This window comes from Bacillus sp. FSL M8-0350, assembly GCF_038593345.1.
GTDB lineage: Bacteria > Bacillota > Bacilli > Bacillales > Bacillaceae > Bacillus > Bacillus safensis.
Map to the genome: position 1 here is coordinate 1,840,340 of NZ_CP151985.1, position 230,106 is coordinate 2,070,445.

General features: G+C 39.2%; 267 protein-coding genes, 1 other RNA gene and 1 pseudogene (2 of these 269 only partly in view). 74 read left to right on the forward strand and 195 right to left on the reverse strand.

From position 1 onward, the window contains the following. Positions 1-1,073: the 3' portion of an aldehyde dehydrogenase family protein gene (locus NSS80_RS09360; RefSeq protein ID WP_034284008.1), read on the forward strand. The gene continues 355 nt to the left of window position 1, outside the view; the window shows 1,073 of its 1,428 coding nt (coding positions 356-1,428); its start codon lies beyond the left edge, outside the window; the stop codon is at positions 1,071-1,073. A 69-nt stretch (positions 1,074-1,142) separates the two neighbouring features. Here the strand turns inward: NSS80_RS09360 and NSS80_RS09365 are convergent, their stop codons facing one another. After that, a complete protein-coding gene (locus NSS80_RS09365; protein WP_241770702.1) occupies positions 1,143-1,541 on the reverse strand; it encodes a DUF3221 domain-containing protein in 399 nt (132 codons plus the stop codon). A gap of 260 nt (positions 1,542-1,801) precedes the next feature. Between NSS80_RS09365 and NSS80_RS09370 the strand changes: the two genes are divergently transcribed. Beyond that, positions 1,802-3,622: an assimilatory sulfite reductase (NADPH) flavoprotein subunit gene (locus NSS80_RS09370; RefSeq protein WP_211044136.1), complete on the forward strand. Its 1,821-nt coding sequence runs from the start codon at positions 1,802-1,804 to the stop codon at positions 3,620-3,622. Positions 3,623-3,655: 33 nt separating this feature from the next. Next, complete coding sequence (gene cysI / locus NSS80_RS09375; protein ID WP_041117625.1) at positions 3,656-5,374, forward strand: assimilatory sulfite reductase (NADPH) hemoprotein subunit; 1,719 nt, start codon at positions 3,656-3,658, stop codon at positions 5,372-5,374. 29 nt (positions 5,375-5,403) lie between these two features. Here the strand turns inward: cysI and NSS80_RS09380 are convergent, their stop codons facing one another. From NSS80_RS09380 to NSS80_RS09425, 10 genes are all read right to left on the reverse strand, one after another. Continuing rightward, the gene (locus tag NSS80_RS09380; RefSeq protein WP_041117627.1) at positions 5,404-7,338 is read right to left on the reverse strand and encodes an AMP-binding protein; all 1,935 of its coding nucleotides are present in this window, start codon (positions 7,336-7,338) and stop codon (positions 5,404-5,406) included. 13 nt (positions 7,339-7,351) lie between these two features. Continuing rightward, the gene (locus tag NSS80_RS09385; RefSeq protein ID WP_211044135.1) at positions 7,352-8,875 is read right to left on the reverse strand and encodes an acyl-CoA carboxylase subunit beta; all 1,524 of its coding nucleotides are present in this window, start codon (positions 8,873-8,875) and stop codon (positions 7,352-7,354) included. A gap of 18 nt (positions 8,876-8,893) precedes the next feature. Continuing rightward, complete coding sequence (locus NSS80_RS09390) at positions 8,894-9,676, reverse strand: enoyl-CoA hydratase (RefSeq protein WP_342498467.1); 783 nt, start codon at positions 9,674-9,676, stop codon at positions 8,894-8,896. Positions 9,677-9,688: 12 nt separating this feature from the next. Further along, entirely contained in the window at positions 9,689-10,597 is a 909-nt protein-coding gene (locus NSS80_RS09395; protein WP_120206910.1) for a hydroxymethylglutaryl-CoA lyase, read from the reverse strand. An 11-nt stretch (positions 10,598-10,608) separates the two neighbouring features. After that, positions 10,609-10,824, reverse strand: a complete 216-nt coding sequence (locus NSS80_RS09400; RefSeq protein WP_034284022.1) for an acetyl-CoA carboxylase biotin carboxyl carrier protein subunit — start codon at positions 10,822-10,824, stop codon at positions 10,609-10,611. After that, a complete protein-coding gene (locus tag NSS80_RS09405) occupies positions 10,821-12,170 on the reverse strand; it encodes an acetyl-CoA carboxylase biotin carboxylase subunit (RefSeq protein WP_317222004.1) in 1,350 nt (449 codons plus the stop codon). The genes NSS80_RS09400 and NSS80_RS09405 overlap by 4 nt, the downstream gene beginning before the upstream one ends. 8 nt (positions 12,171-12,178) lie before the next feature. Beyond that, a complete protein-coding gene (locus NSS80_RS09410) occupies positions 12,179-13,816 on the reverse strand; it encodes an AMP-binding protein (protein WP_328699402.1) in 1,638 nt (545 codons plus the stop codon). Between the two features lie 42 nt (positions 13,817-13,858). After that, on the reverse strand, positions 13,859-15,001 hold the full coding sequence (locus tag NSS80_RS09415; protein ID WP_034624340.1) for an acyl-CoA dehydrogenase family protein: 1,143 nt from the start codon (positions 14,999-15,001) through the stop codon (positions 13,859-13,861). A gap of 147 nt (positions 15,002-15,148) precedes the next feature. Beyond that, on the reverse strand, positions 15,149-16,687 hold the full coding sequence (locus NSS80_RS09420; protein WP_041117639.1) for a family 10 glycosylhydrolase: 1,539 nt from the start codon (positions 16,685-16,687) through the stop codon (positions 15,149-15,151). Positions 16,688-16,711: 24 nt separating this feature from the next. After that, positions 16,712-17,518 (reverse strand): tyrosine-protein phosphatase, encoded by an 807-nt coding sequence (locus tag NSS80_RS09425; RefSeq protein ID WP_034284033.1) that lies wholly within the window; start codon positions 17,516-17,518, stop codon positions 16,712-16,714. 150 nt (positions 17,519-17,668) lie between these two features. On the opposite strand from NSS80_RS09425, the gene NSS80_RS09430 reads away from it, so the two are divergent. Next, complete coding sequence (locus NSS80_RS09430; protein ID WP_342498468.1) at positions 17,669-18,433, forward strand: DeoR/GlpR family DNA-binding transcription regulator; 765 nt, start codon at positions 17,669-17,671, stop codon at positions 18,431-18,433. A 17-nt stretch (positions 18,434-18,450) separates the two neighbouring features. Here NSS80_RS09430 and NSS80_RS09435 read toward each other — a convergent pair whose 3' ends face one another. Beyond that, positions 18,451-19,029, reverse strand: coding sequence for a branched-chain amino acid aminotransferase (locus NSS80_RS09435; RefSeq protein ID WP_317222001.1), 579 nt, complete (start codon positions 19,027-19,029; stop codon positions 18,451-18,453). Positions 19,030-19,154: 125 nt separating this feature from the next. Between NSS80_RS09435 and NSS80_RS09440 the strand changes: the two genes are divergently transcribed. The 6 genes from NSS80_RS09440 (at position 19,155) to NSS80_RS09465 (ending at position 26,881) form a co-directional block, all read left to right on the forward strand. Continuing rightward, positions 19,155-20,288: a sugar diacid recognition domain-containing protein gene (locus tag NSS80_RS09440; protein WP_041117643.1), complete on the forward strand. Its 1,134-nt coding sequence runs from the start codon at positions 19,155-19,157 to the stop codon at positions 20,286-20,288. Positions 20,289-20,366: 78 nt separating this feature from the next. Beyond that, positions 20,367-21,776: a glycolate oxidase subunit GlcD gene (gene glcD, locus NSS80_RS09445; protein ID WP_046311365.1), complete on the forward strand. Its 1,410-nt coding sequence runs from the start codon at positions 20,367-20,369 to the stop codon at positions 21,774-21,776. Next, positions 21,773-23,113 (forward strand): (Fe-S)-binding protein, encoded by a 1,341-nt coding sequence (locus NSS80_RS09450; RefSeq protein WP_317222000.1) that lies wholly within the window; start codon positions 21,773-21,775, stop codon positions 23,111-23,113. The genes glcD and NSS80_RS09450 overlap by 4 nt, the downstream gene beginning before the upstream one ends. Beyond that, positions 23,082-24,671, forward strand: coding sequence for a spore germination protein (locus NSS80_RS09455; RefSeq protein ID WP_317221999.1), 1,590 nt, complete (start codon positions 23,082-23,084; stop codon positions 24,669-24,671). The genes NSS80_RS09450 and NSS80_RS09455 overlap by 32 nt, the downstream gene beginning before the upstream one ends. A 12-nt stretch (positions 24,672-24,683) precedes the next feature. Next, a complete protein-coding gene (locus NSS80_RS09460; RefSeq protein WP_061109567.1) occupies positions 24,684-25,784 on the forward strand; it encodes a GerAB/ArcD/ProY family transporter in 1,101 nt (366 codons plus the stop codon). Continuing rightward, positions 25,781-26,881 (forward strand): Ger(x)C family spore germination protein, encoded by a 1,101-nt coding sequence (locus NSS80_RS09465; protein WP_081124484.1) that lies wholly within the window; start codon positions 25,781-25,783, stop codon positions 26,879-26,881. The genes NSS80_RS09460 and NSS80_RS09465 overlap by 4 nt, the downstream gene beginning before the upstream one ends. A 6-nt stretch (positions 26,882-26,887) precedes the next feature. Here the strand turns inward: NSS80_RS09465 and NSS80_RS09470 are convergent, their stop codons facing one another. After that, on the reverse strand, positions 26,888-27,235 hold the full coding sequence (locus NSS80_RS09470) for a hypothetical protein (protein ID WP_241770691.1): 348 nt from the start codon (positions 27,233-27,235) through the stop codon (positions 26,888-26,890). A 750-nt stretch (positions 27,236-27,985) separates the two neighbouring features. Beyond that, entirely contained in the window at positions 27,986-28,216 is a 231-nt protein-coding gene (locus NSS80_RS09475) for an excisionase family DNA-binding protein (protein WP_041117653.1), read from the reverse strand. A gap of 155 nt (positions 28,217-28,371) precedes the next feature. On the opposite strand from NSS80_RS09475, the gene NSS80_RS09480 reads away from it, so the two are divergent. Genes NSS80_RS09480 through NSS80_RS09490 form a run of 3 tightly spaced genes read left to right on the forward strand, consistent with a single transcriptional unit; the run spans position 28,372 to position 30,333 of the window. Then, on the forward strand, positions 28,372-28,791 hold the full coding sequence (locus tag NSS80_RS09480; RefSeq protein WP_080769828.1) for a GtrA family protein: 420 nt from the start codon (positions 28,372-28,374) through the stop codon (positions 28,789-28,791). Positions 28,792-28,795: 4 nt separating this feature from the next. Continuing rightward, positions 28,796-29,677, forward strand: coding sequence for a UTP--glucose-1-phosphate uridylyltransferase GalU (gene galU, locus NSS80_RS09485; protein WP_034624312.1), 882 nt, complete (start codon positions 28,796-28,798; stop codon positions 29,675-29,677). A gap of 53 nt (positions 29,678-29,730) precedes the next feature. Next, a complete protein-coding gene (locus tag NSS80_RS09490) occupies positions 29,731-30,333 on the forward strand; it encodes a DedA family protein (RefSeq protein WP_024425701.1) in 603 nt (200 codons plus the stop codon). A 38-nt stretch (positions 30,334-30,371) separates the two neighbouring features. Here NSS80_RS09490 and NSS80_RS09495 read toward each other — a convergent pair whose 3' ends face one another. Next, the gene (locus tag NSS80_RS09495) at positions 30,372-31,193 is read right to left on the reverse strand and encodes a uroporphyrinogen-III synthase (RefSeq protein WP_024427754.1); all 822 of its coding nucleotides are present in this window, start codon (positions 31,191-31,193) and stop codon (positions 30,372-30,374) included. A 142-nt stretch (positions 31,194-31,335) separates the two neighbouring features. Between NSS80_RS09495 and NSS80_RS09500 the strand changes: the two genes are divergently transcribed. After that, positions 31,336-31,956 carry a GPR1/FUN34/YaaH family transporter gene (locus NSS80_RS09500; protein ID WP_024425703.1) on the forward strand — a complete coding sequence of 207 codons (621 nt, stop codon included), beginning with the start codon at positions 31,336-31,338 and terminating at the stop codon, positions 31,954-31,956. Between the two features lie 38 nt (positions 31,957-31,994). Here the strand turns inward: NSS80_RS09500 and NSS80_RS09505 are convergent, their stop codons facing one another. Next, the gene (locus tag NSS80_RS09505; RefSeq protein WP_024427753.1) at positions 31,995-33,014 is read right to left on the reverse strand and encodes an LLM class flavin-dependent oxidoreductase; all 1,020 of its coding nucleotides are present in this window, start codon (positions 33,012-33,014) and stop codon (positions 31,995-31,997) included. Between the two features lie 173 nt (positions 33,015-33,187). On the opposite strand from NSS80_RS09505, the gene NSS80_RS09510 reads away from it, so the two are divergent. Further along, positions 33,188-38,482: a hypothetical protein gene (locus tag NSS80_RS09510; RefSeq protein WP_342498469.1), complete on the forward strand. Its 5,295-nt coding sequence runs from the start codon at positions 33,188-33,190 to the stop codon at positions 38,480-38,482. Between the two features lie 21 nt (positions 38,483-38,503). Here the strand turns inward: NSS80_RS09510 and NSS80_RS09515 are convergent, their stop codons facing one another. From NSS80_RS09515 to NSS80_RS09555, 9 genes are all read right to left on the reverse strand, one after another. Then, entirely contained in the window at positions 38,504-39,064 is a 561-nt protein-coding gene (locus NSS80_RS09515) for a CatB-related O-acetyltransferase (RefSeq protein ID WP_041117656.1), read from the reverse strand. A 64-nt stretch (positions 39,065-39,128) separates the two neighbouring features. Continuing rightward, positions 39,129-40,496: an MATE family efflux transporter gene (locus tag NSS80_RS09520; protein ID WP_029705978.1), complete on the reverse strand. Its 1,368-nt coding sequence runs from the start codon at positions 40,494-40,496 to the stop codon at positions 39,129-39,131. A 25-nt stretch (positions 40,497-40,521) separates the two neighbouring features. After that, complete coding sequence (gene dacB / locus NSS80_RS09525) at positions 40,522-42,006, reverse strand: D-alanyl-D-alanine carboxypeptidase/D-alanyl-D-alanine-endopeptidase (protein ID WP_041117657.1); 1,485 nt, start codon at positions 42,004-42,006, stop codon at positions 40,522-40,524. Between the two features lie 126 nt (positions 42,007-42,132). Next, a complete protein-coding gene (locus NSS80_RS09530) occupies positions 42,133-43,107 on the reverse strand; it encodes a pectinesterase family protein (RefSeq protein WP_342498470.1) in 975 nt (324 codons plus the stop codon). Between the two features lie 88 nt (positions 43,108-43,195). Beyond that, positions 43,196-43,897, reverse strand: a complete 702-nt coding sequence (locus tag NSS80_RS09535) for a DUF421 domain-containing protein (protein WP_024422641.1) — start codon at positions 43,895-43,897, stop codon at positions 43,196-43,198. A 66-nt stretch (positions 43,898-43,963) separates the two neighbouring features. Beyond that, positions 43,964-44,287, reverse strand: a complete 324-nt coding sequence (gene nirD / locus NSS80_RS09540; RefSeq protein ID WP_041117659.1) for a nitrite reductase small subunit NirD — start codon at positions 44,285-44,287, stop codon at positions 43,964-43,966. 23 nt (positions 44,288-44,310) lie between these two features. Next, a complete protein-coding gene (gene nirB / locus NSS80_RS09545; RefSeq protein ID WP_041117660.1) occupies positions 44,311-46,722 on the reverse strand; it encodes a nitrite reductase large subunit NirB in 2,412 nt (803 codons plus the stop codon). A gap of 69 nt (positions 46,723-46,791) precedes the next feature. Further along, positions 46,792-48,951, reverse strand: coding sequence for a molybdopterin oxidoreductase family protein (locus NSS80_RS09550; RefSeq protein WP_342498471.1), 2,160 nt, complete (start codon positions 48,949-48,951; stop codon positions 46,792-46,794). Beyond that, entirely contained in the window at positions 48,948-51,197 is a 2,250-nt protein-coding gene (locus NSS80_RS09555; RefSeq protein WP_252049479.1) for an FAD-dependent oxidoreductase, read from the reverse strand. The genes NSS80_RS09550 and NSS80_RS09555 overlap by 4 nt, the downstream gene beginning before the upstream one ends. 168 nt (positions 51,198-51,365) lie before the next feature. Between NSS80_RS09555 and NSS80_RS09560 the strand changes: the two genes are divergently transcribed. After that, entirely contained in the window at positions 51,366-52,568 is a 1,203-nt protein-coding gene (locus tag NSS80_RS09560; RefSeq protein WP_342498472.1) for a nitrate/nitrite transporter, read from the forward strand. A 60-nt stretch (positions 52,569-52,628) separates the two neighbouring features. On the opposite strand, the gene gltD is transcribed toward NSS80_RS09560, so the two are convergent. Together gltD and gltB are read right to left on the reverse strand one after the other, a co-directional pair. Then, positions 52,629-54,113 (reverse strand): glutamate synthase small subunit, encoded by a 1,485-nt coding sequence (gene gltD, locus NSS80_RS09565; RefSeq protein WP_070326588.1) that lies wholly within the window; start codon positions 54,111-54,113, stop codon positions 52,629-52,631. Between the two features lie 16 nt (positions 54,114-54,129). Then, positions 54,130-58,701, reverse strand: coding sequence for a glutamate synthase large subunit (gene gltB, locus NSS80_RS09570; RefSeq protein WP_081124492.1), 4,572 nt, complete (start codon positions 58,699-58,701; stop codon positions 54,130-54,132). Positions 58,702-58,854: 153 nt separating this feature from the next. Here gltB and NSS80_RS09575 point away from each other — a divergent pair, with 153 nt between their 5' ends. The 3 genes from NSS80_RS09575 (at position 58,855) to NSS80_RS09585 (ending at position 63,410) form a co-directional block, all read left to right on the forward strand. Further along, positions 58,855-59,757 carry a LysR family transcriptional regulator gene (locus NSS80_RS09575; protein WP_342498473.1) on the forward strand — a complete coding sequence of 301 codons (903 nt, stop codon included), beginning with the start codon at positions 58,855-58,857 and terminating at the stop codon, positions 59,755-59,757. Positions 59,758-59,851: 94 nt separating this feature from the next. Beyond that, positions 59,852-61,588: an ABC transporter ATP-binding protein gene (locus NSS80_RS09580; RefSeq protein ID WP_342498474.1), complete on the forward strand. Its 1,737-nt coding sequence runs from the start codon at positions 59,852-59,854 to the stop codon at positions 61,586-61,588. Further along, entirely contained in the window at positions 61,581-63,410 is a 1,830-nt protein-coding gene (locus NSS80_RS09585) for an ABC transporter ATP-binding protein (RefSeq protein ID WP_342498475.1), read from the forward strand. Before NSS80_RS09580 ends, NSS80_RS09585 begins: the two co-directional genes overlap by 8 nt. Before the next feature lie 49 nt (positions 63,411-63,459). Here NSS80_RS09585 and NSS80_RS09590 read toward each other — a convergent pair whose 3' ends face one another. Further along, positions 63,460-64,287: a MerR family transcriptional regulator gene (locus NSS80_RS09590; RefSeq protein ID WP_342498476.1), complete on the reverse strand. Its 828-nt coding sequence runs from the start codon at positions 64,285-64,287 to the stop codon at positions 63,460-63,462. Positions 64,288-64,374: 87 nt separating this feature from the next. Here NSS80_RS09590 and NSS80_RS09595 point away from each other — a divergent pair, with 87 nt between their 5' ends. Beyond that, positions 64,375-64,947: a GNAT family N-acetyltransferase gene (locus NSS80_RS09595; protein WP_211043356.1), complete on the forward strand. Its 573-nt coding sequence runs from the start codon at positions 64,375-64,377 to the stop codon at positions 64,945-64,947. Positions 64,948-65,014: 67 nt separating this feature from the next. On the opposite strand, the gene NSS80_RS09600 is transcribed toward NSS80_RS09595, so the two are convergent. The 3 genes from NSS80_RS09600 to proC are packed head-to-tail and all read right to left on the reverse strand — an operon-like array spanning position 65,015 to position 68,293. After that, positions 65,015-66,283: a glutamate-5-semialdehyde dehydrogenase gene (locus NSS80_RS09600; protein ID WP_335370966.1), complete on the reverse strand. Its 1,269-nt coding sequence runs from the start codon at positions 66,281-66,283 to the stop codon at positions 65,015-65,017. 18 nt (positions 66,284-66,301) lie between these two features. Next, positions 66,302-67,420 carry a glutamate 5-kinase gene (gene proB, locus NSS80_RS09605; RefSeq protein ID WP_046311412.1) on the reverse strand — a complete coding sequence of 373 codons (1,119 nt, stop codon included), beginning with the start codon at positions 67,418-67,420 and terminating at the stop codon, positions 66,302-66,304. Between the two features lie 27 nt (positions 67,421-67,447). Beyond that, complete coding sequence (proC, locus tag NSS80_RS09610) at positions 67,448-68,293, reverse strand: pyrroline-5-carboxylate reductase (RefSeq protein WP_342498484.1); 846 nt, start codon at positions 68,291-68,293, stop codon at positions 67,448-67,450. A 422-nt stretch (positions 68,294-68,715) separates the two neighbouring features. Between proC and NSS80_RS09615 the strand changes: the two genes are divergently transcribed. Beyond that, positions 68,716-69,912 (forward strand): cytochrome P450, encoded by a 1,197-nt coding sequence (locus NSS80_RS09615; RefSeq protein ID WP_070326580.1) that lies wholly within the window; start codon positions 68,716-68,718, stop codon positions 69,910-69,912. A 131-nt stretch (positions 69,913-70,043) separates the two neighbouring features. Beyond that, entirely contained in the window at positions 70,044-72,086 is a 2,043-nt protein-coding gene (locus NSS80_RS09620) for a molybdopterin oxidoreductase family protein (protein WP_342498485.1), read from the forward strand. Between the two features lie 41 nt (positions 72,087-72,127). On the opposite strand, the gene NSS80_RS09625 is transcribed toward NSS80_RS09620, so the two are convergent. The 3 genes from NSS80_RS09625 to xylA form a co-directional block, all read right to left on the reverse strand. Further along, positions 72,128-72,811, reverse strand: a complete 684-nt coding sequence (locus NSS80_RS09625) for a glycoside hydrolase family 11 protein (RefSeq protein WP_024422656.1) — start codon at positions 72,809-72,811, stop codon at positions 72,128-72,130. An 87-nt stretch (positions 72,812-72,898) separates the two neighbouring features. Further along, entirely contained in the window at positions 72,899-74,398 is a 1,500-nt protein-coding gene (gene xylB, locus NSS80_RS09630; protein ID WP_327826370.1) for a xylulokinase, read from the reverse strand. 35 nt (positions 74,399-74,433) lie between these two features. Beyond that, complete coding sequence (gene xylA, locus NSS80_RS09635) at positions 74,434-75,771, reverse strand: xylose isomerase (RefSeq protein WP_024428359.1); 1,338 nt, start codon at positions 75,769-75,771, stop codon at positions 74,434-74,436. Positions 75,772-75,981: 210 nt separating this feature from the next. On the opposite strand from xylA, the gene NSS80_RS09640 reads away from it, so the two are divergent. Continuing rightward, entirely contained in the window at positions 75,982-77,142 is a 1,161-nt protein-coding gene (locus NSS80_RS09640; RefSeq protein WP_041117672.1) for an ROK family transcriptional regulator, read from the forward strand. 46 nt (positions 77,143-77,188) lie between these two features. Here NSS80_RS09640 and NSS80_RS09645 read toward each other — a convergent pair whose 3' ends face one another. The 3 genes from NSS80_RS09645 to csaA form a co-directional block, all read right to left on the reverse strand. Continuing rightward, positions 77,189-78,796 carry a glycoside hydrolase family 43 protein gene (locus tag NSS80_RS09645; protein WP_041117673.1) on the reverse strand — a complete coding sequence of 536 codons (1,608 nt, stop codon included), beginning with the start codon at positions 78,794-78,796 and terminating at the stop codon, positions 77,189-77,191. A 24-nt stretch (positions 78,797-78,820) separates the two neighbouring features. Next, entirely contained in the window at positions 78,821-80,212 is a 1,392-nt protein-coding gene (locus NSS80_RS09650) for an MFS transporter (protein WP_034280643.1), read from the reverse strand. 513 nt (positions 80,213-80,725) lie between these two features. Continuing rightward, positions 80,726-81,058 carry a chaperone CsaA gene (gene csaA / locus NSS80_RS09655; protein WP_034280640.1) on the reverse strand — a complete coding sequence of 111 codons (333 nt, stop codon included), beginning with the start codon at positions 81,056-81,058 and terminating at the stop codon, positions 80,726-80,728. Positions 81,059-81,303: 245 nt separating this feature from the next. Here csaA and NSS80_RS09660 point away from each other — a divergent pair, with 245 nt between their 5' ends. After that, complete coding sequence (locus NSS80_RS09660; protein WP_024422662.1) at positions 81,304-81,783, forward strand: hypothetical protein; 480 nt, start codon at positions 81,304-81,306, stop codon at positions 81,781-81,783. Here NSS80_RS09660 and NSS80_RS09665 read toward each other — a convergent pair. The 7 genes from NSS80_RS09665 to NSS80_RS09695 form a co-directional block, all read right to left on the reverse strand. Further along, positions 81,780-83,405: a YndJ family protein gene (locus NSS80_RS09665; protein WP_342498486.1), complete on the reverse strand. Its 1,626-nt coding sequence runs from the start codon at positions 83,403-83,405 to the stop codon at positions 81,780-81,782. The genes NSS80_RS09660 and NSS80_RS09665 overlap by 4 nt on opposite strands. Next, complete coding sequence (locus NSS80_RS09670) at positions 83,398-84,006, reverse strand: DUF4166 domain-containing protein (RefSeq protein ID WP_034280637.1); 609 nt, start codon at positions 84,004-84,006, stop codon at positions 83,398-83,400. The genes NSS80_RS09665 and NSS80_RS09670 overlap by 8 nt, the downstream gene beginning before the upstream one ends. Continuing rightward, positions 83,969-84,850: a membrane protein gene (locus NSS80_RS09675; protein ID WP_041117674.1), complete on the reverse strand. Its 882-nt coding sequence runs from the start codon at positions 84,848-84,850 to the stop codon at positions 83,969-83,971. The genes NSS80_RS09670 and NSS80_RS09675 overlap by 38 nt, the downstream gene beginning before the upstream one ends. A gap of 149 nt (positions 84,851-84,999) precedes the next feature. Then, on the reverse strand, positions 85,000-85,572 hold the full coding sequence (locus NSS80_RS09680; RefSeq protein ID WP_041117675.1) for a TetR/AcrR family transcriptional regulator: 573 nt from the start codon (positions 85,570-85,572) through the stop codon (positions 85,000-85,002). 3 nt (positions 85,573-85,575) lie between these two features. Beyond that, entirely contained in the window at positions 85,576-86,295 is a 720-nt protein-coding gene (locus NSS80_RS09685; RefSeq protein WP_041117676.1) for an MBL fold metallo-hydrolase, read from the reverse strand. A gap of 36 nt (positions 86,296-86,331) precedes the next feature. Beyond that, positions 86,332-86,805, reverse strand: coding sequence for a GyrI-like domain-containing protein (locus NSS80_RS09690; protein WP_041117677.1), 474 nt, complete (start codon positions 86,803-86,805; stop codon positions 86,332-86,334). A 54-nt stretch (positions 86,806-86,859) separates the two neighbouring features. Then, positions 86,860-87,792: a YafY family protein gene (locus NSS80_RS09695; RefSeq protein WP_041117678.1), complete on the reverse strand. Its 933-nt coding sequence runs from the start codon at positions 87,790-87,792 to the stop codon at positions 86,860-86,862. Positions 87,793-87,909: 117 nt separating this feature from the next. Between NSS80_RS09695 and NSS80_RS09700 the strand changes: the two genes are divergently transcribed. Continuing rightward, entirely contained in the window at positions 87,910-88,434 is a 525-nt protein-coding gene (locus tag NSS80_RS09700) for a hypothetical protein (RefSeq protein WP_041117680.1), read from the forward strand. A gap of 31 nt (positions 88,435-88,465) precedes the next feature. Here the strand turns inward: NSS80_RS09700 and czrA are convergent, their stop codons facing one another. Continuing rightward, on the reverse strand, positions 88,466-88,795 hold the full coding sequence (czrA, locus tag NSS80_RS09705) for a Zn(II)-responsive metalloregulatory transcriptional repressor CzrA (protein WP_041117682.1): 330 nt from the start codon (positions 88,793-88,795) through the stop codon (positions 88,466-88,468). A 186-nt stretch (positions 88,796-88,981) separates the two neighbouring features. On the opposite strand from czrA, the gene NSS80_RS09710 reads away from it, so the two are divergent. Together NSS80_RS09710 and NSS80_RS09715 are read left to right on the forward strand one after the other, a co-directional pair. Further along, the gene (locus tag NSS80_RS09710; protein ID WP_034280617.1) at positions 88,982-90,307 is read left to right on the forward strand and encodes an APC family permease; all 1,326 of its coding nucleotides are present in this window, start codon (positions 88,982-88,984) and stop codon (positions 90,305-90,307) included. A gap of 97 nt (positions 90,308-90,404) precedes the next feature. After that, complete coding sequence (locus tag NSS80_RS09715; RefSeq protein ID WP_041117684.1) at positions 90,405-91,067, forward strand: lysozyme family protein; 663 nt, start codon at positions 90,405-90,407, stop codon at positions 91,065-91,067. Between the two features lie 33 nt (positions 91,068-91,100). Here the strand turns inward: NSS80_RS09715 and prpB are convergent, their stop codons facing one another. From prpB to NSS80_RS09735, 4 genes are all read right to left on the reverse strand, one after another. Beyond that, positions 91,101-92,018 carry a methylisocitrate lyase gene (gene prpB / locus NSS80_RS09720; protein ID WP_034280612.1) on the reverse strand — a complete coding sequence of 306 codons (918 nt, stop codon included), beginning with the start codon at positions 92,016-92,018 and terminating at the stop codon, positions 91,101-91,103. Positions 92,019-92,030: 12 nt separating this feature from the next. Next, entirely contained in the window at positions 92,031-93,467 is a 1,437-nt protein-coding gene (locus tag NSS80_RS09725; protein WP_041117686.1) for a bifunctional 2-methylcitrate dehydratase/aconitate hydratase, read from the reverse strand. A gap of 2 nt (positions 93,468-93,469) precedes the next feature. Continuing rightward, a complete protein-coding gene (gene mmgD / locus NSS80_RS09730) occupies positions 93,470-94,612 on the reverse strand; it encodes a citrate synthase (protein WP_041117689.1) in 1,143 nt (380 codons plus the stop codon). Positions 94,613-94,780: 168 nt separating this feature from the next. Beyond that, the gene (locus NSS80_RS09735) at positions 94,781-95,320 is read right to left on the reverse strand and encodes a DUF420 domain-containing protein (RefSeq protein WP_024422676.1); all 540 of its coding nucleotides are present in this window, start codon (positions 95,318-95,320) and stop codon (positions 94,781-94,783) included. Between the two features lie 198 nt (positions 95,321-95,518). On the opposite strand from NSS80_RS09735, the gene NSS80_RS09740 reads away from it, so the two are divergent. Then, positions 95,519-96,031 (forward strand): GNAT family N-acetyltransferase, encoded by a 513-nt coding sequence (locus NSS80_RS09740; protein WP_029708157.1) that lies wholly within the window; start codon positions 95,519-95,521, stop codon positions 96,029-96,031. A 154-nt stretch (positions 96,032-96,185) separates the two neighbouring features. On the opposite strand, the gene NSS80_RS09745 is transcribed toward NSS80_RS09740, so the two are convergent. From NSS80_RS09745 to NSS80_RS09780, 8 genes are all read right to left on the reverse strand, one after another. After that, entirely contained in the window at positions 96,186-97,007 is an 822-nt protein-coding gene (locus NSS80_RS09745; protein WP_024422678.1) for a 3D domain-containing protein, read from the reverse strand. Between the two features lie 234 nt (positions 97,008-97,241). Then, positions 97,242-99,044, reverse strand: coding sequence for a DNA helicase RecQ (gene recQ, locus NSS80_RS09750; RefSeq protein ID WP_046311465.1), 1,803 nt, complete (start codon positions 99,042-99,044; stop codon positions 97,242-97,244). A gap of 133 nt (positions 99,045-99,177) precedes the next feature. After that, positions 99,178-99,363, reverse strand: a non-coding RNA gene (gene ssrS / locus NSS80_RS09755) — 6S RNA. A gap of 132 nt (positions 99,364-99,495) precedes the next feature. After that, entirely contained in the window at positions 99,496-99,996 is a 501-nt protein-coding gene (locus tag NSS80_RS09760) for a TraR/DksA family transcriptional regulator (RefSeq protein ID WP_034280603.1), read from the reverse strand. A gap of 91 nt (positions 99,997-100,087) precedes the next feature. Beyond that, entirely contained in the window at positions 100,088-100,735 is a 648-nt protein-coding gene (locus NSS80_RS09765; protein WP_041117693.1) for an SDR family oxidoreductase, read from the reverse strand. 175 nt (positions 100,736-100,910) lie between these two features. Further along, a complete protein-coding gene (locus NSS80_RS09770; RefSeq protein ID WP_024422682.1) occupies positions 100,911-101,249 on the reverse strand; it encodes a PH domain-containing protein in 339 nt (112 codons plus the stop codon). A 278-nt stretch (positions 101,250-101,527) separates the two neighbouring features. Further along, positions 101,528-101,665: a DUF4025 domain-containing protein gene (locus NSS80_RS09775; protein ID WP_080769829.1), complete on the reverse strand. Its 138-nt coding sequence runs from the start codon at positions 101,663-101,665 to the stop codon at positions 101,528-101,530. Between the two features lie 49 nt (positions 101,666-101,714). Next, a complete protein-coding gene (locus tag NSS80_RS09780) occupies positions 101,715-101,927 on the reverse strand; it encodes a DUF6501 family protein (RefSeq protein WP_024422683.1) in 213 nt (70 codons plus the stop codon). A 212-nt stretch (positions 101,928-102,139) separates the two neighbouring features. Here NSS80_RS09780 and NSS80_RS09785 point away from each other — a divergent pair, with 212 nt between their 5' ends. The 4 genes from NSS80_RS09785 (at position 102,140) to NSS80_RS09800 (ending at position 107,515) form a co-directional block, all read left to right on the forward strand. Continuing rightward, positions 102,140-103,624, forward strand: coding sequence for an aldehyde dehydrogenase family protein (locus tag NSS80_RS09785; protein WP_034280593.1), 1,485 nt, complete (start codon positions 102,140-102,142; stop codon positions 103,622-103,624). Positions 103,625-103,726: 102 nt separating this feature from the next. After that, on the forward strand, positions 103,727-105,601 hold the full coding sequence (locus tag NSS80_RS09790) for a prenyltransferase/squalene oxidase repeat-containing protein (RefSeq protein WP_041117695.1): 1,875 nt from the start codon (positions 103,727-103,729) through the stop codon (positions 105,599-105,601). Next, a complete protein-coding gene (locus NSS80_RS09795) occupies positions 105,594-106,415 on the forward strand; it encodes a superoxide dismutase (RefSeq protein WP_041117697.1) in 822 nt (273 codons plus the stop codon). The genes NSS80_RS09790 and NSS80_RS09795 overlap by 8 nt, the downstream gene beginning before the upstream one ends. Before the next feature lie 149 nt (positions 106,416-106,564). Next, on the forward strand, positions 106,565-107,515 hold the full coding sequence (locus tag NSS80_RS09800) for a bile acid:sodium symporter family protein (RefSeq protein WP_041117699.1): 951 nt from the start codon (positions 106,565-106,567) through the stop codon (positions 107,513-107,515). Positions 107,516-107,550: 35 nt separating this feature from the next. On the opposite strand, the gene odhB is transcribed toward NSS80_RS09800, so the two are convergent. The 7 genes from odhB to cdaS all read right to left on the reverse strand — a co-directional run bounded on the left by odhB (position 107,551) and on the right by cdaS (position 117,782). Then, positions 107,551-108,807, reverse strand: coding sequence for a 2-oxoglutarate dehydrogenase complex dihydrolipoyllysine-residue succinyltransferase (odhB, locus tag NSS80_RS09805; protein WP_034280584.1), 1,257 nt, complete (start codon positions 108,805-108,807; stop codon positions 107,551-107,553). Positions 108,808-108,821: 14 nt separating this feature from the next. Then, positions 108,822-111,656 carry a 2-oxoglutarate dehydrogenase E1 component gene (sucA, locus tag NSS80_RS09810; RefSeq protein ID WP_034280582.1) on the reverse strand — a complete coding sequence of 945 codons (2,835 nt, stop codon included), beginning with the start codon at positions 111,654-111,656 and terminating at the stop codon, positions 108,822-108,824. Positions 111,657-111,880: 224 nt separating this feature from the next. After that, positions 111,881-113,797, reverse strand: a complete 1,917-nt coding sequence (locus NSS80_RS09815; protein WP_041117701.1) for a VWA domain-containing protein — start codon at positions 113,795-113,797, stop codon at positions 111,881-111,883. A gap of 11 nt (positions 113,798-113,808) precedes the next feature. After that, positions 113,809-114,687 (reverse strand): MoxR family ATPase, encoded by an 879-nt coding sequence (locus NSS80_RS09820; RefSeq protein WP_041117703.1) that lies wholly within the window; start codon positions 114,685-114,687, stop codon positions 113,809-113,811. Between the two features lie 89 nt (positions 114,688-114,776). Beyond that, positions 114,777-115,355: a superoxide dismutase family protein gene (locus NSS80_RS09825; protein WP_034280578.1), complete on the reverse strand. Its 579-nt coding sequence runs from the start codon at positions 115,353-115,355 to the stop codon at positions 114,777-114,779. Positions 115,356-115,433: 78 nt separating this feature from the next. Further along, positions 115,434-116,753: a peptidoglycan endopeptidase gene (locus NSS80_RS09830; RefSeq protein WP_041117706.1), complete on the reverse strand. Its 1,320-nt coding sequence runs from the start codon at positions 116,751-116,753 to the stop codon at positions 115,434-115,436. Between the two features lie 402 nt (positions 116,754-117,155). Further along, entirely contained in the window at positions 117,156-117,782 is a 627-nt protein-coding gene (gene cdaS, locus NSS80_RS09835) for a sporulation-specific diadenylate cyclase CdaS (RefSeq protein ID WP_342498177.1), read from the reverse strand. Between the two features lie 82 nt (positions 117,783-117,864). On the opposite strand from cdaS, the gene NSS80_RS09840 reads away from it, so the two are divergent. Together NSS80_RS09840 and NSS80_RS09845 are read left to right on the forward strand one after the other, a co-directional pair. Beyond that, positions 117,865-117,990: a hypothetical protein gene (locus NSS80_RS09840; RefSeq protein WP_008359993.1), complete on the forward strand. Its 126-nt coding sequence runs from the start codon at positions 117,865-117,867 to the stop codon at positions 117,988-117,990. A 59-nt stretch (positions 117,991-118,049) separates the two neighbouring features. Further along, entirely contained in the window at positions 118,050-119,411 is a 1,362-nt protein-coding gene (locus NSS80_RS09845; protein WP_041117708.1) for an MATE family efflux transporter, read from the forward strand. Positions 119,412-119,456: 45 nt separating this feature from the next. Here the strand turns inward: NSS80_RS09845 and bshB2 are convergent, their stop codons facing one another. From bshB2 to rarD, 4 genes are all read right to left on the reverse strand, one after another. Then, complete coding sequence (bshB2, locus tag NSS80_RS09850) at positions 119,457-120,122, reverse strand: bacillithiol biosynthesis deacetylase BshB2 (RefSeq protein ID WP_041117710.1); 666 nt, start codon at positions 120,120-120,122, stop codon at positions 119,457-119,459. An 18-nt stretch (positions 120,123-120,140) separates the two neighbouring features. Continuing rightward, the gene (locus NSS80_RS09855) at positions 120,141-120,491 is read right to left on the reverse strand and encodes a YojF family protein (RefSeq protein WP_024428327.1); all 351 of its coding nucleotides are present in this window, start codon (positions 120,489-120,491) and stop codon (positions 120,141-120,143) included. Continuing rightward, entirely contained in the window at positions 120,488-120,769 is a 282-nt protein-coding gene (locus NSS80_RS09860) for a hypothetical protein (RefSeq protein WP_024428326.1), read from the reverse strand. The genes NSS80_RS09855 and NSS80_RS09860 overlap by 4 nt, the downstream gene beginning before the upstream one ends. 78 nt (positions 120,770-120,847) lie before the next feature. Beyond that, on the reverse strand, positions 120,848-121,759 hold the full coding sequence (gene rarD / locus NSS80_RS09865) for an EamA family transporter RarD (RefSeq protein WP_029705997.1): 912 nt from the start codon (positions 121,757-121,759) through the stop codon (positions 120,848-120,850). Positions 121,760-121,845: 86 nt separating this feature from the next. On the opposite strand from rarD, the gene NSS80_RS09870 reads away from it, so the two are divergent. Next, positions 121,846-122,319: an Hsp20/alpha crystallin family protein gene (locus NSS80_RS09870; RefSeq protein ID WP_034280567.1), complete on the forward strand. Its 474-nt coding sequence runs from the start codon at positions 121,846-121,848 to the stop codon at positions 122,317-122,319. Positions 122,320-122,360: 41 nt separating this feature from the next. Here the strand turns inward: NSS80_RS09870 and NSS80_RS09875 are convergent, their stop codons facing one another. Together NSS80_RS09875 and NSS80_RS09880 are read right to left on the reverse strand one after the other, a co-directional pair. Further along, positions 122,361-122,579 carry a hypothetical protein gene (locus NSS80_RS09875; RefSeq protein ID WP_024422697.1) on the reverse strand — a complete coding sequence of 73 codons (219 nt, stop codon included), beginning with the start codon at positions 122,577-122,579 and terminating at the stop codon, positions 122,361-122,363. A 75-nt stretch (positions 122,580-122,654) separates the two neighbouring features. After that, the gene (locus NSS80_RS09880) at positions 122,655-122,987 is read right to left on the reverse strand and encodes a winged helix-turn-helix transcriptional regulator (RefSeq protein WP_024428324.1); all 333 of its coding nucleotides are present in this window, start codon (positions 122,985-122,987) and stop codon (positions 122,655-122,657) included. 138 nt (positions 122,988-123,125) lie between these two features. On the opposite strand from NSS80_RS09880, the gene NSS80_RS09885 reads away from it, so the two are divergent. The 3 genes from NSS80_RS09885 to NSS80_RS09895 all read left to right on the forward strand — a co-directional run bounded on the left by NSS80_RS09885 (position 123,126) and on the right by NSS80_RS09895 (position 125,678). Beyond that, complete coding sequence (locus NSS80_RS09885) at positions 123,126-123,743, forward strand: nitroreductase family protein (RefSeq protein ID WP_041117712.1); 618 nt, start codon at positions 123,126-123,128, stop codon at positions 123,741-123,743. Positions 123,744-123,981: 238 nt separating this feature from the next. After that, entirely contained in the window at positions 123,982-124,185 is a 204-nt protein-coding gene (locus NSS80_RS09890) for a DUF3311 domain-containing protein (protein ID WP_024422700.1), read from the forward strand. Then, positions 124,185-125,678, forward strand: coding sequence for a sodium:solute symporter (locus NSS80_RS09895; protein WP_041117714.1), 1,494 nt, complete (start codon positions 124,185-124,187; stop codon positions 125,676-125,678). The genes NSS80_RS09890 and NSS80_RS09895 overlap by 1 nt, the downstream gene beginning before the upstream one ends. 39 nt (positions 125,679-125,717) lie before the next feature. Here NSS80_RS09895 and NSS80_RS09900 read toward each other — a convergent pair whose 3' ends face one another. Further along, positions 125,718-127,103, reverse strand: coding sequence for a S41 family peptidase (locus NSS80_RS09900; RefSeq protein WP_041117716.1), 1,386 nt, complete (start codon positions 127,101-127,103; stop codon positions 125,718-125,720). 150 nt (positions 127,104-127,253) lie between these two features. Between NSS80_RS09900 and NSS80_RS09905 the strand changes: the two genes are divergently transcribed. Both NSS80_RS09905 and NSS80_RS09910 read left to right on the forward strand, forming a co-directional pair. After that, positions 127,254-127,952 (forward strand): class I SAM-dependent methyltransferase, encoded by a 699-nt coding sequence (locus NSS80_RS09905; RefSeq protein ID WP_041117718.1) that lies wholly within the window; start codon positions 127,254-127,256, stop codon positions 127,950-127,952. Between the two features lie 92 nt (positions 127,953-128,044). Then, positions 128,045-128,296 carry a hypothetical protein gene (locus NSS80_RS09910; protein ID WP_024422704.1) on the forward strand — a complete coding sequence of 84 codons (252 nt, stop codon included), beginning with the start codon at positions 128,045-128,047 and terminating at the stop codon, positions 128,294-128,296. A 50-nt stretch (positions 128,297-128,346) separates the two neighbouring features. On the opposite strand, the gene NSS80_RS09915 is transcribed toward NSS80_RS09910, so the two are convergent. The 5 genes from NSS80_RS09915 to NSS80_RS09935 form a co-directional block, all read right to left on the reverse strand. Continuing rightward, entirely contained in the window at positions 128,347-129,177 is an 831-nt protein-coding gene (locus NSS80_RS09915) for a M15 family metallopeptidase (RefSeq protein WP_024422705.1), read from the reverse strand. 68 nt (positions 129,178-129,245) lie between these two features. Next, entirely contained in the window at positions 129,246-129,941 is a 696-nt protein-coding gene (gene deoD / locus NSS80_RS09920) for a purine-nucleoside phosphorylase (RefSeq protein WP_012010274.1), read from the reverse strand. A gap of 112 nt (positions 129,942-130,053) precedes the next feature. Next, the gene (locus tag NSS80_RS09925; protein WP_034280548.1) at positions 130,054-130,371 is read right to left on the reverse strand and encodes a hypothetical protein; all 318 of its coding nucleotides are present in this window, start codon (positions 130,369-130,371) and stop codon (positions 130,054-130,056) included. Between the two features lie 54 nt (positions 130,372-130,425). Then, positions 130,426-131,034 (reverse strand): phosphatase PAP2 family protein, encoded by a 609-nt coding sequence (locus NSS80_RS09930; protein WP_317221990.1) that lies wholly within the window; start codon positions 131,032-131,034, stop codon positions 130,426-130,428. Positions 131,035-131,084: 50 nt separating this feature from the next. Next, positions 131,085-131,255: a YozD family protein gene (locus tag NSS80_RS09935; RefSeq protein WP_065214722.1), complete on the reverse strand. Its 171-nt coding sequence runs from the start codon at positions 131,253-131,255 to the stop codon at positions 131,085-131,087. A 119-nt stretch (positions 131,256-131,374) separates the two neighbouring features. On the opposite strand from NSS80_RS09935, the gene NSS80_RS09940 reads away from it, so the two are divergent. Next, complete coding sequence (locus NSS80_RS09940) at positions 131,375-131,509, forward strand: hypothetical protein (protein WP_255290989.1); 135 nt, start codon at positions 131,375-131,377, stop codon at positions 131,507-131,509. Here the strand turns inward: NSS80_RS09940 and NSS80_RS09945 are convergent. The 7 genes from NSS80_RS09945 to cgeC all read right to left on the reverse strand — a co-directional run bounded on the left by NSS80_RS09945 (position 131,506) and on the right by cgeC (position 137,592). Further along, positions 131,506-132,186, reverse strand: coding sequence for a hypothetical protein (locus NSS80_RS09945; protein ID WP_024422708.1), 681 nt, complete (start codon positions 132,184-132,186; stop codon positions 131,506-131,508). The genes NSS80_RS09940 and NSS80_RS09945 overlap by 4 nt on opposite strands. A gap of 142 nt (positions 132,187-132,328) precedes the next feature. Then, positions 132,329-132,553 (reverse strand): YozE family protein, encoded by a 225-nt coding sequence (locus tag NSS80_RS09950; protein WP_024422709.1) that lies wholly within the window; start codon positions 132,551-132,553, stop codon positions 132,329-132,331. Positions 132,554-132,632: 79 nt separating this feature from the next. Then, a complete protein-coding gene (locus tag NSS80_RS09955; protein WP_012010281.1) occupies positions 132,633-132,914 on the reverse strand; it encodes a YokU family protein in 282 nt (93 codons plus the stop codon). Positions 132,915-132,916: 2 nt separating this feature from the next. Beyond that, complete coding sequence (gene ablA, locus NSS80_RS09960) at positions 132,917-134,317, reverse strand: lysine 2,3-aminomutase (protein WP_034280543.1); 1,401 nt, start codon at positions 134,315-134,317, stop codon at positions 132,917-132,919. Between the two features lie 118 nt (positions 134,318-134,435). After that, entirely contained in the window at positions 134,436-135,812 is a 1,377-nt protein-coding gene (locus tag NSS80_RS09965; RefSeq protein WP_041117726.1) for a sigma-54-dependent Fis family transcriptional regulator, read from the reverse strand. 146 nt (positions 135,813-135,958) lie between these two features. Then, the gene (locus NSS80_RS09970) at positions 135,959-137,254 is read right to left on the reverse strand and encodes a glycosyltransferase family A protein (protein ID WP_041117728.1); all 1,296 of its coding nucleotides are present in this window, start codon (positions 137,252-137,254) and stop codon (positions 135,959-135,961) included. A 17-nt stretch (positions 137,255-137,271) separates the two neighbouring features. Further along, positions 137,272-137,592, reverse strand: a complete 321-nt coding sequence (gene cgeC, locus NSS80_RS09975; protein ID WP_041117730.1) for a spore maturation protein CgeC — start codon at positions 137,590-137,592, stop codon at positions 137,272-137,274. A 207-nt stretch (positions 137,593-137,799) separates the two neighbouring features. On the opposite strand from cgeC, the gene NSS80_RS09980 reads away from it, so the two are divergent. Together NSS80_RS09980 and NSS80_RS09985 are read left to right on the forward strand one after the other, a co-directional pair. Beyond that, the gene (locus tag NSS80_RS09980; RefSeq protein ID WP_024422714.1) at positions 137,800-138,201 is read left to right on the forward strand and encodes a hypothetical protein; all 402 of its coding nucleotides are present in this window, start codon (positions 137,800-137,802) and stop codon (positions 138,199-138,201) included. A 15-nt stretch (positions 138,202-138,216) separates the two neighbouring features. Next, on the forward strand, positions 138,217-139,179 hold the full coding sequence (locus NSS80_RS09985; RefSeq protein WP_041117732.1) for a DUF3880 domain-containing protein: 963 nt from the start codon (positions 138,217-138,219) through the stop codon (positions 139,177-139,179). Between the two features lie 29 nt (positions 139,180-139,208). On the opposite strand, the gene NSS80_RS09990 is transcribed toward NSS80_RS09985, so the two are convergent. Then, complete coding sequence (locus tag NSS80_RS09990) at positions 139,209-139,931, reverse strand: acylneuraminate cytidylyltransferase (RefSeq protein ID WP_317221989.1); 723 nt, start codon at positions 139,929-139,931, stop codon at positions 139,209-139,211. Positions 139,932-140,181: 250 nt separating this feature from the next. Here NSS80_RS09990 and NSS80_RS09995 point away from each other — a divergent pair. Beyond that, positions 140,182-140,601, forward strand: a pseudogene (locus NSS80_RS09995) (SDR family NAD(P)-dependent oxidoreductase); the annotation flags it as partial. A 38-nt stretch (positions 140,602-140,639) separates the two neighbouring features. Here NSS80_RS09995 and NSS80_RS10000 read toward each other — a convergent pair. After that, positions 140,640-140,831 (reverse strand): hypothetical protein, encoded by a 192-nt coding sequence (locus NSS80_RS10000; RefSeq protein ID WP_024428310.1) that lies wholly within the window; start codon positions 140,829-140,831, stop codon positions 140,640-140,642. 3 nt (positions 140,832-140,834) lie between these two features. Beyond that, positions 140,835-141,431, reverse strand: a complete 597-nt coding sequence (locus NSS80_RS10005) for a Holliday junction resolvase RecU (protein ID WP_268417536.1) — start codon at positions 141,429-141,431, stop codon at positions 140,835-140,837. A 62-nt stretch (positions 141,432-141,493) separates the two neighbouring features. Between NSS80_RS10005 and NSS80_RS10010 the strand changes: the two genes are divergently transcribed. Further along, positions 141,494-141,763, forward strand: a complete 270-nt coding sequence (locus NSS80_RS10010) for a hypothetical protein (protein WP_342498178.1) — start codon at positions 141,494-141,496, stop codon at positions 141,761-141,763. Between the two features lie 15 nt (positions 141,764-141,778). Here the strand turns inward: NSS80_RS10010 and NSS80_RS10015 are convergent, their stop codons facing one another. The 22 genes from NSS80_RS10015 to NSS80_RS10120 form a co-directional block, all read right to left on the reverse strand. Then, positions 141,779-142,084, reverse strand: a complete 306-nt coding sequence (locus NSS80_RS10015) for a hypothetical protein (RefSeq protein WP_342498179.1) — start codon at positions 142,082-142,084, stop codon at positions 141,779-141,781. Between the two features lie 82 nt (positions 142,085-142,166). Further along, positions 142,167-142,352, reverse strand: coding sequence for a hypothetical protein (locus NSS80_RS10020; RefSeq protein WP_342498180.1), 186 nt, complete (start codon positions 142,350-142,352; stop codon positions 142,167-142,169). A gap of 14 nt (positions 142,353-142,366) precedes the next feature. Beyond that, positions 142,367-142,927 (reverse strand): thymidine kinase, encoded by a 561-nt coding sequence (locus tag NSS80_RS10025; protein WP_342498487.1) that lies wholly within the window; start codon positions 142,925-142,927, stop codon positions 142,367-142,369. Continuing rightward, positions 142,921-143,091: a hypothetical protein gene (locus tag NSS80_RS10030; RefSeq protein ID WP_169510695.1), complete on the reverse strand. Its 171-nt coding sequence runs from the start codon at positions 143,089-143,091 to the stop codon at positions 142,921-142,923. The genes NSS80_RS10025 and NSS80_RS10030 overlap by 7 nt, the downstream gene beginning before the upstream one ends. Before the next feature lie 242 nt (positions 143,092-143,333). Continuing rightward, positions 143,334-143,504 (reverse strand): hypothetical protein, encoded by a 171-nt coding sequence (locus NSS80_RS10035; protein ID WP_017697123.1) that lies wholly within the window; start codon positions 143,502-143,504, stop codon positions 143,334-143,336. Continuing rightward, the gene (locus NSS80_RS10040; protein ID WP_342498181.1) at positions 143,501-143,671 is read right to left on the reverse strand and encodes a hypothetical protein; all 171 of its coding nucleotides are present in this window, start codon (positions 143,669-143,671) and stop codon (positions 143,501-143,503) included. Before NSS80_RS10040 ends, NSS80_RS10035 begins: the two co-directional genes overlap by 4 nt. Next, positions 143,668-144,189: a hypothetical protein gene (locus NSS80_RS10045; RefSeq protein WP_342498182.1), complete on the reverse strand. Its 522-nt coding sequence runs from the start codon at positions 144,187-144,189 to the stop codon at positions 143,668-143,670. The genes NSS80_RS10040 and NSS80_RS10045 overlap by 4 nt, the downstream gene beginning before the upstream one ends. A gap of 336 nt (positions 144,190-144,525) precedes the next feature. Then, positions 144,526-144,717: a hypothetical protein gene (locus NSS80_RS10050; protein WP_342498183.1), complete on the reverse strand. Its 192-nt coding sequence runs from the start codon at positions 144,715-144,717 to the stop codon at positions 144,526-144,528. A gap of 59 nt (positions 144,718-144,776) precedes the next feature. Further along, complete coding sequence (locus NSS80_RS10055; protein ID WP_342498184.1) at positions 144,777-145,001, reverse strand: hypothetical protein; 225 nt, start codon at positions 144,999-145,001, stop codon at positions 144,777-144,779. A gap of 9 nt (positions 145,002-145,010) precedes the next feature. After that, the gene (locus NSS80_RS10060) at positions 145,011-145,481 is read right to left on the reverse strand and encodes a hypothetical protein (protein ID WP_342498185.1); all 471 of its coding nucleotides are present in this window, start codon (positions 145,479-145,481) and stop codon (positions 145,011-145,013) included. Then, a complete protein-coding gene (locus tag NSS80_RS10065; RefSeq protein WP_342498186.1) occupies positions 145,453-145,797 on the reverse strand; it encodes a hypothetical protein in 345 nt (114 codons plus the stop codon). The genes NSS80_RS10060 and NSS80_RS10065 overlap by 29 nt, the downstream gene beginning before the upstream one ends. After that, the gene (locus NSS80_RS10070; protein ID WP_342498187.1) at positions 145,797-146,186 is read right to left on the reverse strand and encodes a hypothetical protein; all 390 of its coding nucleotides are present in this window, start codon (positions 146,184-146,186) and stop codon (positions 145,797-145,799) included. Before NSS80_RS10070 ends, NSS80_RS10065 begins: the two co-directional genes overlap by 1 nt. A gap of 31 nt (positions 146,187-146,217) precedes the next feature. Beyond that, entirely contained in the window at positions 146,218-146,364 is a 147-nt protein-coding gene (locus NSS80_RS10075) for a hypothetical protein (protein ID WP_342498188.1), read from the reverse strand. Between the two features lie 4 nt (positions 146,365-146,368). Next, positions 146,369-146,851 carry a hypothetical protein gene (locus tag NSS80_RS10080; RefSeq protein ID WP_342498189.1) on the reverse strand — a complete coding sequence of 161 codons (483 nt, stop codon included), beginning with the start codon at positions 146,849-146,851 and terminating at the stop codon, positions 146,369-146,371. Positions 146,852-147,036: 185 nt separating this feature from the next. Further along, positions 147,037-147,312: a YgiT-type zinc finger protein gene (locus tag NSS80_RS10085; RefSeq protein WP_342498190.1), complete on the reverse strand. Its 276-nt coding sequence runs from the start codon at positions 147,310-147,312 to the stop codon at positions 147,037-147,039. 31 nt (positions 147,313-147,343) lie between these two features. Next, the gene (locus tag NSS80_RS10090; protein WP_339239626.1) at positions 147,344-147,484 is read right to left on the reverse strand and encodes a hypothetical protein; all 141 of its coding nucleotides are present in this window, start codon (positions 147,482-147,484) and stop codon (positions 147,344-147,346) included. Between the two features lie 41 nt (positions 147,485-147,525). Next, positions 147,526-148,065, reverse strand: coding sequence for a hypothetical protein (locus tag NSS80_RS10095; RefSeq protein WP_144626250.1), 540 nt, complete (start codon positions 148,063-148,065; stop codon positions 147,526-147,528). A gap of 62 nt (positions 148,066-148,127) precedes the next feature. Continuing rightward, positions 148,128-148,475 (reverse strand): hypothetical protein, encoded by a 348-nt coding sequence (locus tag NSS80_RS10100; RefSeq protein WP_342498191.1) that lies wholly within the window; start codon positions 148,473-148,475, stop codon positions 148,128-148,130. Positions 148,476-148,488: 13 nt separating this feature from the next. Continuing rightward, complete coding sequence (locus NSS80_RS10105) at positions 148,489-148,710, reverse strand: hypothetical protein (RefSeq protein WP_024428296.1); 222 nt, start codon at positions 148,708-148,710, stop codon at positions 148,489-148,491. Between the two features lie 71 nt (positions 148,711-148,781). Next, the gene (locus NSS80_RS10110) at positions 148,782-149,048 is read right to left on the reverse strand and encodes a hypothetical protein (protein ID WP_342498192.1); all 267 of its coding nucleotides are present in this window, start codon (positions 149,046-149,048) and stop codon (positions 148,782-148,784) included. A 138-nt stretch (positions 149,049-149,186) separates the two neighbouring features. Beyond that, positions 149,187-149,999, reverse strand: a complete 813-nt coding sequence (locus NSS80_RS10115; RefSeq protein ID WP_342498193.1) for a hypothetical protein — start codon at positions 149,997-149,999, stop codon at positions 149,187-149,189. 106 nt (positions 150,000-150,105) lie between these two features. Beyond that, positions 150,106-150,915, reverse strand: a complete 810-nt coding sequence (locus tag NSS80_RS10120) for a thymidylate synthase (protein ID WP_342498194.1) — start codon at positions 150,913-150,915, stop codon at positions 150,106-150,108. A gap of 44 nt (positions 150,916-150,959) precedes the next feature. Between NSS80_RS10120 and NSS80_RS10125 the strand changes: the two genes are divergently transcribed. After that, entirely contained in the window at positions 150,960-151,559 is a 600-nt protein-coding gene (locus NSS80_RS10125; RefSeq protein WP_342498195.1) for a DUF1643 domain-containing protein, read from the forward strand. A gap of 8 nt (positions 151,560-151,567) precedes the next feature. On the opposite strand, the gene NSS80_RS10130 is transcribed toward NSS80_RS10125, so the two are convergent. Then, the gene (locus NSS80_RS10130) at positions 151,568-151,810 is read right to left on the reverse strand and encodes a hypothetical protein (RefSeq protein WP_342498196.1); all 243 of its coding nucleotides are present in this window, start codon (positions 151,808-151,810) and stop codon (positions 151,568-151,570) included. 190 nt (positions 151,811-152,000) lie between these two features. Further along, a complete protein-coding gene (locus tag NSS80_RS10135) occupies positions 152,001-152,243 on the reverse strand; it encodes a hypothetical protein (RefSeq protein ID WP_342498197.1) in 243 nt (80 codons plus the stop codon). Between the two features lie 137 nt (positions 152,244-152,380). Here NSS80_RS10135 and NSS80_RS10140 point away from each other — a divergent pair, with 137 nt between their 5' ends. After that, a complete protein-coding gene (locus NSS80_RS10140; RefSeq protein ID WP_342498198.1) occupies positions 152,381-152,770 on the forward strand; it encodes a hypothetical protein in 390 nt (129 codons plus the stop codon). Positions 152,771-152,842: 72 nt separating this feature from the next. Here the strand turns inward: NSS80_RS10140 and NSS80_RS10145 are convergent, their stop codons facing one another. The 10 genes from NSS80_RS10145 to NSS80_RS10190 all read right to left on the reverse strand — a co-directional run bounded on the left by NSS80_RS10145 (position 152,843) and on the right by NSS80_RS10190 (position 159,779). Next, a complete protein-coding gene (locus NSS80_RS10145) occupies positions 152,843-153,433 on the reverse strand; it encodes a hypothetical protein (RefSeq protein ID WP_342498199.1) in 591 nt (196 codons plus the stop codon). Positions 153,434-153,466: 33 nt separating this feature from the next. After that, positions 153,467-153,895 carry a dUTP diphosphatase gene (locus NSS80_RS10150; protein ID WP_342498200.1) on the reverse strand — a complete coding sequence of 143 codons (429 nt, stop codon included), beginning with the start codon at positions 153,893-153,895 and terminating at the stop codon, positions 153,467-153,469. A 33-nt stretch (positions 153,896-153,928) separates the two neighbouring features. Then, positions 153,929-154,285, reverse strand: coding sequence for a hypothetical protein (locus tag NSS80_RS10155; protein WP_342498201.1), 357 nt, complete (start codon positions 154,283-154,285; stop codon positions 153,929-153,931). Beyond that, positions 154,285-154,503 carry a hypothetical protein gene (locus tag NSS80_RS10160; RefSeq protein WP_251215170.1) on the reverse strand — a complete coding sequence of 73 codons (219 nt, stop codon included), beginning with the start codon at positions 154,501-154,503 and terminating at the stop codon, positions 154,285-154,287. The genes NSS80_RS10155 and NSS80_RS10160 overlap by 1 nt, the downstream gene beginning before the upstream one ends. A 36-nt stretch (positions 154,504-154,539) precedes the next feature. Beyond that, positions 154,540-155,292, reverse strand: coding sequence for a hypothetical protein (locus NSS80_RS10165; RefSeq protein WP_171464363.1), 753 nt, complete (start codon positions 155,290-155,292; stop codon positions 154,540-154,542). After that, entirely contained in the window at positions 155,282-156,253 is a 972-nt protein-coding gene (gene nrdF / locus NSS80_RS10170) for a class 1b ribonucleoside-diphosphate reductase subunit beta (RefSeq protein ID WP_342498202.1), read from the reverse strand. Before nrdF ends, NSS80_RS10165 begins: the two co-directional genes overlap by 11 nt. A gap of 394 nt (positions 156,254-156,647) precedes the next feature. Then, positions 156,648-158,750, reverse strand: coding sequence for a class 1b ribonucleoside-diphosphate reductase subunit alpha (nrdE, locus tag NSS80_RS10175; protein WP_342498488.1), 2,103 nt, complete (start codon positions 158,748-158,750; stop codon positions 156,648-156,650). Next, positions 158,728-159,114: a class Ib ribonucleoside-diphosphate reductase assembly flavoprotein NrdI gene (nrdI, locus tag NSS80_RS10180; protein WP_342498203.1), complete on the reverse strand. Its 387-nt coding sequence runs from the start codon at positions 159,112-159,114 to the stop codon at positions 158,728-158,730. The genes nrdE and nrdI overlap by 23 nt, the downstream gene beginning before the upstream one ends. After that, complete coding sequence (locus tag NSS80_RS10185) at positions 159,114-159,470, reverse strand: antitoxin endoai (RefSeq protein WP_342498204.1); 357 nt, start codon at positions 159,468-159,470, stop codon at positions 159,114-159,116. The genes nrdI and NSS80_RS10185 overlap by 1 nt, the downstream gene beginning before the upstream one ends. 39 nt (positions 159,471-159,509) lie before the next feature. After that, positions 159,510-159,779: a hypothetical protein gene (locus NSS80_RS10190; protein WP_342498205.1), complete on the reverse strand. Its 270-nt coding sequence runs from the start codon at positions 159,777-159,779 to the stop codon at positions 159,510-159,512. A 123-nt stretch (positions 159,780-159,902) separates the two neighbouring features. On the opposite strand from NSS80_RS10190, the gene NSS80_RS10195 reads away from it, so the two are divergent. Then, positions 159,903-160,046, forward strand: a complete 144-nt coding sequence (locus NSS80_RS10195; RefSeq protein ID WP_162860237.1) for a hypothetical protein — start codon at positions 159,903-159,905, stop codon at positions 160,044-160,046. Between the two features lie 69 nt (positions 160,047-160,115). On the opposite strand, the gene NSS80_RS10200 is transcribed toward NSS80_RS10195, so the two are convergent. The 42 genes from NSS80_RS10200 to NSS80_RS10405 form a co-directional block, all read right to left on the reverse strand. After that, a complete protein-coding gene (locus NSS80_RS10200; protein ID WP_342498206.1) occupies positions 160,116-160,250 on the reverse strand; it encodes a hypothetical protein in 135 nt (44 codons plus the stop codon). Positions 160,251-160,263: 13 nt separating this feature from the next. After that, entirely contained in the window at positions 160,264-160,458 is a 195-nt protein-coding gene (locus NSS80_RS10205) for a DUF1653 domain-containing protein (RefSeq protein ID WP_342498207.1), read from the reverse strand. 41 nt (positions 160,459-160,499) lie between these two features. Next, positions 160,500-160,862 carry a hypothetical protein gene (locus NSS80_RS10210; protein WP_342498208.1) on the reverse strand — a complete coding sequence of 121 codons (363 nt, stop codon included), beginning with the start codon at positions 160,860-160,862 and terminating at the stop codon, positions 160,500-160,502. A 43-nt stretch (positions 160,863-160,905) separates the two neighbouring features. Then, complete coding sequence (locus NSS80_RS10215; protein WP_144533928.1) at positions 160,906-161,211, reverse strand: hypothetical protein; 306 nt, start codon at positions 161,209-161,211, stop codon at positions 160,906-160,908. A 15-nt stretch (positions 161,212-161,226) separates the two neighbouring features. Next, positions 161,227-161,526: a hypothetical protein gene (locus NSS80_RS10220; protein ID WP_342498209.1), complete on the reverse strand. Its 300-nt coding sequence runs from the start codon at positions 161,524-161,526 to the stop codon at positions 161,227-161,229. 41 nt (positions 161,527-161,567) lie between these two features. Further along, a complete protein-coding gene (locus NSS80_RS10225; protein ID WP_342498210.1) occupies positions 161,568-161,843 on the reverse strand; it encodes a hypothetical protein in 276 nt (91 codons plus the stop codon). A 139-nt stretch (positions 161,844-161,982) separates the two neighbouring features. Beyond that, positions 161,983-162,288: a hypothetical protein gene (locus NSS80_RS10230; RefSeq protein ID WP_342498211.1), complete on the reverse strand. Its 306-nt coding sequence runs from the start codon at positions 162,286-162,288 to the stop codon at positions 161,983-161,985. Between the two features lie 821 nt (positions 162,289-163,109). After that, complete coding sequence (locus NSS80_RS10235; protein WP_342498212.1) at positions 163,110-163,427, reverse strand: IDEAL domain-containing protein; 318 nt, start codon at positions 163,425-163,427, stop codon at positions 163,110-163,112. A gap of 14 nt (positions 163,428-163,441) precedes the next feature. Continuing rightward, positions 163,442-163,783, reverse strand: coding sequence for a hypothetical protein (locus NSS80_RS10240; protein WP_342498213.1), 342 nt, complete (start codon positions 163,781-163,783; stop codon positions 163,442-163,444). 26 nt (positions 163,784-163,809) lie between these two features. After that, positions 163,810-164,019, reverse strand: coding sequence for a hypothetical protein (locus NSS80_RS10245; protein WP_342498214.1), 210 nt, complete (start codon positions 164,017-164,019; stop codon positions 163,810-163,812). Positions 164,020-164,053: 34 nt separating this feature from the next. Next, positions 164,054-165,538: a nicotinate phosphoribosyltransferase gene (locus tag NSS80_RS10250; RefSeq protein WP_342498215.1), complete on the reverse strand. Its 1,485-nt coding sequence runs from the start codon at positions 165,536-165,538 to the stop codon at positions 164,054-164,056. After that, a complete protein-coding gene (locus NSS80_RS10255) occupies positions 165,538-166,356 on the reverse strand; it encodes a ribose-phosphate pyrophosphokinase (protein WP_342498216.1) in 819 nt (272 codons plus the stop codon). The genes NSS80_RS10250 and NSS80_RS10255 overlap by 1 nt, the downstream gene beginning before the upstream one ends. Before the next feature lie 44 nt (positions 166,357-166,400). Next, positions 166,401-166,682 (reverse strand): hypothetical protein, encoded by a 282-nt coding sequence (locus NSS80_RS10260; RefSeq protein ID WP_342498217.1) that lies wholly within the window; start codon positions 166,680-166,682, stop codon positions 166,401-166,403. Between the two features lies 1 nt (position 166,683). Beyond that, a complete protein-coding gene (locus tag NSS80_RS10265) occupies positions 166,684-167,211 on the reverse strand; it encodes a 5'-3'-deoxyribonucleotidase (RefSeq protein WP_342498218.1) in 528 nt (175 codons plus the stop codon). Then, on the reverse strand, positions 167,208-167,714 hold the full coding sequence (locus tag NSS80_RS10270) for a deoxynucleoside kinase (RefSeq protein ID WP_342498219.1): 507 nt from the start codon (positions 167,712-167,714) through the stop codon (positions 167,208-167,210). Before NSS80_RS10270 ends, NSS80_RS10265 begins: the two co-directional genes overlap by 4 nt. Next, positions 167,711-167,869 (reverse strand): hypothetical protein, encoded by a 159-nt coding sequence (locus NSS80_RS10275; protein WP_342498220.1) that lies wholly within the window; start codon positions 167,867-167,869, stop codon positions 167,711-167,713. Before NSS80_RS10275 ends, NSS80_RS10270 begins: the two co-directional genes overlap by 4 nt. A gap of 177 nt (positions 167,870-168,046) precedes the next feature. Next, positions 168,047-168,730, reverse strand: a complete 684-nt coding sequence (locus tag NSS80_RS10280) for a 3D domain-containing protein (RefSeq protein ID WP_342498221.1) — start codon at positions 168,728-168,730, stop codon at positions 168,047-168,049. Positions 168,731-168,737: 7 nt separating this feature from the next. After that, positions 168,738-171,032, reverse strand: coding sequence for a DNA polymerase (locus NSS80_RS10285; protein ID WP_342498222.1), 2,295 nt, complete (start codon positions 171,030-171,032; stop codon positions 168,738-168,740). A gap of 15 nt (positions 171,033-171,047) precedes the next feature. Continuing rightward, positions 171,048-172,748: a DHH family phosphoesterase gene (locus tag NSS80_RS10290; RefSeq protein WP_342498223.1), complete on the reverse strand. Its 1,701-nt coding sequence runs from the start codon at positions 172,746-172,748 to the stop codon at positions 171,048-171,050. A 10-nt stretch (positions 172,749-172,758) separates the two neighbouring features. Then, positions 172,759-173,817, reverse strand: a complete 1,059-nt coding sequence (locus tag NSS80_RS10295; RefSeq protein WP_342498224.1) for a DNA primase — start codon at positions 173,815-173,817, stop codon at positions 172,759-172,761. 14 nt (positions 173,818-173,831) lie between these two features. Continuing rightward, positions 173,832-175,355, reverse strand: a complete 1,524-nt coding sequence (locus tag NSS80_RS10300) for a replication protein (protein WP_342498225.1) — start codon at positions 175,353-175,355, stop codon at positions 173,832-173,834. Between the two features lie 9 nt (positions 175,356-175,364). Beyond that, positions 175,365-175,982 carry a hypothetical protein gene (locus tag NSS80_RS10305; protein ID WP_342498226.1) on the reverse strand — a complete coding sequence of 206 codons (618 nt, stop codon included), beginning with the start codon at positions 175,980-175,982 and terminating at the stop codon, positions 175,365-175,367. A 39-nt stretch (positions 175,983-176,021) separates the two neighbouring features. Next, positions 176,022-177,152: an AAA family ATPase gene (locus NSS80_RS10310; protein WP_342498227.1), complete on the reverse strand. Its 1,131-nt coding sequence runs from the start codon at positions 177,150-177,152 to the stop codon at positions 176,022-176,024. A gap of 57 nt (positions 177,153-177,209) precedes the next feature. Beyond that, positions 177,210-178,544, reverse strand: a complete 1,335-nt coding sequence (locus NSS80_RS10315) for a hypothetical protein (RefSeq protein ID WP_342498228.1) — start codon at positions 178,542-178,544, stop codon at positions 177,210-177,212. 28 nt (positions 178,545-178,572) lie between these two features. Continuing rightward, a complete protein-coding gene (locus NSS80_RS10320; RefSeq protein WP_342498229.1) occupies positions 178,573-178,884 on the reverse strand; it encodes a hypothetical protein in 312 nt (103 codons plus the stop codon). A 392-nt stretch (positions 178,885-179,276) separates the two neighbouring features. Then, complete coding sequence (locus tag NSS80_RS10325) at positions 179,277-180,080, reverse strand: hypothetical protein (protein WP_342498230.1); 804 nt, start codon at positions 180,078-180,080, stop codon at positions 179,277-179,279. 128 nt (positions 180,081-180,208) lie between these two features. Then, the gene (locus NSS80_RS10330) at positions 180,209-180,751 is read right to left on the reverse strand and encodes a guanylate kinase (RefSeq protein ID WP_342498231.1); all 543 of its coding nucleotides are present in this window, start codon (positions 180,749-180,751) and stop codon (positions 180,209-180,211) included. After that, positions 180,744-181,136, reverse strand: coding sequence for a hypothetical protein (locus NSS80_RS10335; protein WP_342498232.1), 393 nt, complete (start codon positions 181,134-181,136; stop codon positions 180,744-180,746). Before NSS80_RS10335 ends, NSS80_RS10330 begins: the two co-directional genes overlap by 8 nt. 10 nt (positions 181,137-181,146) lie before the next feature. Continuing rightward, complete coding sequence (locus NSS80_RS10340; protein WP_342498233.1) at positions 181,147-181,860, reverse strand: metallophosphoesterase family protein; 714 nt, start codon at positions 181,858-181,860, stop codon at positions 181,147-181,149. Next, positions 181,857-182,336, reverse strand: a complete 480-nt coding sequence (locus NSS80_RS10345) for a hypothetical protein (protein WP_268417269.1) — start codon at positions 182,334-182,336, stop codon at positions 181,857-181,859. Before NSS80_RS10345 ends, NSS80_RS10340 begins: the two co-directional genes overlap by 4 nt. Next, a complete protein-coding gene (locus NSS80_RS10350) occupies positions 182,333-183,049 on the reverse strand; it encodes a hypothetical protein (RefSeq protein ID WP_342498234.1) in 717 nt (238 codons plus the stop codon). Before NSS80_RS10350 ends, NSS80_RS10345 begins: the two co-directional genes overlap by 4 nt. 143 nt (positions 183,050-183,192) lie before the next feature. After that, positions 183,193-183,339, reverse strand: a complete 147-nt coding sequence (locus NSS80_RS10355) for a hypothetical protein (protein ID WP_167364618.1) — start codon at positions 183,337-183,339, stop codon at positions 183,193-183,195. Between the two features lie 11 nt (positions 183,340-183,350). Further along, entirely contained in the window at positions 183,351-184,130 is a 780-nt protein-coding gene (locus NSS80_RS10360) for a hypothetical protein (RefSeq protein WP_342498235.1), read from the reverse strand. 149 nt (positions 184,131-184,279) lie between these two features. Further along, positions 184,280-184,498: a hypothetical protein gene (locus tag NSS80_RS10365; protein WP_342498236.1), complete on the reverse strand. Its 219-nt coding sequence runs from the start codon at positions 184,496-184,498 to the stop codon at positions 184,280-184,282. Between the two features lie 13 nt (positions 184,499-184,511). Further along, a complete protein-coding gene (locus tag NSS80_RS10370; protein ID WP_342498237.1) occupies positions 184,512-184,814 on the reverse strand; it encodes a hypothetical protein in 303 nt (100 codons plus the stop codon). 17 nt (positions 184,815-184,831) lie between these two features. Then, on the reverse strand, positions 184,832-185,107 hold the full coding sequence (locus NSS80_RS10375; RefSeq protein ID WP_342498238.1) for a hypothetical protein: 276 nt from the start codon (positions 185,105-185,107) through the stop codon (positions 184,832-184,834). Then, on the reverse strand, positions 185,107-185,829 hold the full coding sequence (locus NSS80_RS10380; protein ID WP_342498239.1) for a hypothetical protein: 723 nt from the start codon (positions 185,827-185,829) through the stop codon (positions 185,107-185,109). The genes NSS80_RS10375 and NSS80_RS10380 overlap by 1 nt, the downstream gene beginning before the upstream one ends. Beyond that, a complete protein-coding gene (locus tag NSS80_RS10385) occupies positions 185,826-186,254 on the reverse strand; it encodes a YopX family protein (protein WP_342498240.1) in 429 nt (142 codons plus the stop codon). The genes NSS80_RS10380 and NSS80_RS10385 overlap by 4 nt, the downstream gene beginning before the upstream one ends. Then, the gene (locus NSS80_RS10390; protein WP_342498241.1) at positions 186,254-186,649 is read right to left on the reverse strand and encodes a hypothetical protein; all 396 of its coding nucleotides are present in this window, start codon (positions 186,647-186,649) and stop codon (positions 186,254-186,256) included. The genes NSS80_RS10385 and NSS80_RS10390 overlap by 1 nt, the downstream gene beginning before the upstream one ends. Positions 186,650-186,882: 233 nt before the next feature. After that, positions 186,883-187,554, reverse strand: coding sequence for a hypothetical protein (locus NSS80_RS10395; protein ID WP_342498242.1), 672 nt, complete (start codon positions 187,552-187,554; stop codon positions 186,883-186,885). 53 nt (positions 187,555-187,607) lie between these two features. After that, positions 187,608-187,823 carry a hypothetical protein gene (locus tag NSS80_RS10400; protein ID WP_342498243.1) on the reverse strand — a complete coding sequence of 72 codons (216 nt, stop codon included), beginning with the start codon at positions 187,821-187,823 and terminating at the stop codon, positions 187,608-187,610. Positions 187,824-187,845: 22 nt separating this feature from the next. Next, positions 187,846-188,016, reverse strand: coding sequence for a hypothetical protein (locus tag NSS80_RS10405; protein ID WP_342498244.1), 171 nt, complete (start codon positions 188,014-188,016; stop codon positions 187,846-187,848). Between the two features lie 134 nt (positions 188,017-188,150). Here NSS80_RS10405 and NSS80_RS10410 point away from each other — a divergent pair, with 134 nt between their 5' ends. Next, complete coding sequence (locus tag NSS80_RS10410; protein ID WP_342498245.1) at positions 188,151-188,963, forward strand: ATP-dependent DNA ligase; 813 nt, start codon at positions 188,151-188,153, stop codon at positions 188,961-188,963. 71 nt (positions 188,964-189,034) lie between these two features. Here the strand turns inward: NSS80_RS10410 and NSS80_RS10415 are convergent, their stop codons facing one another. From NSS80_RS10415 to NSS80_RS10475, 13 genes are all read right to left on the reverse strand, one after another. Continuing rightward, positions 189,035-189,199, reverse strand: coding sequence for a hypothetical protein (locus NSS80_RS10415; RefSeq protein ID WP_167364616.1), 165 nt, complete (start codon positions 189,197-189,199; stop codon positions 189,035-189,037). A gap of 41 nt (positions 189,200-189,240) precedes the next feature. Further along, positions 189,241-189,501: a hypothetical protein gene (locus NSS80_RS10420; protein ID WP_342498246.1), complete on the reverse strand. Its 261-nt coding sequence runs from the start codon at positions 189,499-189,501 to the stop codon at positions 189,241-189,243. Positions 189,502-189,533: 32 nt separating this feature from the next. Continuing rightward, positions 189,534-189,743 (reverse strand): hypothetical protein, encoded by a 210-nt coding sequence (locus NSS80_RS10425; RefSeq protein ID WP_342498247.1) that lies wholly within the window; start codon positions 189,741-189,743, stop codon positions 189,534-189,536. 36 nt (positions 189,744-189,779) lie between these two features. Further along, positions 189,780-189,935, reverse strand: coding sequence for a hypothetical protein (locus NSS80_RS10430; protein WP_342498248.1), 156 nt, complete (start codon positions 189,933-189,935; stop codon positions 189,780-189,782). Positions 189,936-189,961: 26 nt separating this feature from the next. Continuing rightward, on the reverse strand, positions 189,962-190,153 hold the full coding sequence (locus tag NSS80_RS10435; protein WP_342498249.1) for a hypothetical protein: 192 nt from the start codon (positions 190,151-190,153) through the stop codon (positions 189,962-189,964). Positions 190,154-190,305: 152 nt separating this feature from the next. Then, on the reverse strand, positions 190,306-190,464 hold the full coding sequence (locus NSS80_RS10440) for a hypothetical protein (protein WP_342498250.1): 159 nt from the start codon (positions 190,462-190,464) through the stop codon (positions 190,306-190,308). 88 nt (positions 190,465-190,552) lie between these two features. Then, a complete protein-coding gene (locus tag NSS80_RS10445; protein ID WP_342498251.1) occupies positions 190,553-191,968 on the reverse strand; it encodes a toll/interleukin-1 receptor domain-containing protein in 1,416 nt (471 codons plus the stop codon). A 126-nt stretch (positions 191,969-192,094) separates the two neighbouring features. Next, the gene (gene rnhA, locus NSS80_RS10450) at positions 192,095-192,544 is read right to left on the reverse strand and encodes a ribonuclease HI (RefSeq protein ID WP_342498252.1); all 450 of its coding nucleotides are present in this window, start codon (positions 192,542-192,544) and stop codon (positions 192,095-192,097) included. Positions 192,545-192,561: 17 nt separating this feature from the next. Beyond that, positions 192,562-193,758, reverse strand: a complete 1,197-nt coding sequence (locus NSS80_RS10455) for an ATP-dependent RecD-like DNA helicase (RefSeq protein WP_342498253.1) — start codon at positions 193,756-193,758, stop codon at positions 192,562-192,564. After that, complete coding sequence (locus tag NSS80_RS10460) at positions 193,733-193,990, reverse strand: hypothetical protein (protein WP_342498254.1); 258 nt, start codon at positions 193,988-193,990, stop codon at positions 193,733-193,735. The genes NSS80_RS10455 and NSS80_RS10460 overlap by 26 nt, the downstream gene beginning before the upstream one ends. Positions 193,991-194,089: 99 nt before the next feature. Then, positions 194,090-194,260 carry a hypothetical protein gene (locus NSS80_RS10465; protein WP_342498255.1) on the reverse strand — a complete coding sequence of 57 codons (171 nt, stop codon included), beginning with the start codon at positions 194,258-194,260 and terminating at the stop codon, positions 194,090-194,092. Between the two features lie 130 nt (positions 194,261-194,390). Then, positions 194,391-194,588 carry a hypothetical protein gene (locus NSS80_RS10470; protein ID WP_024428233.1) on the reverse strand — a complete coding sequence of 66 codons (198 nt, stop codon included), beginning with the start codon at positions 194,586-194,588 and terminating at the stop codon, positions 194,391-194,393. Positions 194,589-194,662: 74 nt separating this feature from the next. Beyond that, the gene (locus tag NSS80_RS10475) at positions 194,663-194,881 is read right to left on the reverse strand and encodes a hypothetical protein (RefSeq protein WP_024428232.1); all 219 of its coding nucleotides are present in this window, start codon (positions 194,879-194,881) and stop codon (positions 194,663-194,665) included. Positions 194,882-195,067: 186 nt separating this feature from the next. Between NSS80_RS10475 and NSS80_RS10480 the strand changes: the two genes are divergently transcribed. Next, positions 195,068-195,286 carry a helix-turn-helix transcriptional regulator gene (locus tag NSS80_RS10480; protein WP_342498256.1) on the forward strand — a complete coding sequence of 73 codons (219 nt, stop codon included), beginning with the start codon at positions 195,068-195,070 and terminating at the stop codon, positions 195,284-195,286. A gap of 154 nt (positions 195,287-195,440) precedes the next feature. Here NSS80_RS10480 and NSS80_RS10485 read toward each other — a convergent pair whose 3' ends face one another. The 8 genes from NSS80_RS10485 to NSS80_RS10520 all read right to left on the reverse strand — a co-directional run bounded on the left by NSS80_RS10485 (position 195,441) and on the right by NSS80_RS10520 (position 201,313). Further along, positions 195,441-196,427 carry a hypothetical protein gene (locus tag NSS80_RS10485; RefSeq protein WP_342498257.1) on the reverse strand — a complete coding sequence of 329 codons (987 nt, stop codon included), beginning with the start codon at positions 196,425-196,427 and terminating at the stop codon, positions 195,441-195,443. 2 nt (positions 196,428-196,429) lie between these two features. Next, complete coding sequence (locus tag NSS80_RS10490; RefSeq protein WP_342498258.1) at positions 196,430-197,818, reverse strand: hypothetical protein; 1,389 nt, start codon at positions 197,816-197,818, stop codon at positions 196,430-196,432. Positions 197,819-197,904: 86 nt separating this feature from the next. Beyond that, complete coding sequence (locus NSS80_RS10495; RefSeq protein WP_342498259.1) at positions 197,905-198,987, reverse strand: site-specific integrase; 1,083 nt, start codon at positions 198,985-198,987, stop codon at positions 197,905-197,907. A gap of 13 nt (positions 198,988-199,000) precedes the next feature. Further along, a complete protein-coding gene (locus tag NSS80_RS10500) occupies positions 199,001-199,183 on the reverse strand; it encodes a helix-turn-helix transcriptional regulator (protein ID WP_342498260.1) in 183 nt (60 codons plus the stop codon). 58 nt (positions 199,184-199,241) lie between these two features. Next, positions 199,242-199,550, reverse strand: a complete 309-nt coding sequence (locus tag NSS80_RS10505; RefSeq protein ID WP_117730707.1) for a hypothetical protein — start codon at positions 199,548-199,550, stop codon at positions 199,242-199,244. A 12-nt stretch (positions 199,551-199,562) separates the two neighbouring features. Next, positions 199,563-199,748 (reverse strand): hypothetical protein, encoded by a 186-nt coding sequence (locus NSS80_RS10510; protein WP_342498261.1) that lies wholly within the window; start codon positions 199,746-199,748, stop codon positions 199,563-199,565. A gap of 244 nt (positions 199,749-199,992) precedes the next feature. Continuing rightward, positions 199,993-200,121: a hypothetical protein gene (locus tag NSS80_RS10515; RefSeq protein WP_342498262.1), complete on the reverse strand. Its 129-nt coding sequence runs from the start codon at positions 200,119-200,121 to the stop codon at positions 199,993-199,995. 28 nt (positions 200,122-200,149) lie between these two features. Then, positions 200,150-201,313 carry an AimR family lysis-lysogeny pheromone receptor gene (locus NSS80_RS10520; protein WP_342498263.1) on the reverse strand — a complete coding sequence of 388 codons (1,164 nt, stop codon included), beginning with the start codon at positions 201,311-201,313 and terminating at the stop codon, positions 200,150-200,152. A 162-nt stretch (positions 201,314-201,475) separates the two neighbouring features. Between NSS80_RS10520 and NSS80_RS10525 the strand changes: the two genes are divergently transcribed. After that, positions 201,476-201,640, forward strand: a complete 165-nt coding sequence (locus tag NSS80_RS10525; RefSeq protein ID WP_342498264.1) for a hypothetical protein — start codon at positions 201,476-201,478, stop codon at positions 201,638-201,640. A 164-nt stretch (positions 201,641-201,804) separates the two neighbouring features. Here NSS80_RS10525 and NSS80_RS10530 read toward each other — a convergent pair whose 3' ends face one another. Beyond that, entirely contained in the window at positions 201,805-202,428 is a 624-nt protein-coding gene (locus NSS80_RS10530; RefSeq protein ID WP_178930197.1) for a hypothetical protein, read from the reverse strand. Positions 202,429-202,897: 469 nt separating this feature from the next. Here NSS80_RS10530 and NSS80_RS10535 point away from each other — a divergent pair, with 469 nt between their 5' ends. Together NSS80_RS10535 and NSS80_RS10540 are read left to right on the forward strand one after the other, a co-directional pair. Further along, positions 202,898-203,443, forward strand: a complete 546-nt coding sequence (locus tag NSS80_RS10535) for a hypothetical protein (RefSeq protein WP_340719481.1) — start codon at positions 202,898-202,900, stop codon at positions 203,441-203,443. A 21-nt stretch (positions 203,444-203,464) separates the two neighbouring features. After that, positions 203,465-203,788: a hypothetical protein gene (locus NSS80_RS10540; protein ID WP_340719482.1), complete on the forward strand. Its 324-nt coding sequence runs from the start codon at positions 203,465-203,467 to the stop codon at positions 203,786-203,788. 165 nt (positions 203,789-203,953) lie between these two features. On the opposite strand, the gene NSS80_RS10545 is transcribed toward NSS80_RS10540, so the two are convergent. From NSS80_RS10545 to NSS80_RS10595, 11 genes are all read right to left on the reverse strand, one after another. Further along, positions 203,954-204,112: a hypothetical protein gene (locus NSS80_RS10545; protein WP_342498265.1), complete on the reverse strand. Its 159-nt coding sequence runs from the start codon at positions 204,110-204,112 to the stop codon at positions 203,954-203,956. Between the two features lie 206 nt (positions 204,113-204,318). Continuing rightward, entirely contained in the window at positions 204,319-204,528 is a 210-nt protein-coding gene (locus tag NSS80_RS10550; protein WP_342498266.1) for a hypothetical protein, read from the reverse strand. A gap of 319 nt (positions 204,529-204,847) precedes the next feature. Next, positions 204,848-205,042 (reverse strand): hypothetical protein, encoded by a 195-nt coding sequence (locus NSS80_RS10555; protein ID WP_342498267.1) that lies wholly within the window; start codon positions 205,040-205,042, stop codon positions 204,848-204,850. Between the two features lie 23 nt (positions 205,043-205,065). Next, positions 205,066-205,206 carry a hypothetical protein gene (locus NSS80_RS10560; protein ID WP_342498268.1) on the reverse strand — a complete coding sequence of 47 codons (141 nt, stop codon included), beginning with the start codon at positions 205,204-205,206 and terminating at the stop codon, positions 205,066-205,068. A gap of 33 nt (positions 205,207-205,239) precedes the next feature. Next, positions 205,240-205,452 carry a hypothetical protein gene (locus tag NSS80_RS10565; protein WP_079005136.1) on the reverse strand — a complete coding sequence of 71 codons (213 nt, stop codon included), beginning with the start codon at positions 205,450-205,452 and terminating at the stop codon, positions 205,240-205,242. A 44-nt stretch (positions 205,453-205,496) separates the two neighbouring features. Next, positions 205,497-205,790, reverse strand: coding sequence for a hypothetical protein (locus NSS80_RS10570; RefSeq protein WP_342498269.1), 294 nt, complete (start codon positions 205,788-205,790; stop codon positions 205,497-205,499). Positions 205,791-205,836: 46 nt separating this feature from the next. Continuing rightward, positions 205,837-206,265 (reverse strand): hypothetical protein, encoded by a 429-nt coding sequence (locus NSS80_RS10575; RefSeq protein WP_342498270.1) that lies wholly within the window; start codon positions 206,263-206,265, stop codon positions 205,837-205,839. Positions 206,266-206,618: 353 nt separating this feature from the next. Continuing rightward, on the reverse strand, positions 206,619-207,005 hold the full coding sequence (locus NSS80_RS10580) for a hypothetical protein (protein ID WP_342498271.1): 387 nt from the start codon (positions 207,003-207,005) through the stop codon (positions 206,619-206,621). Positions 207,006-207,322: 317 nt separating this feature from the next. Continuing rightward, entirely contained in the window at positions 207,323-208,414 is a 1,092-nt protein-coding gene (locus NSS80_RS10585) for a hypothetical protein (RefSeq protein ID WP_342498272.1), read from the reverse strand. A gap of 1,439 nt (positions 208,415-209,853) precedes the next feature. Further along, the gene (locus NSS80_RS10590) at positions 209,854-210,966 is read right to left on the reverse strand and encodes a tubulin-like doman-containing protein (protein WP_342498273.1); all 1,113 of its coding nucleotides are present in this window, start codon (positions 210,964-210,966) and stop codon (positions 209,854-209,856) included. Beyond that, entirely contained in the window at positions 210,966-211,262 is a 297-nt protein-coding gene (locus tag NSS80_RS10595; RefSeq protein ID WP_044141764.1) for a hypothetical protein, read from the reverse strand. Before NSS80_RS10595 ends, NSS80_RS10590 begins: the two co-directional genes overlap by 1 nt. A 469-nt stretch (positions 211,263-211,731) precedes the next feature. Here NSS80_RS10595 and NSS80_RS10600 point away from each other — a divergent pair, with 469 nt between their 5' ends. The 21 genes from NSS80_RS10600 to NSS80_RS10700 form a co-directional block, all read left to right on the forward strand. Next, positions 211,732-211,911 (forward strand): hypothetical protein, encoded by a 180-nt coding sequence (locus tag NSS80_RS10600; protein ID WP_024428208.1) that lies wholly within the window; start codon positions 211,732-211,734, stop codon positions 211,909-211,911. A gap of 12 nt (positions 211,912-211,923) precedes the next feature. Then, the gene (locus tag NSS80_RS10605; protein WP_342498274.1) at positions 211,924-214,455 is read left to right on the forward strand and encodes a hypothetical protein; all 2,532 of its coding nucleotides are present in this window, start codon (positions 211,924-211,926) and stop codon (positions 214,453-214,455) included. Between the two features lie 224 nt (positions 214,456-214,679). Continuing rightward, entirely contained in the window at positions 214,680-214,955 is a 276-nt protein-coding gene (locus tag NSS80_RS10610; protein WP_216927249.1) for an HU family DNA-binding protein, read from the forward strand. A 1,085-nt stretch (positions 214,956-216,040) separates the two neighbouring features. Further along, on the forward strand, positions 216,041-216,232 hold the full coding sequence (locus NSS80_RS10615) for a YonK family protein (protein WP_056704537.1): 192 nt from the start codon (positions 216,041-216,043) through the stop codon (positions 216,230-216,232). Positions 216,233-216,246: 14 nt separating this feature from the next. Next, positions 216,247-217,467 (forward strand): hypothetical protein, encoded by a 1,221-nt coding sequence (locus NSS80_RS10620; protein ID WP_342498275.1) that lies wholly within the window; start codon positions 216,247-216,249, stop codon positions 217,465-217,467. A gap of 21 nt (positions 217,468-217,488) precedes the next feature. Next, complete coding sequence (locus NSS80_RS10625; RefSeq protein ID WP_255233929.1) at positions 217,489-217,944, forward strand: hypothetical protein; 456 nt, start codon at positions 217,489-217,491, stop codon at positions 217,942-217,944. Positions 217,945-217,990: 46 nt separating this feature from the next. Then, positions 217,991-218,557 carry a hypothetical protein gene (locus tag NSS80_RS10630; RefSeq protein ID WP_342498276.1) on the forward strand — a complete coding sequence of 189 codons (567 nt, stop codon included), beginning with the start codon at positions 217,991-217,993 and terminating at the stop codon, positions 218,555-218,557. Between the two features lie 76 nt (positions 218,558-218,633). Continuing rightward, on the forward strand, positions 218,634-219,557 hold the full coding sequence (locus NSS80_RS10635) for a hypothetical protein (protein WP_342498277.1): 924 nt from the start codon (positions 218,634-218,636) through the stop codon (positions 219,555-219,557). Then, the gene (locus NSS80_RS10640) at positions 219,544-221,313 is read left to right on the forward strand and encodes a terminase large subunit (RefSeq protein ID WP_342498278.1); all 1,770 of its coding nucleotides are present in this window, start codon (positions 219,544-219,546) and stop codon (positions 221,311-221,313) included. Before NSS80_RS10635 ends, NSS80_RS10640 begins: the two co-directional genes overlap by 14 nt. A gap of 69 nt (positions 221,314-221,382) precedes the next feature. Next, positions 221,383-222,858 (forward strand): hypothetical protein, encoded by a 1,476-nt coding sequence (locus NSS80_RS10645; RefSeq protein ID WP_342498489.1) that lies wholly within the window; start codon positions 221,383-221,385, stop codon positions 222,856-222,858. Between the two features lie 37 nt (positions 222,859-222,895). Beyond that, positions 222,896-224,317, forward strand: coding sequence for a hypothetical protein (locus NSS80_RS10650; RefSeq protein WP_342498279.1), 1,422 nt, complete (start codon positions 222,896-222,898; stop codon positions 224,315-224,317). A gap of 17 nt (positions 224,318-224,334) precedes the next feature. Continuing rightward, on the forward strand, positions 224,335-224,871 hold the full coding sequence (locus NSS80_RS10655) for a hypothetical protein (RefSeq protein ID WP_342498280.1): 537 nt from the start codon (positions 224,335-224,337) through the stop codon (positions 224,869-224,871). 40 nt (positions 224,872-224,911) lie between these two features. Continuing rightward, a complete protein-coding gene (locus tag NSS80_RS10660; protein WP_024428197.1) occupies positions 224,912-225,925 on the forward strand; it encodes a hypothetical protein in 1,014 nt (337 codons plus the stop codon). A gap of 35 nt (positions 225,926-225,960) precedes the next feature. After that, a complete protein-coding gene (locus tag NSS80_RS10665; protein WP_342498281.1) occupies positions 225,961-226,431 on the forward strand; it encodes a hypothetical protein in 471 nt (156 codons plus the stop codon). A gap of 10 nt (positions 226,432-226,441) precedes the next feature. After that, positions 226,442-226,843, forward strand: coding sequence for a hypothetical protein (locus NSS80_RS10670; RefSeq protein WP_342498282.1), 402 nt, complete (start codon positions 226,442-226,444; stop codon positions 226,841-226,843). Then, a complete protein-coding gene (locus NSS80_RS10675) occupies positions 226,840-227,076 on the forward strand; it encodes a hypothetical protein (protein WP_342498283.1) in 237 nt (78 codons plus the stop codon). The genes NSS80_RS10670 and NSS80_RS10675 overlap by 4 nt, the downstream gene beginning before the upstream one ends. Then, complete coding sequence (locus tag NSS80_RS10680; RefSeq protein ID WP_342498490.1) at positions 227,051-227,707, forward strand: hypothetical protein; 657 nt, start codon at positions 227,051-227,053, stop codon at positions 227,705-227,707. The genes NSS80_RS10675 and NSS80_RS10680 overlap by 26 nt, the downstream gene beginning before the upstream one ends. Then, positions 227,704-228,219: a hypothetical protein gene (locus NSS80_RS10685; protein WP_342498284.1), complete on the forward strand. Its 516-nt coding sequence runs from the start codon at positions 227,704-227,706 to the stop codon at positions 228,217-228,219. Before NSS80_RS10680 ends, NSS80_RS10685 begins: the two co-directional genes overlap by 4 nt. Further along, a complete protein-coding gene (locus NSS80_RS10690) occupies positions 228,213-228,941 on the forward strand; it encodes a hypothetical protein (RefSeq protein ID WP_342498285.1) in 729 nt (242 codons plus the stop codon). Before NSS80_RS10685 ends, NSS80_RS10690 begins: the two co-directional genes overlap by 7 nt. Positions 228,942-228,984: 43 nt before the next feature. After that, entirely contained in the window at positions 228,985-229,776 is a 792-nt protein-coding gene (locus NSS80_RS10695) for a hypothetical protein (RefSeq protein WP_342498286.1), read from the forward strand. Between the two features lie 19 nt (positions 229,777-229,795). Continuing rightward, positions 229,796-230,106, forward strand: partial view of a hypothetical protein gene (locus NSS80_RS10700; RefSeq protein ID WP_342498287.1) — the 5' portion only. It continues 265 nt past the right edge of the window; only the first 311 of its 576 coding nucleotides appear in the window; it begins with the start codon at positions 229,796-229,798; its stop codon lies beyond the right edge, outside the window.

Below are 230,106 nucleotides of genomic sequence, written 5' to 3' on the forward strand. Positions count from 1 at the left end.
AATCGTATACATTTACTGAGGACCGCGGCGGACACACCATTATAAAAGAAGCGATTGGTGTCAGCGGATTGATTACACCTTGGAATTTCCCAACAAATCAAACATCACTTAAAATCGCGGGTGCCATTGCAGCAGGCTCACCAGTTGTCTTAAAGCCTGCGGAAATTACACCTTTTGCCGCAATGATTCTTGCAGACATCATTGATGAAGCTGGCGTACCGAAAGGCGTCTTCAACCTAGTTAACGGAACTGGTGATGTCATTGGTGACGGCATTAGCTCACACCCTGATATTGACTTTGTTTCATTTACAGGATCAGGCGCTGTCGGCTCTAAAATAATGGAAAATGCTGCAGACAATATTAAGAAAGTGGCTCTTGAGCTCGGCGGGAAATCCCCTCTTATCGTCTTAGATGATGCAGATGTGGATGAGGCAGCCGAAACAGCCGTTCATCATATTGCGATGAATACAGGTCAAGTGTGTTCCGCAGCTACACGTGTGCTGATTCCTGAATCAATGAAAGACGCATTTGAAAAAGCGCTGCTGAATGCTCTGCCGAAGTTTACAGTTGGTGATCCGCGAGAAGATCACGCCACTGGTCCGCTTGTCTCCAAAAAGCAATGGGATACCGTGCAGTCTTATATTGAAAAAGGAATTGAAGAAGGTGCTCACCTGCTTGCTGGGGGAACTGGTAAGCCGGACGGACTAGACAAAGGATATTTCGCCAAGCATACTATTTTCACAAATGTGAAAAATGATATGACCATTGCGCAAGAGGAAATATTCGGACCCGTCATGAGTGTGATCACATATCAGGACCTTGATCATGCCCTTGAGATTGCCAATGATACAGTATACGGCCTTGCTGGCTATGTGGTTGGAAAAGATGAAAAAACATTAAAATATGTAGCTGAACATATTCGTGCCGGTCAAATTACCATTAACAATGCCGAAACAGATTACTTTGCCCCGTTTGGCGGCTTTAAGCAATCTGGTATCGGAAGAGAATGGGGAGACTTTGGGATCGAGGAATATTTAGAAGTGAAAGCTGTGATGGGACTTCCAACAGCATAATTTGAGAAAGGAGAAAAACCTTAGGGTTTTTCTCCTTTTTCTTGATAGAAAGAATCTGCCCCTGCTCCCCTACTTATCCACCAAGATGTGATATTTTTTGACCGTTGCTTTAGGAGGAAACGATTCTTGTAACTCATCAAACCAAACCTCAATCGTTTGACCCTGTGACAGCTCTTTAGAATCTACTTTTGTTAAATCCATAACGATGAGATCATTTTTATACTTTTCAATAAGAAGATGAGTTTTCAATGAATCATCGCTTTTTAGAGGCGTTTTATTGTTAATAAGAAGTAAGTTCGTCTCCCCTTTTCTTAGCAGGATGCCTTTTTTTGAAAAAGGTGCTGTTATTTTATTCTTATTGTCTGAATCCTTTATATGGCCCTTTGGAGAATGGCACGCTACTAATAAAATGAGAAAAAACAAGATGACAAGCCGAAAATATTTTGTGTTTTTAAATTTTAGCTGCATCAACTTTCATACACCCCTTTTCAATTCCTTACGATCGCTTCTTCATTCAAAACGGCTCATTTTTCTAAAGGTGCTTTATCCAGTTAAACGATTCACCTTCATGTTCCTTCACCTTGCAAAGGTATTAGAAATCTTAATCATGACAATCAATATTATATATTTTACTTAATGGCAAACTTTCGGTAAAGTTCAAATTGAACCTATATATATAATTCCTATCGAATTAATCTATGTTTATATTCCTTGTGAGGTGGATATCGTTGCAACTTCATGTATTGAACAGTCCGTTTAGTCAGGAGCAGGCAGAACTGCTTAATCAGCTGCTTCCGACTTTAACAGATCAGCAAAAAATTTGGCTTACCGGTTATTTATCAGCACAGGCAGCTTTAACCGGATTAGAAAATACTGCCCAAACCCCTTCTCCTTCTGCTGCAGCACCAGCGCAGCCTGTCAGTAAAGATGTGACCGTGCTTTATGGCTCGCAAACAGGCAATTCTGAAGGGTTAGCAAAAAAGACAGCGCAGCATCTTGAAGAGAAAGGTTTTCAAGTGACGCTCTCTTCTATGTCAGATTTTAAACCAAATAGTCTGAAAAAAATAAACAATTTACTCATCATCGTCAGCACACATGGCGAGGGAGATCCGCCTGATAATGCCCTTTCTTTCCATGAATATGTTCACGGCAGACGGGCACCAAAGCTTGATCATTTAAGCTTTTCTGTCCTATCACTTGGTGACAGCTCTTACGAATTCTTCTGTCAAACAGGTAAAGAATTTGATGAGCGCTTAAAAGAGCTTGGCGGAACGCGTCTTTTCGATCGAGTGGACTGTGATCTTGATTATGATGAGCCGTTTTCTGAATGGCTTCAAGGGGTGGCATCTTCACTTAGCGAAGGCGGAGCCGCAGCAGCCCCGCAGGAATCAGCGGAAGCAAACACTCAAACAGCTGCATCTGAATACTCAAGAACAAATCCTTTTTATGCTGAAGTGCTTGAAAATATCAACCTAAATGGCCGCGGTTCTAACAAAGAAACCCGTCATTTGGAGCTTTCTCTTGAAGGATCAGGACTTGTTTATGAGCCGGGTGACAGCCTTGGTATTTATCCAACAAATGATCCAGCCCTTGTTGATGAACTGATCAAGGCATGCGGATGGGATGCAGAGGAAGCCGTAACCGTTCATAAAAACGGCGACACGCTTCCTTTAAAGGAAGCACTCACCTCTCATTTTGAGATTACTGTCTTAACAAAACCTCTTCTTCAAAAGATGGCGTCCTCTACAAAGAGCGAAGCCTTGCAGGCCCTTTTAGAAGAAGGAAACGAAGAAAAGCTGAAAGCATATATAGCAGGAAGAGATTTAGTAGATGCTGCTCGTGATTTCGGTCCTTTTGAAGGAACAGCGGCAGACTTCACTGCCATTTTAAGAAAAATTCCGGCACGCCTTTATTCCATTGCAAGCAGCCTGAAAGCAAATGAAGAAGAAGTTCATTTGACGATCGGTGCTGTGAGATATGATGCTCACGGAAGAGAACGTCAAGGTGTCTGCTCAATCTTATGTGCGGAGCGCTTAGAGCCAGGTGATAAGCTGCCTGTTTATATTCAGCACAATCAAAACTTTAAGCTTCCTGAAAACCCTGATGCACCGATCATTATGGTAGGACCAGGCACAGGCATTGCGCCTTTCCGTTCCTTTATGCAGGAGCGCGAGGAAGTCGGTGCAGACGGAAAGTCATGGTTATTCTTCGGTGATCAGCACTTTGTGACGGATTTCTTATATCAAACCGAATGGCAAAAGTGGTTAAAAGATGGTGTGTTAACGAAAATGGATGTGGCTTTTTCAAGAGATTCAGAGGAAAAAGTATATGTCCAGCATCAAATGAAGAAACAAAGTAAAGAATTATTCGAATGGCTGGAGCAAGGTGCCTATGTATATGTCTGCGGAGATGAAAAACATATGGCGCATGATGTTCATGATACCCTTCTATCAATCATCCAAGAAGAAGGTGCGATGAGCAAAGAGAAAGCTGAAAGCTATCTAGCCAACTTGCAGCAGCAAAAACGCTATCAGCGTGACGTATATTGATTGAATGCTTGAAAGAAAGGAGCTTTTACTTACATGGTGAAGACAGCATTAACAGCGCCGGATGGACCTCCGAGCGACGTAGAGGAAATCAAAGAAAAAAGTGATTATTTACGGGGTACTTTAAAAGAAGTGATGCTTGATCCGATTTCAGCGGGTATCCCTGATGATGACAACCGTCTGATGAAGCATCACGGCAGTTATTTACAGGATGATCGTGACCTGAGAAATGAACGGCAAAAACAAAAGCTTGAGCCTGCCTATCAATTTATGCTGCGCGTCCGCCTGCCTGGCGGAATCGCTACATCCAAACAGTGGCTTGTGATGGATGAGCTTGCTCATCAATATGGAAACGGTACGTTAAAGCTGACAACTCGTGAAACCTTTCAGCTTCACGGTATTTTAAAATGGAACATGAAAAAGACCATTCAAGACATTCATTCCACTATGCTTGATACGATCGCTGCTTGCGGCGATGTGAACCGTAATGTCATGTGTACATCAAACCCCTATCAATCAGAAGTACACCATGATGTATACGAGCTTGCCAAAAAATTAAGTGATGACCTGCTTCCGCAAACAAGAGCGTACCATGAAATTTGGCTTGATGAGGAAAAGGTAGCGGCAACGCCTGATACAGAGGTTGAGCCGATGTATGGACCGCTTTATTTGCCAAGAAAATTCAAGATTGGTGTGGCAGTTCCTCCTGCTAACGATATTGATGTGTTTTCGCAGGATTTAGGCTTCATTGCGATTATTGAAAATGATCAATTAGTCGGCTTTAATGTCGCGATTGGCGGCGGAATGGGCATGACTCATGGTGATACAGCGACCTATCCTCAGCTTGCAAAAGTAATTGGCTTTTGTACACCGGAACAAGTTGTAGAGATTGCCAAACAAGTGATCACCATTCAGCGTGACTATGGAAACCGTTCGGTGAGAAAAAATGCCCGCTTTAAATATACAGTGGACCGCCTCGGTCTTGAGAATGTAAAAGAAGAGCTTGAGCGCCGCCTTGGATTTACCCTATTAGATGCAAGAGATTATCACTTCGATCATAACGGTGACCGCTATGGCTGGGTAAAAGGCATCAATGGCAGATGGCATTATACGATGTTTGTAGAAGGCGGACGCATCACGGATTACGATGACTACCCGCTGATGACAGGCATTCGTGAAATCGCAAAGATTCATACAGGTGACTTCCGCTTAACAGCGAATCAAAATTTGATCATTGGAAACGTCACATCTCACAAAAAGAAACAAATCGAGCAGCTCATTCAGGAGTTTGGTTTGTCAGATGGACAGCAGCACTCTGCACTGCGCCGCAGTTCAATGGCCTGTGTTGCTCTTCCGACATGCGGCTTAGCAATGGCAGAGGCAGAACGCTACCTCCCGCGCTTGATTGACAAAATTGAAGAGATTGTCGAAGAAAATGGCTTAAGTGATAAAGAAATCACAATTCGTATGACTGGATGTCCAAATGGATGCGCCCGTCATGCGCTTGGTGAAATTGGCTTTATCGGGAAATCACCTGGTAAATACAACATGTATCTTGGCGCTGCGTTTGATGGCAGCAGATTAAGTAAACTGTACCGAGAAAATGTAGGAGAAGAAGACATTTTAAACGAGCTTGGCTCTCTTCTCCCCCGCTATGCAAAAGAACGCGAGGAACATGAACATTTCGGTGATTTTGTGATTCGGGCAGGTATTGTAAAAGAAACAACAGATGGCACGAATTTTCATGTGCAATAAAAAAGACAGGACGCTCTCCTGTCTTTTTTTTATGGATTTTGTTTTCTTTTCAAGTATTCGCAAATGCTGTTATACACATCAGGATTATCTAGAGACGAAAGATCTGGTGAAGGCTGCTGTTCATAAGCTCCTTTTAATAAACGACGGACGATTTTTCCGTTTCTTGTTTTCGGTAAAGCTGAAATGAGATGAATTTCCTTTGGTGTGAGCGCTTTTCCCGCATATGAACCAACATGTATTTTGAGCTCTTGAATGAATGCTGCTTCTTCGAAAGACTGTGAACTTGCCACAATGAAACAAACTAGTGCTTCTCCCTTCACCTCATCCTTTACTCCAATCACAGCAGCCTCATGTACGGCTGGATGCCCGACAAGAATGGATTCAATTTCAGCTGGACCAATGCGTTTACCAGCTGTATTAATGACATCATCCGATCTGCCCGTGATATGGAATGCGCCATCCTCTGATTGCATCACCCAATCACCGTGTGTCCACACCCCATCAAATCGTTTGAAATAGGTGTCTTCATATCGCTTCGGATCTTTCCAAAACCCACATGTCATGCCGACCCACGGCTTTTTCACAACAAGCTCTCCTACTTCATTCAGAACGCTCTCTCCTGCCTCATTATACACATCTGCCGCCATTCCTAAGATTGCCGCATTAAAAAGGATCGGTTTGATTGGGCGAAGCAGCGTACTTCCTACAATACCGCCAGAAACCTCTGTTCCCCCTGAGTAATTTAAGATCGGAATGTGCTTTTGACCAATGGTGTCAAAAAGCCATTGCCATGGTGCTTCATTCCACGGTTCACCTGTAGATATGATGGCTTTCACATGCGGCAGCTCAATGTCTGAAAGGTTTTGCTGCATCGCAGATCGAACAAAAGTAGGTGAAAGTCCAAAATGGGTGACTTTTTGCTCGTGGATGAATGACCAAATGTGCTGTTCATCTGGATAATCGGGGGCGCCGTCATATAAAACAATTGCAGCTCCATTGATCAAGCCGCCAAAGACGAGAAAGGGCCCCATCATCCATCCCATGTCTGTGAGCCAAAACAAACGGTCTCCTTTTGCAACGTCCATACAAAGACCGGCATCAAAAGCTGCTTTTACAGGAAAACCTGCGTGTGTATGGACAGCTCCTTTGGGTGTACCGGTTGTTCCAGAAGTGTATAAGATCATAAGAGGATCTTCATTTGAAAGATAAGTCGTTTCACTCATTGGTTCTTCTTTTAACAAATCGTTTAGCTGAATATCCTCTTTATATCCAGTAGGAGAGGAAGCATGTACAATGACTGTTTGGACAGTCTTGGTTTTGTCGATTGCTTCTGCCGCACATTCGCGCATGTTGATCGTCTTTCCCCGGCGCGTCACGCTAGAGCCTGTGACGACAATGGTTGCACCTGATGCACGAATACGTACGGCTAGAGGTTCACTTCCATAGCCAGAAAAAACCGGGCTAAAGATGACACCAATCTTTGCAAAGGCAAGCATGACGGCAGCTGTTTCCGGAAGCATCGGCATATAAATGACCGCCACATCCCCTTTTTGTATTCCCTTCTTCAAAAAACCAGCAGCGAGACGATTGACATTTTCCTGAAGTTCGAGGAACGTCCATCTTCTCTCTTCGCCCGCTTCATTTCTCCAAATCACGGCTGGTTGATGCTGGATTTCTTCATTCTCTGCCCATTTGTCAACAGCCGTTTCGACCACGTTGAGCCCGCCGCCTTTATACCAATTGGGCCACATGAATGAATCTTGGCCTAATGCGGCTTCATACGGCTCCTTCCACACGATTCCGACCGCCTTTTCGGCTTCTCTCCAAAACCAATCGGTGCGCTCGATACTAGCTTGATAGAACGCATCATAAGTAGAAAAACCAAGTGAATGCATCCATTTGTAAAGGCGTGTTTGTTTCTTCATCTGCTCTTCGGGTATCCACGCTGGTTTTAGGTTCATCATGAGGCCGCCCCCTTTAGACCGGATAAACCGGGTGTTTTCGTCTTGTAAATGTCATTTCTTTAGAGGTATAGGCTTGTAATCTATGACACAGCTCATCTCGCAAATGGTCAAATGGGATGACACCATCGACAATCATTTCAGAGGCAAGCTCATATATATTCATATCTTCCTGGTATTCCTTGCGTTTCTCTTGAATAAATGCTGCTCTTTCCTCAGCAGGCAGTTCGGCAATTTTATTCGCATAGACAGCATTTACAGCGGCTTCTGGCCCCATGACAGCAATTTGCGCAGATGGAAGAGCGAGACAGCAGTCCGGTTCAAAGGCTGGACCTGCCATTGCATATAAACCTGCACCGTATGCTTTACGAACAATGACGGATATTTTCGGAACGGTTGCCTCCGACATGGCGGAAATCATTTTCGCCCCGTGCCTGATAATGCCTGCTTGTTCCACTTTTGTTCCGATCATAAACCCCGGTATATCGGCAAGGAAAAGGAGTGGAATATGAAAGGCGTCACATAGCTGAATAAACTTGGCGGCTTTGTCGGCTGAGTCATGGAATAAAACGCCGCCTTTTACCCTCGGCTGGTTGGCAATAAGACCGACAGGCTGACCATTCATACGGCCAAATCCTGTAATCAGCTCTGCGGCAAACAACTTTTTGATTTCAAAAAATGATCCTTCATCAATGAGTAAATCAATGAGCTGATACATATCAAAAGGGGTATTCTGCTCCTTAGGGATAAGGTCCTGGAGGGTGATCTCTGATGGTTTAGGTGCGATTGCGGCTGCCCGTTTTGGTTTTTCTGTATAGTTGGCAGGCATGTAAGTTAAATAAGTGCGGGCGGTTTGAATGGCTTCTTCCTCTGTTTTTGCTAATATATCGCCGCATCCAGAAATGCTGCAATGCATTTTTGCCCCGCCCATTTCTTCAAGTGATACTTTCTCTCCAATCACCATTTCGGCCATTCGCGGTGAGCCTAAGTACATTGAGGCATTCCCTTCGACCATGACGACGATGTCACAAAAAGCAGGAATGTAAGCACCTCCGGCTGCCGAAGGACCAAATAGTAAACAAATTTGCGGAATACGTCCAGACAGCTTCACCTGGTTATAAAAAATGCGGCCTGCGCCCCTTCTGCCTGGAAACATGGCGATTTGATCGGTGATTCTAGCACCCGCAGAGTCGACTAAATACAGCATTGGGCAGTTGAGCTTTTCGGCTGTTTCCTGGATTCTAATGATTTTTTCTACCGTTTTGACGCCCCATGATCCTGCCTTGACGGTAGAATCATTTGCCATGACACAAACAGTCTGCCCATTCATCCGCCCTGTCCCTGTGATAACACCATCTGCTGGTAAATGTTCATTTTGACACTCGGCAAACATGGCATCCTCAATGAAAGAATCCTCATCTAATAACAACTGGAGGCGGTCACGGACAAACAATTTTCCTTTTTCTTTGTTTTTTTGATGGTATCGGTCTGCCCCGCCTTTCAGAATCTGCTGTTTTTTCAGTTCATATTCTTCGATCATACCCATTCCCCTTTCTTGCTACCTGCCTCTGTATTGAGGCGTGCGTTTTTCTTGGAAGGCTTGAAGACCTTCCGTTCGATCTTCTGTCTCAATGAGCCGTAGATAGGCTTCGTATTCCTTTGTCAAACCTGTATGCAAATCGTGATCAAGGCTTGATTGAATCGCTTGTTTCGCTTCTTTTAAGGCAAGCGGGCCATTTTTGATGATTTGTTTTGCAAGAGAGATGGCCTCGTTCATGAGGGAATCTGCTAAAGAGATATGCTCAATGAGCCCGATTTGAATGGCTTCTTCTGCTTGTAATGATGCGCCTGTGAAAATAAGTTCTTTTGCTTTACCGAGTCCAATGAGGCGCGGAAGCCGCTGCGTCCCTCCGCCTCCTGGTATGATAGCTAGTCCTGTTTCTGGCAGGCCGAGTCTTGCTCCGGCTCGTGCAATGCGGAGATCACAAGCGAGCGCGAGCTCAAGTCCTCCGCCTAGTGCGTGTCCGTTCATCACTGCAATGACAGGTACAGGAATGGATTCAATCACGATAAACGTTTGCTGAATCGAGAGAACAGCTCCTTTCGCTTCTGCTTCTGTCATCAATCGTCGTTCTTTTAAATCTGCTCCAGCACAAAAGACTTTTGAACCGGCTCCTGTAATGAGCAGACAGCGAATGCTTTCATCGTGTTTGATTTCTTGAATGATTTGATTGATCTCCTCCAGCATTAGAGCAGATAGGGAATTCGCTTGTTCTGGCCTGTTTAAGGTCATGATGCCGATCTGTTCATCTTGTATCGAAAAATGGACCAATGATGTCATGTTATTCATCCTTTATGAAGTAGTCTGAGAGTGAAAAGCGCGTAAACAGTGACTAGGAAGGGTTCGATCTACTTTTGCTTCAATCCATTCTGCCGCTTTAATTAATGCAGGAAGGTGAATATTTGTCTCAATTCCTAGTTTTTGAAGCATATGCACCACATCTTCTGTCGCCACATTTCCGCTGGAGCCAGGTGCATAAGGACATCCGCCAAGCCCGCCGCTGGAGGAGTCAAATATGGTAATCCCTGCTTTTAATGCCGTATAAATATTGGCAAGAGCCATCCCCTTCGTATCATGAAAATGAAGAGCGATTTTATCAGCAGGAAAACGTTCAAGTAAAATGTCTAAGCGCCTTTCTACTTGAAGCGGATGGGCTTCACCGATGGTGTCACCGAGAGATATTTCATCAATGCCATAAGAAAGCAAAATATCCGTTAACCGCAGGACTTGATCCATTGGCACTTGTTTTTCATACGGGCAGCCAAACACAGTGGAAATATACGCGCGTGTGTTTTTTCCTGCTGCTTTTAAATCAGCTGTCATTTGTTTGATAACAGGAAGTGTTTCATGGATGGATTGATTCATATTTTTCTTGTTATGTGTTTCACTCGAAGAGATAAACATAGCGCCTGTGTCAAGATTGGCTTCAAAAAAATGAGCTAAGCCTTTTTCATTGGGAATGAGTGCTGCATAGGTGATGTCGTCTTCTTTGTTAAAGGATTGGGTGAGTTCTTTGGCATCTTTTAAGGCTGGAACCCATTTAGGATGAACAAATGATGTGACTTCAATATAAGGGAGCTGGGCTGCTGCGAGCAGATCAATCCACGTTCGCTTCTCGCCTGTGTCCAGCCAGACTGATTCATTTTGCAGTCCGTCCCGCGGGCCGACCTCCCTGATAATCACACTCTTTGGTAATGCCATCTGGCTCCCTCCTATTCTGTCAGTTCTAGAAGAACCTCTCCTTCATCGACAAACTCTCCCTCTGCCTTATGCACTTTGCTGATGGTTCCGGTCTCTTCAGCAACGATCGGAATCTCCATTTTCATTGATTCTAAGATGGCAACCTCCTGTCCTTTTTGCACTTCATCGCCTTGTTTCACAAGAAGCTTCCATAAGTTTCCGGCCATTTGAATCGTGACAGTTTTCATGAACGGTTTCCCTCCCTTTTTTTCATGAGAAAATCGGTTGTGATGCTGCCTTGTAAGAAAGCAGAAGATCCGGCCATTTCCCTTAAAAGCGGTAAGTTGGTTTTGATCCCTTCTATTTCATATGCTTGTAGTGCCTCTTTTAATCGTTCTATTGCAAGTTTTCGCGTATCACCGTAAACGATCATTTTCGCCATCATTGGATCGTAAAAAGGGGTAATGAGGCTTCCATTTGTCACACTTGACTCATGACGGATATACGGAGCTTCAGGTGTGGAGAGCCGAGTGATTGTTCCTGGTGATGGATAAAAGGTGACGGGATCTTCCGCATAAATTCTAACCTCGATGGCATGACCAATTTGATGAATATCTTCCTGATTAAAGGAAAGCGGCTCACGTGCAGCGATTTTCAGCTGCTCCTCGACAAGGTCAATGCCTGTAATTTCTTCTGTGACAGGATGCTCTACTTGTAATCTCGTGTTCATTTCTAGGAAATAAAATTGTTGATGCTGATCGACTAAACATTCAATCGTTCCTGCATTTTCATACCCAATCGCTTTAGCTGCTTTGACGGCCATCTCCCCCATTTGATGTCTCACCGATTCATCGAGACAGGCGGCTGGTGCTTCTTCAATGATTTTTTGATGTCTTCGCTGGAGTGAACAGTCGCGCTCAAATAAGTGGACCCCATGGCCGAAGGAATCAAAAAGGACCTGAATTTCAATGTGACGCGCGTTTTCAATGACCTTTTCCATATACAGCGTCCCATCGTTGAAAAAGCTTTGCGCTCTTTTTTGATTCCCTTCAAAAGCCCTGTACAGCTCATCGTCATTTTGCACGAGCTGCATGCCAATTCCTCCGCCCCCACTTGATGCCTTGAGCATGATCGGATAACCGAGTGACTGCGCTTGACTGACCCCTTCTTCTGCATCATGCAGCGGAGCTGAAACGCCTGGTACAATGGGGATACCTGCTTGAGCCATCGTTTTTCTTGCTTCAATTTTATTCCCCATTCGCTGAATGACTTGTGCGGATGGGCCAATAAAGGCGATTCCTTCGCTGCGGCAGCGTTCTGCAAAGGCTGCATTTTCTGATAAGAGGCCATATCCTGGGTGGATGGCATCTGTATTTGACTGCTTGGCTGCCCTAATGATTGCTTCCATGTTTAAATAGCTTTCAGATACTTTTGCGCCTCCAATCGGATAGGCGCTGTCTGCTTCTTGCACATGAAGTGCATGCTGATCTGCTTCTGAATAAACGGCGACGGTGTAGATCCCGAGCCTTTTACACGTTCGAATAATTCGCCTGGCAATTTCGCCTCGATTTGCAATCAGTACTTTTTGAAACATCGCTGCCTTCACTCCTTTATTAGATCAAGCGCCTGCTTTTTCAGACGAAATTTTTGAATCTTCCCTGATGCAGTCATTGGATACTCGTCAGTGATGAAAAAATATTTAGGAATTTTGTAGCGTGCCATTTGCGACTGACAATAGCTGGTGAGTGTCTCAATCGTCACCGCCCTGCCTTGCTTGAGCCGAATGAATGCTGCGGCTTCTTCTCCATACGTCTCGTCAGGTATACCAACGACCTGTGCATCAAGAATGTCCGGATGAGTATAAAGAACGTCCTCAATCTCTTTTGGGTATACATTTTCCCCGCCTCTAATGATCATATCTTTCAGCCGTCCTGTGATTTTCACATAGCCGTCCTCATCCATCTCTGCTAAATCACCCGTATGAAGCCAGCCGTCCTGATCAATCACTTCATTTGTGGCTTCTTCATTTTTATAGTAGCCTTTCATCACATGATAACCTCTTGTACACAGCTCTCCTTGTTCTCCTCTTGGTACTTCCTCCGGTGTGCCTGGAACGGTGATTTTCACTTCGATGTGAGGAAGCGCCCGGCCGACCGTTTGAACCCGCCTTTCAAATGAATCATCCGTTCTTGTTTGGGTAATGACAGGAGAGCTTTCGGTCTGTCCGTAGGCAATCGTGAGCTCCTTCAATCCCATTTGTTCAATGACGGCCTTCATCACATGAGATGGGCAAAGAGATCCTGCCATAATGCCCGTTCGTAATGTGGACAGATCGTATTGGTGAAAATTCGGATGGTCGAGCTCTGCAATGAACATTGTCGGGACGCCGTGAAGGACGGTGCACTTCTCTTTTTCTACGGTTTGAAGAACTCGCTCTGGGTGGAAGGATTCAATTGGAATGATCGTTCCTCCTTTTGTGAGACAAGCAAGCACGCCAAGAACGGATCCAAAGCAATGAAAGAAAGGAACAGGGATACACATTCGATCCTTTTGGGTGAGCTTCATACAATCTGCGATTTGGCTGGCATTGCAGACAATGTTTGTATGGCTGAGCATGACTCCTTTTGGATAGCCGGTTGTGCCTGAGGTATATTGCATATTAATGACGTCATCCGGTGCAAGCTCATCCATTCGTTTCTCCCACTCATGATCCTCTGTTCTTTTGGCAGCTGCTTGAATACTGTTCCAGCTGCGCATGCCCTTTGGCGTGTGCTCACCTATATAGACGACACTTTTTAAATAAGGAAAAGATGAGGATGTGATCTCTCCTTGATGAGCGTTTTGAAGCTCCGGTATGAGTTCATCAAGCATTTTGACATAGGATGTCTCTTTGAACCCGTCTACGATAAACAGCATGCTACTATCAGAGTGCTTGAGTAAATAAGCGAGTTCTTGTGATTGAAAGTTTGTATTCACGGTGACAAGAACGGCTCCAATCGACGCGCAGGCGAATTGCAGCATGAGCCATTCGGGTACATTGGGCGCCATGATGGCGATATGATCCCCTTTTTGAACCCCTAATGCCATAAGACCTTTTCCGGTTTCCTTGACTTCTCGATAAAACGCTTCATATGAATAACGTAAAGAACGTTCTGGATACACAATGGCTTCATGTCCTGGATGCTGCTCCCTTTTCTCTTTTAATAACGAGCCGATTGTCTGTGGATGAATCGACATCATGGCTTTCCTCCTCCATTGATGGTAAGCGTTTTCATTATCGGATTACGCTAACAGTTGTCTTGCGATGACTAGACGCTGAATTTCAGAGGTCCCTTCTCCAATTTCCATTAGCTTGGCATCTCTCACAAGCCGTTCTACACCACATTCTTTCATGTAGCCTGTTCCCCCGTGGATTTGAACAGCATCAAGACTTGCTTTTGTCGCCATTTCAGAAGCGAAGAGTTTGGCATAGGCAGCTTCTTTTGTAAACGGCTTGCCGTGATCTTTCAGCCAAGCGGCTTTCCAAACCATTTGTCTAGCGAGCTCTATTTGCATCGCCATATCTGCCAGCTTAAATTGAATCGCTTGGAAGGAAGAAAGGGTCTGCCCAAATTGCTTTCTTTCTTTTGCATGCGAGAGCGAAGCATCTAGTGCAGCTTGTGCGATGCCAACTGATAACGCAGCAATTGAAATGCGCCCCCCGTCTAATGTATATAAAAATTGCTTAAAGCCTTTCGCTGGGTCTCCTAAAATATTCTGGGCTGGTACACGTACACCGTCTAAAATGATTTCTGCTGTATCTGAACCGCGCACGCCCATTTTGTCATATGGATTTGTAATGGTCAGCCCTTTTTGCCCTTTCTCCACAATGAAGGCGGAGATGATCGGGCGGCCGTTTTCATCTTGATCCGAGACAGCAGTGACGATAATGGTTCTGGCAAAATTGGCGTTTGTGATCCAGCACTTTTCCCCGCTAATGACATACTCTTGTCCGTCTTTGACTGCTTTTGTTTTCGTCCCTTTTGCATCTGACCCTGCATTTGGTTCTGTTAATCCGAAGGAACCAAGTGCTGTTCCAGAAGCCAGCGGGACAAGGTGGTCCATCTTTTGTTCCTCTGTACCAAAGTAATAAAGCGGGCTTGCGCCTAAGGAGACGGCTGCGGCATAGCTAAGACCTGTACTGGCACACTGTTTTCCGATTTCTTCTACAGCGAGTGCATATGATATCGTATCTCCTCCTGAGCCGCCGTATTTCTCTGGAAAGGGGATGCCCATAAAGCCGAGCTCCCCCATTTTTTGAAACGTTTTGGCTGGGAATACGGCCTGTTTATCAATGGTTTGAGCGAGTGGTGCAATTTCTGCTTTGGCGAAATCTTTGACCATCTGGCGGATCATTTGTTGTTCTTTCGTTAATTCAAAATCCATCTTGCTTCCCCCTTTAGCTCTTTTCTATCATATTTATTAATCAAGCAGCTGCTTCATGCCAAGCTTGATTGAATTCAGAAAATTAAAACAAAAATAATAGAAAAAAAGCATGATTGAAGAAAAATCCTCATTCATGCTTTTTTTCTATTATTTCACTATTTTTGTAGAAGGCTTGCTTTCGTGATGAAGACGATTAAGAGCCGTAATCTTGTAAGTATCCATTTTCTTTTGATTGACTGGGAGGTCTTTGATCGTTGTTATGGCGCCTTTTTCTTTTCTGACTGTTTGCAGTAATTCGTATGTTCCTTTATTTGTTAATCGATAGACTGCATAATAGGATACGGTAGAATGATCATTTTTGATTTGTAAAGCCGCACCATCCGCTGTCTTTTTCACAGATTGAATGATTGGTTTTTTAGGCGCTTTCTGATGAAGCCAAGGCATTTCTGGAATGAGAGCTGGTTTGCGGTATGACTCTTCTATCAATCGATCCTTTACATTCAAAGGGTTGCGATTGAGATCCTTCAGGCTGAAATGCATGCTTCCCTGCACGAGCTGTGACTGCCTGTTCAGCTCAATCTGCCTAAAATATTCTTCCGGATCAGACCAAGCAGGATCACTGTTTTGATTAATTTTATACGCCGCTTGACCAATGTACAGGTGAACCGGCTCCCCTTTCACCTCATTTGACCACCATTTCGTCAGCACGTCATAAGCGGCAGCTTGAAAGCCGATGCTCCAGTAAATTTGTGGAGTGACATAATCAATATCGTGCTGCTGAATCCACTCTCTTGTATCAGCATACAAATCATCGTAGTTGGTCATTCCTGCTGTGGTGTTTGAACCAGTCGGGTCATCTTTTATGTTGCGCCATACACCGAATGGACTAATACCAAATTTCACATAAGGTTTTTCTTTCTTAATGGTGTCATTGATTTGCTTCACCAGCTGGTTCACATTATCTCTTCGCCAATCTTCTATATGTGTAAATGCTTTTTTTCCATATGTTTCATACGTTTCTTGATCTGGAAACGGGACACCAGCTATTTTATTAGGGTAAAAATAATCATCCATATGCACCGCATCAATATCGTAGTTTTTCACAACTTCTTCTATGCCGCCTACAATGAAGTCCTGAGCCTCAGGAATGCCTGGGTTGTAATAAAGCTGATTACCATATGCAATCGTCCAATCAGGATGCTCTCTTGCAGGGTGATCGGCTGACAAACGGCTGAGATCAGTATGATTCATTGTGATTCGATAAGGATTAAACCAAGCGTGAAATTCAAGACCGCGTTTATGAGCTTCTTTGATCATAAACTCAAGCGGATCATACCCAGGATCTTTCCCTTGTGTTCCAGTCAAATATTCTGACCACGGCCCGTATGCTGAAGGGTAAAAGGCATCTGCTGTTGGTTTAATTTGCATAATGACGGCATTCATATTCATCGCTTTGATCTCATCTAACAAACGAATAAACTCTTGTTTCTGCTCTGCTACGGGCAGCCCCTTCTTTGAGGGCCAATCTAAGTTATAAACCGATGCAATCCATACCGCGCGCATCTCTCTTGTGCTCTCAAGCTTTCCTTTTGGCACTGGGCGAGCAGCTAGACTGCTAGAAGGAATCAATAAAAATACAAACATCAACATCAGTGTTAAAACTGTCATACTGATCTTTTTCAGCATGTTTTGCATCACCTCACCTTAAGTTTATTCCGCTTTTTGTGATGGAATGCCAGCAGATGGTGTAAGCAGAATGTTTTTCATTTCATTGAGCTGAGCTTCAGGGACTTTGCAGGCTTCAATTAAATACTGCTCTGCACTCCCGTATGTCTCCAGCATTTCGTGCAGCACATCTTCAAGATAATCTTGCTGCACACCGACAAGCGGCTGAATTTGTTCTTTTGACACCCGGTATAAACTCATCAATCGGACAAATCGTTCCTGCCTTCTGACGAGCATTTGCACGCCTTCATTGGAACGCATATATTCACTTAAAACGACAGCCAGCGGTACACCTGCTGTTAACTGAATCAGGGCAGATAAAAAACCTGTACGGTCCTTGCCACTCGTGCAGTGAAGCATCAGCGGGTAATGGCTTTGATCTGAAAGCAGTGTGAACAGCTGCCGAATCTCTTCTTTACGCTCTGTCAGCATGCTTTGATATAACTCTTTCATGATCGGTGTAAATGAGAGAGACTTCCCTTCTGTTACCAGCATACGAAACATGGTCCATTTACTCGGCATCTTACTGTCAGGCTGCATCGGAATATGAACGATTTTGTCGTGTTCCTTGATCTTTGCTGGATGTGATTTACGTTCTGAGGCTGTACGGAGGTCGCAAACGGTTTGAATCCCAAGTGCTGAGAATATCTCGATGTCTTGTTTCGTCAAACGGGATAAGTCTGCGGATCGATAAATCATTCCCTTTTTGATCACCATCCCATCTGTTGTTTGAAGTCCCCCTACTTCTCTAAAATTCGCAAGCTTTGAAAATGGGTTGTTTGATTGATTCATAGAAGTGAAAGTTCCTTTCTGGTTTCTTTCTTTTTTCTATCATACGCTTTTATATCAAAGGAGAAAAGAGAATCAATTGGCCTAATCCCAGTAAGAGAATTTATTGGTATAATGGAAAAAGGACATTCGGATTGATTGGAGATATGAAGTATGATAAAAACAAAACGGATTCAGCAAATCAAAGAGTATGTGTTTGACCGTGAATCTGCCTCACTTGATGAGCTTGTGGCGCATTTTGGTGTCTCAAAAAACACGATACGCCGAGATGTACAGGCATTGGTCGAGTCTGGCGTGCTCAAAAAAGTGTATGGCGGAGTGGCTGTGAACCATTCAACGTTAGTGGTGTATCAGGAGCGAAAGACCCGTCAGCTCAGTAAAAAGCAATTGATCGGTCAGACGGCTGCCGCTTTTGTGGAAAACGGGGATATGATTTTTATTGATTCTGGTACGACAACGCTTGAGATGCTCCCCTATTTGACTGAGAAACAGGTGACCATTGTGACCAATAATGTGGATTTCATTACACAGGCGATGCCTTATGAAAATCTCACCATCTTTTCCACTGGCGGGATGCTTGAAAGAAAAACGAATTCTTTCGTTGGCTATCAAAGTGTTGAGCGCTTAAAAGCTTACAATGTCAATAAAGCCTTTATCGCATCAACTGGTTTATCCATTGATCACGGCGTCACGAATTCGTCTCCGCTTGAAACCGATATTAAAAAGACGCTTGTTCAAAAAAGTGCCAAAACCTTTTTATTAGTGGATGATAGCAAATTCGATCATTACGCCTTGACCACGTTTTGTGATTTGCACGAGATTAATATCGTCGTGACCAATCAGGAGCCAAATGAAGATTATCTTCAATATGGAAAAGAGCATGATGTACGGTTTGTCACACCTTCATCGAATGAATAGATGGACAAAAAAACGGCTCAGGAATTTGAGCCGTTTTTTGATTCATTGATTTCAAGCTGCATGATCATACGGAATAAAAATCGATACACGGCCGAGATGACGTCAATGAAAGCCGTATCTTCGTGGATATCCTCAAGCTCAAGAAGCTGCAAATTCACATCAAATAAGCCATCTTGTCCATTAAATTGAAGCTGAGCACCATTTAATGGCGATAGCATGTCCTTTAGAATATTCGTGTCTTTTTTAGGATGTTTTAAACCGAATAGGACGGTATACGTTTGAAACACTTCATCCCATTCAATGGCCAAGCCATCCACTTTCACGACATCAAACCACTTGGATTCGATATAAATGAATTCTTTTTGATGTTTTTTCACATATGTAAGCGGTGTGTTTAGAAATGAGGCGTTTTCTGTTTGAATCATGTTCTCTGATTCCTTGTCTACACGCTCTATATATACATCGCCAAAACGGGCTTCTTCTTTTATTCTCGCCCCTTCTAATGTCCAATTGCGGCGCGCCGCTTCATCATATTCAAAGTCGGTCAGCGCCTGTCCTTCTTTTAGTAAGTCTTGTAAGCGATTTTGCAGTGACATGGCTATGTCTCCTTTCTTCTCCTTCATGTGTGTTTATTATTTTAGCATAACTCATGAAAAGAAAGATATGTCCTAGCATATGATGGTATGATAGTGTCAAAAGAAACATCTCGGAGGGGTACGTTTTGCTCACAATGACACTGGCAGAAAAAATCGTAGATGAGGTTAAAAAGGTGCTGACTGAGGAAATCATCATCGCACAAACAAACGGCACCATCATTGCAGCAACAGATCCAGCGCGCGTTGGACAATTTCATGAAGGAGCGTATCTGACATCTTTTGAAGGACAGAAACGAATTCTCACAAAGGATGACCAGCAGCACATGAAAGGCGTCAAAGCTGGCATCAATCTGCCTATTTATTTTAAGCAAGAGGTCATCGGGGTTATTGGAATGACAGGAGATCCTGTACATGTGTCTCCTTTTGGCGAAATATTAAGAAAAATGACCGAGCTGCTTATTCATGAACATGAATTTTTTCAAGAAACTGAAACGGATGAACGTCAGCTCGAAGCGTTTGTATTCGACTGGCTTCATCTGCCAGAGACAGCGATTGATCTCACTGAAAAAGCGTCGCGGCTTCAGCTTGATATCAATAAGGAGCGCGCAGTTGTTCTGATCGATTGTCAGGATGAATCGTTTATGAAGCAGAATCAATACAAAGAATTGAAGGAAACGCTGCATCTCACTAGTCAGGAGATCATCGTCCGCTGGGGGCATGCCCGTTTTTTGCTCATGCTGCAGACAACAGCAGATGATCGTAAAGCCTTGCAGCAGCGCCTGTTTCACATCCATGCCTCCCTTACGGCGCAGGGCACACAGGGGGTTTTGATTGGAGCAGGAAAACCAGCAGCTGCTCATTTGATGAAGCAATCCTTTCAACAAGCCTTTCGAGCATTAAAAATGGCACATGCTGATACACCGATTGTATTTGATGAAGATTTAACGCTTGAACTTTTTATGGAGGAAGTGAGTCAGGAAACAAAAGAAGTGTTTCTTGATCGAACAATCGCCCCTCTTCTCCCCTATCCTGAATTAGTGAAAACATTGAGGGTGCTTATGACATCAGATTGCTCATTGAAATATACAGCAGAAGCGATGCATGTCCATATCAATACACTGCATTACAGGCTAAAACGCATCCAAGATTTAACGACACTTGATCCAAAGCGTATGCAAGATGCAATGCTCTTTTATTTAGCCTTCATGTTATTAGATCATGATCCAAAAAAACGAAGCGAACAGCCCGATATTTTGTAGAATCGTCCATAGGCATGAGGCGATTCTTTTTTTATACTGAAAGAAACGATACGTCTCATCAATAGGAGTTGAATGCGTATGTTACATTCTGAATTTTTAAATCAATTAAAAAAGATTGTCGGTGCTTCTTACATGCAGGACAGTAAAGCCGATCGGCTTGCCTACTCTTATGATGCAACACCAAATTTTCAGCATATGCCAGATGTCATCGTAAGCCCGCATACGGCTGAGGAAATCCAGCAAATTGTCCGGCTCTGCTCCTCATATAACATTCCGATCGTGCCAAGAGGATCAGGAACGAACCTTTGTGCAGGCACATGTCCCACTCAAGGCGGACTTGTGATGCTGTTTACAAGAATGAACCAATTAATAGAAATAGATGAAGAAAACCTGACAGCAACGGTGCAGCCTGGTTTGATCACACAGGAACTCATTCGCCAAGTAGAGGCGAAAGGCCTCTTCTATCCACCTGATCCAAGCTCTATGAAAATCTCTACATTAGGCGGAAATATTAATGAAAATTCAGGTGGTCTCCGGGGATTAAAGTATGGAGTGACGAGAGATTATGTACTTGGACTTGAAGTCGTTCTGCCAAACGGTGACATCATCAAAACAGGCGGCAAGCTTGCAAAAGACGTGGCTGGGTATGATATGACCCGTTTGTTCGTAGGTTCAGAAGGAACGCTCGGGATTGTCACTGAAGCTACGCTGAAGCTTTTGCCGCTTCCAGAAACAAAACAAACGATGCTTTGCTTATATGAAAGTTTAGAGGAAGCCGCCGCTTCAGTGTCGGCGATTATTGCAGAGCGTATCATCCCCGCCACATTAGAATTTATGGATCAGCCGACTTTGGAAGTCGTTGAAGACTTTGCAAAAATCGGTTTGCCGACTGACGTTCAAGCGGTGCTGTTAATCGAACAAGACGGCCATCCTGAGGCGGTTACCTGTGATATGCAGCGCATCGCAAAAGTGTGCCAGCAGCACGGTGCAAAAGAAGTGAATATCGCACATTCTGAAGAAGAGGCCAATGCCCTTTTAACAGCGAGACGATCTGCTTTATCAGCTCTCGCCCGGTTAAGTCCGACGACCATTTTAGAAGATGCCACAGTCCCCCGGTCTGAAATTGCCAGCATGGTGCGGGCGATCGAAGACATTGCGAGAGAGTACGATGTGAAAATCTGTACATTTGGTCATGCAGGTGATGGCAATTTGCATCCTACTTGTGCAGCAGATGCAAGAAATGAAGAAGAAATGAAACGGGTGGAAGAAGCCTTTCAGGCCATTTTTGAAAAAGCAGTCTCACTTGGCGGCACCATTACGGGTGAACATGGCGTAGGTCTTATGAAAGCCCCTTACTTAGAACTAAAGGTTAAAAAAGAAGGCATTGCGGCAATGAAAGCGATCAAACAAGCGCTTGACCCGGAAAATATCATGAACCCTGATAAAGTGCTTGGAAAAGCCGCAAGAAAGCGGGTGGTGGTCTCATGAGTTCTAAACAAACAGAGATTCAGCAAGCATTTCAGCAGCAAATGGACGAAAAAGAGCTGCTCAATTGCATGCGCTGCGGATTCTGCCTTCCTTCCTGCCCGACTTATATTGAATCTGGTCAACAAGAAACACACTCTCCCCGCGGCCGAATTGCTTTAATGAAGGCGGTGAGAGACGGCGTCATTGAGCCAGATGAAGATGTCGAGCATTCACTGAATCTTTGTCTTGGCTGCCGTGCATGTGAACCGGTCTGCCCTTCCGGCGTTAAATATGGACGGTTACTTGAAGATGCAAGAGACATCATTCAGCAGCACAAAAAACAATCCATTCCTGTCAAACTTGTAAGACGTGTAGTGTTTAAAGGTCTCTTTCCTTCACAAAGCCGAATGAGGCAAGCAGCAGGACTTCTTCGATTTTATCAAACATCTGGTCTGCAAACGGCTGCCCGCAAAACTGGCATGCTGAAGGTGCTTCCACCGCACTTACGCCTGATGGAACAGGCGCTTCCAAAGGTGCCGCGTCAACAGAAAAGCCGTTTGACGGAATACAAAGCCGCCGGGCCAGCGAGAAAACGTGTCGCCTTTTTTACTGGCTGTTTAATGGACACGGTTTTTTCCAGTACAAACGAATCAACCATCCAGCTTTTGCAGCTGGCAGGCTGTGACGTCTTCGTTCCTCCTATTCAGACGTGCTGCGGAGCGCTCCATGGCCATAGCGGTGAAAAAGAACAAGCGAAAAAGTTAGCAAAGCGGAATATTGAAGCTTTTGAAGAGATAGATGCGGATGCCATTGTCATGAATGCGGGCGGTTGTGGCGCTTTTTTAAGTGATTACGATCATTTGCTTTGCGATGATCCGGATTTTCAAAAGCGAAGTGAAGCCTTCTCAAAGAAAATCACGGATATATCAGACATTTTAGTGGAGCTGGAATTTCACCGCCGCATGCCGCTTGCTTTGCCAGAGCAAGTCATCACCTACCAAGATTCCTGTCATTTGCGGAACGGAATGGGTGTACAGCATGCGCCAAGGGTGCTGATGAAGGCCATTCAGGGTGTATCATTTAAAGAAATGAAGGATGCGGGCCGGTGCTGCGGCTCAGCTGGTATTTACAACATTTTGCAGCCAAAGATGTCGATGCAAATTTTAGATCATAAAATGACAGAAGCCAGCCAAACAAAGGCGGCTGCCATCGTTACATCTAATCCAGGCTGTCAGCTGCAAATGGCAGCAGGCATCAAACGCTCAGGGCACTCGCCGAGCATGCGCGCGGTCCATTTAGCTGATTTATTATTAGAAGCCGTTCTATATGGAAAAAAAGCGTCCAGCCCATCAAGCTGAACGCTTTTTTTCATGCATATCTTTAGACAATTGGTTAGATAATAGAGGCAAATCGCCGAAGGAGCTGGTTCAAATGCTGAAGAAAAACAAACAACAAAAGGACCCGAATTCAGTATTTGAAGCATTGTCACGTTCTGCTGATTTTACAAATGAGCTGTCTCGAAATGGAGATTTTCTGTATAGGATTTCCTTTTTTCGTTCATTGATTAATGGACATCTTCTACATGAACAAATTCTCCCCTCCCTCAAACAAATGCATCTGACACCCACTCTTGAAGAGTTGAAAGAACGAATTCCCATTGAGCAGGCTGTCATCACGAGTGATCTTCAAAAAGTGGAAGAAGCCCTTCACCGGGGCAACATTGCCATTAGACTTGAGACAGACTGGGGCAAAACGCTTCTTTTGCCGATTGAAGAAAAGAAAGGCAGACAAGTAGGTCCGCCTGAGATTGAATTTGGGATTATTAGTGCACAGGAAGCATTTGTAGAGTCTTTAGATACCAATTTAAATTTAGTCAGGCGGCGGCTGCCAACGCCTAACCTGAAAGTTGAGGAAAAGACGGTTGGTACGCTGTCTCAAACAAAAGTAGCCGTGTTATATATTGAAGAAATCGCCAACCCGGAAAACATCGAAACGGTTCTTCAGCGAATTGAGGACGTTAATTATGATCAGATTTTAGATGCGAATTACCTTGCTCAAATGCTTTATGATGTGTCCAATACGATCTTTCCGTTGTTTTTGAATACAGAAAGACCCGACCGCGTGTCTTCAGGTTTATCAGAAGGGAAAATTGCCATATTAGTGGATGGTTCGCCTCATGTCTTGCTTGCCCCGACTATTTTACTTGAGTATTTTTCCACTATGGAAGACTATAATATGTCATGGATTGCGGCTTCTTGCTTTAGGCTATTGCGCATATTTGCTGTGATATTTTCCATTTTTGCGACACCTTTATATGTAGCCGTTTTAACCTTTCATTATGAGCTGATCCCAAAGGATTTATTAGAAACCATTGTGTCCTCGCGCTATCTTGTGCCATTTCCTCCGATCATTGAGGCACTATTTTTAGAGATTTCGATTGAATTACTAAGAGAGGCTGGATCCAGGCTTCCGACAAAGGTAGGACAAACACTCGGGATTGTTGGCGGGATCGTCATTGGACAGGCGGCGGTGGCAGCGGGCTTAACAAGTAATATCCTGCTGATTATTGTGGCATTGTCTGCTCTAGCTTCCTTTGTCACCCCGATCTATAAAATGGGAAATGCCATCCGGCTTTTGAGGTTCCCTTTTCTATTTGCAGCACAGGTTTGGGGAGCCTTAGGAATTTCACTGATGGGCGCTTTTCTGATCACCCATTTGATGAAATTAACCTCTATTGGGCAGCCATACCTTGAACCCATTTATCCACCTCGTCTAGCTGATTTAAAGAGCAGTTTGATTCGCCCTCAGCTTCGCTTTTTGAATAAAAGGCCGGATAATTTACGCGGACAAAATAGAACCATTCACCAGCCAAAGCCTAAGCAAGGCCGGAAGGGGAAAAATGATTTTTATGAATAAGGAAGTGAAGGCATGAGCTCTTCTTCTGTCAAAGAGAAATTTCAAGTATCCCCTTTTTTTGTGTTTTTTCTCATTAATGCCAATCAAGTAGGTGTCGGCATTTTAAACTTTCAAACGAACCTTGTCCGTTCCATGAATAATGACGGATGGATCGCCATTCTAATTTCTGGCATCAGTGTCAATGTGATGATCTTTCTGATTTACTTGATGTTTAAAAAGGCTCCTTCGGATGAATTTGTTCATATTACAAAATTCGTATTTGGTAAATGGATTGGGCAATTATTCAATATTCTCTACATCTTATACTTTTCATGTTTGTCGCTTACTGTCCTCGTCCATTATATGGATGTAATCCATGTGTGGCTGTTTAAAGAAATTCCGGGTTTTTTGTTTGCTGCTGTACTGCTTGTGCTAGTGTATTACATTCATACCGGCGGCTTTAGAACCATTGCAGGATGGGCGTTTTTTAGCATTATACTCACATATTGGATGACGTTTATTTGCTTTTACGTCATGAAATATAGTCACATTCGCTTTATGTTTCCAATGTTTGATCATACATTCTCGCAGCTGGTAATGGGTCTCAAAGATGCCTCCTTACCCATGTTTGGTTTTGGAACGCTGCTTGTCTATTATCCCTTTATTAAAAAAGCACAAACGTCACAAAAATTTGCCCACATGGGAGCATTATTCACGACATGCTTAAATTTACTTGTCTTTCTCGTATCCATTGCGTATTATTCGAGTGCTCAGCTTAAATTAACAAAATGGCCAACATTGACGTTAACAAGCATTGTGAAACTTCCCTTCATTCAGCGCTTTGAATTTATTGAAGTGTCTCTTTGGCTGCTTCTTATTATTCCAAATATCGCGATTCCATTATGGGCTGCGAGCCGAATGGCGAAACAAGTATTTCATACAAGCCAGCGCGTCAATTTAATCGGTCTCAGCATTCTCATTCTGATCATGTTTTCGTTTTTTGCCGGTGCAACTTCTTTTGAAACCTTTAATCAATGGGTGGAATATAGCGGATTCATTCTGATCTATGGATTGATTGTCTGTATGGTCATTGGACTGATGCTGAAAAAAAGGTGGGTGAAAAAACGAACATGAAACAGTATGTACTCATAGGTCTTATGTTGTTTAGTCTTTTGTTAACTAGCTGTGCACAGCCCCGGCTATTAGATGAATTAAATATCTCTCAGGCGGCAGGATTTGATTTAATGGAAGATGGCGAAATGAAGGGCTTTTTTGTCTTTCCCGTCTTTAAAAGTGAAGAGCAAGGCAGCTATCAAATATTAAGTGCAAAGTCAAACACGATTAGTAATATCCAATTTCTCGTGTCAGAAAAATCGCCTTTTCCGGTGGTTATGGGCCAGGTGCTCGTTATTTTAGTCAGTGAAAAGTTAGCAAAAGAAGTCGGCATGATCGATTTAATGAATTACATTTATCGTGATCCTATTATTGGTTCACGCCAAGTGTTTGCGATTGTTGGCGGAGAAGTCGAAGAATTATTATACACAAAAATGAATCAAACGAACTTAAATATAGGTGTATATCTCTCTGATTTGTTAACGCAAAATATGCGAAATGGCAATGAGCCAGTCACAAATCAGCATATTTTTATGAATCAGATGATGGCAAAAGGGGTCGATGCTTATCTCCCTTACATTGAAAGAACAAGCAATGCCATCAAGGTCTCGGGCGTTGCTCTATTTGATCAAGAAAAAATGGTGGGTCATATTCCAGGAGAAGACACGTTCACATTTAAAGCGATGATTGAAAATCATAAAAATGGCATCTATGAGTTTCAATTGCATGATCGAGCAAAGACTCATGTTGTCATTGAAAATATCAAATCACATGTGTCTTACCAGATCAAACCGACGAAAAACCTAACAAAAAAGCCTCATATCACGATTGATATCAAACTAAAAGGCGAATTAAAAGAATTCATGAAGTCCAAAAAAATCGATAAACCGAATATATTGGACCAAGTCGAAAAAGAAGTTGAAAAACGTATCACTCAGCAAGGAGAAGATCTTGTACAGTCCTTTAAAAAGCAAAACATAGACCCGCTTGGACTGGGCCTTAGGTATAGATCAAAAGACAAGGCAATGACACCAGAAAAATGGCAAGACATTTATCCTGATGCGGATGTAAAAGTGAAATGCCGCATGAAAATTGTTCAAACGGGAGTCAGCCAATAAAAAGGCTTATTCAAATATGTCTTGTTTGTTCTCCAAGATATTGGACACTTTCATTTTCACTCGTGGAACCTGATCTTTTTGATTAACATCATGTAAAATCTTCTCTACTTCATTTTTATCAGTTTTAAGGATTTTAGGTGAAAATTGTTCCACTAGGGCCGGTCCATTTCCTGCACAGTTTGCCATTGTATCTAGTGCAATTAAGCTGAAAGGCCTTCCTTTGTTTAGCCAAGATTTCATTCTTTCCCAGGTTGGACAGCTGACGGCTGCCAGCCTTCCCCACTGATCGTGAAATGGGTGCAATTTGACTCCATCCAATCCAATATTTTGTGAGAACGGAAACGGTGCAGGCAAATAAAAGCCTCTAACGGCAAATCTTTTTCACTGATCGATTTCAATTTTTCTAATATATGGTGTAATCCCTCATCTCCCGGCAAACTGCTAGCTGCTGCCTACGAAAGTGGGTAAAGGAATTCTTCGTCCTCGTAATCCAAAAGTTCCCTGACCCATTCAGCGGCAAATGTATCTAAAACATCAGCCGTGATCTCTAACATTCACTTCGGCATGCTCCGTTTCATGAAACCTACTTTGAATAGAATCCAAGATTTTTTGCTGATCGTGCTGTTTCAAAGCATCGATGACATCATCCTCAAGAAACCATCTAGTGATTGAAAAGTCTAATATAGACACCAAATCATGCCTAACGGCTTGTAATGTTGGAGCTTTCTCGCTTTTGGTGATGACGACAGCCTCCTCTAATTGAAAAGCCTGTCCGTCCTCTCCATAAAAATCATCAAACAATAAAAATTGTTTAGGAGAATGGAGAACAGCTAGGTTATACCATTCAATAGGCTGTAATGAATAGCTGAGCAGTCTTTCGTGGCATTGATGGCATAATTGATAAGGCTGTTTCGGTTATCTGACGATTCTACAACGTTCATTTCGTTTTTTTGACAGGCTTCACATAAAGTAGTTGCGTTTTCACTTCCTTTTACTGCTATTCTGCTTCTTTCATTGGAGCAAGCTTAAGGTGAAATAGAAATCATTCTTTCTATAACCGCGGCCATTCGTCCATATTGTTTCAAATGAAGAAATAACGATCTTCTAATCTTCATCCTTTACATCGGGGTCTTCCGGAATCGGTTCATTTAAGATTTCTTGGACGAGCTCTTTATATTGCTCGAGCTGCTTTAAATGCGTTTGAAACTGCCCTTGATAAATGAGATAAGATTCCCCGTCAAATACGTAACGAATCTTTTTTTGCTGGATTAATTTTTCAACATATGCTTCAGATACTTCTAAGTTTTCAGCTGTTTCTCCAATTGTTAAATACATGCATGTGCACCACCGTTCGTTTCATCTTACAAATTATATCACGAGCTGGTGAAAAAACAGTTATCGCTTGTTCATGTTTTTTTCATCTTTTCTTCACTGATTCGTCAACTCGCTTTTGTACAGTATTCATACATCCACTCAAACACTAGGAGGTGATGATCCTTCGCATGACAAAGAAAAATATTCGGACCTATGCCGCATTTTTAACTGTAGGCGCTAGCAATACGATGATTGACTTTCTGTTCTTCTTTTTTTTAACTGCTTGCTTTGTTCCCTCTTTTCTTGCACAGTGCTTGTCCTATACCGCAGGAATGCTGAACAGTTATGTTTGGAATCGAAAATGGACGTTCCAAGTGAAAAAGAAAGCTGACAAGTGGGAATGGATCAAGTGGGCCACAGTCAACGGCGTAGCGTGCCTCCTCACCTATGTTGTCTTATATGTCATACAGCAAGCAGGTTTCTCATTATTCATTAGTAAAGCGATTGGTACCCTTCTTGGCATGATGATCACTTTTACTGGAAGCCGCCTATGGGTTTTTCCATCAGAAAATAAACCATCAGAAATGGAGCGATGATTCAATGAACATTAAAAAAGCCGTCATACCAGCAGCCGGATTAGGCACACGTTTTTTACCCGCAACGAAAGCACAGCCAAAGGAAATGCTGCCTATTATCGACAAACCCGCCATTCAATACATAGTTGAGGAGGCTGTTCAATCAGGCATTGAAGATATACTGATTATCACAGGAAGAAATAAAAAATCGATTGAAGATCACTTTGACCGTTCGATTGAGCTAGAACACACGTTGCTTGAAAAAGGGAAAGAAGAACAGCTTGCTGAAATCAAACATATTGCGGATATGGCCAATATTCATTATATTCGTCAAAAGGAGCCCTTAGGTCTTGGACATGCGGTATTATGTGCACGTCATTTTACTGGCAATGATCCTTTTGCGGTCCTTTTAGGTGATGATGTCATGGTGTCAGAAAGACCTGCACTCTCTCAGCTCATGGAAGTCTTTGAAGACAAACAAAGAGAGGTCATTGGCGTCCAGCAAGTGGATCGTCTAGATGTCAGTAAGTATGGTATGATAAGACCAGCTAGAATAGACGGTCAAGTGTTTGAAGTCACAGACTTAGTGGAAAAGCCAGCAATTCATGAAGCTCCTTCCGATTTAGCCGTCATGGGCAGGTACCTGTTAACACCATCGATTTTTCCTATTTTACAAGGAATCGAGAGAGGTACCGGGAACGAAATCCAGCTGACAGATGCGCTGAAAATCATTGCACATGAATCACCCATTTATGCAACACAATTAGATGGGATGAGATTTGATGTTGGTGATAAGCTCGGCTCGTTTAAGGCAGCGGCAGAACTTGGATTAATGCGTCATGATATGCGGCCAGCCATGCTAGCATATATGCAAAGCATACTCATGAGAGAAGAAAAACAAGCATAGGCTCTTATAAGGATGCTTGAAGAAAATTCGTATTTAAAGGCAGAGTGAAATGAATGGGAACCTTGTTTAATGAAATTTTAACCTGGCTGACAAGCCTAGGTTACGCGGGTGTTGCACTTGGACTGATGATTGAAATCATTCCGAGTGAAATTGTACTTGCCTATGGCGGATATATGGTATCAACAGGCACAATTGGTTTTGTAGGAGCTGTGATTGCCGGCGTCATCGGTGGTACGCTCGCCCAGTGTTTTATTTACTGGATCGGTCTGTACGGCGGACGACCTTTTTTAACAAAGTATGGAAAGTATTTATTCATCCATGAACATCATATCGCGACTGCAGAGCGCTGGTTTGATCGGTATGGAACCGGTGTAGTCTTTACCGCCCGCTTTATCCCTGTTGTCCGTCATGCCATCTCGATTCCAGCGGGTATTGCCAAGATGCCTTTTTTGAAATTTGTTTTCTTGACAGGATTAGCTGCCATCCCTTGGTCTATCTTATTTATCTATCTTGGCATGCAGCTTGGGACGAAATGGGATCATATTCAAAGTGTTGCTCATGCTTATACAACCCCCATTATGGTCATTGCCATCGTCCTGATTGTTCTCTACTTTGTACTCAAAAAAATTCGGACGAATCGAAAACGGACAATCTAACAAAAACGCCTTTCACCAGATCAGTGAAAGGCGTCTTTTTATATGTGTGCTGATTGTTTTTTCATATATTGGGATAATTCTATAATCATTGCTCCCATTCTCTCAAGTGACGGGGCAAGAATTCGGTCTATTCCCTCTTCTTTTAAAGCTTCAGCCGTGACTTTTCCGACAGCTACTGCAAGCACATCCTGCTCGAATAATGCTTGCAATTCTTCTTTTCTGCCCCATTCTGCGGCTAGTTTGAAAAAGGCGTGGACCTGGACAGCGGTTGTAAAACAGACGGCATGAACTTGTCCATCTTTCATTTCTTGCAGCAGCGTTTCAGCTGCCTCTGGTTCAGGAGGTGTGTGCTGATATGGTAAAAGCGGCAAAACATCTGCCCCCTTGTCATGTAAAAACTGAATGAGAGCTGGTGCATTTTCACCATGAAGCTGCACCATCACGCGTTTTCCTTGAAACTCCTTGTCTTCAAGCTTTGAAATCAAGTCACGAACCGTTCCGTCTTCATCAGAGACCTCTGGCTGAATTCCGCGTTTTTTCAGCGCAGCAAAGGTTTTGTACCCTCTTGAAGCAATATGTGCGTTTGATAGAATGTTCACAAATTCTTTACCAAGTTGCAGCTCTTCTGCACTCTCAATCAATGTATCTGTACCGATGCCTGTTGTCAAGATCACCCAGTCGGCCCCTTGTCTCACAAAGGTTTCTATGCCTGGCTTTAAATCCTCTTTGGCTAAAAATACGGTTCCTTGAAGAGAGCGAATAACGGCTTGTCCTCCTTGTTTTTCGACAAGTGTACGCATTTCTTCTGTTTTTCTTGTTCCACAAATGGCAATCGTTTTTCCAGATAAGCCTTTACTCATGTTATCCCTCTTTTTCTATCACATTTGATATGTATTAAATATAGATTTATTTGGAAGACGATGCAAGTGTCTACTAAAAAAGAGCTTGACGTTTCTATCGAATTCGAGTATCTTTTGTAAGTGCAAATTGTAGGAGGTCATTATGGAAAAACAGAATGTTCAAGCAATTCGATTATCAATTGCAGACCCAACACCACTTGGTTTGTTTGGTTTAGCAATGGTGACGCTCGTTGCGTCCTCACAAAAACTAGGAATCACAGATGGCACTTCTCTTATTTTACCTTGGGCTATCTTCCTTGGAGGAATCGCGCAGCTGATCGCGTCCATACAAGATTCAAAGCATCATAATATTTTTGGAGCCACTGCTTTTGGCGCATTCGGTCTTTTCTGGATGGGCGTTGGAACAACTTGGCTCATTCAAGCCGGCGTCTTTGGGAAAACGCTTGCGGGAGCAGCAGATCCAAAACAGCTAGGCTTTGCGTTTATTGGCTATTTGATTTTCAGCTTGTTTATGACGATTGGTGCAATGGAAACACATAAAGTGTTATTTTTGATTTTCGTCTTTATTGATTTCTTATTCATTGGTCTTTCCCTTAGCACTTTTGGTGTGATGTACGATGTGACTCATACCATGGCTGGTATTGCAGAATTGATCATTTCCCTGCTCTCATTTTATGGTTCTGCAGCTGTTGTCCTTAATACACATTTTGGCCGTATTGTTCTGCCAATCGGACAACCATTTCGCATTTTTACAAAAGCTTAAATAAAAAAGAACTGCTCTGTGCAGTTCTTTTTTTATGTTTATTTTTCTTGTGCCTCTTGAAAAATCTCTCCGATGATTTCATACGAGCGCATTCTTTCTTGATGGTCAAACATATCCGAATTAATCATCACTTCATCTGCTTGAGTAGCTTCTATAAAGGCTTCTAATTCTGTTTTCACCTTTTCTTTATCCCCAATGATAGTCGAGCTTAATTGTTCATCCACCATTGCCTTTTCATATGGACTCCAAAGACCGTCCATGCTGTCGACAGGCGCCTTCAGTTTTCCTGGTGTGTTGCGAATGAGACTTAAAAACCGCTGATAATGAGAGGTTGCCAAATATTCAGCCCGTTCTGTTTGATCTGCAGCAAAAACCGTCACACCGACCATGGCATAAGGCTCTTTTAATACATCAGAAGGTCTAAATGACTGTCTGTACAACTCTAACGCGGGAATTGTATTTTTAGGTGAGAAGTGTGCTGCAAAGGCAAATGGCAATCCAAGTTCTCCTGCAAGTCTAGCGCTAAAACCGCTTGAACCAAGGAGCCAAATTGGAATGTCCAGGCCTTCTCCTGGAACAGCTCTTACATGTTTTTTAACCTGACCGGTCGGTTTGAAATATTGACGAAGTTCTTCAAGCTGCTCAGGGAAATCTTCTCCGTTATGAAGATTACGTCTAAGCGCCCTTGCTGTTAACTGATCTGTCCCTGGTGCTCTGCCAAGACCTAAATCAATTCTCCCCGGATACAATGTCTCAAGTGTGCCAAATTGTTCGGCAATGACAAGTGAAGAGTGGTTTGGCAGCATAATCCCGCCAGATCCTACTCGAATTTTTTCGGTTCCTCCCGCAATATATCCAATTAAAACAGACGTTGCAGAGCTCGCTACCCCTTCCATGTTATGGTGTTCTGCCAGCCAGTATCTATGATAACCCCACTTCTCCGCCTTCTTTGCTAAATCCATACTACGATCAAAAGATTCTTTAATGGTACCTCCTTCTGTCACTGAGGATAAATTTAAAACGGAATAGGCTTTGCCTTGTAAAACTGATTGACTCATATATGATGTCCCCATTTCTGTCAAAAATCATACTATTTTATACTTTCAACACCATAACACAAATCAATGAAAGATTTAAATGATTTGATTCGATGATTTTCGAAATGATGATTTTCTAGGTTTTACTTCCAATTTGAAAATTTGCACATAGAATGAAATATCAATTCTAGGAGATGGGCAATTTGTACAATCAATTCGAACACAAATGTCCCTTTTGCGGTAAATACCATGAACAGCCTCATTACAAAAGATCACGTCATGACCGTCCTCGAAAAAGAGACTGTCCATTCATTAAACAAGAATATTCAAAACAAAATACATCTCAAGGGAATCAACCTTGCCACAATGCAAAAGGAATAAAACAATCAAAACAAAATCAAAGAGCTGGACCAAGAGGCCCGGCAGGCCCAGCAGGTCCCCCTGGACCAACCGGACCTACTGGACCTGCTGGCGGGTTAACCGGCGCCCTTCCTTTTAATCCCTCACAATCACAAGATTACGATGCAGGGCAAGTGGTCACGTTTGATGGCAGTACTTACATTGCCAATGTTGACGCTCCATCAGGAATACCTGGACTCTCCCCCGACTACACCCTTTTGGCTGCTTCTGGAGAAACTGGTCCTACGGGTCCTACTGGGATCGGATTAAGTGGTATTGAAGCCTATGATCCTGTTATGGCACCAACATATTCAGTAGGTCAGGTGGTCACTTATGGTGGTGGTACGTATATTGTGGATTCTGCACCACCTTCAGGTACGCCAGATACGTCGCCAGATTACACACTTTTAGCAGCACCAGGTGAAACTGGTCCTACTGGTGCAACTGGGATTACTGGAGATACCGGGTCTACTGGTGCCACGGGTAGTACTGGATCAACTGGTTCTACCGGACCTACCGGTGCAACTGGTATCACTGGACCAACTGGTCCTACTGGGGTGACAGGTATCACCGGATCAACTGGTCCTACTGGCGCAACAGGGATTACGGGAGCTACTGGTCCTACTGGTGCCACAGGTAGTACTGGATCAACTGGTCCTACCGGCGCCACAGGGATCACCGGATCAACAGGTCCTACTGGCGCAACAGGGATTACGGGAGCTACTGGTCCTACTGGTGCCACAGGTAGTACTGGATCAACTGGTCCTACCGGCGCCACAGGGATCACCGGATTAACCGGACCTACCGGGGCTACGGGAATCACTGGGTCAACTGGACCTACTGGTGCTACAGGTATTACTGGAGCAACTGGAGATACGGGTGCTACAGGCAGCACTGGACCAACTGGACCTACTGGTGCCACGGGGATTACTGGAGATACCGGAGCTACAGGTAGCACTGGATCAACTGGTCCTACTGGTGCCACGGGAATCACCGGAACAACTGGGGCTACCGGACCTACCGGTGCCACGGGTAGTACTGGAGCTACTGGTTCTACCGGACCTACCGGTGCAACTGGTATCACTGGACCAACTGGTCCTACTGGGGTGACAGGTATCACCGGATCAACAGGGCCTACTGGCGCAACAGGGATTACGGGAGATACTGGTCCTACTGGTGCCACAGGTAGTACTGGATCAACTGGTCCTACCGGCGCCACAGGGATCACCGGATTAACCGGACCTACCGGGGCTACGGGGATCACTGGGTCAACTGGACCTACTGGTGCTACAGGTATTACTGGAGCAACTGGAGATACGGGTGCTACAGGCAGCACTGGACCAACTGGGCCTACTGGTGCCACGGGTAGCACTGGACCAACTGGAGATACCGGAGCTACAGGTAGCACTGGATCAACTGGTCCTACTGGTGCCACGGGAATCACCGGAACAACTGGGGCTACCGGACCTACCGGTGCCACGGGGATCACTGGACCAACTGGTCCTACTGGGGTGACAGGTATCACCGGATCAACAGGGCCTACTGGCGCAACAGGGATTACGGGAGATACTGGTCCTACTGGTGCCACGGGGATTACTGGATCAACTGGACCTACTGGTGCTACAGGTATTACTGGAGATACGGGTGCTACAGGCAGCACTGGACCAACTGGTCCTACTGGGGTGACAGGTATCACCGGATCAACAGGGCCTACTGGTGCCACGGGGATTACTGGAGATACCGGGTCTACTGGTGCCACGGGGATTACCGGATCAACCGGACCTACCGGTGCCACGGGGATCACTGGGTCAACAGGGCCTACTGGCGCAACGGGGATCACTGGATTAACTGGTTCTACCGGTGCCACGGGGATCACTGGATCAACTGGACCTACTGGGGCCACTGGGATTACTGGAGATACCGGGCCTACTGGTGCCACGGGTAGTACTGGAGCAACTGGTTCTACCGGCGCAACGGGGATTACCGGATCTACTGGACCTACTGGTACCACTGGGATCACTGGACCAACTGGTCCTACCGGCGCCACAGGGATCACCGGATTAACCGGACCTACGGGTGCTACAGGTATTACTGGAGCAACTGGAGATACGGGTGCTACAGGCAGCACTGGACCAACTGGTCCTACTGGTGCCACGGGTAGCACTGGACCAACTGGAGATACCGGAGCTACAGGTAGCACTGGATCAACTGGTCCTACTGGTGCCACTGGGATTACTGGGTCAACTGGATTTACCGGGGCTACAGGTATCACTGGAGCAACTGGAGATACGGGTGCCACGGGTAGCACTGGACCAACAGGACCTACTGGCGCAACGGGGATCACTGGAGCTACCGGGCCTACTGGTGCCACGGGTAGCACTGGGTCAACTGGACCTACTGGCGCAACGGGGATCACTGGAGCTACCGGACCTACTGGTGCTACTGGGATTACTGGAGCTACTGGAGATACGGGGGCTACAGGCAGCACTGGACCAACTGGTCCTACTGGTGCCACGGGGATTACTGGAGCTACCGGGCCTACCGGCGCAACGGGGATTACCGGATCAACTGGACCTACTGGCGCAACGGGGATCACTGGAGCTACCGGACCTACTGGTGCTACTGGGATTACTGGAGCTACTGGAGATACGGGGGCTACAGGCAGCACTGGACCAACTGGGCCTACTGGTGCCACGGGGATCACTGGACCAACTGGAGATACCGGAGCTACAGGTAGCACTGGATCAACTGGTCCTACTGGTGCCACGGGAATCACCGGAACAACTGGGGCTACCGGACCTACCGGTGCCACGGGGATCACTGGACCAACTGGTCCTACTGGGGTGACAGGTATCACCGGATCAACAGGGCCTACTGGCGCAACAGGGATTACGGGAGATACTGGTCCTACTGGTGCCACGGGGATTACTGGATCAACTGGACCTACTGGTGCTACAGGTATTACTGGAGATACGGGTGCTACAGGCAGCACTGGACCAACTGGGCCTACTGGGGTGACAGGTATCACCGGATCAACAGGGCCTACTGGTGCCACGGGGATTACTGGAGATACCGGGTCTACTGGTGCCACGGGGATTACCGGATCAACCGGACCTACCGGTGCCACGGGGATCACTGGGTCAACAGGGCCTACTGGCGCAACGGGGATCACTGGATTAACTGGTTCTACCGGTGCCACGGGGATCACTGGAGCAACTGGACCTACTGGGGCCACTGGGATTACTGGAGATACCGGGCCTACTGGTGCCACGGGTAGTACTGGAGCAACTGGTTCTACCGGCGCAACGGGGATTACCGGATCTACTGGACCTACTGGTACCACTGGGATCACTGGACCAACTGGTCCTACCGGCGCCACAGGGATCACCGGATTAACCGGACCTACGGGTGCTACAGGTATTACTGGAGCAACTGGAGATACGGGTGCTACAGGCAGCACTGGACCAACTGGTCCTACTGGTGCCACGGGTAGCACTGGACCAACTGGAGATACCGGAGCTACAGGTAGCACTGGATCAACTGGGCCTACTGGTGCCACTGGGATTACTGGGTCAACTGGATTTACCGGGGCTACAGGTATCACTGGAGCAACTGGAGATACGGGTGCCACGGGTAGCACTGGACCAACAGGACCTACTGGCGCAACGGGGATCACTGGAGCTACCGGACCTACTGGTGCTACTGGGATTACTGGAGCTACTGGAGATACGGGGGCTACAGGCAGCACTGGACCAACAGGTCCTACTGGTGCCACGGGGATTACTGGAGCTACCGGGCCTACCGGCGCAACGGGGATTACCGGATCAACTGGACCTACTGGCGCAACGGGGATCACTGGAGCTACCGGACCTACTGGTGCTACTGGGATTACTGGAGCTACTGGAGATACGGGGGCTACAGGCAGCACTGGACCAACAGGTCCTACTGGTGCCACGGGGATTACCGGATCAACTGGTTCTACCGGTACTACTGGGATTACTGGGGCTACCGGGGCTACCGGCGCTACAGGTATCACTGGGTCAACCGGGCCTACTGGTGCCACGGGGATTACCGGATCAACTGGTTCTACCGGTACTACTGGGATTACTGGGGCTACCGGACCTACCGGGGCTACCGGACCTACCGGTGCTACTGGGATTACTGGAGCTACTGGAGATACGGGGGCTACAGGCAGCACTGGACCAACAGGTCCTACTGGTGCCACGGGTAGTACTGGATCAACAGGTCCTACTGGTGCCACGGGGATTACCGGATCAACTGGTTCTACCGGTACTACTGGGATTACTGGGGCTACAGGACCTACCGGCGCAACGGGGATTACCGGGTCTACTGGTCCTACCGGTGCCACGGGGATTACCGGATCAACCGGGCCTACTGGTGCCACTGGGATTACTGGGTCAACCGGGCCTACTGGTGCAACGGGTAGTACTGGACCAACTGGGCCTACTGGTGCCACTGGGATTACTGGGTCAACCGGGCCTACTGGTGCAACGGGTAGTACTGGACCAACTGGGCCTACTGGCGCTACAGGTATCACGGGCGCCACGGGGATCACTGGGGCTACTGGTCGTACTGGCGCTACAGGTATCACCGGATCAACCGGACCTACTGGCGCGACCGGTGTTACTGGTGTCACTGGGGCTACTGGAACAGGTGGTTTTACGGATACAGCACTTTATGCTGCTAATAGTTCTGGACCTACCATTATCACTGTAGCTGGTGGAACCAATATTCCTCTGCCAAACTTTCAAAACATTACTGGTTTTACAGCAAACGGAACGAGCACTGTTTTTACCGTTTTGCAAACTGGTAAATATTACATTACGTATCAAGTTAACACCACAACAGCTCTTTTAATTAATACACGTTTGCTTTTAAATGGAGATACTGTGCCTGGTTCTGTTCAATCACCGGTTATCTCTACTTCGTTTCTCAATAATACTTTAATCGTCAATATAACAGCTGGAAGCACCATTTCGCTGCAGTTTTTTGGGGCAGTTGTCACAGCTATTTTAGTTGGCGGGGGCGGTGCTGCAGGTGCTACCTTGACCATCATACGGCTCAGCTAAAAATAAAAAAGAAAGGCTTTCTCAGCCTTTCTTTTTTATATCTTCTATTACAGTTATACAACGTTCAATATCATGAGATTGTAAAAGTTGAAAAATAGATTGGATGATTGAAAACTCCAAATTCCACCATTCTAATAACTGCAGTTTTTCGATTATTTCGGATGAAAATCGATATTTCATGAGCTGCTGGGGATTTCCTGCGGCAATTGCATATGGCGGCACATCTTTTGTGATCACACTATTTGCTCCGATCACGGCCCCGTTTCCTATACATACTCCTGACATAATCGTCGCACCATATCCAATCCATACGTCATGTCCAATATGAACATCCCCCTTCGATTTGGGATGTCCTTTAATATGGGCAGCTTCTTTAAAAATTTGATTAAACGGATACGTTGTGACCCAATCAGTACGGTGTTCCCCGCCTAGAAAAATTTTCACCTCGTTTGCGATTGAACAAAACTTCCCAATATGTAATGTCGTTCCTTCCCCCCAAGTCAACACTTGGAAATCTGGCCCGGCATAAGAAAAGTCACCGATATTGTGCGAGCTCAGTTCACTTCTTTGATTCAAAAACATAGAAGATTCGGCCTCCTTAAAAGTGAGAGATCTTCGTATGTATATGCTGCCTCACACCTTTACATTATGATTGAACAAGCGAGACAATTTGTTTTTTCTTCCATACGAGCTGATAGTAGCTGTATTGGAGGAGTAAGTTCACAAAAAAAGCAGCTGGGTAGCCAATCCATATTCCTTTAATGCCAAGAGATGTGTAGTGTGATAGCACATAAGCGACTGGTACTTCTACAAGCCAAATGGAACAAATACTAAAGATCGTCGGCCAAAGAACCGTCCCGCTTGCTCTCATTGTGGCTGCAACAATTTGGGCCGTTCCAAAAATGAGATAGCTCCATAGTGTAATGACGACCAAACTATAGGCAATGTCTATCGTCTTAGGATCTGTTAAAAAGATAGATAAAATCTGCGGTGCAAAAATATAAACGAAAATAATGATACATCCGCCTATGGCAAAGTTAAGACCTAACCCAATTTTAATGACATCTTTCAGTCGATTCATATTCCCTGCACCAATGAATTGTGCTGCAAAGATCGAGACCGCAATACCAAGACTCACTGCCGGCATCTGCACATAACTCACGACTTGATTGACAACACCATAGGCAGCTGTCGCCTGTGATCCATAATCGTTAACGAAAGAAATAACGGCAATTTCTGATAAAGAAATGAGGATCATATTAATGCTTGATGGGATACTAAGCTTTAATAACGTTTTTAATAGATCCCCTTTCATCAATAAATGCTTTCTCACCGATGCATCAATGCGAAGCGGATGCTTTGTCTTATATAAGTAGATATGTAGAATGATAAACGTCACAATTGTTGAAATCACAGAAGCATACGCAGCGCCGTATAAGCCGAACGCCGGCAGTCCCAGCCAGCCAAATAATAAAATGGGCAGCATCAAAATATTCGTTGCCGTACTAATCATTAAAAAATAAAAAGGTGTTTTCGAATCCCCTGTTCCCCTCAAGAAGGTCGTATAAACAAAATAAAGAAATAAGATCGGCATTGAGATGAATAGAATTCTGGCATATGCCGCACTTTCCTCCACGATATTAGCGGGTGTTCCCATGAGGTTTAAGATATCAGTTGCGAAAAAACCTCCAATGATTGCTAAAGATACTCCGATTAAAAAAGTGAATGAAAGCGTTGTGCCAATAATTTCTTTTAATTTCTGTTCATTTTTTGCTCCATACGCTTGTCCAATAAGGATCGAGCTTCCCGATCCAATGCCAATGGAAAAAGAAACGAGTAAAAAGAAAAGCGGAAAGAATGCAGAAATGGCAGCTACTGCATCCTCTCCAATCCATCTTCCGACAAGAACAATGGACACTAATTGTCCGATCGATTGCAAAATATTACTTAGCAAAAGCGGGATGAGAAAAATGGACATGGTTTTTACTAAAGATTGATTATTATCTAACGTCATGATGGTTCTCCTTCTCTCTCTAAATCTAAAGATTCTCAACTAGTATGCTGACAATACGGTCTTCTATCTCTTTCCCTTTTTCGTCATCAACAAGGTGATTTAATAAAATGGAAAAAGCGAGCGTTTTTCCGCCCTGCGTGTCAATATATCCAGAAAGTGTGCTGACCGTTGTTAACGACCCTGTTTTTGCACGTACTTTTTCTAGTGTAGCTGGTTCCTTCAATCTGTTCCTTAACGTTCCCCCCACCATTCGTTCACTTGCCCCTGCTAAAGGGAGCGCATGTTCATAGGTTTTAAACCATTTTTCCTTTTGAATGTTTGTCAAAAATAAAGTGAACTGGTTAGCAGAGACAAGGTTAATAGGTGATATCCCCGATCCGTCACGCAGCACTGTAAGCGAAGGATCGATGCCAAACGCAGGAAGCCGTTCATTCATGACATCCAGACCAGCTTCAAAGCTCCCTTTGTTCTTCACTTTTTTGCCTAGTTCCTTTAGCAAAATTTCTGCATGGGTATTGTTGCTTAATTTCATCATAGGAACAAGCAGCTCTGATAATGGCATCGATGTATGGGAAGCAATTTTTTTGGCTTGTTTAGGAACTTGTTTCGATTTCAGCGGTCCCTTTACTTGAATCCCTTCCGCCTTTAACGCTCGTTTCATTAAGTCTAAAGCATAGGCGGCCGGATCCCATAAAGCTACCCATTGTTTAGATGAGCTTGCTTTAACCGGAATGGTTCCAGTCAGCGTAATCTTGTTGGTTCCGTGAGAGCGCTTAAAAGAAATTTTCTTTTTTCCACCTTCTGGAACTGTTTTCACTTGATTGATGACTTGAGCGACATCCGTTTTCGGAATCATATCATAGGCGGCTTTCAGTCCTGCTTTTTTTTCTGGTTTTACTTCGAGAATCACGGTCCCTGCATCATAATCTTGATTCGGTGAAGCCGTGAGAGCAGAAATTTGTGCCCCGTAATATTGATCCTCATCACTCCAAGGCAGGTCAATCGAGTATCTCGTGTCATCAAACCAAGTGTCATCTGCCGCAAGCTGTCCGCGAATGGTATGTATTCCGGCCTTTTTGACCTGTTTGGCGAGTGCTGCAAAATCCTCCTCTAATAAAGTTGGATCGCCGGTGCCACGAAGATAAAGGCTGCCATGTAGCGTTTTCTTTTGAATGGAACCATCCATCCAGATGTCTGTAGGGAATGTGTGTGTTTCTCCAAGTATATCAAGTGCGATGGCTGATGTGAGCAGTTTCATATTAGAAGCAGGAGTAAGACGAATATCGGCTTGATGTTCATAAAGAAGAGATGTGTCAGAAGTATCGCGGACGCTGATGCCAGAGATCGCGCCCTCTAAATCAGGTGCTGTTCGTATGAATTCGTCTAAAGCTGTCATCCATTGAAGGGAATCGTCACGAGCTTTGAGTTGTTCATCTTTCGCTGAAAAAGGGAGGAATAAAATTGACAGGATACATATTTGTAAAAACATGAGCTGTGAAAAACGTTTCACGCAATCCCTCCTTTTTGTTGCAGCCAATTTTAGAAGAATATGTTCATTATACACAAAAGAACGTTTGTTCTCAAAGGTTTTTTAAACAGAAAAGTCAGCTTTCTTTGACGAAAACTGACAAGCCCTTTACCTCTTTTCTGGATTCCGGCCATCGGCTCCGCCAAGAACAGCCTGAACTGTGATTTGACTTGCTTCATTTTGGGTTAAAATGGTTGACCATTTTACGCGGTTTGCTGGGCTGCTTCCTGCTCCTGTCGATCCAAATTCTTTGTACCTGGCCGTTCTTTCGTTGTCACGGTTATCCCAGTTATGCCATCCCTCGGCTTTTATATGGTCATCCATTTTTGTATGGAGGAATGTCACAGCCGAATAAGGTCTCCACGGACGTCCTAAATAAACCGATTGCGCAGCTGCCGTTCCCTTTTTCAACGTAGAATCTATGAATACATAGCCGTACCTTTGTGCTTCTGTTGTGGATGCTGCAGTAATATACCCATTTCCAAGACTTTTTATTTCAGCTCTTTTAAACACAGCTGTGGCTGATCCAAAAATAAAATCGACCGTGCCTTCAATATAGCAGTTTTCGTAATATTGCCTCCCTGTGCCTGTTGCATAAAGTGTATCTTGATAGCCTAACACACGTATTTGTTTGAACACAGCCCGGTCGCCAGACACATATAGCGCAACTGCCTGACCCGCATGTCTGCCAGCTGTATTTTGAAAAGTGATATTTTCTGCATAAAAATCGTTTGCACGAATCATTGTGCTTGAGCTGTTTGTTGTACTGCCGGTGCTTGCATTTGTATCATCATACGTAAGAATCGTCTTGTGCTGGTTTTCGCCAATAAAGGATACGTGTGGTTTATTTTGCGGAAGCAATATTTTTTCTTTATATACGCCATTTTTAATATAGATCGTTGCCGGTTGTTGATTGTTTGTTGGAATCGCATCAATGGCAGACTGAACGGTGCGGTATGTCCCGCTTCCCTTTTGATCAACAACAAGGACGCGGTTATGCCCGGCTTCTGCTGCTTGAAGTGAAGCTGGGTCAAAAAGAAAGAAAGACAAGACCATGACCATCCATATGTTTCTAAATTTCATCACATATCTCCCCCTCATTTTGTGAACGTTTTCATCAAACATTCTTTTTGATCCTATTCCGTACACGCACAAAAAAACACCCACGTTTTTATGTTGTGGATGTTTTTTTAGACTTTTCATATTGCATCGCATAAATCCCTTCATTTTCAATCCATTCACAAAATAGAACGTCTCGATAAGAGGAAATATGCTGCTTTTTTAATTGCTCATTCAGCCAAGATTCATCAAAGCCGGCTTCTTGAAGATCTTTTTTTAAAATTTCGCCGTCAATAATAAACGTTCTAGGCAATTTCACTTCTTTTCCCTTCACGTTCACATCTTCGGCTGTGGCTGGGGCGTATTTCATTTTCGGAAGAACGCTGACAGAGCCGTCCGTTTCCAAAATAGCATATTCAATTTCATTCAGGGCAAAATGGCCTTTTGCGCGAACCAGTGTCTGCAGCTGATTGATATCAAGCATATTTTTCTTCAACCGGTTGTAGTGAATCTTCCCCTTATCAATCACAAGAGTAGGTCTTCCTTCTAAAAAAGCGCGAATGGATTTAAAGCGCTGTGAAAGCCATTCAACTGTATAAATGAGAACGCCCCATACTGCAACAGCAAATAAAATGTGCTGAATCCTGACTTCCGGATCAAAAATAGCGTTTCCGACCATTTCGCCTAAAATTAGTGCAGAAATGAAATCAAACGGTGTGATTTGTGCAAATTGTGTTTTCCCTAATAATTTTGTAATAAAAAATAAAGCGAAGAATCCGATTAAGAGTTCAATCAAAATATTAACGAACGGCACAAAAATTCCTTCCTTTCTTGCTGCATTTATATACAGCATATACATGAAAGGAAGGATCTAAACCATTTATGAAGGCAATAAAATAAAGACATCGTCCCCTTCAACGAATGTTTCATATGTTTTAACGCATCCGTGGTCTGGTGCTTGTACGTTTCCTGATGAAAGATCAATTTTCCAATCATGCATTGGACAGAAAACGTGATTGCCGCTGACCATGCCTTCAGCCAGAACGCCGCCTTTATGAGGACAGCGATTTTCAATGGCTTTGAACTGCTTATTAGAGGTTTGAAAAACAGCTAATTCAAGTGTACCGGCTTCAACTGTTTTCCCTAGCTGGAGCGGAAAATCTGATAGGGTGCCAATGTGAACTTTAACAACTGAAACTGTCATATGATCTCATCCCTTCAATTGATTTATACGGAAGCCGTCGCTTTTTGAAATAATTGTCTCGTGTCTTTTTGGCTCTCGCGAAGCTCCTGCCAAGGCTCTTCATATGTTGAAAGCGCAATGTCCATTCTTTCGATTAAGGCTGCTCGTTTTTCATCATCTAGGAGTACTGATTGAATATGCTCTAACCCAAGTCGCTCAACCCAAGCAGAGGTTCTTTCTAAATAATTTGCCGTTTCTCTGTAATATTGAAGGTATGCTGCGGCCATTTGCTCTACTTCTTCTGCTGTACTGACCTTCATTAATAAATCTCCAGCCCGCAGGTGTGTGCCGCCATTTCCGCCGGCGTACAATTCAAACCCTCCATCTATCCCCACGATACCGAGGTCTTTAATTCCGGACTCTGCACAGTTTCTCGGACAAGCAGAGACGGCCATTTTTACTTTATGCGGTGTCGCAAGACCTTCAAATTTCTTTTCTAGTGCAATTCCAAGAGCCATGGAGTCCTGCGTGCCGAACCTGCAAAATTGTTCTCCAACACAAGTTTTAACTGTTCTTAAAGATTTCCCATATGCATAACCCGATGGCATATCTAGATCCGCCCACACTTTTGGTAAATCTTCTTTTTTGACACCTAGAAGATCGATACGCTGACCGCCAGTCATTTTCACAAGCGGTATTTCATATTTGTCGACGACATCGGCTATTTTCCTCAAGTCATTTGCATTGGTGACGCCGCCGTACATTCGCGGAACAACTGAATAGGTACCATCGTTTTGAATATTGGCATGCATGCGTTCATTTACAAAGCGTGAGCTCTTTTCATCTTTGTATTCAAGTGGATAAAGCATGCCTAAATAATAATTCAGTGCAGGTCGGCATTTTGAACAGCCTTCTTCTGTATTCCAGTCAAGTACATTCATCACTTCTTTGACATGCTGCAAGCCTTTTTCTTTGATTTCATGAATGACTTCATCTCGTGAAAGAGTGGTGCAGGCGCAGATGGTTTCTTTTTGGGCTGTCCGGCTTGCATCCTCACCTAGCGTATGCCAAAGAATCTCTTCGACAACAGGCTGACAGCCTCCGCAAGATCGTGAGGCACTTGTACATTGCTTGACTTCCTGAAACGTTGTTAAGCCTTCTTTCTGAATGGCTTCTACAATCTGCCCTTTTGACACGCCATTACAGCCGCAAACGATATGGTCGTTTGCCATGCTGTCAATCGTGCTTTCTTGCGCCGGATCATTGGAGGTTAAGACAGATACCTTCTCCATATCCGACATATCTATTCCTTCTTTAATGTACGAGAATAAACGAGGTCCGTCGCTTGTTTCTCCAAACATGACGGCGCCTACTAATCGATTTTGCTGGAAGACGAGTTTTTGATAGATGCCTTTTTGTTCGTCAAAAATTTTAATCGCCTTTTTCTCATCGTTTTCAATAAAATCACCAGCTGAAAACACATCAACTCCTGATACTTTCAGCTGCGTTGACAGAACAGAGCCTTCATATGGAGCAGGGTTCAAGCCGCATACATGCTTGGCAAGTACAGTCGCTTGATCGTATAAAGGAGCAACTAATCCGTACGTTTGTCCCCTGTGTTCCACACATTCTCCGACGGCATAAATGCCCGGGACACTCGTTTCCATAAAATCATTGACGATAATCCCACGGTTCACTTCAAGCCCGCTTATTTCTGCAAGCATTTTACTCGGTTTAATTCCCGCAGCCATGACAACTAGGTCTGCCTCAAGTGTAGTGCCGTCTGAAAATAATAAACCTTCTACTCTTGTATCTCCTAAAATCTCATTTGTCTGTTTTCCAAGCAGGAATTTCATCCCCTGTTCTTCTAATGCTTTTTGAAGAAGCTGTCCTGCAATAGGGTCTAGCTGGCGTTCCATTAAATGAGAGCCGAGGTGAATGACATTCACTTCCATGCCTAAGTTTAATAGACCGCGTGCTGCTTCAAGCCCAAGGAGTCCGCCTCCGATGACTGCTGCTTTTTTGTACATAGTAGAGGCATTGACCATTTCCTCAGTGTCTTGCAATGTACGAAAAGCCGTCACGCCTTTTTTATCACTCCCTGGAATTGGCAGGATAAATGGAAGTGACCCTGTTGCTAAAATCAATCGGTCATAATATACGGTCCGTCCTTGATCACTGGTGACTGTTTGGTTCTCTGTATCGATCTTCACAATGGTCTCGTTTGTAAACAGCTGAATATCATGCTTTTGATACCAGTTCCAATCGTTTAACGTAATATCTTCGACTTTCGTATCCCCTTGAAGCACTTTCGATAAAAGAATTCGGTTATAGTTAGGATGCGGTTCAGTCCCAAATACCGTCATGTCGAATCGTTCGCCGTCTGTTTTTAAAATGTTTTCAAGGCTTCGAATGCCGGCCATACCGTTCCCTACTAATACGAGTTTTTCTTTCATGAAAAAACACCCCTCATGTGATCATTTTTTAGAAAGTACCATAATCTAAACATAGATGGAAAATACATGTTAAAATTTCTCACATAGTTTTTCATTCACGTAGGCTGACAGCTGTACAGGACAATATTTAAAGCCTGGCATTTTACTGTGCGGATCTAGTTGATCATCAATTAATTGATTAATTGATTGATGTTTGCTCCAGTGAAATGGAACAAATACGGTATCTTTTCGAATGGTGTCTGATATGCGGCATCTGATGATGACACTTCCTCTTTTTGACTTGATGGTCACGAGCTCCCCGTGCTGAAGTCCATACGTTTTCGCTGTATCAGGATGAAGCTCTGCATATGCTACAAACTGTCTGGCAACAAGAAAGGTGCTCCTTCTTGTTTGAACGCCTGTTTGGTAATGAGCCATCACCCTGCCGGTCGTTAAATAAAGAGGGTATTCTTGACTGACGGGTTCCTTTGCAGCCTTTTTATCGTGTGTGACGACGGCAAACTTCGCTAAACTGTCAGAATGTGAGAATGCATGTTCAAATAATCTTTCAGTTCCCGGGTCTTCTAAATGAGTACAAGGCCACCTTATGCCTTGTTCCTTCCTTAGTCTTTCATAGGTTATGCCTGAATAATCAGCCTTTGCACTTTTCGTTACGGCTCTTAATTCCTCAAAGATCTCTTCTGCGGATGAAAAGGAAAAATGGCTGCCTTTGCCTAATACAGCTGCTATTTCACAAATGATTTGCCAATCGTGCTTTCTTTGGTGTTTAAGTGGATATGTTGCTTCTCTAAGCGTAACGCGCCCCTCTACGTTTGTCACGGTACCTTCATCCTCTAAATATGACGAAGCAGGTAAAATTACATCTGCCAGCGCAGCTGTCTCAGACATAAATAAATCAACGGCAACAAAAAAGGACAAGTTCTTGATGGCTTGCTGAATCAAGTGCGCATTTGGCCCTGACTGGACAGGATTTGAGCACATTAAAAAGAGCGCTTTGATTTCACCTGCCTGCATTTTTTCAAACATTTCAAAAGCAGACACGCCCTTTCCTGGAAGTTCCTTTTCATCAATGTTCCATCGTTCAGCCATTTCTTTTCTGTGAGCAGGATTTGAGATATCTCGATATCCTGGAAGCTGATCTGCTTTTTGCCCATGCTCTCTTGCTCCCTGGCCATTTCCCTGGCCGGTTATTGCCCCGTAGCCGCATCCAAAGCGGCCGATCTTCCCAGTAACAAGCAGAATATTCAGGAAATTACGGACAGAGGCTGTACCGTCTATTTGCTGCTCAATGCCTCTTGCTGTAAAAATCATGCCTGTCTTTTCTTGTGCGAATTTCCTTGCTATTTTCTGCATCACATCAATCGTCACACCGGTTTGCTCAGCAATGTCTGGCAGGGAGATGCGTGAGATATGCTCCTTTAGTTCTTGGAAACCTGACGTTCGTTGATGAATAAATGATTCATCGATTAAATGCTCATGCATCATGATGTGCAATATGCCGTTTGCCAGTGCGGCATCTGACCCTGGTTTTAGGCTGACATGTAAATCGGCTAATTGGGCCGTCGGAGTTCTGCGCGGATCAATGACGATGAGAAATGCGCCATTGTTTTTCGCCTCTTCGATGTAGGGCAGGAAGGTTGGCTGACATTCCGCTATATTCGTTCCAACCAATATCAACACTCGTGCATGCTTGATGTCGCTGAGAGGAAAGGTCAGGCCACGGTCAAGTCCGAATGTTTGATTTGCGGCAGTTGCTGCCGAAGACATACATAGTCTCCCGTTATAATCGATGTATTTTGTTTTCAGCGCCACTCTTGCAAATTTCCCGAGTAAGTACGCTTCCTCATTTGTAATTGATGCGCTTCCGTACACACTGATCACATCATGGCCATGTGACAGCTGAAGGGATTCTATGTTTGTTTTGATTTCCTCAAGAGCCTCCTGCCATGTCGCTTTTACAAACTGTCCGTTTCTTTTGATCAGCGGGTGATTCAGGCGATCTTTATGAAGCGCGTGCTGGTGTGCATGCTGTCCTTTCATACAAAGTCTTCCGTGCGAAGTTGGATTGTGTACGCCAATCGTTTTGTAGCGTGTTCGTCCTTCCACATGCTGCTCGATTAACTGCATTTTGCACTGCATACTGCAAAAAGGACATTGGGCTGGGAACACTCGCTTTTGTTCTTCCTGCTTTGATTTTTGCTGGGCATATTGTAAAAAAGATTGACTCATACCTTCACATCCTTATGACTTACATTTTCTTGTCTGCTTTGGTCAAATTGCGCACAGAGCTCTTCTCTTATTTCCTCATCAAGTAACTTTTCTCGAATAGAAATGTTCCCTTGCCGGGAAAGCCAATCACCAATGGATTCTTGAAAGTAAGCATTTTTTCTATACTCTTCAAGCAGCGCTTTTAAAAAAGGAATAAGCTCACTTGAATGAGCCAAGGTGTAAAAAAGCTGGCCTCCTATATAAATGTTCCATTCACCCAGCTGCTTTTTCAGACAGATGTCATCAATTGGAGCAAGTTTACACGTGCAGGAAGCACCGGTGATATGAATGGAGGTGACAGCTGGAAAAAGTGTATCTTCCACTTGTCTTTCCAGCTCTATCACAAGTGACGTGACTGCTGGATCACTGCAGTCGCATGAAAGGATATGAGATAGTCTTCTTTTCTCATTGGGCATAATTGGCCAATGATTTTTGACGATTTGTGCCGCCTGTTTTGACACACCGATAAGCCGTATTCGTTTATGCTTTGTCAGCTCTGCCTGCTCAATCAGCCTGTTCTCTAACAAAGACGTAATGATTTTCAAAAAATCCAAATCAAGCCGGCCTCCATATAATTGAGGAATCAACATGTCTTCCTGCTCAGCAGCGCCGATTTTTTCCACCGATCCTTGAAATTGCTCGAGATAGTATTGAATGGCCGGCCGGCAGATGCCGCAGCCGTGATTCGTTTTCCATTGAAAATGTCTTCTTATTTCTTCAGCATTCACCGGCTGCTGCTTTTTAATAAACGAAAAAATGGTCTGCTCATCTGCTTCTGTACATGGACAATAAAAGGCCTGCGATTCCGTTTGTTCATGTGATGATAACTGGCAGCAAGCACGGACGAGCTCTTGACACCCGCCGCACCCGGTTGCTGCCCCTGTCTGTTTTTTCACCTCTTCTAAGTTTGTCAGCTGATGAACCGAAATGCTTTTTAAAATCGTCCCTTTTGTAACGGTTTGACATTGGCAGACGAGATCTTCCATTTTTAATGAATCTAGTGGGGATGCTTGCTTTTCATAAAGGGATTTCATGACCACACTTTTATCACGTCCCACTTTCACATCTTGCAAAAGCTGATCGGCATGCTCCAGCTCTCCGACGAATAAAATGCCTGCCAGCGCCTCACGTTCAAAGACGAATTTTTTATATACCTCTTGCTCTTCATCTAAATAAGTCACAGCTGACATAAACGGAGAATGATGTTCAATACATCCAGCAGAATAAATCGGCAAATCAGGTACTTTTAATTTTGTTGAGTAAATGGGCTTGGGTGTATGTGTGATTTTTTCCCCTAAAAGATGCTTAGCGAGCACGCTTGCTTGTTCATAAATGGGCTGAACAAGACCGTGCACCATCCCTTTGTGCTCTGCACATTCTCCAATCGCATAAATATTTGGGATATTTGTCTCCATCACGTCATTGACAACAATGGCTTTTCTCGTGTGTATGCCATGATTCTCTGCAAGCTGTATATTCGGACGGATACCTGTTGTAAAAACAACAAGATCAGCCTCCACGATGTCGCCATTTTTCAATAGAACGCCTTCTACCCTCTCACCGCCTAAGCATGCAATGGTATGGGCATTTGTTTTCACCTGAATCCCTTTTCGTATAAATTGTCGCTGTAATAATCCGGCGGCTGTTTCATCTAATTGTCGCTGCATGAGCCGCTCCGTATGATGAATGATGGTGGTTTCCAGCCCCGCAATCTGCAGACCAGCTGCCACCTCCACACCAAGCACGCCGCCTCCGATCACTGCTGCTTGTTGATAATGCACCGCATCCGCACAAATGGCCTCATAATCATCAATTGTCCGAAAAGCGTATATCCCTTTTTTGGACACACCCTGAATAGGAAGAAAATTCGGCGATGAACCCGTTGCAATGACGAGCTTGTCATAGGAAATTTCCCGGCGCGCATCTGTCATGACACATTTTCGATTTGTATCGATATGTATAACTGATTCTCCTTTGTACAATGTGATGTCATGCGCGGTGTACCATTCTTTATCCTTTAGTTCAATTTGAGCTAATGATTCGCTTTTTTGTAGAATGGGCGAAAGTTTTATTCGATTGTAGGCAGAGTGCTTCTCTTTTCCAATGACTGTTATGGCGTAATGTTCTGGCTGCTTTTGAATGATCTCTTCGATACATTTCATACTCGCCATGCCGTTTCCGATAAACACAAGTTTGCGTTTTGCCATCTGAAATCAACCTTTCTAAGCCTCTTGCTCGAGCACATTGTATGGATTGATTATGGCACACACTTGTAAAAAAGTGTTTATTCATGTCAATTTTTCTCACATAATACTTTCATTACATAAGTGAACTCGCTATCTTTAAGTCAGAAAATTCAATAGAGGAGGCGTTTTATGAAACTCTCAGAATTAAAATCAAGTGGTCATCCTAAGACATTGTTTGGTTCCTTTTTATATTTCGATGTGAGCTTTATGATCTGGGTTTTGTTAGGAGCGCTGGGTGCTTTTATTGCGCAAGATTTTGCTTTATCAACCGTAGAGAAAGGCATGATTGTCGCCATTCCAATTCTATCTGGTTCTTTTTTTCGGATTGTGCTCGGTTTATTCACCGATCGAATAGGACCTAAAAAGACTGCAGTGATGGGAATGCTTTTAACGACCCTTCCGCTCATTTGGGGGTTTATCGCTGGTACAACCCTTTCAGAGCTCGTACTGATTGGGATTTTGCTTGGAGTAGCAGGAGCAAGTTTTGCTGTTGCTCTGCCAATGGCAAGCCGCTGGTATCCCCCTCACTTACAAGGAGTAGCTATGGGGATTGCAGGCGCCGGGAATAGTGGAACACTGATCTCCACATTATTTGGTCCAAGGCTTGCGGAGATTTACGGGTGGCATGCCGTAATGGGGCTCGCTCTGATTCCGTTAAGTCTTGTCTTTTTGTTCTTTATTTTCACTGCAAAAGATGCACCAAATCAGCCCGCTCCTCAGCCGATTTGGTCGTACTTTTCAGTATTTCAAGTGAAATCGACATGGTTTTTCTGTCTGCTTTATGCGATCACATTCGGAGGGTTTGTCGGGCTTTCCAGTTTCCTCAGTATTTTCTTTGTGGATCAATATGGGGTTTCGAAGATTCATGCTGGTGATTTTGTGACCCTTTGTGTGGCGGCAGGCAGCTTCTTTCGTCCTGTGGGCGGTCTCATTGCCGATAAAATAGGTGGAATGAAAGTACTGCTTGGATTATTCGGAATCATCGGCATCTGCTTAGGGGGAGTGAGCAGTCTTCCAACTTTACCTGTGGTCATTGCGCTTTTATTTGCCGGGATGATGTGCCTTGGGATGGGAAATGGCGCTGTTTTTCAGCTGGTGCCTCAAGTATTTCATAAAGAAATTGGGATTGTGACCGGAATTGTTGGGGCTGCTGGAGGCATTGGCGGATTCTTTTTACCTAATATTCTTGGCAGTTTAAAAGAATTGACTGGCTCATATACGTTTGGCTTTTTGACCATTTCTCTTTTTGTTCTGATTGTCTTCCTCTGTTTAGTCGTATCGCAGCTTAAACGTAAAAAAGTGTTGATCAACCATACCATTTCTGAATCATAAAAAGCCATGACCACACGTTGGTCATGGCTTTTCTTTATATTGTAACACCCTTTGTTTGACCTATTTTGGCAGAACCGAACTCCCCATTAAATAACGGTCTACCTCGTGCGCCACTTGTCTGCCTTCATTAATTGCCCAGACAATCAAGCTTTGCCCGCGTCTTGCATCTCCCGCTGCAAATACGCCTTCTACATTTGTTGTATATTCCCCATACTTTGCGTCAATGCGATTGTTTTTGCTGTCCACGCCAAAGTGTTTCACAAGCGGCTGTTCAGTTCCCTCAAAACCAATTGCAATAAAGACGAGCTGAGCAGGCCATACCTTCTCTGTTCCTGGAATCTCATGAAATTCAAACTTCCCTTGTTCGTTTTTCACCTTTTCCATTTGAATGGTATGAAGCTCTTTTAATTTCCCATTTTTATCTGCCACAATTTTTGTGGTTTGAATTGAATATTGACGCGGATCTTCTCCGAATTTGGCTTGTGCTTCTTCATAAGCATAATCCAGCGAGAAGACATAAGGCTGTTCTGGCCACATGTTATCCCCTACACGTGTATCCGGAAGCTTTGGATGCTTCCCGAATTGAACAACACTTTTTGCTTTTTGGCGAAGTGCAGTTGCAACGCAGTCTGCACCTGTGTCTCCTCCGCCTATCACAATCACGTCTTTTCCTTTTGCATCAATGAAGTTTTTGTCTTTAAATCCTGAATCAAGCATGCTTTTCGTTGCGAGGGTTAAATAATCCATCGCAAGGTGAATTCCTTTTGCTTCCCGGCCTTCAATCAACAGATCACGCTGCTTTTGTGCACCTGTACAAAGGATAACGGCATCAAACTGCTCTTTCAGTTCATCAGCAGTAATATCCACACCGATTTCTGTGTTCGTCACAAAGTCAATGCCTTCTTGCCTTAGAAGTTTGACTCTTCGCTCGACCACTTCTTTGTCGAGCTTCATATTCGGAATCCCGTATGTCAGCAGTCCGCCAAGGCGGTCAGAACGCTCGAACACTGTTACAGCGTGTCCTGCTTGGTTTAATTGATCAGCACTTGCAAGTCCTGCTGGTCCTGAGCCGACAATGGCAACTTTCTTCCCTGTACGGCTTGAAGGAATTCTTGGTGTGATCCATCCATTTTCAAAGCCTTTATCTATGATTGTGCGTTCGATATTTTTAATCGAAACAGCTGGATCATTAATAGCGACTGTACATGACCCTTCACAAGGCGCAGGACATACTCTCCCAGTAAACTCAGGAAAATTATTTGTTTTTTGCAGTCTTTCGAGAGCTTCTTTCCATCTCCCGCGATAGACAAGATCATTCCACTCTGGAATTAAATTGTAGATCGGGCAGCCAGACACGCCGCCCCTGATCTCCATCCCAATTTGACAAAACGGTGTACCGCAATCCATACATCTAGCGCCCTGCTTCTTCAATACGTCATCTGTATAAGGAGCTGAATATTCTTTCCAGTCATTTTGACGAGTGAGAGGGTCACGTTCATTTGGCTTTTCTCTTTTATAATCCATAAAACCTGTTGCTTTGCCCATTGTCCTCTCCCCTTTCTTAATGAGCGAGGGCTGCTTTTTGCCCGTTTGCCGTTTCTTGATTTTTCGGTTTTGTGTTTGCTTCAAAGGCATACATCACCGCTTCTTCATGACTGAGGCCCGCTTGTTTTTGTTCTTCGATGCTTTGAAGCATCATTTTGTAATTTCTCGGAATGACTTTGATGAATTGATCCTTTTCTTGCTCCCAGTTTTCAAGAAGCGCTGCTGCTTTTGAGCTGTTTGTATAATCAAGGTGTTCCTTGATCATTTGTTTCACTTCTTGTTCTTCTTCATGATCTGTGAGCTTTTCAAACATGATCATTTCCATATTGCACATTCTTTTGAACTGTTTTGCATCCGATGTATGGATGTAAGCCACACCGCCAGACATACCTGCACCAAAGTTTTTCCCAACGTCTCCTAAAATAACGACACGTCCGCCAGTCATGTATTCACAGCCGTGATCTCCGATTCCTTCAACAACCACATGTACACCTGAATTACGAACAGCAAATCGTTCACCAGCACGCCCGTTAATATAAGCTTTTCCGCTAGTTGCACCGTAAAATGCGACGTTTCCTACAATGACGTTTTCATGTCCATTTTGTACAAAATGATCAGACGTTTTAACAGCAATTTTGCCTCCTGAGAGTCCTTTGCCGATATAGTCATTTGAATCACCTGTTAAATAGAGAGACATGCCTTTTGGCACAAATGCGCCAAAGCTTTGTCCAGCTGAACCAGTGAACCTTAGTGTGATGGTATCCTCTGGCAAGCCCTCTTCCCCGTAGCGCTTAGACACTTCACTGCCAGTAATGGTTCCGGCCACACGGTTGATATTGCGAATGTTCAATGATAGATCAACCGGTGTTTGATGATTCAGCGCTTCTTGCACATAAGGAAGGATTTCATTCATATCCAGTGATTCATCAATTTTATGATTTTGCGGTGTTCTGAATGTCCGCGCTCCTTCTGGCTGATAAAGCAGTGTTTCAAGGTTTAGCTGGCCTGCTTTCCAGTGAGCTTTTGCTCGTTCACTGACCGCTAGGACGTCCGTGCGTCCGATTAATTCATCCATTGATGTAAAGCCGAGTTCCGCTAAGATTTCTCTTACTTCCTCTGCAATAAACATCATGAAGTTCACAATGTGATCGGGGTTACCCATGAATTTTTTGCGGAGCTCTGGATTTTGTGTGGCTACACCGACTGGGCAAGTATCTAAATGACATGCTCTCATCATCACACAGCCCAGCACGACAAGTGGAGCTGTCGCAAAGCCATACTCTTCTGCTCCTAAAATCGCAGCCATCACAACGTCGCGGCCAGTCATTAACTTTCCGTCTGTTTCAAGAACGACTCTCTCGCGAAGACCATTTAACACAAGGGTTTGATGCGCTTCTGCCAATCCAAGCTCCCAAGGAAGCCCTGTGTGTTTAATACTCGTTTTCGGTGAAGCTCCAGTACCGCCGTCATAACCACTGATGACAATGACGTCCGCAGTTCCTTTTGCTACACCTGCTGCAATCGTGCCAACGCCGGCTTTAGATACAAGCTTGACACTGATGCGTGCATCACGGTTCGCGTTTTTCAAATCATGAATCAGCTGTGCCAAATCTTCAATGGAATAAATATCATGATGCGGCGGTGGTGAAATCAATCCGACACCTGGCGTAGAACCACGTACATCGGCAACCCAAGGATACACTTTATTTCCTGGCAGCTGTCCGCCTTCTCCAGGTTTTGCTCCTTGCGCCATTTTAATTTGCAGTTCATCTGCATTGACTAAGTAATGACTTTTCACACCAAATCGGCCAGAAGCGATTTGTTTAATTGCACTTCTGCGGTCATCACCATGTTCATCTACTGTAAAGCGGGCAGGATCTTCTCCGCCTTCTCCGCTGTTACTTTTACCGCCAATTCGGTTCATCGCAATCGCAAGTGCCTCATGCGCTTCTTTACTTAAAGATCCAAATGACATGGCACCTGTCTTAAAGCGGCGCACGATGGATTCAGCAGATTCAACCTCTTCCAGACGAACCGGCTTTTGTTTTGGCTGAAATGCAAACAAGTTTCTGAGGAAGCCGATTCTTTCTTCATCCGCTGCTTTTGTATATTGTTTAAATAGATCGTAATCTTCATTACGGCATGCCCACTGGAGCGTATGGATCGTTTTTGGGTTAAAAGCATGATGTTCTCCATTTTTTCTCCACTGGAATTCACTGCCTGATTCAAGTGTCTGGTCAGTTGCTGCTTGATACCCTGCTTCATGGCGGAGTTTTGCCTCATGAGCAATGGTGTCAAGATCAATTCCGCCAAGCTGAGAAGCTGTTCCTGTGAAATACACTTGAATGACGTCTTCACTAATCCCAACTGCTTCAAAGATTTGCGCGCCTCTATAGCTTTGCACAGTGGAAATCCCCACTTTGGACATGACTTTGACGACACCTTCTGTCACGCTTTTACCAAACTTTGTAACAGCTTCATCAAAGCTGATCGAAATCGCTTCGTCTGCAATCAGCTGTTTGTACGTTTCATAGACAAGGTAAGGGTGAATCGCATCTGCGCCGTAGCCAATTAGTGCGGCAAAATGATGGACCTCTCTCACCTCTCCAGATTCAACGATCAGACTGACCTTTGTCCGCAGGCCTTGACGCACAAGATGCTGATGAAGTGCACTTAGCGCAAGAAGTGGCGGAATCGGTACTTTTTGTTCTGTCATTTCACGATCTGAAAGGATTAATAAAGAGACACCTTCTCTGATCGCTTTTTCCGCCTCTTCAAACATCGCATCCAGTCCGCGTTTTAAATCATCGGTGAAAAGTGTATGGATTGTTTTGCTTTTAAAGGCATTATGAACAATCGTTTTCAAGCCGTTAAATTGCCCGCTCGTTAAGACCGGTGTATAAAGTTTAATTCTTCGGCATGAATATTCATTCGGATGTAAAATATCGCCTTCGGCACCTAACCAAGTCATGGTTGATGTCACGAGCTGCTCACGAATGGCATCAATCGGCGGGTTCGTGACTTGTGCAAACAGCTGCTTAAAATAATGAAAAAGAGACTGCGCACGATCTGATAACACAGCAAGCGGTGTGTCACTTCCCATTGAACCGATTGGATCCTTGCCTTCTTCTAGTAAAGGAATTAAATACTTTTGAATGTCTTCATACGTATAATGGAACGCACGCTGACGTGTCAATAAATCATCCATTATACTAGAATTTTCTGAATTTTCTTCCGAGCGATTGACGTGGACCATTTCTTCATCGAGCCATTTTTGATAAGGCAGTTCATTCGCAATGGTCGATTTCACTTCTTCGTCAGAAATAATTCGTCCTTCTTCTAGATCAATGAGCAGCATTTTACCAGGCTCAAGTCGATCTTTATACTTAACATCTTCTTCATTTGTGTCGATTACGCCAACCTCAGAAGAGAAAATGATATGATCATCATTCGTGACATAATATCTTGCCGGTCTTAATCCATTTCGGTCTAAGATGGCCCCGATTTGTTTCCCGTCAGTAAAGGAAATCGCTGTTGGTCCATCCCACGGCTCCATGAGAGAACTATGGTATTCATAAAATGCCCGTTTCTCTTTCGACATGTGCGTGTTTTCCGTCCAAGGCTCAGGAATCAGCATCATTGCTGTATGTGCAGGTGTACGGCCTGCAAGCACAAAGAATTCAAAGGCATTGTCTAAAATGGATGAATCACTTCCGTCTGCATTCAGCACTGGCAAAATCTTGTCTAAATCGTCTCCGAAGGCTTCAGATACGAATTGTTGCTCTCTTGCTCTCATCCAATTGATGTTCCCTCTTAATGTGTTGATTTCCCCGTTGTGAATTAAGTAACGGTTTGGATGGGCTCTTTCCCATGTAGGAAATGTATTTGTACTAAATCTTGAATGGACAAGTGAAAATGCAGAAACAAATGTTTCATCCTGTAGATCAAGATAAAAAGCATCGACTTGATCTGATGTTAATAGCCCCTTGTATACGATGGTTTGACTCGACAGGCTGACAAAGTAAAATTGTTTTTCTTCTCTTGTTCCCCAGTTCTCAGCCTGTTTACGGATGACATATAATTTTCGTTCAAATGACAAACGATCTGTGATCTTGTCGTTTGCTCCGATAAAGACCTGTCTCACAACCGGACAGCTCTTCGCTGCGACAGTACCAATTTTTCCTGGATCGACAGGAACCGTTCTCCAGCCAATTAATGTTTGGCCTTCTTGTTTAATGAACCCGTTGATTTTCTGTTCGATGGCTTGACGCGTTTTTTCGTCATCATCTTTTGAAAAGAAGACCATTCCTACCCCGTAACGGCCTTTTTCAGGAAGTGCAAATTCTTTGCAGTTCTTTCTAAAGAAAGCGTCTGGCAGCTGTACCATTAAACCGGCACCATCACCTGTATACGGATCACTGCCTTGCCCGCCGCGATGATCAAGCTGGCACAGCATTTGTAATCCCTTTTTGACGATGCTATGTGTCGCCTCCCCTTTTAAATGGGCGTACAGTCCGATTCCACATGCATCATGTTCAAATTCAGGACGGTAGAGACCTTGTGGTTGTGGTAGTTGATTATAAGTCATCGTTTCTCTCCCCCGTTTAAAAGATCCGTTTTTTCACAGTAATAAAATCTCACAAACTCTGTAACTTATTTTAAGTTTTCAAATTGATATAAACAATATATAATTTAGATCAAAACAATCTCTTTTTGAGATAGATGGGTGTGAAGTGCAAAAATGGAGCTTCGTCAGTTACGTTATTTTGTAGAAGTCGCAGACCGTGAACACGTGTCAGAAGCGGCTGAAAACTTACATGTTGCCCAATCTGCCATCAGCCGGCAGATTGCGAATTTAGAAGAAGAACTTGGAGTGGCCTTATTCGAACGAGAAGGACGAAATATCAAATTAACGAAGATCGGCAGACAATTTTTAGATCATGTCAGAACTGCACTCAAAGCCATTGATTATGCGAAAGAGCAAATTGATGAATACTTAGATCCGTACAAAGGAACGGTGAATATTGGCTTTCCTACAAGTCTAGCAAGCCAAGTACTCCCTTCTGTCATCTCCGCCTTTAAGCAGGAATATCCAGAGGTCGATTTTTTACTTCGTCAAGGATCCTATAAATTTCTCATTGAAGCGGTCAAAAATCGAGATATCGATCTCGCCTTTTTAGGACCCGTACCGACAAACGATTCTCAAATAGAAGGAAATATTTTGTTTTCCGAAAGCATTTATGCCCTTTTACCGGTTAGCCATCCCTTTAGCGGACAAAGAAGTATTCATTTAAGTGATTTAAGAAAGGATCATTTCGTGTTATTTCCTGAAGGGTATGTGCTGAGACAAATTGCGGTTGATGCTTGCAAGCAGGCAGGCTATGAGCCTACCATTTCATCTGAAGGAGAAGATTTGGATGCCATTAAAGGTCTCGTATCTGCAGGTATGGGCGTTACCTTATTACCCGAAAGCGCCTTTTATGAAACAACACCGCGATTTACAGTGAAAATTCCGATCGATTTCCCTCAAGTGAGAAGAACGGTTGGAATTATTGCATCTAAAACGCGCGAAATGTCTCCTTCTGCCCATGATTTTTATGTGTTTGTGAAGGATTTCTTTTCTAAAATTGAACAATATAAATAATTCACTAAAACAAGACATTTCATTTGTAGAAATAATCCCACTTTGTATATGATGGGTTACAGAACAAAAGACTATATGGAAGAAAGGTATTCATATGAAATCAATTTTATCGTTTTTAAAGCCGTATCGGCTGTCCGTTGTGTCCATTGTCATTCTCACCTTTTTAAGCAGTATGCTCCAGCTGTATTTACCGACGTTAACAGCAGATATCGTTGATGTCGGTATCGTCCAGGGAGATATTGCTTACATATGGAAGGTTGGCGGCTGGATGGTGGCTTGTTCTTTACTCGCCATTTTGCTCACCATTTGGAAGTCTTACTTGTCATCAAAAACAGCACTTGGCTTCGGGCGTGATATGAGAAGACAGCTGTTTGTACATGTCGAAAAATTTTCATTAGAAGAATTTCAAAAGATCGGCACGTCTTCCTTTATTACAAGATCAACAAATGATGTGAAACAAGTCCAAGATGTGACGATTATGATTTTACAAATGATGACGCGGGCCCCGCTCATGCTTGTAGGCGGAATTATTTTGGCTGTTTCCAGGGATGCTGTCCTGTCTCTTATCTTTTTAGCAGCCCTCCCTCTTCTTGGCGGATTTATCTATTTGGTGTCAAGAAAAGCCATCCCGCTATTTGGCCAGCTTCAGAAAAAAACAGACCGGCTGAATTTAATTATGCGAGAATCTCTTTCAGGCATCCGCGTCATTCGCGCTTTTAACCGTGTGGATGATGAAAAGGAGCGATTCCAAGAAGCCAACACGTCCTATAAGGATACTGGTCTTAGAGTCAACCGATTAATGGCTTACTTGTTTCCATTTATGCTGATTATCATGAACTTCACGAATATCGGCATTGTCTGGCTTGGCGCAAACCGAATTGATGCCGGAGAAATGGAAGTTGGAAATCTCATTGCCTTCATTCAATATGCGATGATGATTTTAATGGCACTTATTATGCTGTCGATGAGCTTTATTATGGTCCCAAGAGCACAAGCATCAGCTAAACGCATGAATGAAGTGTTAAACATGGAACCAAAGATTAAAGACAAAGAAGAGTCTATGACTGAGCTTCACGAGCCCGCCCAATCCATTCGCTTTGAGGATGTGTCATTTTATTACTCAAATGCTGAGAAACCAGCCGTTCAAGGTATCACGTTTGAAGCCAAAACTGGTGAAACGACAGCCATCATCGGAAGTACGGGTTCTGGGAAAACAACACTTCTCCAGCTGATGACGCGCTTTTATGAAGTGACAGAAGGCCGGATTACACTAGATGGTGTAGACATTAGAGAACTGCCTCAGGAGAAACTGAGAAACCAAATGGGCTATGTCTCTCAAAAAGCTGTTTTATTCAGCGGAACCATTGCCGAAAATGTGCGCTTTGGCAATCAGGATGCAAGCGATGAAGACGTCTGGCAGGCGCTGCGAACTGCGCAGGCCGAAGAATTTGTTTTGCAAAAAGATGACGGAATTGATGCAGAAATTGATCAAGGTGGTTCCAATCTATCCGGCGGCCAAAAGCAGCGGCTTTCCATTGCAAGGGCGCTAGTGAGAAGACCATCATTCTATCTGTTTGACGATAGCTTTTCAGCACTTGATTACAAAACAGATGCGAAGCTGCGGGCATCATTAGAAGCAGAAAAAGCTCATGCAGCCCTCATCATTGTGGCTCAACGAATCAGTACAGTGAAGCATAGTGATAAAATCATTGTACTTGATGAAGGGAAAATCGCAGGTATCGGAACACATGAACAATTATTAAAGGATAATCTTGTATATCAAGAGATTGTCGCATCTCAGGAAGGTCAGGAGGTGAGCGAGGATGAGTAAAAAAATGTCTTCAGGCATGGGCCATAAAGGCGGCCACCCTAAAGGGCCAGCCGCAAAACCGAAGGAATTTAAGAAAACACTGCTTCGTTTGACAGGCTATTTAAAACCAAGGAAATTTCAGCTGATCATCGTCCTTATTGCAGCGATTGGTTCAACTGTCTTTAACGTCATTAGTCCAAAGCTGCTTGGGGATGCCACCTCTTCCTTATTTGACAGCTTTACGAATGGAACAGGCGTTCAATTTGATGTCATTTCACGAATTCTTTTGCTGCTTGTCGTGCTGTACGTCGTTGCCTCCCTCTTTTCATTCGTTCAGCAATATGTCATGGCCGGTGTCTCTCAACAGACCATTGCTGAATTACGGCAGGAAGCAAATGACAAGCTCACACGTCTCCCCCTTCGTTATTTTGATAAAACAACCCACGGGGACACGCTGAGCCGTGTGATGAATGATATCGATAATATTAATACATCGCTTCAGCAGGCGCTCACCCAAGTGATTACATCTGTGATTACAGTCATTGGGATTGTCGTGATGATGCTCTTCATCAGTCCGCTGCTTACATTGCTTGTTTGTTTGACGCTGCCACTCAGCCTGTTTGCGATTCGCGGCATTACGTCATTTTCTCAAAAGCATTTTAAAGCGCAGCAAAAAGAGCTTGGCACGATCAATGGACATATTAATGAGATGTTCACAGGACATCAGACTGTTCGTGCGTATGGCTACGAAAAGAAAGCAATCGATACATTTGATGAATTAAACGAAAAGCTGTATGAATCTTCAAGAAAAGCGCAGTTCATTTCTGGTTTAATGATGCCAATGATGACCTTTATCGGGAACCTTGGCTATGTGGCAGTCAGTGTAGCCGGCGGGATTCTAGTCATTAACGGGAATATTCGTGTCGGGGATGTGCAGGCGTTTATCCAATACACACAGCAAATGTCTCAGCCGCTTGTGCAAGCATCAAGCGTCGCAAACTTAGTTCAATCGGCGATCGCTTCTGCTGAAAGGGTCTTTGAAATCCTTGATGAGGAAGAAGAAAGTACCGAAGAAGATGCGGCAATTGATCTTGCATCACTCTCAGGCGATGTGAGCTTTGAACAAGTTCAATTCGGATATGAAAAAGATCATCCGATTATTAAAGATTTGAATTTAGATGTGCAAGAAGGACAGACTGTTGCCATTGTCGGACCAACAGGCGCGGGAAAAACGACCATCATTAACCTTTTAATGCGTTTTTACGAATTAGATCAAGGCTCCATACGCATTGGCGGTGTCAAAACAACTGACCTCAGCCGTCAGCAAGTACGAGACTTATTTGCGATGGTTCTTCAAGATACATGGCTCTTTGAAGGAACGATTTACGACAACATTGCCTATGGCAGGCAGCACGTTTCCAAAGAGGATGTCATCAAAGCCGCCAAACATGCCTATGCAGATGATTTCATCCGCACGCTTCCAGATGGATATGACACACTGTTAACAGAAGATGCAGGCAACCTGTCTCAAGGTCAGCGCCAGCTGTTAACCATCGCCCGTGCCATTTTATCTGATCCAAAGATCTTGATATTAGATGAAGCAACAAGCAGTGTGGATACACGGACAGAGATGCATATTCAAAAAGCAATGAATGAATTGATGAAAGGCAGAACGAGCTTCGTGATTGCACACAGACTTTCAACGATTAAGGATGCAGACCTTATTTTAGTCATGAAGGATGGAAGCATCATTGAAAAAGGATCGCACAGCGAACTCTTAAAACAAAAAGGCTTCTATGCAGACTTATATATGAGTCAATTTGCCGAAAATCAAGTGGGATAACATCAAAAAAGAGGATAGACACGCATGTCACATGCTGTCTATCCTCTTTTCAATTGTCATCTGCTCGCTTCTTCACTTTTACACTGAGCTTCGTTATATACTCTGCTTCATCTTTAGACATGAGCGAATGAAGTAAATACTCCTCAAATACATCTCCATCCAGCATCATGCCCTCTTTCTCGATTTCATCTAACAAATGCGAATAAGCAGATTCGATCTGATCAAATGTTCCTTGATCATACATCACCGCATAGAGCCCGCCAGGTTTTTTGACTGCCCCCGGGCCATCCATTCGGCAGAACAGCTGATCTGACTGATGATAGTGCCGCTTACGGAACTGCTCCTTTTTTAAGACAGAACCATTTGCCGCAGCCCCTTTTATGCCAACTCCCTTTAAAAATTCCCCTACAATACGTGATATTTCTTCTACAGGTGTATTGAAGTCGATCGGGTTTGATGCACTTAGTACAACGGGTTCTTCAGGCAGCTCTTGAAACAGGACCTCCCCTATTTTCACATTTGCTAATTCAAGTGTCGTCTCCACCACCCGCATAAGAAAAGCCTGGATGTCTTGAAGTTTTTCAATCTCTTGTTTGACCTTTTTTATTTGGTCGGCCGCTAGGCTTTGCAGTCTTTCGCGGGAAGGTTCTGTGAAATATTGTTTTAACTCTTTGATCGGAAATTGAACAGCTCGCAAGGATTGAATCGCAATAAAATGGTCAAATTGCTCAAGTGTATAGTAACGGTATCCATTTTCGTGAACACCAGCCGGCTTAAATAAATCGATCTTATCATAATACAGAAGCGTATCCTTTTTGACATCAAATAGCTTGGCAAATTCTCCAGTGAAAAACGTTTTTTGCACATCATTGATCATGAGGAAGGCTCCTTTCTTGACTATGGAGTAACTCCATCCTTTATTATAACATCCAGAAACATCACTACGCATGGAAAGGATAAAAAAATGAACAAAATAACTCAACATGAAGTAACATTAGCACATGCAAATAAAGAGGACTTCCCTTCTATGAAAAAAGAGCTTCAGAAAGCTTTTACAGCAGGCGTGATCGACGCATTTGGCGATGCGCATGGTGGACCAATTCCTCCAGATGAAGTGATTGATGAATCCTTTCATTCAAATGAACACATTGTTTATCATATTATGCTAAATGGTGAAAAGGCAGGCGGCGTTGTGATCAAAATCAACCAAGAAACACATCACAACTCGGTTGATTTGCTATACATCTCATCATCCTCTCACGGCCGGGGCATTGGTCAGGCAGCATGGAAAGCCATCGAGGCGCAATATCCAGAGACGATTGTATGGGAGGTTGTGACTCCATACTTTGAAAAACGCAACATTCATTTTTATGTCAATAAATGCGGTTTTCAAATAGTTGAATTTTATCACTTACACCATCCAGATCCAAACGCACATCATGAAGCACATCACGGCAATGAACCTTTAGCACCTGAGGAATTTGAATTTTTTAAATTTGAGAAGGTCATGAAGAAAAATTGTGCAAACGTAGGATAACGTGTATTTCTTTTAAATAAAGTTAAAAACACTACCTCATAAAAAGGTAGTGTTTCTTGAATCTTTTCTAACTTCTAATCTGACCATCACCACTTAGAAGCAGCTTAGTTGTCGTAAGTGCAGGAAGTCCCATTGGCCCTCTTGCGTGCAGTTTTTGAGTAGAGATGCCGATTTCAGCTCCATAGCCAAGTGCACCGCCGTCTGTAAAGCGAGTCGATGCGTTATGATAAACAGCCGCCGCATCTACTTCGTTTAGAAACGTGAGTGCATTTTTTTCATCTTCTGTCACGATGGCTTCTGAATGTTTTGTGCCGTACTGATCGATATGGCTGATTGCTTCCTCAATTGAATCGACTACCTTTACTGCAAGATCCAGACTTAAATACTCATCTGTCCAATCCACTTCCAAAGCAGGAACCGCGTTTGAGAAGTAAGACTCTGCTGCCTGGTCGCCATGTACAGTGACACGATGCTCCTGCAAAGCTTCATTTAATGAGACTGCATTCTCTTTCAGCCAATCGCGATGAATAATCAGCGTCTCAAGTGCATTACATACGGCCGGACGATTCGTTTTCGCATTGATTACAATCTCAATGGCTTTTTTCACATTCGCGGTTTGATCAATAAAGACATGACAGTTTCCTGTCCCTGTTTCAAGCACTGGGATAGTGGATTCTTCTACCACTGTTTTGATTAAGGAAGCTCCGCCTCGCGGAATTAAAACATCGATCCATTCTTTTAGTTGAAACATCGCCTGAACCGATGAACGGTCTGTTTGTTCAATCAATTGCACCGCATCACGAGGAATCTTTGTTTGATCCAATGCTTCATGGATCACACTGACGATGGCTTTGTTGGAAGAAATAGCGGAGGAACCGCCTTTTAAAATCACTGAGTTGCCTGCCTTAAGGGCAAGGCCTGCTGCATCGACAGTGACATTCGGTCTCGCTTCATAGATCATCCCGATCACGCCGAGCGGTACTCTTCGGCTTTTCACGTGTAAGCCGTTATCAAGAGTCCATTCATCCAATATTTCTCCAACAGGATCTGTTAATCTCGTCACAAGCCGCAAACTTTCAGCAAACTCGTGAATTCTTTCTTCATTTAACATTAATCGATCCATGAGTGCCTCTGAGAAGCCCTTTTCTTTCCCAGCATCTAAATCCTTTTGATTCTCCTGTAAAATGAAACGGCTGTTTTGCTCTAACGCTTCTGCCATTTTAAGCAGCGCGTCATTTTTTTCCTCTGTCTGAAGTAAACCGAGTTTTTTTGAAACATGCTTTGCTTTCTTCGCTTTTTCTTTGACCGATGTGACAACTTCAGCTGTCAGTGTCATGGAATTCCTCCCTTTTGGTTAACAAACTGGAATCGATAAATCTAAATGACAAACAAATGCTTCTAGATCGACGACATGCACGATTTCATCTTGTAACAAGTCACTCTTACGTGCGAGTTCATCTGATGCATAATTCACAACGCCAAGCCCTATTTCTCTTTTATCTTGATCTAAAATACGGACCACATCGCCTTTTTTAAATGAACCTTTCACATTGACAATCCCATCAGAATCAAGACTTCCCTCACGGTGCATGAGAAATTCCTGTGTTTTCTCTTGAACCACGATCTCACCCTTTGGTCCAGAATGAAAGGCAATCCACTGCTTCTTATAATTGAGCGGCGCTACATTTTCGTCAGCGGTAAAATAAGTGCCGTCCTCTGTCCCATTGATCGCTTTGTCTAAAATGTGAGGCGTATCTGCTTTTCCTAAAAAGCCGTTGATCCCTGCGGCCATTGATATTTTAAAGGCATCGAGCTTTGATTTCATTCCGCCTGTACCTACGCTGCTTCCTGCGTCTCCAGCAGCTGCTTCGATGTCTTCTGTGATGTCTGTCACTTCAAGAATTCTCTTCGCATTTGGATTTGTATGAGGATTATCTTCATACAAGCCATCAATATCAGATAAAATAGCAAGGAAATCCGCATCAATGAGTCCAGCTACTTTTGCAGACAATGTATCGTTGTCTCCAAACTTCAACCGATTGATCGTCACTGTATCATTCTCATTAATAATTGGGATGATGCCTCGATCCAATAACACGTTCATTGTGTTACGCACATTTTGATAGCGCGTTTCATCAGAAAAATCACTTCTTGTGATTAAGAGCTGTGAAGCAATATAACCATGTGATAAAAATAAAGTAGAATATGATTCCATTAATAGCCCTTGCCCAATTGAGGCAGATGCCTGCTTTTCCGGCAGTGTTTTGGGTCTATCGATAAATCCTAGTTTTCGGTAACCAGCTGCAACCGCACCAGATGAAACCAAAATGACTTCGTGTCCTTCATCTTTAAGTTTCACAATTTGATTGACGAGGTTTTCTAGTTTTTTCAAACTAATCTCACCTTGAAAGCTAGTAAGAGAGCTGCTTCCGATTTTCACAACAATTCGTTTTCTCTCTTTATCTGCGTACACCTTATCACTCCTGTACTTGAGCTCTATTTATATAGATACTTTTTGTTTTTGCTGATTGCTTATCTCTTTTGAACGATTGGCAGCATGTTTGACAGCTTGCTTGATCGCTTCTCCCCCGCCAAAATCATCTAATGCATTCAGTCCTGCAGCAGTTGTTCCATTTGGTGACGTAATTTTCTCTCTTAGGACAGAAGGATTTTCCTCTGTTTCTTGCAGCATTTTTGCCGCACCGAGGAGTGTCTGCGCGCCAATTTGGCGAGACAATTCCTTTGATAAACCTGCCTCTTCTCCTGCTTCTTCGATTCTTTCCATTAAGAAATAAAAGTAGGCGGGCCCGCTTCCAGCAATTCCAGTGAAAATATCCATTTGCTCTTCCTGAATGGTATAGACTTCGCCCATTTCAGACAAAAGAGCCTGACTTATGCTCATATGGTCGTTTTTCACGTAACGTCCAGCAGATAAAGCAGTCGCTGACGCCCCGATCGTACTTGATGTATTTGGCATGACCCTCATAACAGGCTGCCCTTCATGCAGCATGTCTTCAATATACGATAGCTTAACACCTGCAAGGACAGACATGATGAGCTGATCTGGCTGAATACGAGGTTTTAATGATTCAAGGGCTGCTTCAGCATCCTTTGGCTTCATGGCCAGGATCAACATATCCATTTCTTCAAAAGGAAATGAATCCATTGCGGCTGTTTGGATGCCGTATCGTTTCGTTAGTTCATTCAATCGAAGTTGATTTTGTCTGTTTGTTGCGTAAATTTGGCCTAGCGGCATCTGTCCTGATCGCACAATCCCTGCGATCATTCCTACCGCCATAGAACCTGCTCCAATGAAAGCAACTTTCTTTTGATCAATGATATTGATCCTCTCCCTTGTTCGCTTTTTGTTCGTGTTTTTCGCACGTTAGTTATCGTAACATGATGAGAAATCGTGTCAAGAAAGAGCCTGCACTTTTCAAAAGTCCCGAATGCATGGCCGGCAGCTTGCTGCAAGTATGTTAGCCGTGTTTTTCAAATACAGCATTTTAGATCAAAAGAACTATGATCATTTGAATCATAGGACCCTTTCGTTCGACTAAATTCACCATTTTATTTTTGGTTTCGGTGACTTCAATTCTATTTTTTAGAAAGCGCTCTCATTTTAATGACTTTCTATTTTCCTATATGGTGAATGTGCTTGAATCTTTCGATTAGACTATTGACATATTTTAGAAAACATGTCCGTTGAAATGATATTTTACTGGTGATACCGTGAAAGAGAAATCATGTGAAAAAGGAGCGTTCATAATGAAAGTGAAAGAAAACTATGTCAATGTGATTCCAATGAAAGAAATCCGTTCTACCGATGACCTTCTTTTCCCATTCCCTATTTACAATGAGCTGCGTGCAGAGAGTGATATTAGATATGATGAGACAAGAAAGTGCTGGGATCTTTTTCGATATGCGGATATCCAGTCTGTTCTAAAGCAGCCTAAAGTGTTCTCTTCACAGCGAGGAAGAAGCACGTCTAAAACAAGTATTTTAACGATGGATCCTCCAAAACATACAAAGATGAGAGCGCTTGTGAATAAAGCATTCACCCCAAAAGCGATCAAGCAATTAGAAGATAAGATCAAAGACCTGACACATGATCTATTAAATCAAGTAAAGGATCAACGTACGTTTGATATTGTGCAAGATTTAGCAGCTCCCCTGCCAGTGATGATCATCGCTGAGCTTCTCGGTGCAGAGGTGCAGGACAGAGAGCTGATTAAAAAACATTCTGATGCCCTTGTGGCAGGTGCTAAGGATGAATCAAAGGAAGCCATTCAGGCTGTTGTAGATATGCAGAAACGCGCTGAAGAGGAGCTGTCCATTTATTTTGCTCATTTGATCAAAAAAAGAAAAGAAACGCCTGCCGATGACTTGATCTCGCTTCTCATTCAAGCAGAAATTGATGGAGAGCGTTTAACCGAGAATGAACTGCTTGGCTTTTGTATTCTATTACTCGTTGCAGGCAATGAGACAACGACCAATTTAATAACCAATGCCGTACGACTGCTGACAGAGCAGCCGCATATTGCTGAATCAGTTCGGCAGGACCCCTCTCTTATTCCTCAATTGACTGAGGAAACGCTGCGGTATTATCCCCCTGTTCAAGCCATTGGCCGAATCGCCGCAGAGGATGTTGAAATTGCAGGCGCGCACATTCAAAAAGGAGACTACCTCATCAGCTGGGTTGCTTCAGCAAATCGGGATGAACAGAAGTTTGAAGATCCAGATACGTTCCGGCTTGACCGAAAATCAAATCCGCATATGAGCTTTGGATTTGGCATTCATTTTTGTCTCGGTGCACCGCTTGCCCGGCTTGAAAGCAACATTGCGCTTGACGTTTTACTCCATACGTTTCAAGACATCACCTGCGTGGCAGAACAGCTAAAACCTATTCAAAGCACGTTTGTTTTTGGGGTAAAAGAATTTCCTGTACATGTCACCCGTTTTTAAAAGTCCCTTTTTCAGGGGCTTTTTTTCATTTTCTTCAATTCATCATCTCTTTCTTACCTTCCACCTCCGAACATGCTAAAATAAAGTCCATACAAAGTGATAACGGAATGAAGAAAGGAAGCCAAAAACTCATGACCGATTATACAGCGATGAAAGACGGAATATTCAAATCAGTTTGTTCGTTAGACTGCCCGGATCAGTGCGGTCTTTTAATACATAAAGAAAATGGAAAGATCGTGAAAGTGCAGGGAGATCCGGACCACCCTGTCACACAAGGAAACATATGCAACAAAGTGCGTAATGTCACAGCCCGTTTATATGATGAAAAAAGACTGACCACTCCGTTAAAACGTGTTGGCCAAAAAGGCGAAGCACAGTTTGTGCCGATTACGTGGGAAGAAGCCATTGAAACCATTCGTCAAAAATGGACAAAGCTGATCGAAGAAAAAGGACCAGAAAGCATTCTGCCTTACAGCTTCTATGGGAACATGGGCAATCTCAACGCAGAAGGAATGGACCGCCGCTTTTTTTATCGTCTTGGTTCAAGCCAGTTAGACCGGACGATCTGTCAGTCAGCAGGAACGACTGGCTATAAATATACAATGGGCGCAAGCATTGGGACAGATCCTGAAGACACCATTCATACGAAACTATTTATCTTTTGGGGCATCAATGCTGTGTCGACCAATATGCACCAAATCACCTTGGCACAAAAAGCGCGAAAGCAAGGAGCTAAGATTGTCGTGATTGATGTTCACAAGAACCAAACCGGCCGGATGGCAGATTGGTTCATTCCGCTTCGGCCTGGTACTGACAGTGCGCTTGCACTTGGCATCATGCATGTCCTTTTCAAAGAGGAACGTACAGATGAAGCATTTTTAGAGGCTTACACGGTCGGCCATAAAGAGCTGCGCGAGCATGTAAAGCAGTATGATCCAGACACGGTTGAGCGCATCACAGGTGTCCCTAAAGGCGACATCATTACACTTGCAAGAATGTACGCTGAGACATCACCCTCTCTCATTCGCATTGGGAATGGTTTACAGCACCATGATAATGGCGGGATGAGTATTAGAACCATTTCCTGCCTCCCTGCCCTGACTGGTCAATGGCTGCACAAGGGCGGCGGAGCAATGAAATCAAACTCTTCTTTTCTCAGCTATAATGAACCAGCTCTTCAGCGGCCGGATTTATTAAAAGAACGCACGCCTAGATCATTTAATATGAATCAGCTGGGCAGCGTGCTGACAAGCGTAGAGCCTTCCGTTGATTCTCTCTTTATCTACTCGTGTAACCCAGCGGTTGTGACACCTGAAGCGAATAAAGTCAGAGAAGGTTTGCTGAGAGAGGACTTATTTACAGTGGTTCATGATTTATTTCTAACAGAAACAGCAGCGTATGCAGACATTGTCCTGCCGGCGACATCAGCCTTTGAAAACGAGGATTTCTATACATCGTACTGGCATCATTATATTCAAATTCAGGAGCCAGTGATAGAACGCTACGGAGAAAGCAAATCCAATACTGAAGTATTCCGCCTGTTAGCCCATGCGATGGGCTTTGAAGATGAAGCCTTCCGCGAGACAGATGCTGAACTGATGGAACAAGCTCTTCATCATCCAGAAAATCCGCATTATGAGGACATTTCATACGAAGCATTAAAAGAAAAGAAATGGATCAAAGCAAAACGTGGACCTTTCCAGGAATTAAAGCTTCAAACCCCAAGCGGGAAAATTGAGCTTTATTCTGAACAAATGAAAAAAGACGGGTATCCAGCACTTCCAACCTATGTGCCCCTTTATCAGGAAAGCGATTATCCGCTTACCTTTATACCGGGACCGAACCATAATTTTCTGAACTCCACCTTCTCACTTCATGAAAAGCATCAAAAGCTTGAGAAATTTCCGAAGCTTCACATGAATGAACAGGATGCAAAGGAAAGAAAAATTGAAGATGGTGACATGGTCCGTGTGCTAAACGACCGAGGAGAGTGTGAGCTTGTCGTGTCAGTCGGTCAAAATGTATTATCTGGTGTTGTAGTCAGTCAAGGATTATGGGCAGATCAAAAAGGCAAAAAGCATTTAGTGAATGGATTAACACCTGATCGATTGGCAGATATGGGAGGCGGCGCGACGTTCTTTTCTGGCAGAGTGGAAGTTGAAAAATTATCATAGAAAAAAGCCAGCCGTTTTTTGCTGGCTTTTTTCATATGCTTTTATCGAATCATCAGCTGATTCGTCATGACATTCGCACTTCCGTTGCTTCGGTAGCCTTCTACAGTTAATGCTGTTTCATACATTTTTCCCATTGGCATGCCTAAGCTTTCCCATTTTTTAAAATGCTCACTGACGGAGACAGTTCCGCTTGTGCGTTTTGTTTGACGTACACTCCAATATTGTTTGAAGGTAGCGTCTCCAATGATAGAAGGCTGATTGACACGGAGCGTTTCATATATGTCATATGTGCCTCCATCGGCATAAAATGATCCTTTATACGTTCCTGTTGGACGATATGTGCCCCATGACTCAACAATGTAGTATTCAGCTAATGGAGATTGTGTCCAGCCATAGACACATAAATAGGAATTCCCGCCCGGGTTAAAGGCTGCGTTGTAGTTGATGGAGATGTTGCCAAGTTGATGATGAGTTTTAGTGGAATCAAACTTCTTTCCTTTTCGAAATAAGGCATTTCCAATATTGTTCCAGCTTGCACTAAATGCCCCGCCGTTATTGAGTGTCATCGAGGTATTTCCGTAATCCTTCCATAATTCAAAATCGTATCCGCTGTGTGTCCCTATCCTATTATCATAAATCGTTTCCGCATGAGCTGGCACAGCCGTCAGTGTCAGCACAAATCCAATACACATCACAAACAACAGCCTCAATCTTTTCAAATTCATTTTCCATCCCTCTCCTTTTTTCATCCGTATTGTTCTGTCATCCCTAAGGTGAAAAACCCATCACCTCCTTTCATGCAGCCCTTTCTGCTAGATGGAACGATACTGCTTTAACCCGGCATGGATGTCTTTTGTTTGTGTATAAATCCTTTGATACAAATGAAATAGATCGGCATATACTTCTGCGTGCGGCTGATTTGGCTCATAAACAGCAGCTTGATGGATCAACTGATGTGCACATACTTCAAGTGACGGATACCATTCGCAGCCAACTGCGGCAAGCATCGCTGCACCTAAAGCGGGCCCTTGTTCATTGTCTAACTGGATGACTTCAGCCTGAAAAATGTCTGCTTGCATTTGAAGCCATGTCCGGCTTCTCGCACCGCCGCCAATAGATACAATAGAATCTATGTTTTTTCCTGCCTGCCGGAATAATGCGATAGATTCATTTAGCGAAAAGGTAATTCCCTCTAAAACAGCTCTGACAACATGTGCCCTTTCATGCCTGCTGTCTAATCCAATCAAGCTGCCGCGAATGATCGAATCCGCATGAGGTGTTCTTTCCCCAACTAAATAGGGTGTAAAGAGCAATCCTTTCGCTCCTGGTGCAACATGAGCCGCACCTTCTAAAAGTGACTGAAACGATTCCTCAGGAGCCAGTAAGTGTTTTGCCCAGTTAAGGCTATATCCTGCTGAAAGGGTGACACCCATTGTGTAAAAAGCGTCTTTTTTTGCATGATGAAACAAATGCAAATTCCCTTGAAGCTCCCTTTCATGATCCTCTTCATAGGAAAGAATGACCCCAGATGTGCCGATACTGCATAACGTGCGGTCAGAGGACAAGATGCCAGCACCAATTGCTCCGCAGGCATTATCTGCCCCGCCGGCAAAAACCTTTGCGCCTTCTTTCATCCCAACTTCACGTGCAATGTGCGGCAAAAGTGTACCAACCTCTGCCTCTGATGTGACAAGCGGCGGGCAAATGTGAGGAGAAATATCAAATGCCTGACAAATCTCCTCACTCCACGTCTGTTCACCGATATTTAACAGCAAGGTGCCAGCCGCATCAGAATAATCCATATGGACTGCGCCTGTTAAACGAAATCTGACATAATCTTTTGGGAGTAAAAACATGTCGATTTGCAGATCAATATGTGGTTCATGTTCCTTTACCCATAATAATTTTGGCAGTGTGAATCCTTCTAACGCCTGGTTTTTTGTGATCTTTTGCAGCCGGTCTCCCAGCTTTTTTGTCATGTGCGTACATTGTGCTGTCGTCCGTGTATCATTCCATAAAATTGCAGGGCGGAGCACTTCGCGAGATTCATTTAATAGAACTAATCCATGCATCTGGCCGGAAAAGCTGATGCCTTCAACTCGTCTTGAATGAACAGGCTGCTTTGCCATCAGTTCTTTCATCGCAGCCATTGTCTGCTTTACCCAATCCTCGGGGTGCTGCTCACAATATCCAGGCTTCTCTTGAATGAGGCGGTACGGCTTAGAGGCTTCGCAGCACACCTTTCCGCTCTCATCCACTAATATCGCCTTGACCCCGCTTGTTCCCAGATCAATTCCCATCACATATTTCATGTTTTCACTCCTTCAAAACAGGTCAGCCCCTTCAATTAATCTTCTAACAAGTATTGATTTAAACGGGCTTTCAGCTGTTCCTCTCTTCCCGATTCGTTTCTGATCAAAGGATGTTTCAGCGCATATTCTTCTAATGTATGAAAGTTTGCCTTTCCTTCTGAAATATCACGTCCAATTCCTTCAGAAAAGCTGCGATACCGGTGCTTTATAACATCTTCAAACACACGGTCTTCTATGAGTCTATGAGCGACCCGCAGTCCTTTTGCGAATGCATCCATCCCGGCAATATGGGCATATAAAATATCTTCAAGTTCAAAGGAAGCTCTTCTCACTTTTGCATCAAAATTAAGACCGCCAGACCCTAGACCGCCATTTTGCAGAATTTCATACATGGCAAGAGTTGTGGCATACAGATCGGTTGGAAATTCATCTGTATCCCACCCAAGAAGCGAATTTCCTTGGTTTGCGTCAACAGAACCGAGCAGCCCATGAATTCTTGCGACACGTAATTCATGCTCAAACGTATGGCCGGCCAGTGTCGCATGATTGGCCTCGATATTTAATTTGAAATGGGAATCTAATCCGTATTGTTTTAAAAAGGCGATGGATGTCGCTGCATCTGTGTCGTATTGATGAGTGGTTGGTTCCTTTGGTTTTGGTTCGATTAAAAATTGGCCAGTGTACCCAATTTCTTTTGCATAATCAACAGCCATATGCAAGAATGCCGCCATGTGATCAAGCTCTCTTTTCATATCTGTATTGAGCAGCGTATCGTACCCTTCTCGTCCACCCCAGAAAACATAATTTTCTGCACCGAGTTCTTTGGCGGTTTCGATTCCTTTTTTGACCTGTGCGGCCGCGTAGGCAAAAACATCTGCATGACAAGATGTCGCAGCACCGTGTACAAATCTAGGATGCTTGAACATATTGGCCGTGTTCCACAGCAGCTTTACTCCGCTTTGCTTCATGTATTCTTTCATTCTTTCTAAAATGATGTCTAATTGTTGATTGGTCTCTTGAAGCGTCTCTCCCTCTGGCGCGATGTCACGGTCATGAAATGAAAAATACGGAACATCCAATAGGTCAAAAAGCTGAAAAGCCACTTCCAATCTAGCTTTTGCTAAATCCATTCCGCTATAGGAGTCCCATGCTCTTTGCATCGTCCCAGTTCCAAACATGTCTGTTCCATCAGCAGTCAATGTATGCCAATAAGCAACTGAAAAGCGCAGGTGGTCTTTCATTGTTTTTCCGCCAATCACTTCGCTTGGATTATAGTATTGAAAAGCGAGTGGATTTTTTGATTGTTTTCCTTCATATTGAATTTTGCCGATTCCTTCTAAGCTGTATAACGTTTTCATATTTGATTTGGTCATGCTTCATTCCTCCTGAGTACACTTTGTAAGTTTATTCAACAAACTAATGATCAATCTATGAAAAAATCACTTTGAATTTTCCATATTTTTTAGTTTTTTAAAAATATTTTCGTTATAATAAAGTTAAAATCATTTATCTTACTAAATACATGCTGAAAAAAGCAGCTCTTCTCAACTTAATCTAAAGACGAAACAAATGGAGTGGATAACGTGGATATCGCTGATCAGAACTTTGTAAAAAAAATAAATCAAAAACTATTATTAAAAGAAATTCTCCAGCATGCGCCCATTTCGAGAGCAAAATTATCTGAACGCACTGGATTAAATAAATCGACTGTTTCTTCTCAGGTAAGTACGTTAATGAAAGAACATCTTGTCTATGAAATCGGTCAAGGTGAGTCTAGCGGCGGGAGAAGACCGGTTTTACTAATGTTTAATAAACGTGCTGGCTGCTCCATTGGGATCGATGTCGGCGTTGATTATGTCAATGGCATATTAACTGACCTTGAAGGGTCCATTCTTTACGAAGAGCAGATCAAGCTCCCACCCAGCTCTCCTGAGGTCACAATACGTAAATTAATTGAATTAATACAGCAGCTCATCTCACAAATGCCCTCTTCCCCATACGGGCTCATTGGCATTGGCCTATGCATACATGGTTTAGTGGATGCAGGTGAACAAATCGTGTTTACGCCTCATTCCAAATGGAAAAATGTTGATCTGAAAACCACGCTGCAAGAGACATTCCAAGTACCGATCTTCATTGAAAATGAAGCAAATGCCGGTGCATATGGTGAAAAAATCTTTGGTGCCGCTAAACATTATGACCATTTGATCTATGCAAGCATCGGCACTGGCATCGGGATCGGAATCATCATCGATCATCATTTATACAGAGGAGCGTATGGCTTTTCTGGTGAAATGGGACATATGACAATCGATTTTAACGGACCGACATGTAGCTGCGGGAACCGTGGATGCTGGGAATTGTATGCTTCTGAGAAAGCCTTGTTTCAGTCTCTTCAAACAGATGATCAGCACATCTCCCATCAAGACCTGGAACAGCTGGCCAAGTTAAATGATATGAAAACGCTCAATGCCCTGCGCAACTTTGGCTTTTACCTTGGTGTCGGTCTCACAAACGTCCTGCATACCTTTAACCCGCAAGCCATTATTTTAAGAAACAAAGTGATCGAATCACATCAGGCGGTTCTACATGTGATTGAGGAGGAGGTATCCTCGCGAATGGATACGCAATTCAGCTCACATGTAGAGCTGCTCCCTTCATCATTAGGACACAATGCGCCAGTATTGGGGATGACATCTCTTGTCATAGAAGCTTTTCTGCAAGATGCCACCCTCACAACATGACCTATTTGTTTTTCAAAAAGAGACAGCTCGTAGCGAGTTGTCTTTCTTATTCGTCTGTTTCCTCATAGCGAAAATAGTGAAAATCAGCAGGAAGACGCTCGCCGCTCGTATCTTGGCACTGCATACCGACAAATGCCCCTGTAAAAAACCCCCCGCCTCGAATAAAATCATCGGATAAATGGATGGATTCAAGCGGTACATCAATTTCCTTCCACTCTTTCTGATCAAATGAATAAGAATATTTATATGTCTCTTTCCGAACGGTCACTTTTAAATAGACATAAGTGACCTCGTCAGGAATGATGATTTTATGTGCCAATGGCTGAGAAAAGGCAAGGTTTTCACAGACAGATAGTTCAAGCGTGCGGCCAAGTTCCTCATCATATGTCACCTGGAGTGCTGTCCAGTTTTCCGTATTATAATAATTCACAAGACCAGCTGATTGCTGAAAGTTTTCTGGGAAGAACGAAACAGCTGTCTCTGCTTCAAAATAAAAGCTTTGCCAGCGTCTTGCAACAAATGCTTGGGTAAACTTAGACGTTAAAGATTCGCGGCCGAATAACCTTAAATGCTGAGGTTTCTCCGTTAACGAACCAATCTGATCGGTAAACGGAATTCTTAATGTTTGGAAGTGTCTATTTAGTGTTGATTCTTTAAATTCATCGACTGTATGATAGGTTGGTGCAAAAACCTTTTCTTCGATCTTTGGCGCTTCAACCTCAAGCGTCCCCTCCTTTCCGCCTACAACATAAGGCCAGCCATCCTTCCATTCAAGCTTTTGTATCGCTGTTTCTCTTCCTAAAGGACACCAACCTCTCTGTTGAAAAATAGATTCCTTGTTTGATTGAATCGGACGGCCAGTGAGATGAGCGAGATACCATTCATTTGTATGCGTTTGAACGATTGAAGCATGCCCGCATTTTTGAAGCGGATGTTCAGGCGCGTGGAAGGCACTTAAGATCGGGTTATCAGGATGAACCTCATAAGGCCCTTCAATATGTGAGGAACGGGCGATCGTTGCTGCATGCTCATACCTGGTACCTCCTTCTGCCGTTAATAAATAGTAGTAGTCACCGATATGATACAGATGCGGCGCTTCTGTCAGTTTAATCGGTGTGCCTTTAAAAATGACCTTCCTTCGACCGATGAGCTTCTTTTCAGCCACACTATATTCCTGCAAGGCAATACCTGCAAAGGAATGATGCTTTTCTCTATGATCCCACAGCATATTTAAGACGTATTTCTTCCCGCTTTGATCATGGAATAAAGATGGATCAAAGCCGGAGCTGTTGAGCCGGATCGGTTCACTCCAATCGCCGTCCACTTCGCTTGCCGTGACCAAATAATTATGACCGTCTTTAAATGGACCATCCACTACTTTGATATCTGAATAAATAAGCCAAAACTGTCCATCGGCATAGCTTAAGCACGGCGCCCATACTCCGCCAGAATCAGGATTTCCTTTCATATCCAGCTGCGACGTTTTTTGCAAAGGACGCGCAGCAAGGCGCCAATGGACGAGATCCTTCGAATGATAAATTTGTACCCCTGGAAACCATTCAAATGTAGAGACGGCCATATAATAATCTTCTCCAACACGGCAAATACTTGGATCGGGGTTAAACCCTTTGAGCACTGGATTGATAATCTTCATTGAATTTCCTCCTCTTTCAGAGACCTACATTTTAAAATCGTCCATATGATCGAGATACACTTTGTCTCTATTCTCAAGTTCCCGTACGACTTTTTTATGTTTTTCTTCATCTAGGTTATAAAAATTAATATCCACCATCGCTAAAATCAGTAAGCATACAGGAATCACCGTTGTCGTGATTAAAATGCCCAGTAAAGCTTCTGGTGTTTGCATTTGGTTGGCAACATAGCCAAAGCGATCGAGTACAAGCCCTGGCACAATCCCGCCTAATGCCATCCCAAATTTAAAGAAAAATCCGATGATGGCATAGATGAGCCCGCCCATCCTTTTCCCTGTTTTATATTCGCCATATTCAACGGTTTCAGGAATGAGCGCCCACATGTAAGCACCGGCTGTAATACTTCCTGCAGCTGCAACGAGCCTAAAAATCAGTATTAAAGTGATTTGACTCGGCGGTATCACAAGTAATGCAAGAAGACCTACAATATTCAGCAATAATGAATAATTCAGCAGCTTTTTCTTTCCTAACAGCTTGTGCAGTTTTGGAATAAACGGCAGCACCATTAATGCTGGCAGACTGCCAATGAGTCCGTACCATTTCACTAAATCTTCTCTGCCGAGGTTATACGTCACATAATAGATCCCAACTGAATTACTGATCGAATTCACGCCAAAAATAATAATAAAGAAAATGCTTAATACAACAAGCGGACGATTGACACGTAACTGCACAAAGATATCACTGAACTTAATTTTTTCCTCCGGCTTTTGAAGCGTGACACGTTCATTCGTGCTTTTAAAACAGAAAATAAGTAATGCACCGCCAAGAACGCCGAGAAAAGCCATCGTCATCTGCCAGCCGAGGGCTGTATTTCCTGTTTTATCACTCAAAAAAGTCGCAAGAAAAGGAACAAAAAAAGCAACAACTAGACCTCCGAGATTAGCAAAAAGCATACGAACAGACGTAATACTGACAACCTCTTGGTTATTTCTTGTCATTGCTGATGTTAAAGCACCATAAGGAACATTGATGAATGTGTATGTAAGCGATAAACCAACATACGTGATGTAGGCATAAACGAGTTTACCCATTTCAGAAAGATCAGGTGTTGTAAAGCAAAGGATAGCAAGTACTACAAAAGGAAACGCACCGAATAACAAGTAAGGTCTGAACCTGCCAAAACGGCTGTTCGTTCGATCCACCAATGCACCAATAAACGGATCTGCAAGCGCATCAATGGCGCGGACAACTAAAAACATCGTCCCTGCTGCCGCCGCTGATAAACCATACACATCTGTATAAAAAAATAATAGATACGTAGAGACAGTTGCATAAATTAAGTTACATGCGAAATCTCCTGAAGCATATCCCACTTTTTCAGACATACGAATCTTTTTTAAATTCTCACTTACCATGAGCTTTCTCCCTTCTTCTCTTAGCCTCTTCTAACGAACAGATGATGGAGGGCAGCAGCAGTCAATGCGAAGAATATAAAGCGCTTTCAATTTGTTGTAAAAATGAAGCTGAACATCTGATCTTTCAGCTTAGCCCACATACGCAGCAAATGATTTGAATGACGGAATCATCCCCTTTAATGGTCGGATCATCACTTGGAATTCATCTTAGTTTATCGACTAAACAAACTAAGATGAATTCATTTTATAAAATCTGATCTGACTTTTCAATATTTTTCGAAAAAATAATCCAAATAATTGATTTCTTGTCATTTTTCCGGCTGAAATGACGTGAAAAATTGAAGTGAATCATTTAATGGTTGCAATTCAGCTCATCCCATGCTATATTTATCAAGCGATGAGCTGAATTGTGTAAGTCGGGTAACATGTCTCCTTGAGACACACACGAATGTGGCGTGTGGTTATTCCGCCTCAATACGCAAAAGACATCTTCTCAGGAAGATGTCTTTTTTCTTATCCTATTTTTGTTCCATTTTCAACAGGCTCATCTGTGGCTAGTAAAACCACGTCTTCTTTTGACGGCATGCCCCCTAAGACAAGCACTTCTGATTTGAACCCTGCAATTCTTCTTGGCGGAAAATTGACGACTGCTACGATTTGTCTGCCAGTGAGATTCTCAGCCGTATAACGTTTTGTCAGCTGAGCACTGGATTGCTTTAAACCAATCTCTTCACCAAAATCAATCTTGAGTTTCAATGCAGGAACTCTTGCCTCTGCAAAGAATTCTGCTTCAATGATCGTTCCAACACGAATATCTAACGCCAAAAACTGTTCAATATCTGCCATCTGTTTCTCTCCTCTTCTTTCAAGGGTAAGTTCATTTACTAGAGTCATCTATTGTTTTTTTCATTGTAGCACATTCATTTCGTAAAAAAGTGAGTCAAAAAGCCGATTCACGGCAAAAACCACCCTTTAGTTTACATAATGTTTTTATCGTCGTGTATTAAATGTTTGCATCCTGAAAATGAATTCAGTAAAATGGCAAATAATCCTACTGCTTCCTCCCAAATATATTGGGGAGGGGTTAACACTTGTTTACATTATCAGATATGTGGACATTTTGCTGGTCGTTTTTCGTCATTCTTCCTATCGTTGCCATCTTGCATCAGCTTGGCCATATTATGGTCGCGTGGATGTTTGGCGCAAAGGTTTCTTTTGCTCTTGGCAGAGGCAAAAAAGTATTGAAAATAGGCGTTGTTGAAATTAGACGAATCTATTTTCTAGATGCATTTTGCCATTATGAAGAAATGAGGAAAAATAACCGATTCTCGCACATTCTTGTCTACCTAGGCGGATCATTATGCAACCTGCTCAGTGTTCTCATACTGAATACAATGATCGCCAATGATATCCTGCCAGAACATCAATTTTTCTATCAATTTGCTTACTTCTCAGTCTACTATGTATTTTTTGCACTGCTGCCAGTCCAGTATGCAGATCATCATCCGAGTGATGGGCAAGCAATTGTGAACATCATTCGGCACGGTGAACCATGTGACATCATTGATTAACAGGATGGCTTCCCGCTGTTAATTTGATAATGAATCGTTAAAAAGGGAATACCGAATAGCTTCATTTGATGAACCGCTGTAAGACTTTTATCTGTCTCCGGCTTCATATGAAAGCTTTCTTCCATTGGCAGTTTCATGGTGATAAAAGGTGTATGCAAATACAACCCTTCGTCACCGGTACTGCCTTTTGGACATGCACTTTTTAATAGAAAGTCTTCCTTTTCATTAAAAGGTTTTAAAATGGCGGTCAGCTGAGAATATGGAAGCGGCAGCGCAATATTCATATAGCCCGCAGCTGCATCGTGATGATGAGCATAAAGTGCAAAAAAGACCTGCTCCCCCTTTTCGTTATAACGAATCCACGCCCTGACATCCTTTCGCTCTTCTTTAGGATGTTGAAATGCAGTCAGACGTCCCTTCATTTCATACGGCTTACGAGATGTTCCCAAATAGAGCTGGCCTATTTTCTTAAACATGGGCTGAAGTAAAAAAACAAACGGCCTCACCCACCAATGAAAACAGACTGTTGCTTTTAACGTAAACGCCATCGTATTCTCATAAAACCTTCGAATCACAGGTGACACCCTTTCAGCTGAAAATGTCGTTCCATTTAAATCATCAAGTGAATTGACTAAACCTAGGTTCTCTCGATCACCCATTCTTTCCTTTTGAAAAGAGATTAAATGAAAACGGCCATGCACTTTTGATATCGGAAAGTCCTTCTGCTTCAATTGATCCTTTGGCCCTTCGATCAGCCATCCAATCAAACCTGGTAAAATCACAAAAAAGGCATTAATACTGCCATGAAACCAAATCATCTGATCAATGCTGATGTAGGTCACGCGCATGAGCATGCCAGCGGAATAAAGAAGAGATAGCACGATTGTTCCCATTAAGACGCAGCTAGAAAACACAATCAGCACTTTTGCCACAGTCGATCGAAACCTTGTTTTCATACAAAGAATACCGTACAAGTAGAGTGCAATGACATATAGCGTGACGCTGAACGTATCAAATAGACGGGAGAAGCTAATCTCAACAGCGATCATCACAGGCGACAGCAAAATCACCCATCCTGCCGCTTTGTATAAAGCTGTCTCTTTTTCTCGATTTCTCCCTAATAATCCATAGAAAAGCGGGATAAAAAAAGCCGAGTAATGAAAATGAATAGCGGTCAAAAGCACGATGATTGGTGAAAAGGTCATTACCTGTATATCTGCCGTGTACAGCCAAAACCAAAGCCCTCCTAAAGCGAGATACATCCATGCACCACCCGTCATCAATTCATGAAGTGGAAAGATTCCCCTTTTCAGCAAACGAGTACAGCCATATAACGCCAAAAGAATCGTATACAAAAACCATCCCGATGCAAACAAGGCAGAATGATAGATGAATGCAGCCGTTGCACAAAGAGCAGCTAATGGAAAGGCTTTCATTAAAAAGCCGAGCAGTATCCACGGCTTACTCTCCCTCTCTTCCTTCACAAAAAAGGCTAAAACTGCAGGAAGGAAAAACAGAATCGCTATCAGTACAAACAACTCTGCTAACGGACCTGTCATTAAACGGGTGGCGATAAACCAGCACATAAAGAGGAAGCTTGATATCAAATGCCATTTATTCATCATGAGACATCACCCTTTCAGTAAACCGGCCTTTATATGTAAAAAGGGTCCCAAACAGTCGATTTTTCACATGCACATCAATGGTATACTCACCCGCGTGCTCGTCGTAGCCTTCTGTGACATCTGACACACCGTAAAGCCATGAAGGCAGCGGCCACTCACGTCCTAACATCAACAGCTTCTGCCGGCCGGATTGAATGTGAAGGAACCCATGCTTTGTTACTGTAAAATGAAGCTCTGACATAAGAAGTCTAGGCTTTCCAAAATAGTCTAGTACTTTATGACTCTTCTGATCAATGATCATATCTGCATCAAAGTGACGTTCCTTCTTTGGGAAATAAAACGTACGGAACCAGTGCATGCCTTCCTCTCCCTTATTTGTCATAAAGGGTTTATTGACAATTCGGAAGGGAATGTTTTTTCCTCTCTCAGGGAAAAAACAGCGAAAGAGTGGACCAATTTTGAAGAAAAATCGAATGAGCCTCGTTCCGCCGCCTATTTCCTCCATAGTGCCTTCAGCGGTAAACGCACGGTTGTATCTCTCTTTTAATTTTGGATGAAGCTTATCGTAATCCTTTACTTGATGACGATGAACGACCATGTCTACCTCCCCTTTTTCGTTTGATCGAAAATACGTCTATACAATCTTTTAAATTAATCATTCCTGCAATGGATAGGATCAAAAATGCACTCATCACAAGCGGCTCATGGAGTGTCGTTTGGGGGGATAGGATCCCGATACAAAGCATCAGCAGCAGAAACACACTTTGAAGAATGAACAAATATTTCTTTGATAGCTTAGGTATCAGCCATGATACGCCTATAAAGGCATAAAACAACCGAAATCCGGTGCTATGATCAAAAGCAGAATGTGAAAAAGGGATAACCGCTTGGCATAGCCAGACGATGGCAAACAGCAAACAAATTCCATAATGGGCAAGTGTTCTCTCCAGTAACAACCGAGGGTGCGTACCCTTTTCAAGCCACGTCTTTAGTGCGCCAAAACTAAAGGCCGTCATAAGCCCCATCATCGGGCGAAAAAGAAATCGATCTGCCCACGCCCATCCTTTTCCTTCTTTCGGTTCATAATCAAATTGCGTTTGAAACACAATATGATCATTCGTTTTCACATATTTCCAATAGCCGCCGCCTTCTTTGATAAAAGACAACGGGTGTGACGATTTGAATTTAAGTGAGGATGACCTTTCATTTCGTTCATCCATCATTCTAGTTCGATATGCTCCTGTCCCTGTGACACTTACACCAAATCCAAGATGCTTTTCATACAAAAAGGTTTGGGGCTGTTCATCTTGAGGTCCATTTAATGAAATGGTTGAAAAACGCAAATCCCACTGTTCATGAAGCTTTGGATTTTGCGTATATTCCCATACTTTCTCTAAAGGTGCATGAATGGTTGTTTCCACATAAACAGGCTTTCTTTTCATCTGCCTCTACTCCTCTATGTGAATTATTTCACATAATAAGCATACCATGTTTCACAAAACTGTCAAATCTTTATTCGTTTTCTCTCAAAAAAATGGTTCCAGAAGGATGCTTCTCTATGATATCGGTTCACTGTAAAAAAAAAGACCTGTCAAATAGACAGATCTTCTTTTTGCAATACACCTGTGATATAGAGCCGAACTGCATAACTCACACTTTCTTCAAGCTGTTCTTTTCGTTGGAATCCCTTTTTATTAGAAATATCACCGAAGCCGTGCAGTAAGCTTCTCAGTCCTCTGACGACATGTGTCATTTCCTCTTCCTTTACACCAAAGCGTGACATGATGGTTTGGACAAACTGAACAAGGCGCTCTGCTGCAATACGTACTTCTTTTTCGTTCATATGTGAAAAGGCAGCTTCATAAAGACCTGGGTGTTCTCGGACAAAGTGCACATATTGTCTGGCAAAGGCTAAAACAGCTTCTCCTTTTTCCAGCCCCTCTGTGACTTGCATCCCTTCCTCACAAAGCATGGAGAGCCCTTTTACTGCGAGTGCTGCCTGAATCTCATGAAGGCCGGATACATGATTATAAAGAGAAGGCGGCCTGATATTCAGTCTTTTAGACAATGTAGCAATAGTCAAAGCGGAGAAGCCCTCTTCATCAACAAATGCAGCCGCTGTATCCATAATTTTTTCTTGTGTAATTCCCATTCTTGGAGACACGGTTTACTGCCCTCCTTTTTTTAGCTGGTGCTGTCTTTTTTTAACGGCAGCTTGAAGCTTTTCATGAGGCTCTATGATAAGGTCACCATGTCCTGCAGCAAGACAGGATATGCGCAATGTCAGTAACTTTTCAGCGCTTTTTAGTGCGGTTTCTGCATCCCATGTGGCAAAAGCCGGGAACGGGAAGCTCCACCGAAACTCACCCGTAACCGATAAGCCGCCTTTAGTCACAAGTGCATCCCCTGCAATGACAACTCCTGACCTTTCATCGTATAAAGAAATGCTGCCAGGTGTATGCCCTGGTGTTGCAATCACTTTGAGCGGCCCAATCTCTTCTCCTTCTTCAACAAGCACATCTGGTTTTGTGTGAATATTTTTCATAAAACTGCCTTTAATTTTTTGCTGAGGTTCATCAGGGAGCAAGGAAAAGTCACCTTCAAAAAGGCGTGCATCACGTTTTGATAAATAGACAACTGCCTCTGGAAAAGCCTTCTTCACCTCATCTAATGCGCCGATATGATCCATATGGCTATGAGTGAGAATAATCTTATGAATTGGTTTGTTCTTTTTACGGGCAAATTCGATGATCGAGTTCGCCGCCATTTTTAAAGCAGCATCAATTAAGATGAGTCCTTCCTCTTCCTCAAAGACATAGCAATTTACCGGAAATAATCGCGGCATCAATGTAAGCTGGTGCAGACGGTCAAAAGTTGTTAATCTCATGATTGCCCTCCTAAAACTAATATCCTTAGTTTTATATTAACTAATGGTATTAGTTTTAGCAATCATTTTTTCATCAACCGCAATATAAATATCAACTTGCGCTTCTTTTGGATCAATAGATCTTTCATCATACCATTCAAAATCACCTGTATAAGTGCGGTATTGACGCTGATCCCACGTCCAAATCTTGTGCCATGTTTCAAGCACGACCTCTTCAATCGGTCCTTTTCTCGTTTGAAATCTTGCGTAGGTGGATGCAGGAATCTCTTTTACATGTTCGATCTGCTGATCCGCGAACTCTCCAGCTGTAAATAAATAAGAACCATGTTCATCTTTTTCATAATCTGAATACAGCCCTATGACTGGAGCTTGTCCCCCATGTAGCTGCTGCGCAAAAAAATCCTGCCAAAGCGGTGCAATCTTACGCTCTTTTGTTTTCTCTATTTCATTTGTTGTTCGAACAGACAACCCTTTGACCCATTGTTTCTCTAATGTGACGATATCGTACATACATTCTCATCTCCTTTTCTCCCATCATATAAAAAGAAACCTGACAACAGTGTGTCAAGTTCCTAATCGCTTCATAAATTGTTTTAATTGGAGATCAAATGCTTCCTTGATGTGCTGCGGTGAAAGAATGTCGGCGTCCGGTCCTAAATGGAATAGGAAACTGTGCAGCCAATCATCTTGCGACACAGTCAATGTTGCCAGATAGGTTCCGTCTGAACATATGATCAATTCGTTCTCATCCACCCATTCCTTCACTTTGCCAACTGATGCTTCCGTTAACCTAAGCGTGAGCGTTGTGACTGAAGGTTCTTCATGCCAAGAGTCATTCCAAGGCTTCTCTTCATTTTTGATTCTTTTCGGCCTGAAATATGCTGAAATGGTGATGAGGTCTGTCATTCTGGTCAGCTTGAATAGACGAAAATCATTTTTCACACAACAAAACGCATACAAGTACCAATGCCTTCCTTTTAAGACAAGCGTATAAGGCTCCACTTTACGTGGAAGTGTTTCACCTTTTGCGTTGCGATAAGTGAATTGAATGAATTGATGCGCGGAAGCAGCTGTATGGATCAGCTGAAGCTTCTTTTCTGCCTGGCTGTCTTTCCCCCAGGAGCTTAAATCAATAAAGACATGGTGCTGATTCTCGCTTTCATCGCTTTTTGGCGGAATGAGAGATTTGATTTTTTTCAGTACATGTTCACTTTCTTTAAAGGAGTATGCACTCGTCATGCTTTCAAGGGCTGTTAAAATCAGCTCAATGTCATCATCGGTAAATAATTTTTTCTCTAAACGATAGTCGTCAACAAGTGAAATGCCTCCACCTGCTCCTTGGGTTGTCACAACAGGGATTCCCGCTTGATTGATGGTATCAATATCACGATAAATGGTCCTCACACTCACTTCGTGAAGTTCAGCGAGGTCCTTCGCTTGTACTTGCTTTTTGCTAATGAGCAGCATCACAATAGACAAAATACGATCAATTTTCATGACTTTTCCTCTTTTTCATAAATGTAGGTTTTGATTTGATAAAAAAAGAAAGAATGGTAAAGATAAGGAACAGCCAGCATCGTTTACATCCCTGCACATGCAGGAGGAGGTTGCATCATGACACATCACGTGTGGCAGTTATTCATCATTGGGAGCATTATGCTGATCTGCATCATCTTTCGAATGAACCGAATGAGACGCTATCAGCTTGTGCGCCCGATCAGTCTTTTGATGAGAATGTATGTATTTGGACTCACTGCCCTTATTCTCTTATTAGAAGGCTGGCAAAATCACAGCATTTTCATCTACGCCGCTATTGGTATGCTCTTTGGAAGCAGTCTGGCCGTTCATGCCTATGAGACGATCCGCATGAAAGAAGAAAATGGCCGTCTTTATGTGAAAACGAGTAAATGGATTGAAAGCTTCATTTTATGCCTATTTTTATCTCGACTTAGTTTTAAGCTGGGTGAGCTGACGAACCATTCGCTCACAAAGATTGGTGTCGTTGAACTGTATCAGCATATTGTGAGTGATGATGCCATGACCATGCTCAGCTTTTTTCTGTTAGCTACTTACTATGTTGTTTTTTCTTATCAAATGATGAAAGCAGGTAAACGAGTAGCACATACGCATCATGCGTAAAAACCTTCCTATTTGAGTAGGAAGGTTTTTATTAGTCATGCTGCGCATGATAAATCATTTGTTCAAGTACTTCCATCACATGCTGATCTTCAGGGCTGTAAAAAATCGATGTCCCTGCTCGTCTAGATTTCACGAGACGAAGGTTTTTTAAAAAACGCAGCTGATGAGAAACAGTTGATTGCATGAGATTCAGCGTTTCTGCGATATCATTTACCGAGTATTCACCTTGAGACAGCAGGTGCAGAATACGAATACGTGTCGGATCAGATAAGGCTTTAAACGTTTGGGAGACAAGAAATAAACTTTCTTCATCCAGCTCCATCCGTTCCTGTTCTTGATTTGTATTCAGTTCTTCCTTCATTTCGCTTCACCTTTCTTGTTAGTCAAATCACGACTTATTCTATGTATCATCATATACTAAAACGTCCGGCGTGCAAAGCGGGCACACTTTAGAAAAAAGATTTATTCAAATAGCATTGACACTTGGTAGCATTCTTTTTAAAATGAGCATTATTTATTCATTTTTTTAGAGGAGCTGATAGGCAAATTGACTGAAGAGCCAAGACTAAAACGCAGCCTGACTGTCTTTCCACTTGTTGTGATCGGGCTTGCTTATATGGATCCACTTGTCGTATTTGATTCATACGGCATTGTTGCTCAGCTGACGAAAGGACACGTCGCTGCAGCTTATATATTTACGTTACTTGCATTACTATTGACAGCGCTTAGCTATGGGAATATGGTGAAGGCTTTTCCAAAAGCAGGATCTGCTTATACATATGCGCAAAAAAGTATTCATCCTCATGTCGGCTTCCTTGTGGGCTGGACACTTTTACTGGATTATTTATTTCTGCCTATGGTGAATTTTGCGATCGGTAGTGCTTATTTAACCGCAGCCTTTCCTGATGTACCTCATTACATTTGGATCATCATACTTGCTATCGCCATAACGACTGTCAATGTCATCGGTATACGGCTTACAGCCAACATTACGGCGCTATTTGTGACGTTTCAGGTCATTGTCGCCGTCACCTTTGTTGGGTTTGTTATTTATGGGCTCACACAAAACACTGGCAGTGGAGAGTTATTGTCAGCCCGGCCTTTTTATTCAGCGAGCTTAGATCCAGCGCTTATTTTTTCAGGAGCGACCATTTTATGTTTCTCCTTTCTAGGATTTGATGCCATTTCGACGATGTCTGAGGAAACCATTAAACCCAAAAAGACGATTCCGCTTGCCATTTTCTTAACAGTTGCGATTGGAGGCGTACTGTTTACTTTGACGTCTTATTTTTTGCAGCAGGTGTTTCCAAATTTTCAGCAGTTCAAACATCCTGATGCAGCCTCACTTGAAATTGCAGAATTTGTGGGCGGCGCATTTCTCCACTCGTTCTTTTTAGCAGGCACAATGGTGGCTGTCATTTCTTCCTCCTTATCGTCACATGCGAGTGCAGCAAGGCTTTTATATGCAATGGGAAGAGATCAATCGTTACCGAAGCGTTTCTTCGGGTATATTCATCCGAGATTAAAAACCCCTGTTTTTAATATTTTATTAATCGGAGCTTTCTCCTTAACCGCAGTCGTTGGCGAACTTGAAGTCATTTATTCCTTTATCAGCTTCGGCGCGTTAATTGGATTTACCTTTGTGAATTTGTCTGTTTTTGCGTACTTTTTCGTCAGACAAAAACAAAGAGGTGTGCTGAATACATTGAGATATGCAGTGATCCCTCTATGCGGGACGGCGTTTTGTCTTTGGCTGTTAACGAGCATCAGCACAAATGCATTAATCATTGGCATGATGTGGCTGATTATCGGTTTTGTTTATTTCTGCTTCAGGCTGAAAACACGACCTGAATTTACGTTTGGATATGATTGATTATAAGGTTTTCACTTGGTATCCTGCACAGGATATGGCATAATAAAAAGGCTGTACTTCCCTTTTAAAAGCGGGGCAAAACAGGGGTGAACTGACCTTGAAAAAGAAAAAAACAGGATGTTTTGCCATTTCAGGCTGTTTCACGATTTTTCTCTTTGTTTTCGTATTAGCAGCCATTGCCATCTCCTTTAATCAAAAGGAGTTAAAAAAGCTGCCGATTGATACGGAATCAATTGTTTTGTCGAGATTGGATGATTACAAACCGCTTGTAGAAACAGAGTTAAGAGATCAAGATTTAGATCAGTATACCGGGTTAATCCTCGGTATGATGTATCAAGAATCAAAAGGCAGAGGCGGAGATCCAATGCAGGCCTCTGAATCTCTTGGTTTGAAACGAAATGAAATCAATGACCCTCAGAAAAGCATTAAACAAGGAGTCCATCATTTTTCGACTATGTACAAGCATGGGAAGAAAAAAGGCGTTGATTTGGAAACCATTATTCAAAGCTATAACATGGGAATCGGCTATATTGATTTTGTTGCAAAAAACGGGGGAAAACATTCCGAGAAACTGGCAAAGCAATACTCCAAAAAGCAAGTGAAACGAAACCCCAAGGTCTATACGTGCGGCGGCAACAAAGATAACTTCCGCTATCCGTATTGCTACGGTGACTTCACTTACGCTGAAAAAGTAAAAGAAAAAACGAAAACAGTTGAAGAAAAGATGAAATTGGCTTCTTCATCCACACCATCATCGTAAAAAAGCACTTCCTTGACGGAAGTGCTTTTCATTTTATCGCTGCTCTTTCCCAATTTCCGGGAGGATCGTTTTTGCTAAATGCTGGTCCATTTCCTCATATTCATCATAATGAATCGTTTCATACAGCTCTTTCCTCGTTTGCATATCCCCAAGTATCCCCTGCTGCGTTCCCTTTTCCATGATTTCTGTAAATAAACGCTCATACGCTTTTGCAGCGACTCTAAGTGATGACACAGGGTAAATGACCATTTGAAAGCCAAACATAGAAAATTCGTCTGCATGATAATAAGGGGTCTTGCCAAACTCCGTCATGTTTGCAAGGAGCGGCCCTTTAATATTACTTGACGCATGCGTGAAGTCCTCCGCTGTGATGAGTGCCTCAGGAAAAATAGCGTCAGCTCCTGCTTCTACGTAAAGATTGGCCCGGCGGATGACATCCTCCATTCCATTTACGGACTTTGCATCGGTTCTCGCAATGACCAATAGCGTTGGTGCCGCTTGTTTGATGGCTTTGATTTTTGCGACCATTTCTTCTACGGGAACGAGTGATTTCCCGTTTAAATGCCCGCATTTTTTCGGCATTTGCTGATCTTCAATTTGAACAGCTGCCACTTTGCTCTCAACCATTTCTTTTGCCGCTCTTGCTGCATTTAAAACACCGCCATAACCTGTGTCCATATCGACCAAAAGCGGCAGCTGAGAAGCTCGAATCATCTCCTTCGCTTTTTCAGCCATTTCTGTTGAATGGATCATGCCGAGGTCTGGCAGTCCTTTGCTGGCACAAAAAGCGGCACCTGATAAATAGAGCCCTTGAAAGCCCATTTTTTTCGCATAGAGCGCAGACATTCCATCGTGAACGCCTGGAATTTGAAATAAAGCTGATTTGTTCATTTGTTCTTTAAAGGCTGCGGCTAAATCAGCCTGACTTCTTTCTTCATTCACGATCCACACGCTAGCTCCCCCTTATATGACGAATAAGTCCATAAATGCTGGTACTGTTGTTGTTTTTAATTGATTTGGATTTTGGCAGAGTGACACAATTTGATCCACTTGTTTTTGTGGAAATCTTGTCTTTAAATGATAGACCCATTTCTTTTCAAGCAGCGGAATGCCTTCCTGTCTTCTTCTGCGATGACCAAGCGGGTATTCAATTTCAATTCGGTCTGTCATCGTCCCGTCTTTAAAGAAAATTTGTACACAGTTTGCAATCGATCTCTTTTTCGGATCTAAATAATCCTCTGTGTAACGTTTATCCTCTTTCACAATCATTCGATCACGAAGACGATCAATGGCTGGATTTTGCGCCGTTTCTTCTTCATAATGGTCAGCTGTTAGTTCACCATAGATCAGTCCAATGGCTGTAATATACTGCAAGCAATGATCACGGTCTGCCGGATTATAAAGCGGCCCTTTCTTATCAATAATCCGAATTGCTGACTCATGTGTCGTAATCTCTACCCGGTCAATTTCATCTAAACGATCTTTTACAGCGTCATGCAGCATCACAGCCGCCTCTGCAGCTGTCTGTGCATGAAACTCAGCAGGATAAGCAATTTTGAAAAGAACATTTTCTATGACGTATGATCCAAGGGGCTGGGCGAGCGTAAGTGGTTTTCCTTTCATAAGAACATCTTCAAAGCCCCACTTCTCTGCACTGAGGGGCGTTTGATAACCCATTTCCCCTTTACGTGTCATCATTGCCAGCCTCACTCCGCGGCTTGTTGCGTCCCCTGCTGCCCATGATTTCCTCGATCCTGTGTTTGGGGCGTGGCGATACGTCCTAAGGGGGGAATTATCAACAAACGCTTGTGATAAAACATGCTGGACCTCTTCCTTTGTTCCGCCAAGCATTGCACACACAACTGCACTTGTTGCCACTTTGACAAATAACACATGGTCCAATCCATTTCGATTTAGACAATTTTCTAAAGCGAGCACACCTTGAATTTCATGTGCCTTGACGATTGCATGCAGTACATCATTCATCGTTAGCGGCTCTTCTCCGTTTGCAAGGCGTGTTCTGCTGGTATAATCACTTACAGCTAATATTCCGCCTAAGTTATCTGACGGATGACCCCACTCCTGTGCAAGCCACGTGTCATTATAATCTAACCAGCGGATCATACAGCCAATATCAAAAGCCGCTTGAACGGGATCTAACACAAACGAAGTGCCTGGAACTCTTGCTCCGTTAGGCACGACTGTTCCAGGTACGATGGGTCCAAGGTGCTTCGTACATTCTGGAAAATTAAGAGCCAGCATTCCGCACCCGAGCGTGTCTATGAGCACATACCGCGCGGTTTCAATGGCCTCTTTGCTTGTAATTTCTCCGTCTACTGCATAGGCAGCGATTTCTTCTAATAGCTGATCTGTTTGATTGGCGACTGCTGTTTTGTTCATGTTCATTCCCCCGTTTTTCCATCATCATTTGAAACCTTTAATCCTCTTGGCCCTAGATACCGGACTCTCGGTCTAAAAATGCGATTATGCAAATGCTGTTCAATCACATGTGCGGCTAATCCGCTAGCTCTTGCAGCAAAGAAAATGGGTGTATAAAGTGAAATAGGAATTCCGAGCACGTAATAAATCGGTGCAGCATAATAATCAAGATTTGGATAAAGGTTTTTCTGCTCTTTCATGTATGCCTCTCCTGCTACACACATGTCATATAGCGTTGTATCTCCCTTTGATTCGGTAAGCGTTTTCAATGAACGTTTTAAAAGAGCGGCTCGCGGGTCCATTTTTCTCATGTATACTCTGTGGCCAAAGCCCATCATTTTTTCTTTTGCGGCTAATTTTCGTTCAATGAGCGCAAGAAATCCTTCTGTTGTTTTTCCTTCAAGAAGCATGTGCATGACAGCTTCATTTGCTCCTCCGTGGAGGTCACCTTTTAATGAAGAGATCGCTCCAGTAAAAGCACCATACATGTCAGAATGCGTGGATGCAATCACTCTAGCCGCAAACGTTGAATTCGGCAGCTCATGTTCGCTATATAATGTGAGTGTTTGGTCAAAAGCGGTAATTTCGTCTTGTGCCGGGGTGCGTCCTGTTAACATGGATAAAAAGTTTTCAGTGTAGGATTTGGTCTGATCTGGAGAAATAGCGGCGTCTTTTGTGAGAATATAATAGCTTCCAGCAACAATGGCCGGCAGCTGGCCTAATAATCGAACTGCACGCCTTTCTTGGCACGCTACAGATCGATCATGTAATGCGTCATCGTACCCTGCAAGAGCAGATAAACACGTTCTCATCGCATCCATAGGGTGAGTGGTTTTTGGCAGATTCGTTAATATGGTTTGAATGGTTGGATGTAAGCTCGTTTGTGAGGATATATCTTGCTGAAATTGGTGATATTCCATCTGATCTGGTAATCTTCCATAAATAAGCAGATAGGCTGTTTCTAAATATGTCTTGTTTTGTGCCAGCTCAATGAGGTCGTACCCGCGAATCACAATTTCCTCTTGCTCCACATCTAAGTAAGATATGGATGTTTCGCTTGCCACAATGTCTTCAAGCCCCGGTTTATACTGCAATTGTTCAGTCATCATATAACCCCCGTTTCGTCCAATTGTTGATCTCCAAACGAGCAAACGGCCAAAAATGATGTGAATCTATAGATGGGAAGATACCGTGCTAGTCGGATATCCAATTTCCATTCTATCCAAAGCACTTCATCTTGTAAATAAAAGAACGTATGTCCAGTTGGACATACGTTAGCTGTAATATGGAGAAATCATGATATAGACAATGACGCCAGTGAGACTAACATAGAGCCAAAGCGGCATCGTCCAGCGGGCAATTTTACGGTGACGCTCGACCTGCATCTGTGCGCCTCTAAATAGTGTAATCAGTGCAAGCGGTACAATAATAGCTGAGAGCACAATATGTGTAATCAAAATAAAGAAGTAAATCGGACGGATGATCCCTTCTCCTCCGAAGTGTGTATCAGCTGCCATTGAATGATATGTGACATAGGAAATTAAAAAGACAAGTGTTGTTGAAAATGCAGCAAAGATAAATCGTCTATGTGCTTTAATGTTCTTTTGTTTAATCATAATGAGTGCTGAAAGTAAGAAGATAAACGTAAAGCTGTTCATCACGGCATTCAGTAACGGCAGAAATGTAATATCCAGATGACTAAATTTATCTGTTTTTGGCATTAAAAATAATAAAGCGATTAATCCGTTTATGGCAATTGTTAAAATGACAACAATGCCGGTGAAATTTTTCGGTTTTTGATTCTGTTCGTTCATGTTTGAAAACCTCTCTTTATTAGTTCCGAATAAGAGTATGTTATTTAACTTTCTCTATAAAGTCAATGAATTCGCTGTCTTCGTCGAATTTTAGACAAACTTGCCGATTACTGGCGTTTTAACGGGTTGAAAGATTCATCCACTTCCTTTAAAATTGGAATTTATGTGATTTTTATCATTTCTTATATGAAAGGAGTAATGGACTTGTCAATCTTACAGGAAACACCCAAAGATGTGAAGGCGTTAGAGCAAGAATTACAGCAATTGCAGTTCCAAATGTATCGAATGCAAGAAAATATGAAAGATATTTCGAAAAAGGCAAAGATCATTGGCATTGATCAGGCGAAAGAAGATGAATGGATGATTGTCTCTGCCATTGAAAATGCTGATACATGTAAAATCATGCTGACCGATTGTGAAAAAGCTTTTCGCGGACAATCTGACTTTTCCTTAATTGCGGAATATCCTGAAGAAGGAAAGATTCATATTGCTGATATAAAAGGCCCTCCCGATAATGGGTACGGCTCAATCTGTATGAAGCATTTAAAAGAAATCGCAAGAGAGCAGAACATCCCAGTCATCACAGGTGACCTCGTCAAAAGAGATTGGAATCATGTAGACCGCTTGATTCATTTTTATGAAAAGCATCAATTTGATGTCCAAATCAATTGGAAAGAACAAAGCGGAGAAATTTATTGGGTGGACAGCTAACGACAAAAAACCAGCGTGTAAGATGGAATATACGCTGGTTTTTGTCGAAAATGCAAATTTTTCTGAAAAATGTGTGTTTTTTTGACCAAAAAAAGGGTACAATAAAAGCATCAGGCCGCCACCTGATGCTTTCTTCCAAAAAAACAATAAGTTACTAGTTAAGTACTTTCACTTTGACTGATTTTACGCCCCAATTTTTTGCTTGGGATTTGCTTGGTACATGAACATCAATTTTGTTACCTTTAATTGCGCCGCCAGTATCTGCTGCGATGGCTTCACCGTAGCCTTCAACATAAACCTTACTTCCTAATGGAATGACATTAGGATCTACTGCAATCACTTTCGCATTTGGGTTTTTGTTTAAGTTTACCCCTGTTGCAGTGATACCTGAGATGCCACCATCATTTGCTGTATAAGCCGTAGCCGTTACAGTCATTTCTTTTTGTACACTTTGACTAGCAGAAGATGATTCTGCTTTAGCTGTTTCCTGTTTAGGAGCAGCTTTTTTCGGTGCTTCCTGTTTAGGAGCAGCTTTTTGTGTTGTTTGCTCTTTTTGGACAGGCTCCTGTTTTTGTACAGGCTCTGAGCTTACCGGAGCTGAGCTTTGACCAGCAACACTTAGTGTTGAACCAATCATAATTATATCTGAGTTTAAGTTATTCCAAGACTTAATATCGCTAATTGACACATTGAATTTTTGAGCGATTTTCCAGAGGCTGTCCCCCTTCTGGACTTTATACTGCTCCTGAGTTTTCTCTTTTGAAGAGATTGTCAATTTATCACCTACATAAATCATGTCTGTAGATAAATTGTTCCAACCCTTTAGGTCCTTTAGAGACACATCATTTTTTTGAGAGATTCCCCAAAGTGTATCACCTTTCTTCACAGTGATTTCCTTTGCAGAAGCTTGCTGTGCTCCAAATGCTGTTGTAGAGATTGCTGCAACAGCAACCAAGGACATAATAGTCTTCTTCATAAAGTAAATCCTCCCTTGTTAGCTTTTTATGGCGGCTAACGAGTGCTATCGTAACATATGTAAATGTCAATTCAATAACAAAACGATATGTTTTAGATTACAGTTCCTTTACATGAAACATCTCTCTCCATTGGTAAATCAGACCACAAAACAGCTCGATTACCCGCCATATCAAGGTTTTGAAAGGATCAGAAACCTCCTGTTGAAAACGTGTCCAAACGCAGCGAAAAAAATTTATTTTTCTTCTTCAACCTCTTTATTTTTTTCTTTTTCTATAAATAAACGGATTTCTTCTAAAAAAACATCCCCGTATTTCTCTCTTTTTTGAGCGCCTATTCCCTTAATATGGAGAAGTTCTTCTTCTGTTTTAGGCTGAACGGCTGACATTTCCTTCAAGGTTTGATCAGAAAATACAACAAATGGCGGAACGCCCTGCTCTCTTGCCAGCTTCATTCTCACCGCTCTCAGCTGCTCAAATAATGCATCGTTTTCTTGAATCGCCTCTCTTTTCACTGCCTGTTTTTTATACACAGCCTCTTGCCCGACTAACACTTTCTTTCCTTTATGTGTCACTTTTAATGTTGGATAAGCTCCTTCAGACATGTGCAAATACTCTTCTGTAATTAAAAATTCGATGAAATCACTGATTTGCTGGGCTGATTGCTGCTTCATTAAAGCGTATGTAGGAAGACGGTCGAAACCGAGGTCAAGTACTTTTTTATTTTTAGAGCCTGCCAGTACTTGAGCAATCATCATTTTTCCAAACCGCTCGTTCATTCTAACCGTACACGATAAAACCATTTGCGCTTCTCGAGTGACCTCTTCACGCTCTCTTTCATCAAGGCAATTGCTGCATTTTTGGCAAGGGGTACTTGCTGATTGATCAAAGTAGTCCATCACAAATTGCTGCAGACATTGCTCAGTGTGACAGTAATCGACCATTTGCCTTAGTTTAAGCAGTTCATGCTGATAGCGCACTTCATCTTCTGTTGACTGTTCAATGAGGAATCGCTGCATTCGTACACCCTGCGGCGAGAACAGTAAAATGCATTCACTTTGGAGCCCGTCTCTGCCGGCGCGTCCAGCTTCTTGATAGTAGCTTTCAATATCCCTTGGAATTTGATGATGAATCACAAAACGGACATTTGATTTATTAATTCCCATGCCAAATGCAGATGTAGCGACCATAACCTGGATGTCATCATTTAAAAACAGGTTTTGCTGCTCTTCTCTTACATTGTCATCTAACCCGCCATGATAAATGCCAGCTTTGATCTTTTGTTTCTTTAGCCGATTGTAAATGTTTTCGGCTTCTTTTCTTGTAGCAGTATAGATAATGCCGGACTCAAGCTTATTTTTCTTCATATAATGTGTGATAAAGCGGTCACTATTTTCTCCTTTGACCACCTGAAAAGATAAATTTTCTCTAGCAAACCCAGTAAAAATGGTTTCTTCTTCATTCATGCCAAGCTGTTCACATATATCTCGGTGGACCTTTTTCGTGGCTGTAGCAGTTAATGCGACAATCACTGGCCTTTTTGTCAGCTGATTTAAGCATTCTTGAATAAAGCGGTAGCTTGGCCTAAAATCATGCCCCCACTCAGATATACAGTGCGCTTCATCAATTGCAATTAAAGGGATCGTTAACCGATCAAGCAGCTGAAAAAAACGCTCATTTTGTAAACGTTCAGGTGTGATATAAAGCAGCTGATATTCCCCATCTTCACATTTTTTCAGCCTCTTATTCATTTCAGCTGCGGAAAGTGTGCTGTTTAAAAAGGACGATCGTATGCCCATTTCATTTAGCGCATCGACTTGATCTTTCATTAAAGAAATTAGCGGGGATACAACGATCGTTGTTCCTTCCATCATCAGGGCAGGAATCTGGTAGCAAACCGATTTCCCTCCGCCTGTCGGCATAATACAGACGGTATCCTTCTGTTTGTTTACAATCGATTCAATGGCTTGTTTCTGTCCCTGCCTAAATGCGTCAAAGCCAAAGTATTGTTTCAGGAGTGCTTCTGCTTGTTCTAACATCCAATTCCCTCTCCGTCTTTTGTTTTGTCTATTTTAACATACATTCATGCCTCTTCCGGCAGACTGTGCAATTTCGTTTTTTCACAAAATAAAAAGCCATTTTCCGCAATGGAAAATGGCTTGAATCATCCTAGGAAAAGCTGCGGATGCCGTAATCTAAGTAAGAAAGTTTTAAACCACCACTCCTCAAAGTGGGTGTTTGCAGAAACGTTCCTGTCTTCCTCGCTAAGGAGGCATGACATTCCGGCTTCAATATAAAACTCCCTATTACAGCTTAAAGGTTAAAACTTAATTAACATTACGCGCATCGCAGCCTTAAAACTATATTACACGAAAGTTTATTAAATTTCAAGAGATCTTTTTTCTATGAAATACTCATGTATACAAGTTATTTGTTCATGTGTACATAAGAAAAAATTATTCTGAAAAAATTTAACCTTCGCTTATGATCCTATTTTTCCTCATCTACATCAACATCCTGCTCTTCCTCTAATCTTTCATACGTATCTGAATGCATCTGATCCATTGTTTCTCTATTTGTTAAATCGCGCATTTGATCGGAGAATGAACGGTCAAATTCGTTTGGATCTTGAGTGGTTTCTTCATTTTTCTTTGCATCGATTGAATAACGTGTATATGGAACTGCTTTTAAACGCTCGTATGGAATCTCTTTCCCCGTTTTCTCACATATCCCATATGTTCCGTCTTCCATTCGTTTCAGTGCTGCATCGATTTCACCTTCAAGCTGATCATCGACTTGATCCAGCGTTTGTTCTGTCATGCGGTCTAAATAGATGCTCCCATGATCAGCGATATGATTTCCAACACCATTTGAAATCTCACTCGATTCAACGAGCATCGATTCTTCTTTCTTTTTTGATCCCTTCACATCTTCTTTTAATTGAATCAATCTTTCGTATAAATCAGCTTGTTGTTCTTTCGTTAAGCCCACGGTCAATCACTCCTTTCTCATTACCTTCCCGCTGAAAGGGAAAAGAAAACATCAAAAAAGCCGCCGCCTCTTTGGCAGCAGCTTTCTTTTCTTACAGATGGCGAAGTGCTTCTTCTACTGATTTTTCGCCTTTCATCAAGTCGAAGGACTTATTTTTCACATTGGATTCTGTTAAGCTCTCCACAAGAACAATGGCTACGTCCTCTCTTGAAATCTCGATGTTTTGATCATCTGGAATATGTTCGGCAGCTTCAATCTTTCCTGTCTTCTCCTCATGCAGCAAGGCACCTGGGCGGACAATCGTATAGGAAAGACCAGACTGTCTTAAGTGCTCATCGGCTTTTCTTTTTGCTTCATAATAAGTTTCCATACTTCCTTGCCCTTTTCCTTGGTTCGGATCATCTGCATTATAGGCACTAAGCATAACAAAATGCTGGATGTTTTCTTTTTTCGCTGTATCAACGAGGCGTTTTGCACCTTCTTGATCGACCGCAATGGTCTTATCTGCACCTGTTTTTGAGCCTGAACCAGCTGCAAAGATGACAGCGTCTGCTTGTTTTACAGCATCTGTCACATCTTTTTCAAGATCACCGATGACAGGTGCTGCCCCAAGTTCCTTTAGTGCATCAGCTTGTTTTTCATCTCGAATGAGAGCAAGCGGCTCATGTCCTTTTTCTTTTAAATAACGAACGACAAGTCTGCCTGTATGTCCATTTGCTCCTGCAACTAACACTTTCATTGTTCATTCTCCTTTCTGTATCTGTTTCATCTTTATCCTTTTTTGCTATCATTCAAACACTTAAGCAGAAAAAAGCCCTTCCCATCAGATGGGAAGGGCTTAGCAATGTGCGATCTATAAAAATAAGAACGAAGAATGAGAAAAGTGCATATGATCTATGTAATCGCAAGATTGATCAGCAAAGATGTTTTGTCAAAATGGCTTGCACATCACTCAAATCCGTCTCTTTGGAAAAGTCGAGTTCAAATACTTTTGAGCTTGTGACAAGCAGCATACCTGTGTCCTGATCGAACACGCCAGCTTCTTGTATGGCAAAACTTTCAATTGATCGATACGGCAAGGAGACCCTGACTTTCTTCTTAGAAAATACGCGGTTATCGCCAAAGATCAGTCGTTTATTGGTAAAGCAAATTTGGTCGTGACGCAGTCTGTAAACAGCCTCAATTCTTTCCCCTTCAATCAATAAGGATTCGAATTTCTTATCATTTTGTTTACTGACAGAAAAAATACCCACGTAAACCCCCTCTTCCTGCATCAAATTCCTTTATGACAAAACGGCCACACGGCTCTGTGGGTACGTTTTATTCTCACTTATAGAATACGCTATAAATGGTCGTTATTCCATTACGAATAGATTAAATTTCATTTAACTTTTTCTTTTTGATCCGATGCTCTTTCCTCTACTTATTTAGACTGTTAAAGCAGAAAAAAAGTTTCAGTTCTTTTCGAGAAAAAATGCTGCTTCATTCCAATAAAAAAACAGTGATTATGCAAATCACTGTTTTTAAATGACTATTCATCTTTTGGTGTATCAATGGTTCCCTCGGCATACACATCGGAAATCTGTTCAAGCGTAATCGCCATATCAGCGTCCTCGTGTTCATGCCAAGCATGTTGATTTTTCTGCTCGTCATTTTGCTGCTTTTTCATCATCATCACCCTTTACTGTTTTTCTTAGTATGAGTGATGGTCCTCAAAATCATTCAGCTGAAATATCTTCGAAATACTCCTTGTAATACCCGCCTACTTTACCCGTATTGTCAACGACAAACAGAAATTCTTCTGTTTCATTTTTCACTTCATATGTGCTTCCAACCGTTAATGCCCGATCGACCATATATTTTTTCGCATTTGTATGTACACATTTTACTTGTTTTAACGTTTGAGCCGTTTGCCAGTTTTGATGGATCATGATTTAAAAACTCCTTTTTTCATCTATACATTTATTGTAGCCAAATTTTCGCGAAATGCAATGAGTGTTATGGATTGCTTTCAAACATGTCGTGTAATATGATTAATGTATACGTTTACATCTTTGTGCGTATAAAGTTTCGTTGCATGTCCGCTTTTCCCACCTAGAACTCGCAGAAAACAATCCATATCTTTAAGGAGGTTTGTTTATTTATGAGCTCTACAACACTTCAAATTAGTTCAAAACTCGAATCTTTTCTCCAAGGGACGAAAAAACTCTACATTAATGGTCAGTTTGTCACAAGTCACGATAACAAAACCTTTGCTACTCCTAACCCAGCCACAGGCGAAACCCTTATTGATGTTTATGAAGCAGGTGCAAAAGATATTGATGAGGCAGTAAAAGCTGCAAAAAAAGCCTTTCATGGTCCTTGGCGCTCCATGTCTGCCGCTGAACGCGCCCGCCTCATGTTCAAGCTTGCTGATTTAATGGAAGAAAATCAGGAAGAGCTTGCACAGCTAGAAACTTTAGATAACGGAAAACCAATTAATGAAACAACAAATGCAGATATCCCCCTCGCTATAGAGCACATGCGCTATTATGCGGGCTGGACGACAAAAATGAATGGACAAACCCTTCCTGTCAGTCAAGGATATTTTAATTATACCCGACATGAGCCGGTTGGTGTTGTAGGACAAATCATCCCATGGAACTTCCCTCTGCTCATGGCTATGTGGAAAATGGGCGCCGCACTTGCAACAGGGTGCACCATCGTTTTAAAGCCAGCCGAACAAACTCCACTCTCTGCTCTTTACTTAGCAGAATTAGTGGACAAAGCCGGCTTCCCAGAAGGCGTGATTAACATCGTTCCTGGATTTGGCGAAACAGCCGGAGAAGCCTTAACTGATCATCCTGACGTGAACAAGCTGGCCTTCACAGGGTCAACAAGTGTTGGGAAATTAATTATGGAGAAAGCGGCTAAAACCATTAAGAGGGTCACATTAGAGCTTGGCGGAAAATCACCGAATATTATTTTACCTGATGCCGATTTAAAGAAAGCCATTCCAGGTGCTTTAAATGGCGTCATGTTTAACCAAGGCCAAGTATGCTGCGCGGGTTCCAGAGTCTTTGTTCATCGGAGCCAATATGATGAAGTGGTCGATCAAATGGCCAAATATGCAGGATCCCTCAAGCAAGGCGCTGGTCTTCATCAAGATACACAAATTGGACCTCTTGTAAGTAAAGAACAGCACGAACGCGTGTTAGGCTATATTGAAAAAGGTAAATCCGAAGGGGCAACAGCCGTTGTCGGGGGCGATTGCCCTTATGAGGCTGGCTATTTCGTCTCCCCTACTATTTTTAAAGATGTAGAAGATGAAATGACCATTGCTAAAGAGGAAATCTTTGGACCTGTCTTATCTGCCATTCCTTACGATTCCATTGATGAAGTGGTCGAACGTGCCAACCAGTCTGAATATGGATTAGCAGCAGGACTTTGGACAGAAAACTTAAAGCATGCCCATGATATCGCTGCACGTCTTGAAGCAGGAACGATTTGGGTCAACTGCTATAATGTCTTTGATGCCGCCTCTCCGTTTGGAGGATATAAGCAATCAGGTCTTGGCAGAGAAATGGGATCATATGCCCTTAACAACTATACAGAAGTCAAAAGTGTATGGATTAATCTCCAAGACTAATGACGTCAAGAAAGCCGGTGACCGTGTCATCGGCTTTTTTGTGTTTGCATGTGACAGGCCGGCTCCTGAATATAGTATGAAAGGAAAGGAGCATGGCCGCATATGCAAGATTTTAAATTAAAAGTAAACGAATTTATCGAAGAATTGCACATAGAGATGCAGCGAAGACAACGAGAAGATGGCGCCTTTGTTTTCTGCTTTGAAGGTCCAATGATGACAAATGCTTTTTTGATTATGCTGTTAAAGGCTGTCGGCGATACGGATCAGGCTTTCGTTGATCAATTAGCAGAAGCGATACGCGAAAAGCAAAATGAGGATGGGTCTTTTTCTTTGTATCATGATCAAACGGGACATGTAACAGCCACTGTGCAGGGCTATTGCGGAATGCTTGTTTCAGGCAGGTTTCAACAAGATGAGCCTCATATGGAAAAAGCAGCGCAATATATTCGATCAAATGGCGGATTAAAGAACGTTCACTTTATGACAAAGTGGATGCTCGCCGTCAACGGCATGCACCCTTGGCCGTACTTCTATGCACCACTTTCCTTTTTACTCATCCCTACATACTTTCCACTTCACTTCTATCATCTTAGTGCATATGCAAGAATTCACTTTGTGCCAATGATGATTGCACTCAACAAACGATATACTTCTCATGAGAAATTTCCAAGCCTAGCACACCTTGATGCAAACATGTCTAAGAATCCATTTGACTGGTTTATGGCAAGAGAAGAACGTTCCACTCATCACTTTCTGACTTACATGCGATCGTATACAGCACTCGACAGCCGGCTGGACTTTTTCGGATATGAAGCAGCAAAGCGATATATGTTTGACCGCCTCGAAAAAGATGGCACACTGTACAGCTATTTAAGTGCAAGTATTTTTATGGTCTATGCACTGATGAGTCTTGGGTACTCCCCAGGACATCATCTCATTTTAAAAGCAGTCAAAGGCATGAAAAAGCTAGTCACAAACTGTCAGGGCAGAATGTATGCAGAAAATTCCACATCCACAGTTTGGGATACAGCACTTGTCAGTTATGCTTCTCAAAAAGCTGGCAAAAAACAAGAAGACCCAGTCATCACAAAGTCTTTCTCATACTTACTGAACCGGCAGCAAATGAAGAAAGCAGACTGGGCGATCCATAACCGGCATGCTGCTCCGGGAGGCTTTGGTTTTTCAGATATCAACACGAATAATCCTGATTGTGATGATACGCAAATTGTCTTAAAAGCCATTCCTCGAACGTACGCACCAGTTCAGTGGAATCGAGGATTCAATTGGCTTCTTTCCATGCAAAACCGTGATGGCGGGTTTTCTGCTTTTGAAAAAAATCAAGATCACTTCCTGCTTCGACATCTGCCGCTTGAATCTGCGGAGGATGCAGCTATCGATCCATCGACTCCTGATATTACAGGCCGCGTGCTTCATCTCATGGGTCTTGAAGAGAAAAACATGTCACCGCCTATTCACAGGCAAAAAGACCAATGTGTCAAGTGGCTCCTAGATCATCAAGAGAAAAATGGATCATGGTTTGGCAGATGGGGTGTTTGCTATATTTATGGAACGTGGGCAGCATTAACAGGTCTAAAAGCTGCCGGCATCCCCTCCACCCATCCTGCTGTCCAAAAAGCATGCCGATTTTTAAAGCAGATTCAACGAGAAGATGGCAGCTTCGGAGAATCATGTAAAAGTGCAGAGGTAAAAACGTATGTCCCCCTCCCGTTTGGCACAGTGGTTCAGACGGCTTGGGCAGCAGAGGCACTTTTACAATATGAGAAGCCCGATGACAAAACGATTTTAAAAGCCATCTCATTTTTGATCCATCAGCAGCACACGAATGAAGCCTTGCACTATCCAGTAGGCATTGGCCTGCCAAAGCAATTTTACATCACTTATCATAGCTACCCATTTGTCTTTCCGATGATGGCTTGTTCCACATTTTTAGAAGAAATGAGGCGTAAGAATGAATAAGGAAGAGTACCGTTTGCAGCTCAAAGAGTGGCTTAGCTCCATTCAACCCGCGATTCAAGATGACAACATCCGTCAGAAAGTAGACCATTTATGGTTCTCAATGGATGATGAACATTCCAGTGAACAAGAGTGGTACGAACTGGCAGAACGTATTGCTGAGGACATGAACCCACAAGAAGACATGCGGGAGGTAGCAGCTGGAAGTCACAAGTTACCTCCTCTCCCTTACCGGTATGATGCACTAGAACCGTTTATTTCAAAAGAAATTATGTATTTGCATCACCAGAAGCATCATCAATCATATGTAGATGGTTTGAACCAAGCTGAGCTTGCATTAAAAAATGCAAGAAAAACCAATGATTTTAAAATGATTAAGCATTGGGAACGGGAGCTTGCCTTCAATGGTGCGGGGCACTATTTACATTGTATTTTTTGGTTTTCCATGAGTCCTTCAGGAAAACGAAAGCCCACTGGACAAATGCTTCGTCTCATTGAACAATCGTTTGACAGCTATGATGCATTTAAATCTCAATTTTCAGCAGCGGCCAAACAAGTAGAGGGTGTTGGCTGGGCCATTCTCGTATGGGCGCCCAGATCTCAGCGATTAGAGATTTTACAAGCAGAACGCCATCAATTTTTGTCACAATGGGACGTGATCCCCCTTCTAGCCCTTGATGTATGGGAGCACGCCTACTACCTTCAATATCTGAATGAAAAAGCGAAATACGTAGATCGTTGGTGGAGTGTAGTCGACTGGCGTGAGCCAGAAGCTAGGCTTAAGCAGGCACAACAAGTGAGATGGACCCCTTTTTAAAACGATGCTCCATATAGGCTAATGCTTATATGGGGTATTTTTAGTTTACATAATTTTATTATTAACACCTTTATAAAGAATGGGTTGTTTTTTCAGAAAATTCGTTTAAAATAGTAAAGATATGTGAGGAAAGTGAGATGAAGCAATGAATGAACATTCTTTTAACCATTAGTCAATTTGCAGGAAGAACCTTTGCAATCTGGGTCATTATCTTTGCATGTCTTGGATTTACTTTTCCTGACGTATTTTCTCAGATTGGACCGTATATCCCTTTTTTATTAGGTGTCATTATGTTTGGGATGGGGCTTACGTTATCTGGTGAAGATTTTAAGGAGCTTTTTCGTAAACCTCTCTATGTGTTAATCGGGGTTTTGGCGCAGTACACACTCATGCCGCTGATCGCCTTTCTATTAGCTTACGGATTACGGCTGCCATCTGAAATTGCTGTAGGCGTTATTCTTGTGGGCTGCTGCCCGGGCGGTACAGCATCCAATGTCATGACCTTCTTGGCAAAAGGCAATATGGCATTATCCGTAGCGGTCACAACTATATCGACCCTTCTTGCTCCCTTTTTAACGCCTCTCTTTAGCTATATTTTTGCAAGATCATGGTTACCTGTATCACCGGAGGCATTATTTTTGTCGATTGTCCAAGTTGTGCTAATTCCTATTATCCTAGGTGTTATCGTTAAGGTATTTTTCAAAAAACAAGTAAACTATGCAGTTCAAGCATTGCCGCTTGTATCTGTTGCTGGAATTGTGTTGATCATTGCAGCGGTTGTCAGTGCAAATAAAGAGCAGATTCTTCAATCTGGATTACTGATATTTGCCGTTGTTATATTACATAATGGACTTGGTCTCTTATTTGGTTACCTGATCGCAAAGTGGTGCAGAATGGATATCCCTTCTCGTAGAGCGATCTCGATCGAAGTAGGCATGCAAAACTCCGGGCTCGGTGCAGCGCTAGCAACAGCACACTTCTCACCGCTCGCAGCCGTACCAAGTGCGATTTTTAGTGTGTGGCATAATTTATCTGGTTCCTGGCTTGCGACGTATTGGTCAAAACGAGGACAACATGACAGTGAAAAGAAAAAAAGCTAGCACCTTAACAGGTGCTAGCTTTTTATAATTGAAGATTATCCTTCAAGTAATAGCTGTTCAGGATCTTCAAGCAGATTTTTAATCGTAACGAGGAATCCAACTGCTTCTTTACCATCGACAATACGGTGGTCATAAGAAAGAGCTAAATACATCATCGGACGGTTCTCAAAACGTTCTTCATCAATCGCCACCGGACGAAGCTGAATTTTATGCATCCCTAAAATTCCAACTTGCGGGCTGTTTAAAATCGGAGTTGATAGCAGAGAACCAAATGTTCCGCCGTTTGTGATCGTGAATGATCCACCTTGTAACTCATTAAGAGACAATTTGTTATCTCTTGCTTTTTTCGCAAGATGACCAATTTCTTTTTCAATCCCCGCAAATGACAATCTGTCTGCATCACGGACAACCGGTACGACAAGTCCTTCGTTTGCAGCAACAGCGATGCCGATGTCATAGAATTTCTTCAAGACAAGCTCATCACCTTGAATTTCTGCGTTAAGCAGCGGATATTTCTTCAGTGCTGCTACAACTGCTTTTGTAAAGAAGGACATGAAGCCAAGCTTGACATCATTTTGTTCTAGGAAGGCATCTTTACGACGCTTTCTTAAATCCATCACAGCTGTCATATCGACTTCATTAAATGTCGTCAGCATCGCAGCCGTTTGTTGAACTTCAACTAAACGTTTTGCAATTGTTTGTCTGCGGCGTGACATTCTTTCACGTTCAACTGGCTTTCCTGGTTGTTCAGTTTGCACCGCAGCATTTGCTTTTGGCGCGGCTTTTGGTGCACTTGCAGGTGCTTCATTCTTTTGATAAGAAGCGACATCCTGCTTTCGTACCCTGCCCAGCGGATCTACGGTTGGAATCTCAGATAAGTCTAACCCCTTCTCTCTCGCTAATTTTCTAGCTGCAGGAGAAGCGATAGTTCTGCCATTACCAGCTTTCGGCTCTTCTTTCACTGCTTCTTCTTTTTGAGCAGCTGCCGGTTCTTCTTTCGAAGCTGGTGCAGAAGCTTGCTCAGGTGCTGGAGCTGCGGACTCGCTTCCGCCGGCTTCACCTGCTGCAATCGTTCCGATGACCTCTCCAACTTGTACAGTGTCACCAGAATCTTTCAGTACTTCTTTTAATACACCAGATTCTTCAGCAGTCAGTTCGACATTGACTTTATCTGTTTCAAGTTCCAGCAGGTACTCCCCCTGCTCCACATAATCGCCCGGCTGCTTTAGCCATTGAGCAATCGTTCCTTCCGAGATTGATTCCGCTAATTCAGGTACTTTAATTTCCGCCATTTTTCATTTCCCCCTTAGTTTTTGCGAGTCAAGCTATCAGATACAATTCGTTCTTGTTCTTTTTTATGCACAGTTGGATCACCCTCAGCCGTACTTGAACGTCTTCTTCGGCCGATGTAACGTACTTTTACTTTTTCAGGTGCAATTTCACGTAAATATGGCTCAATGTATCCCCAAGCTCCCATATTTTGCGGTTCTTCTTGCACCCATACGATTTCTTCTAAGTTTGTCAGCTTTGTTAAAATTCCTTTAATATCTTTGGCTGGGAACGGATATAGCTGTTCCACTCTTGCAACGTGAAGCCAATCTTTCGGCTCTTCCATTTGAGTAAAACGATCACTAATATCAATGGATACCTTCCCGCTAGATAGCACGAGACGCGATACTTTTTCGTGATCATGTACAAGACCTGGCTGTTCAAGAACTGGACGGAACTGTCCATCTGTTAATTCTTGGACTTCAGACAATGTGTTCGGGTTACGAAGCAGACTCTTCGGTGTCATAATGACAAGCGGACGAATCTCTTCACGAAGCAGCATTTTCGCCTGTCTTCTAAGAATATGGAAATATTGCGCTGCACTTGTCAAGTTCGCAACTGTCCAGTTATTCTCAGCAGCTGATTGCAGGAAGCGCTCTGTTCTTCCACTTGAATGCTCAGGACCTTGTCCTTCATATCCATGCGGCAGCAGCATGACTAAACCTGATTTTTGTCCCCATTTTGCACGGCCAGCTGAGATAAATTGATCGAAATACACTTGAGCCGCATTTGCGAAGTCTCCGAATTGAGCTTCCCAAATCACTAACGTTTCAGGAGAATAGACATTATAACCATATTCAAACCCGATGACTGAGCCTTCTGACAGTGGACTGTTATGAACTGTAAACGATGCATTCGCATCACTTAGTTCATGAAGAGCAATAAACTCATCTCCCGTTTGACTGTCGTGAAGAACAAGGTTTCTTTGAGCAAAAGTACCACGCTCTGAATCCTGTCCGGTCATTCGAATTGGCGTACCGTCTTTTAATATAGATGCAAATGCGAGTGCTTCCCCAAGTGACCATTCTACTTTACGGTCATCTGTAAACACTTTTGCACGTTTTTCAAGGATCCGCTTCAGCTTACCAAATACTTGGAAATCATTCGGCCAGCTGATCAATTCTTCATTCAGCTTTCTGAGTACATCAAATTCTACTGATGTATCAACTGCTGGGAAGCCGTTTGATACAGGCTCTGGCAGCTCGATTTCTTGAATCGTATGCTCTTTCTTTGAAGGCACCTTTTTATAAGCTTCTTCTATTTTTGCCGTCACAGCCTGCTCGATTTCTTCACGCTGCTCTTTTGTCAAAAGACCTTCTGAGACAAGTTTATCTGCAAAGATATTCTTGACCGTTTTGTGCTTTCTAACCGCATCGTACAGCATTGGCTGAGTTGTAGAAGGCTCATCCATTTCGTTATGACCGTATCTGCGGTAACCAATCAAGTCAATAAGGAAATCCTTCTTGAAGCGTTTGCGGTATTCTACTGCTAGCTGAACAGCCGCTAAACACGCTTCTGGATCATCTGCATTGACATGAACAATAGGAATCTCAAATCCTTTTGCAAGGTCACTTGCATATTTCGTCGAGCGGGATTCATTGCTTTCTGTTGTAAACCCGATCATATTGTTGGCAATAATATGGATGGTTCCGCCTACTTGATAGCCTACAAGTTGGCTTAAATTTAATGTTTCTGCCACAATTCCTTCTCCAGGGAATGCTGCATCCCCATGAATTAAGATGGCTAACGCTTTTTCAACATCTTGAACTGGATAGCCTTTTTGAGTACGTGATTCCTGAGCGGCACGCGTGCTTCCTTCAATGATTGGATCAATGAACTCCAAGTGACTTGGGTTATTAGCAAGCGTAACTCTCGCACTCTTTGTATCTTCGTCTTTGATTTGACGGTCAGCTCCAAGATGGTACTTAACATCCCCTGTCCATCCGTAGCTGATGCCAATAGAGCCTTCTGATGGAACGAGCTCTTTATTTGGCGCATGCTGGAATTCTGAGAAAATGATCTCATATGGCTTTCCTAACACATGTGCTAATACATTTAAACGGCCTCTGTGTGCCATTCCAATGTTAATATTTGAAGTCCCTTGTGTAACAGACTCTGAAATAATTTCATCAAGTACTGGGACAAGTGCGTCTAAACCTTCTATAGAGAAGCGCTTTTGCCCAACAAATGTTTTATGAAGAAACTGCTCGAACTGCTCAACTTCTGTTAATCTCTTGAAAACAGAAACTAATTTATCTGCTGGTTTTTTCTTAAATAGTTCACCAGATTCAATTGATTTTGAGAGCCAGTTTCGCTCTTCGAAGTCATGCACGTGATCAAACTCAAATGAAATGGTACGTTTATACGTATTTCTCAAATGGTTAATGGCTTCTATGCCGTTTGAAATGTGTTTTGGTGCATCCGGACTAATAATAGATATCGGAATATTCTTGACATCTTCTTCTGTTAAACCGTACTCCTTTAAAGGAAACAGCTCTTGTAATTCCTTTTCTTTGCGAAGAGGATTGACGGAAGCATTTAAATGGCCATACGTTCTGATGTCTTCTGCCAGTTTAACGACTGATGCTATCTTTTGGATTTGTTCAGAAGTAACTACGCTATTTTCTTTTTTCCCAATTTCCTCCTTCATTTCACTCGGTGGTGCACCAAGTTCATCAAATATGCCTCTTAGATCTTCATCAACACTAGTAGGATCCTGGACATACTGATCGTAGAGCTCGAGCACATAGCCGAGGTTCGGACCATGAAATTCTTCCCAACTCAACGGTTGTTTCACATCATTTTGAAACATTTTGAACACTACCCCCAACTTTGATCATCAAGTGATTGAACACTATCTCGATATAACTTCCAGAACACAATGACCAAATTTATGTAATAAAACGCTTCCAATAATATTCTACCACTGTTTTGGATTACTTTCTACATTCTTTGTTCAATTAAAGATAAAAAATTCACAGAAAAACAAAAAATTTAAATCATTCCGAAAAATAATTTGAAGAAAGGGGCAAAACCTTATGCCCCAATGCTTTTATGCAGCAGTTTCTTCAGTAATGGATATAAAACATCTGGCAATGTATCGACATCTGGTACAAAAATGCTGAACTTGCCATACATATCTTGAATGGTTTTCATCTGTGCTTCTTCTATCGGCGAATTGGATAAAAACACATTGATCACCTCAATGCCCTTTTTCCTCGCTTCAAGAACTGCTTCATGTGTATCGACAATCCCATTTTGTTCGTAGCTGAACGCAGCTGGCTCTCCGTCTGAAAAGACAATCAGAAACTTTTGCTCTTCTCTTCGCTTTAAAATCATCTTTGTCATTTGGCGGATCGCATAGCCATCCCGGTTATCCTCTTCTGGCTCAAGAGACATAATAGAAGGCCCTGCATCAAATAGAGAATCTTTGAACGACACAACTGTGTTGAAGTAGTTTGGCTGACTTGTTTCTGTTGCGTCGTTTGTATCTTCCCAAAACCCAACAATTTGATGTGGGACTTGCACGGATTTTAACGCTTCATGAAAGAGAACAATGCCTTTTTTCGTCTCATCCATCTTGTCAAACATGCTCGCTGAACAGTCTACTAATAAGGTGAAAACAGCATCAATCTGAGAAGACGGTGCCTGTTTTTTATAGAAAAGACGCGGGTTAGACTCTGTAAAGTAGCGAATCAGCTTTTTGCTGAGACGTCCTGCATGAAGGTCTGTTTTAGGCCATGATTTTTTATGTTCAAGTGTTTTTTGGATCATTTGTTTTAAGCGTTTCTGATAAGGCTCAATTTCCTTCGCATGCTGCTTGTAGGCATCGATTTGTTCTGGCTTAGGAGGATCTGGTGAAATCATGACTGGAAACGCATATTTGTTTTCTTTTCCATTCTCATGACCATCTGCTCCGCTTTCTTCACCTTCAGCCTCTTCCAGCGCTTCAAGCTTTGAATAATCTTTTCGGTGTGTTTGCTTTGCAGAACCTTGGACAGTTCCGAGTGCCTGATCTCCGTCATCACCTTCTCTTGCCGCATCCTTACCAAGATCACTTTTACCGCCGTGCTCTAAATCAAATTGAAGGAAGCTTTTGGATGGCGCTTCGGTTTCTCGATGCCACACTTCCATATACTCTTGGTGAATGTCTTCATCGCCTTCTTTTTCTCGGTCGACTTTGATGTCCTCACTTAATGTAGGTTTTCTTTTTAAGTCATGGAACAGCGGTTCTTTTGCCGCTTGTTCATAGTCCAATTCAGGGAAGAAAAAGTACGTATTCAGTATATCCTTTTCAAGCAGTTCATCGAACCCTTCCATCAATTCTTTGACAATAGCTGCGATGTCTGCAGTTGAACCCGCATCATATACACGTTCAAGACTTGACTCAATAAACGGAATCATCGGGTTGATCTGCTCATGAAGAGGCGGAATCTCTTCGAGCGGAGAATCAGCTGTCAGCTTCACATAAATCGCACAAAAGAGTGCATCTGTTAAAATACTTCGTTCTTGGTTAATCGTTAATTGTGTCTTAAAGTGACGCCGGTACAGCTCTCTTCTTCGTTTAAATACCTTTTTTGTTCCAGGGCGGTCATGCTTAATCCGCTCTTCAATCCGGATATCTTCAAACAGCATAAACAATTGTTTACATACATCAGGAATGGATAATGTATGAGCAAAGCGAATGATCTCCTGAAATACCGTAAGATCACTATAAACCGTGCCTACTGCACGAAGGAACACATCACTTTTCAGCCCTGCTAGCATATCTTCTTGTTTACGATCATCCCAAAAATGACTGATGAAAATTTTCTTTTCAAACGGTTCATAGTAGGACTGCACACCGTATTCAAGCTCGACATCATCACTTTTTGCTAACGTTTTGGCTAAATCCGTTAATTCCATAAATAAAAATGAATCGATTCTGCTGTCATTAAATTTGATGAATTTCAAAAGTTAGAACCTCACTCGAATAATGTTTGGGCGATATTTCTTACCGCTGCTTTTTCCCGGTCATCTTCCAGCTTTTCAACAATGCCTCGTTCAACGGCACGAAGCGGCGGGATGTATTGCGCAAGATCACAAGTATCTAGAAGCGCGCGGATGGATGCTGCTTCTTCACTCACCTGTCCGTTATGAGCTTGTGTAATAAGGTCTGATGAGAGCTGAACGAATTGATCAATTAACCGCTCATCCTTTAAAACAGATTGAGATTGCAGTACATCTTTCAGGGTACCGCCGCCGATATATGGAACGTCAATGACCACAAAACGGTTTTTTAACGCTTCATTTAGAGGCACTGTGCCGACATATCCTTCATTGATTGCCGCAATGACCCCAAAGCCTTCTTCTGCTTTAACAACCTCACCTGTAAATGGGTTTGTCATCATTTTTCTGTAATCGAGTACACCATTTAAAATAGGCAGTGTTTCTGGCTTCGCCATGTTGATTTCATCAATATATAAAAGATGGCCTTTTTTCATTGCTTTTGTCACAGGTCCTTCAATGAATTCAATCGAAGCCACCTGACCATCATTGTGGATGGTTTTATAGCCAATCAAGCTTTCAGCATCAAGATCAACCGAGCAGTTCACACTGTGCATCGGCTGCTGAAAGAAAGCGGATAATGTTTCTGCTAGTTTTGTTTTACCTGAGCCGGTCGGTCCCTTTAAAAGAACGTTTTTTCCTAGTGCTAATGCAATCATGGCATCTTGAATGATAGAAGTATCCTGTGATTCATAGCCGCCTGTTCCAATAAGTGGACGAAATTCTTCTTCCAGCACTTTTGCTTTTGCTTTAATCATTGCTTGAATTTCTTCTGGGAGTGATTGTTCGTTAAACATGTATGATTAATTCCTCTCTTCGATCATTTTCCTCACCAAGTATACTAAAAAAACCTTTATGCACTCAATACATAAAGGTTAGACTTCTGTTATTTTGCCATTTCTTTTGTTATCGCTCCGCAAGCGATACGTTTTCCTGAGTTACCAGAAGGGTTACTTAAGTAATCATCTGCTTCTGCATGAATGATAAAGCTTCGCCCATTTTGATCGATTAATTGATTCGGGCCTCCCTTTAACATCACATCTGGTACATTCACGACAACATCAATTTGTCCATCTGCTCCCACCTCTAAATTAGGCATATCTCCAGCATGGTGCCCCTTTGGATTGTCAAAACCATGCTCTCTATGGGTTGGATTAAAGTGAGCTCCTGCCGTTTCAAAATCTGGCGTTTCACATATTCCTGTTTCATGAATATGAAAACCGTGAGGACCTGGTGGCAGCCCTTTCGCTTTCACATGCAGATCCAGCCCATTTTCTGAGGACTCTCTTATTTCAATGCTTCCTATTTTTTGCCCGCTTTCGTTTATGAGTGGCGTCGTGACTGGTGCTTGTTTAGGTGCTGAAACTTCGCTTGTTTCTTCTGTCGTTTCTTTTTTCGGCGGTGCATGACATGCTGATGCGGTAAAGATCAAACATATCATGATCATCCACACTGACTTTTTCATTTATGACTGCCCCCTTTTGTTATCAGTATGGACAATCACAGCAGCTGGCAAACAAAAAAAGCCGAAAATCGGCTTTTTTTAGAAGAAACGTTTTGCACCTAAGTAGGCTTTTTTCCAATATGGGTTGCTTAAGTTCGAGATTCCTACTCCATTGTCACTTGCATGAAGGAAATCTCCTCCGCCAAGGTATAGTCCCATATGAGAAGGGCCTGCTTTGTACGTTGTAAAATAAACAAAATCTCCAACTTGTGGTGTGCTTACAGGAGTCATCATATTCCAGTAGCCAGCTGTGCTTAATCTGGATACAGATGAAACTTTGTTAATGAGATAGTAAACAAAGCCGCTGCAGTCAAATCCTGCTGGTGTATTACCGCCCCATCTGTAAGGAACGCCTGTCAGCTTTTTCCCCTCTTGAATCATTGTCGTGATCTTTGCATTCATTGGTACATCATTTTTGTTATTGTCGACTGGCTTTGTTGAACCGTTAGACGTAGAACCATTCGATCCAGTTGAACCGGAAGCTGCACCATTGATTTTTAATACTTGTCCAATTCTAAGCACATCACTTTTTAAGTTGTTGGCTGTGCGGATTGATTGAACCTGTACTTTGAATTGATTCGCAATTTTCCATAACGAATCACCTGATTTTACAGTATAAGATGTTGTTTTCCCGCTAGAAGACTGGTTACTGTTTGAATTGCTTGGTTTAGTAGGTTTCGGCTGACTTGGTTTTGATGCAGCCGTCCCTTTTACTTTCAATACTTGATTCGGATAAATCATATCAGATTTTAATCCGTTCAATGTTTTGATTTCACCAATCGACATATTTAGCGAATTCGCAATTTTCCAAAGTGAATCCCCTAATTTAACCTTGTATGTACTTGATGATGAACTATTTGAATTCGTTGTCTTATTGCTTGAGCTGGAATTTGAAGATGAGTTTGAATTTGATGACTGGTTTCCGCTCGTCTTCGTGCTGCCAGATACCTTTAGCTTTTGACCAGGACGAATCAGGTCGCTGTTTAAGCTGTTTAGGCTTTTTAAGCTCGCAACTGACATTTTATGATTTTTTGCAATCAGCCATAAAGAATCGCCAAGCTTTACAGTATAGCTGGAAGTCTTTGAAGCACTTGATTTCGTTGCTTTTGACCCTGTTGATGAACTGGATTTCTTGCTTTTTTCGCCAGGAATTTTCAAGCTTTGTCCTGCAAAAATCATTGTCGTTTTTAATTGATTAAGAGATTGAAGCTCCGAAATACTTGTATTGTACTGTTCGGCAATCTTCCAAAGTGAGTCACCGCTTTTCACCTTGATCGTCTGTGCTTCTGCCGGTGCAGCAAACACAGCTGAGCCAGCGATCGCTGAAACTGTGAGTCCGGTTACTACTTTTTTCTTCATAGAGGAATCTCCGCCTTTCATGATTTTGTTCAATAAGACTTATGTACTAGTTTTGAGTTTAGCATTTAATGGTTCTGCTTCTCTTGCACTATTTTATCTTTATTTCTATTATATTACTCGACATGAAGACGTTGGGCAATAACAAATAGGCTAAAGCAGCCAACTCAAAATGCTAAAATAAAGCCATATCGTTTCTATCGGCTGTTTGTTGTATTTATAAACATTTTTTAAGGAATTTTTAAGTTGACGTTTAGAAATTTGTCAAAACAAGCACGCTGCTAGTTTCATAGTTCTATTCTACATGACAAATTTTTCTGTATCAAATGACTTTTTACTTAATTGGCTGATTTTTCTCCGCAAATAAAAAAGCATCCTTCCGAATGAAGAATGCAGCGTTCGTTATTATTTTCTTATTTCCGGATCTTTTACGGTAAGCGGGTAAAGCACGCCTTCTTTCGCAAACGACATTTTTCCCGTTTCTTCTGACACGACAAGAACAAGTGCATCGGTCATACCAGAGAGTCCGATCGCTGCCCTGTGCCTTGTGCCAAGCGAAGGACTCACTTTTTTTGATGTAAGCGGCAGCACATTTGCAGCAGAGACAAGTGTATTTTCTTTGACTAAAAGAACACCGTCATGCAGTGGATTTCCCGGATAGAAAATGCTTTCTATTAAGGAAGCACTAATTTTCGCATGAAGGTTTGTCCCTTTTTGAATAAAATCCTCAACCTCATCGCGTCTTTGAATCACAATGAGTGCTCCATGCTTTTGTTTTGATAAATTCTCAATGGCTAAAGAAAATTGAGCAAATCCTGGTGTGAATTCTTCCATATACGCTTGTAAATAAAACGACGAGGCCTCTGCATGCATTTCATTAAACTGATCATGCAATGCTTCGAGATCACAAAGTAAACACTGCTCTGTTTCATCAAGAGAATCAATGATGTCACTTGCATCCTTCATAATGTTCATCAAATGTGTTCTCATACCGGCTTTAAATATCACTTCTTCGTTCGTCCGATGGATCATCTGACCTTTTCCCTCCTTCTTTCGCTTGTTGTTATAAAATAGCAAATTGTGCACATTCTATTTGTATGGAGGTGAGCTTAATATGACCATTCAGAAAATCATCCAATATGCTTGCAGCATTTTAGGTGTTGTCAGTCTTTCTTTTATTTATGCCCAAATGTTTAAAAAAACGAAGCCATCTAAGAAAAATAATCCGACGGAGAATTGATTTTTTTACATAGCGTGGTATAATTCCTCTCGTTATTTCTGTTCAGAGAGGAACTTATAATGAGAGAAACGAATAGCATTCGAGCAAAGCTGACACTATTTTTAACCATTTTGATTCCGATTTTAATTACCCAAGCAGGTCTTTCGCTTATTACCTTTTTAGATACGGTGATGTCTGGAAAAGTGAGTGCAGAAGACCTTGCGGGTGTTGCGATCGGTTCTAGTATTTGGACACCTGTTTATACGGGACTTGCCGGGATTTTGATGGCCGTTACTCCGATTGTGGCTCAGCTGATGGGCGCTGGGCATAAAGAAGATGTTCCCCGGGCTGTCTTTCAGGCGATCTATTTGTCCTTTCTTTTAAGTATCGCTGTGATTGTGATTGGTACGATTAGCGTTCCTTACATACTAGGAGGACTTGGACTCGAGCACTCTGTAGAGGATATTGCCCGGCATTTTCTCAGCTTTCTTGCTTTTGGCATCCTCCCGCTATTTGGTTATTCGGTGCTACGGTCATTTATTGATGCATTAGGGAAAACACGTGTGACGATGTTCATCACGCTCACAGCACTTCCTATTAACTTTGTTTTAAATTACGTATTTATTTTTGGGAATTTGGGCTTTCCAAAGCTTGGGGGTGCGGGTGCCGGTCTTGCATCTGCAATGACGTATTGGGCGATTTTCATCATGAGTATTTGTATTGTCATTAAAGCAGAACCATTTGCCTCATTTCGTTTGTTTCAAAAACTGCCTCGAATGAATATCTCCCGTATAGGGCAAATACTGAAAATTGGCCTTCCTATCGGGTTTGCGATCTTTTTTGAAACGAGTATCTTTGCAGCAGTGACGCTATTAATGGGTCACTTTGATACCATTACAATCGCCAGTCACCAAGCAGCGATGAACTTTGCTTCTATTCTTTATATTTTACCGCTTAGCATCTCAATGGCGTTAACGATCGTTGTTGGGTTTGAAGCGGGGGCTAAGAGGTATCAAGACGCGCAAAGCTACAGCTATATCGGCATTGGAACGGCGGTATTATTCTCATTATGTACGGCGGCCCTCATCTTGCTATTCAGACCAGAGATCGCTGGTTTATATACAGCTGAATCAGCTGTTTTACAAATGACACAGCACTTTTTGATTTACGCGATCTTTTTCCAGCTGTCAGATGCGATTGCTGCACCCATTCAAGGGGCTCTGCGCGGCTATAAAGATGTGAATTATACGCTCATTGCTGCTTTTGTCTCTTACTGGGTCATCGGTCTTCCTGCCGGTTATCTCATTGGCACATATACCTCCTTTGGGGCGTTTGGTTATTGGATCGGACTGATTGCCGGGCTTGCCGCAGGCGCCATCGTCCTCTTTATCCGTCTTAAATTGATTCAAAAACGTCAACTCAGCCATGTATCGAATCACTAAATACAACACAAAAAAGCAGCTGACATAGATCAGCTGCTTTTTTGATTAATCATTCCAATGATACGTCCAGAAAATTTCTTCATCAAACCATTTTTGGACGACTGGTTCTTTGTTTTTTAGCTTTTGTTCAAGCTCTCTCAGCATGCCCTCTGTTTGCGTTCTATGCGCTCTCAGTGCATTTAATTTGATATCTGCCACATCTGTAATATCAATCACAATATCCGCATGTCCAAGCACTTCTTCTCTATTTTTCGTAATGGCCATGCAGTATGTGACAGGACGGTCTTCTTTTTTCTTGCGGTATAGAGCACGAATCACAGCTTCACCTGTCGCATCATGATCAGGGTGTACACCGTGTCCTGGATAAAACGTCACAATGAGTGTCGGTTTGACTTCATCAATGATGGTTTCCATCACATCTGCCAAATACTCGTCGTCTTCAAATTCCAATGTTTTATCACGCAGTCCAAGCATACGTAAGTCAGTGATATCCATTTCTTTGCAGGCATTGATTAATTCCTGTTTTCTTAATTCAGGAAGTGTTTCACGGTTAGCATATGTTGGGCTTCCCATATTTCTGCCCATTTCCCCAAGTGTCCCGCATGCATATGTGACGGGAATTCCGCGTTTTCTGCTTTGTGCAATGAGACCAGCCACCCCAAAGGATTCATCATCGGGGTGAGGCAGCATCACTAGTACATGTTCGTTCATGACTTGTCACCCTTTCTTCTACACCTGAAATGGTGTTTCACTAATTTGTAATGAGATCGCTAGTTTGCCGTCTGGCAAGTGTCCAGCTAATAGCAGGCGGCCTTGGTCATCAAACACATAATCGGTTAATCCTTCTGCGTAAATCCAGCCATCTTCTGTTTTCATTCCAACACGGTATGGACCTTGTCCTTTTATTTTCGCCTGTGAATAGACGACTTTCGCGTTGCGGATATACGCCACAACCGTCATATTTTGTTCATTTACATGAGCTGAATAAGAACCAGTTGTCGTTTCAAGATGAACGAAGACTGGACGATTTAAAAACGATTCAAGATGTGTTGTGACATCTTCCGTTTGAATTGGTTTCATGAGTGGTTCCTTCCTTCATTTTGAATTAATTCTCGCAGCTTTTTCGTATGTAAGCTGATCAGCTGCAGCTGATGATCATGCTTAAGCTCACTTTCTAAAATTCTCTCCACAGCAAGCACATACTTTTGGTGTAAGGATTTCCTCGCCCGCGGATGTGTTCGTGCATCGAGTAAATCATCACATATGGCCTCGTGTAAAGAAGACATATCATCAACATCAAGCTGACGATTTTTCCATAAAGATTGATAGGCGGCTGCAAGCTCATGAGCTGACGACATATGATCACCTCTACAGTTTTGTTAACAACTTATTATGACATGATCCGCCTGCAAAAAAAAGCAAACTGCTCGTTTGGCTTAATGAGAATTCGCTGTTTTTTTCATGCGTAATTGAGAGGTGGTAAACAGTAAAATCGCCACCCAAATACAAAGGAACGTCACAATTTTAGCTGCGGATAAGTGTTCGTGATAGACAAACAGCCCTAAAAACAGCGTAATTGTCGGTGCAATGTATTGCAAAATGCCCACTTGATAAAGTGGAATTCTTTTTGCGCCTTCTGAGAATAAAAGAAGCGGCACGGCTGTAAAAACGCCTGCAAAAAATAAGAGACCGAGCGACCCGAAGCTGTTAGGATTCATAGTCACCACAGGTTCTTTTAAGAAAAATAATAAGTACACAAGTGCAGCCGGTGCGAGAAGCAGCGTTTCAATCGTCAAACCAATCGCGCTCGTGAAGCTCATCCTTTTTTTGATCAAACCATAAAAGCCGAAGCTAAGGGCTAATAAGAAAGCAACGACAGGAAATGACCCGTATTGAACTGTTGAAAGGATCACCCCAAATGCGGCAATAAGAATGGCAATGGTTTGCCATTTATTTAGTCGTTCTTTTAAGAAAATAATCCCTAATAGAACGGATACAAGCGGATTAATATAATACCCTAAACTTGCTTCTAGCATAAGACCATGATTGACTGCCCAAATGTAGACATACCAGTTGACTGAAATTAAAATAGCAGATAAAAGTAATGAAAAAAATGCTTTACCATCCAGTATGAGACCCTTTACTGTCTGCATCGCTGGGCGGACTTGTTTTAAATACAAAAGAATACCGCACATAAACACAAATGACCATAAAATTCTGTGTGCTAAAATTTCGCCTGACGAAATATGTTCCATCAGCTTCCAATATAACGGGAATAAACCCCAGAGTGTAAAAGATGCTGCCGTGTAGAGAACACCTTTTGATTGCTGTTCGTTCAATGTAACCATCCCTTTCTAAATCTAACGTATATTATAGCACGCACGCAGGCGAATGGGCATATACTAATTCAGGGCATTTAGAAAGGATGATTCGCATGTTCGACTGGAACCGATTATTCCCTTTTCAAAAGCAGTTCTCAAAAGAAGCCTTAAAGAATTCAGATCCTAAAGACGTTGAGCAGTATGTCAATCAAGTCATGGAAAGTGTCTTCGGCTCCAATTATCCTGCTCAGTTCCCATTTCAGGACCCCCTTTCTCAAAATCAAAAAACGAGAGAAACTGATGTCGAAAAAGAAAAAGAGCCAGAAGTCGAAGTGTTCGAGACGACTGATCATGTGTTTGTCAAAATTGAAATTGCTCGTCCGAACACAGAAAAAGTCAAAATCAAACATACAGCCAATCTGCTGTTTATTGATCATTTTCCTGAAGAAGGGACGCAGAAGAAAGTCGTCCTCCCTGCTGCTGTGAAACGAAAAGGAACGAAGGCGTCGTATCAAGATGGTATATTGGAAATTATGTTTTTAAAGCATGATGATCCAGGAATTTCTGAAATTGATATTCCATTATAAAAAGCCTGCTTTAAGAACGGAAGCAGGCTTACTCTTTTTTCTTAATAATATGGTGGATATCCGCCGCCATAAGGTGGTGGAGCAGGCGGTGGTGGCGGCGGGTAATATGGACGGGGATAATTAAAAATCGCACTTCCTAGAAATCCGCCAAGCAGTCCGCCGACTAAAGGAGCGCCAAAACCAAAAAACAAAGGGACTCTGGATTCATATGGCGGAATGCCAGGGGCGCCGCCTCGAAAATACGGAGTATGAGGGTACATGCATTTCTCCTCCTTTGTCATGTGCCTAACATCAGCATATTCATCAGGAGTCAAAATGTTTGGGCAAACCTGAAACTAGGCTTGCTCCTTTTTCCCGTGAGAGTCTGTATACTCCCCTGCCCACCGAGATACCTCATGAAACACATCATGTAACGCATTCCCTTTTTCAGTTAAACTGTAAATGACTTTGACAGGCGTCTCAGGCAGGACGGTCCGCTCTATAATCCCTTCTTGCTCGAGCTCTTTTAAACGCTCTGCGAGCATTTTTTGACTGATCGACGGGATCGTGTCTGTGAGGTCTTTAAAACGCTTTGGTCCATCAAGCAATACATGTATAATGAGACCGTTCCACCTTTTGCCTAGGAGTAAAAAAGCTTGCTGAATGTGTGGACATAATTGAAATTCCATAAATTTCAGCCTTTCTTTTCATGATTGTTTGACAAACTAACGGTGTACAATTTAAAATATCTCTAGTTACAATAAGTAAGTTTCTCACTTTTTAGTTATTGTATCATATTATTTGCAAAAACGGGAGGAAATATCCATATGGCGACCGATCAAAAAACAATTGATATCTTAAAACAAAGAGCTTCAGTAAAAGAGTATGATACTTCTCATGAAATGACAAAAGAAGAGTTAACAGAGCTTCTTGAAATCACAACAAAAGCACCATCTGCTTGGAACCTTCAGCATTGGCATTTCACTGTTTTCCATAGTGCTGAAGCAAAAGCAAAATTACTTCCAATCGCTTACAACCAAAAGCAAGTATCACAGGCATCAGCTGTTATTGCAGTTCTAGGTGACCTTGAAGCTAACCAAAATGGCGAAAAAATCTACAGTGAACTGGCAGAACAAGGCTTCATTACTGAAGACATTAAAGAAACATTGATGACTCAAATCAATGGCGCATACCAAAGCGAGCAATATGCACGCGAAGCAGCGTATTCAAATGCTTCATTAGCTGCTATGCAATTAATGATTGCGGCAAAAGCAATGGGCTATGATACATGTGCAATGGGTGGTTTCAGTAAAGACGCGTACATCAAAGAATTCAATGTAAGCGGCCGCTACGAGCCGGTTATGCTGATTTCAGTTGGTAAAGCAGCGAAAGAAGCTCATAAAAGCAATCGTTTCGACATCGAAAAAGTATCTGATTTCCTTTAAAAATTGGAAAAGCCTCAGCCTTTATGCTGGGGCTTTTTTATTTGCTTTAAATATTATTTCTACATACTTTCTTTCACCTTCCCCCTCTTTACATCTTCACTCTTTCTCCTTTGACAAGAATGAAAGCGTTATATTAGTATGATATTCACCAAAATGATTGTTTTTTCTGAAAATGGTCTTGTGATCTAATCTGACAACTGCTATTATTATGAAATTACAAAATATTCAGGAGGAAATCATGAACAAAAAATTGATGCTGGCACTACTTATCGCGATTCCATTCATCGGACAGCTCGCATTGCTGCCTTTTGCAAATCGCATTCATCCATTTGTCATCGGCCTGCCCTTTTTCCACTTCTGGCTCTTGCTATGGATTGTACTCACACCAATTTGCACATTTATCATTTATAAGATGCAACATTCAAATGGAGGAACTGACTAATGCAAGGAAATTTAACAGCTTTATTGATTACTGCAAGTATTATTCTCATCGTCGTGGTCATCGGATTTGCCGCTGGTCGTGACAAATCATCAAGACAGTCAGTAGAAGAATGGTCTGTCGGCGGAAGAAAATTTGGCGGACTGCTCGTCTGGTTCCTCGTTGGCGCAGACTTATATACAGCTTATACCTTTTTAGGGCTTACAAGTACAGCTTATACAGCTGGAAGCGTCGCTTTTTTCGCTATTCCTTATTCCGTCCTAGCTTATTTTATTGCTTATTTCTTTTTACCGAAACTATGGACTGTTGCGAAAAATCACAACCTTACAACACTTGCCGATTATGCACGTGAGCGGTTTGACAGCAAGCTGTTATCCAGTTTGATTGCGATTGTTGGAGTACTTATGCTGATTCCTTATATTTGTCTTCAGCTGAGCGGGATTCAAGATACGTTAACTGTCGCTGGAACTAGTTATATTAATGTGAATGCAGTTGTTATTATTTCATTTATTTTAGTTGCACTTTATACATTTTTCAGTGGTATTAAAGGTCCTACATATACAGCCATTATTAAAGATATTCTCGTTTGGGTGATCATGCTGTTTATGGTCGTTTCACTGCCGATCATTCATTTTAACGGCTGGACACCGATGATGAATACGTTAGCCAAAGAAGCACCTCAGCTTCTAACGATCCCTGAAGGCGGTCCTAAAGGCATTTTATGGTTTATTACTGCTTCAGGCGTTTCTGCTCTTGCTTTGTTTATGTGGGCACACGCAGCAACTGGGGTTTTTACAGCCAAAAGCGCAGATGCCATCCGTAAAAACAGTATGTTTTTGCCTCTTTATAATATTGTATTGATTTTGGTCATCTTCCTTGGATTTATTGCTTTTTTAGTCTTACCAGAAGATACAAATCCAAGATTTGCTCTTCTTCATTTAATTCAAACATCATATGGCGGCGTGATGCAGGGGCTCGCTTATTCAACGATTGCACTGGCTTCCCTCATTCCATGCTCCATCATGGCCATTGGCGCATCAAATTTATTTGCCAATAATTTATACCGTGACTTAATTCATCCGAATGTGTCACCTAAAAGATTGACCATCATTACACGTTCGATGGTGTTTATCGTCATCGGGCTCGCTCTTTTGTTCGGGATGTTGTTCCCAACTGCACTTGTCACGCTTCAGCTCATTGGTGTTTCAGGAATGGTTCAAATCTTCCCAGCTATTGCCATCAGCTTATTCTGGAAAAAACAATCGAGAGAAGCAACGATTGCCGGGTTAGTCATTGGAATCATCGTTACCTTTACAGCGAATATCTCACAAGTCACGTTCGGCCTTTATGAAGGTTTTCTTGGGTTACTAGCAAACGTCGTCGTCATCTTGATTTTGAATCCATTCTTCCAAAACAAGGTCACATCCAATTCTGTCATGAATGATCTATTTGAAAAGGATCATGAAAAAACAGAAGCGCTCACAAACGAAGTGTAAGGATAAGAAAAAGCAGTCCCCTGATGAGGACTGCTTTTTTTATTTCATCTCTTTTTTCAAGACTTCAATGGCTTTTTTCATTTGTGTATCGTTGTTCTTTAGCTTATCTTGGATCTTTGTCATCAGAACGGTCGTTGTATCTCCTGTCAGAATACCGTCTGATTTGAGATCGTTGTCTGTTTGGAAGCTTTTGACGATAGACTGGAATGCTTGATCGTACTCACCGTTTGCTTTTGCTTTGTAGCCAAGCGCTTGGAACATTTTTTGAGCTGCTTTGACTTCATCTCCATTGTCATTTAGCTCATATGATTTTTTCGGGCTTAAGTAAGGCAGCTTTGCATAACTCGGAAGAGCTGCTTTGACCTGTGGTTCGATACCTTTTTTGTGGATCCAAGAACCGTCTGGTGTCAGCCATTTTGCAATGGTTAACTTGACACTAGAACCATCATTATAGTTTTGCGCATTTTGAACAGTTCCTTTGCCAAATGTCTTTTCACCCACAATTTGAATGCCTGAAGATTGGTGCAGAGCCGCCGCCATGATTTCAGCAGCGCTGGCTGATCCTCCATTTACAAGGACAACTGCCGGCTGATGGACTTTGCGTTCTTTTTCAGCCTTGTACACTTGTTTCTTCCCTTTTTCTTCAACCTGCATGATGACTTTTCCTTTATCAATAAAGTCATTGCTCATTTCAATGGCTTCTGTCATGATGCCGCCTGGATTATCTCTCAGGTCAATGACAAAACCTTTTGCCCCTTTTTTCTCGAGGTCATCAATTGCTTTATCCAGCTCTTTCGATGTGGTTTCAGCAAAGGACGTAATTTGGATTTCTCCTATTTTGTCTTTTGTGAGTTTTGCATACACCGTTTCAAGCGGAATCGTGTCTCTTGTGATGGTCACATCTACATTACCGACTCCTTGACGATTGAGATGCAGCTTAACATCCGTTCCTTTTTTCCCTCTAATGAGAGAGACTGCTTTATTGACCGACATTCCTTTGGTGCTTTTTCCATCCACTTTTAAAATATGATCATGAGGTTTCAAACCAGCTTTTTCAGCAGGAGAGCCTTTAATCGGCGCGACAATTAAAATTTGTCCATCCTTCTCTTCTACTTGTGCACCAATTCCTTCAAATGAAGAAGAAATGGTATTGTTAAATCCTTCGGCTTCCTCCTGATCCATATATGTAGAGTATGGATCATCAAGTGATGCAATCATTCCTTGGATCGCACCATCTACTAGTTTTTGATCATCCGTTTTTTCGTAATACTCATCCTTTACCTTCGTATACGCAGCCATGAGTTTACTAAACTTCTCGTCTCCTGAGACGCTGACAGCACCTTGTTTTGTGATCACAAATGTAATCGCTGAGGACAGTGCAGCAGTCACCAGAATGGCTACCACGAACTTCATTTGTTTTTTCAAAAAAACACCACCTTTATCTCCTTTCATTATTATCAAGGACGATGCTTCATCCGTCAACCAAAGGATCAACTTCTATTTGAAAAGATAAGCCATTTGCCCCTCTATTGCATAATCTTTAGAGAGGAACAGGATAAGGAAAGAAGGGATTATATGAGTGATTATGTAGAAATGCTTGCTTATTTTGGCGTATCAGGTGCCCATCCTGGCGGAATTGAGTTAACAAAAACGATGATTGAGCATATAAAACTGCCGCCTCATGCACGAATACTTGACGCTGGATGCGGTACAGGACAGACCGCCGCCTATTTAGGAAATATAGGTTATCAGGTGGAGGCCATTGATACGCATCCATTGATGATTGAAAAGGCGAACCTGCGATTCAAACGGGAGGAACTGCCGATCCGTGCTTTAGAGGCATCCATTGAGCAGCTGCCCTTTCCAGATCAAGCGTTCTCTCTACTCATCAGTGAATCTGTTTTAAGCTTTACCAAGCTGCGTGATGCACTAGCTGAGATCAAACGTGTGCTTGCTCCTGGCAGCCAATTGATTGCAAATGAAGCTGTGTTAAAAGCCCCTCTTACGCCTGAAGAGCTTGCAGCGGTTCGGAATTTTTACGGCTTCCACTCGCTCTTGTCGCTTGAAGAATGGAAGGAGCAGTTAACCGAAGCGGGCTTCCGTGACATTCAGATCCTCTCATTCGATGAACATATGGGGCAGGAGGAGCCGACAGAGATGGAATTATCTGAACACATACCCCCTTCTCTTTACGAAACGCTGCAAACACACTACGATCTCATTCAAGCACACCGAAAGCAGCTAAGTCACATTCTATTTGAATGTACCGTATAAAATGAGCGAATCTCCTATATGTTTTGTCCAAACTCTATGAAGTCTCTCGCATAGGATAAGAGTGAAAAGAGTTTGTCATAAGGAGGAAAAACATGGAGCGCTACTACAAGCTTTGTCAGCAGCACATGGGGAAAGTCGCTAGAATCACTGACCGTAATGGCAGAGTACACGTCGGACGCATTGAGCGTGTGACAAACCGCAAAGTTTATATTCGTCCAGTCGGCGGGTCTCGCGGAGGCTTTGGCTTTGGTTATTGGGGCGGATATTATGGCTGGGGTGCAGCGTATGGCATCGGCCTCGGTTTCATTACCGGCTTCGCATTAGCAGGATTGTTCTTTTTTTAAAAGAAGAATAAGAGAAGGCCTCCCGAATAGCTGGGAGGCCTTTTACTTGTTTAGATTTTCTTTACTTTGTTCATGTATTCTTCAAATGTTAAATCGTGATCATGCATCGCTTTTGCGGCTTCTTTTCCCACATAGCGCAGATGCCACGGCTCATATTCGTATTTCGTAATGTCTTCTTTTCCTTTTGGATAACGGATGATAAAGCCATATTTATAGGCGTTTTTAGCCACCCATTTGCCATCTGGTGTTTCACCAAACTTTTCAGAGATCTCAAAACCGGCACTTTTTGAGGAAATGTCCATGGCTAAACCTGTTTGATGTTCACTTTCGCCTGGTAAAGCGACTGCTTCTTGTGCTTTTTCTTTGCCTTTTAATTTGACCTCACTATCAAAAATGACTTTTTGACGGTCATAGGAGCGATAGCCAGATACTGCAGCAAGCTCGAAGTTTTCCTTTTTTGCACCTTTGAATAACTTCTCAAGCGCTTCCGCTGCTTCTTTGCGGATATATCGCTTTTCAATATCTTCCGAAAAAGAGAATTCTACTTTTGGTACAACGAGATCAGAAGGTTTATAGGTTCCTGGTAATGCATATTCTTTGTTGACAAGTGCTAGCACATTTTCAGGATTTTGAATGGTTTTCAGACCGCTCACAACCTTGATGTCATTGAAATATTCACTCTTTAACGTCAGCTCTTGATTCGATGAATCTGCCTTATCGTTTGAGTTGTGCTGGGGAGATGAACTTGCTGCGTTTTTTTGTTCGTTTGTTTTGTTTGATTCAGATGTACCGCTTTTTTGATCCAGCAACTGGCAGCCTGATAGCGCGGCTGTCAAACCAAGAATCGATGCGATTGAGAGTATTTTGTAGCTTTTCTTCATGACATACCTTCCTTTTGCTCTTCTAAAAAAATAAAGATGCGCTACATTGTAGCACACCCTTTATACTATTATAAAACGGAGTCTAGCGCAATTAAGATCATTTCATCAAACGTTGTTTGACGCTCTTCAGCCGTTGTTTCTTCTCCTGTTAGAACGTGGTCACTCACAGTCAAAATTGATAACGCTTTTCGATCAAATTTTGCTGCAAGAGAATAAAGAGCGGTTGTCTCCATTTCGATCGCTAGGATACCATATTGAGCCATGAGCTCAAGTGGTTTTTCATTGTAAAATTGGTCTGCTGTAAATACATTTCCGACACGTACAGCGACATTTTTTGCTTCTGCCGTGTCGTAGGCTTTCTTAAGCAGGCCAAAATCAGCGCATGGCGCATAATCAATCGGTCCAAATGCCACACGATTCATTTGTGAATCTGTTGATGATGTCTGGGCTAAAATGACGTCACGTACATTGACATCTCTTTTGATGGCTCCGCAAGATCCAACGCGAATTAAGTTTTGAACATCATAGCTTTGAATGAGTTCATTCACATAAATCGAAATAGACGGTACGCCCATCCCAGTGCCCTGTACAGAAACACGTTTTCCTTTATAGGTTCCAGTATAGCCATACATTCCGCGCACTTCGTTATAGCACTCAACATCTTCTAAATATGTATCTGCAATATATTTCGCACGCAGCGGATCGCCTGGCAGCAATACCGTTTCTGCAATTTGTCCTTTTTCTGCTCCAATATGTACACTCATTTTTTAGCCTCCACTTACGTTTACTATGTATTTTATCCTATTTATTATAAACGATTGAGCTAAAAAAAGAAAATACCAGCTGAATCTCAAGCTGACATCATCAATCATCTATTTAACTTATCGTCATCATTCGTTCACTGCGTTTCCACCCTGCCGGAGAGAGCTGATAATAGCACTTCCCCTTTTTCTTATCATCAATCACAACAATATCACCTGTTGTGATAAACCGCGCATTGTAATCATTAGGGACTGTATCATGTACATTAAATGTCGAGAATGCTTTTTCCAGTACATCAAGGTGTGTTCTGCCGCCAATCTTTGTCCGGTACACAGGCAGATGCCCGCTTGCAGCGCCATATTCAGGTGTCTGATAAATGGTTAAGTGAAATGCTGAAGGTTTCTTTTGAAAAAATCTCAACGTCAATTGCATTCAAATCCCTCCCCTTTTATATAAAATTGGCTGGGATCTGTCAATTTCCTTCTTCTATTTTTGTCGAATGACAGGCAATCTTTCGTCAATCTTTTTACAAATGAGAAATAAAGCGAGTCCTATCACAAAGCCTCCTGCAACATCTGTCAAATAATGCACCCCGATATACATCCGGCTGATGCCAATGGCCAGAACGCAAAGCCCTGTGATCAAATAGACGATTTTTTGTCTTTCTTTCAGCCATGGGATCATTTCAACTAATAGATAAGCCATAAAAGGGTAGATTGTGGCTGCATTCATCGAATGTCCGCTCGGAAAGCTGTAATACGTTTCACCTACAAGGTGATCAAAGGCCGGACGCTCTCTAGCAAACAGCCCCTTTAATTCATGATTGATTGTTTTTTCTGTGAGATATAGTAGAAAAAGCATCATGATAGAGTAGTAGCGCTTATACATAAACAAGACCACACTAAAAATGAGCATGATTGGAACGAGCAGCGCGCTGATGCCTAAGTCCGTCAAAGCCAGCATGACATCATTTAAAAAAGGGAGTCTGATGCTTTCAAACCATAAAATGATCTGGTTGTCCAAATCTTGAAAAGCCCCAGATACCATGAGCGCAGCAATGGCGCCAAATAAAATGAAATGATATAGGATGTACACGCGAAAGATTCCCCTCCCTCTCTCTTCAGAATCTCTTCAAAGTATAGTACCTACCACGCCTCTTCTTCAACTATCATTGCTTTTTTCAGCATATATTCAAATGTAATGTCAGCCAGCTCAAATGTTTCAAGCTCAGCAGGTATGTACCCTCTTTTGATCAGCTCCACGTAGAAGAACTCCGCAATTTCCTCTGTATCAATCACCAAATCTGCTTCTTTCATTGCATTCCGCCTCCTTTTTTATGATGTATGAACGCCGGCTGTTTTTTATTACAGTTTGTCATAATGGCTCATTCCATACATATAAATGCAGTAAACAAAAAGAAAAGGGGCTTGAGGCAATGAAATGGTTAAGCATATTAGATGGAGAAACTTTTGATCAGGTGATGGGCCGTATCTTGAGGGGATGGTTTTATGTGATTGCATTTTTCTGTGTGCCTTATTTTTTATTCGTGTTAGGACAAGTCTTTCTTTAACCAAAATGTTCGTGTAAACTTTCCAAAATAAAATCCATCATATCCTTATATTCTGGATCTTTGAAAAATTCATAGAGAATTTTATAATCGTTATAAATATCAAGAAGCTCATCCACTATAGATACAGCCAGAAATTCAAGTGAAGATTCGCTTTCTTGTTTCTCTTCTAGCTGCAATAGAGCCGTTTGGACCATATCTTCTTCTAACTCTTTTGAGGTTTCTCCGACGTAATGCACAAAAAGAAGCTGATGAACAAACTGGTCCATCTCATATTTTCTTAGGACAAGCGTTAAATCTTCCTCTTCTGTTTCCAGCCACTCTCCGTCTTTCAGCCTCGTGAGTTCGTAAATGACATCTTCCCAGCCATCTTCAAGGTAGCGCCAAATTTCAGTCCGATGACCGATGATTTTAAATAGCTCTTTTCCGTAATCTTTTACATATACAACATCGCCAATGAGGAACTCATATTCAATGTCCAGCTTTTCTGTATCGACAATCACTCCGCTATACTCATCGTAAAGCTGAAGTGATGTTTCAAAATAAAGCACCTCATTATGATTGACCTCATATAAATAGTGCTGGTCAATTTGATGGACTTTTGTAATCGTTCCGACTGTGCCGTACATGACAACGACGACAATATCCCCTACTTGATATTTTGGTGCTTTCGCCTTCATTCTGTCTCCCCCTTGCCCGACTTTTGGTCTTAACGTATCGTATGCCGGCGCAAGGAATTCTGCATGGGCAACCAAACCATGCAAAACGCCATTTTATTTCTCATGAAAAAACCGCTTCTCCATCCGGATAAGCGGTTGCGTGTTATTTTTTTTTGACTTCTACTTCGTATTGCTCAAACGCTTCGTCAAATGTTGTCATTGAGCTTAAATAATCACCATTTAATTCTAAATAAGCGCACAGCTCATGATAATCTGTGGAAGCTTTAGGAAAGCTGTGATCCTCGTACGCAGCATTTGCGAAATGACTGATTTCATCTTTCGGTTTTGGATGTCTGAACTTCATTAAATAATGGTAAAACGACTTCACCTGTTTTTCCCTCCGCGACACACTATTTTGTTGTTATATTATACAGCAATTTGATGACTTGTATAGGCAGAGGTACAACTTATGATGAAAAGTCAAAGTAATTTCGCTTTAATAACCGCTCCATGCTCATTAATTCTTCATAGGAGATTTTTTCTGGAAGTTTTGTCTGATCCACTAAAATTAATTGATCTTCAATCTCTTTGACCGTCTCATCCTTTTGATAGGTCATCCCGCAGTGCGTGCAGGAAATGGACGGCGTTTCGATGATTTCAATTGATTGTGTGCCCGTGATCAGTTCCCAATAGACTGTTGTCTGCTCCGCATTTGCTTTGTTTTCCTCACACCAATCACATGTCAGCAAGGCTATTTCTCCTCCTTTACGGTTTGTTCTTTTTTGAGCTGCGCTTGATATTTCTTCTCTTTTAATTCATCTCGTTTTTCACGTTTGTTTTTAAGTGTGTCGTGCTCAGGATTTGTCTCATATGCTTCTCTACGTTTCATTCGGCTTAAATTCTCAGGCGTAAACGATCTCGCTTCATCCTCTAATAGTGCGGTAATACCAATTGCCGGTTCTTGTTTCTCTTCATAAATTTCATTAAAATACGCATCTGCCTGGCCTGCGACGTAATGCTCTGGTTCTGGATAAGAGGTGATGACACCTTCAAAGTTACGAAGGACGACTTTGTCAGGGCTTTGCGATAATAAATAATTTGGCTGTAAAGCAATTTTCCCTCCGCCTCCTGGCGCATCTACTACAAAGCTTGGTACTGCATAACCACTCGTATGTCCTCTTAAGCCTTCAATGATTTCAAGCCCTTTTGATACCGGCGTTCTAAAGTGGCCAATGCCCTCAGATAAATCACATTGATAAATATAATATGGTCTGACCCGAATCTTCACAAGATCGTGCATCAGCTTCTTCATAATCGGCACACTGTCATTAATACCTGCAAGGATGACGGCCTGATTCCCTACAGGAACACCGGCATTCACAAGACGTTCGCACGCTTCTTTTGCTTCTTTTGTGATTTCAATACTTGTATTGAAATGGGTGTTCAGCCAAACTGGGTGATATTTTTTCAAAATCTCGCACAGCTCATCTGTAATACGCTGTGGAAAGACAACCGGCGCGCGGGTTCCAATCCGAATGATCTCAACGTGCGGAATATCCCGTAAGTTTTTCAAAATGTATTCAAGCACTTGATCATTGATTAACAGCCCATCTCCGCCAGAAATTAACACGTCCCGCACCTCAGGTGTTTCTCTAATATATCCAATTGCAGCATCTAACTGCTTTTTCGGCACACCCATACCAATCTGGCCGGAAAAACGTCTTCTCGTACAATAACGGCAGTACATGGAGCACTGATTTGTCACAAGAAACAGTACACGATCTGGATATCGGTGCGTGAGCCCCGGGACAGGTGAGTCCTCATCTTCATGCAGCGGGTCTTCCAGATCATATTTTGTTTTATGAAGCTCTTCTGCAATTGGCACAGATTGCATACGTATTGGACATCTTGGATCGTCTGGATTCATCAGTGAGGCATAGTAGGGTGTAATGTTGAGTGGAATGGTTTTAGTGGAAATCTTCACCCCTTCTCGTTCCTCTTCTGTTAAGTTTACGATTTTTTCTAAATCCTCAAGCGTTTTCACGGTATGCGTCAGCTGCCAAATCCAGTCGTTCCACTTTTCCTCAGGTACATCCTTCCAAAGCTCAATGTCCTTCCAGTGACGTGCCGGTTCATACAATTTCTGATTCATATCCATTCCCCCTATCAGCATTCACTTTATACTATGCAAGTTATGTGCCAACATGGGAAAATGCCCCTATTCTTTACAAAAGGAGCTTTTACCCGTCATATTCAATTGGATGTTGTGCCTATATTTCGGCATCTGCATATTTCTTTAATTTATATTGCAGCGTTTGTCGAGGGATTTTTAAAGCAGCGGCGGTTTTTTTAATATTTCCATTATGCTGATGTAAAGCTTCTTGGATCAATGTTTGTTCAAATGAAGACACTTGATTTTTTAAGGAGGATTCAGATGTTTCTTTTTCCAGCTTTTGCTCACGTAAATGAGCCGGAAGGTATAGAGGGATGATCTCTTCCGCTTCCTTTGGCATCATCAACACGGCATGCTCTATCGTATGTTTTAATTCTCTGACATTCCCAGGCCAGTGGTGCGCCATAAACAATCGTTCCGTTTCTTCAGAAAGGCGTGTAACGTTTTTTGAAAACTGCTGATGATAGGTTTGAATGAAGTGGCGGGATAGCAGCGTGATATCTTGCTTTCTTTCACGAAGCGGCGGGATATGAAAAGATGATACATGCAATCTATAAAATAAATCTTCTCTTAAAATTTGCTTTTTCACTGCTTCGAATGGGTCCATATTGAGCGCAGTAATGAGCCGAACATCCACTTGAATGGATTTTGCGTCACCGATGCGGCGGACAACGCCATCCTCTAACACACGTAATAATTTCGTCTGCAGCGTGAGCGGCATCGCTTGCAGCTCATCAAGAAAAAGTGTGCCCCCATCAGCTAATTCGAAAAGTCCCTTGCGATCAAGTGCGCCCGTATAGCTCCCTTTGACCGATCCGAACAATAAACTTTCAAGTAATGATTCTGGGAGTGCTGCGCAGTTTTGCGGAATGAACACTTGATTTTTCCGGTCAGATTCATGGACAATGGCTTGAACGAGCACTTCTTTTCCTGTCCCTGTTTCCCCGTAGACAACAACTGATGATGGATAAGCAGCTGCTTTTTTTGCCCTTTCCAGCATTTCTTTTAAAAGCGGATCATTTGTTAAAAATGAAGCAAAATCATGCATTTGTACGGCCTCAGCCGCGTCTTGTGTCCGCTTTTTTTGCCCTAACCGATTGGAAAGAGCCGACAGCTTTGATACATCTTTTGCGACTTCGACCGCGCCTATTAACTCGTTATCTTCGATAATAGGCAATGTCGTGTTCACTGTTTCAATCCTTTCTCCATTTTTATTCAAATAGGTTTGCAGCGAATGATAAATGGGCTTTCCTGTTCGCAACACATGCATGAGCGTACTTGTCTTTTCAGTTAAAGAGGGATACACATCAAGGATGTACTTGCCAATCACCTCTTCTTTTTGTAAAGAGTCAAACTTAGCGGCATTATGATTGTAAAAAATCGTCATCCCTCGATCATCTACAACGTGAATGGCTTCATCAATAGCTTCTAAAATCAATTCAAACCAATCTGCTCTTTCGACAACCTTCCCCATTCTTTCCCCCTCACTTTCAGTGCCAAAAAACCGGCATCAATTGCCAAGTTTTCAGCGGCTTGATCAATTCTTAAAGGTTCCTGTCCTTTTCATGTTTCGCTTTTTCCTTTCTACTTCCTGCAATCATTGCGAAAAAAGCACCCCTCTTATGAGGAGTGCTTTCGTCCGGATGTTTGATAAAGAGACATATCGAATTCTTGCAGCGATTCCCTATACAGCGGCACAATCGGCTTTCCTTCCTGAAAAAACGCAAATTGGGATGGGTACAGCTTAATCGGCTGATGATAAAAAGCGAATCGCTTCACGACCTCAGGATCAATACGGCAAAAGGCATAATGCACAAGTAAATAAACATCTTGTTTCCATTTAAACAGGCGCCTGTTTGGCGGACTGAAAACTGGAGAAGCCTGAATAATGCTGCCATCCTCAAATGCCTGAAGCTGATCATTTGAAATCGTATAGATCTCCTTTGGGTGAAACTGAAAATATTGCACGTCACGTTTTGAAGCAAACCGTCTTTTTTTCTGATCTTCAATATAAAAGAACGTTTTCCCATTATCTGCGGTAACGACTGTATAATTGGGTACTGCCAGCTTCTCTTTCATTTCATATTTCATCTCACATAACAGCGGAACACGGATCGCACGCCTGTTCTTTTCATTGATCCAGCGTTTTTCAATTCCATGAAGTTTCCCGTCTGCGATTTGATAATAATCTCCTTCTTTTTCAATGACCGTTCCGTCAATTAAATCATACGGCATACTCGAAAACAGATGATGAAAGGAATGGGGCGTTTTATACGTTGTATCCAGTACATCTTTTAATGGAAAAAACGCAGCGAAATGATTCAGCCTCATCCAAAATACAGAATCTGCATGATGCCAGTGCTTTGGCTCATCATCCCAATATTGTCCGTATTTTTCATAGATCAGTGGAAGCAAGCAGCTTCTGTGCATGACCGAACAATGGTCCACTTGAAAGGACGCATGCTCTAAGATTTGATCTGCTTCTCGAATAAAACTCATCGTTTCCACTAAATGCTGATCAACATGCACGACCCGCTGCGAGGAATACACAATATCTATGTGAGGCTTCGACCGAAAAACATCCACCATTTTAAGCAAACGATCTTGATGGTACATGGTATCATCGGTTAAATAACAAATGAGCTCACCTGTTATACGGGTTAATGCTTCATTAATAAGCGTCGCATATCGTGCGGTTAACAGCCGTTTTGCTGGATGAACTGTGTGCGAATACAGCTGAATGCGTTCATCACTTAAATAGGGCTGGATCTTTTGAATGGTGCCCTCTTCTGAGCCATCATCCATAATCAAAAGCTCCCAATGCGGATACGTTTGTTCTAGCATACTCTTTAGCACACGATCAATGAAATCTGGTTTATTGTAGCTTGTTAAAATCACCGATACTTTCATGATCATTATCCTTTTTGATTAGATTAAAAAGCCCCCCAGCTGACAATGTTCACATAAGGAACACTCACTCTTAGCTGATTTGTCGCGTTTTTAAAGACCGCTACCGTATCAAACAATTGCACGACAACCACGTTTTGAAGTACATCTCCATTAACTAAATGAACACGCGGCACCGGAATGCCAAGCTCAAGCCATGGACGAAGTAATTCTTTGATGTCTGACACATTCTCATCATCACTTTCTTCTAAAAGGCGAAGAAGAAGTAAAATCAAGATGACTTCAAGCACTCCTTCCGACTCTAGTAATTCTTCGTTCCAACCATCTAATAATTGTTCAAATTCCATTCATAATCCCTCTCTCTTTACATTTAATCTTTACTAGAGTATGAGAACTGCTTCATTTAGCCTCAGCATTTGAAAACATTTTTAAAAATGTGTGAACTGATTAATTGAAAAAAAGAACAAGGAATCAGCGTTATGCTTATGCCAAAAAAAATGAATGGCATATACATAGGGGTGAGTTTGAATTGATGAGGAAAGGATGGGGAAAAAATGAGCGAAAAGCGTGCTGAATTAAAAAAGGAACTATTGAAAGTGTTTTTCAAGCCAATTACTCATGCATTAACAGCTAATCTCGAAGAAGGAGGAGTTCAAATGGAAGAAAAATTGAACGATTTATTAAGTGAAGTGGCAGCTGAGGCATCACCTTCAGATTCTGCTACAACACTCGATGTATCTCAGCCAGCAAGATGGATCTTTGCAAGACTTGCACCAGGAACAGTCATTAGCATTGTCACTGACTCAGGAGATTTAATTGGGCCAGTTCAATTTGTATCATTCGATGCTTCAACAGGCGTTGTATTTGTTACACAAGAAAGCTCTGTCACACCTACAGGCTCAGCAACGACTCTATTAGATGTAGATAAAGTTGAAAGTGTTACATTCACTTCTTAATGTGAGAGGATCATCATGAAGCTTCTTTATATCAGTTCTGGCTACGGCGGAATCTATCACATGTTTGATCAATGGGTAGAAGAAAGCTTCATTGATTCCCCCTTTTCATGTGTAAAGATTGATAGAGAATCTCTACCCACGAACATGCACAAAATCCGGACATTTTCTCCGGATTTTGTTTTGATGATGATCGGTGATCATGTTCCGAAAGATGTGCTTCATCAATTCAAACAAGAAAAAATCCCGATTGTTCTTTGGATGACAGAAGATCCCTTTTATACAGATGTGTCAGCTGCTTGCGCACATGAAGCTCAGCTTATATTAACGATTGATGAAGGGGTTTTGCCATTTTATAAACAATTAGGCGCTGATCATACGCACTACTTTCCCATTCCGGCAAATACACGTGTCTTTCAGAAAAATGAGTCGCCAGAAGAGATGTGCACGTATGACATTGCACTCATTGGCTACCCTTATCCCAACCGCATCAAAGCCATCGATACACTCTTGCAGCAAAACAAATGGCGTATTCTCGTTGCAGGTAAGGAATGGCACCGTCACTTAAACAAATCACGGAGACATTATCGTGATTTCACACTCATAACGAATTGGCTGAGTCCTCAGCAAATGGCGGACATTTATCAGCAGACAGCGATTGTCCTGAATCCGCATAGGCCGGCTCAATTTGCGTATAACAAAAACAAAGCCATGATTCAAAATATGAGCCTCAATAACAGAGCATTTGACATTGCTGCAACTGGGAGTTTTCAATTGACGGATCTACCTCCGCCGCCTGCTTTTTCAAGCTTTGCTTTTTACAAAGATGAGGACGATTTGATAGAACAGGTTGAATACTATGGATCAAATGCAGGTGAAAGAAAGACGGCCGCACTGAACAACTACGAGCAAGCCGTTCGCTGGAATACATTTGATACGATGCCACAAAGGCTTTATGACATTGTAAAAAGCGCCCTATAACTGGGCGCTTTTTCTCGTTGAATGCCAGCTTATGCATGATCTTCCGCATCTCGGTGAGCTAATAAGATTTTCTCTGCCTCTTTCCGGTCTGCCTCCTTTTTCACCACAAGCGACCGCGTGCGATCCATCATATAAGCTCCGACAGATCCTTCTAAAAAGGAATGAATGCATTCTTTTGCATAATGAGCATGAAAAGCATATACCGCACCATTTAGCCGGCCATACGTATATGGCTGCTCATGCTTTGGCATGAAAAAGTAATGATTGTCCTTATATAAAGTAGCTTCATTGTTTTCATGCAGTGTCCAAGTTTCATTTGGGTTTTCTAACGCCTCTGTAAAAGATGCGGTGCAGTCATATCCCCCTTCCACTAAAAGCTGCAAGCACTTCTCGATATCTGCCGGCTGTCTTAGAGGAGACGATGGATGCAGATACAGCACAATATCAAAGGTTTTTCCCTCCCGCTCTAAATAAGCAAGCGCATGCTTCACAGCTAACAGTGACGGCGTTTGATCTGTCACATGTGTGCTTGGCAGTTCAATCACATTTGCTCCGTAGTGAGATGAAATGATTTGCGTATTGACATCCTCTGAGGAGACGATGACTTCATCTAATTCAATCATTTGCAGTAATGGCTGAATGGTCCAATAGATAAGCGGCCTCTCAGCCAATATGCGTATGTGTTCATCATGCCGGCCGTCGTGACTTCTAAATGCAGGTATCATGGCTAAAATACGATTTCCCCTATACATGTCTTCTCTTCTCCCCTCGCGCACAGCTCCCTACAATTTTCTTCTCTGCCCGAGCTGACCGCAGTACTGAAGTATTCAGGTCTCTCGTTTTTCTAGTTGATCTCTTATCTCTCCATATTCTATTAAGACGACAAGCAGATGGTTATAATTTGTTCACCTAATTTATACATGAAGTGGTTCTTTTCCTCAAACGAATGCCGCTCTTTCACATATGATGCAAAGTAGAGAAATGAGAGTTGGGGGATTAGATATGTCCAAACAGATAGAAACGACTTTGAAGACCTTTTTTCGTGACAAAACGATATTGGTTACAGGCGGTACGGGGTCAATCGGCCGGCAAATCGTGAATAAATTAACAAGTTGCTCTCCAAAGAAGATAATCGTCTTCAGTAAAGATGACAGCAAACAATACATGATGAAAAATGAGTACGCAGATCATCAAGAGGTCGTATTCGCTTTAGGAGATGTCCGGGATGCAAGCCGCGTGAGACAGCTCGTCAAGGGTGTGGATATCATTTTCCATGCAGCGGCCTTAAAACAAGTACCCACTTGTGAAGATAATCCGTTCGAAGCTGTTCAAACGAATATCATCGGCGGGCAGCACGTCATTGAAGCCGCTCTCGAACATGAAGTGAGTCATGTCGTCAACATTTCCACTGACAAAGCGGTATATCAAGATACTTAATACATGATAACAAAAAAAGAAGCCTACATATTGGCTTCTTTTATAATTATATTTGCTAATTCTTGATAAAATTGATCTTCTGAAATAAGATCCCCGTATACTTGAGGGAAGATCGCTATTGAGTAGGGCTTTCCTGGAAAAGTTAATGTCTTTACTGTGTTCTTTTTCGCATCCTCAAAGATTTCTTTCCAGTTTCCTCTGTTTGTCTTAGACATTGTTCATACCCCCAAAGCATTTGTTGCTTCCAAGGTATGTTGATTCAGTTTATGTGTTACTTTCCTCTTTGAAACTATATTTTCGCACATCTTATTTATGTAATATGTATAATTGACTTTCTTCTTCATCCACCTTACCTCTATTCCGATTTCTTCACAGATCCCAATAGGTATGCTGGACTTATTAACCTTGCTTATGTATGTATGTTCTAATTGATTCTCAGCGATATTTTTATATTTAAGAAAGTCTTCTATATGAACAAAGAAAACTCTGTTCTCAGGTTCTCTAAAGTTAAAAAGAAAACCAGGTATCACTCCCTCATATTTCGAAGCAGCTTCCAAATGTTTGATCTGTTGTGATTTAATCATGCTTTCTGAGAACGATATAGACTTGCTTTTTGTTGATTTTAATTCTAAAGGGAATAAAACTCCTTTAGCGTAAAGGAAACAATCGTAATTGTTTTTTGATACACCGAAATTACGTTTTATGGCCATTGGATTTACATCTTTAATTCGGTAAAAGAATAAACTTTGATCCTTTGCTGATTGTTGTATATTTGCTTCAAAAACCTTTCCTAAGTTCGTACTCAATAAACCAATCCTTTCTTTAAATGTAGAAGTGAGGTATTCTATGATTATCAATATCTAGGAGAGTGTTCCAATTGACTCAACTCATCAACCAACACAACGAACTAACTGAATATCTAAAATCTAATGGATTTACAGTTAAATTTCATGTAGACATGTCGAATAATCATTTATTTGAAAAGCATTATGTTATTTATAATAAAGTCGAATCTAAAAACGTTGAACTTGTATTTAAAGCAAACGCTAAAACTAATGAAGTTGAATACTCATTCGTTGATAACAACCAATACCCAGATTTAGTTGAAGAAGTGAATGCTTTAATAAAAAACTTCAAAGCTTCTTGATGATTACCCTTGTCATTAGACAGGGGTTTTAAATTTTAATTCGATTGCTTTTCCATTGATTAGCTTCACATACTTCTTATCAAACTTGTAATCATCTAAAACTGTGTTTTCCAACTCAATCAAGTCTAAGTGGTACAAGTCTTTACCATTGACTCCTTCAATTAGAATATAGTCACTTGAATCAAATTCAGTTTTATACCAAATGACAGTTAAATTCGTTTCAATGTTAAGCTTGTTTGTTAAGTACATGTAAGCATCCTGTGATGTCTCGTCTGTAACATCTCTAATTTCTTCATCATCAATGTTATTGATTACAATCAAGTTATTTGATTTCTCATTGTAAAAATAAGCAAAATCATCTCCTTGATTTTTTAATTGATAAGCGCCTTTTAAGTTATGTAAGTTAAGCATATGTATTTACGTATCTCCCTTTTTCATTGTTGGACAAGTCTCTTGCTTCTTGCATTAATTCTTCATTATTATTGCTAAGACTGATACCTAATCGATTTACCTTTGAAAAGTTATTGTTATGTATCGCTTCTTCAATTGATTTCATTTGTTTTTTCATTTTGTTGTGCAGCTCAATCAAACTATTTTCTTCTATTATTTAACTCCCCTTTCATAAGCGCATTGTCTACATGCTGGCTTATAATCGTTACCAACTTTAACTTGTGTATCTGAGTCTTTAGAAACTTCAAGTGATACCCATGCATTCTCGCCACAGAACACGCAGACTGCATGATGTTTAGTCACATGATCTGCTTTGGCCATTAAGTACGGTACAATTCCAAATGGCTTACCATACCTGTCCATGTCTAATCCTGCAACAAACACTTTCTTCCCTTGTTCAATTAGTTTCTCAATGTGAGTGATCATTTGATTTGGGAAAAATTGAACTTCATCAATGCATACAACGTCAGCTTCAAACAAATCTAGGGGTATACCAACCTTGTTTTCATTTGTTATTTGTATGTTTATTGCCTCAACTTTCTTGCCATCGTGTGTCACAATAAAGTCTTCTGAGTATCTGTTATCTATTGACGGTTTCAGAAACACCACTTTCTTTCCAGCTAACATATATCGTTTTCCATGACGTTGGAGTGCTGTTGATTTCTCGGCAAACATACCTCCTACATCAATTGTTAATGATCCTACTGTTATGATTCATCACCTCCCCCAAGAATGAGTTGTCTATATCTCTTATAATCTTCTTCACTATTAAATGAAAACACTGGAGTTTTGCCCTTTTGAAAAGAAATTCTACCGCCAACTTGAGATAGGTACGCTTGTTTTAATGCATCCTGTTCAAACGGAATTCTGATTGTCATATGTAATTTCTCCTTTCATTGTATAAAGCGCTGATTTATGTAGTAAATACGATTTTATTTCTGGTTAAAAGACCGATTTTATTTAGAATTCTCTGTTCTTGAAAATGTCACGATAAGTAAGTCTAGAAATGCCACGATCCTTTTTCGTTTGTTCATTGGCTTCTTTCCAATCATTTTCAGTTAAATTGGAAAACTTATTTTTAGATAGCTTAGGTTTCTTGACCGCTTTAAGTTTAATAAAACTAACCCCCTAAAAATTCTGTGATTTTATTTATGTCATCGGTATTCAAACAAATCGACACTTTCTTACTGTACTTCTTGTCTTCAATAGTCATTAAAACATGGTCTCTTCCTTTCTCGAAAATAACTTTATCTTCCTTAGGAAAAGTACGACATTTAAAAACTTTTTTCATTGAAACAATCCTCCCCAAATTACTCCAGCAGCCGTTGCTACAATAATCATTGAAATAAACTTAGCTACTCCCATCCAAACAGTAAGCTTCATATCGCCTTCTGAATCCCATTCACCTAGAACAACAAGTCCAAATGCAATTAACAAAACCCATGCTGTAACGATCAACTGCGAATCGCCGCCTTATCAGATTTCTCTAATTTCATTTCAAGTAATTCTCTTTCAGTAATAGGGATCAAAGCTTTGTTTTCCTGCTCTTTTTTCGATTCTAAATAGAATGTCCCGTTGTAAGTAATAAACTCAATAGCACCAGTAAGGTCGTATACAAACACTAAGAAATTTAAACTTTGCATTCTAATAACATGAGTCAGGTTATTTCCTTTAATAAATTCATCCCATTTTTTAAAGTAGATTGAACTTTTCTTAAACTGTTTGTAAATACGTCCATCTAATTCTTGTTCTTTTTTGATGAAATGCTTATCATCAATCTCATCAGCATATTCTTCATTTATTAAAAGACCTCCGTGAAAATCATATGCTGCTTTACTCGCTAAGTCTTCGATCCCAACAATATTTGAAATCTCCTCATTCCTATCTTGCATAAATTGTCCTTTGATGAAAAATCCATATTCTAGATCTCTGTGTAAGTTAGAGGGTTGCTCCACTTTGTAATAATATTTAGTCATTTTCAATCTCCTTCATGTATGTTATTTTTTATTTAATGAAGAACTTTTACTAGCATCCCACATTCACATCTGTTAATATGCTCTTTGATTTCCATGTCATTTTGACAGTTTGAACATGGAATAATCCTTTTACCTACATCCAACTTCGCACCACTGAAAACCCAGTTCACAAAGCAATCCAAGGAAGTTTCACGTTCTTTTTTATTAATTAAACTGTACCTAACTTTGTCATTAGAAACATCTATTAGCGTCCTTTTGAATCGCCCCTTAATCCATGTTTGACCTGGTTTGAATCTGCCGGTGAATTTTGTTCCGTCTGTGCAAATAACAACCATTTTATTTAATCTCCTTGACACAGACTTTATATTTTTCTCCATTTGCTGCTTCGATTGTTTCTTCATAACCGTTCCATCTTTGAACAACAGTGTGTAGAAAATCATTTGTGACAGCAACTTTCTTCTCTGGATTACTGCCAATAACATAAAATTTATCTGTTAATGGTGAAATTTCTAGTTTCAAATTCTCCAATTAGAACCCCCCTTTTTCATATATGTTATTTTTTATTTATAACCGTTGATAACAACTGCCTACGACCACTCCATATCTTTTTTGATTTCTCTTATTCGCTGCTTATTAACTTGATCTGTAATGACAACTCCAGCTTCACTTAAAAAGTTGCCTTCATCATCTTGGATACAAGTACTTCCTCCAAACTCAATGCCATTTGATTCAATTAATTTAACGAACTCTTCATATGTAAACTGCGTGCCGTCTTCTTTAAATAATGTCCCTTCAACGTGTAATCCCTTCATTTAATCACCTCAAAACAAATAGATTCTATCGTCATTTTTAATACAGTTCAAATAATCAATTAACTCATCAAAAGGTATAAGCATATCCTCTTTTACTTCATCTACAGAGGCTTTTTCAAAATAAGATATTGTGCCCATGTCCTGCAACTCTCTTACTTTGAGAATCTTATCATTGATTAAATAATAAGCCACTGTTCCAAAAAACTCGTCATTACTAAAATGTTTAATTAGTCTGTTTGATTTTGAAGCATAGTGATGCATAGCTCCATGTAAGGAATGAAAACTTTCAAAGTCTACGTCACTTTCTGTGCAAGCTCCTTCATCAAGCACAATTTTTAGAATGTCATTTGCGAAAGATTCTCCTTGCCTTAACAGAAAGCTGATATTTTTTTGACTCCTAGTTCTCAAATCAATTATCCATTCTTCAGCCCGTCTTAATTGTTCAATTTTCCTAAGCTTCTTCCTTAATCTCTTTTTCATTTTGATTCTCCTTTGTTTTAAATTGAAGTAAAAATCCTTTCACTTTCTTAGATGGAAAGTCGCTAAGTGCATAATCTCCAATCATCTTTAAGAAAATCTCTTCGTGGTAGGTGTCGATCCATTTTTTAAGGTCGTGTTCAGGGCTGCACGGACAGTTCTCTTTACTACAATAACGAAAATCATTAATGTATCTTGTTGTATGTACAATTAACTCAAGGAAAACAATTCTTAATTTATCTTTGTCATCCCCTTGATAACCACTCATAAAGTCATTTTGATAGATTTGGATTAATGCTTCTAAGATTTTTCTGTCCATTAATATAGCATCCTCATTGTTTCTGGCATGTCCTTAATTGCTGAAATCAAAGTTCCTCTCATTTCCTTATGTTCTTCTTCCCATTCATGTTCATTTTCGATCAGAAATTTATCAAATTCAATCAAGCTAACAAATCTACCTTCTTCTAAAACTCTTTCAATATTCAGTTGCTGGAGTGATGGAAAACCAATTTCGTTAAACCACTCAACAAAATAACTGTCATTGTTGCTTTTATCTAGCAACTCTTGTAATGTCTCAGTTTGATTTATTCCAAAGTATTTATGAAGTTCTTCTTTAATTAAATTAAGCCATTCCTCAAATGAGCCCTGTATGTTTTTTGACGCACTTCTCTTGAAGTCCACACCATACCATAAATAAATATTCTTCATACATTTCACCCTTCTCTATGATTCTTATTTGTTATTTAATAAGCAATATCGTGGCTATAATAAGAAACGCTGGCAACAATATTAAATTTGAATAGAATGCCCCTGAATAGAATCCTTTAACATATTCGGCTGGCAGTTCTTCTTCTTTTTTAATTTTTGACTTCATTGTTTTAATCATTGATTTAACTCCTCCAATCATCATTGACTTCAATTACAGTGAGACCATTTGCATCTGTTTTTGTATTTTGTTTAGCAATCTGATACATTTTATTGAGCTTATTCAGTCTGTTAATATCTTCATTTAGCCTATTGAAAAAGGTGATTATAGTATCTCTGCTGCTTACAGGATAAATACAGTCGATTTCTGGTTCGTAAACATATAAAGCATATTCCATTCTTAAAATAAACTCCCTGTCACATACCCTGAGAATTTTTATTCCTTCTCTAAGTAAGGACAGTTCATCTTTTAGAAATCGAATAATTGGTTTTTCGTACTCTGGAATCACACTTCCCAATTCTTCTATAGCCGAATCAATTGAAGATCGTTTAACATTGTATAGGTTCTCAAATGTTTGCTTAATCGTACTAAATAGTTTTATTAACAAGTCTCTAGAAGATTCATCATTGATTCTTAAATCAATTCCCCACCATTCCAATTCATTCATCAGCACACCTCTTGAAAATATATGTAATTTATATTTAATTAATTTCTTTATTGTGCAGTCATCTTAATTCTGTAGCAGTCATTACCCAACGGTGTAACTTCAACTGTCCGCCCTTTGTCTAGACTTTCCCTAGTAAATGTAATCACTTGATCGAAACCACTCACCTCTGTATATGTATACATAACTTAAAACTCCTTGCTTTTAAATTTTTTCCCAGCTTGCTTTTCCCAAAGTTTAACCGCTTCATTCATCGTATACTTATCAAATTCTTCACAAAATAATTCTTCATTACATTCGCTGCAATAAGCTACCATGCTGTTTTTTACGACTACCGTTTGTCCTTTAAATGTAAGTTGCTCATCTTTCAATCTAGCAAACATCAAAACGTCTTTATCGCAGTTATTGCAATACTTAGTCACATCTTTCTTTATCTTATTGAAGTATTCATGAAGTCTTTCCATTAATCAAACTCCTTTCAATAAAATCAACGTTTTAATGCGTTTTAAATTCTTCAGCCACTCTTAGCACATCTTTTGTAACAATTTCGTGGAAAATAATTTGACCGTTCCTAACTATGTTCATAACCACATTTTTCGAGAATTCATCATAGCTAAATTCAACTTTGTAATTCATTTGTCAACCCCTATCCATTTAAACTGAGGGGCAAAAGCCCCCTATAGTCGTTTAAACCCTTTACTAGCAATGTCGTCTATTACCCTTTGATGATATTCTGGATCATCTTCTAGAGAGTCATAAACAATCTTAGTGTTAATTGATGCAGCCCAAGTTAGATCCAGTGTATCTTGACTACTTACAAAAAACAGTTTTTGAATCCCATGAAAATCAAACAAGTTTTCAATTATTTCTTTCCTAATTTTGTTGTCACTAACTGGTTTCAAGGGATATATAATAGCTATATTTATGTTTCCGTGCTTATCCCATGTTTTCTTATTGACTGTATCAACAAAAAATGTGCAATTTTCCCCATTGTAGGGACGACCTGTTTTCATTGGATTGTCGTTGTTTAAAAAGTGTGCAGCCATTCTCATATTACTGGTTCTAAAAAGAATCTTTGCATTTTGAAGGTTCTCATCCAAGACTCTTACAACTAGTTTGTGTTTTTCAAACATATGAGTTCCTGTGACAATCGCAACCCTTTCATCAGACTTCAAAAAATCAATAATCTTCTCTTCAGCTTGTTCTCTTCCATTCATAGTATCAGCCTCCATAATTTGCTACATAAACAGTATAGAGTTGATTCATATAAAATTAACAGCTAAATGTTGTTTTGCTCAAATTTAATTCTGATAAACTCTTCATGTAGCCTATTAAACTCTTCTTTGTTTATGTAAGCTTTACCATCACTTTTGAAATCGAATAGCTTTAGAAACTCTTTGTTGATCCTTGCTGCTTTCAAGGCCATAGATGAGCTGATCCATTCTGATTCTTCTGTCCGCTGCAACACTTCACTTAGTTCAAACAGTCGCTCTAGTGCTAATGGATTTTGATTTGTTTTAATATGTAGTAGGTCTCTTTTTTTCTCTAGGATGTCCGATTTAAGCTTGTATTTGCTTTTTTCTAACTCATTTAACCTTTGATGTGATTTAGTATTAATATCCCACACCTCCCGTGTCCATTCATAAATTAGATAAAGATATGTACTTGTTACCCGTAATATCGATTATCTTGTTTGCTAATTGTTTAACCTCTTTGTAGCATTCTGGACAGAGTTTAATCATCTTCCCATCAAAAGAAAGAGCAACGCCCCAGCCTTCCCGCATTACGTCTCCAGCACTTCTAATCTCTTGTTTTGTAGTATGAGCTACACCACAGTTGCATTTTAAATTATCTCTAATCATATAATAGTCACCGCTTCTCATTTGAATAAAATTCAGATTTTATGTAGTGATGCCGTAAATTATTAATAGCGCTAAAGCAACTGTTGCTCCAATTCGATTACCTTTTTACGAACCTCAGAAAAGTTTGTCGATGTAAGCCAGTGTTCACTTGGAAACACAATTTTTCTTTCAAGTCCTTCTATGATAAGCAACGCTTGAAACTCTCTATTTGAGAGTACTATTGATTGCCAATCACGTTTAATGGTTTCTTTATTGGAAAGTTCATTGACGTTACGAATGGTGGTATTTATTTCACCAACCACGAAGTTTTTGCGTATTTCTTTTTCCCATTCACTCATCCCCTTACCTCCTTTAAATAAAAAAGATAAACCAATTTGGCTTACCCTTATATTATATGTTATTTGTATTTTAGTCAACATGTTTCATGTGTTATTTATTATTTAATAATGAGAAAAAGAACGCATCTTAGCGTTCCCCTACTTAGTAATACCTTCAATTATTACCTTTTTCCCTTTTTTATCTGGTCTATCTAAGTTGAAGTTGAGTTCAGGTTCGTCTGTACGTGTTATTAAAACTGTTTTCGTGCCGACAGCTACTCCCATAAATGTTGTATCGAAGATTGTTCGTTTGACAAAAGAATCAAACATATTTATTGAATATTCATCATTATATGGACGGGTAGTTACACTGTAATCACCTTTAATTTCGTGTTTAATTATATCCGAATTAGATAATTCTGCTTCAGAGTATATCTTTTTCTTACCCGTCTTAACATCATTAATGTACTTTTCTCTATCCAGATCACCATAACTGAATGCACTTAAATGCTCAGTTCTAGTCATTGTTTTTTGATTAACTGTTAATTTCAAACGTTCAGTTGTTTGACCCAATTGATCTAGTATGATACCTAATTTATATTTACCAACATATTTAAATCCTTCTGCTTTTTCAAATAAATTAATGATTTCTTCATCAGTAAGATTTATTAAATGCTCTATTGTAATATTATTCTGTCGCTGGTCTGGCCTGTATCGCACAAGTTCGTCACCTTTGATCACAATAATAGTATCCACTATACTGGATCTTCCAGGATTAGACTTAGTTCTTAGCCATACTTTGTGTTTGTTTATTACATCACTCATTAACACAGTCTTAACTTTTACTTCTTTTGGTTTAGACTTACTTTCCTCAGGCTTCTCTTTTGTGCTGCTTACAGTACCGCAACCAGTTAAAACAATAACTATCAAAATGATCATTGACATAATAGCCTTTTTGCTCTTAATATTCATTTCTAACCTCCATATAATTTAACCCTCTAAAGTGAAATGTTACCAAGAGCATTATAGACTTTATTACTATAGTTCTCAATGTTTATTTTCACATCGTCTCTAAAAGCTAAATAGCTACATCCCCTTTGATTGAAGGGTGATGAACATAATCAATAACTTCAAAGTCTTCTAGGCTATACTCAAAGATTGAATTTGGTTTCCGTTTGATGTTAAGCCTTGGGGCTTGGTGAGGTTCTCTAGTTAGCTGTTCATTCACTTGATCTAAATGATTATGATAGATGTGAGCTACACCAATTGTGTGTTTCATGATACCAGGTTTTAGATTACATTGCTGAGCAATCATCGTCAGGAGTGTTGCATATGAAGCGATATTAACTGGAACACCTAGAAACATGTCTCCTGAACGTTGATAGTGATACATATGAAGGTAATCCCCTTCTACATAGAATTGAACAACGGTACTGTGACAACATGGTAATGCAGTATCTTCCCATTGCATCTCTGGAGCGTTCCATCCAGTGAGTAGGATACGTCTGCTTGTTGGAACATTTTTAATTTGGTCAATCACATGCTTAATTTGATTAAAAATATTGCCTCGCCCATCTTCCCACCTAGTCCATTGTTTGCCATAGATATTAGGCAGTTGACCAGCTTCATTCGCCCACTCTTTCCAAAATTTAATTCCATACTTCTCTTCTAACTCTCTATTAGAAGTCGAACCACTTAAAAACCATAGTAGCTCTCCAAAGACACCTCTAGTAAACATCTTCTTAGTTGTAACCAACGGAAACCCTTCAGCCAAATTAAACTCCATTGTCTCACCAAAAAGGCTTCTCATACCTGTGTTCGTTCTGTCTTCAGTGTCATGACCATATATATAAATTTTTTCTAATAAATTCAAGTAATTCTTTTCCAATCTATCTCTCCTTAGGCTATAATAGATTTACAAAATCAAAGGTGGTGCTGAATATAGCTAGTGCAAAAAGAAAACCCATTAAATATCCTAGTTATGTAAAAAGTGTGCAATGTGATTGCTATTCATTTTTAAATCAAAATAGAAAAACCATTAACATAAGAACATCATTAGTCATAAAAACTACAAACAATACAAATAAGGTTATAACATATGTTCTTAAAAATCCTAGTAAAGCTGATAAGTTTCAATCAGACCTCACCATAAACAAAGTGATAGCAGCAGCTTATAACAAAGGTGCTGAAGAGATCCTAATATTTAATGTTCTTCCTTTTTATTTAACTGATTCTAATCAACTGATAACATACTTAAATGAGCTTATGGAAAACGACAAAAAAGATTATGATGATGCTGTTTTGAAAAACTATACTGTTATTGAAAAATACTTAACTACAAAATCTGAAGATGTATTTATTTGCGGTTGGGGATCCAATACAACGGATGCAAAAAATCTTGAGAATATTGAACAATTAATTAAAAAACATCGTGTAAAAGTAAATAAATTCAAACAAATAGATGACTTTCCAATTCATCCTCAAGGTAAACCGATCGACAAGAATGACCCTTTTGAACCGTTAGATTTATAAAAGCTGAGCTAAACTGACTCAGCTTTTTTCAGATCATCAATCCTCTTCCCTAAATCCTCGCTGCCTATTTTCTTCAACAAATCAGTAGCATCTTTAATCCCCTCTAAGGCTACATCTCCAATCAAATCAAACTCTTTAATCATATTTTCCAATGTCTTCATTTTCATCTCAGAATCATCCGTAAGCTCATACACTTGGTTCTGTTTCTCAATTTTCGCTAATGAATTATAAATCGCATCAACTTTTATCAAACTCCCTCACTCTTTTCCTTAATATTTCCTTAGACTTAATCCAGCTGCGAAACTTATCAAAATTATTGCAGAAGGGATTGTTAAAGCATAATGAACAACCTTTAAACAAGGTAGTAGTACAAAGAATGCTGATACTGTTAAACAAATGCATATAGTTCTGTTCTCAAATATTATTAATTCTTTCAATCCCTTATTCATTGTTATCCTCAGGATACTCGAACACACCATCATCCTCATTTAGAGCGTTCCCATTCTCATCTGTATAGACAAGAAAGGAGTGAATGCCTGATGTGTACGGTTCTTCCTCCCAATTGTAATCAATTTCTTCTTCATAATCTGCACTAATATGTATTCCATATTTAATTTCTAATGCACTAATTTCTTTTAAAAATCTTTTGAATTTTCCTCTGTCAATAGAAGTGTTATTTTTCAACTTACAACTCCTTTATATTTACTTTAAAAGTCTTCTTTTATTGAGATTTCTGAGGTGCCGATGGTTATCATTACCTAATAATTAGATTATTTGGTATAATAAAAGTGTTAAATAATTCATAAAAAGGTGGTTTGTTCATGAACATTTCTTCAACAAATATTTTTCAAGGAAGAATAAGCAATGCAGGGGATGACAATAAAAGTAACTACGTATTTACACTAGAACTTGAAAAAAAAGTTCTTCATATATACGATTCATTGGATCACAAAAGCACTTCAGCTCTCAACTGTGTCAATAGTGTGGTCGAAACCCTGAGTAGCGAACTTAATCTAAAGAAAAACGGAATTGCTAAAGTGTTAATTTACACAGAAACAGATGAAACTCTTGCAAACGGTTATAAAAACAGAGGCAGCGCATTAACAATTCATGCTTACGATCTTAAAAATAATAATTTTGTTGAATGGGTTCATGATGACCTTTATCAGTTTTATTATGATACAGAGGTTGCAAGCTACGATTTCATATAAGACTGCAGGCTACGTACTTTTATGCGTAGCCTGCATTTCGGGTTTCCAACTTTGAGAGTGAAATTGATGGGATTATGCATTTTTACTTTCTTTGCTTGATAACTGTTCTATAACCATCTGTAATCCTACCCAATAGCCAATTAAACGATAAGGCATTCTTTTGCCAAAGTTCCAAACGTATTCCATTGTATCTGAATCAACAGAAGTATCTTGATACACAGGCATTAACCATGCTCTATAATTATCCAATGAAGTACTTTCATCTATTGCGGAAATGATACCCTTATAAATTTCTCTTGCATCGTCATATTGTTCATTGATCTCGTATTCATCCCAATATTCTCTTAGTTCCTTTTTGGCTAATGACTGGTCAAAATTCCAACGGTCTTCACAGAATGCTTCTAACTTACCCGTAAAGTAACCTAAATTAAAATCCTTAATATTGTCTAGAGTTGCTGAACAAGTGAGAGAATATACAGCCTCCCCTATATCGCCTGAAATGAATATGTTATTACCAGATAGGACATATTTTGTACGGTACATATTCGTTCCAGACTTACCCCAATAGATTTCTTGCAATCCTTCTTCTCCTTTGATTTCTGCAACATGGTTTTTAAACCAGTTTTCTTTAATTTCCTTTTTGGCTCTATCTATAAAATCCAATTATGATCCTCCTTTATTTCATTGAATCTATTTTTATAAAGTACCCGTTGATCCATGTCCTCCACGATCCTCATTACCTAGATGATCCACTTCAATTAATTCAACTTTAGGCATCTTCTCCATGATTCTAAATTGACAGATTCGCTCACCTTTCTTAATTTCTGTGTGTCGTAGAGCATAAGCAGGGAAGAACCAGAAATCATTGTCTCCCTTATATGATTCATCAATAACCCCCATTGAGTTTGTTTGAATGATTCCGAAGTGTTTAAATGTGCTTGAACGTGGAACAACGTGTGCTTCATATCCTTCTGGTAGCTCCATCGCAACTCCTAATGGAATAAGTTTAAATTCTTCTTTTCCCATTACAACATCTTCTGTTGCACGAAGATCAATCCAATCTCCTTTTTCGATTTTGCTAATTCTTGTTTGTGTCTCATCTAGATATTTGATTTTAATTTGCATTATGTAGCATAACTCCTTAATTGTATTTTTTATTTATCTTTTCTTACATCGAGTCTTTTTAACCTTTTTCCACTCATCCATTGTTTCCTTATACTCTTTACTGACTTTAAACTTTACATAGAGTTCATCTAATGGCGGTTGTTCAACATTACCAAAAATATTTAAGTCGAATTTACCTTCACTAAACGAAATTGATTTAATTTGAGCCCCATCTTTCACCCACACTAAGTATGCATTAAGCATATTCTGAGAAACTAAATAGAAAAGCCTATCAAACACTGTCCTTGAGTCTAAGTTTAAGATATTCATTATCGCATCAGCATTAAACATATTTTCTGCTAAGTGGTCTAAGTTCTCATTGATTAAATAATCGATTCGCCATTTACTCATTAACTATAATTAACTGCTTGGATAATCAATGTGTCGTTAAAAACTCTTACACAAAATACTTTTAAATCTCCTTCGGTTTCAGCTATGTCACTTGAAAGATAATCTTTAACTGTCCCATCAAAATAATGAATATCGAATACACCATTTTCAATTCTGATTTTAGTGCCCGTTGCAACATTACTTAGAAGATCCCTTACTCTCATATTATATATATTCATTTTTCTCTCCTTTCTTATTGCGATAAAATTACCATTTCATACAGTTTGAATGCAGCTTTTCCTTTGACCCCAATTTGATTCTTTTATTAATTCAAATTTCCATCCATTATAATCTGCTCGCTGCCCTTTTAAACATTTCTTAATTATTGGTCTATGTAATTTATACTTTTCAGAGAATGGTCTTAATCCCTTGAAGAATAAGTGTTCTCCATTGGGGGAAATTGCGATAAAGTGTACTTTAGTGTCTGATAAATCCCTGTGAAGCATGTTTACCTCTCTTGTTACTAAAGTACATGTTTCTAATGAGTAAACCATTTTGTTCTTTGGAGTACCCTTTTGTTTTATATCTTTATCCAAGTACAAAAGATTCTCTTCAAAAAGCTTAACATCGTACCCATCAATATTCTTGAAATCGTCTAAGAAAGTTTTGAAACAATGCCACCTATCATCAACTCTTACTCCTGCTCCGCCATACCCTATGTAATTTTTACAATTCAAATCATAACAACGTTCTAGCATCCCGCTCCATACAGAATAAATCCTTTTATGATTTACCATTTTAATGTCACCTAGGTAGCCAACCCCAAAAACTGACCTCTCAAACTTGTCCTTTATTTTTCCCCGTTTAATTTCAACTTTTTCTACATCTCTTTCATAACCAGTGTTTAAAAACCGAATTCTAAAAGTTTTTGCTCCATTCTTTTTAGCACCTGAAACTGCCAATACTTTATAAATTTGCCCCTGATTATTTGCAAATTCTTTACCAACAATTTCAGTTTCAATTCCCAAAAACAAAATCCTCATCTTTAAGTGCTTCTACTGTTGCTTTCTTATAACTAACACCCTTCATTGAGAAGAAGTCTTGTGACTTTGTTTTTGTATTGAGTCCGTTCAATACAATAGGGTTGATCTCTTCTTCTTCAAAATAAGGGGCAAATCCAAGGTTCATTAACGCTTTATTGGCATTGTAACGAATGAATTTTTTCACATCATGCGATAAATTGACTTGGTCATAAATATCTTCCGTGTAATGAAGTTCATTTTCATAAAGCTCGTTTAAAAGGTCAATAGAGAAATCATACAGCTCTTTTTGCACGTCAGGTGTTTGTTTGTTGTAAATTTCTTGTGCTAATAATCCAACGTACACACCATGAATCGCTTCATCACGCAAAATTAAGTTGATGATTTCACCACTTTGCATGAGCTTTCCTTGTCCATAGAAATAAAGAGGGTAGTAAAAACCACTATAAAATAGGAAGCTTTCTAAATAAACAGAAGCAACCATTGCTTTAAAGAGAGAAATAGGATCGTCCTTTTGAATCGAACGGTATAAACTGACAATCATATCTGCTTTCTTTTGCAGGAATTTATTCTTCTTGACCCATTCAAACACTTCACTGATCGTTTCAGTTGGTGCGAGTGTCATGAAGATATTTGAGTATGATTTCGCATGCACCGCATTTTCCATCATTGCCATAAAGTTGAGTACAGCTTTACGCTGATGGCCGTCCACATGTTCAGCAACAATCGGCATCCCTGTATTTCCTTGTTCTGTATCAAGTAAAGTCAGTCCAGCAAGTACCTTCATATACGTATCTCGCTCTTTTTCACCAATCATTCTCCAAGGTAACAAGTCTCCTTGTAATGAGATTTCCTCAGGAAGCCAGAATTGCTTCACATTTTGGTTGTAAAACATCTGTGTAAAGTCATCCTCATGTTTTGACCAATCTGCAGCTGTGTAATTTGTCAATTTACCGTCTCCTTCATTTCTTCACGCATCTTTTTAACTGTCGTTATTCGGAAAGTTACATCATCTTTTCCATACATTTCGCAATCAACGACCCAATCTCGAAATAGTGTATTCATATACTCTAGATCCCCTCTTCCGTATAACTTTCCATTTAAGAAACACGCATATCTCAATTCCATAGCTCCTTCTATCACGCTCAAATGTTAAAGCCAGCAATTGGTTCCTTATGTTGTTTATACAAACAATGTGAGGTGATAATTTTGTTGGATATGGTATTAAATTTAATAGAAACAATTGCTGGCTATTTTCCATTTAGAAAATTAATCGTGTGGTTAATTAAAAAGCTTATTAGATTATTGATAAAGAATTTCTTCAGAAAAACTAACAAGAAGAATTAAACAACGCAACTAAGGCAACCCTCTTGTGTTGTATCCTTAGTTCTTGCATAGTAAAGAGTCTTTATCCCTTTGTGATGTGCGTATAGATCAATTCTATTCAAATCTCGTGTTGTCATAGTGTCTTTGAGGAACAATGTAAACGAGATACCTTGGTCAACATGAGTTTGAATAGTCGAAATTAAATCAATAACTTTGAACATATCCATGTCATATGCTTCTTTATATAAGAACCAATTGTTCTGAGACAGTCCAGGCATAGGATAATAAGTCTTACTGTTTCCGTAGGTTCTTTCCTCAATTCTTTCCATGATAGGCATTACACCTGCGGTAGATGACTGTACATATGAAATGCTTCCAGTAGGTGCTATAGCTTGTCTGTAACTGTGATAGAGTCCATATTTCTGAACATCGCTCTTTAATTGCTTCCAATCTTCAATTGAAGGGATATGCTGCTCCTTAAACAGTTTGACCACTTTCTCAATCTTCGGTGAATAATCAATACTTACATACTTATCAAAAAAGCTTCCTGATTTGTATGTAGATCCTTCAAACATGTAATACGTTTCACCAGTTTCCTTAGCGATTTCCATTGAACGCTTCAGAGAGTAAAAATTGACCATCATAAAATATGTATTAGCAAAATCAATCGCTGCTTCTGATTCATAAGGGATACCGTTTTGTGCTAGATATCCATGTAAATTCATCTGACCTAATCCAATTGATTTCATTGTTTTGTTAGCTTTATTAACTGCTGGTGCATTAACAATATTAGTTGCATCAGAAATTCTTGTAAGAGCGTCTACTGCTGTTCTAACTGTCTTCTCGATTGATTGATTATCCATAACATTTAAGATGTTCATTGAACCTAAATTGCATGAAATATCGAGGCCGATTTCATCTTCTTGATTGTAGTCTGTGTAAGTTGAGACCTCAGAAGCCTGGAGGACTTCAGAACACAAATTTGAAAATTTTACCATAGAGATATGATTGTTAGCATGTTCATTGTTCACATTATCCTGGAACATTATATATGGATAGCCTGATTCGTATCTAAGGATGGCCAGTTTCTCAAGGAGCTTCCTAGCGCTACCCTTAGCTTTTCTGACATTGGGATTATCCACTAATTCATCGTACATATCATTAATGTTCATCTCGTCTAAATGTTGCCCGTATTCTTTATAGACTGAATGAGGATAGAACATATAGTAATCTTTGTCTTCCCTAGCAAGTTCGATGAATTTATCAGGAACAACTACTCCAATTGATAAAGTCTTAGCTCTAACATCTTCATCTGCTGATATTTTTTTTACATCTAAAAATTCAGTGATATCTGGATGGAAAACTGTCAGATAAGTTGCTCCACTCCCTTGTCTTTGACCCATCTGATCTGCATATCTGAAGGCATTATCTAAAAGTTTCATAACACCTACTACACCTTTAGTAGAGTTATCAATGTCTTTAATTGCCTCTCCTTTAGCTCTAATCTTACTTAAATTGAGTGCTACTCCACCGCCCAATTTAGACAGTTGCATTGATGTATCAATGGCTTTTGAAATATCATTCAAACTATCTCCAACTTCAATTAAGAAGCAGCTTACCATTTCACCTCTTCGCTTTCGTCCAGCATTCATAAATGTAGGAGTTGCTGGTTGATACTCTTGCTTAATCATGGATTCAACATATCTTAGAGCTTTATCAGTATTTCCCTCAGCCAAAAACAAAGCAACAATTGAGATACGATCTTCATAACGCTCTAAAATTTTCATTTTATCGTTAGTCTTTAGTGCATAGTCATTGTAAAACTTAAATGCACTCATAAATGATGGGAATCTAAATTTAAAGCTATAGGCAAATTTGAACACCTTTTTGATATCCTCTTTGCTGTATAGACTTAAAAATTCTTCTTCGTAATAATCATGCTCCTTTAAATAATCTAATTTCTCCTCAAGATCATGGAAAAAAACCATATTTTGATTCACATAATCAATAAAGTAACTCTTTACGGCTTCCTTGTCTTTTTCAAATTGAAACTTCCCATCCTTCTGAATCATGATCTCGTTATTCAATTGAATCCACTTAGGAATATTGTTTGTGCTGATTGTCAATAAATTTAACCTCCTGTAAAAACTTAGCTACATCAGAATCTGTCCCAGCCAATTCAAACTTGAGTAAGATTGGAACACTGTATTGGCTTGCTATCTTATTTGCAGCCAGTCCAAAATTATTGCCCCAATTCTTATTACCACTTGAACATATTCCTCTTAGCAATTCTCTGTTGTTATGTATGAATACCTGAGTCAACTTCGGCACTTCGCCAAAACCGATTGTGTATGTAATATGTATGAATGGTTCAGTTATCATCGTATCCTCAGTTATCTTCTCTGCGTTTAAATACATGTTATTTGTAATTTTATCAACGAATCGTTGAACGTTTCCTGTCAAAGTATCGTATGTGATTAACATTAAAGATTATTCTTACCTGCTAACAATTGAGCTGTTAACATTTCTGCACGATTAGTTGCATTGTGACCAACATTCGCTTCTTCTAGATTAATCTGCCCCATATCTTCATACCCTTTGGCCATTCGATCATAGAAATTGGTATCCGCAAGCTTCTCCACCTCAAAGTAATACGGCAAATGATTTTCTGGCACGAGATTCTTTTCCCCAAATTCATTAACTGATAGGACATCTCCAGGTTCTACAGTGTACGATGTACCGTCTGGATTATGAATAGTTGACGCTGTTTCAACTACTTCAAGATCTACTAGATGTCTGCTATGTACATACGGTTTTTTTAATTTCTTTACAGCTCCCATTGTATTTCCCCCAATTTTTATTTATATGAAACTGTGATTTTATAGTAAACTGCCATCTTGAGATAAGACCATTTCTTCAACGGAAGCTAAATCTTCAATTACCTCATTTACAGTCAACTTTTTCCCGCTTTCATCAATTGTTTTACCGTGCAATTTTCCAGCTTCAAGTTCATCAATCTCATACATATCCTCTGCAAGTCGTCCTCCTTCATCATCTGCTACATCATCAGTATATAATTTTAATGCATTCTCTTTTGATTGTGCTTTGATTAACGCATAATAAGGTTTTGTGACTTTAAAAAATTTCATTAGTATCGCTCCATTTTTTTAATTATATTTAAAACAAAATCAATATCTTGTATTCTTGAGATAAATCTATATACTATATTTAGTTACTCAGAACACATTTTCCCACGATAGGTGGTGATTCCCTTGGCAAAGTCTAGCAGCAGAAGAGTTTCATCTTCAAAACTTGCAACAAAAGCTTCTAAAGTACTTAATTCTAAATCTTCAAGTAAGACTGCTAAGAGTTTAGCTGGTTCGGTTCTCTCTCAAGCTAAGGCTAAAAGAAAGTAAAGCTGTTTTGAGATATTTGGGTTGGGAGATGACTTAAGTCATCTTCATACCTTTATATCGCCTTACCAGTTACTTAATTTCTTTCACTTCATGTGGAACTCCACTTTCTTCTTGGGCATATACAGCATCATTATGAGCCTCAATAGCGTCATCATAAGTGTTAACAAGAGTTCCCATACAATAAAGACCGAATTTTTTATTCATTTTCACCATTCCTTTAATTAAGTTTTGTAAATCTGTCTATTTCTTTTCCATCAACAATAACTTTTCCGAAAAACATCTCTTTAGGTCTTGCCCATAATACAGTGCCGTCCATATCATAGTAAACAACAAGCTCTTCTTCTGTTTCTGTATGAATGACTTCTCCAACGAGTTTATAGGTTCCACCCTTATAATGTTTGAAGTCGCACATGATATGCTCAAATATGTCTATTGAATTCTCCTCCTTTATGTTTACATCTTCTTATCAAGAATATCTTTAATACTTTTTAAAGTTTCTTTATACTCACTATCTAATCCACTTACATCAAGATTTGTTGAGATTCGATAACTTCCTGAGTTGTCATACATTGTGATGAAAGCCTCAGTGTCGTCATCTTTAGCACTGAAAGTGATATCGTGAAGCTCAACCTGCTCTACATCGTTTTCTTGTTTTAGTTGTTCAATATAATCAGGCTGCATCATGTTGAATAGCTCGTTAACTGTGGTGAATTTTACTTGTTCCAATATGCTATCCTCTTTATAATCAAATGAATGAAAATAAAGATAAAATGTTATGTAACCTTCTACTGAATTTCCATGCTTAGTGTATTGCATCCTATCCTCCTCATCTGATTTCTCTTTGAAATCATCCTTTTATTTAGAAATTGATGACTCCGTCCCAATTATTGAACTCTTCCATTTCTTCTTTTTCTTTTTTATCGTTTTCCACTTCAGCTTTCATCTTTTCAACCAGCTTTAACACTACTTCTTTAATTGTCATATCCTCATAATCTGTACACACGCCATACCAGAACAATCCATTATATTGTTCCCCAGTAATAGAAAATCCCCATACTCTCCATCCATTTGAAAGACGATCAGCAAGAATCTTCAATGAATGTTCGATTTCATTTAGTACAATATTTTTTTTGATTGTTTCATATCTCATATTTTTACAATTCAATAACTGTCCTACCTTTCACATATAAGATTTTATAACTCCATCCCACTTTTCAAACTCTTCAATTTCCTTATTTATTTCTCTGTTTTTCATTAAAGCTTTTTTTGCCTCTTTTGCGGCTAATTGAAATGCATATTTAAGCGGTGGCTTGGTTATAGAAGGTATCTCGCTGCCTCTGTAAACAATTTTGTTATCCTCTACGTTTTTTACATCAACCCATTTAATCGACCATCTCCCTGGTCTGTATGATTCATTTGCTGTGATTGTGATTCTAAACTTGTACTCATCAATAGAAACAATTTTTTCAAAGGTTTTCACTATCTGATCTCCCTCCTTCTCAATGAAATAAAACTTTTATTTTAACTTCCCTTTTCATTGTTTCCGATTGGAGTGAAAAGGATGTTTCCTTCTCCTTTAATCCGCTTAGAAACAATGTTTCTTAATTCTCCATAAGAGAATCCAGATTGCACAAACTTGTAATTCATTACTTCTTTTAATGGAATAGTCATTCCACTCCCAAAGGATGCTAAATCGTAGCTGATATAATCAGTTATTGAAATGTTTTCATTTACAATACTTACCTCGTTGCAATAGACTCCGAATTCGCTATTTCTGTCTTTAATTAAAATCGCCACTCGAATCACCCCTTTTAATATATGTTATTTTTATTTTGATAAAACTGTAGTTGGCAGTAGAAAACCAACCATGTATCCGGCTAAAAATGCAGCTAACGACCATTTAATTAATGTTAACCAGAATTTCTTATCAAACTGCTTATTCTTTTTCAATAATGTACACATCTCCTTCTTCTTCTACAACCATTACTGGAACTGGACGAACACTTCCTTCAACTTTAAAAACATAATCTTCACCTTTTGGTTGTGCTTCCATGAATGTGCATAACTCTTGTTTTGTCTTTACATCATCAATCTTCAATTTGAGGGGTACTCGATAATCTTCCCCTGCACCAACTTTGATTGAGGCACAAGAACCTTCAAACTCTTCGTAAACTTTACCGTCTTTTCCTCTAAACACAGCTGTAAAATCCTCTAGAACATCATACTTCATTAATTCATTCATCCTCCATTCTCTATAAAACTTGAATTTTATTTAAATACTTCTCCCAGGATAGCAAGTAAAAACATCCCAACGCTGCCAATTACACCAAACCATTTTGATGCATCTATGTTTTTCACAACTTGCGCTCTCCTTTGTTTTAATCTTTATAAGGCTTAATATGATCAATCCCAAGAACTTTAAGTGTCTTCTTTACATTCATCCCCTCACATTTCTGTCGAATCTTCTCGCTCAAATCATCAACACATTTGCTGCAGCAATTGAACTCAATTCTGTCTTCAATGCTTTTTGCGTTCTCTTCTGTTAACCTTAAACATAAGGGGTATTTCTCAACCCCTTCGTTGCAAATCTCGCATATGTAGTTCATTGATTCTCCTTAGCTGTTATATCGATTATATATGTAATTTGTATTTTAATCAATACTTTTTGTATGTTATTTTTTTTTATTCAGATACTAAGTTCTTCTTTAATTCCTCTAACAATACCCATGACTTAGTAATTCTCGGCTCAATTAATTTCCATGTTTCATCATCAATTGATGCATCCTCTTCCAGAGTAGTGTGTATATAATCCAGGTTGTTATGTACTGTCTCCAGATCATTTTCCATCTTAGCTTTATCCCGTTCTCTCAGGCTATCTTCTCCTCCTTAATGCAAGGGAATATGGTACGTCCAGCTGTCTATAAACTTATTATCATATGTACGTTCTTGTATCTCACAGGTGAACCCTTTTCTTCGTCTAACAAACACTTCTGCTTTTGCTTTGGTATCAAACTTCTTTGGAACTCTTGTTCCGTTCCATAATACTCTAAAATAATTCTCTATCTACTCCACTAACCCTTCTTCTAAAGTTTTTCTTTGTTGAATTAAATCATTAAACCAATCCTTATCTTTTGTATCTAATGCTTGATCAATCAGTGAATTTATTTCAGCTATTTTAATCTTCCTAAATTCTTTATCTGTGTTTTTAAGTAATGATTCATCAAATTCCTGGGCGTACAAAAGCCCATCCACTTCAACTTTATATTTAATAACACTCAGTTCTTTTCCTTTTTCAATTGATACATGGTGTGTTGCTTTAATAACTTTACCAACAACACCCCTAGATGAAATCAGAACACTCTGCCCAATTTTAAATTTCATTCCTTTCTTCCTCTCTAGTGGATAAGATTATTCTTATCAACAATTTGCATTTTAGGATGGCCACCAAGTGACACAATCATATTCTCAAGGTTTTCAATTTTGCTGTTCAACTCTAGGCACTGCTGCATGTAGAACTGCTTAGGTTCAGATACAAACCCCTTGCCTTGTTTATATCCATCAGCAACCCCTGTTCCAATTACTGCTGGAATTAGATCGATTAAACCATCTTTACTGAAGCTATGTATGTATTCCTCTACTGTCATATCCTTAATCAATGTATGTAATATATGAATCACTTGCTTGTTTTGCTTAACGTAAATTGCATAGTTGTCTAAATCAATATGTACGACTTCCAATGAGTTGATTTGCTCTAGGACACTTTTCATTTTCCTAGACCGTGTTTTTTCAAGTCGGCGTTAATAATGTTCATACCTTCTTGGTATGCTTCCTTTAAATTATTTAAAGCCTGGATTTCAGTAGCTAAAAATTGAATAAATTTTTCAGGGTGCGCTTCTCTACCAGTGGCCAGTTTAATACGAAATTCTTCAACACTCTTTTTAAAATTTGCAATGATAATTTCACTTTCCGTCATATTTCACCTTCCCTTTCTGTTTGAAATTGATCTTTTATATAGATTCTTTAAGCAATAAATGTCTGATTTCGCTCAAGCTCTGATTTCTGATTAACTGTCCATCAATAAAAACATCTTCCAGAACATCATCATTTGAAATTTTGCTGTACTCTTCTCTATTCAATTCATCAACAAGTTGTAATTCATTTTCTTGTTTAACAACAGCAGTTAACCCTTTTTGCGATTTTTTTGTTCCATCATCCGTTTTAGGATTTTTAAATATTTGACGCTCTTCTCCATTTACTACTGTATATGTTGCTTTCATAGCGAACCCGAATGTGTCACGTGTGTTATATTGATATGTGAAAGATCCAATACCGAAAACAACATTAACTGAAGCAAAACCTTTAGCAGCTAGCTTCTCACAAATTTCTTTACATCTTGAAATCGTAATAGCATCACCATAAATTGCTCCAATATGAGAATCCAAGACTTTAAATCCTTCATCAGTTTCACTTCCACCAAAAATATCCCATAGAACTTCTACCAGCCCTTTTCTTACTAATTCATCTTTTGCTTCAGGGTCTCCACAAATAATTTTTACAGGGTCGCCTGAGTCAGGTCGAATTACAACCTTACCATCTCGCTTTAGGATGTCATCTTTTAATTTCCGAACAACCTTATCAATAACTTTCCAAAAGTCCCATGTGTCAGAGACAATTGATACAAACCCTTCAGGATACGTCTCAGTGACAAGCTTTTTGAAAACTGAGTACTCATCTTGACCATTTGCACACATCACACTATGCTCGGTTGCAGGAATGGATGACCCAATAAGCTCGTTTTCAATATTTGCGTTATAAAATTCTTCGTGATAAAGAATTGCTGGAATGGTGTCAGTACCAGTGAATGAAAGTAAATGTCCTGCTCCTGATAATTTAGTAGATTCTAAAGAACTCATTCCACGCATGGAAAAGTCATGACCTTGAAAATCCACAGCTAATTTATTTCCTACAGTCTTCATGGCATATTCATCAAGAATTTTTCTATATTCAAAAGCCAATGTAGCGCTGGTAGTAGGCTGCCAAATCTCATTTGACATTAATGTTTCTAGATAGTTTGTAATCCAAAAGAACTCTGGAACAGTATTCTCAATTGTTAACATTGGTACTTTAATAGGAATCAATGTTCCTTCCTTAACTGCTTTAATTTTAATTGGTAAATATCCAAGATCATGCAATGATTCAATATGGCTTGTATCTGGGTCTTTTACTTGCAAAGTGTACTTAATAACACGTTTGTATTCGTTAATAACATCTTGCTTAGGTCTCTTAAAGAAATTCTCGTTAAAATACTCAATGAGATATTTTTTAATGAAACCCTGGAACCCAAACGCAACCACCTTATTAACCTTTTCCACTCTACTAGTTCTTGGTGTCCAAGTGGAATAAATTAATTCTGTTCCTTCAGGATATTGTTCTCTATGGGATACCTTATAAAAATCACATAATAATGTAGCAGGATATGTATAATTAGTCATTAGTTAATCTCCTCTTCAATTTTATAAACTCTTAGTCTATCTTCGTGTTTTTTATTATTCCAATCATTTTGTTTGGTCAGTAAGCTATCGGTTGTGAACACCTTATTTATCAACTCAGTTTTGAAAATATCACCTTCAAAAATTGAGTTTTCTGCATGTGCAACTAATAAATAAACTTCGCTTGCTCCAGCTTCCCGTAATTTCATTGCGCTTTTGATAAAAGTTCCACCGTAAGATGAAAGATCATCAACAATAATGGCCTTAAATTTTCTTTCAGGCATATCACCCACGAGCTTAAGGCTTTTAATTTCGCCAGTGCTAAAGTCTCTTTCCTTATAACCTACGAGGTGCGGATACTTCATTTTGCTATATCGCTTAGCTGCACCAGCGTCAGGAAAGAATAAGTAGTCGTTTTCTGGATTGAATTTTGTCTCATTAATGACTTTGTGTATTAACTTGAAGTTTATATAATTTGAATGACTGTTGTTAATTAAAGCAGGTGTCACATCTGAATGAGGTTCAACAATCTCAACAGACGTAAATCCTAATTCGTTAATAAAATCACTGATATATTTCAGTGTAAAAGGGGATCCTTCTTCACTTCTATCCATTCGACTGTAAGGCATATAATAAATAGTGAGTGCCGAATCTTGTTTAAGATATTTTTTTAGGATCAATAATTTAATCAAATCGCTATCATTTTCGTATTTAAGCGAAATATGGTTTTGTAATTTAGGATGCACTTCTTCTTTTTTTAGTAACAGCTCCCCATTTGGGAATGTTTTAAAATCTACTTTTTTTCCATTTAATAAAATCATTGAGTTCCTCCATTCTGATTAAAAGAGATATTTTATTGTAAGCTTTAATCAACAATCCTAACGTAGACTGAATGACTATCAAATTTTCTTTTTCTTGGTCTTTTTACGTTAAATAGAATTTCAGAGCCCTGATATTTCTCATTTTTAGGAATCGTATGTAAATCAATTTCGATAACTTCCGTATCCATCGGTGTATCATTTGCTAAGAAATTTTGGCTAACACAATTTAACACTAATTCCACGTCTCTCGCTGATTGAAATTCAACCTCTTTATAATTTTCTTTCAGTTGAGCAATCTTCTGATCGATCCAAAAATCTAGTTTCATTTTAATCTCCTCTCAATTTTCGACCTATTTCTAACCAATTTTTTACACGGATAAATCTTTTATCATCTTCGTTGTGAGGTGCATCAAACACTATGCCTACACCTTCAAATGTCTCCAAGTTATGTATTCCATCATCAATCATGTAATCAGCTTTAATGATCTTTTTATTTCCACAAAGAACAACATGGTCATATGAGATAAATGGAAAGTGTTCCTGCAGCCATTCTAATTTAGCTTTTAATGATTCTGGATGTGCCGTTGCAGTAGTAACAACATACACTTCGTAGAGATCACATAGATTCTTAACAACTTTCTGGCTGTCTTTCTTAACTGTTAAACCCTTAAAGAAGTCATATGTTAGATGCCTAAACACATCATTTTTTGTATTCAGGTAATCTAAGATGTTCCAAGATTTTATGTTTTCACATTTTAAAGTAGGATCATCATGTTGATTGATTGCTTTTACCCAAGCTGGTAAGAAATCTGCCAATACATCATCCATATCAATTGCAATTACATGTCTTTTCATGAGCCTTCCTCACTGACCAAGTAAATGATATCCTCAACAATTTCACCGCTGCCATATATCTCTGTATCAAACGAATAGGTATGTAATTTTGACTTTGGTATAACTTCGTTATAGAGTTCCACAATTGGTTCAATGTCTTTTGTGTTAACCTGATCATCTCCTCTGCTGAGAATCCTTTCTTTAATTACTTCGGGTCTTGCATGAAGATAGATTAACTTGGCCATACTCAGCAAATTGTTCTCGATATTGCTTACTTGCTCATCTGAAAGCTTTGCATGACCAGGAAACATCGTAGCATAAACAAGGTTAGAATATATGTATCTATCGATAATCAAGTTTTCATGTTTTGTAAGTTCAAAACAATAATCATATAGGCTGTCCTGACTTCCTTTAGCTAATTCAAACGATGAACCACGTAGTATCTTGTAATCTAGCTTTTTTGACAACTGTTTTGCTACTGTAGATTTGTAGCAGCAATCACATCCCTCTAAAATAATAATCATTTATCATCCTCCTTTGTAACTTTGTGAAATCCCATTACTTCATGAGATCCGTCTTCATACCGCACTTCAAGTTGTGAGTATCGAGTAGACACTGTAGCCACTACTGCTCTTTCTTTATTATGGTTTACTATTACTGTGTCGTTTACCTCAAACATGATATCACCTCCTTAATTCAGCTAATTCACTTCTGTCATAAAGTTCGACCATGTTGTACTCATCATCAGCAACTCCATATTGATCGTTCTTATGTACTTCCACTATTGTTCCTACTCCGTATAAAGTAAGAACTCTTTGTCCTATAGTAAGCTTGCTCAATCAAGTCACTCTCTTCTTTATGTGTTATTTTTAATTTCTTTGACTGTTAGTGTTTGCCTGCCGAACTCTCTTGCCTTTTGAAGATTTTCAATGAAGACATCTAATCTATTTCCTTTTATGTCTCCACCTCTATCCTGACATACTCTTAGTCCAACACCTTCTATGTATAATTTTGTTCCAAATTTCATATATGGTGGACAAGCAATTGTAATGCCTTGCTTTGTAGTCACACCGCTTGCTGTTGTTCCATAGTCAGCGTGTCCTGGATGTTTACCTGTGCTTTCGTAACCATTTGTGTAAGCTGTAACAACCATTTTGCGTGTTTGACTCTTTTGTTCCACAGTTTTCTTTGTTTGCTTGACATTTTTATCTCCTTTCTTCTTTTTTTTAACTTTTTTAGTTTTCTCTTGAACTGGTTCAACTTTGATTTCCAGATATTTCCTTTGTAATTTCTCTGTTATTTCTTTTTTGCTATCTTGCTTTGGTAATGGTGTATGTAACTCGATATGTTTCGTTGGAAAATCTTCAGCTGCCTTTGTCTTATTTACCTTTTCGCTCGTGTTGTCCTTGATTAAACTCGTTTCCATCTTAATAAACGAGAATGTTAGCAGCCATCCTGTTAAAACTATTAATACCTTCGAGTTAACTTTATAATATATGTTATTTGTATTTTTGTCTACGAATTTTTTGATAATTCTCATCACTCCTTCATGCAATACATTCTACTTCTTTTTTATCTGCCCAAGTTGTATTAGTGATCTCTAGATCCACAACTACAGGTACCTGCATCCAATCTACATCTTCCATAATTCTCTTAATGTGAGGGAAAATCCATTCCTCTCCTTTGTAAATTAGAAATTGTAATTCGTCATGAATATTAGCTAGCGGCAATGATTTGCAATTATTTTCCCTTAAAAATTCCCCTATCTTTATTACATATGCTTTTAACATATCCGCACAAGAACCTTGCACAAGATAGTTTCCAACCTTATATGCCTTTTCCGTATTGCTTAGATAGTAAACACGTCCATACATGTTGGTGGCATGCTTATCCTTCTGTACCTTTTTAGCAACTTGTTTTTGGTAATGCGATACCTCAGGAAAAGTGTTTGACCACCCTGATACTAAAGCATTTGCAATTTCCATAGAAACTTCCAAAGCCTCAGAGGCTTTAGCAGCTCCTCCACCATAGTTCCTCATAAAATTAAACATTTTCCCTATGTATCTCCAAAACTTTTTAAATGATTTCTCATCGACTGGGGAATCTGACTTATGTATGTATTGTTTATATTTCTCTACACATTCAAACGCTAATGCGATAAGTGTGTTATGAGATGTTTCGCTATGGACATCAGTAGGAGTCCAACTTTCTCCGTCCTCTAAAAGCCACACAGAGCTACCATCTTCTTTCTTTTCAGACCATCTTATCCTGTCCTCTTTCCTCGTAAAACTGTACTCTTCTCCAGTTAAATAGTGGTTGCATTTAAATGGCATATAAGCTCTACAAAGGTTTAAATCAGGCCTATTTAGCAAGACTGTATAATTTGCCTGGGCTCGCAATTCTATTTGCGATAAATCAAAGTATGCAATTTGGTCGTAATCTCCTCCCTCTACAATAAAAGCTTTTCTTGGTGAGAAAATTTCAAAGCTTGAGGGTGCTTTTCCTTCACCATGTTCCTTTTCGTATTTTTCACCTTCTTCTGTCAGAATTCTCTCTTTAGGAAACTGTTGTGCATCGGAACCTAATCGACCGGATACGGTGTTGAATTGCCCATACTGAGTATAAAAATGCTCATCATATTGAGCTACTTCGATAATTCTAGAAATATACGTAGACTGCCATTTTTCTAATCTTCTTAGCCGAGTAATTAGTTGAGATAGCCTATCATCTTTATGCTTTTTTAAAAACGCTTTATCTGTAGTAGGAGGTCTTTCTCCTAACTTTTTTTCAAAATAATCCTGTATTACAGATGCTTGTGAAGCTGTAAAATTTTCTCCGACAATACTCCAGAGTTCTTCGTAATGACTCTGAATTTCATCTTCGCATTTTTTGAAGCATTCCTTTAAGTAGGGCATATCAACTTTCATCCCTACTCGTTCCATTCTCAATAATTCCATAATCAACTTATTTTCGTGCTCAAGTATCGCTTTCTGTTTTCGTTTTAAAACTGTAGGGTAAGTCATCTCGACTATTTCAAGAGTGTAGATTCCATCACTATGGACATATTCCATCATGATATTCCTGTCAACTTCTGAATAATTTGCAAAAGAATTTTCTTTTAACCAGTTTCGATAAAGCCTGTCTATTTCAGCAGGAATGGTGATCCATCGCTGCTTCCTTTCGGTTGTAAACTGATCCATATCATTTCTCTTTTTTACTTTATAAGCATCTTTAATTTTCCCGATACCCCAACCGATATCTTTATATGGCTTTAGTAATTCTTTTAAAAGGTTTCTTTTTTGATCGTTTATTCTTCTAAGTTCTTTTTTTACCTCCTTTTCAAATTCCGCTGCTCTAGGATCAATATATTTTTCAGAAACTTTTTTCAGCCCTAACATATCGCCTCCGTCTCTCGCAGAAACTGCATCAAATGTAAGTCTGCATAATCCCATAGTGTCTGTAATGTTAGTTAAATTGTATACCTCTTCTTCTTCTACTCCTCCATTAATTAACATATGTAAGTCATATTTTACGTTGTGCCCAACAGTCATAAGGCATTTTTTAGTCAATTGTAAAACTTGATGGAGTATTTCTTTATTTGAGTTAAAAGCAAAGCTTCTGCCCTCTAATCCTTCTTTCCTTTTCTCTTTTGGTAACTTATAAGCAAATACCCACATAAAAGGCTTGTCGTTAATAATATGCAACCCAGTGGTTTCAGAATCAATCACACATAACTTAGGTTGGTCTTTATCAAAAATCTTTTTGATTTCTTCAAAGTTCTCTACCCAGTGTTTTTCATATCTTTTAGTCACTTCTGTTTCGAGTTTTGGCTTTATGATCAAGAGCATTCCTCCTTTCTAAAACAGAAAACTATGAACCACTTTCAAGTCTACAATTTCAATATAGGGTTTATTATCGGCAGATAGCTTGCATTTCCCTATACAATTCAACACATAACTTTCGCTTTCATCTAACAGCTGAGGGAATTCATTTTTATAAAATTGCTTTTTGAACTCTGCCTGTGTTGAACTTATCTTCAGAGTAGTCGTTCTTTTTTTAATTAACTCTATTTCACTTCTGCTCACATGAATATCCGTGATTGCAACTAAAGGCTCTTCTAATTTGTAACCCCATAGTTCTCTTAGATTACCAATCTCTAAAATAAAATTCTCTTTAAGAAGTTTAAATGGAATTTCAAAATCGACATCAAGAACTGTCTTGTGTTCAATATCTTTTAACAAATCGTTAAGCGCTGTATTCATTTTATTAAAACTATTTTTTTTGATACAAAATCCAGCTGCATTCGCATGCCCTTCAACAAATTCAAATAGACCCGTTGATATCAGTAACTCTTTAAAGTTTTTAACTCCTCCTTTATCATATCCTCTTATTGAACCTATTAGAAACTCATCGTTTTGTGCATCCCTAGCAAGTAAAACTGGCCTTTTAAACCTATCAGCTAGTTTATTTGCGACTAAGCCTGTTAGGTTCTTTTCGAGAATACCTTCAATATTTACAGAGAGTATCTTGTTTTCTAACAAATTTTCTTGGTATATCTTTTGGACAATTTCATCAGTTGCTTTATCAACTAATCTCTTTTGTTTATTCTTTAAATTTGTTAGAACTCTTACAGTATCATCTTGAATTGAAATTGATTCTTCAACTGCAGATCCACGCTTTTTATATAGAACCTTTTCTCTTGAACCAAGAAATGATTTAATCAACTGGTCTTTTTCTTTTTTCGAACCTACTCTAATCGCAGCATTTATAAGTGGGTTGATATAGAATTGAGTATTCTGAATTGTTTTAACACCATTTGTTGAAAACTCCTGCTTTTTAAACAGCTTTTTCAAAAGTGGATTTTTAACACAATCTAATCCTTTTAATATGTAATATCTTGTTTCTAAATTTCTTGAATCTGCAGAATCGGCAATATTGCCAATCGCAACTAAATCAAGAAGCTCTTCAGCATAATTTTTTCCGAGCTTATCATCAAGAGCCTGGCATACTTTGTAAGCCATTCCAGCCCCCGTCAGTGACTTGTTTAAATAATTGGGTGAAAGCTGATTATTAACAACAATTGCATACTGCGACTCATCTTCACATTCATGATGGTCAATGACTAGTACATCACAGCCTCTTTCCTTAAGCTCCTTATGGATTTCGTATTGATTAGAACCCGCATCTGGAATTATCACTAAATCAGTGTTATCAGGTACTGTATCAAGAATAATTCCATGCTCTTTCCCTTCATGCATCCTATATGTTATTTTGGATTTCGGAAACATTTTCTTTATGTACTTTATTAAAATTATAGAAGAAGTGATGCCATCAGTATCACTATCAATTTGGATAAAAATATTACTATTTTTCTTCATATGTTCTATTAGCAATTCAGAAGCTTTATTTATGTTACATAATAAAGAATAAGGTTCCTCATTAACTGCTGTTGGGCTTAAAACAGAACTCATCTCAGAGCTATAAATACCTCTATTGCTTAGAATATTTTTGACGATATCTTGTTCAAAATCATTTTTTCCAATTAGCCTATATTCCAACATTTCACCTCTAAGAAATTTTATATTTATTTGAGTAAAGCTTATTCCAAACCGCTTTTCCTCGATCAGTAGGGGAGTCTTTGTCCTCTAGTAAAGATTCAGTATCATATATGCCGTATTTAACTCTTCCTTTAAGTTTATTCGCTTCTGCAAGTACAAAATCTGGCATCTTATCTTTATCAAAAGCAAATGTATAGGTTACATTTAAACCAAGTTCTTTTAACAAGTTTATCTGTTCTTCAGATAAAGTATCTCCTTCAATAGATACACAATTTTTATATCCCCACTGTGTTAAAAACATTGTTGTTTTGGCACCCTCAACAACAATTACTTCTTGATTTTCCTTTATGTGCGGTAGAGCCCTATGATAATTAAACAACTCTATTGATTTATTGCATGGAAGAACGTAAAGGTATTTATACTTTTCTTCAATTTTTGAATCCTGTCCACAATACCGCCCTTTAACTCCGATTAATTGTCCTGCGGCATTATGTATTGGAAAAGTCACTCTTTCTGATCTAATATCAAACCCAATTTCAAAATGTTTTTGAGTACTTAAAAATAGCCCACTTTTATACCAATCTAAATATGGCAGTATTCCAAATTGATTCTCATATGAAATCTCAATTGTTTTATTCTCCAAAGGAAGAGGAGTTTCATTCCTTTTGTTTTTTAAAGAAGTTAGCCATTTATTTAGATTTGGTCTTTGTTCTTTTAATGTAGTTTTGTAAAACTCATCTATGTATTCTAAATAACCATACTTCTTACATATCCAAAACTTACTTTTATTTAATGATTTTACTCTCTCTTCATCTGACTGAGCCTCAAATACTATGTAAGAAATAACATCATAAATATCTCCAGTTATCCCCTTAGATCTAATGTTAGCTGCAAGAGCAGATGTGTTTTTAATTTGCACGCTCCTCTCATTGTCACCATCAGGCAAACCAGCGACAATCAACTTTCCTTTTTGTTCGTTTTGAATGTTCCAGCACCCAATATCAGATAATATTTGCTTGATTAGACCCTCATCAAAAATACGCTCTTTAATTGCCTTAAGTTCAGACATATGTCATCTTCCTTTTAATGCGTTCCAATTCGTGGGACTTGAACTAATGCAACCTCTTTAAATGTATTTATTCCATAGCTAACTTCAAATAATATCTGCTCTTCTTCACTCCCAAATCGATTTTTAGCTAGAAATAAAACTAAGTATGTCTTTTTAGGATCAAGTTTGTAATCCTCTTTGTAATACGTACCATCGAACTCGTCTTTTTTGTAATTGTAAGGGTGCAATATGTATGGACTGTTTTTACCGTTAGCTGTTTTAGCTCCTGGGTATTCATCGTCATAAAGCAATCTTCCCATCATTACAACCGCAGCCACTTCATTTATCTCCATACTCTTCCCTGTTGCGTCTAAATCCAAGAACCTTGATTCCTTACCTAGCTTTAACTGTACAGTAGCCAAGGTGCCTACATTCTGATTATCTTCTTTAATTAAATCGTGTAGTTCTTGTGCTGAATCAGAAAACGCCTCCCATCGAGCTTTATCTTTTGAAGACCTATCTGGCTTAAAAGTATCGAGTATTAATTTTTTGTATCCTTTAGGTCTGTATAATTCAACTCTACTCAAAACATCTTCAATTCTATATTTCTTTAATTCAAGTGTTTTAATTAAGCCTTGTCCTTTTTCGACTGCCCATTCTTTAGCGTTGTTTAGTTTCTGGAGAGTATCTTTATCAAATTTGCCCTCGTACATCTTCTCTCTATTTAAGGGTGTCTTTAATATCTTTGAACAAATAGTAGCCAACAGGAGTGATCTCCATTTCTTAACACTCTCCTCATTAATGGCCAAGATTGCTTTTTCATGATTTTCAAATAAAGAAAGTATAAATTTTTCCATTGCAATCGAGCTTTTCCCAACCCCAGAAGCTAATACTAGATAATATAGAGAACCGTCTTTCCAGCCTTTTATTTTCCTACTAAGTCTTGGTGAGTCATGTAGTGGGATACCCATAGATTCGCCAGAATCCAATTCTTCAATGGTTTCAGTTAAATCGTCCACTAAGTCATGCTCGATAACTTCTCCTGCATTAACATGAGCAAACATTTCCTTTTGCTTAAATTGAATATACATCTGCAGCTGCTTTAAATTCATTCGAGTTAATTTAACTATTTGATCTTCATTACTTACATCAATTAAACCTATAGATTGCATATTTCTAAGCACTTCAAATTTTTGAATCTCAGATAAGTGATATTCTTCATTTTGAGTATCTTTCTGACACTCATTCATTATTTCTTCTACCGTTTGAAATGCACCGAAATCGTTATATGCATCAATATAGCTTTTTTTGTTTTTTTCTTTTGGTCTGGAGACAACGAATGAGTAAACTGTTTTATCATCGAAGTCACGAATCCCATTATCAAACATTTGGAGTCCGACAGTGTAGTAAAAATACCATGTTTGTTCTGTGAAGCTTTTGTTTGTTATTTTATGTGTCTTATACCTTTGATACAACGCAGGGTTCCTCCAAAGATATCCCACAAATAAAGCCTCATGCACCTGCGAAGGATCCACAAATTCAGCTAAGTGTTTTCCCATTAAACCCTCCTATAAAAATTCCGAGATATCCAAGACATCTTTTTTGTTATTGGTGTATTGTGTCGGTTCATCGATAGAATAGGAGGTCTGAGCAACTAAATTTTTATCAATAATCGCCTCTCTACGATTCATCACAATTTCTTTATTTGAAGTAGCGCCAATTGAATCGTTAATGTTGTTTATAACAATTGCAAACACATATGAAAACTCATTCCACTTTGCAGCGAAAACCATGTTACTTATAGTTTCGTTTATGTAGGTTTCATTGACCTCGTATGTATATAAAATGTCTCTAAAAGGTACTCCTTCTTTATACCTTTTAATTTTTTTCTTATTAAACACTACTGTTCCGTTTCTAAGATCTTGGATTTTCTCCATCATTCGTCCATCAAGAGTATCAATTTTGTGTAACTTCTTAAGATATGTAAACAATTCATCTAATTCTTTTAATTCTTTTTCTTTAAATGCTTCATTCTTCTTATATTCTTCGTCACATATTAAATGTACATATTTTCTAGCCATCTTCTCAGAACCGTTTTTGTTAAACTTACCCGTTGGTTTTGAATAACACTTCATTTGCATATGGTCATTTTTCAAACCACAGAATCTACATTTATAGCCTTTCATACAGTCACCTCTTGTACATTGAAGAGGGGATATCCCCTCTTAATTTAAGAATGATCTAACAATTTCAAGAGCTTTGTTCAATTCTTCAACAGTTTTAAGCTGTTTATAGTTACCTTCACCGAATGCCTCTTTAAATCTTTCTGATAGCTCAAGTTTCTTATCCCGCTGAATATCTGAAACAAGAGAATTAATCTCTTCAAGAATTTTATTAGGGTCGGGTTCGTTTACTTTATCTACAAACTCTTTAGCCTTCTCTTCTCTAACTTGATCTTCTTCACTTTTGAGTTCTTTAATTGATTTAGTAGTTTTTTTAAGTTGACCTTTGACCGCATTCTCAAAGACTTCTAAGTAGTTTTCTACACCGTACGGAACCTTCTCAGGGAGATCTGTAAATCTCCCTCCTCCAATTCCGATATAACTTGAAGGGAGGAAGTACATGTACGCTTCTGTAGAATGAAACTTAGCTGCTTGTTCTTTGCCACTTTTAGTTTTTAAGTTCTCTTCAAGTTCATTTCCGTTCTTATCCATCACTTTTACTTCATTATGCAGAGTGCACATTAAATCAACTTGAGATTCAAAGATATCGGCTCCTGTTTTACTCATCTTCAATTCAATTGAGTTGTATTTAAGATCATCTCTGGTAGTAGTTTCTTTTTCTTTAGTCCAAGCCAACCAAATGATGCCGTATCCTGCATTTTTCAAAAAATCTAATTGATCCCAAACTTCTTTCTTTAATAGCATGTAGCCGTTCAGTCCCTTAACATTTTCAGAGACTTCCTGAAGTGTTTTCATTTTTTTTGCGTACTTTTGGTTTAATTTCTTCAAAATGTAATCTGTGGCCATATCCATCATTCTATCTGCTGTATCAATTCCAAGAACCTTTGTTACTCTGCCATTTTTTGCTTCATCGAGCAGCCCTTTTACTACTTCACCTTTAAAGAATTCCCAATCATAGTCATGCATAGGAATAACTGAATCTAACTCCCAAGTGTTATATCCTGGCTCAAAAGCTAATAGAAGTCCTGCATCTGGATCTCCTGGATAAAAATTTTCAATTAACTCTTTATACAATCTCGTTTTTCCTGATTTATAGCCCCCAGCAATCCCAAGCATATAGGATTGCAAATCGACTTTAGGTACAATGTTCTTAACTGTTTTTCTGAAACTCATATAATTCCCGACCTCTCTTTATATGTAATTTGTATTTTATTTTCTTATGTATTTAAATTAAAATGGGAGATCGTCGTCTGAAACTGAAACATTAGAGAAAGGATCTTGTTCATCTGACTCTCCTGTGATCTCTTCTTCAGTAAGCAATCCTTTTACATATGTCCCTGCAAATACATTCTGAATTTCTAGACCCTTTTTTGTCCCAGATGAAACTTGTTCATAGGATTTCACTTTTTCTGCAACATCAGCAAACGGATTGTCTTCTTCTGGTTCTTCGACCTCGACTGTAGCAAATTCGGCTCTGTTGTTATCGATGCCATGTACTACAAGAAAATCCAATCTGTTTAAGTTAGCAAAAGCTTCGGCAATCGATCTTTTCCCTTCCTCTGGTTCTCTGTGAAATACAGTTAATTCAACGTCATATACTGCACTTCTTTCTTTACCATAACCGAGAAATGCAGCATTCACCTTCGTATCTTTAGAATCTTCAGGTTGATAAACGCTCTTAATGCCGATTTGCATTTCAAATTCATTGATTTCAATAAAATTCTCTGATTTAAAGTCTCTGATATATGGAATATACTCATATGAACCATCTTCTTTGTTAATTCTAATTGAACTTTCTACATTATTAATGACTTTAATTCGATCGGATTCACTAACATTTTCGTTATATGTGGCTTTGGCTCTTTTACCTTCTTCCCCATTACTTAATTTAGTAATAAAGATATCTCCGCCTTCTGGCGAAAGCCACCCTACATTGATTTTAATGACTTCTTCTTTTGCTTTACCATAACCAAGTAATGTCCCATTTTCTTCTGAATCATATACTCTGTACTCATCACCCGAATTAACATTGTTGATTTCAACTTGCCCATTCTTTAATGGATAAACTTGTTTAATTGTTCTCTTAACTACATTTACTGTTTCGCCTTCATCGTTCTGAAACGAACTAAATTCATACACTCCTCTTACATCAACCCACATACCAGGTTTAATAAGTTCAGCTAGTTCATCACATAAGTCCCAATCGGTCGCAATTACTTTATAAGATTCGTCTGGAAACTTGGTTTTGTCGAATCTATGTTCCCACTCTAGTTTAAAAGACTTTTTATGTTTAGAGCTATAAGGATAAACAAAAGACTGTTCCATTCCAGCAAGCTCGACTTTTAGCTCATTTCTATTAGCTGTTTCTACAATAAACTGAACTACTTTACGATCTTTGCCTGTTTTCGTTTGCGTTAATTCAGAAATCGCTGCTTCTACCCAACTATCAGTTGCATCGTCCTTTTTCATAACAGGTTTTACTTTACCTACAAATCTGAAAAAATTGCTAAATTCTTTACCTTCATGATTTTTATTGATTTTAATATCACTTTTCTTTTTTGCCATAAGTATAGTTAAATCTCCTTTATGTATGTTATTTGTCATTTAATTGGTTTTCAATTGCCTGGAATACACTATCCTCTAAGCGTTTTTCGATTCTTAGTTTGTGAGGCAGATTAATAACTTCTACAATCTTTCCCCACCTCACTTTAATCATTAAATTGCCATAAAGATAAACCTTGCCCAGCAGCCCTTGTTTAATAATTCTATCAGGCTCTCTTTCCTTTAAGCAGATAATGTGTCGATTAAGTTTCTTTTGAATCTTCTCGTCAGAGAATTTACTTCGTCCTTTAACTGTCTTTCTGTATGTATCAGCAGCTGTTTTACTTACTTTCAATAGCTTCATATGCTCACCTCCTCTTTAACTGTAACTCTATAATATATGTAATTTGTATTTTAGTCAATACTTTTTGTATGTTATTTTTAAATTAAAATGACAGTTTTATTTAGAATTAAAAAAGAACGGCTTAAGCCGCTCTCCTCTTACTAATTTTGTTTAGATGTTTTTGAAATGAGATAATTAATCAATGTTATTACCAAGTAAAACAATGTTCCATAAAATACACCATTAAACAAGCTCACACCAATAAATTTGCTTATTAGCACCACATAGTATGATGCTGGTGTTCCAGGGAACACGGCCATGTTAAAAAGACAAATCATGAGCGTTAAAAAAAAGCATATTGAAAACACAACACGAAACAATTTTGATTTTAACATTGTCATTTTTAATTTCTCCTATAATCGATTTCCGTAGAATGAAACTTTCCCTTTGTTGTTGCAGTGGATTTCATTACTAATATGCCACTCTTCCATTATAAGGTCAAACCCTCCAACTGAAAAGCCTGTTGTAAAGTTCCCTTGAGCGTAGGCTACTGCTTTACCACTCACTTTCTTTGTTCCTTTTTTCCAGTTTTCGGCTTTCCAAGTAGATGTTTGCCCTCTTTTATAATAAGCATCTGTTTGAGTTGCTCTTGGTTCTTTACCTCCATAAACAAAATATGCAGAGTTATATACCTTAAACAATTGCAATCCGAACATGTTCTTAGCTCTGTACGTAAATTCGTACTCTTTAGAAGTGGCTTTCGTTGAAACTTCACCATTCTTAGCTTTCTTTTCTCCAGCATAAGTAATGAAATAAGTTGGAGAATCAGTGAAAATAACTTTGATTCCGTTGCCGATTTCATGTGCTTCAAATTCATCGGCTGATACATTCTTTTCTATGTACTTGCCAATATCAAAACTGTCTCCAGATTTAATTCCTGGCAACAGGTTGCGTTTCTTCTCGTAGTAACTACCTAAAACATCATCACTCAATTTATTTTCTGAATAATATTCTGCAGCAATTTCACTTGCTTCTTCTTCATTCTTCGGTGCTGCATCTTTTAAGTACTCCAAAAAGCTTTCTTGTGAGTTTTTAATCTCTTTAATAGCATCCTCATACTTTGTTTCACTTATACTTGTTGCAGAAGCAGAACCACTAATCAAGATTGAAAACAACATAACAAAGCTAACAATTGTAAATATAGATTTTTTAAACAAATAATCACTCCTTTTTTTAATTCAATTGCAATGATAGCACTTACAATTGTTAAATCAAGGGTAAAATGGAAAAATCACAAAATCTGAGACCTTGTGACTAATCATTTTCTTCATATTCAGTTCCTATTTCATATAGAAGGCATCTCAGCTTCTATGATACTCTTTAAAACCTTTATTGATTCTTTAAATTTCCCTGCATTATTCCTTACTACATAATCATAGTATTTCTTATTTTCTATTTCATGATGGTATGACCTCAATCTCTGTTCAACTTTTTCCAATGCATCTCCTCTTTTAATCATCTGATTGTACGCTTGATCATAAGGTGTATATAAAAACACCGTGACACAGTTAGAATATATCTTTTTGATCTGCTTCATCCCATGATAATCAACAATGACAAATGCATCACCTCTATATAACTTATTTTCAAATTCTTCTTGATCAATTCCATAATAGTTACCACTGTATTCAACTTGTTCAATTAGTTTACCCTGTTCCTTTAACTCTTCAAATTTTTCAAGACTGATAAATTTATAGTCTACGCCATCAATTTCACCTTGTCTCGGCTTCCTGGTCGTAAATGATACTATTTCATTACTCATGACTTGACGCATTAGACTTGTTTTACCGCCGCCGCTATGACCTGATAACGCTATGAGTTTATTCATTACTTGCTGTAACCTCACTCCAATTCCACATATCCATTGTTCTCAGTTCAAAACCTGCTGGATACTTTTTCATCTCAAGACGAACTTTATAACGCTTACCCGAATTCTTATTTTTGACGCTTAATTCTTCCTTATTGAAGAATCTTACAATAGCTTGGTTGAACTCGATTGGCCGTTCAACCACATACCCATGCTTAAAAGCTGCAACAAAGCTTTCTGGCTTTTCTTTATAGAAATTGTAAATCTCATCAGCATACTCAGGGCTTTTATCTTTCATTACATCAAATTGAACTAAACCCAAATATAGATGTTTATCTGAATAGCCAAGATTTTTCTTAAAGTATTCAACTGCCTCGTGAATCTGTGGACTTAAAACAACCGTCATACAATCACCTCTATACTTTATATTTTTCTAGAATCTGTCCTTTTTTATCGATCACTATGCCATTAAGCTGGCCCTTAAAAACTGCGCCACCATCAATGCCTATGTATGATCTGCATTTACTCATCCAAATATCATCACTATCATGAATATGTCTAACTGGGGTATGTCCAAAAATGACTGTCTTTCCTGTTTCATTTGGATGGTTCCAATGACCTCTAGTCCATAGGAAATCTTTCTCAACGGATTTTCTCCAGTCACTTAAATGAGGATTAATCCCCGCATGTACAAAAAGCGTATCTCCAAATTCATAAAACAGAGGTAACTGCTTAAGAAATTGAATTTCCTTATTGGACACTTGCAACATCTTATTAGCTCTCTCTTCATAACTGTGGAAATATAATGGGAAACTATAATGTGTGAAGCTTTCGCATGTTCTGTTCCCACCATTATTAAAGTACCAATCGCCTGTTTCATAATCTTTTTCTGATAAGAAAATCGAGAGCATTTCTTCATGATTCCCTTTTAGAACAACAACCTGATCATTGTAAGTTTTCTGTAGATCCATGGCCATTTGAACGACCTCTAGCGAGTGTTCTCCTCTATCAATTAGATCACCAAGGATAACCAGGTTTTCTTCATCGTGTTTCCAATATTGAAGTAGCTGTTTAAACTTAGCCAATTCACCATGTATATCGCTTAAAACGAATGTTTTATCGTATTTCATTTTATTCCCCTTAACTTAATTATCACTGATTTTTGATAGTTTCTCGGTTTGCTCCATCCAAAATTATCAATGAATTCTTCCACTTCCAAATCTTTAATATTTTTTAAAACATCGATAACCTTTAATTGAAAATCAATACTTTTCCCAAATTTACTATGAGCTATTTTGCCTTTTTTATTTTTAAAATATCTACTGAAATTGAAATTTGCCATACATTCCTCTGCAATATAGTTTTCATCAACAAAAGTTGCAACAATAAAATGATGTTCATCAGTTGGATATCTTACTACATAATTAACAATAGCTTTTGTAAAGATTTTAATGGCTTTATCCTTTGTGAGTTTATTTACAGTTATACGATATCTTCTGTTGTATAAGTTCATCTCTAACTTTGCCAATGGGTCTAAGATTTTAATTATACAATTCTTAGTTTTTCTTTTTGCGTTGCTCAATTTATATTTTACTTTAATACTCACTCGCCATCACCCACTCTCGAATCGTCAATTGCTTTTGGATTCGTAGCATTAGATCTTAAATATCGAACAGCTGCGTCCAAGTATGTATAAGTTCCATCTCCTCTAACATCATAAATTTTATCATCTTCAATAAGACCAACCTTAAATCTGTATTTTTCACCGCAACAATCGGCAGCTTCTATGATGTCACCCACACGAACATCTGTCGGCTGCGGGACGTTCAAGTATTCCGACGGCACTTCGAGTCCTAACGCACGTCTTAACGCAATAGCCTTCCCGATATGAACGTTGAAGCAGTCACTAGGGACGCATTTGGCGATTCCTTTACTCTTAATATGTCCGTACATTTTTGATTTTCGTAAGGCTACAACAGTTCTTTTTTCAGCGTTTACGATAAAATCGGTATCTACAATGTAGTCTTTATAGTAGAGTACCCTAACGTCTTCCTTCGCCTGCGCAACGATCTCATCCCGTTTCTGCTGATCGGACTTTTCATAAGTACCATGCACCGCCTCAATTTCCACATCAAAACGTCCTTGATCGTAGCCTAGCTTATATGAACGTGTTCTTATCGCCTTCATCACGGCTTCGCTTAGCGCAATTAATTCGTCATAGTCCATTTCGTCTAGGTTCGGTGCGGGCGTGTGTTCTCCGACGATGACTTCATATTCGTAATGATAAATAAAACGATTAACTTCGCCCCTAACACCCATACCGTCTGTACTTCTTACGATAAATACATCGCCCCTCTTAAAGCGTCCAAATGAGAAGGCGTCTTCCGTAATTAAAATCTGCTCGCCTACGTTTGCCTTACGTTTCTCCGTCTTATACTTAGTTCCAGTCAATTCAATCCCCCTCAATAAATTTGCTTTCTTTTTAATTTAATATCCTTTTCCATTCCACGATGCTCAATATTACTTAAAAGGTGTTTCAATTTCTCATTTTCGATTCTTAACATTCTGTTATCTGCTTGTAATTTGTTAATTAATGCTTCAGCGTTCAACACTTCTCCTCCTAATAAAGTTCAGGTGAGTTAGACTTAATCTCTCTAAAACCCAGCCCTTTTAAATGTTCTTCCCAAACTTTAAATATCTTGTCTATTTCAGGCTTTAACTCTCTCTTTTTTTTCCTTGTTTCATGATTCCTTTTAATTTCTTTGTGACTAGATTTAATTCCATCTTCATAGTTTTTAATCAATTGTGTAAGTATATTTATGTATTCTTTCTTTTTAAATGGATGAACCAGCAAGGTAGAACTTTGTTTTGCTATATAACTAACTGGATTCTTAATAAATCGATTGTTGTCTTTTAAAAGTCCAATTAGAGGTCTTTTTAAAATTTCGGTGTACCGGTTAATAGTAGCTTCAGACTCTCGAATTCCACTTTCAAGGTCTTGATTCATTCTCTCGTAATACTTTTCTGAAGACCATTCAACTGTTCGGCCGTATGTTTTTGATTCCCAATTTACTCTAAGAACACTGCCTTTATCGCTTATAATTGTGAAGGGGTTTAAGTTTGCAGTAGATATTTTGACACTACATCCATCGTATATGCTTCCAACATAGTCATTAAGAAGCTGCAAAACTTCTTGTCTTATATTTATTGAAAACTTTCTCTTTGCTTCCTTGTCTAAAGCATTAAATAAATTCTTTTGGGCAATGGTTAGACTTGCTAAGTATGTATTTAGGTTGCTTAAAACATTGTCTTTTTCCTTGAGAATGGTTGAATATGCATTACACAAGTAATCTAAATCAGCTTGTTTATTTAATGTGGCCTGCTTTAATTCACTTAACATTAGATTCCTCACTTTCGTTAAAAGGTTGTTTTTATCTAAAAATATAAATAATGCAAATCCCTACTACGATTGTGATTACACTCAGGTTAATCAATGTAATCAGTATTAATTGCTGCCTTTTCCACTTTTCCATTTTATTAGAGGTTGTTTCAAGACTTCTCTCCAATTTCAATAGTGATTTTTCTATCGACTTCACATTTAACCTCCTTAATGATTTCAATCGCTTTATCCAGAGGCAATCGTTTTAGATAACATTGATAACCAAGTTCAAGAGTGTGCACAGTACCTTCGCTCAAGGCCTTATCTCGTTGTATTTCCTCTAGTGTTTTACCGTTTTTCCTCATTTTCAAATACACTTCAATTGTCATTTTCATTCCCCTTTCAATCCCCAGCTTTTATGAATTCCAGCAAAACAGACATCGGTTCAATATCGTACTCTTCATCTTCAGAAGAAACTTTGTTCCAAACGTGCATTGTGGCTTCCTTGTCTCTTCCGTTAATTTTTGTGTGTATTTTTAATGGCTCTGACCCGTGTAAATCCTCTTTTGATGCTAGATCATTAGAATGATCCTTTATGTGTTGGTCAAAGCATTTTTGGGCATTCTCGATGTATAAGAAGAAGTTTTCTTCTATCGGTAGTCCCCCATAAAAAAGTTGAACACGAATAATATCATGTGATTTCATTTTACTTCCTCCTTCTTTTACTTCTCAATATCCATTTCTGTCATGCCACAGTCTGCACAGCATTCAAAGTCAGGTATCTGCAAGTGGTCTTCTCCCAATGGCGAAATATAGCTCATTTCCATGTTTTTGTGTTCACATGACTCCTGACGTTTCTTATGTTCAATTTCTGCTTCTCTTTGTATAACAACTGAACAATACTTAGTTTCATGTAACTTAGCACCATGCGGCGTAAGAAGACGTTTTCCACACTGTTCACATTGATAGAGTGTTTGATTCAACAATACTTTTGCCATCAGTCACCCTCCGCTTTCAACCTAATGCCTACCGTTAATGCGTCTTGATAAACAAGGCTTGCACTCATTGCGTGATGTTTTACAGCATCTGTGTTACTGCTCCAATCAGCATAATTCCCCGCCATTGCTTCATATTTTTGTGAGATATGATAGTCATATCGTTTTTGAAAAGTTTGCTCTTTTTCCTTCCGTACCGTTCCCTCCTTTTTAATCTCCACACTCTCCCAATCAAATTCTTGTAGGATCTCCCACAATTTAGCGACTTTCGCTGCTCTCCATGCTGTCATTGCGTAAGTGTGTGCTTCACTAGTGTAATGATGACTGTTCGCCTTAATATGTTTTTTGGCTTCTTCTTTTGTGATAAAGAATGTGTTGTCCTTTTTTATATGTACTTTTTTCTCAGGAAAGAGTTCTGCTCCTTCATCTTCGTATTTTTGTATCCATTCTAAAATTTCATCGTAGTCATTGTTGCATTCATCCAGTTCCTTTAATTGATCACCACTAAATTCTCCGTCTTCTTTTGCATTTTCAATGTAATCTTTTACAGGATAAGATTCTGCTGCATTAGGTAAGTAAACAGAATATCGCTCAGCGTTTCCTCCATTTGCTTCAACCCACTTATAGTCACCTACAACCCAAAATCGTGGTGCAGCCTGACAATCAACATCCTGTGTTTTCAATTCTTGTTGCAATCTTCTTAGAAATTGAATAGCTTCGTTCATATCGTTTCCACCAATAGATCAGGATTTTTATAAATGTTGCCGATGACTGAATATCTTTTCACAGAAGGATCGCATTCGCTTTTCAACCAGCTTAATGCATTCATTTCGCAGTCAATCCACGGCAACAAATCAAATGCAGGATAATTGTCATCAGCCCTAAATTTAACTTCTCCAATATAGTAAGGGAGTTCTGAAAAGGCTTCGTCATAAGTGATTAAGATGACATCCCCCTCATAAATTTCATTTCCTTCTGAATCTATCAATCCAGTAAACAAGTTCCGTGCAATCAATTCGTAATCGGTCTCATTGAAGCATGGCGACAGCTTTTGTGCTGACCGCTCTTCTAGTTGCCTGATTAAGTATCTTCTGATCTCGATGTTTCCTGAAAAACGATGCTTGAAAATATATCTGATAACAATATCCATCATGCCTCCTCCTTTGCTAGTTGTTCATTTGGTAATACCGACAGGTCATAACCTGATTCAATAAAACTAACGCTCAATTCTCTATTAACATCATTTCCCAAGTGAGTATAAACCTTGTCCATTTCTTCTTTAGAGAAGTTAGTCCCTAAAAACTCATTGAATATTTGAAGCACTCTCTTTTGCCAGTAGTGACTTACTCCTTTGCAACTTGGTCGAGATAGCCAAGCTAAAACCTTACATTTTAAATCAAGTTCTGTTTTAACATCCTCTAATCTAAAATAAATATTTTTGGTTGGAACTAAGATCAACTCATTATTTTGATTAATAAATACTTTTGGGGATACTTTCTCAGTGATTTCTATGAGCCTATTTAATTCAGTTTTTACGCTCGTCATTTCGTTTCCTCCTAAGCTGCTAGGCTTCTATATATTTGTAATCATTCCGTAATTTTCTTTTAATCTATTCGCCATCATAATTTGCTAATATAAGCATTAAAGGCGGTGTATGTATTGACGAAGAGCTTATTAGCTAGTTCTCTTGCAACAGTGGTTTTTCTTCTACTTTTGCAATTAGCAGTATCTATATTGCAGAGTGGTTGAAATCACTCTTTCTCTTTAAAAAATTACTTTTATTGAGTTTTATTTAAAAAATCACAATAACTTTGACACTCATCAACAGTTTTGAAAAACGTATTATAATTATTCAATTGATCAAACTTCATCTCTATGTTATAAATATTTTCGGCTCGAATTTTATCATCATAAGAGAAATACTCATCACGATCACTCCCGTTCTTTCTGTAAAAAGCATTTACATATTGATGGCCACCTGAGTTCACAAGTGAAAAAGAATAGCGTATGTATTCTTCTGGGATATAAACTCTTTTTTTAATAGAACAAGAGCAATTTTCAAATGCTTTATTGCCAAGTGGCGTAACATATTCTATTTGCCTATTTTCATTACACTGAGAACACTTATCTTGGGCTACTTCTGATGGGTAAGCTTTGTACATAATAACTTCAGAACCATTCATAAGTTCTGAGAGTCTTTTGTTCTTCAACTCCCTTTCCATGTTGTGGCGTTCCCTGTCTAACCTTCTTGATTTCTCTTTGTATTCTTTTTCAATAGTATCTAAATTCTCTCTTACTACTTGGAGTTCTTTGTTTTCCTTCTTCAGTTGCTCCATTTCACTCAAATATTCTTGTTTTACTGATTTCAACAAACTTTCCTTAAATTCATTGATTTGTTTTTCAAACTCATTTGGCTCATTGTAAAATTCATCCTCATAAAAATAGTCCATTTCAATCCTCCTTGATTTATATGAAATCTCTGTTTTGTCCCATTTGATATATGTTATTTTTTAATTAATCCACCGTGATCCTCTTCAATATGTACCATCCATTGCTCGTATAACTCATCGTACCAAGCGTTGCTAACCGCAGTGTAAACACCGATGCCTTCTTCATGCAGCATTTTAAATATTTGGCCACTTTTTAAGTTTTCAAATGACTGTTCAATCCACGTTCCTTCGATATACACCTGCACTTGTTCAGTTCCAACTACAGACATTGCATCACCCGTTTCTTATTTATTAAAATAGATTTTTTATTGGCTTATCGGCTTTTTTATTATCCAAGGTATTTACAAACCTTACAATTTCATTGATTTTACTAACTATTTCTTTATTATTTGGCAATCTGCTAATCTCAATTCCATCTTCAGTGCTTTTAATTATCACTCTTTTAAGTGGTTTTATAGACATTGCATCACTTCCTTTTTAATTTTTCGTATTATTCATAATCGCTAATGCATATACAATCCCAGTAAGTACCACTGCCCTTTCGCTTTATATAACACCATCTCTTAGTTAATATGATATATGTAGGAGGTGATATTTTGTTCGTATCGCCAATGTTATTGCATTCGATCAAAGAACCATTCGATGACGATAGTTATATTGCAGAGCTTAAATTTGATGGAATAAGACTCATTCTTTCCAAATTTAATGATCAGATAAAGCTATTCACCCGACATAACAACGAAGTAACAAGCAAATTCCCAGAACTCTTGGATTTAGATATCCCAAATGGTACAGTTCTCGATGGTGAAGTTATTGTAGCTGCTCGAGATGGCGCTTCTGATTTTGAGGCTATAATGGAACGCTTTATGTCCAAAAAATCAGATCATAGTATTGTTTACTGTGTCTTTGATATTATTTTTAAAGATGGATATTCTATTGCAGTTAAACCGCTCAGTAAGCGTAAGAACCTTCTTTATTCACTTGAACTGAATCACCCTAATGTCTTTGTGATCTCAGGAATTCAAGGTGACGGGCTATCTTACTTTAACCTGATCAAAGAAAAGGGCTTAGAGGGAATCGTACTCAAAAGAGCTGACTCTCCTTATGAAATAAATAAACGGTCTCATAATTGGCTTAAAGTCATTAATTATGAATACACCGAAGTTCTCATTACGGGCTATACAAAGAAAGATGTAAAATTCCTTCTTTCCTATCCAGATGGATCATCAGCTGGATTTATGGAATTTATGCCACGTGAAGAACGAAGTAAATTCCACTCTATGAAACAAGTAAAATCTGAATCTGACAAATATGTATTTATAGATCCTATTGTATGTAAGGTTAAGCACAGATTTAAGACTAAGCACGGCAAACTCCGTATACCATCCTTCGAATCATGGAGAGCTTGATCTCTCCGTTACATAACCCCTTAGCCACTTGTTAATAAAACCTTTATATGGATACTGCTTGAATTTATTGTTTATTTATCAGATGAAAATGGGCTGTTGCATTCGTCATCAAAAATCCAAATATTACTATCATCGATACGAATATTTACATTAGCCCAACCTTTCCCATCAGTATATAAAAGCATTTTATCCTTATCTTCTTCCGAAACTCTTTTCAATAAGTCATTTAAAGTCATATCAGCTGTCCTCCATTTATAATTTATTTAAAAACTATCTTTTATCTAATGCCAAAACTTCGCATAGCCTTTTTTTCCCCTAATGATTTATAACCCCATTCTTCCTCTTGCAGCCTCTCTTCTTCGTTGCGCATCATTTTAATACAAGATTGGCACGATTTTTTCCCTCCGCCATATTTATACCCAACATGACCGCCATGAATTGAGTGAAAGGCTTGCATTTCCCCACAAAACGAGCAGTGTATAGGCTTATCAATAAAATCCCCTTGTTCGCTCTTTAACTTTCGGCTTCTAAACGCCATAGTTTTGATACACCCCCTCTCTACCCCTAGCTTTATTTAAATACAACCCACTCTTCATATAAATCATCTACATTCAATAATAAAGAATTATTCTCCCAATCAACATGAATAATAACGGCATAGCGATTTTTATATGTAATTTCTAGTCCTAGCAGTTCAGTTTCTAACTCAATTAGTTGCTCTTTTAACCCTTCAATTTTTTCTTGCGTGGTTTTTAATAGATTTAAGACATAAGAATTCATTTTCTTCCCTCTTTCAGATTAAAATCACGATTTCATCTAAACTGATAAACCAGAGTGTCGATCATTCATCATGATTTTAATCAATTTGCTATTTCTCATTTCTTCTTTCTCTTTAAGAATGGCCTCCTCATTCGCTGCCAGCTTCATTTTCAACTTAACGTTTTCTTTAATCAATTTTTTCATATTGCTCATATGTATTATCTCCCTCAAGATGTGTGTTATTTATATTCAAACAATATCCCTTCATCAGTCTTTGGTATCTGTGAGCACTCATTTGAATTTGGTTTATAACCAACATAAATGAATTCTTTATCCTCGTTTAGGATTTCGTATTCCTTGTTCTTTTTAAACACTGGGTTGTTAGGATTCTCCGCAAAAGCAACATCCTTTTTAAAAATTACCTTGTCCATGTCTTTCACCATCCTTCTTGTATTGTTTATAGGCTATATATGACTTCCAGCTGCAGTTATCAAAGATGCTTATGTCTGCTTTATGGTGCATCTTATACCAGAAAAGATTAAACTTCGCTGTTTGATATACAAAATATATGTAATTTATCATTTTAATTGCTAACAGATACATCCCCTTTAATGATTTTTTTGATATCCTCAATCCTCCATACAACATCAACTACATCAAATTTGTAGTCATCTACATCTGTATAACGAAATTGATCAGCTGCTTTATCTAAATAATCTAAAGCTCTTTCATTCCTAGACATGTACATCGCCCCTTCAAATTCCTTTGAAATCCTTTTATTCAATTTTGTTTTGGGCGTCAATTAAAAAATTATTAATTGACGCCTATTTTTATACCTTAGTCGCTATTTCTTCTGTCCTGATAAATCGCACTGGGGTAGGTGCTTTATCAAATGCATTTTGAAAACCTACCGAATCACCAAATCCCGCAATCCTATCTCTCAACTCTTCTATCGACTTCAAACCAAATACACTAAGAACACTCTCCGCATATTTCTCTGACTTTAATTTGCTATAAAACTTAATATTAGGAAGGTTATATTTATTATAAACATAAGTTACAGGAAACCAGTAATTCCTAGGATGCCTTATACGCAATAAATGAAACAGCAGTAGATCAGTGTTAATTAATTCCTGTTTTAATTTCTTCGATCTTTGGATTAATACGTCTGCATGGTAGCTTATTTTATTTAATTTTAATTTTGAGTTTAGTGACTCTAACGAAGGCAGATAAAATCTGAACTCATATAAATTTGACAGTCTCCCTTCTCTTAAATCGTATTCTCCATCTAAAAGATCGGTAATTATATTGAATTTTCTATATTTAAACAGGAACAAAAATGTGTGTAAGACTATTTCATGCAACAAAAACTTAAATTGATCAAGCTGGCTTTCATAAGAATACTGTATACCTGGTGGATTGTGTGTGAAAACAAACATTCTTTCAAATAATTCAACAAAAATTTCTGAGTCTAGTCTATCCGATTCTATTAATATCTTTAAGAACTCTATAAAATCATCTCTTAATGGAAGTGATTTATCAATTTTATCTTTAACTAATTCATCAAGCATACTAGCATCTTGAATCGAATCATTTGAGATTTGCAACTCATTTAGACATTCAATAAAAGCATCAATGAACTCTTCTGAAAGAAATTCAATTCTAGATGGATTATTTTCTAAAGCACTTTTCATTTTTCTCAACACTGTATTAGTTTCATAGTGATCGATTTCATTTTCGAATAAAAATGCAGGCGGTTTCCCCAGTGCAGGTTCCCTGTATTGGGGAGCATTATATAAATTTCTAATTAGCAATTCCAGATTTTCTTCATATTGCTCTGTGTTAGATAGATCAATATACATTCTTGTTTTAATAAATGTGGGAATATAATCGTTACCGGACATATCTCTTTCACTTATTATGGGTATGAATTTTTCTTGCTTAACATCTTCGAAAACACTTGGAGTGATTATTTGAGTCTCATTTCCAACTCCTCCAACTCTATTGTTTGCTTTATCCATATAGCTCTTATCGCAAATAATGAGAACCTTATCGACTGTATCCGATTGTATTTGCTCCATGAACCAATGTTTATCATGTCCTACTTTGAGATGCCAAACATCTAAAATCACTTCGATTCCAGAGCTTTTTAAACGTTTTGCTAATTCTAGTACCCATTCCTGATGTTTTTTTGAAGTCCAACTATAAGATATAAAAACTTTTGGCATTTTTAATGGTTCTTCCAAAATCGATCCCTCCATATTTTATAAGCACTCTAAATAATTTTAACATAAAATTTTACAATAATTTCTCATTTTCAGTATAATAGAATTAAAAGTTGAAAACACAGTTTAAAATGCATCTTTTATTTACTATTCAAGCTCATCCATTGCTTGGTTGGCCAACTCATCCGCTTTTTCGTTTCCAGCATCTCCACTATGTCCTTTAACTTTTAAGAATGTGACTGACACTTGATTCTTAACAAGATCGTTTAATTCCATCCAAAGCTCTTTGTTTTCAACGGGTTTCTTGTTTGATTTACGCCAATTGTTTTTAATCCAATTCTTCACCCAGCTATTCATGCCATTAACCACATATGCAGAATCAGCATAGACTTCAATATGTATGTTATTTGTTTTTATGTACTTTAAAGCTTCAATTGCACCTGTCAGTTCCATCACATTGTTAGTTGTATTTAGCTTGCCGCCTTTCAATTCAATTTCTTTCCCTTTATATGATAAGACTGCTCCCCAGCCACCAACATTTGTTTCATTTTGATTTCCTCTGCAACCGCCATCAGTGTACACAATTACTTTTTCCATAATTCTCTCCTCCTTAATTAAACAACAAGTATGAGTCTTTCAGCTGCTCTAGTGATAGCTGTATAAAGCCATCTATGATGCGTTTCGTGATTTAATACTTCATTTATTACAACAACATTGTCCCACTGAGATCCTTGAGATTTATGACAAGTGATTGCGTATCCGAAATCAAAACGATTGTAATCTGACTCTTCCCATGGAAGCATTTTAAATGTGGGATTGGTTAATGATTCATTGGGAATATAAAGCTCTTTAAAACACTCTTCAGTAAAATCTGGTCTAAAATCAACAACCGTAGATTCATGCTTTTGTTCTTTCTGAATCTCATCTTCCTCATACACCTTATCAACATAACCAGTCATTCCATTCACTAATGCATAGTCACTCACAGCTTTCTCCCAATCATTTTTCAAGCAAATCATCTTATCCCCCACCATAGGATATTTAGATTCAAAGCCTAGCAGCTCTCTAATTTCATCATTGATGTATGACCTTGTTTTGTTATATCCACAAATGATTTGATCAGCAGTTTTATATAATCTGTTTTTATGTGCTTCCCATGTTACTTTATCAATGACAACAACTTCTTTGTTCTCTCCATATGTACCAGGTGCAATAGCTTGTTTTGTCCTTGCCATCATAGACAATTTGATAATAGGGTTTTCAGCTGCTTGTCTATGAATCTCAGTAAGAGTGAAATCTGGATTGTTGAACATAGACATGAAATCTTCAATTCCATTTTGTGATACTGGAGGAAGTTGACCTGTATCACCAATAAACAAAATTTTAATACCAAACGATTTTAGGTCTTTCATTATCTTCCCATCCACCATTGAAGCTTCATCAATCACAATCAGTTTTAAATGAGATAACTCATCCTTAGATTTTTTCTCAGAATGTAGGTCGCCATTTCTATCTGTTCTCACGTTGTAAATAAGTTTATGTATTGTACTAGCTGCATACTTTCCATTTGCTTTTCTTGTTACTACCAAGGACGCTTTGCCTGTATAACAAGCAAAAGCCACTTCACTATCTTTCATTTGTAATTTTTTAATTATGTACTCAACCAATGTTGTTTTTCCTGTACCAGCATACCCTGCCAGGAAAAATGATTTCTTTTTTGAATCCTTAAACCATTCTTCAATAATTCTTACAGCTTCCTGTTGCATCTCTGATAACTCAAATTTCTTAGTCGATATACTCTCCTCCTTCATAATGTTCTACAATTACTTTCCCCTTATTTACAAAGAACTGTTCACCATTATCTAAATGAATCCAGAACGCTTTCTCTGGCTCTTCACGATAGTCATAGATAGAATATATCTTAGCGCCCAAGAAGCCCTCCACACTGTCTCCAATGGAATATGAGACTCCTTCATCAATAAATCTAATTGACTTAATCAATGTATCCCTGCTTTCAGCTTCACCATTTTTAATGTGAAACATTTCAATATCACTCTTTTAAATATGTGTAATTTGTATTTTTAATTTCGAATAAATGATCCTTTAAGATATAACATTCGCCTCCTAGAGTCTAAATAAAACTTACATTTTATCTTCTTTTATTGCTGCTTCATATATGTAGAGCAATTCATAACCGTACTCTATTATTGAATGAATATCACCAATTGCTTCAGTCTTACCTTCTTTCAAATTTCTTTTGAAATTTAAAATCGAACTTTCAATCTTTTCTAATTTTGATTCTAAAATTCCCACCAAAACTCCTTCCGTCGATAATGTATGTAATTTGTATTTTAATAGTACGATAACTTTACTTTCCTTGTCAATAGATAATTGTTTTTTTTTGTTTTATTTATTTACATAAAAATAAGAGCACATTATGCTCTTATGACAGCTTAAAAATTGTTTCATTAATTTTATCCCTCAGCTGTATCAAGTCTGAGGGATTCATTGTTATCGCAATATTATTGTTTTTCCCCGATAATACAAGCTCAAAGGCGATTTCCATGTCACTTAGTTTGTCCACATTGATTTTTAGATTAATATCCTGGTAGTCTTTTCTCTTAATAATGACATTTGCCATATTTAGCTATCTTCTTTCCAATCCGAAAGCAAGCTGCTTACAATCTTAGATGTAGGATTTATGTTATTTTAGGTTTAATCTATCTCTTCAACATTTTCTAATGTAATATCCAGACATCCAGATTCTAATTTTATTTCCCTATCACCGATTTTTAATATGATATCTGTTGTTAATTCATAAGGTGTCATAACCAAATCCGCTTTTTTATACGCAGCCTCAGTATTTTCAACATCTTCAATTTCTAAGAATGTATCAGCGCTTATAACGAAGCAGGCTCTAAACTTATTAGCCATACTCATTTCTCCCTATCTAATTAGTCTCCTGCAACACAAAAGGAACGTTTGTTCTGTTTCTTGTTCTAATTATACATCTTAGCTCTAATATTAGCTACAGTATTTTTTTCTTTTTTTATTGTGGTTAAGTTGGTATGATATGTAATAGAGCTTGTACATTTTAACAACAAAACTGGAGGTTGTCCGATGTTAAATGTAGAGATCGGGCAATGCCATATTCCAAAACTCCTGAAGGAAAAAAATTGGAGTCAGGCTGACCTGGCACGTGCCACTGGCCTCACACCACAAACCATCTTCCAAATAATCAATCAACCTGTAGACATCCGTATTAAAACAGCAGCTAAGATCGCTATGGCTTTAGGATGTAGGATTGACGATTTGTTTGAGTTTAGGATACGGCATTGATTAACTGAGACAATGGTCTCAGTGCACCTCCATTATCAGCGAATTCGCTGATAAGACTATACTACTATAAGCATAACAGGTTGTATACACAATATTTTGTCTGTTTTTGTCGAATAGGGAAATTATTTAGAATTTTTCATAAAAAAGAGACAAATCATAAAGATTTGCCTTCTTTTTTAAGTTCATCTGTATAATATTTTCTTATTGTTTCCTCATTCATAAATTCTCTTCGGTCTGAGATGATCTTTTGATTTAAATCAGTCGTTTGGACTTTCCTATCTTCATATATTTCATTAAGCGCTTTTCTGTCCAGCTCTTCCCCTTTTAATATTAGTTTATAGCCCTCATATAGAAGGCCTGACTTAACTATACCTATTGGTCTTAAAAATGAAAAACCAAATATTTCTTTAAGGTTTCTAAAAGTAGAACTTACTACAGTTCTCGAAGCTTGTCCTTGCCCAATCGCATTAGTCTGTTTTGTTTTTATTACATATTCATTATCAACTAAACTTAATGATGGCTTTCTAAGCCCTGGTTTCCCATTCAATGGTCTATATTCTGTTTCAAGGTTTGCTTCAAGACAGTCTTGCAAGGTTGCTTTCTCAACTTTTATTGTTCTTTCTCCAAATTTCGAATCATGGACAGTTAGCATGTTATTATTATTTAACGCCTTTTCTATATCACTTCTTTTAAGACTGGTCATTTCACTTGCCTCGTAACCTAATATGCCCTCAAAAAGCAATCTAAACAAGGCTCTATCTTGGGCATTAACTAATTCTTCGCACATTTTTTCCAATTCGTTTTTAGTTATATATAGTTTTAATGATGAATCTATACATGACAATAGATCATTGGTTTTTATCAACCTAGCTAAATTATTACTCCCCTTTGTAACACCGTTTGCAATTGACCAATCTATATAAGTTATCATGGTGTATAAGAATGTTTCCAATGATGCAAGAGAAGTTGAATACATCGCTCTTAGCACATTCAAAATTTCATCAGTTGTGAAATCAAATAAGTCTTTATCCCTTATTTTTTCTTCTTTTTGTGAATGACTAAATAAAAGGGAGGCTTGCTTTAGTTGACTATCACCACTTAATGTATCTAAATAAGTTTTCTTAAACTCCTCGTTATACAAAGCTATACACCTTCTACTTCGTTCAATTTGTATTGAATATATTTAATAACATGCTTTTTACTGTGAGTTACTTCATTCTTTTTATTTAGAATTTTGTGTTCTTTTAACTCTGGATTACTTCTAATAAAGCTAAGTCTCATTTTTTTAATTATTTGTTGCGTCATTGATGCGCTAATACCAGAAGTGTACATGAAATATGCTATTTCCATGAACCCAACCAAAATGTTTTTATTTATTACAATAGTTTTTTTGGCTTGCTCAAATTTGTCTCCTAGAAATTCTTCGTAATACAGCTCAGTTAATTCATCAAAGAATTCAACTAAAAAGACACCAATTTTCCTTACAGCTATTTGATCTTTCAGCAACTTAGGGAATTTTGTTGCCTCTATTGCACTTATTACATCATTTAAGGAATATAAATAATCTGATTGAGTTGCGATCACATCATGATCTAAACTTATTCTTTGACCAATTACACTGTTGTCTCTAATATGAGTAACAACTTTGTTCACAGGATTTTCTTCGTTCATTTCTTTTAGCTTCGATAGTCTAACTGGAGTTATTGTATTATGCTGGCCAAATAACTGCCTTGCAACTTTTTGAGTTACGTTGTAAAAGTCTATTTTCATAAATTTATCATCAAAGCTGCCAGATCTTACTGCTTTCGATATCCCTACAATTCGATGGTAACCATCAATTACATCTAGCAGCGTGCCGCTCATAACTGTTAATGTTCTTTCATGGGGATCATAAAGAACCTCAATCCCTTCGGAAGATGAACCAAATCTTGCATTAAGTATTAAAGTTGAGCTTATTAAGGTACCATAGATAGTTTTTTGTGAAATTTCTTCTACTGCATTTTGATTAAGCTCAGGGATAGGTATTTCTCCTCCCAAGAACTCAAAATTTTTAGTCTCACTAGTTCTTTGAGTTCTTGGGTTGTATTGAAGCAAATGGTTTTCATACATCTTTGCTATTTCGCTTCTTTTAAGTAAGAATGTGTAGTTGTTGTCATCTACTTTAGTAACATCCTTAAATGTTATAGGAAAATTCAACTCATTGTCATTATTCTGTGAGAAACCTTCCCAAGTTGTTTCAATTTCTTGAATTATTCTTTCGGGGAAATAATTTGTTGGATTAATCTTTTCATCTTTAGTCACTTCATACATACCTGAAGTTAGAAGGTATTTTTCTTCTTTTCGAAGTGCTTCCTGTCTCCCAAATCTTATTATTAGATTCATTGTTTCCCCAGGTGAAATACCTTTATGAGAAAGAATGTTTTGAAGTCTATCCCTAAAATTTTTATCATGTTTATTTTTTTGCAATAACACTTCTATAGTTTCGTTTAGAAGCGCATCTTTTTCATCATCAAAAATCACTAAGTTATTCATACAAATACACACCTCTTCTAAAACAAAAATAACAAACATATTATATTAAATCAATTTTTAGTCAAAAAATTAATCTAAATGTAAACTTACCTCACAAATTCTAGGAATTTTTGCACAGTTCCCCTATCTGCTTTACGAAAAAAATTGACAAAATCTTCTTTTGAAGCACTCTCAATTAATGAAAAATCTAAGTCTTTATCCATCAATATACCTGCAGAATTTTCGATACTCTCGTTTTTAGTTAGATATCTCAATGGAGTTTTTGGATCTTTATGATTCCCTTGAGTCATAGCAACTCGTATATCATTACCAGACTCTTCATAAGCTATATCAATCCCAACTCCCTTTAAAGAGTGAGGTTTAAGGTTTCTTGATGCAGGTATACCTAATCTATCCAAAGCTCTATTAAACGATTCTCTGTAAGATCTTGATGTCAATCCATTAAACACTAAATCATTATCCATGTTGTTTTGTTTTTTTAATTGTTGCAGCTCATTCAAAAAATTTTCATGAAGGCCAGTTGAAACTACATATGAACCCTTGTTCAAAGCTTCAACTTTATACAGTTCACCTTCAACTTTCTTGATATCCATCCATCTAACAGTAAGTGCATACTCAATTCTAAAAGAAGTACGAATTAAAAATTTGGTGAGTAGCTTTTTTTTCAATCCATTTTCACGCTCAAGCAGCATATTTTCTGCAATTCTTTCTGCTTCAGTTTGTGTGGTTTTGCCGTAACTCTTAGAAATTTCTTTTAATTTCTTTGCTGATCCAAATTGATTTAAATCAATTAAAGAAGAATAAATACTAACTGTCTTAAGAAACTTGTATAAGCCTTTAACTGATATTACTTTACGATTAATTGTTGAATTAGCTAAGCCTTCTTCTTTCAGATGTTTTCTAAAATTTATTAAGTCAATTGAAGTTATTTCAATGTCGCTTGGTGTTAAAAACTCGATACCCACTTCAGGTTTAATGTATTTAAAAAATTGTTTAATGTCCCCATAGTAGTTTACAGCAGTGTTTGTCTCAAATATACTATGTCTTCTTTTTGCTTTTGCAAAGTGATTTGTGTTTCCTACCGATCCTTCATCATCAATCTTTTTTAGATAAGTCATGATATCGTTATATACAGTGTATTCCTTTAGTGGAATTGGTTTAGTCTTCATTTTTCTCCCTCCTTCACATTAAGTCTTCAATTGTTGAATTAAGAACAATCGCTATTTTTGCCATTTCAATTAACCTAGCCTCTTCAGGATTAGAGATGATTTGGTTTAGCCTTTTCACTGAAATGCCTGATTCAGCAGCTACACTCTCAATAGTTTTGTTTGATTGTTCTATAATATTAATTAAGTTATTAGGCACTGGCACATCTCCTTCGAATGCTTATGTATCTTAGATGCCCTGGCCATTGATGTTAATTTTATGTAGTGATAAAATACTCGAATTCATATTCAACAGATTTTCGAAGTTCTTTAATGAATTCCATTCTCTTACTATAGGCTGCGAGAAGATCTCCAGTGTATGTGTTTCTCAATACGGTTTGATTAAAAGAAAACTCATCTATTTGTTTTAAGTATGCATCTACAGCTTGTTTAACCCTATACAGATCAACAGGTGAATTGATTGAAAAACTAAGGCTGCGTAAATATGTGAGCTCTTCTTTTAAGCTGTTGATTATTTCGTATTGATACTCAATGTCCGCACAGCTTTTTTCTGGTGATGCAATCACTAGCCTTACCTCCTAACTATTCAATAATTTCATATATCCTGAAATCATCGATCTTCTAATTTGTTCTTTTTTGATTTCTTCATCTATGTTATTTGTATTTTCTTTATGATTAAACCATTCTCCTCCGAATTGATCTATCTTTCGAGCATATACAGTTTTATTAAAATTTATAACATTGTCTTTTCTAGCAGCTAACATAGTTCTCCCCCTAAATTAGATATTTCCGTATGTCTTATTTATATTTTAATGGATAAAAAAACATATGTAAAGCCTTTTTCATGACAAATAACACATTCTTTTAATTATTTTTGAATGCGTTAATTTAGTTCCTATTCATTTAAGTTTAAGACTACAGGCACTTTCCCTTTAAATTAGAAAAGACGCTTAGCTCAGTAGAGCCAAACGTCATGCTATGTATTGCTAATATTTATTTTTGTTTAAATCAACCGCCACGACCTGGATCAGCTAACTTGTTTGTTGTATGTGATTTAGCTTGTTCAAAATCATTTCCTGCTACTACACCTGTTGCTGCTACCAATACTAACGTTAAAACTAGAATCATTTTTTTCATTATATCACCTCCCTTCAAGTTGTAAAGACTACATCGCGAAAATTTCCAAAATTTCATTTTCAACATTCATTTTTTTGAGTTCAATTAATGGTAGTTGCATAAAAAATTTGTCTCCAGACTCCTTGAAAAACTTTACAGATTTAAAGAAGTCTCTTTTATCTTTGCTGATCAATCCTTGATAAAAATAATTAAAAGCTTTTTGTCCAGGCTTCAGTTTTTTCAAATCAATTGTGTTTAATATCTCAATAGCTTTCTTGTTCTGATTGTTCTTTATATGGTAAAAAGCATGTTCATGTTTATCTGAATAGTGTTCTTTTTCTAAAGGAAGGTAATTGTTTTCTTTGCCCCAGTAATTTTCTAAAAAGCTTAATGAACGAAAAACTTGTTTTGTATATATTTCATTATCATTACTGGCTTCAAGTGCTTTAAGAAAGTATTTTTTCGCAGTATCATAATCACTAAAAATATATGAATTTCCGCTGTGTAAGTTACCAAAGACTACAAACCTATTTGAAATATTTAATTCTGTAGCTAGATTTGCTAATCTTCTGGCCTCATCAATCCTTAATTGCGCTAAAAACGCATCAGAATTAATTGCGTAAACCCTACTTTTGTACGAACCCGCAATATATTCATTGCATAAGTCACTAAAGTCAAATTTGTTTATTTGCTCATTAAGTTCTTCCATTCGGTTGAATTCAGTGTTTAAGTTTCTGTTATGTAGTAACACAATTCTGCTGAAAAGTTTCATTTCCTTTGTTTTAAGCTTTAGAGAATGCAACTTTTCTGTTGTTTCAAATTCATCAATTCTATTGCAAAGTAACTCTTTTTGTAATTTGTATACATTTGCCCATTCTTTGCTTTCTGCATTTGTAGAACTTTGCAATTTTTCAATTAATTCTTCGGTAAATTCATTAAGATTATTAGATGAAGCGTACTCCAACCCATCTCTAGCTAATTGCTTCCGTGGATCTGTATTTAAAACAAACCTTTGTATTAATTCACTTTCATTTTGTGGAAAAACAAAACGAACAATTTTTAATAAGGAGTTAAAACTCTTAAGAGGTCTGTCTTGTTCATTTAAAAATTTATAAAAACCTGATGTTTGTGAATACCCTGCCAAACTAGCCAATTTTGCTGCTAATGAAGGATCTTCTTCACATTTTGTCTTTAATACCTTCTTTATATCCACTAAATGACCTCCTTATCTTCATATTATTAATATACCTTGTTTAACCAGCATAGTCAACCATTAGATATATGTAATTTGTATTTTATTAATTGTGTTTTGACTTCCTCTTCATAAATCATTAGTATAGTTATGAATAATAAGCTAAAGGAGTACGTCATTTTAATGTTAGAAGAAATTGATTTAGAAAAGATCTACGACATACGAGAACATCCTGATAAAAATAGTGGCCGCTGCGACAATTGTGATGCAGCTCAATTTAAATCCACTATATCTAAAGGCGAATTCATACGTAAATGCGCCAAATGCGGAATGAAGAAGAGGGTTTGATCCCTCCCCTCTTATCCTCCTGGACGAATATCAGCCATAATCTCACCTCCTATAACCCTTAACCTCCAACTTTAATTGCTTCAATAATCATTTTTTGCTCCCTTCTATATGAAATACTTCTTTTATTACAAAACAAACTTATCAAATTAGATTAAGCATTACTCTTATACATTCTCCTCTGACCGCTCATCAAGACTGTCATAATATGCATCTTCAACCATTGCTTCAACATCTGGATCATCAAATAAGTCATCATTGTGCAACTCAAATCTTGCGTCACCGACCATATCCTCCAAGTTAGGAATATGTTTTGAAAAATATTCAATTGATAGCTCATAACAATCTGTTAATTGCCTGTATACTTTTTCTGCTTCTTCCTTACTCAAATTAATTTCATAATGCATAATTTCATTTCTCTTTTTGTTTAGATATGTCATTGCCTTTTTAAATTTTCGGGGCACTTCTATATCACAAAGAAGTTCAAGTCTCCTAATCGCTTCAGAAAAACCAACAGTTTGTATGTTTGGGGAAACTTCAAAAATACTATTTTTCTTTTGTTTAATCATTTCTTCTTTTGCTTTCATATATGAAGTAAGGTCTTTGAAAACCAAATATTCGTTTTTGCTTTTCAATAAATATTTAAAAAGCAATTCAGCAGCGTGATTTATGGATAGTATTGCATCTTTGATTCTATGATCGTGCCCCTCAGCCAATTCTATCATTACCTGAATTGAACTATGCGTTGCGTTAAGGGAATCTACAGCATTGTCTAATAATGTGAATTTCATTTGATCTCGCCTTTCTTTAAAAGAATGATTTCATTCGAAAAACTCTTGTCTCTCTTTTAATCTTCTATAAATACTCCACCCAAAATAATTGTATTTAAACGCATTGCTACACCTCTCTATACAAGCACTATTTTATCATATAGCCAGTTGATACTCACCAATATTTTCTTTTATTTTCCTCTTCAGATTCCTAAAATTCAATTTCGCACCTCATTAAACAGCCTAAGTTTCTAAGCTTCTTTTTAAGGAAATACTTGCAAAAAATTAGAAGGAGTAACTCCTAGGGAGGTTTAAAGATGTTTTTGTGTGTAAATATCCCCTTTTTTAGGTGTGAGAAATAAGTAACACATCGAATGAAAAAAAGACAAAAAGCTTGTGATTTAAATACTATTTCTTCTAATTTATGTAAAATTTATTTCATTTTGTGATATCCTCACTATTGAAAAATGATTAGAAAGGAAGTATTCCAATGAAAAAGTTTTTTGTTAAGATGTTGCTAGTTCTCATTTCAGCAGCAGTATTTATTCCATCTACAGCTACACATGCAGCAGAAAATGTCGAACAGAAAGAAGATTTGGTAGTTACTATCAAACCTACTGAGCTTCAGAAACAACTTGCTTTAAGAGATGTACCATTAGAAAAACAAGAAGCCTTGATTCAAGCATTTAAAGCTATTGAGAATGCTAACAATGATCCACTTGCTACTACAAATGGCCCTAAAAGCGCGGGTATTAAGGCGGCAATCAAAGTAATTAAAGGCTTAGTAAATAATGACTGGGCACAATGGGTTTTAAAGCAACGTTTTGGAAAGGAAGCAGTTAATGGTACTGTCAAAAATGCAAACAGGATCATTAAAGAATTAGAAAAAATTCTTGATACTCCAAAAAATGCAGCTGGCAGGGCTAGAAAAGTTGTTTCTGCAGAGCTTAAAAAACATATTGATTCGGGTGTAGCTGATACAATCGGACTTGTTGTTGAATACATTGTTCTCACTGCTGATCTACTCATACTTTAGATAAAAGGATGGTGACTGTATATGTCACAAAATCAATTCATTCAGTTCCAAAAAGCCAATGGTTTAGACGATGAAGACGTTCAATTCCTCATCACTCTCTCTGGAGCATTTTGCAGTTGTGAAGAGGAAGACAAAAAGGCATATGATATAACAAGGTTAGCGTTCATTAGACACTTTGGTGAGGATTTAAACCTTTCAGAAATTGAAGGAAATACTAGAGAAGAATATGAAAAGATCATCAATCAATTTCTAAGCAAGAAGGATAAAAAAATCAATGTAGATGAACTTTTACAATCTTTTTATGCTGCTGATATGATGGAAGGATTAAAAAAGAAATTCAATTAATGGCCTTCGTAAGTAAATTGTGTGAAAAGGGGAGCTGTTTATATGCTCCTCTTTTTAATTAAAAACATCATTTTATTTGGTCTGTAATCAATCATAAAGCACGTTACAGGATGCAACACGCTTTAATAAGGTCTTCTTTTAATAAATTCCTTTATGTTTTCAAGCTCAGTAATTTAATTTGTTATTTAAGTATTCCTCTACGCTGCCACCAAAGCCTTTATACCCTTCTTCAAGTTCATCTATGATTTGATCCTGATCAGCCCAACCTTTGAACATGTTGTGCATACTTGGCTTTGAAAGTTCTCTTTTAATTAAATCTCTCACACCAGTCACCTCTTTAATATATGTAATTTATAATCTATCCAGAAAAAACAAATGCACATAGCAACATAATGGCCAATAAACTAAATACAGCAACACTGATTAAATCATCCCGCCGCTTTAATAACCGCTCCTGGATTGTTTTCAACATTTCCACTCCTTATAATATGTGTTATTTATTTGTTTAAAACTCATGTTTTAATTAGTTTTTAAGCCATTGCCTTAATATGAAGATCAGTGATCCATTGCATTAATCCTTCAAATGTTGGATCACGTTTTTCAAGGTGGCAGTTAATCATATACATTTTCAGATTCTCACCCACATCAGTGATCCAATCTACTCCAAAATATCCTTCATAAGCATTCTGTTCATAGCCTTCTAACATATCTGCCATTTTCTTTGCAGTCATTTTTGTCATTCCGCTACCTCCTATCGGATATTAGATTTAACGGACTCAAAGGTCCCGATGTAGTTTCGTTTAAGTATTTCATACGAAATCTCTCCTTTTAATAAAAGAAACATTTTATTTGATCATTTTTAAATCACACTTGCGGATTTTTTCCCACCCCTTATCTTTTCTAAATAATCTATAATAGCCAACTTTTTCAAAGCATTCTTGTATTTCAGATTTGTTATTTAGATTCCAACCTAATGTCGGATCGTTGATACATTCGGTGCCATCATTTAAAAGGATTCTTATCAAAAGTACTCACTCCTTTCTGTAGGAGATCAATATCCTACCCATTCAATCTTTCTATACAGATCTTTTCTGCCATTTTAAAATCATCGCCATGTATCTTATTCGCTAAATTCAATCGTTTAAAACAATGCCAAAACTCATCTATCTCTTCAAATGATGTTACATCATGACTTACTACATCGTATTTTTCGTTGAGGAAATTTAAAGCTTCATATTTGTTATTGAATTTCATTAATATTGCACCCCTGTATAAGATCAAGTGAAATCGACATCATCTTCACTAATCTCCAATCGATTTCCTGCTTCATCTTCAACAATTGCCATATCAAACTCTGGATAATAGTCAATGAATTTATAAAGTGTCTCATCTCTCTTTAACTTAATGTTTAAGTGCAAAGCATTAACCCCTTTCTGTAGAAAATCAACATTTCATTCAGTATCAACAAATTCAAATCTTGACCTGAAAAATTCATCATGTTCATAAGCACCATATTCATTGTCTTTAGTTGCAATGATATGTTCTTCACCTAAATCATCAATGATTTCAATACCATCATCGGTTATACGAAAATCATATTTTTTATTTAATGTAAACTCTTTGTCATGACAGTCTGTAACATATTTAATTTTCACATTAGACATTTTACTTGTTCCCTTCTGTATAAAATTAGAATTTCATTCGAATGTTAAATGCACTCTAACAACTGCTTATTTCTTACATGTTCTCTATAATCATTTAGAGTGGATTTTCCTCTAGCAATTGATTCAAATGCATTTTTCGCATCTGAGTATGAGGCGAAGTCAAGCGCAAGTCTAAAGGTTCTATTTCTTCTTGGAGCATAATCACCATTTAGACTATGTAATGATTTAGGATAGGCACCTATGACTCCTCCATAAGGCTTGAAGCTATAATCACAATTCCAATTTTCTATTTGTAGTGAAGTTCCATCAGGTGCAATCGCCTTTTCTAATATCTCCATTTCAGCCATCCTCATTTATGTTATTTGTGATTTAATAATACTTTTTTTATTCAACTGCTGTAATGCTCATTCTCAAAACAATCCGCATCATTTCTTCTTGAAATCCTTTGCTATCTTTTTTAGATGAGAGATTAATAAGATTTTTCATGTCATTTAAATTAAGATTAGGCAAAATATTATTGGTGAAGTGTTCTTTTGCTTTTGTGATATTTTCTTTTTCATTTTTTGCTTCTCTGAGTGAGTTTAGACTTACAACATTTGTTGTTTTCACTTCTTCTTGAACATCTTCTATTTCTTGTTTCGTTACTTCTGCTTCGATAGATCGGGGTGTAGGATCAGTAATAAAGGCTTCGACTAGATCAGCTTCACCATTTTTGATTAGTTCAAGTGCTTCTGATTTTTTAATTGGAAAACTTCTCATTTGAGCCCAGCTATATCTGTAGTATCTGTTACCTTTTTGTTTAATTAACATCATCTTTACCCTCTCCAGTCTTACTTTTTATTTTTGCAACCCCTGACCATTATTGACCAGGACGCTCACAGCCTAATGCCTGTTTATACTCACTGTGACGAGTTTAGTGTATCAACATGTTGGATATATCCTTTATCAATCCATGAGCTATGAGGAGACCACTCGGCGTCACCCTCTCTCATATAAGCTGTATGTACAGGTGTTCCGGCTTTTCTATCAGGATGCTTTTCTTCTGTTAATTTAGTCCATACCTAGTTGTTCGGTTTTTCTTTTTTCATATCTAATCTCTCCCTTTAAAATATTCATTTTATGCACATAGTATCCCTACCGTGAAATTAGTGGTAAGAATACAGGATCTAATTCAACCCGTATTGCACAATAATTGCATCTACACATTTATACATGTATTCAATGCATGTCTCTCTACTTACCCAATAGTCTGCTAATGTTGATTCAACAGCATTGCTCAACTTATAGAAGTAAGGATGCTTGTGGTCTGGTAAACAGTTGTATGAAGTTAATTCGTGAATACCTTTTAACATCGTTTTAGCTGCATCAGCGTCACCAAAATACATAAGTGCATTTACACAAGATTCAATATGAGTTGTTAATTCAGTAACCATCCTTTTATACTCCTTATTTTTAAAACAGTTTGCCATGAAAGCTTCCAACTGACCCTCGAAATTATACTTCTTGAAATTAGATTGTGTTGCCCAAGTAGTAGGTTGAATAGTTACTGACATAATAAAGGTCTCCTCTTCGCCCGATACCTTATTGTACCTGTCGGCAGTTCCGTTCTTCTCTATGTCTTTATTATATATGTTATTTGTATTTTAATCAATACTTTTCATTTGTTATTTTTAATTTATTTCAGTATTTTATTACGTCCTATGAGGGGTTTGGGGTGGTGTAGGACGAAAGGGCAATTCAACTTGTTGAAGTGACCAAAAGTCAGCACCCCAAGGTCTTATTTTTCTTACTCTCCCTAGGTAAAATCAAAATTTTGCCCATTTAAAGCCTATATAGTTATTTATATATAGGGTTTAATTGGACATTTTTTTCATTTTAAGCTGATATGACAGTCTTTTTCGATCAAAATTTTAGTTAATTTTTTTGTTTGGGCAACATATTCTTTTTTTCGTCTATAGCCCTTACTTTTTGTTAGAACAGATTTCTTATGTCTTACTTTAGCATTTGAAACAATCCTACCTTGTACATCATTGTTTAAGCTTTCTTTCGCCTCTCTTCTCTCTCCAGCAAGCATAAGGCCAATACTTTCATTTTTCCATTCTTCATTTATATGATCTTTATTAAACTTAATTTCAAATGAGTTGTAGTACAGATAAATGTTTGCTTTATCAAATAGAATTTCGTGTACTTCCTTATAAAACTTATCCTGCAGGCCTTTTTTATAAACTTCTGCAATTGATTCGCATTGGTAGTCACGTAAAAGATCCCTTTCAGTGGACAAAATAAGTTTTATTTCTTCATCTGTAGCTTTACGGTGAATTGTCTTCTCGTGAACATCTGACATGTAGTGGTAAAGTTCATCACCGTATTTATCAAAGTCTTTATATTCTCTTGCTTTGATATGTCCATAATCATTTAAAGCTGCTTCAGTCTTAATGAAACCAACGGTAAGACTATTGCTCCACATGATCAAAGCTTTACTTCTCAATCTCTTTAAAGCTGCTTCAACGTTCCGTTGTAACATTCCATCTGTAAGAGTATAAAATTCATTTATCTCTTCTTTAGAAACATTAGTTATCTTAGAAAGCTTCAACGGCTTTCTTTTGCCAATCATATAGTTGGCATTCGTCATCTGTAATTCCCTATATAGAATATTCTTTGGAATGAACAGCTCACCATCATTTTTATCCTGGTGAAGCAGATCAATAATTAATTTTTCAATATGCTTAATGTGTTCGCTGCTATTGTTTCCATTTGTTCGCCTGTCTGTTTTAGGCTTTGGTTGTGAATATACTTCTTTAATCTTAATCCTATGTCCAATTTTCACAAAGCTGAAGTACCGCTCCCATTCATTTAATTGAGCTTTCTTCTGATTGCCTGATTTACATTCAACGGACAAAGCATCGCAAAGATATTTGTAATTTTTAAATTCATCTCCAGGCTTAATATTATTTAGATTCAATTGTTCACTCTCCCCTATTCAAAATTATATGTATGGCGAGCTGAGCTACCGCTCACCATTTAAAACCTTTCAATATCAAATAAGACAACCAAGACACAATCAATATCAATGTAGCTATAACATATGTCCAGATAATAAATGATTGTGCGTTGCTGCTGAATAACCCTTTGATAAGCCAGAATACAATGAATGTGATACCAAATGTGATTAATGAGTACCGTAATTGTTTATGCTGCATATATGTTTACAAAGTGCTGCAAGGTGCTATAATATAGGTGACAAAGGGAGAAGTATCTCCCAATGTCTAATGGTGTTTAACGGCGTATTCGTTTGCGAGTCCTTGACCTAGGTCGCTTACGTGTACGCTTTTTCTTTTGGCTTATACTTTTAGTGATACTTACAACCTTTTCAATAATCACAAGCATATTGATTAAGACTGTAGTAAGACTGATTAGTAAAGCCATTATTATAGTCACCTTTTCAAGCACTTTTGCACCTCCTTTCCATACTTCTATTATAACATATATTCGTTATTATGTGTGTTATTTGTTGTTTATTAATTGTATTTATTCATATTTATTTTTGTGATTAGATTCGTTTGTATGGTGCGTTAAGTATGATTAGATAGATTGGTTGTGTAATTGAATTAAACCTTTGTATGAGGCTGTAAGTGTGCTTAAAATTGATTTGGTGACGTGTGAGTGATTAATGTGAGTTATGGGTAAATAAACATAGCAGAAGATTAGGATAGGATTAGAGTGGCTAAATTAAGTTGGATGAAAAATAAAACACACTATGGACAAGTATAATAATATGTAAGATGAGAATATGATATTAAATAACACTTCGATTTCCTGCCCCATGTTATTCACACGAATAGTTCCGCATAATGGAACAAACTTTCAAAATCACAACATTTTTTTAAAAATTTTAAATTTAATCTGATAAAGTATTGATTTTCTTTTTGAATTGTGTATCAAGTCAGTCGCAAATAAAAAAGCAGACTCAACAAGGAATCTGCATTATAACTATAATTATAAGTCGTATTCATAACCATAAAACACCAGTAGAGGGGGGTATATTAACATCCAAATCACTAAAACAAAGAACAAATGTGCCCATAGCACTTCCATTTCCACACCTTGTAAATTTTATCGATTTTAGCCTATTTTCTATCGTACTTGCTATCGTAAACGCCTTATATATCAACGGTTTCCCCTTCCACAACTCATCCATTTTTCATGAGTTCCTCTAAATTTGACCTCTTTTCCTTACTCCCACAACGACTTTACGATCACACACTACTCATAATCATTAATTTGTCGTCAAACCTATTGCTATTACTGTGTTTTTTCTCCTTTTGATTGATTTTACGATATCGTCCTCAAAAATTTACGATAACAAAAAAATGAGACAGTCAATTGACCATCTCACCCAAACTATCCCTTTAACGATTTAAGTTTATCCAGGTAGCTCCCCCTACTTACCTGTTTTGTATCCTTATTAGATTTAGCCTGCTGCTTTAAAAATGCTGACTTTGAATTAAATTTTGGAACATATACCTCTTCTTTTACTGGTTCAACTTTTCTTGATTCAATCAGGTCATCTAATTGCTTCATTCTGTCGTTAATCCAACCTAGGCCACTTAAAATTGATATCACTTGATTCTTACCAGTATCATAATATCCTTTAAATAAATCTAACGGTTCCCCATCATTAAAGAGTCTTTTAAAGTTAATCTGATCGGTTATATCTGCATTACCATCTATAATAACACCCGCTTTAATTAATGAATCAAATGCATCAGCACTATATATTGAGTCTTGCCATGACTGTTTAATATCACCATGAAGAGAATTTGCAAACTTCCCCTTGCTATAATCAGATAAATCCATTTTTGATAACACTGTCACTCCTGGTGTATTAAATATCTGATTTAAGTCTTTTTTATCTAATGTACTGTAGTTTGATGGAAGATTTGTGTACTCTTCAACCTCTTCAATCATGTCTATAAAATTAGTATTTACCTTCGAATACAAGGCAGGCTCTGAGAATGATTTAGTGCCCTTTTGAGACACTTTAAGATTGTCTAATGCAATTATACTCAATTGCTTTTCTGACAGCTCTTGAAGGCACTCTACTGTGTTTAATTGGTTCAGAATAACTTCACTTTGATCAGGTAATACTGGGACAGCAACAACGGTTTTATTGTCTAAGTATTCATCTAATAGTTCAATTAAGGTTGGCGCAATTCCTGATCCTGTACCTCCAGCAGTTGAAAAGACTACAAACACAATTTGAATCGATGGCTTTTCCATTGCTTCTTTAATAAATTCAACAGATGATTCCCAGTTATTTTTAAAATAATTGATAGCTGCTTCCCTATCCTTGCCTACTCCTTCGGATCCAACTAGCTTCAGTTTGTCTTCAACAACTTCCAAACTATTTAAATCTGAGCTAGAGTAATTGACAGCAATACTGAAATATCCTCTTTTCATTGCTTCGTCTGCAATGCTCCCACCACATTGGCCAATTCCAACAAATCCATACATTAAACCATTTCCCCTTCCAAATGATATTCTAAGGCCATAATTCCATATGAAGTAATTATGAATTTATGGTGCTTACTCGATGAGTCTCTTTCAATAAGCAGCAGTGCCTCTAATTTACTTAAAGCTGATCTTATAGTCGCTTCTGAAAATTGAGTGTCTAGTTTAACTGATTCGATCTTGAAGTCTTCTTTTGTCATTCCTTTTATTAGTCTGTTCGCTCCGCATTCTTGCAGCAATGTTAACAGTGATACATCATCAATATTTAATCGAGCAACGACTTCATCAAAATATGCCATACTCCATACTGCACCTCCACTGATAGAGTAACAAAAGTTATCCATATAGACAACTTTTTTTATCTATTTAAGTGAATTTAATTGAACATTTGAATAAAGACAGCACATAATATAAAATTCTCAATGGGTGATATTATGAAATATAAGGTTAGAAGCAATTTAAAGGACTACCTAAACTCTAAAGGTATTAAACAGAAGTGGCTTGCTGACCAAATAGGCACTAACTCCAGTAGAATTTCTATTTGGTGTGCTAATAATGATGAAGGTTTCTGTTCCAATCCCCCATCACTTCCTTACGCTATAGCATTATGCAAAACGTTGGAATGCGAAATACATGATCTCTTCTCTATTATTGAAGACTGAGTAATCAGTCTCACACACAAAAGAATAAATTACATATATTTTATATTGACTAAAATACAAATTACATATACAATCACCTTATAGCAAATTGAAATGAGGTGATTTATTGGGATCATGTAACAAGCAGGACATTATTGAACTTCTTGAGTATCGGATTGTTAATGGTATTGCTTCTCAAGAAGAGAACACATTCTATGAAGACTTCAAATGGTTTGGCAAAATGGACGAGTCTTCTACCCTATTTAAAAGATTGGCATTACATATTGAAAGACAAAATAACAAATAGAGGAGAGCGCTTTTGGGGAGAAAAACAAATGATTTAAGCAAACAAGTGTTTATTTATAGTCTCGATACTTCTAGTTTTTATAATGATCGGGAGAATTTATTACATAGAAAGATTTTAAAGTCTTATAGATATAGAGATTTGCTTAAAACACATAATGGGGATACCAAAAAAAATAAGAAGTACATAAAAAACAGAATCGCTAAATTAAAACAGGAGTTAAATCAAGCCTTCAGTGAACATGAAAGTGTACGAATGCTTAGAGCTGACACGTTAACTGACAATAAAAAGATCGCTATGTTTGATTCAGTTATGACTCGAACTCTAGGTATAAAAGAAAACAATTTCTCTGATGATGTAATTGTGGTTCAGGTATACCATTTCCAGGTGTTCAAGAGTATTCTTGATAAAGGTTTTGTACATAATAATGAACTTTATGTTTACTTTACGAGTTCAGCTGGGCAAATACGAACGAAAAAAGCTTGTTTTATTAAGAAGTCTACATACGATAAATTTGAAAATGCTTTAACATGTGGCCTCAGTCTTGAAGATATCAATTCTAATGGTGGGATGAATATCAATAAATGGAATGCTTACCTTGCTTTATCGAATAGTGCCAGCAGCCATTGGGATATTGATATTAGTAAAACTGTTGTTGTTGATGACTTAGAGACTAATGTAATGAGTGAAGTTGATTACATTGATAGAAATACATATGAGATTACTAGAAAATCAATGAACATTCCTATTGAACATACTGATGGTTGTGGAATTATATCACCTAAGCTCAGTAGTAAAAGCTTTATGGTCAGACTGCCGTGGGTTAAAGGACTGTTAGTGCCCTTCGACTTTCATCGTTTTGCAGAAACACATAACAAAACACAAATTACAGACATATACGGTAAGGTATGGGATATTAAAAAAGATGATATCCAAATTATTTTCACTAAATCTCAATTTAAGATGTGGAAATATTATAAGTCCTGGAGAGAATATCAAGAAAAGTTTGTTCTGTACGGTTGTCTAGGTGCAAAATTAAATGAAGAAGATCCTTCAGTTGAGGGAAAACTTACATATCAAATGCTTCAAACCCTTACTGATATTACTCATGATGAGCTCAAGTCTATTAGTAACAAAACTGTTGAGGAAATAAAAGCTATTGGTAATGATAAAGACGTAATGTTAAAAATTATGGGGGCTACTGAGAATCGAAAATTCAGATCGCCTTTGCAAAATGCATTGCTTCTCTATCCTCAACTATTGAATGATGATCATGTCAAAGAAACCATTAAGAATAAGAAAAAGAGTCTTGTAAAAGACGCAAAATCAGGCAAGTTGCAGATCGAAAACTCCAAGTACACATATCTCTGCCCTGATTTATACGCTTTTTGTGAAAAACTTTTTCTAGGAATTGAACATCCAAATGGTTTGTTGGACGGAAGCAATGTTTACTGTGCGCTTTATGATGAAGGAGAAATTGATGTACTTCGCTCCCCTCATCTTTATCGTGAGCATGGTATTAGAAAGAATGTTAGAAATGAGCTTTTAGATGACTGGTTTATCACTAAAGGAGTTTATACAAGTGTCCATGATCCAATCTCAAAATTGCTCCAGTTTGACAATGACGGAGATAAAGCGCTGATCATATCGGATACATTCTTTGTTAATATTGCAAAGAAACATGTCGCTGACATCGTTCCCCTTTATTATGAGATGGGTGTTGCAAACAAACAGATGATTAACAGCTCGAATCTCTATGAATCTCTGACCAACGCCTATGCGGTTAATATTGGCGAGTATAGTAACAATATAACGAAGATCTGGAACAGTTCTTCAGTTAATATTGATGTTATCAAATGGCTATGCGCTGAAAATAACTTCGCTATTGACTATGCAAAAACGTTGTTTATGCCTACAAGACCAGACAATGTTGATAAACAAATTAAAAATTACATAAAAGACAAAGTGCCTTTCTTCTTTGTTCATGCTAAAGATAAGGATATCTCTTCTGTACAGCCTATTAATGAGAGTACTGTAAATAAACTAGAAGAAATCATTCCAACTGATAGGATTAATTTCAAAGCTGTTGCTGGACATTTCGATTACAACTTCCTATTAAAAAACAAACGTATTAAAGAAGATGAAGAATTGGTTAGTGAATACATAAAGCTTGATCGCAATAAAAAATGGCTTACTAATAATGAAGAAACCAAGCCAAATCAGAAATTGTACGTTTACAAACTCATTAGAGATAAGCTACTTGAACTAAATAGTGATGAACAGTATGTGGTAGATGTTCTTGTAAAACATCTATATAAAAAGAAAAGCAGATATAAAGCAACACTATGGGAATGCTTTGGTGACACTATACTCAATAATCTAAAAAGGAATTTAAAAACTTTCAAAGGTTGCGTAAAGTGCGGACAAATGTATAAACCCACCTCGAACAACTCTAGTTATTGTTCAAAGTGTTCAGTCATAATTGAAAAGGAAAACAAAAGAAAAAGACAGAAATCATATGCGTCCAGGATAAAAATGACGGTTTAGGAAGTGCCTTGAGCCTTAGAGACACAAGGGATACAGCGTTTTTGTGCAAAAATAAACCTAGTAAAAAGTGGCTTCAACCTTACAGCCGCAAGGGTTTAGGCCACTTTTGGAGATAATCGTCATAAGGGAGGTAAAAAGCAAATATCCAAATTAAAAAGGTTAGTATATCTCCCCTCCCCAATTTTTAAAATAACAAATTACATATATAATCAGGAGGAATTAGAATGAATAAAACAGAATTAGTATTAGCAGTGGTTGAAGCAACAGGATTAGCAAAAAAGGAAGTTGTAACAGTTGTTGAAGCAACATTTGATGCAATTGAATCTACTCTTAAAGAAGAAGGTCAAGTTAAGATCGCTGGGTTTGGCACATTCGAAGTGACCACTCGTGCTGCACGCAAGGGTCGCAACCCTCAGACAGGTGAAGAAATTGATATTCCTGAAACAAAAGCGCCAAAATTTAAAGCTGCTAAAGCACTCAAAGACGCTGTAAAAGGTTAATTTTATTTAAATAAATTACACACTTCTTCAATATTAGAGGTCTATCACGAATATGGGGGTATTCGTGGCTGACTAATGATTATTAATAGAATAATAGTCATTAGTGGGTTGACTACCCAGTACAATTTTTCTCCAAACTGTCTCACTCCCTTTCATAAGTTAGTTCTGACTCACATTTAAGGAGATGGCTACTCCTGAGTCGGATAATATTCATTTATATAGGTTTGAACACCCCTTCTTCAACTTATGCTAAATGAATATTATCGGGCTATTAATGTCAATAAGTCTTCACGCTTAATTAAATGCGACTGTATCCTAACAGGGGCTTATTATAGGAGGCATTTTGCTCGACAATTAAAACTAATTGCGGTGTTGTGCTTCGGCCTTCACTTAAGGTGATTGGATGCGTCCGATCTTCTTTTAAAATTTATTTTCCCAAGCATGTACCTTCTCACACGAGGTATAAAAAACATGTGAATAAGAGACTGGCGATCTACACGCAATGTATGTAGATAAGGTGTGTGACCTGACAAGTATCACAGAGTTTGTCTCAAGAAAGGTTTATTATGGGTCTTACCTTTCTATTCAATTGTACACTTTCAAGACTTTCACTTGAGTAACAATTACACTTGGTATTTCTACAGCACAAGGAATTGTGACTGTCTGACTTGTGGATTAGCTAAATTTTAGTAAGAGTACTGTGTGTACTCCTGTCCATGAGGTTTTTCAAATCGGGGATGCGGTGGCGGAATAGGTAGACGCACAATCTAGGTGGAATTTAAAAGATTTCAAGTCATTACTGAGCCGTTAAATAGAGCAGACGTTCCTAGTCTATACGGTTTTACGAGGTGCAAATCCTCGTCCGTATCTCCACTTTGTTAATTAAATCAGTTCTTCCCCCTCTTTCATATGTAGAGAGGTTATTTTAGTTAGTAAATTCCTTCGGGTGTTTCCCCAGCACCCTTCCGACATTTTTTTATTCCCCTTCTTCTCTCCTTTTTCGGGTGTTCCAATGTGTCGGCATTGGGCATCCGAAGGAATTTATTCGGTTTAAATAAAATTACATATATTTTGGAGGTTTTATAATGGCAAGTAAAAAAACTAATCAAGTTAATTTAAAAGGATTCTTCGATATGGACGTTATGGAAGTGACAGAGCTTACAAAAGACGACGAACTTAGATACGATTTTAAAGAAATTTTATCTGAATTTAACGGTAAACAGGTGAGCATCACTATTAAAGAAGAAAATGAATTGCCTGTTAAAGATAATGAGTAAAGGTTGGTGAGTTAATGGTTGATCCGATTAAATTGAAACGTCACTCTGATGAAAATTTGAAGCAGTGGAAACTTAGGATTTGTGAAAACTATAAGGAATATGGTCTTAGTAACTGGAATGAAGTCGCTGAAGTGATTAACAAAGAAACTGGTGACAAAAAAGGTGAATCAGCTTATCGTAAATGGTTTACTAACTTCAATGAAGGTCGTGACTATCAAAAAGAAGTAGTTGCTGAAGGTAACGGAGCAATTGTTGAACTTGAGCTGAAGAAAATTGAAGTTTTGGAAGAACGTAAAAAGCTCCAAGCCATGAAGAATGAAATCCACAAAAAAACGAGAATCAAAGGCAGAAATGAATTAATGTACGAACATGTTACTGCTGCTATTGAGAATCAACCTTCTCTCCCTCTCCCCTCTTTCAAAGTATTACAACCCAACCACAAACAAAGAGCTGCAATCTTAGGTTTTGGAGATGAGCACTTTGGCAAAGAATTCAAAAGTTTGAATAATGAATACAACGAACAAATCTATCTTGAAAGAATGGCTCAGTTATTAAGTGACACGGTTGAATGTATTCAAAAAGAGTCCTTTAACGAACTTGTAGTCTTAAATGGTGCTGATAGTGTTGAAGGGATGGCTTTGCGTGTTTCACAGTTAACCCCTTTACAATATGGATTCATGGATCAAGTGATTAAATATTCACGTTACAAAGTTGAATGGCTCAAAGAACTGTCTAAATATGTGAAGATTAAATACATACATATCCCCTCTGCTAATCACACAGAACTGAGACTTCATGGGACAAGTCGTGGTGAAATGCCTAAAGAAGATGTTGAACGTATTATTGCAACATACATTCACGACATGCTAAAAGAAAACGAGAGAATTGAAGTACCGCTTTATGATGATGGTATTGTCGATTTTAATTTATTGGAGTTTGAGTTCGTTGCTTGTCATGGTCATCAAATTAAGAACAAAAAGAATGCCATTCGGGATCTTTCTCAATTAAAAAGAAAGTTCTATGACTATATGTATATTTCTCATTTTCATCATGGGAATATGCTCACTGTTGGTGAAGCAGCTGGACATAATGTACAGGTAATCCAACTCCCTTCTGTAATGGGATCAGATGAGTATAGTGACAGTTTAATGACTGGTGCAAAAGCTGGTGCTAACCTATCGATCTTTGAATCTGGCAAAGGAAGAACAATTCAATACGATTACATACTAAATTAAAAGAATAAGGCTGGTGAATACATGGAATTGGCGATGACTGAAGGATATAACTTACATTTGTATGATCCTCAAAATGAAGAATTGTTGATTGATTTAAAAGCCATTCAAGATACGGAAATATATTTTTCTGACGAACATAATACATACTTAATTTTTGCTAGAAATGCGTTTTTGAATTTAGAAGTTCTGAAATTTCTTGGAAAGTATCAATCCCCTACATCATTAGAAACAAAATTAGGGAAAAAGAAAAGCATCTCTATTGGGCGGGACTGCCCAGGCCATAAATTTAAGATTGTTGCTGAGACTATAGGATACCATCCAAAAGACAATAAGTCTCAAACAATTCAACTTGAGTTTAATGATGTAGAAATTATTTCACGTGCTGAATTGAAAGGCCAAAAAGCAGAAATGTCTAGCATGGATTTAATTTTTAAAGTTACCCCAGTAGATGGAGAATTCTTTAAAATTCATTACTAAATAAAACTTTAATTTTAACTTAATTTATTGATGAGGATGATGAATGATGATTGAGAACCAAAACAAAGAACATATTGAATTCCTGCGTGAACACTTAGAAGTACTTACTAGGTTGAAGGAAACTGGATATAAATGTGATCGAGAGATCAATGATGTACTATCGAAATTACATGGAATTGTTTTTAAACAAAAGCCTTCCATTACATTTGGCGAAAACACCTTTTTCTCTGGTGGAGGAAATGTATCAGATAAGTTCCGACTTGGTTTTGTAGACTCTTATTTACACAAGAGATTTAGAGAATTCCAACCTGCACTAACACCAGTCAATGACGAGGACAGGGGTAAGGGCAAATCTACTTTACTTCTGAGCTTCTGTTTTGATGAAGGAGCAATGATTATTGTGGGAACAGTAGCCATTGCTAAATTATATCGGGAAATTCTAGATAAAAATGGGTTTACATCACTAAGCTCATCTCGCTCAATTCTAACAGTTGGACAACTGAAAGGCAGAAAAGGTAGCGCTTATATTGATGAATCTGTTAGTGAAAAACAACTTCAGAATATCAGAGAGAATCAAGAAATTGATATCTTAGGTGGTTTCTATACTACTTAAACACATTTTTAGAACGTCTAGTTGATCTGGGCGTTTCGTAAAATGTGTTTATATTTTTAATTGGAGGTGAGCAAAATTGGCAGTCAGTAAATTGACATGCACATGCTGTGGGAAAGAGCAAAGTGCAATCCAATTCTATAAATCTGAGTCCCCATTTAACAAAAACTCAGGAAAAATAAGTGTTTGCAAATCTTGTTTACAGGAAGAATTCAAAAAGGCACCTGAAGACATTAAACACGTACAGAGTATCTTTCGAATGATTGACAGGCCATTCATCTATGACATCTGGATGTCTTCTCAGGAAGAAGCTAAATTAAAGAGTAAGGGTAATCAATTGAATGTTTTCGGCACCTATATGAAGAATATTGGTATGAAGGATTTCATTTTCAAGAATTGGTCTGACAGTGAATACGATCTAGAAGAACAAGATGAGTACACTAAACAGCTCTTATTATCAAAAAGTGATAGTGATATATCTGAACAAGATATTCAAGAACTGATTCACTTTTGGGGACGTGGTTTAGATTATGAAGATTACGTTTGGCTTCAGAATGAATATGTTGACTTTACTAATCGCTACGAATGCGATTCTAAAGGCATGGAGCTTTTAATAAGTCAGATATGTATGACAATGCTTGATATTAGAAAACGAAGAGAAAATGGTGAAAAAGTTGATCAGCAGCAAAAAACTTTGCAAGATCTACTTGGTTCAAGTAATTTAAAGCCTGTTCAAGAAACTGGAGCAAACGGGGCTGAACAAGAAACTTTCGGAACACTATTAAAAAAATATGAAAATGAAAGGCCTGTTCCAGAACCTGAAGAAAGATGGAGAGATCCTGATAAGATTTCAAAGTACATCAAGGTTTTCTTTTTAGGGCACCTATCTCGTATGTTAGGTGTTAATAATAAATATTCTGATGAATATTGGGAAGAAATTGATCAACTTACCGTTAATGAACCGATTGAAGAAGATGAGGATAATTCTGATGGGCTCAATTAACAACTTCAAACCAGATAGTCATAAAAGAACCAAGGGTATAAACATTTTCAAAAAGACAAGAAATTTTGAAAAGAAAACAAAATCAGAGAGGTTGATGGAAGGTATTGGAGTGTGGGCTTCGTTTTACAGAGCTAACCCTCACCGTTTTGTAAGAGAATATCTTGGTATCACTCTGAAATTGTTCCAATGTATCTTGATCTACATGATGGTACATAATCACTACCTTATGTATCTTGCAAGTCGAGGTCAGGGAAAAACTTGGCTAACCTCAGTTTACTGTTGTGTGCAAGCTATCCTTTTCCCAGGCACAAAAATTGTTATTGCCTCTGGCACTAAAGGGCAAGCAAGAGAAGTTATTGAAAAAATAGACGATCTTAGGAAAGAATCGATAAACCTAAAACGTGAAATTTCTGACCTGAGAACTTCTTCTAACGATGCTAGAGTTGAATTTCATAACGGAAGTTGGATTAAAGTCGTTGCTTCGAATGATGGTGCCCGTTCAAAAAGGGCTAATCTTTTAATTGTTGACGAATTCAGAATGGTTGATTTCGAAATCATTAGCAAAGTTTTAAGGAAATTTTTAACTGCCCCCCGCTCCCCTCGATATCTTGAAAAAGAAGAATACCAACATCTGAAAGAACGAAACAAAGAAATTTACCTCTCCTCATGCTGGTACAAAGTTCACTGGTCTTACAATAGGTTTTTAACATACTTTAATGCAATGATGAAGGGTTCGCAGTATTTCGTGTGTGGGCTGCCATACCAAATCGCTATTAAAGAAGGCCTTTTAGATAAAGATCAAGTTAAGGATGAAATGTCCGAAGAAGACTTTGATTCAGTTGGTTGGTCAATGGAAATGGAAGCACTGTGGTTTGGCGAATCAGAAAAAGCGTATTTTAAATACGAAGATTTAGAGAAAAACAGAAAATTGGCCTCTCCTCTTTTCCCTCAAGATTATTATTCGTTAATTAAAGACTCTAATTTTAAATATGAACCGAAAAAACCTGGTGAGATTAGACTTGTATCAAACGATATCGCTACAATCGCTGGCAAAGAAAATGACGCAAGTGTCTATACTGTTATTAGATTATTGCCAAACGCTACTGGCTTTGATAGACATATTGTGTATATGGAAAGCTTGGTTGGTGGTCATACAGGTACACAAGCTACTAGAATACGGCAATTACAAGAAGATTTCGAATGTGATTATATTGTTTTAGACACTCAAAATGCTGGAATTGGTGTCTATGATGCACTTTGTCAACCTCTGTATGATAAAGAAAGAGCAAAAGAATATGAACCTATTTCTTGTATAAATGACGATAAATTAGCAGATCGTTGTACATATCAGCACGCGAATAAAATCATATATAGCATTAAAGCTTATGGTCAATTGAACAGTGAGATAGCAGTCTTATTAAAGGATGGATTTAAAAGAGGGAAAATAAAAATGCCTGTTAGTGAAAATGAAGGCAAAGAATATATGAAAAAATTCAAAGGGTATGAATCATTACCTGAAGAAACTAAAGCTAAGTTTATATCTAGTTACGCTCAGATAACATTGCTGATTAACGAAATGATTAACCTTGAAGCTGAATATGCAGACAACGGACAAGTCAGGTTAAAAGAGCCTAAGAGTAAAAGGAAAGACAGGTATAGTTCTGTTGCCTACGGAAATTATATCGCTTCTTTACTTGAACGAAACATGAATAAGAAACATGATTTTGACGATGATGATGATTTAGTATATTTCTAATAGATTAGAGGTGATAAAGTGACAAAAAAAATCAAACAAGTTGATATTGAATCTGAAGAATATAAGCAAATGCTGAATGATTTCGAAACGTATACGTCTACTTATGCTACTGGTTTTGTTTCGAACTTGTTTTCAAAAGGGATTATAAATGACGTAACTGCTGAACAATTAAAAAAATATTTTTCTTCACCTGATGAACACCAAGATGACATCGAAGATTTAGCCAACTATTTTTATGTATCCACTGCAGAAATTCATCAACTTTTTGAACTCATTGAAGCTCTACCTATATTAAATTTCAAAATAGATTCCTTTGAAAACCCCGATGCTTCAGAGAGTCATATTAAATCAATAAAAAAAGTATTGCATAAGAATAAACACAAGCGTTTGACTAGGGATTTGATGAAACAAACAGCAGCTGCGGGCACTTTGATTGGAATTTGGTTAGGTGATAAAAAATCCCCTTACCCCTTCATCTTCGATGGATTGAAATACGTGCAGCCTTCTTATCGTAGAAATGGTGAATGGGTATGCACATTAGATATGAGTTTTTTTGACAATATTTCAGATAATGATGCCCACCGCAAAGACCTCATTTCGAATTTCCACCCTTATATTACATATCAAGATTATCAAAATTTCCAAAAAGATACCGTTCGATATAAACATAAAGAGCTTCCTCAAAATAGAACGTTCTGTCTTAGAACTGGAACTCTTAAGAGAAATCAGGGTCTAGGTACATCTTGGGTTGCCCCAGGTCTATATGACGTTCTTCATAAGAAAAAGCTTAAAGATGTTGAACAATCCATTGCAAATAAAATTATTAATGCGGTTGCGGTATTAACAATTGGTACTGATAAAAATAATGGAGATTACAGTAACCAAAAACTTCCTAAGCCTATCAAACAAAAGATTCACTCTGGAGTAAAGCAAGCGCTAGAGAAAAACCAAACTGACGGTGTAACTGTCGTTTCCATCCCAGATTATGCAAGCTTAGACTTTCCTGATGTTAAAACTGATGGTTTGGATGGCAAGAAATTCGATCATATAAACAACGACATTCAATCTGCTTATGGTCTTTCTGGCTCTATGTTAAATGGCGAAGGTGGCAACTATGCAACATCTTCATTGAATTTAGATACCTTTTATAAAAGAATCGGAGTTCTTTTGGAAGATATTGAACAAGAAGTTTATCAGAAATTGTTTAATTTAATTCTGCCGAAGAATCAAAGTGATAATTACTATATTGTATACGACAAAGAGAAACCGCTGACTCTCAAAGAGAAGGTTGACTTATTGATGAAATTAAACGATAAAGGTTGGTCTATTAAACATGTAGTTGACAATATTCCTGGTGTGTCGTGGGAATCATACTTAGATCAAACACTTCACGAAACCGAATCATTACAACTACAAGATAAAATCAAGCCATACCAAACATCATATACATTCTCAGGTAACGATTCAGGAAATATTTCTGATGACAGTTCGACTAATGAAAACACTTTAAAAACAAAATCATCAGACGGGAATAACACTCCATAGCTCTCCCCTTTTTGTCTTTGGAAGGAGGTGAAAATACTTGAAAGACAAACAAAAGAAAATTGATTATAAAATTCAATTGAATGAAATTAAAGTAAACGATGATCCATCAAAGTTATCTTGTACATTTGTCATTTTTGACTTCGAAAAGTCTCATAATAACACTGTAATTTCAAAAGATGTAGCTCTTGAAACAGCTACTACCATTATCAATAAGCCAATTGTAGCAAAATATAATGAGGTTGATTCCATTGGAACTGCAACTGATTCATTCGGGTCTCATGAGTTATACTTAAGCACTGATAAACACGGTGATTTAGAGGTGAAGATGGATACCGCAGCAATCGGTGTTTTCACAAGTGAAGGCTACATCATGGAAATGTTGGGCTCTAATGGAGAAAAGACCGAAGTTCTTGCCGCTGATGCCATTCTATGGAGATCACGTTTTAAAGATGCTTGCGATCTGCTTTTAGAGTGGAACTCTAGAGGAATAAATATCAACACGAGTTGCGAATTATTGTATTCAAATTACACATTTAAAGATGGTATTGAATACCTTGAGTCACCTGTTTACTTGGAGGGTCATGCTATTTTGAACTCTGAAAAGCGTGGAGATCAAGATGTTGTACTATCTGCATATGATTCAAGTAAACTATTAAGTTTCAATGAAAAAAATAAATTCGAAAAGCTTGTTGCTCAAGCGATTATCAATGAAAAAGAAGGTGAAAATGTGAAATTCAAAAAAGTTTTTGAGTTGTCTCATAGTGATATTAGATCACTATTGTATTCTGAGCTAGATCCACAATTAGGAGACAATGTTTACTCATATATTTGTGATGTTTATGAAAATTACTTTGTCGTTAATATCGAAGATTACAACGCAAAGACAGACTTATACTTTAAGTACAATTACACAAAGAATGATGACGTTATCGACATCCAATTCGACTCTAAACAAGAAGTGTTCCTTAAGAGAAATTGGGAAGAGGTTACTCCAGAAGAAGTCACGAATCAGCTTAATGCAAAAGATCAGGAAATTAGTGATTTAACAACTAAGTTGTCTGCTAAGGAAGATATAGAATCTAAATTCAATAGCGCAAGCGAAAAACTAGTGCAGCTCAACCAAACGATTGAAGTGTTAGCCCCTTTTAAAGAGCAATACGAAAAAGTTCAATTCGAAGCTCGCTTAAAAGAAAAAGGTGAACATTTTAAAGCTAAATTTAATGCGTTGAATGCTTCGGAGAAATTTGAAACTGAAGAAGTTCAAAAACTTCTATCAGAAATTGCGAAACAGGATGATGCTTCAGATAATGCTTTATTGCAATTGAATTCTATCTTGGTTGATTTGGTTTCTACTAATATCTCCCCTACCGAGATCCCCCCTCTCAGAGAACAATCCAGTATTCGTAAAGAGTTAATTCCAGAAGATGATTCATTCGAAGCAAGATATTATATTAAATAATTGGAGGCAAAAATTAAATGGCTACTAAATTACAAAAAGCTATTACTGAAGTAGGTAAACATACTACAGGCAATTTAAATTCATTGAAAATTAAAACAGTGGCGCACGGCGCTAAAGTATATGGTTCTGATATTGATAATTTCACATTAGTGGAACTAGGATTCAATTCAGACGGAGATCGTATTGCGAAAAAATTGTCTGATAAGACAAAAAAGTCATATCTGATTGCGACTCCAGAAACTCGTTACATGGGTGAGTCACTAAGAGACTTTTACAATGGTGAAGGTGAACGTGCAAGAATTGTTATTCTTGAGCCCGCTTATACTCGCTTCGATGTTTCGGCATTCACACTTAACACTGGTCAAACTGAAGTTAAACGTGGACAAGTGGCTCATTTCGACATTGCTTCGGATAAATATATTCTGAGTGATGCTGCAGCGCCACATGAAGACTATGAAGACTCTTCAGCTAAATTCCTAGTAGTTAATGGTGAAGATGACCTTAGCTATACGATGGGTCAAAAACTTGTTCGACTTGAAGTAATTGAAGCTTAAATAATTACACACAAAATTTCTCAATAAAAGGAGCATTTTAATGTTTGATAATGTAAAAGTTAGAGGCCTATTCAGCCGTGTTCTAAACAACCAAATGGAGCAAAAGGATGAATCGGATATCGAAGAATGTATTAAAAAAGTTTTTGGTGATGGTACTGTTACTCCTGACCCCTCTTTATTACACCAGTTTAACAACTTGGTTGTAGAACAAGCTGACGCAATTGCTAAACCAAAAGTAACTGAGCTATTAAAACTATTTGCTGAGACTTCACAAGAGAAGCCAGGTAATTTAAAACAACTTAAAATCCCTAAGAAAACTAAGGCTAAAGTCGTTTGGTCAGCCTCAGGATCAGGCGTAGACTTGGTTCGTGTTGAAGGTCGTGAATCGATCACAGCCGTTCCGCAAACTATGTCTGCTGGATTCTATTATGAACCGCTTGATCTTGTAACTGACACAATTGCAGCTTTTAATAATCTTGTAAACGATATTGCAGACGCTAAAGTTCGGCTTTATCTAGACAAAATTCACGAACTAACCGCATCAGCTGTTACCTCTGGTAAAATTCCTGCAAAGAACGTTCAGACAGGTTCTAATCTAACTCTGCAAAAATACAGTGAAGTGGCTTCTGTCCTTCAACGATATGGTGGTCGCCCAGTGTTCATCGCTGACTCACTATTGATTGATTACTTCGCATCTCAACAAGCAACTGATCCGAAGTATGTAAACCTTTTATCCGACAAGATTAAAGAGGAACTTCTTACAGCTTTAAACCCTACCACTATCGGAAGAACTACTGCAGTAAACTTAATCAATCCATTCACTGATGAGACTAATTCGAAAGTTGAACTACCTGTAAATAAAGGTTATATGTTTGCTGGGGGTGTTTCACAAAAACCTTTCTCTGTAGTCGAGTATGGTGGTTTGAAACAAATGACAGAGCAAGATATTGAGGATGAAAGAGTCAAAATGAAAATTACCCAATCTGCATCAATCGTTTTATTGTTTGGTGAAGCTATTGGTATTATCGAAGAACAAGCAGCAGTATCTATTTAATTTACACATTAAGGATTTTTTAGGAGGAATATTAGTTGGCGGAAAAAGTTAAATTAGCACGATATAGAAATACATCTTATTTTGTTGGTTACACAGGTGATGGCGCTCTCAAGCAGTATAATTGGGCAGGAAGTAAAAATGGAAAAGTCGATGTCAAAGAAGTTCCAAGAGAGCTAGTTGATTGGTTAACTATGAGTAGCGTATGTTTTGATAAAGGTGAATTGGTTTTGATTGAGGAAAATGAAGAATCAAAAGAAATTCAAGACTCTATTAATGATGTTGAGACTTATGTTAATAACACTCATACCAAAGAAGAAATTGAAACTCTGATCAAGTCTAGCACTATACCTCAACTCAAGAAAAAACTAGCTGAAATCACTGTAGATGCAGAAAAGCAATTTGTAATTGATGTTGCATCAGAATTCAGTGACGATATCGCTAAAGGTAAACTTACAGTTTTAGCTGACTGGATGGGTGTAGAAGATAGTTCTATCCTTTTTGATTAGGCGGTAATTTATGAATACTACATATGATCAAATTTGGCAATGTTTCTTGGACAACTGCAAAACCTCTGACATAAACCTCCCTTCTGATGATGAAGGTATTTACTCTCAAATCAAGAATGCCTCCCTTCTCTTCAATAATCGATTTAGAGATAATCGCATTATATGTGACAATGATACAGAGACTGTAGATCGTCTTCTAAATGAAGATGATCTACTTATCTTGGGAAACTACATACGTTTGGTGTTTTTGAAAAATGAATTAACCGCTTATTCGAGTACATGGCAACCCTTCTCAAAAGACATCGGCACAACTCATTTATCAGCTCAAATTAAAGCATTGGAATCCCAGGTTGATGAACAGCAAAGAACAATTGACAGAATAATCTTTAATACGGAGGTAGATTTCGTATGAGATTATATGTAAATGATCAATTGTATTCTAGCTGCGTTCCACTTAATGAACACCTTATTAGACTAAGCAAGAAAAACAATTCAGTGCTATTCAAATTGGAAGAATTCCTAGATAAAAAACTGATTGCTGACCCCTCTTTGTCTGAAATCAGAGACATTATTTTGTCAGTAAGTGGCGATATCGCACGTTTGGAAAATTCAATTGTTTGTGGTGATCATGATGAGGGACTTTAAGAATTATCATAAGTTTAATCCTAATCAGAAGATTTCTTTTGATGGTCAGGGTATTTTTGAACGTGGATTAGAAGGGTTTCAAGGTGAAGAGATTTTTGTTGACGGTAGTTCTGTGAAATGTCTGATTCAATCTAAATCAAATGACGGATTATTTAGATACATATTAGCTAAACCTGATGAGGTTAAATTGGGCAGTGTTGTTGAATGGGATTTCGGTAATTGGTTAATTGTAACACAGCCTTATGACAATAAGGTTTACAAAAAAGCAGAAATGCGACTGTGCAATAGTTCAATCAAATTATCTTCAGGTGACATATATGTAGATACAGGTAAAATCAATGAAATCACTGGAAAGACAATTACAAAACTTGTTCCTGGTGAAAGCGTGGAAATTCCTTGTGTGTTTGAGAGAACTGTATCAGTTAACGGCTCTGATCAACCGATCAATCTTCCTGATGGCCAAGCTCATATCACTCTCCCCTACTCCACTAATCCTCAATTAAATATTGGGTTAAAAACACAATTTTATTCAGAAGAGTATATTGTCCACGATATTGATTATTCAAAAGTAATTGATGGCGTGGGTACCATTAAACTCATTGCAAAAAAGAAAGTCAGTGATACCAAATGAGTATGATGGTTCAAGAAATGACTGAGTTGTTTAATAGAGCATGGCAGGATATCGATCTAAATCGTCTTCTCTATTATAAAGACACCCCCCTCTCCCCTGATCTTCCTAATGTCCAAGAGTTGGACAACTATTTCGAACCAACCCCAGATGAGAAAACTTCAATTTTCAAGACAATCTTCAAAAGGGCTGCTAAAACAAACGATTTAACTGATGATAAGCCTATTTGCAGAGTGTGTATTTATTTTGGCATCTCTTCGCCTCTCCCTCCGCATTTAAGTGAGAAAGTTTTAGAGCGAGATTTGCATTTTGATGTATACACTCACATTGACACATTCGAAGAAAACGAATTTAGGAGTCTCAAAATTATTGACAGACTTTCAAAGATATATTTAGGGAAGAATGTTGCTGGTTATGGGAAAATACAATTTGTGAGAGGGCAACCAATCGCTAATCCTCCAAGTGGTTACACTGGATACAAATTGATTTTTAAGATTGGTGGGCAAAAATGGTGACTGCATTTAATCTTGATTATTTAATTACTGGGCAGCCCATTAAAACTCCATATGGTGAGTGTTCTTTTATAAAGATTAAAGATTATCCGCAATTCCAAAGCCATTTAGCCTTGTTCAAAATGTCCAAGAAAGAGATTATCTATAACTATAGCAAGAAAGAAAACAATCAATATGGTGAGTTAGACGATTTAATTGCTGAATTAAAAAAAATGACATTGTTTGAGATAACTGGCGAGCTAGAAAACTTCAAAGAAGCATATGAATCAGTCTTTTCCTATATGTTTGGAAAAAACATCTTAGAGGAAATTTCTGAAGATGGTTTCAACGATATTAGAAATTTGATTCTGAAAATGTGCGTACTTAAAGAAGAGAAAATCAGCTCGAATCCCGAAATACAAAGAGCAAACGAACGAAGTCGAAGGGTTAAACAAGCAGATTCAGGCAACGTTGAACTAGCTGACATTATAGATAGTGTTGCAATCGGTGCGAATACCCCAATTCACATTATTAATGAGGGATCGATGTATCAGTTATACAGGCTGTATTATCGACTGGCTCAATTCAAGAATTACGAAACCACTACTTTGTTTGCAACTGTAAGCCCAGAAGCTGGTAAAAACATTGAAAGCTGGAGTAAGTCTATTGACTTATTTGAGGAAGAAAAACACTACATGAGTAGAGAAAGCTTCTTTAATTCAACTAAAGGTTTCGCACAAGGATGATGCATTGCATCGTCTTTTTTTTATTTTAAGGAGGAATTCATTAATGAAAATGGTAATTCAAGACACAGCCGATGTTTATTTTAAACGTAAATCTGATGGACACACTGTGTTTACAACGGAAGCTCAATTAGCTTCACTTTCTGGAGCTATCTCCGAAGAAAAGCTATACGCTGGAATTGGCAACAAGCCTATCTACATTCTCAAGACTCAAAAAGAACTTACACTCTCTGTTAGGAATGCTTTGTTTGATCTTGAATTCTTGGCGATGTCACAAGGTGAAGGTGTGCAAGAAGATGTGAGTGTTAAACTGTTTGATCGAGAGCACAGTATTAAAGTTTCAGAAGATAATAGTGTTGAATTAAAAGGAAAGCCTCTTGCGGATCACATGGTTACTTTTTACAACAAAAATAATCAGACATATCAAGTCATTTCTAACAGCGATGGAAAATACACGTTGCCAACTGCGTTTGTATCTCCTAAGGAAACTGTTACTGCAGTATTCCATGTTGAAAAAATGGGTAGAAGTATGAATATCAAAGCTTCTCGTTTTTCTGAGAGATATGAAGTTGAATACAGAACAATTGCTTACAATCCAGAGACTGAGCAAGTTTACTCTGATATCATCATTCAGTTCCCTAACGTATCACCTTCAGGAGAATTTGAGTTATCTTTAGAAAACGGACAAGCGTTAACTCCAGAGTTCAAATTTGAAGCACTTGCAGATATGGACACTGATAATATGGCTGTGATTTCTGAAATCCCACGTGAACAACCAGAAAAAGAATCGCCGACTCAGCCGGATGAAGGCGCTAATGATGGCGATCTGGGAGCATAATTAAAGGAGGTATATGTTATTGGGTGACTTTTTAAACCAGTCTAATGGGCGATATACATCATCTAAAGATGACGGGAATGGCAACCCTATCACCTCTGTTGAAGTGAACAACAAGGAGCCAATTGATGTAACTCTATCAAATGAAAAAGTTTCTGTGGAAGTTTCTAACACATCTTCCGTTCCTGTTGTTATTAGGAATACAATTCCAATTAAAACAACCGTTCAAAAAGGTTATAAAGAAGCACTGCTTGCCGAAAATGTAGATATTGCAAGTGGAGAGTCTTCTGTATACGCCCTTGATTTGGTAGATGATTTTGGCTTATTTAATAC

Coding starts and splice junctions, on each gene's coding strand:
- NSS80_RS09365 (WP_241770702.1), bottom strand. CDS start 1,541: ATGCAGCTAAAATTTAAAAACACAAAATATTTTCGGCTTGTCATCTTG.
- cysI (WP_041117625.1), top strand. CDS start 3,656: ATGGTGAAGACAGCATTAACAGCGCCGGATGGACCTCCGAGCGACGTA.
- NSS80_RS09380 (WP_041117627.1), bottom strand. CDS start 7,338: ATGATGAACCTAAAACCAGCGTGGATACCCGAAGAGCAGATGAAGAAA.
- NSS80_RS09385 (WP_211044135.1), bottom strand. CDS start 8,875: ATGATCGAAGAATATGAACTGAAAAAACAGCAGATTCTGAAAGGCGGG.
- NSS80_RS09390 (WP_342498467.1), bottom strand. CDS start 9,676: ATGACATCATTGGTCCATTTTTCGATACAAGATGAACAGATCGGCATC.
- NSS80_RS09395 (WP_120206910.1), bottom strand. CDS start 10,597: ATGGCATTACCAAAGAGTGTGATTATCAGGGAGGTCGGCCCGCGGGAC.
- NSS80_RS09400 (WP_034284022.1), bottom strand. CDS start 10,824: ATGAAAACTGTCACGATTCAAATGGCCGGAAACTTATGGAAGCTTCTT.
- NSS80_RS09405 (WP_317222004.1), bottom strand. CDS start 12,170: ATGTTTCAAAAAGTACTGATTGCAAATCGAGGCGAAATTGCCAGGCGA.
- NSS80_RS09410 (WP_328699402.1), bottom strand. CDS start 13,816: ATGATGTCGATTCATCCACAGACAATCGGCTCGTTATTAAAAGAGAAA.
- NSS80_RS09415 (WP_034624340.1), bottom strand. CDS start 15,001: ATGGATTTTGAATTAACGAAAGAACAACAAATGATCCGCCAGATGGTC.
- NSS80_RS09420 (WP_041117639.1), bottom strand. CDS start 16,687: ATGCTGAAAAAGATCAGTATGACAGTTTTAACACTGATGTTGATGTTT.
- NSS80_RS09425 (WP_034284033.1), bottom strand. CDS start 17,518: ATGAATCAATCAAACAACCCATTTTCAAAGCTTGCGAATTTTAGAGAA.
- NSS80_RS09430 (WP_342498468.1), top strand. CDS start 17,669: ATGATAAAAACAAAACGGATTCAGCAAATCAAAGAGTATGTGTTTGAC.
- NSS80_RS09435 (WP_317222001.1), bottom strand. CDS start 19,029: ATGTCACTGCAAAATCGCTTACAAGACTTACTAAAAGAAGGACAGGCG.
- glcD (WP_046311365.1), top strand. CDS start 20,367: ATGTTACATTCTGAATTTTTAAATCAATTAAAAAAGATTGTCGGTGCT.
- NSS80_RS09450 (WP_317222000.1), top strand. CDS start 21,773: ATGAGTTCTAAACAAACAGAGATTCAGCAAGCATTTCAGCAGCAAATG.
- NSS80_RS09455 (WP_317221999.1), top strand. CDS start 23,082: ATGGAAAAAAAGCGTCCAGCCCATCAAGCTGAACGCTTTTTTTCATGC.
- NSS80_RS09460 (WP_061109567.1), top strand. CDS start 24,684: ATGAGCTCTTCTTCTGTCAAAGAGAAATTTCAAGTATCCCCTTTTTTT.
- NSS80_RS09465 (WP_081124484.1), top strand. CDS start 25,781: ATGAAACAGTATGTACTCATAGGTCTTATGTTGTTTAGTCTTTTGTTA.
- NSS80_RS09475 (WP_041117653.1), bottom strand. CDS start 28,216: ATGTATTTAACAATTGGAGAAACAGCTGAAAACTTAGAAGTATCTGAA.
- NSS80_RS09480 (WP_080769828.1), top strand. CDS start 28,372: ATGATCCTTCGCATGACAAAGAAAAATATTCGGACCTATGCCGCATTT.
- galU (WP_034624312.1), top strand. CDS start 28,796: ATGAACATTAAAAAAGCCGTCATACCAGCAGCCGGATTAGGCACACGT.
- NSS80_RS09490 (WP_024425701.1), top strand. CDS start 29,731: ATGGGAACCTTGTTTAATGAAATTTTAACCTGGCTGACAAGCCTAGGT.
- NSS80_RS09495 (WP_024427754.1), bottom strand. CDS start 31,193: ATGAGTAAAGGCTTATCTGGAAAAACGATTGCCATTTGTGGAACAAGA.
- NSS80_RS09500 (WP_024425703.1), top strand. CDS start 31,336: ATGGAAAAACAGAATGTTCAAGCAATTCGATTATCAATTGCAGACCCA.
- NSS80_RS09505 (WP_024427753.1), bottom strand. CDS start 33,014: ATGAGTCAATCAGTTTTACAAGGCAAAGCCTATTCCGTTTTAAATTTA.
- NSS80_RS09510 (WP_342498469.1), top strand. CDS start 33,188: ATGGGCAATTTGTACAATCAATTCGAACACAAATGTCCCTTTTGCGGT.
- NSS80_RS09515 (WP_041117656.1), bottom strand. CDS start 39,064: ATGTTTTTGAATCAAAGAAGTGAACTGAGCTCGCACAATATCGGTGAC.
- NSS80_RS09520 (WP_029705978.1), bottom strand. CDS start 40,496: ATGACGTTAGATAATAATCAATCTTTAGTAAAAACCATGTCCATTTTT.
- NSS80_RS09530 (WP_342498470.1), bottom strand. CDS start 43,107: ATGAAATTTAGAAACATATGGATGGTCATGGTCTTGTCTTTCTTTCTT.
- nirD (WP_041117659.1), bottom strand. CDS start 44,287: ATGACAGTTTCAGTTGTTAAAGTTCACATTGGCACCCTATCAGATTTT.
- nirB (WP_041117660.1), bottom strand. CDS start 46,722: ATGAAAGAAAAACTCGTATTAGTAGGGAACGGTATGGCCGGCATTCGA.
- NSS80_RS09550 (WP_342498471.1), bottom strand. CDS start 48,951: ATGAGTCAATCTTTTTTACAATATGCCCAGCAAAAATCAAAGCAGGAA.
- NSS80_RS09555 (WP_252049479.1), bottom strand. CDS start 51,197: ATGGCAAAACGCAAACTTGTGTTTATCGGAAACGGCATGGCGAGTATG.
- NSS80_RS09560 (WP_342498472.1), top strand. CDS start 51,366: ATGAAACTCTCAGAATTAAAATCAAGTGGTCATCCTAAGACATTGTTT.
- gltD (WP_070326588.1), bottom strand. CDS start 54,113: ATGGGCAAAGCAACAGGTTTTATGGATTATAAAAGAGAAAAGCCAAAT.
- gltB (WP_081124492.1), bottom strand. CDS start 58,701: ATGACTTATAATCAACTACCACAACCACAAGGTCTCTACCGTCCTGAA.
- NSS80_RS09575 (WP_342498473.1), top strand. CDS start 58,855: ATGGAGCTTCGTCAGTTACGTTATTTTGTAGAAGTCGCAGACCGTGAA.
- NSS80_RS09580 (WP_342498474.1), top strand. CDS start 59,852: ATGAAATCAATTTTATCGTTTTTAAAGCCGTATCGGCTGTCCGTTGTG.
- NSS80_RS09585 (WP_342498475.1), top strand. CDS start 61,581: ATGAGTAAAAAAATGTCTTCAGGCATGGGCCATAAAGGCGGCCACCCT.
- NSS80_RS09590 (WP_342498476.1), bottom strand. CDS start 64,287: ATGATCAATGATGTGCAAAAAACGTTTTTCACTGGAGAATTTGCCAAG.
- NSS80_RS09595 (WP_211043356.1), top strand. CDS start 64,375: ATGAACAAAATAACTCAACATGAAGTAACATTAGCACATGCAAATAAA.
- NSS80_RS09600 (WP_335370966.1), bottom strand. CDS start 66,283: ATGACACTGACAGCTGAAGTTGTCACATCGGTCAAAGAAAAAGCGAAG.
- NSS80_RS09615 (WP_070326580.1), top strand. CDS start 68,716: ATGAAAGTGAAAGAAAACTATGTCAATGTGATTCCAATGAAAGAAATC.
- NSS80_RS09620 (WP_342498485.1), top strand. CDS start 70,044: ATGACCGATTATACAGCGATGAAAGACGGAATATTCAAATCAGTTTGT.
- NSS80_RS09625 (WP_024422656.1), bottom strand. CDS start 72,811: ATGAATTTGAAAAGATTGAGGCTGTTGTTTGTGATGTGTATTGGATTT.
- xylB (WP_327826370.1), bottom strand. CDS start 74,398: ATGAAATATGTGATGGGAATTGATCTGGGAACAAGCGGGGTCAAGGCG.
- xylA (WP_024428359.1), bottom strand. CDS start 75,771: ATGACCAAATCAAATATGAAAACGTTATACAGCTTAGAAGGAATCGGC.
- NSS80_RS09645 (WP_041117673.1), bottom strand. CDS start 78,796: ATGAAGATTATCAATCCAGTGCTCAAAGGGTTTAACCCCGATCCAAGT.
- NSS80_RS09650 (WP_034280643.1), bottom strand. CDS start 80,212: ATGGTAAGTGAGAATTTAAAAAAGATTCGTATGTCTGAAAAAGTGGGA.
- csaA (WP_034280640.1), bottom strand. CDS start 81,058: ATGGCAGATATTGAACAGTTTTTGGCGTTAGATATTCGTGTTGGAACG.
- NSS80_RS09665 (WP_342498486.1), bottom strand. CDS start 83,405: ATGAATAAATGGCATTTGATATCAAGCTTCCTCTTTATGTGCTGGTTT.
- NSS80_RS09670 (WP_034280637.1), bottom strand. CDS start 84,006: ATGGTCGTTCATCGTCATCAAGTAAAGGATTACGATAAGCTTCATCCA.
- NSS80_RS09675 (WP_041117674.1), bottom strand. CDS start 84,850: ATGAAAAGAAAGCCTGTTTATGTGGAAACAACCATTCATGCACCTTTA.
- NSS80_RS09685 (WP_041117676.1), bottom strand. CDS start 86,295: ATGAGATTAACAACTTTTGACCGTCTGCACCAGCTTACATTGATGCCG.
- NSS80_RS09690 (WP_041117677.1), bottom strand. CDS start 86,805: ATGTACGATATCGTCACATTAGAGAAACAATGGGTCAAAGGGTTGTCT.
- NSS80_RS09695 (WP_041117678.1), bottom strand. CDS start 87,792: ATGAAAATTGATCGTATTTTGTCTATTGTGATGCTGCTCATTAGCAAA.
- NSS80_RS09700 (WP_041117680.1), top strand. CDS start 87,910: ATGACACATCACGTGTGGCAGTTATTCATCATTGGGAGCATTATGCTG.
- czrA (WP_041117682.1), bottom strand. CDS start 88,795: ATGAAGGAAGAACTGAATACAAATCAAGAACAGGAACGGATGGAGCTG.
- NSS80_RS09725 (WP_041117686.1), bottom strand. CDS start 93,467: ATGAACAAAACAGCAGTCGCCAATCAAACAGATCAGCTATTAGAAGAA.
- mmgD (WP_041117689.1), bottom strand. CDS start 94,612: ATGACTGAACAATTGCAGTATAAACCGGGGCTTGAAGACATTGTGGCA.
- NSS80_RS09735 (WP_024422676.1), bottom strand. CDS start 95,320: ATGAACGAACAGAATCAAAAACCGAAAAATTTCACCGGCATTGTTGTC.
- NSS80_RS09740 (WP_029708157.1), top strand. CDS start 95,519: ATGGACTTGTCAATCTTACAGGAAACACCCAAAGATGTGAAGGCGTTA.
- NSS80_RS09745 (WP_024422678.1), bottom strand. CDS start 97,007: ATGAAGAAGACTATTATGTCCTTGGTTGCTGTTGCAGCAATCTCTACA.
- recQ (WP_046311465.1), bottom strand. CDS start 99,044: ATGTTAGAACAAGCAGAAGCACTCCTGAAACAATACTTTGGCTTTGAC.
- NSS80_RS09765 (WP_041117693.1), bottom strand. CDS start 100,735: ATGAAAGTGTTAGTTGCAGGAGCAAATGGACATACAGGCAGACTTGTC.
- NSS80_RS09775 (WP_080769829.1), bottom strand. CDS start 101,665: ATGAAAAAGCAGCAAAATGACGAGCAGAAAAATCAACATGCTTGGCAT.
- NSS80_RS09780 (WP_024422683.1), bottom strand. CDS start 101,927: ATGATCCATCAAAACTGGCAAACGGCTCAAACGTTAAAACAAGTAAAA.
- NSS80_RS09785 (WP_034280593.1), top strand. CDS start 102,140: ATGAGCTCTACAACACTTCAAATTAGTTCAAAACTCGAATCTTTTCTC.
- NSS80_RS09790 (WP_041117695.1), top strand. CDS start 103,727: ATGCAAGATTTTAAATTAAAAGTAAACGAATTTATCGAAGAATTGCAC.
- NSS80_RS09795 (WP_041117697.1), top strand. CDS start 105,594: ATGAATAAGGAAGAGTACCGTTTGCAGCTCAAAGAGTGGCTTAGCTCC.
- NSS80_RS09800 (WP_041117699.1), top strand. CDS start 106,565: ATGAACATTCTTTTAACCATTAGTCAATTTGCAGGAAGAACCTTTGCA.
- odhB (WP_034280584.1), bottom strand. CDS start 108,807: ATGGCGGAAATTAAAGTACCTGAATTAGCGGAATCAATCTCGGAAGGA.
- sucA (WP_034280582.1), bottom strand. CDS start 111,656: ATGTTTCAAAATGATGTGAAACAACCGTTGAGTTGGGAAGAATTTCAT.
- NSS80_RS09820 (WP_041117703.1), bottom strand. CDS start 114,687: ATGTTTAACGAACAATCACTCCCAGAAGAAATTCAAGCAATGATTAAA.
- NSS80_RS09825 (WP_034280578.1), bottom strand. CDS start 115,355: ATGAAAAAGTCAGTGTGGATGATCATGATATGTTTGATCTTTACCGCA.
- NSS80_RS09830 (WP_041117706.1), bottom strand. CDS start 116,753: ATGAAGAAAAAAGTAGTAACCGGACTCACAGTTTCAGCGATCGCTGGC.
- cdaS (WP_342498177.1), bottom strand. CDS start 117,782: ATGATCCATCGGACGAACGAAGAAGTGATATTTAAAGCCGGTATGAGA.
- NSS80_RS09840 (WP_008359993.1), top strand. CDS start 117,865: ATGACCATTCAGAAAATCATCCAATATGCTTGCAGCATTTTAGGTGTT.
- NSS80_RS09845 (WP_041117708.1), top strand. CDS start 118,050: ATGAGAGAAACGAATAGCATTCGAGCAAAGCTGACACTATTTTTAACC.
- bshB2 (WP_041117710.1), bottom strand. CDS start 120,122: ATGAACGAACATGTACTAGTGATGCTGCCTCACCCCGATGATGAATCC.
- NSS80_RS09855 (WP_024428327.1), bottom strand. CDS start 120,491: ATGAAACCAATTCAAACGGAAGATGTCACAACACATCTTGAATCGTTT.
- NSS80_RS09860 (WP_024428326.1), bottom strand. CDS start 120,769: ATGTCGTCAGCTCATGAGCTTGCAGCCGCCTATCAATCTTTATGGAAA.
- rarD (WP_029705997.1), bottom strand. CDS start 121,759: ATGGTTACATTGAACGAACAGCAATCAAAAGGTGTTCTCTACACGGCA.
- NSS80_RS09870 (WP_034280567.1), top strand. CDS start 121,846: ATGTTCGACTGGAACCGATTATTCCCTTTTCAAAAGCAGTTCTCAAAA.
- NSS80_RS09875 (WP_024422697.1), bottom strand. CDS start 122,579: ATGTACCCTCATACTCCGTATTTTCGAGGCGGCGCCCCTGGCATTCCG.
- NSS80_RS09880 (WP_024428324.1), bottom strand. CDS start 122,987: ATGGAATTTCAATTATGTCCACACATTCAGCAAGCTTTTTTACTCCTA.
- NSS80_RS09885 (WP_041117712.1), top strand. CDS start 123,126: ATGGCGACCGATCAAAAAACAATTGATATCTTAAAACAAAGAGCTTCA.
- NSS80_RS09890 (WP_024422700.1), top strand. CDS start 123,982: ATGAACAAAAAATTGATGCTGGCACTACTTATCGCGATTCCATTCATC.
- NSS80_RS09895 (WP_041117714.1), top strand. CDS start 124,185: ATGCAAGGAAATTTAACAGCTTTATTGATTACTGCAAGTATTATTCTC.
- NSS80_RS09905 (WP_041117718.1), top strand. CDS start 127,254: ATGAGTGATTATGTAGAAATGCTTGCTTATTTTGGCGTATCAGGTGCC.
- NSS80_RS09910 (WP_024422704.1), top strand. CDS start 128,045: ATGGAGCGCTACTACAAGCTTTGTCAGCAGCACATGGGGAAAGTCGCT.
- NSS80_RS09915 (WP_024422705.1), bottom strand. CDS start 129,177: ATGAAGAAAAGCTACAAAATACTCTCAATCGCATCGATTCTTGGTTTG.
- deoD (WP_012010274.1), bottom strand. CDS start 129,941: ATGAGTGTACATATTGGAGCAGAAAAAGGACAAATTGCAGAAACGGTA.
- NSS80_RS09925 (WP_034280548.1), bottom strand. CDS start 130,371: ATGCAATTGACGTTGAGATTTTTTCAAAAGAAACCTTCAGCATTTCAC.
- NSS80_RS09935 (WP_065214722.1), bottom strand. CDS start 131,255: ATGAAAGAAGCAGATTTGGTGATTGATACAGAGGAAATTGCGGAGTTC.
- NSS80_RS09940 (WP_255290989.1), top strand. CDS start 131,375: ATGAAATGGTTAAGCATATTAGATGGAGAAACTTTTGATCAGGTGATG.
- NSS80_RS09945 (WP_024422708.1), bottom strand. CDS start 132,186: ATGAAGGCGAAAGCACCAAAATATCAAGTAGGGGATATTGTCGTCGTT.
- ablA (WP_034280543.1), bottom strand. CDS start 134,317: ATGAATCAGAAATTGTATGAACCGGCACGTCACTGGAAGGACATTGAG.
- NSS80_RS09965 (WP_041117726.1), bottom strand. CDS start 135,812: ATGGGGAAGGTTGTCGAAAGAGCAGATTGGTTTGAATTGATTTTAGAA.
- NSS80_RS09970 (WP_041117728.1), bottom strand. CDS start 137,254: ATGATCATGAAAGTATCGGTGATTTTAACAAGCTACAATAAACCAGAT.
- cgeC (WP_041117730.1), bottom strand. CDS start 137,592: ATGGAATTTGAACAATTATTAGATGGTTGGAACGAAGAATTACTAGAG.
- NSS80_RS09980 (WP_024422714.1), top strand. CDS start 137,800: ATGAGCGAAAAGCGTGCTGAATTAAAAAAGGAACTATTGAAAGTGTTT.
- NSS80_RS09985 (WP_041117732.1), top strand. CDS start 138,217: ATGAAGCTTCTTTATATCAGTTCTGGCTACGGCGGAATCTATCACATG.
- NSS80_RS09990 (WP_317221989.1), bottom strand. CDS start 139,931: ATGTATAGGGGAAATCGTATTTTAGCCATGATACCTGCATTTAGAAGT.
- NSS80_RS10000 (WP_024428310.1), bottom strand. CDS start 140,831: ATGTCTAAGACAAACAGAGGAAACTGGAAAGAAATCTTTGAGGATGCG.
- NSS80_RS10030 (WP_169510695.1), bottom strand. CDS start 143,091: ATGACAATCAGAATTCCGTTTGAACAGGATGCATTAAAACAAGCGTAC.
- NSS80_RS10035 (WP_017697123.1), bottom strand. CDS start 143,504: ATGAAAAAAGTTTTTAAATGTCGTACTTTTCCTAAGGAAGATAAAGTT.
- NSS80_RS10045 (WP_342498182.1), bottom strand. CDS start 144,189: ATGACTAAATATTATTACAAAGTGGAGCAACCCTCTAACTTACACAGA.
- NSS80_RS10055 (WP_342498184.1), bottom strand. CDS start 145,001: ATGAAGGGATTACACGTTGAAGGGACATTATTTAAAGAAGACGGCACG.
- NSS80_RS10060 (WP_342498185.1), bottom strand. CDS start 145,481: ATGAAAAAGAGATTAAGGAAGAAGCTTAGGAAAATTGAACAATTAAGA.
- NSS80_RS10065 (WP_342498186.1), bottom strand. CDS start 145,797: ATGGACAGAAAAATCTTAGAAGCATTAATCCAAATCTATCAAAATGAC.
- NSS80_RS10070 (WP_342498187.1), bottom strand. CDS start 146,186: ATGAAGAATATTTATTTATGGTATGGTGTGGACTTCAAGAGAAGTGCG.
- NSS80_RS10075 (WP_342498188.1), bottom strand. CDS start 146,364: ATGATTAAAACAATGAAGTCAAAAATTAAAAAAGAAGAAGAACTGCCA.
- NSS80_RS10080 (WP_342498189.1), bottom strand. CDS start 146,851: ATGAATGAATTGGAATGGTGGGGAATTGATTTAAGAATCAATGATGAA.
- NSS80_RS10085 (WP_342498190.1), bottom strand. CDS start 147,312: ATGGAAAGACTTCATGAATACTTCAATAAGATAAAGAAAGATGTGACT.
- NSS80_RS10090 (WP_339239626.1), bottom strand. CDS start 147,484: ATGAATTACAAAGTTGAATTTAGCTATGATGAATTCTCGAAAAATGTG.
- NSS80_RS10095 (WP_144626250.1), bottom strand. CDS start 148,065: ATGAATGGAAGAGAACAAGCTGAAGAGAAGATTATTGATTTTTTGAAG.
- NSS80_RS10105 (WP_024428296.1), bottom strand. CDS start 148,710: ATGATTAGAGATAATTTAAAATGCAACTGTGGTGTAGCTCATACTACA.
- NSS80_RS10110 (WP_342498192.1), bottom strand. CDS start 149,048: ATGAGTGAATGGGAAAAAGAAATACGCAAAAACTTCGTGGTTGGTGAA.
- NSS80_RS10115 (WP_342498193.1), bottom strand. CDS start 149,999: ATGAATATTAAGAGCAAAAAGGCTATTATGTCAATGATCATTTTGATA.
- NSS80_RS10140 (WP_342498198.1), top strand. CDS start 152,381: ATGAACATTTCTTCAACAAATATTTTTCAAGGAAGAATAAGCAATGCA.
- NSS80_RS10150 (WP_342498200.1), bottom strand. CDS start 153,895: ATGCAAATTAAAATCAAATATCTAGATGAGACACAAACAAGAATTAGC.
- NSS80_RS10155 (WP_342498201.1), bottom strand. CDS start 154,285: ATGAGTAAATGGCGAATCGATTATTTAATCAATGAGAACTTAGACCAC.
- NSS80_RS10160 (WP_251215170.1), bottom strand. CDS start 154,503: ATGAATATATATAATATGAGAGTAAGGGATCTTCTAAGTAATGTTGCA.
- nrdI (WP_342498203.1), bottom strand. CDS start 159,114: ATGTTAATCACATACGATACTTTGACAGGAAACGTTCAACGATTCGTT.
- NSS80_RS10185 (WP_342498204.1), bottom strand. CDS start 159,470: ATGGGAGCTGTAAAGAAATTAAAAAAACCGTATGTACATAGCAGACAT.
- NSS80_RS10190 (WP_342498205.1), bottom strand. CDS start 159,779: ATGAAATTTTTTAAAGTCACAAAACCTTATTATGCGTTAATCAAAGCA.
- NSS80_RS10200 (WP_342498206.1), bottom strand. CDS start 160,250: ATGAATAAAAAATTCGGTCTTTATTGTATGGGAACTCTTGTTAACACT.
- NSS80_RS10205 (WP_342498207.1), bottom strand. CDS start 160,458: ATGTGCGACTTCAAACATTATAAGGGTGGAACCTATAAACTCGTTGGA.
- NSS80_RS10210 (WP_342498208.1), bottom strand. CDS start 160,862: ATGCAATACACTAAGCATGGAAATTCAGTAGAAGGTTACATAACATTT.
- NSS80_RS10230 (WP_342498211.1), bottom strand. CDS start 162,288: ATGAATGAATTAATGAAGTATGATGTTCTAGAGGATTTTACAGCTGTG.
- NSS80_RS10235 (WP_342498212.1), bottom strand. CDS start 163,427: ATGAAATTTAAAATTGGGCAGAGTGTTCTGATTTCATCTAGGGGTGTT.
- NSS80_RS10245 (WP_342498214.1), bottom strand. CDS start 164,019: ATGACGGAAAGTGAAATTATCATTGCAAATTTTAAAAAGAGTGTTGAA.
- NSS80_RS10250 (WP_342498215.1), bottom strand. CDS start 165,538: ATGACTAATTATACATATCCTGCTACATTATTATGTGATTTTTATAAG.
- NSS80_RS10255 (WP_342498216.1), bottom strand. CDS start 166,356: ATGATTTTATTAAATGGAAAAAAAGTAGATTTTAAAACATTCCCAAAT.
- NSS80_RS10260 (WP_342498217.1), bottom strand. CDS start 166,682: ATGAAACTAGATTTTTGGATCGATCAGAAGATTGCTCAACTGAAAGAA.
- NSS80_RS10265 (WP_342498218.1), bottom strand. CDS start 167,211: ATGAAAAGACATGTAATTGCAATTGATATGGATGATGTATTGGCAGAT.
- NSS80_RS10270 (WP_342498219.1), bottom strand. CDS start 167,714: ATGATTATTATTTTAGAGGGATGTGATTGCTGCTACAAATCTACAGTA.
- NSS80_RS10275 (WP_342498220.1), bottom strand. CDS start 167,869: ATGTTTGAGGTAAACGACACAGTAATAGTAAACCATAATAAAGAAAGA.
- NSS80_RS10280 (WP_342498221.1), bottom strand. CDS start 168,730: ATGAGAATTATCAAAAAATTCGTAGACAAAAATACAAATAACATATAT.
- NSS80_RS10295 (WP_342498224.1), bottom strand. CDS start 173,817: ATGTCTGAACTTAAGGCAATTAAAGAGCGTATTTTTGATGAGGGTCTA.
- NSS80_RS10300 (WP_342498225.1), bottom strand. CDS start 175,355: ATGGGAAAACACTTAGCTGAATTTGTGGATCCTTCGCAGGTGCATGAG.
- NSS80_RS10305 (WP_342498226.1), bottom strand. CDS start 175,982: ATGAAAGGCTATAAATGTAGATTCTGTGGTTTGAAAAATGACCATATG.
- NSS80_RS10310 (WP_342498227.1), bottom strand. CDS start 177,152: ATGAGTTTCAGAAAAACAGTTAAGAACATTGTACCTAAAGTCGATTTG.
- NSS80_RS10315 (WP_342498228.1), bottom strand. CDS start 178,544: ATGGCAAAAAAGAAAAGTGATATTAAAATCAATAAAAATCATGAAGGT.
- NSS80_RS10320 (WP_342498229.1), bottom strand. CDS start 178,884: ATGAAGCTATTGAAAGTAAGTAAAACAGCTGCTGATACATACAGAAAG.
- NSS80_RS10330 (WP_342498231.1), bottom strand. CDS start 180,751: ATGAATAAACTCATAGCGTTATCAGGTCATAGCGGCGGCGGTAAAACA.
- NSS80_RS10335 (WP_342498232.1), bottom strand. CDS start 181,136: ATGACGGTTGTTTTAAGTCCACAGATTCACGAGGCAGTTGAATACTTT.
- NSS80_RS10340 (WP_342498233.1), bottom strand. CDS start 181,860: ATGAAATACGATAAAACATTCGTTTTAAGCGATATACATGGTGAATTG.
- NSS80_RS10350 (WP_342498234.1), bottom strand. CDS start 183,049: ATGGGTGTTAGGGGCGAAGTTAATCGTTTTATTTATCATTACGAATAT.
- NSS80_RS10360 (WP_342498235.1), bottom strand. CDS start 184,130: ATGTTAAGTGAATTAAAGCAGGCCACATTAAATAAACAAGCTGATTTA.
- NSS80_RS10365 (WP_342498236.1), bottom strand. CDS start 184,498: ATGACAATTGAAGTGTATTTGAAAATGAGGAAAAACGGTAAAACACTA.
- NSS80_RS10370 (WP_342498237.1), bottom strand. CDS start 184,814: ATGAAATCACATGATATTATTCGTGTTCAACTTTTTTATGGGGGACTA.
- NSS80_RS10375 (WP_342498238.1), bottom strand. CDS start 185,107: ATGGCAAAAGTATTGTTGAATCAAACACTCTATCAATGTGAACAGTGT.
- NSS80_RS10380 (WP_342498239.1), bottom strand. CDS start 185,829: ATGAACGAAGCTATTCAATTTCTAAGAAGATTGCAACAAGAATTGAAA.
- NSS80_RS10385 (WP_342498240.1), bottom strand. CDS start 186,254: ATGGATATTGTTATCAGATATATTTTCAAGCATCGTTTTTCAGGAAAC.
- NSS80_RS10390 (WP_342498241.1), bottom strand. CDS start 186,649: ATGACGAGCGTAAAAACTGAATTAAATAGGCTCATAGAAATCACTGAG.
- NSS80_RS10395 (WP_342498242.1), bottom strand. CDS start 187,554: ATGGACTATTTTTATGAGGATGAATTTTACAATGAGCCAAATGAGTTT.
- NSS80_RS10400 (WP_342498243.1), bottom strand. CDS start 187,823: ATGTCTGTAGTTGGAACTGAACAAGTGCAGGTGTATATCGAAGGAACG.
- NSS80_RS10405 (WP_342498244.1), bottom strand. CDS start 188,016: ATGTCTATAAAACCACTTAAAAGAGTGATAATTAAAAGCACTGAAGAT.
- NSS80_RS10415 (WP_167364616.1), bottom strand. CDS start 189,199: ATGACTTTAAATGACTTATTGAAAAGAGTTTCGGAAGAAGATAAGGAT.
- NSS80_RS10420 (WP_342498246.1), bottom strand. CDS start 189,501: ATGGCGTTTAGAAGCCGAAAGTTAAAGAGCGAACAAGGGGATTTTATT.
- NSS80_RS10425 (WP_342498247.1), bottom strand. CDS start 189,743: ATGAATTCTTATGTCTTAAATCTATTAAAAACCACGCAAGAAAAAATT.
- NSS80_RS10430 (WP_342498248.1), bottom strand. CDS start 189,935: ATGAGCAATATGAAAAAATTGATTAAAGAAAACGTTAAGTTGAAAATG.
- NSS80_RS10435 (WP_342498249.1), bottom strand. CDS start 190,153: ATGGACAAGGTAATTTTTAAAAAGGATGTTGCTTTTGCGGAGAATCCT.
- NSS80_RS10440 (WP_342498250.1), bottom strand. CDS start 190,464: ATGTCTAGGAATGAAAGAGCTTTAGATTATTTAGATAAAGCAGCTGAT.
- rnhA (WP_342498252.1), bottom strand. CDS start 192,544: ATGGAAAAAGTAATTGTGTACACTGATGGCGGTTGCAGAGGAAATCAA.
- NSS80_RS10455 (WP_342498253.1), bottom strand. CDS start 193,758: ATGAAGGAGGAGAGTATATCGACTAAGAAATTTGAGTTATCAGAGATG.
- NSS80_RS10460 (WP_342498254.1), bottom strand. CDS start 193,990: ATGTTTCACATTAAAAATGGTGAAGCTGAAAGCAGGGATACATTGATT.
- NSS80_RS10470 (WP_024428233.1), bottom strand. CDS start 194,588: ATGGCAAATGTCATTATTAAGAGAAAAGACTACCAGGATATTAATCTA.
- NSS80_RS10475 (WP_024428232.1), bottom strand. CDS start 194,881: ATGGCTAATAAGTTTAGAGCCTGCTTCGTTATAAGCGCTGATACATTC.
- NSS80_RS10480 (WP_342498256.1), top strand. CDS start 195,068: ATGTTAAATGTAGAGATCGGGCAATGCCATATTCCAAAACTCCTGAAG.
- NSS80_RS10490 (WP_342498258.1), bottom strand. CDS start 197,818: ATGAATAACTTAGTGATTTTTGATGATGAAAAAGATGCGCTTCTAAAC.
- NSS80_RS10495 (WP_342498259.1), bottom strand. CDS start 198,987: ATGAAGACTAAACCAATTCCACTAAAGGAATACACTGTATATAACGAT.
- NSS80_RS10510 (WP_342498261.1), bottom strand. CDS start 199,748: ATGTTAGCTGCTAGAAAAGACAATGTTATAAATTTTAATAAAACTGTA.
- NSS80_RS10515 (WP_342498262.1), bottom strand. CDS start 200,121: ATGAAAAAAATGATTCTAGTTTTAACGTTAGTATTGGTAGCAGCAACA.
- NSS80_RS10525 (WP_342498264.1), top strand. CDS start 201,476: ATGTTAGAAGAAATTGATTTAGAAAAGATCTACGACATACGAGAACAT.
- NSS80_RS10530 (WP_178930197.1), bottom strand. CDS start 202,428: ATGAAATTCACATTATTAGACAATGCTGTAGATTCCCTTAACGCAACG.
- NSS80_RS10535 (WP_340719481.1), top strand. CDS start 202,898: ATGAAAAAGTTTTTTGTTAAGATGTTGCTAGTTCTCATTTCAGCAGCA.
- NSS80_RS10540 (WP_340719482.1), top strand. CDS start 203,465: ATGTCACAAAATCAATTCATTCAGTTCCAAAAAGCCAATGGTTTAGAC.
- NSS80_RS10550 (WP_342498266.1), bottom strand. CDS start 204,528: ATGACAAAAATGACTGCAAAGAAAATGGCAGATATGTTAGAAGGCTAT.
- NSS80_RS10555 (WP_342498267.1), bottom strand. CDS start 205,042: ATGAAATTCAATAACAAATATGAAGCTTTAAATTTCCTCAACGAAAAA.
- NSS80_RS10565 (WP_079005136.1), bottom strand. CDS start 205,452: ATGTCTAATGTGAAAATTAAATATGTTACAGACTGTCATGACAAAGAG.
- NSS80_RS10570 (WP_342498269.1), bottom strand. CDS start 205,790: ATGGAGATATTAGAAAAGGCGATTGCACCTGATGGAACTTCACTACAA.
- NSS80_RS10575 (WP_342498270.1), bottom strand. CDS start 206,265: ATGATGTTAATTAAACAAAAAGGTAACAGATACTACAGATATAGCTGG.
- NSS80_RS10580 (WP_342498271.1), bottom strand. CDS start 207,005: ATGTCAGTAACTATTCAACCTACTACTTGGGCAACACAATCTAATTTC.
- NSS80_RS10590 (WP_342498273.1), bottom strand. CDS start 210,966: ATGTATGGATTTGTTGGAATTGGCCAATGTGGTGGGAGCATTGCAGAC.
- NSS80_RS10595 (WP_044141764.1), bottom strand. CDS start 211,262: ATGGCATATTTTGATGAAGTCGTTGCTCGATTAAATATTGATGATGTA.
- NSS80_RS10610 (WP_216927249.1), top strand. CDS start 214,680: ATGAATAAAACAGAATTAGTATTAGCAGTGGTTGAAGCAACAGGATTA.
- NSS80_RS10615 (WP_056704537.1), top strand. CDS start 216,041: ATGGCAAGTAAAAAAACTAATCAAGTTAATTTAAAAGGATTCTTCGAT.
- NSS80_RS10620 (WP_342498275.1), top strand. CDS start 216,247: ATGGTTGATCCGATTAAATTGAAACGTCACTCTGATGAAAATTTGAAG.
- NSS80_RS10625 (WP_255233929.1), top strand. CDS start 217,489: ATGGAATTGGCGATGACTGAAGGATATAACTTACATTTGTATGATCCT.
- NSS80_RS10630 (WP_342498276.1), top strand. CDS start 217,991: ATGATTGAGAACCAAAACAAAGAACATATTGAATTCCTGCGTGAACAC.
- NSS80_RS10640 (WP_342498278.1), top strand. CDS start 219,544: ATGGGCTCAATTAACAACTTCAAACCAGATAGTCATAAAAGAACCAAG.
- NSS80_RS10645 (WP_342498489.1), top strand. CDS start 221,383: ATGCTGAATGATTTCGAAACGTATACGTCTACTTATGCTACTGGTTTT.
- NSS80_RS10655 (WP_342498280.1), top strand. CDS start 224,335: ATGGCTACTAAATTACAAAAAGCTATTACTGAAGTAGGTAAACATACT.
- NSS80_RS10660 (WP_024428197.1), top strand. CDS start 224,912: ATGTTTGATAATGTAAAAGTTAGAGGCCTATTCAGCCGTGTTCTAAAC.
- NSS80_RS10670 (WP_342498282.1), top strand. CDS start 226,442: ATGAATACTACATATGATCAAATTTGGCAATGTTTCTTGGACAACTGC.
- NSS80_RS10675 (WP_342498283.1), top strand. CDS start 226,840: ATGAGATTATATGTAAATGATCAATTGTATTCTAGCTGCGTTCCACTT.
- NSS80_RS10685 (WP_342498284.1), top strand. CDS start 227,704: ATGAGTATGATGGTTCAAGAAATGACTGAGTTGTTTAATAGAGCATGG.
- NSS80_RS10690 (WP_342498285.1), top strand. CDS start 228,213: ATGGTGACTGCATTTAATCTTGATTATTTAATTACTGGGCAGCCCATT.
- NSS80_RS10695 (WP_342498286.1), top strand. CDS start 228,985: ATGAAAATGGTAATTCAAGACACAGCCGATGTTTATTTTAAACGTAAA.